153 protein-coding genes, 1 tRNA gene and 1 other RNA gene are annotated in these 161,832 nt (G+C 58.2%); 92 read left to right on the forward strand and 63 right to left on the reverse strand.

The window, feature by feature from the left end:
- A partial coding sequence (locus AEQ63_RS18035; RefSeq protein ID WP_177330604.1) for a M10 family metallopeptidase C-terminal domain-containing protein occupies positions 1-1,315 on the reverse strand: 1,315 nt, incomplete at its 3' end.
- A gap of 199 nt (positions 1,316-1,514) precedes the next feature.
- On the opposite strand from AEQ63_RS18035, the gene AEQ63_RS18040 reads away from it, so the two are divergent.
- Both AEQ63_RS18040 and AEQ63_RS18045 read left to right on the forward strand, forming a co-directional pair.
- Positions 1,515-2,159 (forward strand): MBL fold metallo-hydrolase, encoded by a 645-nt coding sequence (locus AEQ63_RS18040; protein WP_064364291.1) that lies wholly within the window; start codon positions 1,515-1,517, stop codon positions 2,157-2,159.
- Positions 2,160-2,281: 122 nt separating this feature from the next.
- Positions 2,282-3,016: an OmpA family protein gene (locus AEQ63_RS18045; RefSeq protein WP_064364292.1), complete on the forward strand. Its 735-nt coding sequence runs from the start codon at positions 2,282-2,284 to the stop codon at positions 3,014-3,016.
- Positions 3,017-3,245: 229 nt separating this feature from the next.
- On the opposite strand, the gene AEQ63_RS18050 is transcribed toward AEQ63_RS18045, so the two are convergent.
- The gene (locus AEQ63_RS18050) at positions 3,246-3,680 is read right to left on the reverse strand and encodes a YhcB family protein (RefSeq protein ID WP_042609742.1); all 435 of its coding nucleotides are present in this window, start codon (positions 3,678-3,680) and stop codon (positions 3,246-3,248) included.
- A gap of 144 nt (positions 3,681-3,824) precedes the next feature.
- On the opposite strand from AEQ63_RS18050, the gene AEQ63_RS18055 reads away from it, so the two are divergent.
- The 3 genes from AEQ63_RS18055 (at position 3,825) to zapE (ending at position 7,019) form a co-directional block, all read left to right on the forward strand.
- Positions 3,825-4,454 carry an alpha/beta hydrolase gene (locus AEQ63_RS18055; protein ID WP_064364366.1) on the forward strand — a complete coding sequence of 210 codons (630 nt, stop codon included), beginning with the start codon at positions 3,825-3,827 and terminating at the stop codon, positions 4,452-4,454.
- Positions 4,455-4,478: 24 nt separating this feature from the next.
- The gene (locus AEQ63_RS18060) at positions 4,479-5,834 is read left to right on the forward strand and encodes a tryptophan--tRNA ligase (RefSeq protein ID WP_064364293.1); all 1,356 of its coding nucleotides are present in this window, start codon (positions 4,479-4,481) and stop codon (positions 5,832-5,834) included.
- 90 nt (positions 5,835-5,924) lie between these two features.
- On the forward strand, positions 5,925-7,019 hold the full coding sequence (gene zapE, locus AEQ63_RS18065; RefSeq protein ID WP_039761353.1) for a cell division protein ZapE: 1,095 nt from the start codon (positions 5,925-5,927) through the stop codon (positions 7,017-7,019).
- Between the two features lie 186 nt (positions 7,020-7,205).
- On the opposite strand, the gene AEQ63_RS18070 is transcribed toward zapE, so the two are convergent.
- Complete coding sequence (locus tag AEQ63_RS18070) at positions 7,206-8,102, reverse strand: GlxA family transcriptional regulator (RefSeq protein WP_165839204.1); 897 nt, start codon at positions 8,100-8,102, stop codon at positions 7,206-7,208.
- Positions 8,103-8,351: 249 nt separating this feature from the next.
- Between AEQ63_RS18070 and AEQ63_RS18075 the strand changes: the two genes are divergently transcribed.
- The gene (locus tag AEQ63_RS18075; protein WP_064364294.1) at positions 8,352-9,488 is read left to right on the forward strand and encodes an acyl-CoA dehydrogenase family protein; all 1,137 of its coding nucleotides are present in this window, start codon (positions 8,352-8,354) and stop codon (positions 9,486-9,488) included.
- A 101-nt stretch (positions 9,489-9,589) separates the two neighbouring features.
- On the opposite strand, the gene AEQ63_RS18080 is transcribed toward AEQ63_RS18075, so the two are convergent.
- Positions 9,590-10,630, reverse strand: a complete 1,041-nt coding sequence (locus tag AEQ63_RS18080; protein ID WP_064364295.1) for an NADP(H)-dependent aldo-keto reductase — start codon at positions 10,628-10,630, stop codon at positions 9,590-9,592.
- 244 nt (positions 10,631-10,874) lie between these two features.
- Here AEQ63_RS18080 and rplM point away from each other — a divergent pair, with 244 nt between their 5' ends.
- The 7 genes from rplM (at position 10,875) to AEQ63_RS18115 (ending at position 15,764) form a co-directional block, all read left to right on the forward strand.
- The gene (gene rplM, locus AEQ63_RS18085) at positions 10,875-11,303 is read left to right on the forward strand and encodes a 50S ribosomal protein L13 (RefSeq protein WP_003228062.1); all 429 of its coding nucleotides are present in this window, start codon (positions 10,875-10,877) and stop codon (positions 11,301-11,303) included.
- Between the two features lie 14 nt (positions 11,304-11,317).
- Entirely contained in the window at positions 11,318-11,710 is a 393-nt protein-coding gene (gene rpsI / locus AEQ63_RS18090; protein WP_003228056.1) for a 30S ribosomal protein S9, read from the forward strand.
- 273 nt (positions 11,711-11,983) lie between these two features.
- Positions 11,984-12,577 carry a ubiquinol-cytochrome c reductase iron-sulfur subunit gene (gene petA / locus AEQ63_RS18095; protein WP_064364296.1) on the forward strand — a complete coding sequence of 198 codons (594 nt, stop codon included), beginning with the start codon at positions 11,984-11,986 and terminating at the stop codon, positions 12,575-12,577.
- Positions 12,577-13,788: a cytochrome b gene (locus AEQ63_RS18100; RefSeq protein ID WP_042608381.1), complete on the forward strand. Its 1,212-nt coding sequence runs from the start codon at positions 12,577-12,579 to the stop codon at positions 13,786-13,788. Before petA ends, AEQ63_RS18100 begins: the two co-directional genes overlap by 1 nt.
- Positions 13,788-14,570 (forward strand): cytochrome c1, encoded by a 783-nt coding sequence (locus AEQ63_RS18105; protein WP_042608380.1) that lies wholly within the window; start codon positions 13,788-13,790, stop codon positions 14,568-14,570. The genes AEQ63_RS18100 and AEQ63_RS18105 overlap by 1 nt, the downstream gene beginning before the upstream one ends.
- A gap of 146 nt (positions 14,571-14,716) precedes the next feature.
- Positions 14,717-15,334, forward strand: a complete 618-nt coding sequence (locus AEQ63_RS18110; protein ID WP_007961620.1) for a glutathione S-transferase N-terminal domain-containing protein — start codon at positions 14,717-14,719, stop codon at positions 15,332-15,334.
- 16 nt (positions 15,335-15,350) lie between these two features.
- Positions 15,351-15,764 carry a ClpXP protease specificity-enhancing factor gene (locus AEQ63_RS18115; protein ID WP_016773263.1) on the forward strand — a complete coding sequence of 138 codons (414 nt, stop codon included), beginning with the start codon at positions 15,351-15,353 and terminating at the stop codon, positions 15,762-15,764.
- 48 nt (positions 15,765-15,812) lie between these two features.
- On the opposite strand, the gene AEQ63_RS18120 is transcribed toward AEQ63_RS18115, so the two are convergent.
- The 4 genes from AEQ63_RS18120 to AEQ63_RS18135 all read right to left on the reverse strand — a co-directional run bounded on the left by AEQ63_RS18120 (position 15,813) and on the right by AEQ63_RS18135 (position 19,256).
- Positions 15,813-16,391, reverse strand: coding sequence for a BON domain-containing protein (locus tag AEQ63_RS18120; RefSeq protein ID WP_024014250.1), 579 nt, complete (start codon positions 16,389-16,391; stop codon positions 15,813-15,815).
- Positions 16,388-16,981, reverse strand: a complete 594-nt coding sequence (locus AEQ63_RS18125; protein ID WP_042608379.1) for a phosphoheptose isomerase — start codon at positions 16,979-16,981, stop codon at positions 16,388-16,390. Before AEQ63_RS18125 ends, AEQ63_RS18120 begins: the two co-directional genes overlap by 4 nt.
- Before the next feature lie 101 nt (positions 16,982-17,082).
- A complete protein-coding gene (locus AEQ63_RS18130; RefSeq protein WP_064364297.1) occupies positions 17,083-17,445 on the reverse strand; it encodes a YraN family protein in 363 nt (120 codons plus the stop codon).
- Complete coding sequence (locus AEQ63_RS18135; RefSeq protein WP_064364298.1) at positions 17,445-19,256, reverse strand: penicillin-binding protein activator; 1,812 nt, start codon at positions 19,254-19,256, stop codon at positions 17,445-17,447. Before AEQ63_RS18135 ends, AEQ63_RS18130 begins: the two co-directional genes overlap by 1 nt.
- Positions 19,257-19,433: 177 nt before the next feature.
- Between AEQ63_RS18135 and rsmI the strand changes: the two genes are divergently transcribed.
- From rsmI to lpxC, 18 genes are all read left to right on the forward strand, one after another.
- Positions 19,434-20,339 (forward strand): 16S rRNA (cytidine(1402)-2'-O)-methyltransferase, encoded by a 906-nt coding sequence (gene rsmI / locus AEQ63_RS18140; RefSeq protein ID WP_161806090.1) that lies wholly within the window; start codon positions 19,434-19,436, stop codon positions 20,337-20,339.
- 73 nt (positions 20,340-20,412) lie between these two features.
- Positions 20,413-20,766: RNase P RNA component class A (rnpB, locus tag AEQ63_RS18145), an RNA gene on the forward strand.
- A 402-nt stretch (positions 20,767-21,168) separates the two neighbouring features.
- A complete protein-coding gene (mraZ, locus tag AEQ63_RS18150; protein WP_007917012.1) occupies positions 21,169-21,624 on the forward strand; it encodes a division/cell wall cluster transcriptional repressor MraZ in 456 nt (151 codons plus the stop codon).
- Positions 21,621-22,568: a 16S rRNA (cytosine(1402)-N(4))-methyltransferase RsmH gene (gene rsmH, locus AEQ63_RS18155; RefSeq protein WP_042608376.1), complete on the forward strand. Its 948-nt coding sequence runs from the start codon at positions 21,621-21,623 to the stop codon at positions 22,566-22,568. The genes mraZ and rsmH overlap by 4 nt, the downstream gene beginning before the upstream one ends.
- The gene (gene ftsL, locus AEQ63_RS18160) at positions 22,565-22,858 is read left to right on the forward strand and encodes a cell division protein FtsL (protein ID WP_064364299.1); all 294 of its coding nucleotides are present in this window, start codon (positions 22,565-22,567) and stop codon (positions 22,856-22,858) included. The genes rsmH and ftsL overlap by 4 nt, the downstream gene beginning before the upstream one ends.
- Positions 22,858-24,597, forward strand: a complete 1,740-nt coding sequence (locus AEQ63_RS18165; RefSeq protein WP_172667898.1) for a peptidoglycan D,D-transpeptidase FtsI family protein — start codon at positions 22,858-22,860, stop codon at positions 24,595-24,597. Before ftsL ends, AEQ63_RS18165 begins: the two co-directional genes overlap by 1 nt.
- On the forward strand, positions 24,597-26,060 hold the full coding sequence (locus AEQ63_RS18170) for a UDP-N-acetylmuramoyl-L-alanyl-D-glutamate--2,6-diaminopimelate ligase (RefSeq protein WP_039761379.1): 1,464 nt from the start codon (positions 24,597-24,599) through the stop codon (positions 26,058-26,060). The genes AEQ63_RS18165 and AEQ63_RS18170 overlap by 1 nt, the downstream gene beginning before the upstream one ends.
- On the forward strand, positions 26,053-27,420 hold the full coding sequence (locus AEQ63_RS18175) for a UDP-N-acetylmuramoyl-tripeptide--D-alanyl-D-alanine ligase (protein ID WP_042608374.1): 1,368 nt from the start codon (positions 26,053-26,055) through the stop codon (positions 27,418-27,420). Before AEQ63_RS18170 ends, AEQ63_RS18175 begins: the two co-directional genes overlap by 8 nt.
- Positions 27,420-28,502 carry a phospho-N-acetylmuramoyl-pentapeptide-transferase gene (mraY, locus tag AEQ63_RS18180; protein WP_016773275.1) on the forward strand — a complete coding sequence of 361 codons (1,083 nt, stop codon included), beginning with the start codon at positions 27,420-27,422 and terminating at the stop codon, positions 28,500-28,502. The genes AEQ63_RS18175 and mraY overlap by 1 nt, the downstream gene beginning before the upstream one ends.
- 5 nt (positions 28,503-28,507) lie before the next feature.
- On the forward strand, positions 28,508-29,854 hold the full coding sequence (gene murD / locus AEQ63_RS18185) for a UDP-N-acetylmuramoyl-L-alanine--D-glutamate ligase (RefSeq protein WP_042608373.1): 1,347 nt from the start codon (positions 28,508-28,510) through the stop codon (positions 29,852-29,854).
- Positions 29,851-31,068: a putative lipid II flippase FtsW gene (gene ftsW, locus AEQ63_RS18190; protein ID WP_016773276.1), complete on the forward strand. Its 1,218-nt coding sequence runs from the start codon at positions 29,851-29,853 to the stop codon at positions 31,066-31,068. The genes murD and ftsW overlap by 4 nt, the downstream gene beginning before the upstream one ends.
- A complete protein-coding gene (murG, locus tag AEQ63_RS18195) occupies positions 31,058-32,128 on the forward strand; it encodes an undecaprenyldiphospho-muramoylpentapeptide beta-N-acetylglucosaminyltransferase (RefSeq protein ID WP_064364300.1) in 1,071 nt (356 codons plus the stop codon). Before ftsW ends, murG begins: the two co-directional genes overlap by 11 nt.
- Positions 32,121-33,581, forward strand: coding sequence for a UDP-N-acetylmuramate--L-alanine ligase (gene murC / locus AEQ63_RS18200; protein ID WP_042608371.1), 1,461 nt, complete (start codon positions 32,121-32,123; stop codon positions 33,579-33,581). Before murG ends, murC begins: the two co-directional genes overlap by 8 nt.
- The gene (locus AEQ63_RS18205; RefSeq protein ID WP_064364301.1) at positions 33,578-34,552 is read left to right on the forward strand and encodes a D-alanine--D-alanine ligase; all 975 of its coding nucleotides are present in this window, start codon (positions 33,578-33,580) and stop codon (positions 34,550-34,552) included. The genes murC and AEQ63_RS18205 overlap by 4 nt, the downstream gene beginning before the upstream one ends.
- A 4-nt stretch (positions 34,553-34,556) precedes the next feature.
- The gene (locus AEQ63_RS18210; protein ID WP_039761388.1) at positions 34,557-35,423 is read left to right on the forward strand and encodes a cell division protein FtsQ/DivIB; all 867 of its coding nucleotides are present in this window, start codon (positions 34,557-34,559) and stop codon (positions 35,421-35,423) included.
- A 15-nt stretch (positions 35,424-35,438) separates the two neighbouring features.
- On the forward strand, positions 35,439-36,698 hold the full coding sequence (gene ftsA, locus AEQ63_RS18215) for a cell division protein FtsA (RefSeq protein WP_016773282.1): 1,260 nt from the start codon (positions 35,439-35,441) through the stop codon (positions 36,696-36,698).
- Between the two features lie 67 nt (positions 36,699-36,765).
- Positions 36,766-37,962 carry a cell division protein FtsZ gene (gene ftsZ, locus AEQ63_RS18220; protein WP_016773283.1) on the forward strand — a complete coding sequence of 399 codons (1,197 nt, stop codon included), beginning with the start codon at positions 36,766-36,768 and terminating at the stop codon, positions 37,960-37,962.
- 112 nt (positions 37,963-38,074) lie between these two features.
- Entirely contained in the window at positions 38,075-38,986 is a 912-nt protein-coding gene (gene lpxC, locus AEQ63_RS18225; RefSeq protein WP_007916984.1) for a UDP-3-O-acyl-N-acetylglucosamine deacetylase, read from the forward strand.
- Positions 38,987-39,162: 176 nt separating this feature from the next.
- Here the strand turns inward: lpxC and AEQ63_RS18230 are convergent, their stop codons facing one another.
- The 7 genes from AEQ63_RS18230 to AEQ63_RS18260 form a co-directional block, all read right to left on the reverse strand.
- The gene (locus AEQ63_RS18230; RefSeq protein ID WP_064364302.1) at positions 39,163-40,671 is read right to left on the reverse strand and encodes a sensor domain-containing diguanylate cyclase; all 1,509 of its coding nucleotides are present in this window, start codon (positions 40,669-40,671) and stop codon (positions 39,163-39,165) included.
- Positions 40,672-40,856: 185 nt separating this feature from the next.
- Positions 40,857-42,134, reverse strand: coding sequence for an OprD family porin (locus AEQ63_RS18235; protein ID WP_419198356.1), 1,278 nt, complete (start codon positions 42,132-42,134; stop codon positions 40,857-40,859).
- Positions 42,135-42,367: 233 nt separating this feature from the next.
- A complete protein-coding gene (locus AEQ63_RS18240; protein WP_064364304.1) occupies positions 42,368-42,589 on the reverse strand; it encodes a hypothetical protein in 222 nt (73 codons plus the stop codon).
- Positions 42,590-42,779: 190 nt separating this feature from the next.
- The gene (locus AEQ63_RS18245; RefSeq protein ID WP_064364305.1) at positions 42,780-44,144 is read right to left on the reverse strand and encodes a heavy metal sensor histidine kinase; all 1,365 of its coding nucleotides are present in this window, start codon (positions 44,142-44,144) and stop codon (positions 42,780-42,782) included.
- The gene (locus tag AEQ63_RS18250; RefSeq protein ID WP_042608367.1) at positions 44,134-44,811 is read right to left on the reverse strand and encodes a heavy metal response regulator transcription factor; all 678 of its coding nucleotides are present in this window, start codon (positions 44,809-44,811) and stop codon (positions 44,134-44,136) included. The genes AEQ63_RS18245 and AEQ63_RS18250 overlap by 11 nt, the downstream gene beginning before the upstream one ends.
- Positions 44,812-44,818: 7 nt before the next feature.
- The gene (locus AEQ63_RS18255) at positions 44,819-47,932 is read right to left on the reverse strand and encodes a multidrug efflux RND transporter permease subunit (RefSeq protein WP_064364306.1); all 3,114 of its coding nucleotides are present in this window, start codon (positions 47,930-47,932) and stop codon (positions 44,819-44,821) included.
- Entirely contained in the window at positions 47,929-49,089 is a 1,161-nt protein-coding gene (locus AEQ63_RS18260; protein WP_064364307.1) for an efflux RND transporter periplasmic adaptor subunit, read from the reverse strand. The genes AEQ63_RS18255 and AEQ63_RS18260 overlap by 4 nt, the downstream gene beginning before the upstream one ends.
- 191 nt (positions 49,090-49,280) lie before the next feature.
- On the opposite strand from AEQ63_RS18260, the gene AEQ63_RS18265 reads away from it, so the two are divergent.
- The 3 genes from AEQ63_RS18265 (at position 49,281) to AEQ63_RS18275 (ending at position 50,671) form a co-directional block, all read left to right on the forward strand.
- Positions 49,281-49,910 carry a nucleotidyltransferase domain-containing protein gene (locus AEQ63_RS18265; protein ID WP_064364308.1) on the forward strand — a complete coding sequence of 210 codons (630 nt, stop codon included), beginning with the start codon at positions 49,281-49,283 and terminating at the stop codon, positions 49,908-49,910.
- The gene (locus tag AEQ63_RS18270) at positions 49,873-50,292 is read left to right on the forward strand and encodes a hypothetical protein (protein ID WP_064364309.1); all 420 of its coding nucleotides are present in this window, start codon (positions 49,873-49,875) and stop codon (positions 50,290-50,292) included. Before AEQ63_RS18265 ends, AEQ63_RS18270 begins: the two co-directional genes overlap by 38 nt.
- 139 nt (positions 50,293-50,431) lie before the next feature.
- Positions 50,432-50,671: a hypothetical protein gene (locus tag AEQ63_RS18275; protein ID WP_064364310.1), complete on the forward strand. Its 240-nt coding sequence runs from the start codon at positions 50,432-50,434 to the stop codon at positions 50,669-50,671.
- 127 nt (positions 50,672-50,798) lie between these two features.
- Here the strand turns inward: AEQ63_RS18275 and AEQ63_RS18280 are convergent, their stop codons facing one another.
- The 5 genes from AEQ63_RS18280 to norR form a co-directional block, all read right to left on the reverse strand.
- Positions 50,799-51,548, reverse strand: a complete 750-nt coding sequence (locus AEQ63_RS18280; RefSeq protein WP_064364311.1) for a YkgJ family cysteine cluster protein — start codon at positions 51,546-51,548, stop codon at positions 50,799-50,801.
- Positions 51,549-51,631: 83 nt separating this feature from the next.
- Positions 51,632-51,958, reverse strand: a complete 327-nt coding sequence (locus AEQ63_RS18285; protein WP_064364312.1) for a hypothetical protein — start codon at positions 51,956-51,958, stop codon at positions 51,632-51,634.
- A 147-nt stretch (positions 51,959-52,105) separates the two neighbouring features.
- Positions 52,106-52,588, reverse strand: a complete 483-nt coding sequence (locus AEQ63_RS18290) for a GNAT family N-acetyltransferase (protein WP_064364313.1) — start codon at positions 52,586-52,588, stop codon at positions 52,106-52,108.
- Between the two features lie 3 nt (positions 52,589-52,591).
- Positions 52,592-53,494: a chemotaxis protein CheV gene (locus AEQ63_RS18295; RefSeq protein WP_042608360.1), complete on the reverse strand. Its 903-nt coding sequence runs from the start codon at positions 53,492-53,494 to the stop codon at positions 52,592-52,594.
- 357 nt (positions 53,495-53,851) lie between these two features.
- On the reverse strand, positions 53,852-55,414 hold the full coding sequence (gene norR, locus AEQ63_RS18300; RefSeq protein WP_042608359.1) for a nitric oxide reductase transcriptional regulator NorR: 1,563 nt from the start codon (positions 55,412-55,414) through the stop codon (positions 53,852-53,854).
- A gap of 163 nt (positions 55,415-55,577) precedes the next feature.
- On the opposite strand from norR, the gene hmpA reads away from it, so the two are divergent.
- From hmpA to AEQ63_RS18340, 8 genes are all read left to right on the forward strand, one after another.
- Entirely contained in the window at positions 55,578-56,759 is a 1,182-nt protein-coding gene (gene hmpA, locus AEQ63_RS18305; RefSeq protein WP_064364314.1) for an NO-inducible flavohemoprotein, read from the forward strand.
- Between the two features lie 243 nt (positions 56,760-57,002).
- Positions 57,003-57,512 (forward strand): disulfide bond formation protein B, encoded by a 510-nt coding sequence (locus tag AEQ63_RS18310; protein WP_042608357.1) that lies wholly within the window; start codon positions 57,003-57,005, stop codon positions 57,510-57,512.
- A gap of 827 nt (positions 57,513-58,339) precedes the next feature.
- Positions 58,340-59,281, forward strand: coding sequence for a ubiquinol oxidase subunit II (gene cyoA / locus AEQ63_RS18315; protein ID WP_024014231.1), 942 nt, complete (start codon positions 58,340-58,342; stop codon positions 59,279-59,281).
- A 3-nt stretch (positions 59,282-59,284) separates the two neighbouring features.
- The gene (gene cyoB, locus AEQ63_RS18320; protein WP_039761405.1) at positions 59,285-61,315 is read left to right on the forward strand and encodes a cytochrome o ubiquinol oxidase subunit I; all 2,031 of its coding nucleotides are present in this window, start codon (positions 59,285-59,287) and stop codon (positions 61,313-61,315) included.
- A 3-nt stretch (positions 61,316-61,318) separates the two neighbouring features.
- The gene (gene cyoC / locus AEQ63_RS18325) at positions 61,319-61,942 is read left to right on the forward strand and encodes a cytochrome o ubiquinol oxidase subunit III (RefSeq protein WP_016773303.1); all 624 of its coding nucleotides are present in this window, start codon (positions 61,319-61,321) and stop codon (positions 61,940-61,942) included.
- A complete protein-coding gene (gene cyoD, locus AEQ63_RS18330) occupies positions 61,942-62,277 on the forward strand; it encodes a cytochrome o ubiquinol oxidase subunit IV (protein WP_011335842.1) in 336 nt (111 codons plus the stop codon). Before cyoC ends, cyoD begins: the two co-directional genes overlap by 1 nt.
- A gap of 10 nt (positions 62,278-62,287) precedes the next feature.
- On the forward strand, positions 62,288-63,175 hold the full coding sequence (gene cyoE / locus AEQ63_RS18335) for a heme o synthase (RefSeq protein WP_016773305.1): 888 nt from the start codon (positions 62,288-62,290) through the stop codon (positions 63,173-63,175).
- A gap of 235 nt (positions 63,176-63,410) precedes the next feature.
- Positions 63,411-63,902, forward strand: coding sequence for a RidA family protein (locus AEQ63_RS18340; protein ID WP_016773306.1), 492 nt, complete (start codon positions 63,411-63,413; stop codon positions 63,900-63,902).
- A gap of 256 nt (positions 63,903-64,158) precedes the next feature.
- Here AEQ63_RS18340 and AEQ63_RS18345 read toward each other — a convergent pair whose 3' ends face one another.
- The 3 genes from AEQ63_RS18345 to AEQ63_RS18355 all read right to left on the reverse strand — a co-directional run bounded on the left by AEQ63_RS18345 (position 64,159) and on the right by AEQ63_RS18355 (position 66,358).
- The gene (locus AEQ63_RS18345) at positions 64,159-64,860 is read right to left on the reverse strand and encodes a hypothetical protein (protein WP_064364315.1); all 702 of its coding nucleotides are present in this window, start codon (positions 64,858-64,860) and stop codon (positions 64,159-64,161) included.
- A gap of 133 nt (positions 64,861-64,993) precedes the next feature.
- A complete protein-coding gene (locus AEQ63_RS18350) occupies positions 64,994-65,398 on the reverse strand; it encodes a GNAT family N-acetyltransferase (RefSeq protein WP_064364316.1) in 405 nt (134 codons plus the stop codon).
- Positions 65,399-65,437: 39 nt separating this feature from the next.
- Positions 65,438-66,358, reverse strand: coding sequence for a LysR family transcriptional regulator (locus AEQ63_RS18355; protein WP_064364317.1), 921 nt, complete (start codon positions 66,356-66,358; stop codon positions 65,438-65,440).
- 102 nt (positions 66,359-66,460) lie between these two features.
- Here AEQ63_RS18355 and AEQ63_RS18360 point away from each other — a divergent pair, with 102 nt between their 5' ends.
- Positions 66,461-67,648: an aspartate aminotransferase family protein gene (locus tag AEQ63_RS18360; RefSeq protein WP_064364318.1), complete on the forward strand. Its 1,188-nt coding sequence runs from the start codon at positions 66,461-66,463 to the stop codon at positions 67,646-67,648.
- On the opposite strand, the gene AEQ63_RS18365 is transcribed toward AEQ63_RS18360, so the two are convergent.
- The 5 genes from AEQ63_RS18365 to AEQ63_RS18385 all read right to left on the reverse strand — a co-directional run bounded on the left by AEQ63_RS18365 (position 67,642) and on the right by AEQ63_RS18385 (position 71,585).
- A complete protein-coding gene (locus tag AEQ63_RS18365; RefSeq protein WP_042608353.1) occupies positions 67,642-67,896 on the reverse strand; it encodes a Txe/YoeB family addiction module toxin in 255 nt (84 codons plus the stop codon). The two genes, AEQ63_RS18360 and AEQ63_RS18365, sit on opposite strands and share 7 nt — an antisense overlap.
- Positions 67,893-68,147 (reverse strand): type II toxin-antitoxin system prevent-host-death family antitoxin, encoded by a 255-nt coding sequence (locus AEQ63_RS18370; RefSeq protein WP_042608352.1) that lies wholly within the window; start codon positions 68,145-68,147, stop codon positions 67,893-67,895. The genes AEQ63_RS18365 and AEQ63_RS18370 overlap by 4 nt, the downstream gene beginning before the upstream one ends.
- A gap of 231 nt (positions 68,148-68,378) precedes the next feature.
- Positions 68,379-70,298 carry an alkaline phosphatase D family protein gene (locus AEQ63_RS18375; RefSeq protein ID WP_064364319.1) on the reverse strand — a complete coding sequence of 640 codons (1,920 nt, stop codon included), beginning with the start codon at positions 70,296-70,298 and terminating at the stop codon, positions 68,379-68,381.
- Positions 70,299-70,368: 70 nt separating this feature from the next.
- Positions 70,369-71,121, reverse strand: coding sequence for a hypothetical protein (locus AEQ63_RS18380; protein WP_064364320.1), 753 nt, complete (start codon positions 71,119-71,121; stop codon positions 70,369-70,371).
- A 92-nt stretch (positions 71,122-71,213) separates the two neighbouring features.
- Entirely contained in the window at positions 71,214-71,585 is a 372-nt protein-coding gene (locus AEQ63_RS18385) for a hypothetical protein (protein WP_042608349.1), read from the reverse strand.
- A 163-nt stretch (positions 71,586-71,748) separates the two neighbouring features.
- On the opposite strand from AEQ63_RS18385, the gene AEQ63_RS18390 reads away from it, so the two are divergent.
- On the forward strand, positions 71,749-72,117 hold the full coding sequence (locus AEQ63_RS18390; protein ID WP_039761415.1) for a PH domain-containing protein: 369 nt from the start codon (positions 71,749-71,751) through the stop codon (positions 72,115-72,117).
- An 18-nt stretch (positions 72,118-72,135) separates the two neighbouring features.
- Here AEQ63_RS18390 and AEQ63_RS18395 read toward each other — a convergent pair whose 3' ends face one another.
- The 3 genes from AEQ63_RS18395 to AEQ63_RS18405 form a co-directional block, all read right to left on the reverse strand.
- On the reverse strand, positions 72,136-72,465 hold the full coding sequence (locus AEQ63_RS18395; RefSeq protein ID WP_042608348.1) for a hypothetical protein: 330 nt from the start codon (positions 72,463-72,465) through the stop codon (positions 72,136-72,138).
- A 276-nt stretch (positions 72,466-72,741) separates the two neighbouring features.
- Entirely contained in the window at positions 72,742-73,353 is a 612-nt protein-coding gene (locus tag AEQ63_RS18400) for a hypothetical protein (RefSeq protein WP_064364321.1), read from the reverse strand.
- A gap of 810 nt (positions 73,354-74,163) precedes the next feature.
- Complete coding sequence (locus tag AEQ63_RS18405; protein WP_064364322.1) at positions 74,164-74,898, reverse strand: hypothetical protein; 735 nt, start codon at positions 74,896-74,898, stop codon at positions 74,164-74,166.
- A 1,139-nt stretch (positions 74,899-76,037) separates the two neighbouring features.
- On the opposite strand from AEQ63_RS18405, the gene AEQ63_RS18410 reads away from it, so the two are divergent.
- Together AEQ63_RS18410 and AEQ63_RS27355 are read left to right on the forward strand one after the other, a co-directional pair.
- Positions 76,038-77,438 (forward strand): AAA family ATPase, encoded by a 1,401-nt coding sequence (locus AEQ63_RS18410; RefSeq protein WP_064364323.1) that lies wholly within the window; start codon positions 76,038-76,040, stop codon positions 77,436-77,438.
- Positions 77,435-78,319 carry a DUF4435 domain-containing protein gene (locus AEQ63_RS27355; RefSeq protein WP_082367897.1) on the forward strand — a complete coding sequence of 295 codons (885 nt, stop codon included), beginning with the start codon at positions 77,435-77,437 and terminating at the stop codon, positions 78,317-78,319. The genes AEQ63_RS18410 and AEQ63_RS27355 overlap by 4 nt, the downstream gene beginning before the upstream one ends.
- Positions 78,320-78,525: 206 nt before the next feature.
- Here AEQ63_RS27355 and AEQ63_RS18420 read toward each other — a convergent pair whose 3' ends face one another.
- The 13 genes from AEQ63_RS18420 to AEQ63_RS18475 all read right to left on the reverse strand — a co-directional run bounded on the left by AEQ63_RS18420 (position 78,526) and on the right by AEQ63_RS18475 (position 90,012).
- On the reverse strand, positions 78,526-79,371 hold the full coding sequence (locus AEQ63_RS18420; protein ID WP_064364325.1) for a TIR domain-containing protein: 846 nt from the start codon (positions 79,369-79,371) through the stop codon (positions 78,526-78,528).
- 232 nt (positions 79,372-79,603) lie between these two features.
- Positions 79,604-80,140 carry a hypothetical protein gene (locus AEQ63_RS28280; RefSeq protein ID WP_152972388.1) on the reverse strand — a complete coding sequence of 179 codons (537 nt, stop codon included), beginning with the start codon at positions 80,138-80,140 and terminating at the stop codon, positions 79,604-79,606.
- Positions 80,141-80,484: 344 nt separating this feature from the next.
- On the reverse strand, positions 80,485-80,850 hold the full coding sequence (locus AEQ63_RS18425) for a histone-like nucleoid-structuring protein, MvaT/MvaU family (protein WP_064364326.1): 366 nt from the start codon (positions 80,848-80,850) through the stop codon (positions 80,485-80,487).
- Between the two features lie 218 nt (positions 80,851-81,068).
- Positions 81,069-82,013 carry a hypothetical protein gene (locus tag AEQ63_RS18430; protein WP_064364327.1) on the reverse strand — a complete coding sequence of 315 codons (945 nt, stop codon included), beginning with the start codon at positions 82,011-82,013 and terminating at the stop codon, positions 81,069-81,071.
- A 93-nt stretch (positions 82,014-82,106) separates the two neighbouring features.
- Positions 82,107-85,013: a DUF927 domain-containing protein gene (locus AEQ63_RS18435; RefSeq protein WP_064364328.1), complete on the reverse strand. Its 2,907-nt coding sequence runs from the start codon at positions 85,011-85,013 to the stop codon at positions 82,107-82,109.
- A complete protein-coding gene (locus AEQ63_RS18440) occupies positions 85,010-85,282 on the reverse strand; it encodes a DUF3077 domain-containing protein (protein ID WP_064364329.1) in 273 nt (90 codons plus the stop codon). Before AEQ63_RS18440 ends, AEQ63_RS18435 begins: the two co-directional genes overlap by 4 nt.
- On the reverse strand, positions 85,279-85,563 hold the full coding sequence (locus AEQ63_RS28990) for a hypothetical protein (protein ID WP_064364330.1): 285 nt from the start codon (positions 85,561-85,563) through the stop codon (positions 85,279-85,281). The genes AEQ63_RS18440 and AEQ63_RS28990 overlap by 4 nt, the downstream gene beginning before the upstream one ends.
- Positions 85,564-86,097: 534 nt before the next feature.
- A complete protein-coding gene (locus AEQ63_RS18450) occupies positions 86,098-86,403 on the reverse strand; it encodes a hypothetical protein (protein ID WP_064364331.1) in 306 nt (101 codons plus the stop codon).
- The gene (locus AEQ63_RS18455; protein WP_064364332.1) at positions 86,400-87,008 is read right to left on the reverse strand and encodes a hypothetical protein; all 609 of its coding nucleotides are present in this window, start codon (positions 87,006-87,008) and stop codon (positions 86,400-86,402) included. Before AEQ63_RS18455 ends, AEQ63_RS18450 begins: the two co-directional genes overlap by 4 nt.
- The gene (locus AEQ63_RS18460; protein WP_064364333.1) at positions 87,005-87,271 is read right to left on the reverse strand and encodes a helix-turn-helix transcriptional regulator; all 267 of its coding nucleotides are present in this window, start codon (positions 87,269-87,271) and stop codon (positions 87,005-87,007) included. Before AEQ63_RS18460 ends, AEQ63_RS18455 begins: the two co-directional genes overlap by 4 nt.
- Before the next feature lie 85 nt (positions 87,272-87,356).
- Positions 87,357-88,277, reverse strand: coding sequence for a hypothetical protein (locus tag AEQ63_RS18465; RefSeq protein ID WP_064364368.1), 921 nt, complete (start codon positions 88,275-88,277; stop codon positions 87,357-87,359).
- Between the two features lie 244 nt (positions 88,278-88,521).
- A complete protein-coding gene (locus AEQ63_RS18470; protein WP_064364334.1) occupies positions 88,522-89,763 on the reverse strand; it encodes a tyrosine-type recombinase/integrase in 1,242 nt (413 codons plus the stop codon).
- A 164-nt stretch (positions 89,764-89,927) separates the two neighbouring features.
- Positions 89,928-90,012: transfer RNA gene (locus AEQ63_RS18475), tRNA-Leu, on the reverse strand.
- A 108-nt stretch (positions 90,013-90,120) separates the two neighbouring features.
- Between AEQ63_RS18475 and queA the strand changes: the two genes are divergently transcribed.
- The 6 genes from queA to AEQ63_RS18505 all read left to right on the forward strand — a co-directional run bounded on the left by queA (position 90,121) and on the right by AEQ63_RS18505 (position 96,225).
- The gene (queA, locus tag AEQ63_RS18480) at positions 90,121-91,185 is read left to right on the forward strand and encodes a tRNA preQ1(34) S-adenosylmethionine ribosyltransferase-isomerase QueA (protein WP_064364335.1); all 1,065 of its coding nucleotides are present in this window, start codon (positions 90,121-90,123) and stop codon (positions 91,183-91,185) included.
- A gap of 14 nt (positions 91,186-91,199) precedes the next feature.
- Positions 91,200-92,315, forward strand: coding sequence for a tRNA guanosine(34) transglycosylase Tgt (gene tgt, locus AEQ63_RS18485; RefSeq protein ID WP_160768392.1), 1,116 nt, complete (start codon positions 91,200-91,202; stop codon positions 92,313-92,315).
- A 43-nt stretch (positions 92,316-92,358) separates the two neighbouring features.
- A complete protein-coding gene (yajC, locus tag AEQ63_RS18490) occupies positions 92,359-92,697 on the forward strand; it encodes a preprotein translocase subunit YajC (RefSeq protein ID WP_016773317.1) in 339 nt (112 codons plus the stop codon).
- Between the two features lie 65 nt (positions 92,698-92,762).
- The gene (secD, locus tag AEQ63_RS18495) at positions 92,763-94,631 is read left to right on the forward strand and encodes a protein translocase subunit SecD (protein WP_016773318.1); all 1,869 of its coding nucleotides are present in this window, start codon (positions 92,763-92,765) and stop codon (positions 94,629-94,631) included.
- 9 nt (positions 94,632-94,640) lie between these two features.
- Positions 94,641-95,555 carry a protein translocase subunit SecF gene (gene secF, locus AEQ63_RS18500; RefSeq protein WP_042608345.1) on the forward strand — a complete coding sequence of 305 codons (915 nt, stop codon included), beginning with the start codon at positions 94,641-94,643 and terminating at the stop codon, positions 95,553-95,555.
- A gap of 121 nt (positions 95,556-95,676) precedes the next feature.
- Positions 95,677-96,225: a glycine zipper 2TM domain-containing protein gene (locus AEQ63_RS18505; protein ID WP_042608344.1), complete on the forward strand. Its 549-nt coding sequence runs from the start codon at positions 95,677-95,679 to the stop codon at positions 96,223-96,225.
- A gap of 247 nt (positions 96,226-96,472) precedes the next feature.
- Here AEQ63_RS18505 and suhB read toward each other — a convergent pair whose 3' ends face one another.
- Complete coding sequence (suhB, locus tag AEQ63_RS18510; protein WP_016773320.1) at positions 96,473-97,291, reverse strand: type III secretion system regulator SuhB; 819 nt, start codon at positions 97,289-97,291, stop codon at positions 96,473-96,475.
- A 144-nt stretch (positions 97,292-97,435) separates the two neighbouring features.
- On the opposite strand from suhB, the gene trmJ reads away from it, so the two are divergent.
- The 21 genes from trmJ (at position 97,436) to AEQ63_RS18615 (ending at position 116,388) form a co-directional block, all read left to right on the forward strand.
- Positions 97,436-98,206 carry a tRNA (cytosine(32)/uridine(32)-2'-O)-methyltransferase TrmJ gene (gene trmJ / locus AEQ63_RS18515; RefSeq protein WP_064364336.1) on the forward strand — a complete coding sequence of 257 codons (771 nt, stop codon included), beginning with the start codon at positions 97,436-97,438 and terminating at the stop codon, positions 98,204-98,206.
- A gap of 3 nt (positions 98,207-98,209) precedes the next feature.
- Entirely contained in the window at positions 98,210-98,986 is a 777-nt protein-coding gene (gene cysE, locus AEQ63_RS18520) for a serine O-acetyltransferase (protein WP_042608342.1), read from the forward strand.
- Positions 98,987-99,226: 240 nt separating this feature from the next.
- The gene (gene iscR / locus AEQ63_RS18525) at positions 99,227-99,718 is read left to right on the forward strand and encodes a Fe-S cluster assembly transcriptional regulator IscR (RefSeq protein WP_016773323.1); all 492 of its coding nucleotides are present in this window, start codon (positions 99,227-99,229) and stop codon (positions 99,716-99,718) included.
- A gap of 50 nt (positions 99,719-99,768) precedes the next feature.
- Entirely contained in the window at positions 99,769-100,983 is a 1,215-nt protein-coding gene (locus AEQ63_RS18530; protein WP_039761430.1) for an IscS subfamily cysteine desulfurase, read from the forward strand.
- A 101-nt stretch (positions 100,984-101,084) separates the two neighbouring features.
- The gene (gene iscU / locus AEQ63_RS18535; RefSeq protein WP_003227907.1) at positions 101,085-101,471 is read left to right on the forward strand and encodes a Fe-S cluster assembly scaffold IscU; all 387 of its coding nucleotides are present in this window, start codon (positions 101,085-101,087) and stop codon (positions 101,469-101,471) included.
- Between the two features lie 34 nt (positions 101,472-101,505).
- A complete protein-coding gene (gene iscA / locus AEQ63_RS18540; RefSeq protein ID WP_003227904.1) occupies positions 101,506-101,829 on the forward strand; it encodes an iron-sulfur cluster assembly protein IscA in 324 nt (107 codons plus the stop codon).
- 8 nt (positions 101,830-101,837) lie between these two features.
- Complete coding sequence (gene hscB, locus AEQ63_RS18545; RefSeq protein WP_016773325.1) at positions 101,838-102,359, forward strand: co-chaperone HscB; 522 nt, start codon at positions 101,838-101,840, stop codon at positions 102,357-102,359.
- Positions 102,360-102,409: 50 nt separating this feature from the next.
- Positions 102,410-104,275, forward strand: a complete 1,866-nt coding sequence (gene hscA, locus AEQ63_RS18550) for a Fe-S protein assembly chaperone HscA (RefSeq protein ID WP_064364337.1) — start codon at positions 102,410-102,412, stop codon at positions 104,273-104,275.
- Positions 104,275-104,616, forward strand: a complete 342-nt coding sequence (fdx, locus tag AEQ63_RS18555; protein ID WP_016773327.1) for an ISC system 2Fe-2S type ferredoxin — start codon at positions 104,275-104,277, stop codon at positions 104,614-104,616. Before hscA ends, fdx begins: the two co-directional genes overlap by 1 nt.
- A gap of 14 nt (positions 104,617-104,630) precedes the next feature.
- Complete coding sequence (gene iscX, locus AEQ63_RS18560) at positions 104,631-104,831, forward strand: Fe-S cluster assembly protein IscX (RefSeq protein WP_042608340.1); 201 nt, start codon at positions 104,631-104,633, stop codon at positions 104,829-104,831.
- Positions 104,832-104,918: 87 nt separating this feature from the next.
- A complete protein-coding gene (gene ndk / locus AEQ63_RS18565) occupies positions 104,919-105,344 on the forward strand; it encodes a nucleoside-diphosphate kinase (RefSeq protein ID WP_024014216.1) in 426 nt (141 codons plus the stop codon).
- Positions 105,345-105,372: 28 nt separating this feature from the next.
- Positions 105,373-106,521, forward strand: coding sequence for a 23S rRNA (adenine(2503)-C(2))-methyltransferase RlmN (gene rlmN / locus AEQ63_RS18570; protein WP_024014215.1), 1,149 nt, complete (start codon positions 105,373-105,375; stop codon positions 106,519-106,521).
- Between the two features lie 12 nt (positions 106,522-106,533).
- Positions 106,534-107,292: a type IV pilus biogenesis/stability protein PilW gene (gene pilW / locus AEQ63_RS18575; protein ID WP_042608339.1), complete on the forward strand. Its 759-nt coding sequence runs from the start codon at positions 106,534-106,536 to the stop codon at positions 107,290-107,292.
- Positions 107,292-108,317, forward strand: a complete 1,026-nt coding sequence (locus tag AEQ63_RS18580; RefSeq protein WP_064364338.1) for a RodZ domain-containing protein — start codon at positions 107,292-107,294, stop codon at positions 108,315-108,317. The genes pilW and AEQ63_RS18580 overlap by 1 nt, the downstream gene beginning before the upstream one ends.
- 3 nt (positions 108,318-108,320) lie before the next feature.
- Positions 108,321-109,430, forward strand: a complete 1,110-nt coding sequence (gene ispG / locus AEQ63_RS18585; protein ID WP_042608337.1) for a flavodoxin-dependent (E)-4-hydroxy-3-methylbut-2-enyl-diphosphate synthase — start codon at positions 108,321-108,323, stop codon at positions 109,428-109,430.
- A gap of 22 nt (positions 109,431-109,452) precedes the next feature.
- Positions 109,453-110,742 (forward strand): histidine--tRNA ligase, encoded by a 1,290-nt coding sequence (hisS, locus tag AEQ63_RS18590; protein WP_042608336.1) that lies wholly within the window; start codon positions 109,453-109,455, stop codon positions 110,740-110,742.
- Positions 110,743-110,783: 41 nt separating this feature from the next.
- Complete coding sequence (locus tag AEQ63_RS18595) at positions 110,784-111,425, forward strand: tetratricopeptide repeat protein (RefSeq protein ID WP_016773334.1); 642 nt, start codon at positions 110,784-110,786, stop codon at positions 111,423-111,425.
- Positions 111,418-112,569, forward strand: coding sequence for an outer membrane protein assembly factor BamB (gene bamB, locus AEQ63_RS18600; protein WP_064364339.1), 1,152 nt, complete (start codon positions 111,418-111,420; stop codon positions 112,567-112,569). Before AEQ63_RS18595 ends, bamB begins: the two co-directional genes overlap by 8 nt.
- Positions 112,570-112,705: 136 nt before the next feature.
- Positions 112,706-114,178 (forward strand): ribosome biogenesis GTPase Der, encoded by a 1,473-nt coding sequence (der, locus tag AEQ63_RS18605; protein ID WP_024014210.1) that lies wholly within the window; start codon positions 112,706-112,708, stop codon positions 114,176-114,178.
- A gap of 282 nt (positions 114,179-114,460) precedes the next feature.
- Complete coding sequence (locus AEQ63_RS18610) at positions 114,461-115,609, forward strand: pyridoxal phosphate-dependent aminotransferase (protein ID WP_064364340.1); 1,149 nt, start codon at positions 114,461-114,463, stop codon at positions 115,607-115,609.
- Positions 115,597-116,388, forward strand: a complete 792-nt coding sequence (locus AEQ63_RS18615; protein WP_064364341.1) for an amidohydrolase — start codon at positions 115,597-115,599, stop codon at positions 116,386-116,388. Before AEQ63_RS18610 ends, AEQ63_RS18615 begins: the two co-directional genes overlap by 13 nt.
- A gap of 145 nt (positions 116,389-116,533) precedes the next feature.
- Here AEQ63_RS18615 and leuA read toward each other — a convergent pair whose 3' ends face one another.
- The 3 genes from leuA to xseA all read right to left on the reverse strand — a co-directional run bounded on the left by leuA (position 116,534) and on the right by xseA (position 120,882).
- Positions 116,534-118,213 (reverse strand): 2-isopropylmalate synthase, encoded by a 1,680-nt coding sequence (gene leuA / locus AEQ63_RS18620; protein WP_042608332.1) that lies wholly within the window; start codon positions 118,211-118,213, stop codon positions 116,534-116,536.
- Positions 118,214-118,677: 464 nt separating this feature from the next.
- Entirely contained in the window at positions 118,678-119,499 is an 822-nt protein-coding gene (locus AEQ63_RS18625) for a peptidoglycan DD-metalloendopeptidase family protein (RefSeq protein ID WP_042608331.1), read from the reverse strand.
- 3 nt (positions 119,500-119,502) lie between these two features.
- Positions 119,503-120,882, reverse strand: a complete 1,380-nt coding sequence (gene xseA, locus AEQ63_RS18630) for an exodeoxyribonuclease VII large subunit (protein ID WP_064364342.1) — start codon at positions 120,880-120,882, stop codon at positions 119,503-119,505.
- A 179-nt stretch (positions 120,883-121,061) separates the two neighbouring features.
- Between xseA and AEQ63_RS18635 the strand changes: the two genes are divergently transcribed.
- From AEQ63_RS18635 to AEQ63_RS18655, 5 genes are all read left to right on the forward strand, one after another.
- Entirely contained in the window at positions 121,062-121,829 is a 768-nt protein-coding gene (locus tag AEQ63_RS18635) for a sulfite exporter TauE/SafE family protein (protein WP_064364343.1), read from the forward strand.
- A gap of 162 nt (positions 121,830-121,991) precedes the next feature.
- Entirely contained in the window at positions 121,992-122,540 is a 549-nt protein-coding gene (locus tag AEQ63_RS18640; protein ID WP_064364344.1) for a hypothetical protein, read from the forward strand.
- A gap of 196 nt (positions 122,541-122,736) precedes the next feature.
- Positions 122,737-124,206, forward strand: coding sequence for an IMP dehydrogenase (gene guaB, locus AEQ63_RS18645; RefSeq protein WP_016773343.1), 1,470 nt, complete (start codon positions 122,737-122,739; stop codon positions 124,204-124,206).
- Between the two features lie 80 nt (positions 124,207-124,286).
- On the forward strand, positions 124,287-125,864 hold the full coding sequence (gene guaA, locus AEQ63_RS18650) for a glutamine-hydrolyzing GMP synthase (protein ID WP_042608327.1): 1,578 nt from the start codon (positions 124,287-124,289) through the stop codon (positions 125,862-125,864).
- Positions 125,865-126,171: 307 nt separating this feature from the next.
- The gene (locus tag AEQ63_RS18655; RefSeq protein WP_064364369.1) at positions 126,172-127,383 is read left to right on the forward strand and encodes a tyrosine-type recombinase/integrase; all 1,212 of its coding nucleotides are present in this window, start codon (positions 126,172-126,174) and stop codon (positions 127,381-127,383) included.
- 295 nt (positions 127,384-127,678) lie between these two features.
- Here AEQ63_RS18655 and AEQ63_RS28295 read toward each other — a convergent pair whose 3' ends face one another.
- From AEQ63_RS28295 to AEQ63_RS18665, 3 genes are all read right to left on the reverse strand, one after another.
- Positions 127,679-128,434, reverse strand: coding sequence for a hypothetical protein (locus AEQ63_RS28295; RefSeq protein WP_152972389.1), 756 nt, complete (start codon positions 128,432-128,434; stop codon positions 127,679-127,681).
- Positions 128,424-128,906 (reverse strand): hypothetical protein, encoded by a 483-nt coding sequence (locus AEQ63_RS18660; RefSeq protein ID WP_064364345.1) that lies wholly within the window; start codon positions 128,904-128,906, stop codon positions 128,424-128,426. Before AEQ63_RS18660 ends, AEQ63_RS28295 begins: the two co-directional genes overlap by 11 nt.
- 329 nt (positions 128,907-129,235) lie before the next feature.
- The gene (locus AEQ63_RS18665; RefSeq protein ID WP_236705273.1) at positions 129,236-130,177 is read right to left on the reverse strand and encodes a LuxR family transcriptional regulator; all 942 of its coding nucleotides are present in this window, start codon (positions 130,175-130,177) and stop codon (positions 129,236-129,238) included.
- Between the two features lie 91 nt (positions 130,178-130,268).
- Here AEQ63_RS18665 and AEQ63_RS27370 point away from each other — a divergent pair, with 91 nt between their 5' ends.
- Both AEQ63_RS27370 and AEQ63_RS18670 read left to right on the forward strand, forming a co-directional pair.
- Positions 130,269-130,487, forward strand: a complete 219-nt coding sequence (locus AEQ63_RS27370) for a helix-turn-helix transcriptional regulator (protein ID WP_082367901.1) — start codon at positions 130,269-130,271, stop codon at positions 130,485-130,487.
- 126 nt (positions 130,488-130,613) lie between these two features.
- Complete coding sequence (locus AEQ63_RS18670) at positions 130,614-131,969, forward strand: replication protein (RefSeq protein ID WP_064364347.1); 1,356 nt, start codon at positions 130,614-130,616, stop codon at positions 131,967-131,969.
- A 288-nt stretch (positions 131,970-132,257) separates the two neighbouring features.
- Here AEQ63_RS18670 and AEQ63_RS18675 read toward each other — a convergent pair whose 3' ends face one another.
- The 4 genes from AEQ63_RS18675 to AEQ63_RS27380 form a co-directional block, all read right to left on the reverse strand.
- Positions 132,258-132,578 carry a hypothetical protein gene (locus tag AEQ63_RS18675; RefSeq protein WP_064364348.1) on the reverse strand — a complete coding sequence of 107 codons (321 nt, stop codon included), beginning with the start codon at positions 132,576-132,578 and terminating at the stop codon, positions 132,258-132,260.
- A gap of 2 nt (positions 132,579-132,580) precedes the next feature.
- A complete protein-coding gene (gene trbL, locus AEQ63_RS18680; RefSeq protein WP_064364349.1) occupies positions 132,581-134,128 on the reverse strand; it encodes a P-type conjugative transfer protein TrbL in 1,548 nt (515 codons plus the stop codon).
- Between the two features lie 193 nt (positions 134,129-134,321).
- Entirely contained in the window at positions 134,322-135,059 is a 738-nt protein-coding gene (gene trbJ / locus AEQ63_RS18685) for a P-type conjugative transfer protein TrbJ (protein WP_064364370.1), read from the reverse strand.
- A gap of 375 nt (positions 135,060-135,434) precedes the next feature.
- Positions 135,435-135,800: a TraK oriT-binding protein gene (locus AEQ63_RS27380; protein WP_082367905.1), complete on the reverse strand. Its 366-nt coding sequence runs from the start codon at positions 135,798-135,800 to the stop codon at positions 135,435-135,437.
- Positions 135,801-136,214: 414 nt separating this feature from the next.
- Between AEQ63_RS27380 and AEQ63_RS29325 the strand changes: the two genes are divergently transcribed.
- The 5 genes from AEQ63_RS29325 (at position 136,215) to AEQ63_RS18710 (ending at position 139,864) form a co-directional block, all read left to right on the forward strand.
- The gene (locus AEQ63_RS29325) at positions 136,215-136,520 is read left to right on the forward strand and encodes a hypothetical protein (protein WP_442965725.1); all 306 of its coding nucleotides are present in this window, start codon (positions 136,215-136,217) and stop codon (positions 136,518-136,520) included.
- Positions 136,521-136,641: 121 nt separating this feature from the next.
- Positions 136,642-137,760, forward strand: a complete 1,119-nt coding sequence (locus tag AEQ63_RS18695) for a nucleotide kinase domain-containing protein (RefSeq protein ID WP_161806093.1) — start codon at positions 136,642-136,644, stop codon at positions 137,758-137,760.
- Positions 137,761-137,762: 2 nt separating this feature from the next.
- On the forward strand, positions 137,763-138,662 hold the full coding sequence (locus AEQ63_RS18700) for a nucleoside triphosphate pyrophosphohydrolase family protein (protein WP_064364350.1): 900 nt from the start codon (positions 137,763-137,765) through the stop codon (positions 138,660-138,662).
- 63 nt (positions 138,663-138,725) lie between these two features.
- The gene (locus AEQ63_RS18705) at positions 138,726-139,223 is read left to right on the forward strand and encodes a TIR domain-containing protein (RefSeq protein WP_064364351.1); all 498 of its coding nucleotides are present in this window, start codon (positions 138,726-138,728) and stop codon (positions 139,221-139,223) included.
- Between the two features lie 2 nt (positions 139,224-139,225).
- Positions 139,226-139,864 (forward strand): hypothetical protein, encoded by a 639-nt coding sequence (locus AEQ63_RS18710; RefSeq protein WP_064364352.1) that lies wholly within the window; start codon positions 139,226-139,228, stop codon positions 139,862-139,864.
- Positions 139,865-139,922: 58 nt separating this feature from the next.
- On the opposite strand, the gene AEQ63_RS18715 is transcribed toward AEQ63_RS18710, so the two are convergent.
- The 4 genes from AEQ63_RS18715 to treR form a co-directional block, all read right to left on the reverse strand.
- Complete coding sequence (locus tag AEQ63_RS18715) at positions 139,923-142,247, reverse strand: patatin-like phospholipase family protein (RefSeq protein ID WP_236705274.1); 2,325 nt, start codon at positions 142,245-142,247, stop codon at positions 139,923-139,925.
- A gap of 280 nt (positions 142,248-142,527) precedes the next feature.
- A complete protein-coding gene (locus tag AEQ63_RS29165; protein WP_161806092.1) occupies positions 142,528-142,737 on the reverse strand; it encodes a hypothetical protein in 210 nt (69 codons plus the stop codon).
- Between the two features lie 211 nt (positions 142,738-142,948).
- Positions 142,949-146,083, reverse strand: coding sequence for a membrane-targeted effector domain-containing toxin (locus AEQ63_RS18725; RefSeq protein ID WP_064364355.1), 3,135 nt, complete (start codon positions 146,081-146,083; stop codon positions 142,949-142,951).
- A 102-nt stretch (positions 146,084-146,185) separates the two neighbouring features.
- Positions 146,186-146,890: a trehalose operon repressor gene (treR, locus tag AEQ63_RS18730; RefSeq protein ID WP_064364356.1), complete on the reverse strand. Its 705-nt coding sequence runs from the start codon at positions 146,888-146,890 to the stop codon at positions 146,186-146,188.
- A 235-nt stretch (positions 146,891-147,125) separates the two neighbouring features.
- On the opposite strand from treR, the gene treP reads away from it, so the two are divergent.
- From treP to tadA, 7 genes are all read left to right on the forward strand, one after another.
- A complete protein-coding gene (gene treP, locus AEQ63_RS18735) occupies positions 147,126-148,568 on the forward strand; it encodes a PTS system trehalose-specific EIIBC component (RefSeq protein WP_042608323.1) in 1,443 nt (480 codons plus the stop codon).
- 79 nt (positions 148,569-148,647) lie between these two features.
- Positions 148,648-150,294 carry an alpha,alpha-phosphotrehalase gene (gene treC, locus AEQ63_RS18740; protein ID WP_064364357.1) on the forward strand — a complete coding sequence of 549 codons (1,647 nt, stop codon included), beginning with the start codon at positions 148,648-148,650 and terminating at the stop codon, positions 150,292-150,294.
- Between the two features lie 105 nt (positions 150,295-150,399).
- Entirely contained in the window at positions 150,400-151,623 is a 1,224-nt protein-coding gene (locus AEQ63_RS18745; RefSeq protein ID WP_064364358.1) for a maltoporin, read from the forward strand.
- 50 nt (positions 151,624-151,673) lie between these two features.
- Positions 151,674-154,202, forward strand: coding sequence for a phosphoenolpyruvate--protein phosphotransferase (gene ptsP / locus AEQ63_RS18750; RefSeq protein ID WP_064364359.1), 2,529 nt, complete (start codon positions 151,674-151,676; stop codon positions 154,200-154,202).
- 2 nt (positions 154,203-154,204) lie between these two features.
- Positions 154,205-154,501: a PTS transporter subunit EIIB gene (locus AEQ63_RS18755; protein ID WP_064364360.1), complete on the forward strand. Its 297-nt coding sequence runs from the start codon at positions 154,205-154,207 to the stop codon at positions 154,499-154,501.
- Between the two features lie 112 nt (positions 154,502-154,613).
- The gene (locus AEQ63_RS18760; RefSeq protein ID WP_064364361.1) at positions 154,614-155,990 is read left to right on the forward strand and encodes a multicopper oxidase family protein; all 1,377 of its coding nucleotides are present in this window, start codon (positions 154,614-154,616) and stop codon (positions 155,988-155,990) included.
- Positions 155,990-156,490, forward strand: a complete 501-nt coding sequence (tadA, locus tag AEQ63_RS18765; RefSeq protein WP_042608317.1) for a tRNA adenosine(34) deaminase TadA — start codon at positions 155,990-155,992, stop codon at positions 156,488-156,490. The genes AEQ63_RS18760 and tadA overlap by 1 nt, the downstream gene beginning before the upstream one ends.
- A gap of 167 nt (positions 156,491-156,657) precedes the next feature.
- Here the strand turns inward: tadA and cmoB are convergent, their stop codons facing one another.
- The 4 genes from cmoB to lon all read right to left on the reverse strand — a co-directional run bounded on the left by cmoB (position 156,658) and on the right by lon (position 161,652).
- Positions 156,658-157,614, reverse strand: coding sequence for a tRNA 5-methoxyuridine(34)/uridine 5-oxyacetic acid(34) synthase CmoB (cmoB, locus tag AEQ63_RS18770; RefSeq protein ID WP_064364362.1), 957 nt, complete (start codon positions 157,612-157,614; stop codon positions 156,658-156,660).
- Positions 157,611-158,318: a carboxy-S-adenosyl-L-methionine synthase CmoA gene (gene cmoA / locus AEQ63_RS18775; RefSeq protein WP_166554639.1), complete on the reverse strand. Its 708-nt coding sequence runs from the start codon at positions 158,316-158,318 to the stop codon at positions 157,611-157,613. Before cmoA ends, cmoB begins: the two co-directional genes overlap by 4 nt.
- A 245-nt stretch (positions 158,319-158,563) precedes the next feature.
- Entirely contained in the window at positions 158,564-158,956 is a 393-nt protein-coding gene (locus AEQ63_RS18780) for a protease inhibitor I42 family protein (RefSeq protein ID WP_064364364.1), read from the reverse strand.
- 281 nt (positions 158,957-159,237) lie between these two features.
- The gene (gene lon / locus AEQ63_RS18785) at positions 159,238-161,652 is read right to left on the reverse strand and encodes an endopeptidase La (RefSeq protein ID WP_064364365.1); all 2,415 of its coding nucleotides are present in this window, start codon (positions 161,650-161,652) and stop codon (positions 159,238-159,240) included.
- Between the last annotated feature and the right edge of the window lie 180 nt (positions 161,653-161,832).

Genomic DNA, 161,832 nt, shown 5'->3' on the forward strand with positions numbered 1-161,832 from the left:
CGATCTCGCTGGCCAGGGTGCTGGTCTCGCTGATCACGTCACCGACGTTGTCGAGGATGTAAGTATCGTTGCCAGCGCCGCCAGCCATGAAGTCGGCGCCCAGGCCACCGTCCAGTACGTTGTTGCCATCGTTGCCGGACAGGGTGTTGTTCAACGCGTTGCCGGTACCGCTGAGATTTGCGCTACCAACCAGATTCAATATCTCGACGTTATTGCCCAGGGTGTAGTCGACGTAGGAGTAGACCATGTCGATTTCCGAGAGCGAAGTACCGGTTTCGACGACCACGTCGCCGACGTTCTCGACGATATAAATATCGTTGCCGGCACCACCCTCCATTCTGTCGGCACCCGCCATGCCATTGAGTTGATTATCCAGTGCGTTGCCGATCAGCGTGTCATTGAAAACCGAACCGGTAGCGTTTTCTATCTTCGCGCCGTATGCAATCGCCAGACCTTGATTGAAGGCATTGCCGGCCTGGTCAGTAAAGGCCTGACCGATCGTGCTGTACTGTCCTTCGTTGAGGTTAAGGCTGACGGCTGCCAATTGGTTGCTCGCATCGATCGTATCGACACCGCCGGCATCCCAGATGGTTTCAAACACAGATTGTGTCGGTGCCCAGGAGTACACGTTGTTGCCAGTCATCCACTGGGTATTGGCGCCATACAGGCTCTGGATCGCCAGGATGTCGAGCACCATCGGAGTGGTCGGCAGGTACGAGTAATTGTTGTTATAGCTCATGACGGTGAAGGCGACGTCATCCAGCGCCGGAGCGAGCGTGATGGCATTGTTGGCTGATGGTGCGAACGAATGCTTCAGGCCAATGGCATGACCGATTTCATGAACGAATGTCATGAAGTCATAAGTGCCCTTGTCCGGAAACAGTTCACTGGTGTTTGGTCCGATCCAGACATCACCGCCATTAGGCTTTTCGGAAGGAGTGTAAGCCCAGGCTGCTGCGTCGTCGTCCAGCAACGAGTAACCGCCGAAGCGCAGGTCGCCCACGCTCGTCGAGGATTCACCGGTCAACTGAAAGGTGATATTCGCCACCGCGGCCCAACTATCCAGTGCGCCCATTACCGCCAGTTTCTGTGTGTTTGTCAGGGCGTAGGCGGCCTTTGGTTCATTGTCGGCGCTGTAGTTCGGGGCGAAGACTGAAACACCAGGGACGATGAAACTGTAGGTAAGACTGGTCACTGCCGCAGGGGAGTACCACTTGGTGCTTTCCCATTTATAGCCGGAAATAAGGCTGTCGACAGGAGCTACCCCTGTCAATGAAGCGGACCAGGTGTCGGTGTAACCAGTAGGGCGTGGCATGAAGAATTCCTGAGGTAGGCTGCGGCCCTTCCCGAAATGTGGCCGCTACAAGGTTTGATTTTGCACGAAAAAAAACAGCTTTGACATTATATGGCCACTATTTTCCGATTGATGGCGTCAAAAAACTGTTCGGACGATATGTATCGGCGTGTGACGTAGAATCTTGATGTCAGCTTCATGCCTTCAACTCAGGATCCCTATGACCGTTCCGAATCCAGCACTCATCCGCGAAACCTTCCCCGTCGGACCGCTTCAGTGCAACTGCACCATCATCGGCGACCCGATCACGAAAAAAGCCATCGTCGTCGACCCGGGCGGCAACCCTGACCTGATCATGGCCCGCCTCGACGTCCATGGCTTGAAGGTCGTCAGCATCATCCACACCCACGCGCATCTTGACCATTTCCTGGCTTCCGGGCAGATGAAGGAAAAGACTGGTGCGACCCTGCATCTGCATAAGGAAGATCAATTCCTCTGGGACAACCTCGAAATGCAATGCCAGATGTTCGGCGTGCCTTACGCTCCGGTACCGTCGCCGGATCGTTGGTTGAACGATGACGAAGAACTCGCCTGCGGTTGCGGCGTGGCTTTGCACACGCCGGGTCATACTCCCGGGTCCATGAGCTTCTGGTTTTCCGAGGCCAAGCTGTTGATTGCCGGAGACACGCTGTTTCGTCGCGGAGTAGGGCGCACGGACTTATGGGGCGGCGATCAGGCGACCATCGTGCGTTCGATCAAGCAGCGGCTATATACGCTGGACGAGGACGCAACCGTTGTTACCGGGCACGGTCCGGACACGCGTCTGGGTGACGAGATGCGAGAGAACCCGTTTGTGCGTGCCTGAATTTTTTGTCACGGGCGGCGGGCGGAATTTTTAGGCATTGTCGTGATCCAACGCCCGCGCAGGTCCATTAGTTGATCGGTGGCCGCTGCACCAAAGAATGCAAAAAAGACCAGGAGCTCTCCATGTTCACCACGCGTCGTTTGATTATTGTCGCTACTGCCGTGGCCGTGCTGTCCGGCTGCGCCTCGCCCAATCCGTATGACAATCAGGGTCAGGCCGACGGTGGCTCGCAGGGCATGAGCAAAACCGCCAAATACGGTGGCCTCGGTGCGCTGGCCGGTGCACTCGCCGGCGCTGCCATCGGCCACGACAACCGTGGCAAGGGCGCCTTGATCGGCGCCGCTGTTGTCGGTGCATCCGCTGCCGGCTACGGTTACTACGCCGACCAGCAGGAAAAGAAACTGCGCGCGAGCATGGCCAACACTGGTGTTGAGGTGCAGCGTCAGGGTGATCAGATCAAGCTGATCATGCCGGGCAATATCACCTTCGCCACCGACTCGGCGAACATCGCCCCAACCTTCTATCAGCCGCTGAACAACCTGGCCAACTCGCTGAAAGAGTTCAACCAGAACCAGATCGAAATCGTCGGCTACACCGACAGCACCGGCAGCCGCCAGCACAACATGGACCTGTCCCAGCGTCGTGCGCAGAGCGTGGCGACCTACCTGACCTCGCAAGGCGTCAGCGGTGCCAACCTGTCGGCCCGTGGCGCCGGCCCGGATAATCCGATCGCCAGCAACGGTGACGTCAATGGCCGTGCGCAGAACCGCCGGGTTGAAGTCAACCTGAAGGCGATTCCGGGCCAGCAGTATGGTGATCAGCAACAGCAACCGGGTACGGTTCAGCAGTACCCGTAAGCGACTGCCTGAAAGAACCAATGCCCGGTCCTGTGATCGGGCATTTTTTTTGTGTCATTGCCGCCGGCGTCATCGCGAGCAGGCTCACTCCTACAGTGGGACGCATTCCAAAATGTAGGAGTGAGCCTGCTCGCGATGGCGATAAAATGGGCACCAGAAACCTGCCGGACACAAAAAAGCCCCCGGACACATCAATGTCCGGGGGCTTTTTGTTACCCGCGAAGGCTGATTACTTCTTCAAACCATAGTGCTCATCGAGCATGCCCGGCGAGTTCGGATTCTTCGGTGCATAGTCACGCGGTGGTTCCTGATCGCGCGGTGGCGTCAGGCGTTCGCGGGGGGCCTGCGCTGCGTCGGCGTGCAGGGCAGCGATCAGGCGCTGGCGGGTCTGCTCGTCCAGGGCCAGACGGTTGGCGCCCTCGGCGAGATGATCCTGCACTTCCTGATAACTTTGGGTCAGCTTCTTGACCAGCATCGCGGTGCTGTTGAAGTGGGTGACCACCTCGTTTTGATAACTGTCGAAACGCTCCTGGATATCATCCAGTTGACGCTGCGTGCGGCTCGGCGCGGCGTTCGGCGCAACGCGCGCGATCAGGAATCCAATGGCGACACCCACAACCAGGGCAAGAGTCGGTAACAACCAAACTAAGAGCGAGTGTTCCACGAGTCCTTCCTCTATAAACGGCTTTGCTTTACGTTAACGGCTCGAACCTGCGCTGTATACCGCGATTCACTCGCAATAGATTGGCACAGACAATTTGCTAGACGAGTCGACCCGATTCGAGGTCACGGAGTTCCTCCCTTGCTGATGCGTGAAACCCCTGTAGTGATTGACGGCCCGGTGGGTCAACTGGAATCCCTGTACCTAGATAACGAGCAGCCGCGCGGCATTGCGCTGATCTGCCATCCGAACCCGGTACAGGGCGGCACCATGCTCAACAAGGTCGTCTCGACCCTGCAGCGCACCGCGCGCGACGCAGGCCTGATCACCTTGCGTTTCAATTATCGCGGCGTCGGCGCCAGCCAGGGCACGCACGACATGGGCACCGGTGAAGTCGACGACGCCCAGGCCGCCGCCGCATGGCTGCGCGAAAAACACCCGGACTTGCCCCTGACCCTGTTCGGTTTCTCCTTCGGCGGATTTGTTGCAGCAAGTCTCGGCGGCCGTCTCGAAGCCCAAGGCGTGCAGCTTGCACACCTGTTCATGGTCGCCCCGGCGGTGATGCGCCTGGGCGAGCAGGATCAACTGCCGCAGCACGGCGCGTTGACCGTGATCCAGCCGGAAACCGATGAAGTCATCGATCCGCAACTGGTCTACGACTGGTCCGACAAACTCCAGCGCCCCCATGAGCTGCTGAAAGTGGCAGAATGCGGACACTTTTTTCACGGCAAGCTGACCGATCTCAAGGATCTGCTGCTGCCGCGTCTCTCGAATTGATTGCAGTCTGACAAGCGATTACCCATGACCAACCGTACCCGCATTCTCACCGGCATCACCACCACCGGCACGCCGCATCTGGGCAACTACGCCGGCGCCATCCGCCCGGCAATCCTTGCCAGCCGCGACAGCCAGGCCGATTCGTTCTACTTCCTCGCCGACTACCACGCCCTGATCAAATGCGATGACCCGCTGCGCATCCAGCGCTCGCGTCTGGAAATCGCTGCAACCTGGCTGGCCGGTGGCCTCGATGTCGATCGCGTGACCTTCTACCGCCAGTCCGACATCCCGGAAATCCCCGAGCTGACCTGGCTGCTGACCTGCGTTGCCGCCAAGGGCCTGCTCAATCGCGCGCACGCTTACAAGGCGTCGGTGGACAAGAACGTCGAGACCGGTGAAGACCCGGATGCCGGTATCACCATGGGCCTCTACAGCTACCCGGTACTGATGGCCGCGGACATTCTGATGTTCAACGCGCACAAGGTGCCGGTAGGTCGTGACCAGATTCAGCACGTCGAGATGGCGCGCGATATCGGCCAGCGTTTCAACCATCTGTTCGGTCAGGGCAGAGAATTCTTCACCATGCCCGAAGCGCTGATCGAAGAAAGCGTGGCGACCTTGCCGGGCCTCGACGGTCGCAAGATGTCGAAGAGCTACGACAACACCATCCCGTTGTTCTCCAGCGCCAAAGAGATGAAGGACGCGATCTCGCGGATCGTCACCGACTCCAAGGCCCCGGGCGAAGCGAAAGATCCCGACAACTCGCACTTGTTCACCCTGTTCCAGGCCTTCGCCACACCGGCGCAGGCTGACGAATTCCGTCGCGAACTGCTCGGTGGTCTGGGCTGGGGCGAGGCGAAGAATCGTCTGTTCCAGTTGCTCGACAATGAGCTGGGCGAGGCGCGCGAGAAGTATCACCAGTTGATCGAGCGTCCGGCGGACCTGGAAGACATTCTGCAGATCGGTGCGAAGAAGGCCCGCGCTGTTGCCACGCCGTTCCTCAATGAGTTGCGCGAAGCCGTTGGCCTGCGTTCTTTCGTCAATCAGGTTCAGGTCGCCGCGACCACCAAGAAGAAAGCCGCGAAGGCTGCGCGTTTCGTCAGCTTCCGCGAAGAGGATGGCAGCTTCCGTTTCCGTCTGCTGGCGGCTGATGGCGAGCAACTGCTGCTGTCGCGCAACTTCGCCGATGGCAAAACCGCCGGACAGGCGACCAAACAGTTGCAGTCCGGCGAACCGCTGGACGTACGCACTGAAAACCTGAGCTTCAGCGTCTGGCTGGCCGGTGAGCGCGTGGGTGACAGCCCAGCCTTCGCCGATGCTGCAGCGCGAGATGCCGCCATCGAGGCGTTGCGCGTAGCGCTGACCCCAGCGCAGGACTGATCGGCGGCACGACCCGACCAAGGGCCGATTGCCATTCCCACAGGCCGTCGCTACAGTGACGGCCCGTTTTTGTTGCCTTGCTAACGAATTATGACGCCCCTAGAACGATATCAAGCTGATCTGAAACGCCCGGACTTCTTCCATGACGCCGCGCAGGAAACTGCTGTGCGTCACTTGCAGCGTCTGTACGACGACTTGATCGCCGCCGACCAGAACAAGCCGGGATTTCTCGGCAAGCTGTTTGGCAAAAAGGATCAGGCACCGGTCAAGGGCCTGTATTTCTGGGGCGGCGTCGGTCGCGGCAAGACTTACCTGGTCGACACCTTCTTCGAAGCGCTGCCGTTCAAGGAAAAGACCCGCACCCACTTCCACCGCTTCATGAAGCGTGTACACGAAGAAATGAAAACCCTCGGCGGCGAGAAAAACCCGCTGACCATCATTGCCAAGCGCTTCGCGGCCGAGTCGCGGGTGATCTGCTTCGATGAATTCTTCGTCTCCGACATCACTGACGCGATGATCCTCGGCACGCTGATGGAAGAGCTGTTCAAGAACGGCGTGACCCTGGTTGCGACCTCGAACATCGTGCCTGACGGTCTGTACAAGGACGGCCTGCAACGCGCGCGCTTCCTCCCGGCCATCGCGCTGATCAAGCAGAACACCGAGATCGTCAACGTCGACAGCGGCGTCGACTACCGTTTGCGTCACCTCGAGCAAGCCGAGCTGTTCCACTATCCGCTCGACGAAGCGGCGCACGAAAGCCTGCGCAAGAGCTTCAAGGCACTGACGCCGGAGTGCACGGCGGCGGTGGAGAACGATGTACTGATCATCGAGAACCGCGAAATCCGCGCCCTGCGTACCTGTGATGACGTGGCCTGGTTCGACTTCCGCGAACTGTGCGACGGCCCGCGCAGCCAGAACGACTACATCGAACTGGGCAAGATCTTCCACGCGGTGCTGCTCAGCGGCGTCGAGCAGATGAGCGTCACCACCGACGACATCGCGCGGCGCTTCATCAACATGGTCGACGAGTTCTACGATCGCAACGTCAAACTGATCATTTCTGCCGAAGTCGAGCTGAAGGATCTGTACACCGGCGGACGCCTGACCTTCGAGTTCCAGCGCACGCTGAGCCGCTTGCTGGAGATGCAATCCCACGAGTTTCTGTCGCGGGCGCACAAGCCTTAAGCGGAGTTTCGGCAAAGAAAAAGGGCCTGCGATTGCAGGCCCTTTTTTTATATCCAGAATTCACCGCAACACCCTGTAGGAGTGAGCCTGCTCGCGATAGCGTTGGGTCAGTAACATCAATGCTGCACGGACGGACGCAATCGCGAGCAGGCTCACTCCTACATGGGGTTGTGCGTGGGCAGAGGGTTAGGCAGCCTGCTGAAACTGCTGCCGATACTGGTTAGGCGACAGTTCTGTGTGCTGGCGGAACAGTCGCGCAAAGAAGCTCGCATCGTCGTAACCGACCTCATAACTGATGGTCTTGATGCTTTTGCGTGTGCCCGAAAGCAAGCCCTTGGCGGTCTCGATGCGCAGGCGCTGCAAGTAGTGCAGCGGCTTGTCGCCGGTGGCGGTCTGGAAGCGGCGCATGAAATTGCGGATGCTCATACCGTGCTCGCGGGCGACGTCTTCGAAGCGGAACTTGTCGGCGAAATGTTCTTCGAGCCAATGCTGGATCTGCAGAATGATCACGTCCTGGTGCAGTTTCTGCCCGCCGAAACCGATGCGTCCCGGCGAATAGCTGCGCTGCACTTCGTAAAGAATGTCGCGAGCCACGGCCTGCGCCACGTTCGAGCCGCAGAAGCGTTCGATCAGGTAGATATACAAGTCGCAGGCCGAGGTGGTGCCGCCGGCGCAGTAGAGATTGTCGGCATCGGTCAGGTGCTTGTCCTGATTCAGATAGACCTTGGGGAAGCGCTCGGCGAATGCATTGAAGAAGCGCCAGTAGGTGGTCGCTTCCTTGCCGTTGAGCAGGCCGGCTTCGGCCAGCCAGAACACTCCCGTGGCTTCACCGCATAACACCGCGCCGCGCGCATGCTGTTCACGCAGCCAAGGGAGGATCTGCGGATAACGGCTGCACAGCGTGTCGAAATCGTCCCAGAACGCCGGGAGGATGATCACATCGGCGTTTTCCAGGCCGCCGTCGACCGGCATGACTACATCGCTGAAGCTTTTTACCGGTTTGCCATCAGGGCTGACCAGGCGCGTTTCGAACGCCGGCGTCAGGCCATGGCCCAGTTGTTTGCCATAACGCAGGCTGGCCACATGGAAAAAATCCTTGGCCTGCATGAGGGTGTAAGCGAAAACCCGGTCGACGGCCAGGATGCTGACGCGCCGCAAGGGCGGGGAGACGTGCTTGGACATAATTCAACTTTTGTTTTGTTTTTATAAGGGAAAGTGGTCACCAGACGGCTGGATCGTCTTATTTTTTGTCGGATGTGTCCAGTGTCGCGTAGCGGGACTCGGGCTTAGTCTCTGAATGCCGTATCCCTCCAACAAAAACAAAGGTGCCGCATGATCCCCAGAACCCTGTTCAGCTCCGAGCATGAATTGTTCCGCGACAGCGTACGAACTTTCCTCGAAAAAGAGGCCGTGCCGTATCACGCTCAGTGGGAGAAGCAGGGGCACATCGATCGCGCACTCTGGAACAAGGCGGGGGAGGCGGGGATGCTCTGTTCGCATCTGCCAGAGGAATATGGCGGATTGGGCGCGGATTTTTTGTACAGCACCGTGGTGATTGAAGAGGTCGGTCGCCTGGGCCTGACCGGCATCGGCTTTTCCCTGCACTCGGACATCGTCGCGCCGTACATCCTGCATTACGGCAGCGAAGCACTGAAGCACAAGTACCTGCCGAAGCTGGTCTCGGGCGAAATGGTCACGGCGATTGCCATGACCGAGCCTGGCGCCGGTTCCGACCTGCAAGGGGTCAAGACCACAGCGGTACTGGAAGGTGACGAATATGTGATCAACGGCTCGAAAACCTTCATCACCAATGGCTTTCTGGCTGACCTGGTGATTGTGGTGGCCAAGACCGATCCGAAGGCCGGCGCCAAGGGCACCAGCCTGTTTCTGGTGGAGGCAAATACGCCGGGCTTCGAGAAGGGCAAGCGCCTGGAGAAGGTCGGCATGAAAGCGCAGGACACTTCGGAATTGTTCTTCCAGGACGTTCGTGTGCCGAAGGAAAACCTTCTCGGGCAGGCGGGTGCCGGGTTTGCCTATCTGATGCAGGAATTACCGCAGGAGCGCCTGACGGTGGCCATCGGCGGGCTGGCCTCGGCCGAGGCAGCGCTGCAATGGACGCTGGATTACACCCGCGATCGCAAGGCGTTCGGCAAGGCGATTGCCGACTTCCAGAACACCCGCTTCAAACTGGCCGAGATGGCTACCGAGATTCAGATTGGCCGAGTCTTCGTTGACCGCTGCCTGGAACTGCACCTGCAAGGCAAACTCGACGTGCCGACGGCGGCGATGGCTAAATATTGGGGCACCGACCTGCAGTGCAAAGTGCTCGACGAATGCGTGCAACTGCATGGCGGCTACGGCTTCATGTGGGAATACCCGGTAGCCCGGGCGTGGGCGGATGCGCGGGTGCAACGGATCTATGCCGGCACCAATGAAATCATGAAGGAGATCATTGCGCGGTCGCTCTGATCTTCGCTGTATTGGCGGGCCTGTTGGCGAGCAGGCTCGCTCCCACAGGGGATCACCGTACCTGTGAGAGCGAGCCTGCTCGCGAAGCTTCTAGCGGTCATTCAAGGTGCAGGGTTCGGATGATCCTTGTGAATCGCTTCGATCCCGGCCAACACCTCATCAGACAGTTTCAGATCAAAACTGGCAATGTTGCTGTCCAGCTGTTCCAGCGTCGTCGCGCCAATGATGTTGCTGGTCACGAACGGTTGCTGGGTCACGAACGCCAGGGCCATTTGCGCCGGATCCAGACCGTGCTCACGGGCCAGTGCCACGTAACGGCTGCACGCCGCTTCCGATTGCGGGTTGAAATAGCGGCTGAAGCGGCTGTACAGGCTCAGGCGGCCTCTCGGTGGGCGGGCGCCGCCTTCGTACTTGCCGGAGAGGAAGCCGAACGCCAATGGCGAATAGGCGAGCAGGCCGCACTGTTCGCGGATGGCGATCTCCGCCAGGCCCACTTCGAAGCTGCGGTTGAGCAGGTTGTAGGGGTTCTGGATCGACACCGCTCGCGGCCAGCCACGGGCTTCGGCCAACGCGAGAAAACGCATGGTGCCCCACGGCGTTTCGTTGGACAGACCGATGTGGCGGATCTTGCCGGCCTTGACCTGCTCGTCGAGAGCCTCGAGGGTGTCTTCGAGCGGGGTCAGGTTGGCTTCGATCTTGTGCTTGTAGCCCAGCTGTCCGAAAAAGTTGGTGCTGCGTTCCGGCCAGTGCAGTTGGTACAGGTCGATGTAATCGGTCTGCATGCGCTTGAGGCTGCCGTCCAGTGCTTCGGTGATGTGTTGACGGTTGTGCCGCAGGTTCTTGTCGCGGATGTAGTCGATGGTGTTGCCGGGGCCGGCGATCTTGCTGGCGAGGATCCAGTCGGCACGGTCACCGCGATTCTTGAAGTAATTGCCGATGTAGCGCTCGGTGGTGGCGTAGGTTTCGGCTTTTGGCGGCACCGGATACATTTCGGCGGTGTCGAGGAAATTGATCCCGGCTTCCTTGGCCCTTTCGATCTGGGCGAAGGCTTCAGCCTCAGTGTTTTGCTCGCCCCAGGTCATGGTGCCGAGGCAGATTGCACTCACGTTCAGGTCGGTACGGCCTAGCTGGCGATAGTCCATCGGGTGCTCCTTGGGCAAAACAGTCATAAAAGCAGGTTGAAAAATTTTTCGCAATCTGCATAATTGCCGACCTCTTTCTGCAGTGGAAGTGATGCGCCGCCGCCGAAGAATCTTGCCGTTGAACGGACGCGCCGACCCGAGCCCCCGAAAGCGTCTGTATCCGGCTGCCTTTGACTTGTCAAAGTACGCACTATTCAGTAAGATCCGCCGTCTTATTTACAGGCGGCCCCTGAGGCTATAAAGAATGAAAACTTTTACTGCTAAACCGGAAACAGTAAAGCGCGACTGGTTTGTCGTCGACGCTGCTGGTCAGACCCTGGGTCGTCTGGCCACCGAAATCGCGAGCCGTCTGCGTGGCAAGCACAAGCCTGAGTACACTCCTCACGTTGACACCGGCGACTACATCGTCGTCATCAACGCCGAGCAGATCCGTGTTACCGGCGCTAAAACCACTGACAAAATGTACTACTCCCACTCCGGTTTCCCGGGCGGCATCAAGTCGATCAACTTTGAAAAGCTGATCGCCAAAGCCCCTGAGCGCGTGATCGAGACCGCGGTTAAAGGCATGCTGCCTAAAAACCCACTGGGTCGCGACATGTACCGTAAGCTGAAAGTCTATGCGGGCGCTGCACACCCTCATACTGCTCAGCAGCCCCAAGAACTGAAGATTTAACGGAATAGTTCATTATGTCGGCGACTCAAAATTACGGCACTGGCCGTCGCAAGACCGCAACCGCACGCGTTTTCCTGCGTCCGGGTACTGGTAACATCTCCATCAACAACCGTTCGCTGGACAACTTCTTCGGCCGCGAAACTGCCCGCATGGTAGTTCGTCAGCCGCTGGAGCTGACCGAGACTGTCGAGAAGTTCGACATCTACGTCACCGTGATCGGCGGTGGTGTAAGTGGTCAGGCTGGCGCAATCCGCCACGGCATCACTCGCGCTCTGATGGACTACGACGAAACCCTGCGTAGCGCTCTGCGCAAAGCTGGCTTCGTTACCCGCGACGCCCGTGAAGTTGAACGTAAGAAAGTCGGTCTGCGTAAAGCGCGTAAGCGTCCGCAGTACTCGAAGCGTTAATTCCGCTTCCACGTTCAAAAAAGAACGCCCGCCTCCTCACGGAAGCGGGCGTTTTTTTATGCCTGCGATTTATCAAAGAATTGCGTTGTGACAACTTGCCACATCCGTAGACCCCCTATACTCCAAGGCTTGAGGGGCTGAGCTCCCGGGAATTAACCTTGTCAGAATTAGGGGTTTTCATTACCATTCGGGCAAAATTTTTATAAGTAACATTTGATTTATTTAGTAGACGCCTGATTTAACAGGCCAAAAAAGCTGATGGGAGAGGACTGAATGAGCAATGACGGCGTGAATGCAGGCCGGCGTCGCTTCTTGGTGGCAGCCACATCCGTGGTGGGTGCTGCAGGAGCGGTGGGGGCTGCGGTCCCGTTCGTGGGGTCATGGTTTCCCAGTGCCAAGGCGAAAGCCGCCGGTGCACCGGTGAAAGTGAATGTCAGCAAAATCGAGCCAGGCCAGCAGATGATTGCTGAATGGCGCGGCCAGCCGGTGTTCATTGTCCGCCGTACGGAGGAAATCCTGGGGAATCTCAAAAAGATCGAGAGTCAGCTCTCCGATCCGACCTCCAAAAACTCCACGCAACCCACTTATGTCGACCCGGAAGTACGCTCGATCAAGCCGGAAATTCTGCTGCTGATCGGGATCTGTACGCACCTGGGTTGCTCACCGACCTTCCGTCCCGAAGTGGCACCTGCGGATCTGGGCAAAGACTGGGTAGGCGGCTATTTCTGCCCGTGCCACGGTTCCCATTACGATCTGGCTGGCCGCGTCTACAAGTCGCAACCTGCGCCTTTGAACCTGCCAGTTCCCCCGCATTCCTATGAGACCGATGACCTGATTGTCATTGGCGTCGATACGGAGAAAGCGTGATGAGCAAGTTCATGGATTGGGTTGATGCGCGCTTTCCAGCGACGAAAATGTGGGAAGACCATCTCAGCAAATATTACGCACCGAAAAACTTCAACTTCTTCTATTTCTTCGGCTCGCTGGCGCTGCTGGTGCTGGTCAACCAGATCGTCACCGGTGTCTGGCTGACGATGAGCTACACGCCGTCGGCAGAAGAAGCCTTTGCTTCTGTTGAATACATCATGCGCGACGTCGAGTACGGCTCGATCCTGCGTCTGCTGCACTCGACCGGCGCCTCGGCATTTTTCATCGTCGTCTATCTGCACATGTTCCGCGGCCTGCTCTACGGTTCGTACCAGAAACCGCGCGAGCTGGTCTGGGTGTTCGGCATGCTGATCTATCTGGCGCTGATGGCTGAAGCGTTCATGGGTTACCTGCTGCCGTGGGGCCAAATGTCGTATTGGGGCGCCCAGGTGATCATCTCGCTGTTCGGTGCGATTCCGCTGATCGGCGATGACCTGACCCAGTGGATTCGGGGTGACTACCTGATCTCCGGAATCACCCTGAACCGCTTCTTCGCCTTGCACGTTGTTGCATTGCCAATCGTGATTCTCGGTCTGGTGGTGCTGCACATTCTGGCGCTGCACGAAGTGGGTTCGAACAACCCTGACGGCGTCGATATCAAGAAGCACAAGGACGAGAACGGCATCCCGCTGGACGGCATTGCGTTCCACCCGTACTACACGGTGAAGGACATTGTCGGCGTCGTGGTGTTCCTGTTCATCTTCTGCTTCATTGTGTTCTTCTTCCCGGAAATGGGCGGTTACTTCCTCGAAAAGCCGAACTTCGAGCCGGCCAACCCGTTCAAGACTCCAGAGCACATTGCTCCGGTCTGGTACTTCACGCCGTTCTACGCAATCCTGCGTGCGGTGCCGGACAAGCTCTTGGGCGTTATCGCCATGGGCGCTGCAATTGCGGTGCTGTTCGTACTGCCGTGGCTGGATCGCAGTCCGGTGAAATCGATGCGCTACAAAGGCTGGCTTAGCAAAATCTGGCTGGTGGTGTTCTGCATTTCCTTTGTGATTCTCGGCATTCTGGGCGTTCTTGCGCCGACACCGGGGCGCACGCTGCTGTCGCAGGTCTGCACCTTCCTGTATTTCGCCTACTTCATTCTGATGCCGTTCTACACCCGGCTCGAGAAGACCAAACCGGTTCCGGAAAGGGTGACTGGCTGATGAAAAAGTTATTTCTTGCTCTGATTTTTGCTGCGCTGCCTTCCCTGGTTTTTGCTGCCGAGGGCCATGGTCCGGAACTGGAACATGTCGATATCGACGTCTCCGACAAAGCCGCCCTGCAGGATGGTGCGCGGACTTTTGCCAACTATTGCATGGGTTGTCACAGTGCCAAGTTCCAGCGTTACGAGCGCGTTGCCGATGACCTCGGCATCCCGCACGAATTGATGCTGGAGAAGCTGGTGTTCACTGGCGCCAAGATCGGCGACCACATGAACATCGGTATGCAACCGGCCGACGCCAAAACCTGGTTCGGCGCAGCGCCGCCGGACCTGACGCTGGTGGCGCGGGTGCGCGGTACCGACTGGCTCTACGGTTACCTGAAGTCGTTCTATGAAGATCCGGCGCGTCCATGGGGCGTGAACAACAAGGTCTTCCCGAACGTTGGTATGCCTAACGTGCTGGTTGGCCTGCAGGGTCGTCAGGTAGTCGGCTGCAAACAGGTGCAGATCGTCGAGGACGGCAAGAAACAATACGATCCGCTGACCGGCACGCCGCTGACCCATGAAGCGTGCGATCAACTGACCATCGTGCCGAAGTCAGGTGCCCTGAACGAAGAGCAGTTCGATGAGAAGGTCAAGAATCTGGTAACCTTCCTGGCTTACTCGGCTAACCCGGTTAAGCTGCAACATCAGCGCATCGGTACTTATGTCTTGCTGTACCTGGCGTTCTTCTTTGTGTTCGCCTATCTGCTCAAGCGTGAATACTGGAAAGACGTGCACTGATACGCTTCAAGCATTGCTGTTAATCGCGCGCGCCCAAGGGCGCCTCCGCTAAAGCAGGGTCTGCTCCGTCAGACCCTGCGGGAGGTGCCCTCTGGGCGCGCGCGTTTTTCCGGTTCCGACAAATTCAACAAGCGAGGAGGATCGCCATGGGCGTGACCAATCGGTTGGCCTGTTACTCCGACCCCGCCGACCACTATTCCCACCGAGTGCGCATCGTGCTTGCAGAGAAGGGTGTCAGCGCCGAAATCATTTACGTGGAAGCGGGCCGCCAGCCGCCTAAACTGATTGAGGTGAACCCTTACGGCAGTCTGCCGACGCTGGTCGATCGTGACCTGGCGTTGTGGGAGTCGACCGTGGTGATGGAGTATCTGGATGAGCGTTACCCGCACCCGCCGCTTATGCCGGTTTATCCGGTGGCGCGGGCCAACAGCCGTCTGCTGATTCACAGGATTCAGCGTGACTGGTGCGGGCTGGTGGATCTGATTCTGGATCCCAAGAGCAAAGAGGCCGCACGAGTCGTGGCGCGTAAGGAGCTGCGCGAAAGCCTGACCGGCGTTTCGCCGCTGTTTGCCGACAAACCGTTCTTCCTCAGTGAGGAACAAAGTCTGGTGGATTGCTGCCTATTACCCATACTCTGGCGTTTGCCGATTCTGGGTATTGAACTGCCGCGGCCGGCCAAGCCGCTGCTTGATTATATGGAGCGTCAGTTTGCGCGTGAGGCTTTCCAGGCGAGTCTGTCTGGTGTCGAACGCGATATGCGCTAAGGCTTAAGGAGCCGCTATGAACTCCAGTCGACCTTATCTGGTCCGCGCGCTCTACGAGTGGATTGTGGATAACGATTGCACCCCGCACATGCTGGTCAACTCCGAGTACCCGGCGGTGCAGGTGCCACAAGGCTTTGCCAGTGACGGCCAGATCGTCCTGAACATCTCGCCGAGTGCCGTGCGTCATCTGCACATGGACAACGACGTGGTGACGTTCGAAGGCCGCTTCGGCGGTGTTCCACACAGTCTCTACGTGCCGATCAGCGCGATTCTGGGCATCTACGCCCGGGAGAACGGCCAGGGCATGGTGTTTGACCTCGAGTTGCCGATGGACGACGAGGAAGACATCGATCCGGATGACGACTCGCCGCCACCGGGCAGCGAGCCGCCGCGCCCAAGTGGCCGGCCGAGCTTGAAGGTTGTGAAATAAAAAAAGGCGATCCGTATGGATCGCCTTTTTTGTGCCTGACGTTTGCGGTCAGTCGATGTATTCGAACAGCTTCACGATCTTCTGCACACCGGATACACCCTGAACGAGATTGGTCGCCTGAGTGGCTTCCTGTTTGGTCAGCAGGCCCAGCAGGTAGACGATGCCGTTTTCGGTCACGACCTTGATGCGCGAGCCAGGAATGCTGGCATCGGTGAGCATCTGCGTCTTGATCTTGGTGGTCAGCCACGCATCGTTCTGACGGGCGAGCAGGGAGGACGGTTGCAGCACTTGCAGCTCGTTGTGGACTTTCTTCACGCGCTGCACGTTGGCGGCGGCTTGTTCAGCCTTGGCCTTAAGGTCCTCGCGTGGCGTCTGGCCGGCGAGCAGAACGACACCGTTGAAGCTGGTGATGACGATGTGTGAATCGTTGTCCAGGGCCGGGTCGGCCTTGGCGATGTTCACGCCCGCCTTGGTTTCGATCAACGAGTCGTCGATCTTGCTGCCGAAGGTGCGCGTGCCACGGTCGTCTTCGATCGGCGCTTCACGGCTGGCATTCACCACCGAAGTGCAGCCGCTGATGCCGAGGCACAGGGTCAAGGCCAGAAGGCCAAGGCGATTAGGGGTCATTCTTCACTCCCGAACAGTTGGCTGTCGATCAGATCGCAAAGGCAATGGATCGCCAGCAAGTGGACTTCCTGAATACGTGCAGTGACGTAGGCCGGGACGCGGATTTCGACGTCCTCGGGCAGCAGCAGCGACGCCATGCCGCCGCCATCGCGTCCGGTCAAAGCTACGACAATCATTTCGCGATCATGTGCGGCCTGGATCGCTTGAATAATGTTCGCCGAATTACCGCTGGTCGAAATCGCCAGCAGCACATCGCCTGGCTGGCCGAGGGCGCGGATCTGCTTGGAGAACACTTCGTTGTAGCTGTAGTCGTTGGAGATCGAGGTGATCGTCGAGGTGTCGGTGGTCAGCGCAATCGCTGGCAGGCTTGGACGCTCGCGCTCGAAGCGGTTGAGCAGTTCCGACGAGAAATGCTGAGCGTCGCCGGCCGAGCCGCCGTTGCCGCACGAGAGCATTTTGCCTTCGTTGAGCAGGGCGTTGACCATGATCTGGCTGGCTTGCTCGATGTGCGGTGCAACTACGTTCATCGCCTGTTCTTTGGTGTCGATACTGGCCTTGAAAAGCTGGCGAATTCGGGATTGCATGTCCATCTGTGTGACCTTAAGTGGCGCGGCTGTTCGGCACGTGAATGTGCAACCCGCAAAGCAAAGAGCAAAATGTGTCGGACGAAAACGGGGCAGCGTGCAGGCGGTCAACTGTCGAAAGCATTCTGCAACCAGTTCAGCTGATCGGAGTGGCTTTCGATCGCCACCACATCGAAGCGGCAGGGGGAATTGGCCCAACGCGACTCGCGCTGAAGAAAATACTGTGCTGCAAAGATCAGTTTCTGCTGCTTGCGCTCGTCGATACTGGCGAGCGCGCCACCCCATTGAGTGTTTTTTCTGTAGCGAACTTCAACGAATACTACTGTATCGCCATCAAGCATGACCAGATCAAGCTCGCCGCGTTTGCATAACCAGTTCTGCGCCAGCAGGCGCAGCCCGTGTTGTTGCAGATGTTCGAGCGCCTGGCGCTCGGCATCCTTACCGCTTTGCGAGCGTGACCTGTCGGGCATCAGCGCGGCGTGTCCGGCAGACGCTGTACCTGACCGCTGACGAACTGCGCCCAAGGCAACTGACGCACAACGCGCTGGGTCTGGGTCATGCCGAGGCTGCCCGACTGACCTTCGATGCGGCTGTCCGGCAAGGCTTTGAGCTGGCCCAGGCGTGGAGCGAGACGGTAGGCATCGGCGCCCATGGCGTACAGGCGACCAAGGCTGCCGTTGGCTTGCGGCCATTGTGCAGTGACTTGCTGGCGCAGCGGATCGCTGGTTTCCAGGAGCCATGGGGTTTCGCAGAAGCGAATGCCGTTCATGTCGTTGTACTGGTTGACGTCGCCGCTGGCGCTGTAGACGTGGGAAGTCGCGTAGACCGGCACGTCACCGGCGTACTGGAAATTCAGGGTCGGTTTGATCTGCTGGGCTTGCTGCGGCGTCGCGGCGAGGAAGATGAATTCGATGTCCTGGCGGCGCGATGGCTGGGCGGCAACGTTAGTGCCGGCAACGTTCTGCAGGCTCTTGGCGCGAGCTTCGCTCTGACGCAGCTGGAACATGTCGGCAATCTGCTGGGCCAGTTGCACCGGCTGATCAACACGCTCGGTGGCAACGATGCTGCCGCCGTTGGCTTGCCAGTCCTGGCTGAAGGCGCGCAGAACGCGATCGCCCCATTCGCCCTTCGGCACCATGATCGCAGCGCGATGTAGACCATCGGCGCGGGCGCGACGGGACACTTCACGAGCTTCGTCTTCAGCCGCCAGGCCGAACTGGAACAATTGCGCCGGGCCCTGCTCGCCTTCGCTGTAGTTCAGCGCAAGGGTGGTGATCGGCAGTTGCGGGCGAGTGCTCAGCTGTTTGACCAGGGGTTTTTCCAGCGGGCCAACCACCAGTTGCACGCCGTCAGCCTGAGCCTTGCGATAGAACTCGTCCATCGAGGTCAGTTTCGAACTGTCGTAGAACTCGATGGCAGGTGGGTTCTGCCCGGCCTGCTGCGCCTGATAATGCGCGGCCATGAAGCCTTCACGCAGTGCTTTGCCGACCGACGCCAACTGGCCGTCCTGTGGCAGCAGCAGGGCGATTTTGCTCAGTGGCTGGCTGGCCAGTTCCTTGAGTTTGGTCAGCGGCAGCGGCAGGTTGATTGCGGCTGGGTGCTTTGGATTCTGCGCGCGCCAGGTGTCGATCGCGGCTTGCTGCTGCTCCAGCGTGCCGGCGGTTTTCACCGCTTGCGCCAGCGCCATCCAGCCGCCGAGATCATCGGTGGTGTTGGGTTGCAGTTGATCGGTTGGCAGCGAGGCGATCAGGGTCCAGATCGCTTCGTGGTTCTTGCTCGCCGCTTCGCCTTCCAGCATCGGCGCGATGAACACACGCTCGCGAGCAGCGGCGAGTGTCTGGCCATCAGCTTCAAGGGCGCGGGCGTGAACAGTGCCGGTGCGGACTTGCTGCTCTTGCGGCATTTCACCGAGCTTCTGGAAGCTTGGATGGCTCAGGGCAGTCAGCGCGGCTTTCGGCTGATTGCGGGTCATGGCCAGTTCGGCGGACAGCGTGTTGGCGAAAATCTGCTGGCCTGGCTTGAGTTGCTCCACCGGCACTTGTTGCAGGATTTGCGCGGACTGGCCGGCATTGCCTTGGCGGTAAGCCTGGTCCGCCGCGCTGAGGCGCAGCAGGGCGGCTTGTTCCGGGGTCTTGGCCTGGGCCGCCTGTTCGAGCAGTTGCTCGATGCTGGCGTCCGGAGTCCGTGGAAGTTCGCCAAGGCTGGAGGAAGGGGAGCTGGCACACGCGGCCAACAAGGCAGCGAGGCAGAGGGCAGTGAACAGCCGCAGGCAAGCGATCATGTAAGTGTTCCTGATACTCGATCAAATTAGCGTGGAATTGTACCCAAGCACTGGCCGGGGCGCGATGTTACTGGTGTGAATCGGTCAATTTAGCTGGCGTAAATGTTGCGCAAGCGCACAACGGTGGGAAAAACCGCGTTTGGCTGAAGCGCATCGCAATCCTCGTGACGCGCTACAATGGCCGCTTTTACCGATCACGAGGTGTGCGCTTTGACTGCTCCAGGTCCTTTGAATTCCGCTGCTGGCTCGCTTTATGTGGTGGCGACGCCCATCGGCAACCTGGACGACATCAGCGCCCGGGCCCTGAAGATCCTCCGTGAAGTGGCGCTGATTGCGGCGGAAGACACGCGGCACTCGGCGCGTCTGATGCAGCACTTCGGTATCGGCACGCCATTGGCCGCGTGCCACGAGCACAACGAACGGGATGAGGGTAGCCGCTTTATTACCCGGTTGCTGGCGGGCGACAACGTGGCGCTGATTTCCGATGCCGGCACGCCATTGATCTCCGATCCGGGTTATCACCTGGTGCGTCAGGCCCGTGCGGCCGGCATCAATGTGGTGCCGGTGCCGGGTGCCTGCGCGTTGATTGCGGCGCTGTCGGCGGCGGGATTGCCGTCCGATCGTTTCATCTTCGAAGGCTTCCTGCCGGCCAAATCGGTCGGGCGCAAGGCGCGTCTGGAAGCGGTAAAAGAAGAACCGCGCACATTGATCTTCTATGAGGCGCCACATCGCATTCTCGAATGTTTGCAGGATATGGAAGCGGTGTTCGGTGGCGAGCGTCAGGCATTGCTGGCGCGGGAAATCACCAAAACCTTCGAAACCCTCAAAGGCCTGCCGCTCAGCGAACTGCGTGCGTTCGTCGAGTCCGACAGCAATCAGCAGCGCGGCGAGTGCGTGGTGTTGGTGGCCGGCTGGACCGCGCCAGAGTCGGAGGACGCGGTCAGCAGTGAAGCGATGCGCGTCCTCGATCTGCTGCTCGAAGAAATGCCGCTCAAGCGCGCCGCCGCACTGGCAGCGCAAATCACCGGCGAGCGCAAAAACGTGCTTTATCAGGTGGCGCTGGATAAACAGAAAGGCGTGTAAGCCGTCGCCCATGGCGTTCCTGAGGGTTTTAGCGCTTGTTCTTCCGGCGCTCTGCCGTTAACCTTCGCGGCGGAGAGTCGATCGGACAGTCGCTGCCCTCTATGAAAATTAGGGGGGGGAGGAAAGTCCGGGCTCCATAGGGCGAAGTGCCAGGTAATGCCTGGGAGGCGTGAGCCTACGGAAAGTGCCACAGAAAATAACCGCCTAAGCGCGCAAGCGCCGGTAAGGGTGAAAAGGTGCGGTAAGAGCGCACCGCACGTCTGGCAACAGTTCGTGGCTAGGTAAACCCCACTTGGAGCAAGACCAAATAGGGTCCCAAGGCGTGGCCCGCGCTGGGACCGGGTAGGTTGCTAAAGATGTCCAGTGATGGCCATCGTAGACGAATGACTGTTCAAGACAGAACCCGGCTTACAGATCGACTCTCCACCTTTTTCTTTCCCTGCTTGAAACAAAGAAGACGCGGCTGTGTAATATCAGCCGGCCTGGTCTGAAATTCCGGCAGCGGCAAACGCGGTAATAGCCTTTTCCCACCCTGCTTCAATCAACAGCCGAAGCGCATTCGTAATACCGAAAAAATCTTACTCTTAACAAACTACTTTAACTTTCGAACGCAGCTTTCAGTGCTGTATCAGGTTATTGGTCAAAACTTCACGTCAGATTCTCGTTGAGCCTCCTTTTACGTCGCTAAATCTCCGTTCTGTAAGGCTTTTCCTTTAATCCGCGCCTTGACGGTGTGGTGGGCGCATTCCTATAGTGTGCGCAAGTGGCGGAAAGTGGCATGAAGTGGGTTTTTTGAGCTCAAAACGATAAAAATTGGAGAAACGCTGACGTGTTTCGCGGAGCTAACGCTATCAGTCTCGATGCAAAGGGCCGTCTCGCCATGCCGAGCCGGTACCGTGACGAGCTCGATTCGCGTAGTTCCGGCCAATTGATCGTGACCATTGATGCCGTTGATCCGTGTCTGTGTGTCTACCCGCTCGACGAGTGGGAAATTATTGAAACCAAGTTGCGCGCACTCCCTTCGCTTCGCGAAGAGAACCGTCGGCTGCAGCGTTTATTGATTGGTAATGCCGTCGACCTCGAACTCGATGGCAGTGGTCGTTTCCTGGTTCCGCCGCGTTTGCGCGAGTACGCCAAGCTGGACAAGCGCGCGATGCTGGTCGGCCAACTGAACAAGTTCCAACTGTGGGACGAGGATGCATGGAACGCGGTATCTGCCGCTGACCTTGCTGCTATTCAACAACCGGGCGCGATGCCTGATGAACTGCGTGATTTGATCCTGTGACTATTGATAGCGGCTTTAACCACATCACCGTACTGCTTGACGAAGCCGTCGAGGCTCTCGCCGTACGTCCTGATGGCTGCTATCTGGACGGCACGTTCGGGCGCGGCGGGCACAGCCGGTTGATCCTCAGCCAGCTTGGGCCGGACGGTCGACTTATCGGATTCGACAAGGATCCACAAGCGATTGCCACCGGGCAAGCGCTAGCGGCCGAAGACGGCCGCTTTGTCGTTGTGCAGCGCAGCTTTGCCGAGCTCGGTTCGGTGGTTGCCGAACAAGGCCTGACCGGCAAGGTCAGCGGCATTCTGCTCGACCTCGGCGTGTCGTCGCCGCAACTTGACGACGCCGAGCGTGGCTTCAGCTTCCTCAATGACGGGCCGCTGGACATGCGCATGGACCCGTCCCGTGGCATCAGCGCCGCCGAATTCGTCAACACCGCGCCGGTGGAGGAAATCGCCCGGGTGTTCAAGGAATACGGTGAAGAACGTTTTTCCGGGCGCATGGCCCGTGCCGTCGCTGAGCGTCGTGACATCAAGCCATTCGAACGCACGGCCGATCTGGCCGAAGTGCTGAAAGTCGCCAACCCGGCGTGGGAAAAGGGCAAGAACCCGGCCACTCGCGCGTTCCAGGGTTTGCGCATTCACGTCAATAACGAACTGGGCGACCTGGAAGCCGGTCTCGACGCCGCCCTGGAAGCGCTGGAAATCGGCGGTCGTCTGGTGGTGATCAGCTTCCACTCGCTGGAAGACCGCATCGTCAAACTGTTCATGCGCAAGCTGGTGAAAGGCGAAGCCGACAACCTGCCGCGCAACCTGCCGGTTCGCCACGTCGCCTTCGAACCGAAAATCAAAGTCCACGGCAAAGCCCAGACGGCCTCCGACGCCGAGCTCAAAGCCAACCCACGTTCCCGTAGCGCCGTCATGCGTGTCGCGGAGAAGTTGCGGTGAGCAAGCTTTTCGCCAAGCCACTGCCCGGCGGCAGCTTTCTGATGCTGCTGCTGTTTATCGGCGTGCTGTTTTCGGCGATCGCCGTGTCGTACAGCGCGCACTGGAGCCGGCAGTTGCTCAACACCCTGTACAACGAGCTCAGCGTGCGCGACAAGGCGCAGGCCGAGTGGGGTCGGCTGATTCTCGAGCAGAGCACCTGGACTGCGCACAGCCGCATCGAAGTGCTGGCGACCGAACAACTGAAAATGCACATCCCTGGCGCGGCTGACGTGAAGATGGTGGCGCCATGATGAAACTCGAAGGCGCACTGTTCCCATGGCGCTTCCGCCTGATGGTGGCGCTGCTCGGCCTGATGGTCGCGGCGATCTGCTGGCGCATCATCGATCTGCAAGTGGTCGACCGTGACTTCCTCAAAGGGCAGGGCGACGCGCGCAGTCTGCGACACATTCCGATTCCGGCGCACCGTGGCCTGATCACCGACCGTAACGGCGAGCCTCTGGCTGTCAGTACGCCGGTGACCACGCTGTGGGCCAATGCCAAGGAAATGCAAACGGCCAAAGAGAAGTGGCCGGCTCTTGCTGCCGCGCTGGGGCAGGACCCGAAAGCCCTGAGCGAACGCCTCGAAGCCCAGGCCAACAAGGAATTCATTTATCTGGTGCGGGGGTTGACTCCCGAGCAGGGCCAGGCTGTGCTCGATCTGAAAGTGCCGGGCGTGTACGGCATCGAAGAATTCCGCCGCTTCTACCCGGCCGGTGAAGTCACCGCGCACATGGTCGGCTTTACCGACATCGACGATCACGGTCGTGAAGGCGTCGAGCTGGCCTATGACGAATGGCTGGCCGGGGTGCCGGGCAAACGACAAGTCATCAAGGATCGCCGTGGCCGGCTGATCAAGGATGTTCAGGTCACCAAGAACGCCAAGGCCGGCAAGCCCTTGGCGTTGTCGATTGATCTGCGTCTGCAATACCTGGCCAACCGTGAGCTGCGCAACGCGATCATCGAGAACGGCGCCAAGGCCGGCAGTCTGGTGATCATGGATGTGAAGACCGGCGAGATTCTGGCCATGGTCAACCAGCCGACCTACAACCCGAACAACCGTCGCAACCTGCAACCGGCGATGATGCGCAACCGCGCGATGATCGACGTGTTCGAACCGGGTTCGACCATGAAAGCCATTTCCATGAGCGCGGCGATCGAAACCGGTCGCTGGAAACCGAGCGACACCGTCGAGGTGTATCCGGGCTCGTTGCAGATCGGCAAGTACACCATCAAAGACGTGTCGAAGACCGAAGGCCCGGTGCTCGATCTGACCGGCATCCTGATCAATTCCAGTAACGTCGGCATGAGCAAGGTCGCCTTCGATATCGGCGGCGAAACCATTTTCCGTCTGGCGCAGAAAGTCGGCCTCGGTCAGGACACCGGCCTGGGCTTCCCCGGCGAACGCGTCGGCAATCTGCCGAACTATCGCGAATGGCGCAAGGCTGAAACTGCAACCTTGTCTTACGGCTACGGTATCTCCGTGACCGCAATCCAGCTGGTGCACGCGTTCTCGGCGCTGGCCAACAACGGCCGTCTCGCGCCGCTGACCCTGATCAAAACCGACAAGATGCCGCAGACCACGCAAGTGTTGCCCGAAGCCGTGGCGAAAACCATGCAGGGCATGTTGCAGCAAGTGATCGAAGCGCCGCGCGGCGTGTTCCGTGCGCAGGTTCCGGCGTACCACGTCGGCGGCAAGTCGGGTACTGCGCGCAAGACCTCGGTCGGTACCAAGGGCTACGCGGAAAACTCCTACCGTTCGCTGTTCGCCGGTTTCGGCCCGATGAGCGATCCGCGTTACGCCATCGTTGTGGTGATCGATGAACCGACCAAGGCCGGTTACTTCGGTGGTCTGGTCTCGGCGCCAGTGTTCAGCCGTGTGATGTCCGGCACCCTGCGCCTGATGAACGTGACCCCGGACAACCTGCCGACCACGCAGCAGGCCAACGCCACCCCGGTCGTTCCGCTGAAAGCCAATGGAGGGCGCGGCTGATGTCATTAAGTCTGAACAAGATATTCCCCCACGCCGGCCACGATCTGTTGATCCGTGAACTGGCGCTGGATAGCCGCAACGTGCGCGCCGGCGACCTGTTTCTCGCCGTGCCCGGCGGCCGTTTCGATGGCCGCGCGCACATTGCCGATGCCTTGCAACGCGGCGCGGCTGCCGTGGCTTATGAAGTCGAAGGCGCGACCGTGCTGCCAATCACCGACGTGCCACTGATTCCTGTGAAAGGTCTCGCGGCGCAGCTGTCGGACATCGCCGGACGTTTTTACGGTGAGCCGAGTCATCACCTGAACCTGATCGGCGTCACCGGCACCAACGGCAAGACCAGCGTGACCCAACTGGTCGCGCAGGCACTGGATCTGCTCGGTCAGCATTGCGGCATCGTCGGCACCCTCGGTTCCGGTTTTTATGGCGCGCTGGAAAGCGGCCTGCACACCACGCCGAACCCGATTGCCGTGCAAGCGACCCTGGGCGACCTGAAAAAGGCCGGCGCCAAAGCCGTGGCCATGGAAGTGTCGTCCCACGGTCTGGATCAGGGGCGGGTTACCGCGCTGGCATTCGACGTGGCAGTGATGACCAACCTGTCCCGCGATCATCTGGATTATCACGGCACCATGCAGGCGTACGCCGAGGCCAAGGCCAAGCTGTTTGCCTGGAATGACCTGAAGTGCCGGGTGGTCAACCTCGACGACGATTTCGGCCGGCAACTGGCGGCGGAGAAACGCGAGTCGCGCTTGATCACCTACAGCCTGCTCGACAGCAGCGCTTACCTGTTCTGCCGCGAAGCGCAGTTCGACGACCACGGCGTGCGCGCCACACTGGTCACGCCGCAGGGCGAACACCACCTGCGCAGCACGCTGCTCGGCCGTTTCAACCTGAGCAACGTTCTGGCCGCAGTCGGCGCCTTGCTCGGTCTGGATTACGCCCTCGACGAAATTCTCAAAGTGCTGCCGAAGCTCGAAGGCCCGGCCGGTCGCATGCAGCGTCTGGGCGGCGGTACGCAGCCGCTGGTGGTGGTCGATTACGCCCACACCCCGGATGCCCTGGAAAAAGTGCTTACCGCACTGCGCCCGCACGTCAAAGGCCAATTGCTGTGCCTGTTCGGTTGCGGCGGTGATCGCGATCGCGGCAAGCGTCCGTTGATGGCCGAAGTGGTCGAGCGTCTGGCCGATCAGGTGCTGGTTACCGATGACAACCCGCGCACCGAAGATCCTGCTGTGATTTTCGACGACATCCGCGCCGGTTTTACCGCTGTGGATAAAGTCACTTTCGTCGCCGGTCGCGGCCAGGCCATCGCGCAATTGATTGCCGGCGCGACCGCTGACGACGTGATTGTCCTGGCCGGCAAAGGTCATGAGGACTATCAGGAAATCAACGGCGTGCGCCATGCGTTTTCCGATCTGGTCGAGGCCGATCATGCCCTGACCGCGTGGGAGGTGGCCCATGCTTAAGGCCCTGACACTCAGCGAATTGACCAACGCGCTCGAAGCCCGTCTGATCGGCAACGACGCCAGTTTCAACGGCGTGAGTATCGACAGCCGCGCGATCCAGCCCGGCCAACTGTTCATTGCCCTGACTGGCCCGCGTTTCGACGGCCACGATTATCTGAATGATGTCGCTGGCAAAGGCGCCGTGGCGGCACTGGTCGAGCGCGAAGTCGCCGACAGCGCTCTGCCGCAATTGCTGGTCAAGGACACCCGTCAGGCCTTGGGCCAACTTGGCGCCTTGAATCGTGCTGCGTTCACCCAGCCAGTGGCAGCGGTGACCGGTTCCAGCGGCAAGACCACGGTCAAGGAAATGCTTGCGAGCATCCTGCGCACGCGCGGCCCGGTGCTGGCGACCCGTGGCAACCTGAACAACGACCTCGGCGTACCGCTGACCCTGATCGAACTGGCGCCGGAACACACCTCGGCTGTCATCGAACTGGGCGCCTCGCGTCTGGGCGAAATCGCCTACACCGTCGGGCTGACCAAGCCGCACGTAGCGATCCTCAACAATGCCGGCACCGCTCACGTCGGTGAGTTCGGCGGCCCGGAAAAAATCGTTGAAGCCAAAGGCGAAATCATCGAAGGCCTGGCCGCCGATGGCATCGCCGTGCTCAACCTCGATGACAAGGCTTTCGGTATCTGGAAGACCCGCGCGGCAGGCCGTCAGGTATTGACCTTCGCCCTGAGCAACAGCGAGGCGAATTTCCATGCCAGTGATCTGGCCACCGATGCTCGGGGCTGCCCGGCGTTCAATCTGCACACGCCGGAAGGCAGCGAGCGCGTGCAACTGAACCTGCTCGGTACCCACAACGTCGCCAATGCTTTGGCCGCCGCCGCTGCTGCTCACGCCTTGGGCGTGTCGCTGTTCGGCATCGCCACCGGGCTCGGCGCGGTGCAACCGGTCAAGGGACGTACCGTCGCGCAACTGGCGAAAAACGGCATGCGCGTGATCGACGACACCTACAACGCAAACCCCACCTCGATGTGCGCGGCCGTTGATATACTCGCCGGCTTTTCCGGCCGCACCGTCCTGGTGCTCGGGGATATCGGCGAGTTGGGCGACTGGGCGGAGCAGGGGCACCGCGACGTGGGCGAGTACGCCCGAGGCAAGGTTTCCGCGCTTTACGCAGTCGGGCCGAACATGGTCCACGCCGTAAACGCTTTCGGTGAGCAGGCGCAGCACTTCGGCACACAGGCCGAGCTGATCCAGGCCCTCGCCGCCGAGCAGGACACAAACACCACCATTTTGATCAAGGGTTCGCGCAGCGCAGCGATGGAAAACATCGTTGCGGCTCTGTGCGGGTCCAGTCTGGAGAAACATTAATGCTGCTGCTGCTAGCGGAGTATCTGCAACAGTTCTACAAAGGCTTCGCGGTCTTTCAGTACCTGACCCTGCGCGGGATTCTCGGTGTGCTGACCGCGCTGGTTTTGTCGCTGTGCTATGGCCCGTGGATGATCCGTACTCTGCAGAACCGTCAGATCGGCCAATCGGTACGCAATGACGGCCCGCAATCGCATCTGTCCAAATCCGGCACGCCGACCATGGGTGGCGCGCTGATTCTGTCGTCGATCGGCGTCAGCACCTTGCTCTGGGCTGACCTGAGCAACCGCTACGTCTGGGTGGTGCTGCTGGTGACCCTGCTGTTCGGCGCCATCGGCTGGGTCGACGATTACCGCAAAGTCATCGAGAAAAACTCCCGTGGCCTGCCGAGCCGCTGGAAATACTTCTGGCAGTCGGTGTTCGGCCTCGGCGCGGCGATCTTCCTTTATATGACCGCCGCAACGCCGGTGGAAACCACGCTGATCCTGCCGATGCTCAAGGACTACAGCATTCCGCTGGGCGCCGGCTTCATCGTGCTGACCTACTTCGTGATTGTCGGTTCGAGCAACGCGGTCAACCTGACTGACGGCCTCGACGGTCTGGCGATCATGCCGACGGTGATGGTCGGCGGCGGCCTGGGGATTTTCTGCTACCTGTCGGGCAACGTGAAATTCGCCGAATACCTGCTGATTCCCTACGTGCCGGGCGCGGGCGAACTGATCGTGTTCTGCGGTGCGCTGATTGGTGCCGGCCTCGGTTTCCTCTGGTTCAACACCTATCCGGCGCAAGTGTTCATGGGCGACGTCGGTGCACTGGCACTCGGCGCGGCGCTGGGCACCATCGCCGTGATCGTGCGCCAGGAAATCGTCCTGTTCATCATGGGCGGCGTGTTCGTGATGGAAACCCTGTCAGTGGTCATTCAGGTTGCCTCCTTTAAGCTGACCGGTCGCCGCGTGTTCCGCATGGCGCCGATACACCACCACTTTGAACTCAAGGGCTGGCCCGAGCCGCGCGTGATCGTCCGTTTCTGGATCATCACCGTTATTCTTGTCCTGGTCGGCCTTGCCACCCTGAAGCTGAGGTAGAACGAGTGTCTCTGATCGCTTCTGACCACTTCCGCATCGTTGTCGGCCTCGGCAAGAGCGGCATGTCCCTGGTTCGCTTCCTGGCGAACCGGGGCACGTCGTTTGCCGTGGCCGACACGCGGGAAAATCCACCGGAACTGGCCACGCTCAAGCGTGACTATCCGCACGTGGAAGTGCGTTGTGGCGAGCTGGACGTCGAATTCCTCTGCCGTGCCGACGAGCTCTACGTGAGTCCCGGCCTGGCGCTGGCGACCCCAGCCCTGCAAGCCGCCGCGGCCCGTGGCGTGAAAATGTCCGGCGACATCGAGCTGTTCGCGCGTAACGCGCGGGCGCCGATCGTCGCAATCACCGGTTCCAACGCGAAAAGCACCGTGACCACGCTGGTCGGCGAGATGGCGGCTGCGGCCGGCAAGCGCGTCGCTGTTGGCGGCAACCTCGGCACCCCGGCGCTGGACCTGCTCAGCGACGACGTCGAGCTGTACGTGATGGAGCTGTCGAGTTTTCAGCTGGAAACCACCGACCAGCTCAACGCCGAAGTCGCCACCGTGCTGAACATCAGCGAAGACCACATGGATCGCTACAGCGGTCTGCCGGCGTATCACCTGGCCAAGCACCGGATCTTCCGTGGCGCGAAGCAGTTCGTGGTCAATCGTCAGGATGCCCTCAGCCGCCCATTGATCGGCGAAGGCCAGCCTTGCTGGACCTTCGGCCTGAGCAAACCGGATTTCAAAGCGTTCGGTATCCGCGAAGAAGATGGCGAGAAGTATCTGGCCTTCGAATTCCAGAACCTGCTGCCGGTGCGTGAGTTGAAAGTTCGCGGCGCACATAACCAGTCCAACGCTCTTGCAGCCTTGGCATTGGGTCACGCCGTCGGCCTGCCGTTCGACGCCATGCTCTCGGCACTGCGCACGTTTACCGGACTCGAACACCGCTGCCAGTGGGTGCGTGATCTCGACGGCGTGGCCTACTACAACGATTCCAAAGCCACCAACGTTGGCGCCGCGCTGGCTGCCATCGAAGGCCTGGGTGCGGACATCGACGGCAAGGTCATCCTGATCGCCGGCGGTGACGGCAAGGGCGCCGAATTCAACGATCTGCGCGATCCGGTCGCCGCCAATTGCCGCGCCGTGGTGCTGATGGGCCGCGACTCGGACAAGATCGGCGAAGCCATTGGCGATGCCGTGCCGTTGATCCGCGCGACCTCGCTGGTCGACGCCGTCGAGCAATGCCGCGCCGCTGCCCAGCCGGGTGACGTGGTGCTGCTGTCGCCGGCCTGCGCCAGTTTCGACATGTTCAAGAATTACGAAGACCGTGGTCACCAGTTCGTCCGCGCTGTGGAGGAACTGGCATGAACCTGAGAAACATCATCAAGCCGTACCCGTCGCCGCTGATCACCGGGCGTGGCATCGACCTCGATTTCCCGATGCTCGCCGGGTGCCTGGCGCTGCTCGGCCTGGGCCTGATCATGATTGCCTCGGCGTCCACCGAAGTGGCGGCGGCGCAGTCGGGCAGTCCGCTGTATTACATGATTCGCCACCTTATTTATGTGGTGCTGGGTCTGGGCGCGTGCATCGTCACCATGATGATCCCGATCGCCACCTGGCAGCGCCTCGGCTGGATGATGCTGATCGGTGCGTTCGGCCTGCTGGTGATGGTGATCATCCCCGGCATCGGACGAGAAGTGAACGGTTCGATGCGCTGGATCGGTTTCAGCTTCTTCAACGTGCAGCCGTCGGAAATCGCCAAGGTGTTCGTGGTGATCTACCTCGCCGGCTATCTGGTGCGCCGGCAGAAAGAAGTGCGCGAGAGCTGGATGGGCTTCTTCAAGCCGTTCATTGTCCTGCTGCCGATGGCCGGTCTGTTGCTCATGGAGCCGGACTTCGGTGCCACCGTGGTAATGATGGGCGCGGCGGCGGCGATGCTGTTTCTTGGCGGGGTCGGACTGTTCCGTTTCTCGCTAATGGTGGTGCTGGCGGTCGGCGCAGTGGTGTTGCTGATCCAGATGCAGCCCTATCGAATGGCGCGTCTGACCAACTTCGCCGACCCGTGGGCCGACCAGTTCGGCGCCGGTTATCAACTGTCGCAAGCCTTGATCGCCTTCGGCCGCGGCGAGTGGCTGGGCGTCGGCCTGGGCAACAGTGTGCAGAAGCAGTTCTACCTGCCGGAAGCGCACACCGACTTCGTGTTCTCGGTCCTCGCCGAAGAGCTCGGTGCGGTCGGTTCGCTGTGCACTGTCGCGCTGTTCGTGTTCGTGTGTATTCGCGGCATGTACATCGGCCTGTGGGCGGAGAAAGCCAAACAGTTCTTCGCCGCTTATGTGGCGTACGGCTTGTCGTTCCTGTGGATCGGTCAGTTCCTGATCAACATCGGGGTGAACGTCGGCCTGCTGCCAACCAAGGGCCTGACCTTGCCGTTCCTCAGTTACGGCGGCAGCTCGCTGGTGATCTGCTGCGCCTGTCTGGGCCTGTTGCTGCGCATCGAGTGGGAGAGTCGAACCCACCTGGGCAGCGAAGAGATGGAATTCCAGGAGAGCGACTTCGCCGAGGAGCCGACTCATGGGCGCTAACGTACTGATCATGGCCGGCGGTACCGGCGGCCACGTGTTCCCGGCGCTGGCCTGTGCCCGCGAGTTTCAGGCGCGCGGCTATACCGTGCACTGGCTCGGCACACCACGCGGCATCGAAAACGAACTGGTCCCGGCGGCAGGGCTTGAACTGCACCGGATCAACGCCAGCGGTCTGCGCGGCAAGGGCAAGCTGTCGCTGCTCAAGGCGCCTTTGATGCTGCTGAAATCGGTGTGGCAGGCGCGGGCGGTCATGCGCCGCTTGAAGCCCGTATGCGTCGTCGGTTTCGGCGGTTATGTGACTGGCCCTGGTGGCCTTGCCGCGAAACTGGCTGGCGTGCCGGTGATCGTTCATGAGCAGAACGCTGTCGCCGGCACCGCCAATCGGTTGCTGGTGCCGTTCGCCGCCCGAGTGTGTGAAGCGTTCCCCGACACCTTTACTCTGTCGGACAGCCGCCGTACCACCGGTAATCCGGTGCGCAGCGAGCTGTTCCTCGAGACATCGCGACCGGCGCTGGCCGGGCGCAGAGCGCGTTTGCTGATCCTTGGCGGCAGCCTGGGCGCAGAACCGTTGAACAAATTGCTGCCTGAAGCCCTGGCCCAAGTCGCTGCCGACCTGCGCCCGGAAGTGTTCCATCAGGCCGGCAAAAATCACGATGAAGTGACTGCCGAGCGTTACCGCGCCGCGGGCGTGGAAGCGCAGGTGCAGCCGTTCATCAAAGACATGGCCCAGGCCTATGGCTGGGCTGACCTGGTGGTGTGCCGCGCCGGCGCGCTGACCATCAGTGAGCTGGCGGCCGCCGGTCTGCCCTCGATGCTGGTGCCCTTGCCCCACGCGATCGACGATCACCAGACCCGCAACGCCGATTATTTGGCCCGCGAAGGCGCTGCCTTCCTGATGCCACAAAGAACGACTGGTGCCGCGGATCTTGCCGCGCGCCTGACAGAGGTCTTGATGCAACCGCAACGACTCGAAGCAATGGCCCAAGCGGCCCGCCGACTGGCCAAACCCGATGCCACCCGTAGCGTGGTCGATACCTGTCTGGAGGTGGCCCATGGTTGAGAATCAGAAAGCCATGCCACAACCGGAAATGCGCCGCATCCGGCGCATCCACTTCGTCGGCATCGGCGGCGTGGGCATGTGCGGTATCGCTGAAGTGTTGTTGAACCTGGGCTATCAAGTCTCCGGTTCCGACCTGAAAGCGTCGCCGGTCACCGAGCGCCTGGAAACCTTCGGCGCGCAGATCTTCATCGGTCACCGTGCCGAGAACGCCGCTACCGCCGACGTGCTGGTGGTGTCGAGCGCAGTGAACACCTCCAACCCGGAAGTCGCGACCGCCCTTGAGCGCCGCATTCCAGTGGTACCGCGCGCAGAAATGCTCGCCGAGCTGATGCGCTATCGCCACGGCATCGCCGTCGCCGGTACCCACGGCAAAACCACCACCACCAGCCTGATCGCTTCGGTGTTCGCGGCCGGGGGGCTGGATCCGACGTTCGTGATCGGTGGTCGTCTGAATGCAGCGGGCACCAACGCTCAGCTCGGCACCAGCCGTTACCTGATCGCCGAAGCCGACGAAAGCGATGCGAGCTTCCTGCACCTGCAGCCGCTGGTGGCCGTGGTCACCAATATCGACGCCGACCACATGGCGACCTACGACGGTGACTTCAACAAACTGAAGAAAACCTTCGTCGAATTCCTGCACAACCTGCCGTTCTACGGTTTGGCGGTGATGTGCCTGGACGATCCGGTGGTGCGGGAGATCCTGCCGCTGGTGAAACGTCCGACCGTGACCTATGGCTTCAGCGAAGACGCCGATGTGCGCGCAATCAATGTGCGTCAGCAGGGCATGCAGACCTTCTTTACCGTGCTGCGCCCGGATCGCGAGCCGCTCGACGTGTCGGTGAACATGCCCGGCAATCACAACGTGCTCAACTCGCTGGCGACCATCTGCATCGCCACCGACGAAGGCGTCAGCGATGAAGCGATTGTCCAGGGCCTGTCAGGCTTCCAGGGTGTCGGTCGGCGCTTCCAGGTCTACGGCGAACTGCCGGTGGACGGCGGCAACGTGATGCTCGTCGACGACTACGGCCACCACCCGACCGAAGTCGCTGCGGTGATCAAAGCCGTGCGCGGTGGCTGGCCGGAGCGTCGTCTGGTGATGGTTTACCAGCCGCACCGTTACAGCCGCACCCGCGATCTGTACGACGACTTCGTCAATGTGCTGGCCGATGCCAACGTGCTGCTGCTGATGGAAGTCTATCCGGCAGGCGAAGAGCCGATCCCGGGCGCCGACAGCCGCAAACTGTGCAACAGCATCCGCCAGCGCGGTCAGCTCGACCCGATCTACATCGAGCGTGGTGTCGATCTGGCGCCGCTGGTCAAGCCGCTGCTGCGTGCCGGCGACATTCTGTTGTGCCAGGGCGCCGGTGATATCGGCGGTCTCGCACCGAAACTGTTGAAAAGTGAGTTGTTCGCCGGCGCCGTGGCGGCGTCGGTCGAGGGGAAGTTGAAATGACTGCTGCCTACGCCAAGCTGTTTTCCACGATCGCGCCGAAAGACTTCGGCCGCGTCGCCGTGCTCTTCGGCGGCCTGAGTGCCGAGCGTGAGGTGTCGCTGAAATCCGGTAACGCCGTGCTTGAGGCGCTGCAAAGCGCTGGCGTGGATGCGTTCGGTATCGATGTGGGCGAAGACTTCCTGCAGCGTCTGCTCAGCGAAAAGATCGACCGCGCGTTCATCATTCTCCACGGTCGCGGCGGTGAAGACGGCAGCATGCAGGGCCTGCTCGAGTGCGCGGGCATCCCGTACACCGGCAGCGGCATTCTTGCTTCCGCACTGGCGATGGACAAGCTGCGCACCAAGCAGGTCTGGCACAGCCTCGGGATTCCGACGCCACGTCACGCCGTGCTGTGCAGCGAAGCCGATTGTATTTCGGCAGCGACGGAACTGGGCTTGCCTTTGATCGTCAAACCGGCGCATGAAGGTTCAAGTATCGGGATGGCCAAAGTGAATTCTGCGTCCGAGTTGATCGACGCATGGAAAGCGGCCAGTACCTACGATTCGCAAGTGTTGGTCGAGCAATGGATTCAAGGTCCGGAGTTCACCATCGCCACCCTGCGTGACCAGGTGTTGCCTCCTATCGCCCTGGGTACACCGCACACATTTTACGACTACGACGCCAAGTACATCGCCAACGATACCCAGTACCGCATTCCGTGCGGACTGGACGCGGCCAAGGAACAGGAACTCATGGAGCTCACGGCCAAGGCCTGTGAGGCGCTGGGTATCGCCGGTTGGGGCCGGGCGGACGTGATGCAGGACGCCGACGGGCAGTTCTGGTTCCTTGAAGTCAATACCGCACCGGGCATGACCGATCACAGCCTGGTGCCGATGGCGGCGCGGGCTGCCGGTCTGGATTTCCAGCAACTGGTTCTGGCCATTCTGGCCGCCAGCGTTGAAGGCGCAGGCGCAACAGAGGCGCGAGGTTAAGACCATGCAAGGCGCTCATCTCAGACATCAGCCACCCGCACCCGGCCGCAAGCCGGTGCCGCGGGGTGCCAGCCGAATGGTGGCGAAAGAGCCGATGTCCGCGCGCCTGCCGAAAGCCAATTTCAGTTTTCTGAAAAGCCTGTTCTGGCCGGTGCTGCTGGTGGCACTGGGCTTTGGCACCTACGAAGGTGCGCAGCGTTTGCTGCCGTATGCCGACCGGCCGATCAGCAAGATCGCGGTGCAGGGCGACTTGAGTTACATCAGCCAGCAGGCGGTGCAGCAGCGGATCGCACCGTTCGTGGCGTCGAGCTTCTTCACCATCGACCTCGCCGGTATGCGTACCGAGCTTGAGCAGATGCCGTGGATCGCCCACGCCGAAGTGCGCCGGGTATGGCCGGACCAAGTGGTGATCCGCCTCGAAGAACAATTGCCGGTGGCGCGCTGGGGCGACGAGTCGCTGCTCAACAACCAGGGCCAGGCGTTCACGCCCAAGGAACTGGCGAACTACGAACACCTGCCGCAGCTGTTCGGCCCACAACGGGCTCAGCAGCAGGTGATGCAGCAGTATCAGGTGTTGAGCCAGATGCTGCGGCCGCTGGGTTTTTCGATTGCACGCCTGGAATTGCGTGAACGCGGCAGCTGGTTCCTGACCACCGGTGCCGGCAGTTCCGGCCCCGGCATCGAGTTGCTGCTGGGACGCGGCAACCTGGTGGAAAAGATGCGCCGCTTCATCGCCATCTATGACAAGACGCTGAAAGAGCAGATTACGAACATTGCGCGCATCGATCTGCGCTACGCCAACGGCCTTGCTGTTGGCTGGCGGGAACCCGTAGCGCCGACGACAGCCCAACCCGCTGTCGCAAAGAATTAAGAAGAGGCAGGACCCATGGCAAACGTGCAAAGCGGCAAAATGATCGTCGGTCTGGATATCGGCACCTCCAAAGTGGTGGCGCTGGTAGGCGAGGTCGCGGACGACGGCCAGCTGGAAATCGTCGGGATCGGCACACATCCGTCCCGCGGCCTGAAGAAGGGCGTGGTGGTCAACATCGAATCCACCGTGCAGTCGATCCAGCGTGCGATCGAAGAAGCCCAACTGATGGCCGGCTGCCGCATTCACTCGGCGTTCGTCGGCGTGGCCGGCAATCACATTCGCAGCCTGAACTCCCACGGCATCGTCGCGATCCGTGATCGCGAAGTCAGCTCGGCCGACCTTGAGCGCGTGCTCGACGCCGCCCAGGCCGTGGCGATTCCGGCTGACCAGCGCGTGCTGCACACCCTGCCGCAGGATTACGTGATCGATAACCAGGAAGGCGTGCGCGAGCCGCTGGGCATGTCCGGCGTGCGTCTGGAAGCCAAGGTTCACGTGGTCACCTGCGCCGTCAACGCCGCACAGAACATTGAAAAATGCGTGCGTCGCTGCGGTCTGGAAATCGACGACATCATTCTCGAGCAACTGGCTTCGGCCTACTCGGTGCTGACCGACGACGAGAAAGAACTGGGCGTGTGCCTGGTCGACATCGGCGGCGGCACTACCGACATCGCGATCTTCACCGAAGGCGCGATCCGTCACACCGCGGTGATCCCGATTGCCGGTGATCAGGTGACCAACGACATCGCCATGGCGTTGCGCACCCCGACCCAGTACGCCGAAGAAATCAAGATCCGCTATGCCTGCGCCCTGGCGAAACTGGCCGGTGCCGGCGAAACCATCAAGGTGCCGAGCGTCGGCGACCGTCCACCGCGCGAACTGTCGCGTCAGGCCCTGGCCGAAGTGGTCGAGCCGCGTTACGACGAACTGTTCACCCTGATTCAGGCCGAGCTGCGTCGCAGCGGCTACGAAGACCTGATTCCGGCGGGCATCGTGCTCACCGGCGGTACATCGAAAATGGAAGGCGCGACCGAACTGGCCGAAGAAATCTTCCACATGCCGGTACGCCTCGGCGTGCCGCATGGCGTGAAAGGTCTGGATGACGTAGTGCGCAACCCGATTTATTCCACTGGCGTCGGTTTGTTGATGTACGGCCTGCAAAAGCAGTCCGACGGAGTTTCGTTCTCCGGCATCGGCAGCCGCGACAGCTACAGCAGCGAAGAGCCTCAGGCGCCGCTGCTGGACCGCTTGAAAAAATGGGTCCAGGGCAATTTTTAAAGCTTTACCGCAACACCGCTACAAACAGCAGTAGGCGAAAAAACTAGAGAATGTAAGGAGAGGGAAAATGTTCGAACTCGTAGACAACATCCCCGCAAGCCCGGTAATCAAAGTTATCGGTGTCGGCGGTGGCGGCGGCAACGCTGTCAATCACATGGTCAAGAGCAACATCGAAGGCGTTGAGTTCATCTGCGCCAACACCGATGCTCAAGCGCTGAAAAACATCGGCGCGCGGACCATCCTGCAACTGGGCACTGGCGTGACCAAAGGCCTGGGCGCTGGCGCCAATCCTGAAGTCGGCCGTCAAGCCGCTCTGGAAGACCGCGAGCGCATCGCTGAAGTGCTGGCCGGCACCAACATGGTGTTCATCACCACTGGCATGGGCGGCGGTACCGGTACCGGTGCGGCGCCGATCATCGCTGAAGTGGCCAAGGAAATGGGCATCCTGACCGTTGCGGTCGTGACCCGTCCGTTCCCGTTCGAAGGCCGCAAGCGTATGCAGATCGCCGACGAAGGCATCCGCATGCTCTCGGAAAGCGTCGACTCGCTGATCACCATTCCGAACGAAAAACTGCTGACCATCCTCGGCAAGGACGCCAGCCTGCTGTCGGCTTTCGCCAAGGCTGACGATGTTCTGGCCGGTGCCGTTCGCGGTATCTCCGACATCATCAAGCGTCCGGGCATGATCAACGTCGACTTCGCCGACGTACGTACCGTGATGAGCGAAATGGGCATGGCGATGATGGGCACTGGCTGCGCCAGCGGTCCGAACCGTGCACGTGAAGCCACCGAAGCGGCAATCCGCAACCCGCTGCTGGAAGACGTCAACCTGCAAGGCGCACGCGGCATTCTGGTGAACATCACCGCCGGTCCTGACCTGTCCCTGGGTGAGTACTCCGACGTCGGTTCGATCATCGAAGCCTTCGCTTCCGAGCACGCGATGGTCAAGGTCGGTACCGTTATCGATCCGGACATGCGCGACGAGCTGCACGTGACTGTGGTTGCCACCGGTCTGGGCGCGAAGATCGAGAAGCCTGTGAAGGTTATCGACAACACCGTTCACACCTCCATGGCTTCGGCTCAGGTGCAACAACCGGCTCCGGCCCGTCAGGAGCAGCCTGCGGTGAACTACCGTGATCTGGACCGTCCGACCGTCATGCGCAACCAGGCTCAGGCCGGTGCTGCGGCTGCCGCGAAGATGAATCCGCAGGATGACCTGGACTACCTGGACATTCCGGCATTCCTGCGTCGTCAGGCCGATTGATGGAATGTATCAGGGCTATGAAGGTGATTGGTGTTCAGCAAAGGCATGGTCTGCTATCATCGCCAGCCTTTGTTGATACCAGTTCGCAATTTGCGCTGAAGCGGCCCAAGCCATGATTAAACAACGCACACTGAAAAATATTATCCGTGCCACAGGTGTAGGCCTGCACTCCGGTGAGAAGGTCTACCTGACCCTCAAGCCTGCGCCTGTCGACACTGGCATTGTGTTTTGTCGCGCTGACCTCGACCCTGTGGTGCAGATTCCTGCCCGCGCGGAAAACGTCGGTGAAACCACTATGTCGACGACGCTGATCAATGGCGACGTCAAAGTGGACACGGTAGAGCACTTGCTCTCGGCCATGGCTGGCCTGGGCATCGATAACGCCTACGTCGAGCTCTCCGCGTCCGAAGTCCCGATCATGGATGGCAGCGCTGGACCCTTCGTATTCCTGATTCAATCGGCAGGCCTGGAAGAACAGGACGCCGCCAAGAAATTCATCCGCATCCTGCGTGAAGTGACAGTGGAAGACGGCGACAAGCGCGCCACTTTCGTCCCTTTCGAAGGCTTCAAGGTGAGCTTCGAGATCGATTTCGATCACCCGGTATTCCGGGACCGCACCCAAAGTGCAAGCGTGGACTTTTCCAGCACTTCGTTCGTAAAAGAAGTCAGTCGCGCCCGTACCTTTGGTTTCATGAGTGACATCGAGTACCTGCGCAAGCACAACCTCGCACTCGGCGGCAGCGTGGAAAACGCGATCGTGGTCGACGCCGATGGCGTGTTGAACGAAGACGGTCTTCGTTATGAAGACGAATTCGTCAAGCACAAGATCCTCGATGCGATTGGCGACCTGTACCTGCTGGGCAACAGCCTGATTGGTGAGTTCAAAGGCTTCAAGTCCGGTCATGCACTGAACAACCAGCTGCTGCGCAAATTGATTGAGCAGACAGATGCGTGGGAAGTGGTGACGTTCGAAGACGCCAGCACCGCACCGATCTCTTACATGCGCCCTGTAGCGGCTGTGTAAGTAAAAAACCTCTCTAGTTTTTTGAAGGCCATCCTCGGATGGCCTTTTTTTATACCTGTGGTTTTTGTATTGCCTGGGATGGCCCTATCGCGAGCAGGCTCACTCCTACAGGGGGAACGCATTCCAATTGTAGGAGTGAGCCTGCTCGCGATAGGGCCGGTGGGGCCACTGCCCTCTCAAACCGATACCACCACCCGATTGCGTCCGCCTTCCTTGGCCTGATACAAGGCCTTGTCCGCGGCAAACAACAACTGCTCCAGGGTCATCTCGCTCGCTGTCGTCCATGTGGCGATGCCGATACTCACGGTCATCGCCCGCTCAGCGCCTTCGGTCCACGGCAGGTTTTCCACAGCGCAGCGGATCTGCTCGGCGATCTGCCGCGCCCCTGCGCTGTCGGTCTCGGCGAGAATCACCGAAAACTCTTCGCCGCCATAACGCGCAACCAGATCCGCCGGACGTCGTACATTTGCCGTGATCACCTTGGCCAGCTCACGCAAGACCTGATCGCCGGCCTGATGGCCATGTCGGTCGTTGAAGGCCTTGAAGTGGTCGGCATCGATCATCATCACCGACAGCGGCTGGCCCGAGCGTTGCGCGCGGAACCACTCATGACGCAGGGTCTGATCGAGCATGCGCCGGTTGGCCACGCCGGTCAGGTCATCGGTGGCGGCCAGTTGCGCCAGCTCGCGTTCGGCGCGATGGCGCAAACGCAGTTCCCGGGCGAGCAGCCAGGTCAGCCACAACAGGCCAAGGCACAGCACACCGGTGGCGCCACTGATCAATATCGCCGTGCGCCGCCAGGTGCCGAACACCTCATCACTGGACAGCGCGACCATTACGGTCAACGGCAGATTGCCGACCCGCGAGTAGGTATAGAGCCGGCGTTGTTTATCCATGCTCGAGGTGCTGGTGAAACTGCCGCTGCCATCGCGATCATTGAGGATGCGCACAACGTTGGGCCGATTGCCGAAGCTCTTGCCCACCGAATCGCTTTGCAGGTACGGCTTCTGCGCGAGCAGCACGCCGTCGCTGTTGATGATATTCAGCGTGCTGTCGGTGCCAATGTCGAGGCTTTTGAACAGTTCGTCGAAGTAGTCGAGTTTCAACGACGCCACCGCCACACCGAGGAATTCACCGGTCTGCGAGGAGATGCGTCGACTGAAGCTGATGCGCCACTGATCGGCCTCGTCGCAATCGCAACGGGTCTTGAACGGCCGGCTGATGAACATGCCCATCTCGCGGTTGAACGCATGGGCGAGGAAATAATCCCGGTCAGCGAAATTGCCCGGTTTCGGTTCGATACGTGAGGAGTCGGCGACGACCTCGCCATGCTTGTCCAGCAGCAGGATGTCGCCTTTGAAGCGCGCGGTGGCCGAGCGATCGAACAGCGCCAGGTGACGGATCTGCGGCGAGACCTGCTGCAAGTCGTCACGCTGGGCGGCGGCGATCAGGCCTTGCAGCGTCAGGTCGTACAGCTCGACGGTGCGCAGCACATCGGCGTCGATCAGTTGCGCGATGGTGGTCGCCCGGCGGGTGGCGGCGTCCTGCGCACTGGCGTACTCGCGGATCAGCAGGAAGGTGACGATGCACACCATCGCAATCACGGTCAGCAGACTGCCGAGGATCAGCAGGCGCTCGGGGCGACCGGTCTGGCCTGTGACGGGAGGTGTGCGGCTGGCGATCATAATGGGGAGCCGGTTGGAGTGGTTTCATAAGCTTAGTTGGGCTGACGCCGGACGAACCTGTGGGAGCGAGCCTGCTCGCGAAAGCTGATTGTCAGTCAACATCTGCGTTGAATGACACACCGCTTTCGCGAGCAGGCTCGCTCCCACAGGATAGATCACAGGATCTGAAAAACGCCGCGCCGATCTTAGAAGACGTTGATCGGGTAGTCGATGATCACGCGGTATTCATCTGTATCCGAATCAATCGCGCCGTAGCCATTGCCGCCACGGTTGGTCGCCCATTGCAGGCGCACCGCCAGGTCCTTGGCCTGACCGCTTTGCACGATGTACTGCAAATCGATATCGCGCTCCCAGTGTTTGGCGTTGCGGCCATCAGCGCTGTACCAGCTGGAATAGCCTGGGTTGTCCGGATCGGCTTTGGTCAGGTCGACCGTGCCGCGCGAATAGGACAGCGCCGAAGTCAGCCCTGGCAGGCCGACACCCGTGAAGTCGTAAGCGTACTTGAGCTTCCACGAGCGTTCGTTCGGCCCGTTGAAATCCGAGTATTGCTGGGAGTTGTCCAGGTAAACGCTGTCGCCCTGGCTGATGTAGTCGAACGGTGTGTTGCCGTTGACCCGCTGGTACGCGGCGGTAACGCTGTGGCTGCCGATGCCGACGGTCAGATGCGCGCTCCAGGTGTTGTTGTCTATGTCGCCGAGCAGCGCATCACCGGTGTCTTGCGTGTGATAGAAATGCAGGCCCGGGTTGAGGCTGACCAGATCGTTCAGTTGCCAGGTGTAGTCGAGGTCGTAGTAGTACTGGTTCCAGATGTCTTTCAGCTCAGAGGCATAGAGGCTACTGGTCAGACCTTCGACACCGCTCCAGGCCACACCAGCCCAAGTCAGGTGCTGACTCTCATCGCCATCGGCGAGGGTGCCGTAGGACGTACCGATTCGCGTGTGACCGCTCTGGTTATACGGCTTGGTGAAACTGGCCTGGCCACCTTCGATCAGCCAGCCGTCGAAACTGTGATTGGCGAGGCTGATACCGCGAAACGTCTGCGGCAGCATCCGCGTGTCGCCGCCGGCAATCACCGGGTTGGTGAGGAACAGGTCACCGGCCTTCAACTCGGTATCGAACGCACGCAGCTTCAACGTTCCGCCTGCGGTGGAGAACGAGCCTGGCGCTTTGCCGTTGCCATCGCTGATCGGCAGGATACTCGAACCGTCGGTACCGCCACCGCCGTCGAGTTTCAGGCCGAGCATGGCGTGGGCATCAAAACCGAAGCCAACCGTGCCCTCGGTATAGCCGGACTGGAACACCCCGAGAAAACCCTGGCCCCACTCGATGTTGTCGTCCGCTTGCTGCAAGCGGTTGCGATTCATGTAGTAGTTGCGGGCGTTCAGGTTGAGACTCGAACCTTCGACGAAGCCTTGTTCAGCAGGCTCGTCGGCGTGGGCGGTGGGAACAATCGTTGCGGCCATTGCAATGAACAGCGGGGTAAGGCGGGCAGGGAAAAACACGTGCGGTGGAGCTCCTTGGGTCAGCGGGCCGCTCTGTTTCTTGAGCAGCTTGATGTTTCTTGTTGTTACAGACGCACCAGACGGCTTTCAGACCACAACGAAAAAAGGCCGCTGAACGGCAGCGGCCTGGAGGGACGACGGTTGAACGGGAAGAGCCAAACAACCGCGTCGAGGGAAACCTTTCGCGGTGCGACTCAGCTGTCTTTCTCGATTACTTGAGTCTGGGAATTGGCGGCCTGCGGGGATTGCGTCGCGTCTTGAGCCTTGGCCATCACTTCGGCCTGATGCTGATCGAATGCCTGCGCGCGCGCGACTTTTTGCGCCACGAAGGTTTGCGATTCTTCAGCCATCGCCATCGGCGACAGGATCAATGAGGACAAAACGAACGCGCTGGCAATACCCATACTGTTGGACATCTGGAAAACCTTCTTGCTTGGCAAGTGCTGTTTGGTGCGGGCAAAGATAAGGTTGCCGAGGGTTGGGAAACAGCGTGATTTTCATAAATGACTGTTACAGCAAAAGCAAAGATCGCAGCCTTCGGCAGCTCCTACAAGGGCGTGTCGTACACCTGTAGGAGCTGCCGAAGGCTGCGATCTTTTGATCTTTTCAGACCGGAAGGTGAATGCCGAAGGTGTTCATGCCCCCGTCACTGCGTACAAACACATCCCCGCCGTGCATCAGCGCGATCGCCTTGACGATCGCCAGCCCCAAGCCGTGGTTATTGCCGCTGTTGCTGCGCGAGGCATCGACCCGATAAAAGCGCTCGAACAACCTCGGCAAATGCTCACTGGCAATCGGCGTCCCGGGATTGGCCACGCCGATGCTCACCTGATGTTCTTGAACCTCGATGCGCACTTCGATCACCTGTCCCGGTTCGGTGTGCTGCACCGCGTTGCTCAGCAAGTTGATCAGCGCCCGGCGCAAATGCGCGACCTCAATCTGGACCTGCGCATCGCCGCTGACCTGCACTTCAACCTGAGCGTCCTCGAGAATGAAATCCAGATAATCCAGGGTCGTCGCCACCTCATCAGCCAGTGACGTCGAGGTCAGTTTGGTTGCCTTGTTGCCCTGATCGGCGCTGGCCAGGAACAACATATCGTTGATGATCGAACGCAGTCGCTCCAGCTCTTCGAGGTTCGATTGCAGCACTTCGAAATAGTGTTCGGCCGAGCGCCCGCGGGTCAGCGCGACCTGGGTCTGGCCGATCAGGTTGGTCAGCGGTGACCGCAGTTCATGGGCGACGTCGGCGTTGAACGACTCCAACCGCGAATAGGCCAGTTCCACCCGTTCCAGCGTCGAATTGAACGACTCGACGAACTGCTCCAGTTCCGGCGGCAACGGCGATAGACGCAAGCGCCCGGCGCGTAGTGGTGGTGCCAGGCGCTGAGCTTCCTGCGACAGTTTGATCAACGGCTTGAGGCCGATGCGCGCCACCCAATAGCCCAGCGCCGAAGCCATCAGCACACCGGCGATCGCCAGACCGATCAGTGCGATCAGCAGATTGTGCTGCGTCTCATGGAAGGTTTCGGTATCGATGCCGATCATGAAGCGCAGCGACGGGCGCTGGTCCTTGGCCGGCAACTCGGTCAGCAGCACTTTCAGGGGGTAGGGATGGTCGGCCAGATGCAGGTCATGCATGCCCAGCGGACCCTGAGCGAAGGCCCGAATCGCGGCATCGGGTTGTCCATATTCGTAACCCGGATTACCACTGACCACCCAGAACCGGATGCGCTTGTCTTCTTCGCCGAGCAGCTTCAGCTTGGCGTTGATCTTCACCCAATGTTCCGGTGTGCCGAAGCGATTGAGCGCCGACTCGAGCACGCTGTAACGCGCATCCAGCTCAGCTTCCGGCAACAGCCCCAAGCCCTTGTCGACCTGTTGATACAGTGCGCCACCAATCAACAGAAACACCACGAGCGCCACCAGCGTGAACATCCCGCTTAAACGCAGGGCAATCGAGTTACTGGACACCACGGCTCTCCAGTACATAACCCATGCCGCGAATGGTGTGCAGCAGTTTTTCGTGGAACGGGCCATCCAGTTTGGCGCGCAGGCGTTTGATCGCGACTTCGACGACGTTGGCATCACTGTCGAAATTGATGTCCCAGACCATCTCGGCGATCGCAGTTTTCGAGAGGATTTCGCCCTGGCGACGGGCGAGCACGCTGAGCAGGGAAAACTCTTTCGCGGTCAGATCCAGGCGCGTGCCGGCGCGGGTGGCCTTGCGGCTGATCAGGTCGATCCACAGGTCGGCGATGGTTACTTGCACCGGCTCATGGCCGCCGCTGCGCCGGGTCAACGCTTGCAGGCGGGCGACCAGCTCGAGGAAGGAAAACGGCTTGCCGAGGTAATCGTCGGCACCGTCGCGCAGGCCCTTGATGCGGTCTTCGACGCGCTCGCGGGCGGTGAGCATGATCACCGGGGTCTGTTTGCGCGCACGCAACGCGCGCAGCACGCCGAAGCCATCGAGCCCCGGCAACATGACGTCGAGGACGATCACTGCGTAGTCGCATTCCAGCGCCAGATGCAGGCCTTCAACGCCGTCGCGGGCAAGGTCCACGGTGTAGCCCTGTTCGGTCAGGCCACGGTGCAGATAGTCCGCGGTTTTTTCTTCGTCTTCGATAATCAGAACGCGCATGACCGCCTCAGTCTGTGGTCGCCAATGCCGTTGCGGGCGTTGGGGCTGGTGGGTGTGAGTGCCGGTGAAACAGCCGTTCGAGCCATAAGTATATGACCGGGGTGGTGAACAGCGTCAGCATCTGGCTGACCAGCAAACCGCCGACCACGGCAATGCCCAATGGCTGGCGCAGTTCGGCGCCGGTGCCGTAGCCGAGCATCAGCGGCAACGCGCCGAGCAGCGCGGCGAGGGTGGTCATGATGATCGGCCGGAACCGGGTGATGCACGCCTCGAAAATCGCCTCTTGCGGCGCCAGTCCGCGCTGGCGCTGCGCCTCGAGGGCAAAGTCGATCATCAGGATGCCGTTCTTCTTGACGATACCGATCAGCAGCACCAGCCCGATCAACGCCATGATCGAAAAGTCCTGACCACAGATCCACAGCATGATCACCGCGCCGAGGCCTGCCGCTGGCAACGTCGAGATGATCGTCAGCGGATGCACGAAGCTTTCATAAAGCACGCCGAGAATGATGTACACCGCCACCAGCGCCGCCAGAATCAGCCACGGCTGACTGGCCAGCGAACTCTGGAACGCCTGCGCCGCGCCCTGGAAATTGCCGCTGATCGCGGTGGGCATGCCGATCTCGGCCTTGGCCTGATTGAGCAGAATCACCGCATCGCCCAGCGCCACGCCCGGGGCGAGGTTGAAGGACAGGTTGGCGGCGGGGAACATGCCGTCGTGGGCAATCGACAGCGGGCCGATGGTCGGCGCGTCAAACCGGGCCAGCGCCGAGAGCGGCACCATTTCTCCGCTGAGCGGCGAACGCAGGTAGAAATAGTTGAGGCTTTCGGCCTTGCCGCGTTGCCTGGTGTCCAGCTCGAGAATCACGTTGTACTGGTTGACCTGAGTCTGGAATTCATTGATCTGCCGTTGGCCGAACGCATCGTACAGCGCCTCGTCGACATCGCTGGCAGTCAGGCCAAAACGCGCCGCTGCGCTACGGTCGATGCTGATGTGAGTGATGCTGCCGCCCAGTTGCAGATCATTGGAAATGTCGCGGAACGCCGGGTTGCTGCGCAGTTTCTCGGTCAGGCGCTGCGTCCAGGTGGCGAGGGTCGCGCCGTCATTGCTCTTCAGCACGTATTGATACTGCGCACGGCTCGGGCCGGAGCTGAGGTTGATGTCCTGCCCTGCGCGCAAATACAGAACGATGCCGGGGACTTTCATCAGTTGCGGACGGATGCGGTCGATGAACTGGCTGGCGCTGACGTCGCGATCGCCGCGTTTTTTCAAGGCGATCCAGAAGCGCCCGTTGGCGATGGTCTGGTTGCTGCCGGAAACACCCACCGAATGGGAAAACGCCTGCACCGCCGGATCGGCCGCGACGATTTCCGCCATGGCCAAGTGTTTTTTCACCATCTCGCCGTAGGAAATGTCCGCAGCGGCTTCAGTGGTGCCGAGGACGAAACCGGTGTCCTGCACCGGAAAGAACCCCTTGGGAATGAAAATGTAGCCGGCAACCGCCAACGCCAGCGAGAGACCGAACACACCAATCATCAGTTTCTGATGGTCGAGGGCGCGGCGCAGACCCTTTTCGTACCAGCCGAGCAGGCGCTCACTGAAACCGGGTTTGGCGTTCGCGTGATGTACCGGTTTACGCATAAACAGCGCGGCGAGGGTTGGCGCCAGCGTCAGCGACACCACCACGGAAATCATGATGGTGGACGTCGCGGTCAGGGCGAATTCCTTGAACAGCCGCCCGACCACACCGCCCATGAACAGCAGCGGGATGAACGCCGCTACCAGCGAGAAACTGATCGAAACGACGGTGAAGCCAATCTCGCCGGCACCCTTGATCGCCGCCTCGCGCATGTCATCGCCGGCCTCGAGATGGCGGTGAATGTTCTCCACCACGACAATCGCATCGTCGACCACGAAGCCGACCGCGACGACGATCGCCACCAGCGTCAGGTTGTTCAGGCTGAAACCGAGCACGTACATCAGGGCGAAACTGGCGATCAGCGAGACGCCGAGCACCGCCGAAACAATCAGGGTCGCCGACAACTGCCGCAGGAACAGCGCCATGACTGCGACCACCAGCAGGATCGCGATCAGCAAGGTGATCTCAACCTCATGCAGCGAAGCGCGAATGGTCTGCGTGCGGTCGATCAGGGTTTTCACCTGCACCGAGGCCGGCAGCATGGCTTCGAGACCGGGGAGGGCGGCTTGGATGCGGTCGACGGTCTCGACAATGTTGGCGCCGGGCTGGCGCGAGATCACCAGATTCACCCCCGGACGATCACCCGCCCACGCCTGCACGTAGGCATCTTCCGCACCGTTGACGACTCTGGCGACATCGCGCAGGTGAACCGGTGCGCCATCCTTGTAGGAAACGATGAGCTGGCTGTAGTCCTCGGGGTGGAACAACTGGTCGTTGGTCGACAGCGTCGAGATACTCGATTCGCCGTACAGCGCACCTTTGGCGAGGTTCAGACTGGTCTGCTGGATCGCCAGCCTGATGTCGGCCAGCGTCAGGCCAATCGCCGCGAGTTTGTCCGCCGACGCCTGCACGCGAATCGCCGGACGTTGCTGACCGGTGATGTTGATCTGGCCGACGCCGTCGATCTGACTGATCTGCCGGGCGAGCAGGGTTTCCACCAGGTCGCTGAGTTCGGTGCCGGGCATCTGTGTGGAGCTGACACTGAGGATCAGCACCGGGCTGTCGGCCGGGTTGACCTTCTTCCACGTCGGCAGCGTCGGCATATCCTTGGGCAGCTTGCCGGCGGCGGTGTTGATCGCCGCCTGGACTTCCTGGGCGGCGGTGTCGATGCTTTTGTCGAGGGTGAATTGCAGGGTCAGCAGGGTTGAGCCCAGCGCACTGCTCGAGGTCATCTGGGTCATGCCGGGGATGGCACTGAATTGCACCTCCAGCGGCGTCGCCACCGAAGACGCCATGGTGTCCGGGCTGGCGCCGGGCAACTGCGCCGAGACTTGAATCGTAGGAAATTCCGCTTCTGGCAGTGGAGCAATCGGCAAGCGCGGGAAGGCAATCGCCCCGACCAGCACCAGCGCGATCGTCAACAGGATCGTCGCCACCGGGTGATCGATGCACCAGGTCGAGATGCCTTTGTGCGAATTCATGGCTTCGGCTCCGCCTGCACCACTTGCGGCGGCTCACTCATGACTTGCACGCTCGACCCCGGCTTGAGCCGCGACTGGCCGTCGGTCACCAGCACGTCACCGGCGTTGACGCCTTTGATGATGTCCTGGCCGCTGCCCTGATACACCATCTGCACCGGCACCGCCTCGACCTTGTCGTCCTTCACGCGGTAAACGAAGTGTTGTTCAAGGCCACGTTGTACGACGGTGGGCGGAACGACCAGCGCATCTTTATCCACAGCCGTCTGAATTTTTACCGTCACTAGCAAACCCGGCCAGAGCTTCTGGCTGGCATTGGCGAACTCGGCCTTGGCGCGGATGGTGCCGGTGTTGGCGTTGATCTGATTGTCGATCAGGGTCAGATGACCTTCGCCGAGCAGATTGCCGGTTTCGCCATCGGTGTCGGCGCCGATATAGGCCTTGACCGGTGCGCGTTGCGGATCGCTGATCAGGCTCTGCAGGGTCGGCAGCATTTGCTGCGGCAGGGAGAACTCGACAGCGATCGGATCGATCTGGGTAACGGTGAACAGGCCTTGAGTGTCGGTCATGCGCAGGAAGTTGCCTTCATCGACCGTACGAATACCGACGCGCCCGGTGACTGGGGAGCGAATCTGCGTGTAGGACAGTTGCACCTGCGCCGCATCGATCGAGGCCCGATTGCCTTGCGCCGTGGCTTTGAGCTGATTGACCAGCGCTTGCTGCTGGTCGAAGGTCTGCTTCGACACGCCGTCGTCGACGCTGAGCAATTTGTAGCGCTTGAGATTGACCAGCGCGACCTGCAACTGCGCCTGGCTCTCGCCCAACTGCGCCCGGGCCTGATCAAGGCTGGCGCGGATCGAGCGGTCGTCGATGGTGGCGAGCAGGTCGCCTGCTTTGACCAGTTGACCTTCCTTTACCAGAATTTTCGTCAGGATCCCGTCGATCTGCGCACGCACCACCACACTGTGGAGCGAGAGCACCGAGCCGATGCCGCTGGTATAACGCGGCACGTCTTTGGCGCTGACCGTCACCACGCGCACAGGAATGGCGGTCGGGCTGGCCAGTTTGGCCGGTGCCGGTTTGAGCACAAACCACAGGCCGGCGGCTGCCAGCAAAATCAGGAGAGAGGCGAGCAGGATTTTATTTTTCTGAATGGACATGCGCGGCGCCGAAGTCTGGAGTTTGGGCAGATTGGCCAGTTATAAACCGGTCAGGCGGTCGGCAGGGTGACGGCTGGCTGTCAGGATTGTCAGTTTCCGATGTTAATTGCAGTAGCTGCGATTACGGTTGAGTTGATAAGTCCCTAAAAGGGACCTATCGTTCCTTTTTTGGGACTCTTCGGTTTGCGCCAGTGGAAAACCTTTCTTTAAGCGAAGCCCTGTTCACCGCCACCCAGCAAAAAGTATTGGGATTGTTGTTCGGCAAGCCTGACCAGACGTTCTACGCCAACGAAATTGTGCGCTGGGCGCAGGTTGGCAAAGGCGGGCTGATGCGTGAACTCGATCGATTGCAACGAGCCGGGATCCTCAGCATGACACGAGTGGGTAACCAGACCCATTACCAGGCCAACCCCGCCTGTCCTATCTACGCGGAGCTTCTGGGCATCACGCGTAAGACATTCGGTTTTGCCGAGCCTCTTCGTCAGGCATTAGAGCCGTTTGCCGAACAGATCACGTGGGCGTTCGTGTATGGCTCCATTGCCAAAAACTCGGCGAACACACTCAGTGACATAGATCTCATGCTGATTGGCGAAGGCCTGCACTACAGTGAGTTGATGGAGCGACTCATGCCGTTGGAGGAGCAATTGAGGCGTCCCATCAACCCGACGCTATACACCCCGCAAGACTGGGCCAGGAAGCTGGCGGCACAGAACAGTTTTGTCATGCGGGTGATGCAGCAGGAAAAAATCGATCTGTCAGGGGCAAACCCTTTGGAGTCCAAGGATGGGCAGCAACGAGAGTCTGGAGAATCTTCTACGTAGCGGTGTACTGAAAGCGGAGCCACCTGACCGCAAAGAGTGTGAGGGGCTGATGCGCTCGGCTCTGAATAGGCTCAAGGATGCGCACACCTGCACACTCTCGTTTTCCAGCCGGTTCGATTTGGCCTACAACGCCGCTCACGCGCTGGCGCTGACAGCTCTTCGCTTGAGTGGCTATCGATCGGACAAGCGCTATCTGGTATTCCAGTGTCTGATCCATACCACGCAAAGCAGTAAGGTTCAGGTGCGATTGTTTGCGCTGTGCCATGAGCGGCGGAATCTCGCCGAATACGAAGGCTATATGGATGAGGATGACGCGCTTCTTGAGCAGTTGCTGGAGAGCACCTCGCAATTGTTGAGTGACGTTCAACACCGCATGAACTGAAATATCATCACGCAGTGTCAGTACCAAGCAGCCATTCAGCGCATCGCGCAAATCTTCAGATGCCGAGCCAGAGCGCACAGGTATACTGCGCGCCTTTGCGGCTCACTGATCGGGCCGACTTTTTGTTCCCGGAGCTTTTATGACTTCCCCGACCCAACCGCCGGTTGACGACGCTGTGAGCGACGTCCCGGCTGACGTGGCTGATGCCAGCGAAACCAAGGCCGAGATTCCAGCGTTCAAGTTCCCGTTCAAACCGGGCGAGCTGGCATCGGCGAAAGGCTCGAATCAGCCGTGGTACAAGAATGGCGCGAAGAATGGCCACACCAAGACCCCAGGCATGGCGCCGCCGGGTACGCGTCGGTCGATGGGCAAGCGCTGACATCGGAAAGTGATGGTGCTTGTGCTGGCCTCTTCGCGAGCTCCCACAGGTTTTGTGTCTGGCGCAGATCCAATGTGGGAGCGAGCCTGCTCGCGAAGGCGGCAGCCGCTACACCACGAATATCAGATCAAGCCGCGCGCAATGAAATAAACGCGTAAGTCTGCGCCGGTTCAGTCACCACTTGGCCTCCGGCTGCCAGCACTTGCCCGGCCACGTCATCACCTGACAAATGAAACAGCCACTCACTCGGCTGCGCCGCCAGCGGTTGCGCGCTTACTTGGTCGATCACCTGCGCAAACGCATCCATGTTCGGCAAATAAGCGGTAAACCCATCGCCCTTGAGCGCGGTAGTGCGAATCCCGAGCGTCGCGCAGATCGCATCCTTCAGTCTGATGTCATCCCGATCCGCCTGACGCGAACGCTGGATCAGCTCAACCAGTTCCCGATCAACCAACTCACCGCCCACGATCAGCTCCGGCCCCTGTTCCCAGGATTCTGGCGGGCAATCCTTGGCAGCGGGATTGAGCGGGATATGCGGATTGATTTCCGCCGGGTAAATCCGACACACCAGTGGACGCCGCTCGTAGATCCGGCAGCGCTTGTCGTCGTCAAGATTCCGGCAGGGGCCGACGTTGTAGGCGGCGAAAGTGATCGCCACATGAGCATCGGTAGCACCGCTGCGGACCATGGCTGAACGGCGCTCGGCATGTTCGCGCTGCTGCGCTGGCAGGCCCAGACCATTGCCGAGAAAGGCCTCGACCAGCACGATTACCTGACCGCCATCCGCCGCCCACATGCGGGCTTCGGCCAGCGTCAGCGGCACATGGTGGTCGGTGCAGCATTTGCCGCAGCCTACGCAGGAAAACGTCGTATTCATTGAGCGATCTGTCTTCAATCAGGGTGTGAAAGGATGGCGGAAAACCATCGCACAGAACCCGATCGAAGCAAGGACTGCGCCACTCAGTGGGATTTTGTCACCGGGCGGATCGAGTCCCACTCGGTGACGAATGCGGTTTTCGACTGTTTGTTGTAGAGGCACAGCTCGCTGCCTTGCTGGCCTTTCATGTGTTTTTGCGGATATTGGCCTTGCAGCAGAACGGCGGTGTAACCGACGCGATCATCGAATTGCGCGGGCGTGCCGACCGGTTTGACGTTTTTCAGGCCGCTGGCCTTGGTGCAGCTGGCGAGCACGGTTTTGTCGTAGGCGGCCCAGGCGTCGGGGCTGGAGGCGTGGGCCTGGGAGGCGAGGGCGGTGAGGGTGAGCAGGGCGAGGGTGATGGCTTTCATGGTTGGGGCATCCTGGGTTATGGCCAAGGTTGGAGTATGCCTGCGGGTTGGAAGTTGCCTGTGCCGGCGCTATCGCGAGCAGGCTCACTCCTACAGGTTGGAATGCATTTCAAATGTTGGAGTGAGCCTGCTCGCGATGGCGGTGGATCATTCGACGACCAGCTCCCGGCGGACCACATACATCCCGACACTTTCATACAACCGGCGCGCCGGCAGGTTGTCCTCCAGAACCCTCAAATCGACAAACCCTTCACGCCGCTGTTGATAGACGCTGAAAGCATGCAGCAACAACGCTCGCCCAAGTCCCCGGCCCTGCATTCGCGGGTGTACCACCAGATTCTTGATATACGCACTGGTCCAGCACTGCGCCACGCCAACCACACCCTCGGCATCGCAGGCAACGAAGCACAATGAGGGATCGTATTCGGGATCGCTGACAAACCGCTGCTGCCATTCGTCCAGCGGCGGTACTCGACCGCCACCCTGCAGATGTCCGAGTTGCATCAACTGATGCAGCGCTGGCGCCCGCTCCTTGCGGTAGACGGACAACTCAATCCCAAACGGCCACTGCATATTCGGCACCGCTTCACTCAAGTCGCGGCGTAGCAGAAAACAAAACGCTTCGGCCAAGACTCAGTGCCCGTTGGCCGCGACGTGCTTGGCCGCTTCGATCAGACGTTGGGTCAGTTCCGGCGAGGAGAACTTGGTCAGCACTGCATTCGCTCCCGCCAGTCGGGCCTTTTCGCTGTTCATCGCGCTGTCGAGCGAGGTGTGCAGCAGCACGTACAAGTGCGCGAAATCCGGGGTTTCGCGCAGCGTGCGGGTGAAGGCATAGCCGTCCATCTCGGACATTTCGATGTCGGAGACGATCAGGTTGATCTGCTGCGCGGTGCCCTGCAGATCGAGCAGGCAGTCGATGGCTTCCTTGGCACTGCGCGCGGTGTGGCACTGCAGGCCGAGGTTGCGCAGGGTGTGCACCGATTGCTGCAGCGCCACCTGGCTGTCATCGACCACCAGAATCCGCGCGTTGCCGAGGACTTCGGCGTCCTCCATGGTCAGATCGGTCGGCGCCATTTCGATCTGCGCCGGGGCGATGCTGTGGATGACTTTTTCGATATCCAGCACCTGCACCAGCGTACCGTCCACCGAGGTCACGCCGGTGATGTAGGCACGCGAACCGCCGGAGCCGAACGGTGGCGGCCTGATGTCGGTGGTCAGGCAATGGACGATCTTGCTCACCGCCTGCACGTGCAGACCCTGCTTGGAACGGCTGACATCGGTGACGATCAGGCAGCCGCCGTTGGGATCTTCCAGCGGCCGCTCGCCGATCGCGCGGCTGAGGTCGATCACCGACAGCGAGGCACCACGCAGGGAGGCGATGCCTTTGACGTGCGGGTGCGACTCCGGCAGCTTGGTCAGCGGCGGGCAGGGAATGATTTCACTGACTTTCAGCAGGTTGATCGCCATCAGCTTGCCGCTGCGCAAGGTAAACAGCAGAAGCGAAAGTGAATCTGCGCGGGCTTTGGTGGAGGACATAAGAACCTTCTGTGGATGGGCGAGAGTGCAAATCGCCAGAAACCTTTGATGCCGGGTTATCGGCTTGAATGGAGTGGGCTTTAGGTTTGTCGTCACAGATCAAAAGCCCCTCACCCCAGCCCTCTCCCGGAGGGAGAGGGAGCCGACCGAGGTGTCCTGCGTCATACATCGACCTGAAAGATCGAATCGATTATGGACTCGAAGAGTTTGAATCAATTAGCGCACGGGAGTCGGTCACGTTACGGATTCGGTAAATCACACCCAGGTCGACGGAGTTCTCCAATATTCCCGAATCGGCTCCCTCTCCCTCTGGGAGAGGGCTGGGGTGAGGGGGCTTTTGGCACTTGGCGATAATCTTCAGCTTTTCATGCCCAAGCGCTTGGCCATCCGCCCAAGGTTCGCCCGATCCACCCCCAGCTCTCGCGCCGCACTCGCCCAGTTATCCCGATGACGTTCCAGCGCTGCACTGATCAGGCGCCGCTGAAACTCATCAGTGGCACTGCGCAAATCCCCGCCGATCATTGGCATCTCATTGGCCAAGCCTGCGGTAACAGGCACAACCACGTTATCCACAACCTCACGCGGCAAATCCAGATCCGCCGCACTCAGACTCAGGATTTTCGGCCGCACCTTGCAATTACCCAGCGCCTTCAGTGCACTGCGCCCGATCAAATGCTCCAGCTCGCGCACATTCCCCGGCCATGTGTACGCCAGCAGCGCCTCTTGCGCATCGCCGGTCAAGCGCAGGCTGTTAAGGCCCATACGCGAGCGGTTCTGCTCGAGAAAAAAGCCGCTGAGCAGCAACACATCGCGGCCGCGATCGCGCAGCGCCGGCACCCGCAGCGGGTAGACACTCAAGCGGTGATAGAAGTCGGCCCGATAGCGACCGCTGCGTACTTCTTCGGCCAGATCGCGATTGGTCGCGGCAATCAAGCGCACATCAACCTGATGCTCCTTGTCCGAGCCCAGGCGTTGCAACTGTCCGCTCTGCAATACGCGCAGCAATTTGGCCTGGACCGTCAGCGACAGCTCGCCGACTTCATCGAGAAACAGCGTGCCGCCATTGGCCAGTTCGAATTTGCCGCGGCGGTCGCTGGTAGCGCCGGTGAAAGCACCGCGCACGTGGCCGAACAGTTCGCTTTCCACCAGTGTGTCAGGCAGGGCGGCGCAGTTGAGGCTGATGATTGGTTTGTCGGCGCGCGGGGAAGCGGCGTGAATCGCTTGGGCGACCAGCTCCTTGCCGACACCGGTTTCGCCGGTGATCAGCACGGTCAGGTCACTGCCGCCGACCAGATTGATTTCTTCCACCAGACGTTTGTGCGCTTTGCTCTGGCCGATCATTTCGCGGTTCTGCTGGCCGCTGGCCTGACGGTAAACCTCGGCGCGCTGATGTTCATCTTCGGCGCGGGTGGCCAGACGCTCGATGCGCTCGGCAGCGTTGACCGTGGCCGAGGCGAGGCTGGCGAAGGCTTGCAGGGCATCGAGTTCGATCGGCTCGAAACGCTCGGGGTCGAGCGCATCAAGGGTGATCAGGCCCCAGAGTTTCTCATCGACAAATAAAGGACAGCCGAGGCAGTCGTGGACTTCGAGGTGATCGTCGAGGCCATCGACCAATCCGTCATAGGGATCGGGCAGTTCGCTGTCGGCGGCGAAGCGCGTCGGACCGGCGCCGGCCAGCAGAATTTCAAACCGTGGGTGTTCGCTGACTTTGAAGCGGCGGCCGAGGGTGTCGGTACTCAAGCCGTCCACCGCCAGCGGCACCAAGGACTCACCGTCCAGACGCAGTAACGCGGCGGCATCGCAGGGCAACAAGGCGCGCATGGCTTCGAGCAAACGCCGGTAGCGCTCACCTTCGGGCAATTCGCGGGATAGGTCGGCGACCAGAGGCAGCAGGGCGGTAAGCAAGGATTTGGCGGTCATGGTGATGTAGTCAAAGAGACAAAGTGTAGTCGTGATGACTATACGTACATTTGTGTCGAAATGACTATGTTGGTTTCAACTCATTGAATTTAAACGATTAATAAGTTGGCACGAAAGCTGATACTTCTAGTGCAATCTTTCAAGAAAGCGCAGGAGTCACCTTATGCTTAGCGTCCAGGATCGTGCCATCGTCAAATCCACCGTGCCTCTGCTGGAAAGCGGCGGCGAGGCGTTGATCACGCACTTTTATCGCATGATGCTTTCCGAATACCCGCAAGTACGCCCGCTGTTCAACCAGGCGCACCAGGCGAGTGGCGATCAGCCGCGTGCCTTGGCTAACGGCGTGCTGATGTATGCCCGGCACATCGATCAGCTCGACCAGTTGGGCGATCTGGTGGCGAAGATCATCAACAAGCACGTGGCCCTGCAGATTCTGCCCGAGCACTACCCAATCGTCGGCACCTGCCTGCTGCGCGCCATTTCCGAAGTGCTCGGTGAAGAGATCGCCACGCCTGAAGTGATGAGCGCCTGGGGCGCGGCGTACGGACAACTGGCCGACATCCTGATCGGTGCGGAAACCGCGATCTACGATCAGAAGGAACACGCGGTCGGCGGCTGGCGCGGTGCGCGGGAGTTCATCGTCGCGGCGAAAGTGCAAGAGAGCGCCGAAATCACCTCGTTCTACTTCGAACCGGTGGACAAAGGGCCGATTCTTGCGGCTGAACCGGGTCAGTATATCGGCATGAAGCTGCTCCTCGATGGCGAAGAAATCCGCCGCAACTATTCGCTGTCGGCACTGGCCAATCACAGCCAGTACCGCATCAGCGTCAAGCGTGAACCGGGTGGCCGCGCGTCGAATTATCTGCATGATCAACTGCAGGTCGGCTCAAGCATTCAACTGTTCCCGCCATCCGGCGAGTTCACCCTGGCGGCCAGCGACAAACCGCTGGTGCTGATCAGCGGCGGTGTCGGCATTACCCCGACGCTGGCGATGCTGGAAGCGGCGTTGGAGACCGAGCGTCCGGTGCATTTTATCCACTGCGCGCGCAACGGCAGCGTCCACGCGTTCCGTGACTGGGTCGATGGGCTGGCTGAACGTCATCCACAGCTCAAGCGCTTTTATTGCTACGCCGAAGAAGACGGCGTGAGCCCGGCGGCGGATAAGGTCGGCATGCTCAATGAAGAGCTGCTCGGTGAATGGTTGCCGGCGCAGCGTGATGTCGATGCGTACTTCCTCGGGCCGAAAGGGTTCATGGGCGCGATCAAGCGGCATCTGAAAGCGTTGGGCGTGCCGGAGAAACAGAGCCGTTACGAGTTCTTCGGGCCGGCTTCTGCTTTGGAATAACCGTCAACGACCGAGTCGTGTGCATCGCGAGCAGGCTCACTCCTACAGGTTTTGCATTGTTCACAGAGTTTGTGTTCGACGCAGATCCATGGTGGGAGCGAGCCTGCTCGCGAATCTTCTGCGCGCCGCAAAGCTTTGTTGGTTAATCATTCCTTAACCGCTTTATCGTTTATTGCCCCGGTGTAGACTTGCGACAATTTCAGCCGCCGGCCGGCTGGACCATGGACTTACAAGGGAAAGGCAATGAGCGAGGAAACGATGCGGTTGGGACGTGAGCGGCGCTATCTGGTGCTGCTGGGGATCATCTGCCTGGCGTTGATCGGCGGTGCGCTGTACATGCAGATCGTCTTGGGTGAGGCACCCTGCCCGCTGTGCATTCTGCAGCGCTATGCATTGCTGCTGATCGCACTGTTCGCCTTCATCGGCGCGGGCATGCGCAGCCGTCGCAGCATCACCGTGTTCGAAACGCTGGTGGTGATCTGTGCGCTTGCCGGGGCCGCTGTGGCCGGGCATCACGTCTATACGCAGTTCTATCCGGCGGTGAGTTGTGGCGTCGATGTGCTGCAGCCGATTGTCGATGATCTGCCGCTGGCGAAGATCTTCCCGCTGGGCTTCCAGGTCGACGGTTTCTGCTCGACGCCGTATCCGCCGATCCTCGGTCTGTCACTGGCGCAATGGGCGCTGGTGGCGTTCGTGCTGGTGGTGATTCTGGTGCCGCTGCTGACCTCGCGTAATCGAAAAGCGCTGCGCTGAGTCAACTTTTGCGCAGGAGTGCCGATAAACAAAACGCCCCGATTTTCGCTGCTGAAAATCGAGGCGTTTTGCATTTCAGAGCGTTTGTGAAAACACCGTGACGAACGGCAATGAAGCATGCGGCAAGTGTGCGACATGTTGTCACACACAGGCTGTCGCAGGGGCTCGGGATGCGGCGGATTGGCCGCCTGTTACATAAAAACATTGGCCAGTTTCGACGATTTCGGGCTTCAGGGCGGAGGCGCCGGATCAGGCAGTTTTAACAGGCCCCGGCATGTAGGCGAAGGCCTTGGAATATCGGGCTTTGCGCCGGTCAGGCGCTCGTAGGCGGCTCGCAGAGCTGTCTGATTTGAGGCGGTTACATGTGCGCATTTTGCCGGGTTTGTTGAGAAGAGCTTTCAATAACACCCGCAACTTTTGCAAAAATGGCGATGGATTGTTGCTCTGAGTGATAAAAATTATTTCGGGATAAGACATGGTGTATAGGGCGCTACCTATCTACAATCGCCCGCACTGAATTCCCGGCGCTGTTCAGCCTTTATCAAGGAACTGATCAGGAGGTCGGGTGTCGAGCGAGCCGCGAGGCTTTCAAGACACCCAGGTGTCGGTGCCTTTCCAATTTTCCGCACCAAATGGAATTGGTCTGTAACAAGGCCTTTGACCACGAATTCGAATAAGAACTGAACGCTGTCCCAAGGTTTTGTCGAGCGTGAGACGCGCGACGGGCGGCCCTTATTCAATCCAAAGAAAATGCCAACCCTTGGCAGGGTGAAGTGTTGGCGATCAAAACCCAACTGCATTGCGCAAGCTGCTTTAGAGGTCGTGAGATGAGTAAAAACAGGTACCCCAGATTACTAGGCCTAGTGCCGCTGCTCGGCACGTTGCTGCTGGGAGGCTGCAACATGACCTTGCTCAATCCAACGGGCCAGGTCGGCCTGGAACAGCGCAACCTGATCATCACCGCCACGCTGCTGATGCTGTTGGTCGTCGTGCCGGTCATCGTCATGACCTTCCTGTTTGCCTGGAAGTACCGCGCTTCGAACAAGAACGCCGTCTACACGCCGAAGTGGTCGCACTCGACCAAGATCGAAGTGGCCGTATGGACCATCCCGGTGCTGATCATCATCGCCCTGGGTTACATCACTTACATCTCGACTCACGAGCTGGACCCGTATCGTCCGATCGAGTCTGACGTCAAGCCGGTGACCATCGAAGTCGTCGCGCTGGACTGGAAGTGGCTGTTCATCTATCCGGAACAAGGCATCGCCACGGTCAACAAGATCGTGTTCCCGGCGCACACGCCGATCAACTTCAAGATCACCTCCGACGCCGTGATGAACTCGTTCTTCATCCCGGGCCTGGGCGGCCAGATCTACGCGATGGCGGGCATGCAGACCAAGCTGCACCTGATCGCCGACCGCAACGCTGAAATGGACGGTATCTCCGCCAACTACAGCGGCGCCGGTTTCACCGGTATGAAATTCAAGGCCATCTCCACCACTCAGGAAGATTTCGACGCCTGGGTCAGTGAAGTCAAGAAGTCGCCTAAACAGCTTGATCAGGCTGAATACGCAGCCCTGGCCAAACCGAGCCAGAACAACCCAGTCGAGCTCTACTCGTCGGTCACGCCGAACCAGTTCCAGATCATCGTCGACAAGTACGAAGGTATGAAGCCGGGCAAGCCGCTGAAGCACGAGAAGAAAGAGAAAGAAGTGGCGGCCACGGATATTGACGCGGGTTCGCATTCAGCTGCCGGGGCAGAGGAGTAAACGATGTTTGGTAAATTAAGTTGGGAAGCAGTCCCATTCCACGAGCCGATCGTGATGGTGACCATCGCCATGATCGCCCTCGGTGGTCTGGCACTGTTCGCTGCGATCACTTACTTCAAGAAGTGGACGTACCTGTGGACCGAGTGGCTGACTTCGGTCGACCACAAGAAAATCGGCGTGATGTACATCATCGTCGCCATGGTCATGCTGCTGCGCGGCTTTGCCGACGCGATCATGATGCGTACCCAGCTGGCCATGGCCACCGAGGGGTCGCCTGGCTACCTGCCACCTGAACACTATGACCAGATCTTCACCGCTCACGGTGTGATCATGATCATCTTCATGGCGATGCCATTCTTCACCGGCCTGATGAACCTTGCAGTGCCGCTGCAGATCGGTGCGCGTGACGTTGCGTTCCCGTTCCTGAACTCCCTGAGCTTCTGGCTGCTGGTATCCGGCGTTGTGCTGATCAACCTGTCGCTGGGTATCGGTGAATTCGCCAAGACCGGTTGGGTTGCGTATCCGCCGCTGTCGGGTCTGCAATACAGTCCTGGCGTAGGTATGGATTACTACATCTGGGCGCTACAGCTATCCGGATTGGGTACGACGTTAACCGGGGTCAACTTCCTCGCGACCGTACTGAAAATGCGTACCCCTGGCATGAAACTGATGGACATGCCGATCTTCACCTGGACCTGCACCTGGGCAAACGTTCTGATCGTGGCTTCGTTCCCGATCCTGACCGCGACCCTGGCACTGCTGACCCTTGACCGTTACATGGATTTCCACATTTTCACCAATGAACTTGGTGGCAATCCGATGATGTACGTCAACCTGTTCTGGGCGTGGGGCCACCCTGAGGTTTACATCCTGATCCTGCCGGCTTTCGGCATCTTCTCGGAAGTGATCTCGGCCTTCACCGGCAAGAAACTGTTCGGCCACCACTCGATGATCTACGCCTCGGGCGCGATCTCGGTACTGGGCTTCATGGTCTGGCTGCACCACTTCTTCACCATGGGTTCGGGTGCAAGCGTCAACGCCTTCTTCGGTCTGGCGACGATGCTGATTTCCATCCCGACGGGTGTGAAGCTGTTCAACTGGCTGTTCACCATCTACCAGGGCCGTCTGCGCTTCACCAGCCAGGTAATGTGGACCCTGGGCTTCATGGTGACCTTCGCCATCGGCGGCATGACCGGCGTACTGCTGGCCATTCCGGGTGCTGACTTCGTGCTGCACAACAGCCTGTTCGTGATCGCGCACTTCCACAACGTGATCATCGGCGGTGCGGTATTCGGTTACATCGCTGGCTTCGCGTTCTACTTCCCGAAAGCGTTCGGCTTCAAGCTGCACGAAGGCTGGGGCAAAGCAGCGTTCTGGTTCTGGATCTCGGGCTTCTTCGTCGCGTTCATGCCGCTCTATGCACTGGGCTTCATGGGCATGACCCGTCGTCTGAACGCCACCACCAACCCTGAGTGGGTACCGTACCTGTACGTTGCCATGTTCGGTGCGGTGATGATTGCTGCCGGTATCGCCTGCCAACTGATCCAGCTGTACGTCAGTGTGCGTGACCGCAACAAGCCAGAGAACGTTTGCGATCACGGTGACCCGTGGAATGCGCACACGCTGGAATGGTCGACCTCGTCGCCACCACCGTTCTACAACTTCGCTGTGCTGCCTAAGGCTGACTGCATCGACCCGTTCACCGAGGCCAAGGAAAACGGTACTGCGTACCAGCGTCCGGCCAAGTACGAGCCGATCCACATGCCGAACAACACCGCCACCGGCGTGGTGATGGGCGCGCTGTTGACCGTCTTCGGTTTCGCGATGATCTGGCACATCTGGTGGCTGGCGATCGCGAGCCTGGTAGGCACCGTCGTTTACTTCGTGATCCACGCTGCACGTGACGACCAGGGCTATATGGTTCCGGTTGAAACGATCGAGCGTATCGAAGCCGAGCAGCACAAGCGTCTGGTCGCGGCAGGGAAAATCCCGGCCAACGCCACCCGTGTTGAAACCTCGTTGGAACAGGCTTAAACCATGTCGAACTTAGTGACCAATGTTGGACACGCCCATGGTGACCATGGGCACGATGACCATCACCACGACTCGGGCGAGATGACCGTATACGGTTTCTGGCTCTACCTGATGACCGACTGCATTCTGTTTGCGTCGATCTTCGCGGTGTACGCAGTACTGGTAAACAACGTTGCCGGTGGCCCGTCGGGCCACGACATCTTCGAACTGCCATACGTGCTGGGCGAAACCGCTCTGCTGTTGTTCAGTTCGATCACCTACGGCTTCGCCATGCTGGCGTTGTACAAGGGCAAGAAGCAGGCGGTCCTGGGCTGGTTGTTCATGACCTTCCTGCTCGGCGCGGGCTTCATCGCCATGGAGATCAACGAGTTCCACCTGCTGATCTCCGAGGGCTTCGGTCCTAGCCGTTCGGGCTTCCTGTCGGCGTTCTTCACCCTGGTCGGTACCCACGGTCTGCACGTTTCGGCCGGTCTGATCTGGATGGGCATCATGATGTATCAGGTCAACAAGCATGGCCTGACGTCGACCAACAAGACCCGTCTGAGCTGCCTGAGCCTGTTCTGGCACTTCCTGGACGTGGTCTGGATCTGCGTCTTCACCGTTGTTTACCTGATGGGGACTCTGTAATGGCTAATGCACACTCCCATGACAGCCACGATGCTGGCCACGGCAGCGTCAAGTCGTACGCCATCGGCTTCATCCTGTCGGTAATCCTGACCGTTATTCCGTTCGGTCTGGTGATGTACCCGACCCTGCCGAAGTCGACGACGCTGGCAATCGTTCTGCTGTTCGCAGTGATCCAGGTGATCGTTCACCTGTATTACTTCCTGCACCTGGACCGCTCCATTGCACAGCGTAACAACGTGATCGCGTTCGTCTTCACGGCGATTGTGATCGTGCTGCTGGTTGGCCTGTCGCTGTGGATCATGTTCAGCATCCACACGTACATGATGGCGAAGTGAGGTAGACCCGATGTCGCTCAAGCACTTTATCCAAATCACCAAACCGGGGATCATTTTCGGTAACGTGCTTTCTGTGGCAGGCGGGTTCTTCCTGGCCTCGAAAGGGCATGTCGATCTGGCGGTGTTCCTGGCCGCCATGATCGGTACTTCCCTGGTCGTGGCCTCCGGTTGCGTGTTCAACAACTGCATCGACCGCGACATCGACCTGAAGATGGAACGCACCAAGAACCGTGTGCTGGTCCAGGGCCTCATCTCCCTGAAACTGGCCCTGGTTTACGCGACCATTCTGGGTGTTCTCGGCGTTGCCCTGTTGTACAAGGTGGCCAACCCGTTGGCTGCCCTGTTCGCAGTAATCGGCTTCATCATCTACGTCGGCTTCTACAGCCTGTACCTCAAGCGCAAGTCGGTTCACGGCACGCTGGTGGGCAGCCTGTCGGGCGCCATGCCGCCAGTGATCGGTTACGTGGCCGTGACCAACAGCTTCGACATGGCCGCACTGACCCTGCTGGTGATGTTCAGCCTGTGGCAGATGCCGCATTCCTACGCTATCGCGATTTTCCGTTTCAACGATTACCTGGCCGCATCGATTCCGGTGCTGCCAGTGAAACGCGGAATCCAGGTGGCGAAGAAGCACATCCTGCTCTACATCCTGGCGTTCCTCGTGGCGACCTTGATGCTGACCTTCAGCGGCTACGCCGGCATGAGCTACCTCGCCGTCGCCGCCGCCATGGGCATGTACTGGCTGTACATGGCCTGGACCGGCTACAAGGCAGTCGATGACACCGTCTGGGCACGCAAGCTGTTCGTGTTCTCGATCTTCACCATCACTGCGTTGAGCGTCATGATGTCCCTGGACTTCAAGGTGCCGACAGAGCTGCTGCTGACGTACGCGCCGTAAGGTTTGCAAGCTTCAGGAAAACCCCGCACGTTGAGAGATGTGCGGGGTTTTTTGTTGGCTGAAATATGCTCGTTCGGGGTGCTGCCATTCGCGAGCAGGCTCGCTCCCACAGTTTGCGGTTGCGGCCATTCGGTAAAAGACCTAGATTCGGATCCAACCCCGACAGTAGTAGCTCCAAGCCATCCTTCGGTGCTCGTCTGTCCTAACCCGTGCATTGATCAAAAGGCTGGGCGCAATGACCGAACGGATGACCTGCGATGAGCGCTTTATCGCCCTGGCCGAAGAACTCAACTACGACATCTATGGCGAGAACACCGCCGGTGGCAATTACGCGCCGCTGATCCGTCATCACGATGAGCTGTACATCAGCGGCATGGTGCCACGGGTCAATGGCAAGATTCTGTATCCCGGTCGCGTGGGGCTGGAATTGAACCTCAAGGATGCGCAAGCCGCGGCGAGCATCAGCGCGATGCGTTGCCTGGCACTGATAGTCGATGCGGTGGGGTCACTGGACAAGATCCGCGCGTTGTTGCGAGTCACGGTGTACGTGAAGTCGACGGCTGATTTCGTTGACCTCAGCGAAGTGGCCAACGGCGCTTCGGACGTGTTCAGTCATGTGCTGGGCGATGCCGGGCGGCATACCCGCACGACCATCGGCGTGTATCAGCTGCCGAAGAATGCGGCTATTGAAGTGGACATGATTGCGGCGTTGCATCCTTCGGCTTGAAATCTTTGGCGCCTGCTCCCCTCACCCTAACCCTCTCCCGGGGGGAGAGGGGACTGACCGAGGTGATTGGGCGAGACGCGTCGAAACGGAATATCGCGTCGAATGCGAATTCCGAACAGCCCACAAATCGGCTCCCTCTCCCTCGGGAGAGGGCTGGGGTGAGGGGCGACGATGTTAGCTACACCACCGATCTCAAGCCGAAAAAAAGCCCCGTCTGATTGCTCAGCACGAGGCTTTTTCGCAAGCGCTTGGCAGATTACTGCGCCGCGATGCTATACCCATCGAACGCAGTCTGCTGTTGCAGCGCGGTGATGATGTTCTTGCGGTTCACAGCCTGTTCCGTACCGGCGTTGTCGACAAAGGTTTCGCTCTCCAGCTCGGCTTCATCGCCTTCACCCACGAAGGTAAAGCCGAGGAACTCCAGCGCCGCACGGTCAACGTTCAGACGCGAACGCGGCGTGCGCATTGGCAGAGTTACGCTGGCGCCGTCCTTGCTGATGGTGAAGATTTCCACTTCTTTCTTTTTTGCAGCCTTGCTCTTGCCGCCGCTCGGGTTGCTGATCGCCTGGTGAGTCTGATTCAGCACTTTCAGGGCCAGGCCATAAACGATTTCCTGGAATGCCGGATCGTCCTTGAAGCTGGACAGAATGCGCCCGATCGAGAACTTGCTGCTCAAGTCTTCCAGTGCAGCGATGTCCGCTGCCTCGGCGTCTTTCAGGCGCTTGAGTTCGCCCATCAGCTCGTACGCCTTGTCGTCATCAAAGCTGTCATGCGCCTGACGGATCGCCGCACGCAATTCGCGGATCTGGTCGCTTTCGCGGGTCGACTGGAACGCGTCCAGGACCATCTCGCTGATGATTTTGGCTTGAGGCAGGTGTTGTGAAAGATTGATGGAGTTTTCGTATTCCGCTTTGGACGACTGGGTGACTACGGATTCAGCGGTGTTGAAATCGGACATTGAAATTTCACTACTTTTTAACTTGAGTTGAGGCGAGAAAGCACGAGGTCTTTTTCAGGCCGCCTAATTTAGGGGAGCGGGGCGGCGTTGTCACGGAGCAACGGTCTGCCGGTCGGGATTTTTCCACTGCGCGCTATTTGCGGCGCGGACGTTCCATGGCAATCACGGACTTCTCGAAGCCCAGGCTGGCAAAAAAAGCTTCAGCGCCTTCGCGTCCTGCGCGTAGCAGCCAGGTGATAGCGGGGTCATCGCCCATCACATGCTCTACCAGTGCCCGGCCAATTCCCTTGCGCCGATGCTGGTCATCGACCACCACCATCGACAGATAGCCGTTGGAGACCTCATCGGTAATCGCTCGAGCGAATCCCACAATCTGCTCGCCTGCGAGCGCGACAGCCGTGCGCTGTGAATGGTGAATCAGACGAGCAAAAGAGTCGGCATCACCGGTGCGATGGCCCCAGCCATGCTGGTCGAGAAACAGCCTCGCCGACTCTGTTTCGCCGGGATGCAAGTTGCGCACGGTCAGGGCGTCGTTCATGGTTGGTACCAGTCCTTTGTAATTGTCCATCGTGAATGATTACGGCCGGCCGACGTCAGGTTTCCCCCACGTACGCATCGCAAACTCGACGAACCGTCTCAGCTTCGGCAGTCGATAGCGATCCTGCGCATACAGCAGATGCATCGGTCGGCTCGGTGGTTGGTAGTCGGCCATCACCCTGACCAGTTTGCCGTCGCGCAAGTCCTGCTCCACCAAGGCATCGGGCAGCATCATGATGCCCATGCCGTTGCGCGCCGCCTGATGCAGTCCGGCGGAGCTGTTGATCAGCATCGGCCCGCTGACGTCGATGAGGACTTCGCCTTCCGGGCCGCTCAGACGCCAGCGTTTTTCCACCGATTGCCAATCATCCCCGGCCGGGTAGGCGAAGGACAGGCAATCGTGCTGCTGCAAATCCTGTGGCGTGTGCGGCATGCCGCGTCGCGCGATGTATTCGGGGGAGGCGCAGACCGTCAGGGTGTAGTCGATCAGGGGGCGGGCGATCAGGTTGGACTGGTCGAAATTGCCCAGGCGGAACGCAACATCGAGGCCGTTTTCCAGCAGATCCGGGCGGCTGTTGGTCAGCACCACGTCGAGTTTCACTTGCGGATACAGCAACGAATATTCGCTGAGGGCCGGGGTCAGTCGTTCGACGCCGAAGGTCAGCGGCGCGGTGATGCGCAGCAAGCCGCGCGGCTCATCCGATGCTTGTTCGGCAAGGCGTTCGGAGTCCGCCACCAAGCCAAGCACTTCCAGGCAGCGTTGATAATAGACGCTGCCGAATTCGGTCAGGCGCTGACGCCGCGTGGTGCGTTGCAACAGTTGCACACCAAGGCGTTGCTCCAGCGCGCGCAGATGATTGCCCACCATTGTCGTCGACATTTCGCACTTCGCGGCGGCTGCCGTCATGCTCCCCGTGTCGACCACTTTGACGTAAACGCCCATTGACTGAAACAGATCCATTATCAAGCTCAGCTTTTAAATGATTGAAGTTATTCCGGGTTTATCCAGCTCTGGTGGCTAACCATACTGCAAAAACACCGACCTGCAATGGAGTTTCACGTCATGACCGCCGCCCTGATGAACACCTACCAACCACTGGCCCTGAGTTTCACCAAAGGCCTGGGCACGCGCCTGTGGGATCAGGCGGGGCGCGAATACCTGGACGCCGTTGCCGGTGTGGCAGTGACCAACGTCGGCCACTCGCATCCGCGCATTGTCTCGGCGATCAGCGAGCAGGCGGGATTGCTGTTGCACACCTCCAACCTGTACAGCATCGATTGGCAGCAACAACTGGCTAAACGGCTGACGGCGTTGTCGGGGATGGAGCGCGCGTTCTTCAACAATTCCGGGGCCGAAGCGAACGAGACGGCACTGAAACTGGCACGTTTGTACGGCTGGCGCAAAGGTATCGAGCAGCCGCTGGTGGTGGTCATGGCTAATGCTTTTCATGGCCGCACCCTCGGCACGTTGTCCGCCAGCGATGGCCCGGCAGTGCGGCTGGGATTCAACGAATTGCCGGGGGATTTCGTCAAAGTGCCGTTCGGTGATCTCGCGGCGCTGGAGCAAATACAGCGCAAACATGGCGCGCGCATCGTGGCGATTCTGGTCGAGCCGATCCAGGGCGAAAGCGGCGTGCAAGTCGCACCGCCGGGTTATCTCAAGGCCCTGCGCGACCTGTGCAATCGCCACGCATGGCTGCTGATGCTCGATGAGATCCAGACCGGCATCGGCCGCACCGGGCAGTGGTTCGCCTTTCAGCATGAAGGCATCGTTCCCGACGTCATGACCCTGGCCAAAGGCCTCGGCAATGGCGTGCCGATTGGCGCCTGCCTGGCCCGCGGCCGCGCGGCCGACCTGTTCACCCCGGGCAGCCACGGCAGCACCTTCGGCGGCAATCCACTGGCCTGCCGGGTCGGCTGCACGGTGCTGGACATCATCGAAGAACAAGGCCTGCTGGAGAATGCGCGGGTGCAGGGTGCACGGTTGCTGGAACGCCTGCGCGCCGAACTGGCAGACAACCCGAACGTGCTGGCGATTCGTGGGCAGGGCCTGATGATCGGCATCGAGCTGAAACAACCGGTGCGCGACCTGACGCTGATCGCCGCGCGGGATCGTGGGTTGTTGATCAACGTGACTCGTGGCAAGACCATCAGGTTGCTGCCGCCGCTGACGATTGATGAGCGCGAGGTGGGGATGATTGTCAGAGGGGTTGGGCGGGCTCTGATGACTGATTCAGCTCAGGTTCAATAGTGATACCGGCAACTGATGACGCAGATTTCGCCGTCCTCAACCCTGTACACCAGACGATGTTCGGCCGTTACTCGGCGTGACCAGAGGCCGCTCATATTATGTTTGAGCGCCTCTGGTTTACCGACACCCTCAAACGGTTCGCGCTTGATTGCTTTGATCAGAAGATTGATGCGCTTGAGCCCAGCCTTGTCGTTTTGCTGAAACCACAAATAGTCTTCCCAGCCTGTGGGCGTGAACTCGATTTTCATTCTTCGATCAATTGCCTGACTTTGGCTTTGCCGGCGCGTAACTCACCGATGGATTTCATCAGCCGTTCGGCGTTGGCGGGGGAGCGAAGCAAATACGCTGTTTCTTCCAATGCGTTGTATTCGGCCAAAGACATCATCACTACTGGTTCACCTTTCTGCCGAGTGACCAATAGCGGCGCACGATCTTCATTGACACGGTCCATCGTCTCGGCCAAATGCGCACGGGCGGTGGTGTAGTTGATGGTTTGCATATTGAAGTCCTCGCTGGTTGCAGAGAACGTACAGAAATGAGTACAGGATGACAAGGCGACACCTACCAGTGGTTGTGTCGCAGCAGGGCTGACTGCGACTTCAATCAGTATCGCTCAGTAATATTCGAGACGTTTCTGAGAAGGTTGTAATCCTCCTCCGTCCTGTTCAGTGTCGCGAAGCCCTTATTTCGTCATCCCATGACCTAGCCGATGTAGGAAATGGCTACTGCTTCAATCCGGCGCATCTTCAACCTCCGGCGCCAGCATCCTCGTCTTCACCGCCCCATTCGAGTTGTGCTGAACAATCTTGCTCGGCTGCCCCTGTTCATTGAAATACACCTGTCCAATCCCCGCCGAATTCCACAGCCGTTCCCCGGCCTCGGCATGTTCCGGGGTATACGGGACGATGCGCATCAGCCGGCGTTTGGTGAACCAGTTCAACGGCGAGCGTGGTGAGTAGAGCCAGCGGTTGAGGCGGTCGAACCATTCCAGCAGGGTTGCAGGGAATTCGTTCTTGATGCCGCTGCTGGTGATCTGCCAGATCCGTGGGCCGGCCTTGCGGTGGCGGATCAGGACTTCATAGACGAAGGAATAATGCACATCGCCGGACAGCACCACGTAGTTCCCGGGTGTGCGCGAGTGTCGGAAAATGTTCAGGATCACCTGGGCCGCGCCGCGATGGGCCATCCAGTTTTCCGCGTCGACCAGCAGTGGATAACCGCACCAGCTGAACACCTTCTGCACGGTTTCAATCAGCTTCACGCCGAATATCGGCGCCGGCGACACGATGATTGCCGAAGGGTGATCGAGCAGTTCCTGTTGCAGTTCGCTCAAGGCCTCCCAGTCGAGCAGGCCCGACGGTTGCTTGAGGGCCATCTCGCTGCGCCAGCGCCGCGTGCGCGTGTCGATCACCACCAGGGCAGGACTGCTCGGCAACACGAAATGCCACTGCTGAAAACGCAGTAACTGATCAATCAGATCATCCTGCACCGGCATGTCCAGATAGCCGTCATCGCCACTGGCGCTCAGTTGCGCAGTCTGCTCCAGCACGCCCTTGAAGGCATCCGGATTGTTGCCCCAGCCCTGGCACAACATATAGGCGATCAGCGCGTTGCCGATGATGCGTTTGGAGAACGGATGGCCGTAGGCGGTTTCCTCCCACTGCGCGGAGAGATTCCAGTCATCGGTGATGTCGTGATCATCGAAAATCATCAGGCTCGGCAGATGCGCCAGCGCCCGCGCGACGTTGCCAAGGCCAGCCTTGAACGCATCGATACGCGTCTGCTCAAGGTTGTAGCGCTTCAGGCGTTCCGGCGTCAGCGTCGGCGCGCTCGGATTGATCAGCGACCACGGCGTCGGCGACCACACCAGCATGTACATCGCCATGACTTCGGCGAACGTCACCAGGTGATTGTCGGCGCTGCTGCTGGTGAAAATCGGCTTACGCGCGCCACCGAAAAATCGCTCGCGCAAGGTCTCGTTGCTCTCCAGCGCCGGTAACAAATCCGCACGGTGGTAATAGCTGGCAGGGTGTTGGTAGAGCTTGGCGCTGTCGCTGACCACGGCACCGTCAAGGTGCTCATCGAACAGACCCAGACGCTCGATCAAGGCATGAATCGCCCGCAGCATTGGCCCGGCGACGTCGTCGGCATATACCTGATCACCGCTCATCATCAGCAGCGCCGGACGTTGTTGCGCATCGGTTTCGTCGGCCAGAAGTTGATCGACGCAGAGCAAACCATCGGTTGCCGGATGATGCGGCTTGCGGCAGGAGCCGTGGAGCAATTGGTCGATCCGTGAACGCACGACGAGGTTCGCGCAGGTGGCACCGGCGTAAAGCAGATGCGGTGCCCATTCAGCCATGCCGATGGCGTCATCAATCAGCAGGTCGTAATCGATAAACGTGTCGCAGGGCAGGGCGCTTTCAAGTTGAACGTCGATCAGATGCACAAAGGCATGACGGCCTACGGCAATGACCGTGCATTTCTCCGAGTCGAGCGGAATATCTCCTACACCCTGCAGGCGCAAGGTCAGCGACAGTTCACGCGAGCCCACCAGCCACAGCACCACGCGCGTCGGCTCCAGCCGTCGCAGCAGCGGGCCGGCCAGTACAGGAGGCAGCGAGATCGGGTCATCGGGTGTTGAAAACATCAGGGTAAAGCTCAAGGCGCACAGGCCGGCGATGATAGCGCAGCCGGCACCTTGATCCCTTAAATGAGTCTTAAGAGTCGACCTTTTTCAACTTCAGGCCGAGCAGTCGCCATGCGGCCTTGTCAGGATTATTGCCGTCCACTTGCTGAACTGAACAATCGTAGGCATAGGGGACATCGTCGCCCAACATGTTGCGAGCGGTCAGGGTGCCGTTAATGCTGTAAGTCTGATCTTTGAACCGATGGCTGCTGGCGCTCTCGGCACCTGCGATGGAAGTCGCTGCTGCAAAACGCATGGCGCGCTTGATGAAGGGGTCGCACATCATGAACGCCATCAGCGATCTGTCCGCATTCGCATTGCTGCCCGCCAGCCGGCGCGACACGACAAAGTCATTGCCCATGATGTCCTTGAAATCCCTTTCGAGCAGCGAAGAGGGCAGGCGTTCGCTGTAGTTCGGCAACAGCGCGGACTCGGGCGGAGAGGGCTCGTTCTGAGGTGCGCTGGCGACATAGTCGACAAGGTTGTCGGAAGTATCCGGCGTGGAGGCGATCACCGGCATCAACCTGGACACGGTTTGTGTAACGGGCGCGGGGGAAGAAGAGGAGATTTCAGCCTCGTTGCTTTGCGTTTGTTCGACAGGGGAGCGCGGCGCCAGAGGGAATAAGGCGAGGGTGATCGACAGTACCACCAGGGCGACGATGAACCCGGCCAGAACACCAGCGAACGTGCCAAAGAACAGATTCCAGCTGCCGCGGTTTTTCATCACCCAGCGCCACATGAGGCCCCAGACGAGCAAAAACAACAGGAAATACAGAAACTCCATTTGATCCTTTTCCTCAAACCTTGAAATTCTTTAGATGACACACGAATCATTCCAACAGGGCTGCACGATAGCAAACCTGTCGGTCCGCCCTGTCAGGCACTCAAAGGAATGAACCGAGTGAGCAGCATCAGCGTATCGAAACCGGCAAAAATGCCAAAAGCAGCGCCAATGATATGGCGTGTCAACTTGCTCGTGGGGCGTTTGCGGTGCACCACCCAAATCCAAACGCCGGCGAACGCGCCAAGGCTGCTGAGCACCATCAGCAGGGATCGCACGACGTGTGGCGACGATTGCATGCTTGTGCCGCCCACGAAACCCTCGTACACCGCTTTCACTACCAAACCGACAACCCAGCCAGCGAAACATCCGGCGAGGTTGGCTGTCACCAGGTTCCAATCACCTCGTTCGCCTACAACCCATACCCACGTCACGACCAGAGCTAGTACAAAAAGCCACCCATCCATTGCAATCCACTCCAGAAAAACGCTTTGATCGGGTAGGCGTCAGTGCCTCTCGAAAGATTTGGGCGCAAGATAACAAAATACTGGCATCGCGCCACTTTTGCATTAAGGGCGCGTCACTGAGCCAAAGCTTTACCGGGAGTTTTTTTACTCAGAGGATGGACAGATGATCGACTTCAACAACAAGGGCTTCTTCAAACTCAAGCAGAACGATGAGTACGCCGAGCGCGTCACCGCACTACTACTGGAAGGCGAACAAGTCATCGATTCCTACAAAGCCATGCGTGACGGCGTGGTCTTCACCAACAAGCGCATCATCGCCGTCAACGTCCAGGGCATCACCGGGAGCAAAAAGGATTTCACCTCACTGCCCTACAAAAACATCGTCGCCTACTCCGTGGAAACTTCGGGCACTTTCGATCTGGATTCGGAACTGGAGATCTACTTTTCATCGCTGGGCAAAGTGAAATTCGAATTCACCGGCAAGACCTCGATGGTGGAGATCTCCAAATACATCTCCAGCTACCTGCTGTAAGAACCCACCGCGCGGCACTCAAAGAATGTCGCGCAAATACCCCTTCAGTGCGAGGAGCGGCTGACCCAGTTGCTCCACGGATCGCGCCTGAGCCAACTCCGCCGACAACTTGCGCAACTCCCGCCCCAACGGCTTCTCGACCCCGCCAAGCGCATCCAGCGCGAGGTTCAGGCATTCGTTCAGCTTGAACTGAATGGACTCGACATCGCCGCGCTTCACCAGCAATTCGAAAACGTCTTTTTGGTAGTCGCCCATGACCATGTCATCGCGCAGGATCGGGCTGAGGCCTTCTTCTTCGTAGGCGAGTTTTAGGGAGAAGAGGGCGACGGTTTCCAGTGAGGTTTCCATGGGGATGTCTGTCGTAGAAGGGGGGCTTCAAACCAATACGCAAAATGCCGGTGGAGGTCTGTTGTGCGGGCGTGATTATACGGGCGGTGATCGCATTTGGGGGCAACAAGCGATCGGGCAACTGGCGTCACAGGCTGGCACAACCTCGACATCCATTTTGATAGCGCGCCTTGACTCACGACGTTGGAACCAGTTCAGGCAGGCACTGCGCTGGAGCCGCGTGTCCCGCCGCTCCTCGCGCTTGAAGGTGGTCTGAAAGATTGTTCGCTAATGGGCTCAGCCTTGGCTATCGCATCCCACGCGTTTCTTCTGCAAAGCGATGTAATTCTCAAACGTGCCGTATTTTTCCGGCACTCGAATCACGGCTCCCGGTTGTAGCCGTAGATTTTCATGGCTGGCCGCCAGGCTGTCGTTGTAGGCACTGCAAGCGGACGGCTTGTTCGCCGCCATCTCATAAGCGAAACCACGGTTGAGATTGATATTGGTCACGACATCGAACTTGCCGGCCTGCGCATAAATTGCCCGTGACTTTTCGAAGTACTCGTTGGCCTTCTCGTAGCGAGCACTGTAGGTAGCTGTGCGATCAAGAAAGCCGTTGGTGGTGTAATGATTCGCCCATTGACCACCCAAAGTAGGCGACATGAAAAACAAACCATAACTTCGGTACGCATCGGCAAAGCAAAGCTGATCCGCCGTGGTCTGGCAGATCGTCAGCGTCTCGACAATGAGCCGCTCTGCAGGCAACGGTCTATTCTGATCGACCAAAGCATTGGCATCGGCCAGCTTTTGATGAGGGTCCGAACTGCTTACCACGCCTACCGCGGAGCACCCGACGAGCGTTGATAGCAAACTGGCAAATGCAGCACACCGAACGACAGAGAGAAGCATGACGTAATCCTTTACATGACTGAGAGTGGTGGCGCGACGCTACTATCTTGTAATCCTGCCGTCTACTGCCGGTTGATAACGCTCCTGAAAAGGTCATCAAGCGCTATTTGCTCAGCACCTTGCTTCTTTCAGCGTCTGGGGATTAGGCCGCTGTTGAGCGCAATCCTCGGCGTCTCACAAATGCAAAAAATCAACGCCCCACTTTCCTCCAGACGAAAAAAAAGGCCTTGCTTTCGCAAGACCTTTTTCTCTGTGTTGGTGCCCCGAGGGAGACTGTAGTGCTCTATATAATCCGTGGCTTGCAGGCGAATCATATGGCTCGGGATACATGCAGGGATACAAGCTAACCAGCCCTGCAGGTTCGATGGTCAATTATAAGGCAAACAGATCGCTCATGGTGCCCCTGAAGTTTTGACTTATGTCGTATGGCATGGAGCACAGCAAAAGTAACAGCCATTGATCCTAGCGTCTGCGAACCTTCGCCTTGCCTCCGTCACTGCTCCTGTGCAGGTGAAATGACTTCCCAAGGGTATTTGGTTGTCCAGCAGGGGCATGAAAATGCAACCGGTTGTTGTGTTGTGTACTTCGTGATCACCGTTGGACTGCTGATTTTGATTGATGATGAAGGTCTGCATCTGTGCGGCCTCGCTTCCATGTGGGAGATGGTCGTTACCCAAGAAGAGCGCACCGCCGAACGTTACCTATACGGTAGGCACTCAACAGGTCTGGAGATTAGCTGGAGACGGACGTTACGCAACCACCTGACTAGTGTTGCGGCGTGCCGGTGTTATCACGCAGGGTGCAACCCCATTAATGCGAACTCTCAGTCTTCGGTGTCAGTGTATTTTCCCGGACCACCAGGTTGGTCTTGTTGTCGATCTTGTAGACAGTGGTGCCTACAAGAATGAACGTGCTCTTCGTGTCTGCCACAACCAAATGGCCGGTGAGACGTCTTTTGTCTTTTGTGACGATGCTGTACTCCTTGCTGACACCTTTGCTCCAGTCCAATCCCGTATTTGACTTAAGTCCAATCTTCCCTCGCTCAAGACCGTGCACGACTCCCCAAACTGGAGCGACGAACAGCATCAATAGGAGTACTGCGCCAACGACCGCCATCAAAAGGTTGTCGGCCATTTTCCTAACCCCGCTCATCAGCAAGGTTACGAAAGCAAGAGCGATCGTGAAGGAGATGAATCCAGGCACGGCAGGGCCAACAAAAGGAACGTCGTCCACTGAATTCATGATGCTTGAAAAACTGTAGCTGTAGCCGGCAAGCAAGACGGTTGGAGTTCCGAGCTCAAGCTCGCTGGTATAAATGCCGAATTGCTCATAGAACGCAGAGAGCTCCAGATACCCGTAAACGGTCAAAGCTGTTTGCAGGAAAATTGCGAAACTGGCCACCAGCTTGAAGGCCAGGTCTTTGTCTACGGTTCGTATGACTGTAGCGGGAGCCTCGCTCTTCTGAGAGGTCGCGCATCCATGAGTGGTGAGCATCACAGGCGTCACCAGCTCCACTTGAACTCTATTGTCTCTCTTCCAAAACATGTCACATCCTTGAGTCGTGTTGTCGTACACCTATCGTAATTCAAGCCGGGGCCCCTGAGGTTTTCCCTTTTACACGGGGTCGGAAACCCGCAGGACTGTGTTAGTGGGAGGATTTCAAAGTTACTGAAATTTCAGGCGTTGAAATCGAAAGAATTCTGCTGAAAAAAGGCCATCGTTACCGCAGCGGTAACGATGGCCTTTTGTGTTGATGATTATGGACACCTTGGGCCGTCAACCAAGTCAACCTGTCAACCAATGTACAAAAATCAGCCACTGCCAAGATCACGCGGGTTTTGTGCCCCGTGTCATCAGAAATGCTCAGGGTCCCCGGCAACCTCTCACATCTGTGCAATTGCACTGGTGAACCGTGTGTTCACCCGGTTCACCTGTTCACTAAGTTGGGCAACTGTTCGCTAACAAAGTCCGGCGGGTTTTACGCCCCGTGCCATTCAGTAATGCTCAGGGGCCCGGACCATCCGGCGTAAGATAACCCTGATGTTCGCTGATGGAATTGATGCTTACGGGGTGTGGGGGATGTATATCCCTTTCAAATCTGGTGTAACTGATGTAACTGGTGTAACGGGTATCTGTAAACTATTGTATTTATTGGATATTATTAATGTTACACCGCCTTCGCATCCCGCTCATGAAGCGTGTAACTGAGCCATCTGGTGTAACGCTTCTGATGTATGAAGCGGAGTAGATGCAGTCACGCCTAGGGCACACGAGGAGAGAGATCCCGCTTCCTGCGTAGCTGCTAAATACGGTTAGCGGTCTGTAATCATAGGTCCGTCAGCTTTGCTAGCGATCATCCAGTAGCCGCAACAAGCTGTTTCCCGCCAGAAGCAACCGTTCAGTCAGCGATAGCTGTCTACCTTCCCCCCTTATCGACATAAGAGAGCGTGGCATAAAAAAGCTGGATCGACTGCGGATTTTCCTGGAGGAAATACTCGCCGTGACGGAATGGCACCCTCTCCTATAACCGATTTCGCTCAAATGCGGAAAGCATGTAGACGGCGTAACGCAACCTTGCTAGCGTAAGTTGGCACATAATAGTGGGTGGGAAGGGCAACGCATGTGGTGGTTCGGCCTTTTCACTTTTCGCAACCGACCTATTATTTTGATCTAAAGGAATAGAGTTGAAAATACTGAGCTTTCAGGCTAATGCCGTACACGAGTTTTTAAACTTCAATATTAACTTTAATGAGGATTTAAATTTCATTGCCGGTCTTAACGGCTCTGGAAAAACAACCGCTCTCAACTTAATAAATTTTTTGCTTACGCCATCGATAGAGGAGTTGGCGAAAATTAAGTTTGAGAATTTAACTGTGGTTCTTTTTGATGAGTTAATTCAGTCCAGGCTTGCCATTAGATGTTTGCAAGACGGTGATTCAATTTTTTTTAATACGTCTGATTCCAATGAGTGGATGTCGGCTAATATCTCTGAAGTTTTATATTCAGATGATAAAGCCGTGACTAACAGACTTAGATCGAATTCAGTTTTTAAGCGAATTGATTCTATTATTCCACCAATGTACCTAAGTTTGGATCGTCGCTTTATTCAAGATGCAAAACCCGAAGAGCTAGATTTTCGATGGATGATGCCCAAGCCAAAGAACTTTACCAGCGAGTTAGATGGCAGCATGAAAGATGCCCTCGCGATCGTGTCCAAAAAAAGTGCCGAGGCGAAAGAAAAGCAAGCCGCAGCAGATAAAAAGCTCAGAAATAAAATAATTCTCGATTCTTTTGCTGCTGCAAATGGCATACAAGAGCAAATGCCGTTTCCAGATAAGCGAGTGATTCTCACCTTAAAAGCTAAGCAAGCCACCATCAAAAAAACACTGAAAAATTTAGATTTCGAGACTGAAGAGTTTGAAAGCCTTCTGGATGGTTTCTTTGCCAACCTAACTTCTCTAGCGAAGAGCGCCCTTGCAACCTTGAACCCCAGTTCCAGCTCATTTCGTCCAAGTTCAAAAAACAGTGCGACACATAGAACCAAGGAAATAGATTCTATCCCTCCTCAGAAGATGGAGAAAAAATTATATAGTGAGGAGAATTCTAGAGTTCTTGCAAAGTGGTTCGTAAATAGTCATCAGCTTGGCAGGATAAATAGACTCGTAAAACTAATTGATGAATATGAAAAAGAACAGCTAGAAATCAACTTTGAAATTGAGAAGTTTGCACTTCTCGTTAACTCTTTCTTCGAGCAAACAAGCAAGAAAATTGTTGTTACGAACAGAGGGGAGATAAAAATATTCATCGCCTCAGCCGAAAGAACGCTCACGGTAATGTCATCTGGGGAACGGCAAATTTTAATTATCCTTGCTCATCTCTGCCTTAATTCAAGCTTGCCAAAAAACGGAATATTCATCGTAGATGAACCGGAATTGTCCTTGCATCTTGCATGGCAAGAAATGTTCGTTGAGGCAGTCCAAACAGCTAGTCCAGAGTTGCAGATTATACTGGCTACGCACTCTCCAGCAATCATAGGAGGCCGCAATAAATTTTACATACCTCTTTATAAAGGGGATGGCCAATGATCGGTGGAGTGCCAGTCTGGCCGTCATCGGCATTGGAGAGTGTTGGACTACTATATCGTCCACTACAGGACCTAGAGGTATATGTTGAGGATAAAGACTCAGAAGTGTTTTATCTGGAGTTGCTTGGTCGATTAATACCAAATGGTAAAAAAATAAAGAAGGTAATACCGTTAAATGGGCGCGGCAACGTGGTCGAATTATGTAAGCGGTATAACGACCCTTCTCCGGCATTGTTTTTAATCGATGGTGACTTAGATCTAATACTAAAAGTTAGAGAGGTTGGATTGAAAAATTTATTCCAGCTTAAATCTTACTGTATTGAGAACTACCTGTTCTGCCTGGCTGGGTCAAGACAAATAATAGTCGAGTCTTCAGGAAAGATAATGCCAGATAAAGCTTTAACTTCTGAGGAGTGGGAGGCGTTTTTCAATTACGCGAGCGACCCGCTTCGAGAGTTATTTTTAGTATTTGCTACCGCTAGACTTCTCGCCCCCACGCTCAAAACTGTATCTCTAGGTTACCAAAGTATCTCCACGCAAAAAGTTAGAAAAAGGGGCCCTGAGCCCGACCTAGCTAAAATCGCTCAACTGGCTGAAGAGATAAAAAATCAATCGTTACAATTCACAACGGAAGCAATATGGCTTTCAACTATTGAGCAGATTCGTGAAAATTCAAAAGATCTCCATACCATTGACATGGTTTCTGGCAAGGATTTCCTGCTGCCTATGCTAGATATGTTTATTCGTTACAAAGGAGGAAACTCTGCCTCCACTGAAAGCTTGATGTTTCGCTTGGCAAGGCATTGCTCAATCAATAGGCTGGAAGAGTTAGGGGTTGCACTCCAAACCGTTTTAGATGGAGATATAATTATCTCTAGTTAGGATTTTAGCTCATGGCTGCCTCATGGGAATCAGTTCAGGGCATTTGCGTTTCAAAGCATTTGTCCGACTGTCTATTTTCAAGAGGTCTTAGGCCTTTATCTCGATATCGAGCTAAGCCCGATTGATAGCCGAAAGCTGACGCTGTGGGTACAGAAATGGTCGATTTTCAAAACCTATATTTGTAATTATTTCAATTGAATTGGCTACTACCAGCCGGTAACTTCATAGCCGCACGCCCTAAGTTCTTTAACGATTTCTCGCTGCCATGCACCTGTTGGGTCTAGATTTACATAAACTACACCGTTGATGTCGTTAGGTGTTTCGATGTTTCCCTTGACTAAGGCGCAAACATTTTCCCGCCCAAGCTTCGCCATCAAGTAGCCATGCTCAAATACAACATTCTGTCGTGCTCTGTCTCTTGGGCCAATTATTTGTTTTTCATGATGCCCACGGCCTTGGTCGCATGCAGTATAGAGCACAATGGCAAAGTCGGCCTCACCAGAGTAATGCTCAATTTTTTCGATAATGGTTCGTCCACCGCTCGCTTGTTCGTGAAGAATAATCGATTTCAACCCGATGCTTTCAATGAAGCGACTGACTTCTTGTTTAGCCTCGTTATCCCGCCCATGTACAATGAACACGTTCCGCTTGTTTCTAGCAGTCGTGGTATTAGCTGAAATGTTGGAAGTTGGAGTGGTATTCAAGTTTTGGGGAAGTGGTGGAGGGTTGAAAGCTGAAGTTTTTTGGTTTGTTGATGGCGTCGCTCCAAATTCTAGTTCGTCAAGTAACGCTGTAAATTGTTGCGATAGATAAGTTCGTCTTTCGGCATATGTGCTGAATTTAGGCTGAATAAAGCCCCAGAATGACTCAAGATCTCTATGGTGCTTTAGCCATGAAGGCAGCCGACTGGCAATATCGTTGTCATTAAGCAACTCGTTCCGGAGTTGTTGATATTCACTTGAGTCAGCAGGCTTCCCTGTAGCCTGAGCGATCAGCAGGTTTTGAAGATAGCTGACCTTGTCGAATCGCGTTTCTAAGAAATCTAAGCTCATTAGGCGAACTCTACTCACGGTTATCAGAAGAGGTGAAGTGTGCGGCAACTTTAGCTGAAGCACAGACCCACGCAAGTCAGAGACGCTACAGCTTTGCCACAACTCTGTCCAGATGCCCATGTAAGTAGCTGAAGGACGACCATGGCAGCGGTCATGCTAACGATATAGCGTGGCTACCCACGCCGCTGCATCTATGGAGACTGCTGCAATGAAACGTTTCAGTGAGCTGCTTTCATTTTTTTATGGCACGAACTGATTTACGTACAGTTTCTGCATAGGTAGGCAATGCACCGCATTCAATAGCGAGTTTAAAGAACTCCTCCGCAGCGGTGTGAGGATCTAAACCGTTTGTTCGTACGCATGATCTTGCGAAAGGCGTTAAATCATTGATGTCGCCACCTGACAAATAACCTGAGCATAAAGTCTCCCTTTTGAAGGTCTCCATTGCCAAAGCAGGGAGTTTAGGCCCGCACACAAAGTACTCAAGATGTTTCAGAAAGTGGGGATGACAGAGAATTTCATTTCCAGAGGTTCCATTGCGCTCAAAAATTTCTTTGCGCGACTTACCCCTTCCGCCTGGATTAAAATCTGGATCAGTGAAATAGGATATACGTACGGCTGGAATTGCGCCTCTTTCAAGAAGGCTTTCGGCGAGTAACCTCATCGGCTCAAGTGAGTGATGCAATTCTTCATGACTCTTCCAATTGAACTTGATCGACAAAAATAGCACTTGCTCTTCTTTTGTCAGAATTATGTCCGAATCTCTCATTGTCAGTTCAACTCCACGAGTTTTTCGCTTGTTAATATAATGTCGGGCAGGGCCATCCGTATTGTTGATTCTCTCATCGGTGGTCTCTTCCGGAAGTATATATCATCCGTTGCGTGAGCTCGGCTAGATTTCATAGGGCCTAGCATATGTGATTGCCTCGAGTTGTATATTGGGGGGTTTGGCTTCTCTTTGAGGTCGAAAAGTCAGCCATCAAATTTTTTGTTAAAATACTCGGCTGCCCGGGGGCTTTCGCCATTTCCTCTTCGACTTGTCTGCTGATGTTTTGGGTTCAGGACCGCAAGCAAAAAGGGCCCCAGCGGGCCCTTTTTCATGTGAAGCTATTTTTACTTCGTCAGCCATCCCTCGACAACGTCTGCGCCGTGCTTCCCTTTCCACTCTTTTAAAACTTTGTGGTTGCCACCTTTGGTTTCGATCACTTCACCGGTATTTGGGTTTTTGTAGACCTTGAGTTCCCGTGGCTTACGTGTGCTCGCAGCCAGAGTTGCACCTGGACGCCTCGCCGTGGTTTGCGGCTCTAGAATGTTGATGATGTGCTTCAGGCTGAACCCATAGTGTTCGAGCAGCTTGCGCAGCTTGGTTTCGAACTCGATTTCTTTCTTCAGTCCATCATCTCCTTTCAGTGCTTCCAGTGCCTGGAGCTGCTCAGCGAGGTGTTTTTCCAGCTGGCGGTACTCTGCGAGTTTGGACATTGTCTTTCCCTTTCCGAAGTGGTCGTTCTTAGTTATTAAGATGAAACGAGTTGGTTATAGTTCAGCGCTATTTTCGACGGTTCAGTTGGTTGTCAATGTGCGTCATTTCTGATTTGATCGCCTTAATCGTCAGCGTTTGTATTGGACTGGATTTGCCCGGGCTTGCGTTGATGGTCTTCAAGAGGGCATTGAGATGGGCCTTCCGAGTTTTGAGCGTGTCAGACCAACTGGCGCTGTTCTGTATCGGGTTGTTCATTGCAATCATCCTTACGTTGTTCTAGGTTGCTCATGACTTCAGGTTGGAGCGGTGTCGGTATGCCGTCGAGCAGGATTAAGTCCCGCGCGCGGTACTGGCGCGACCGAGCTGATAGCTCTTCCCATGTCCATCTCCCAAAGTTCTCGCCTTGCTCTGGAACCACCAGCTTCATGAGTCCAATCTGGTCGCGGCCAAGAAGGTTGTAGTTCGCCCACAGTTTTCCGCCCGCCTCGAACAACGCTTTAGCAGCCTCGTTCCACTTCTCTTCGAGCACTGTCTGCGAGAGCAACAGGGCGGTGCGCTCTATCTCTTCATGCTTTGCCTGAGCTTCTGCGATGTATTTATCTACGGTGACTAGCTCCTGCTCCAGCGCGGCCATGATCAAGTGTTGCCGACGGTTATGTTCGGCGGCAGTTGTCAGGTTCTTTGCGGCCTTTTGTGCGTCGACGTTCGCGGTTTTCTCGCCTTCGGTATCGCCCCATGCAACGGCCTGCGCGTACGCAGTGGCAGCGTCCGTTTCAGCCTGACGGGCTTTGGCCATGTCCTCTTCCGCTTGTACTTGAATCTGCTCCAGGCGGGTGCTCAGGCTTTGGCGCTTTTCGTTCAGCTCCTGCTCATCAGCCTTCCAGTTATCCATTGTCTCGATGTACCCCGTCATCAAGGATTCGCAATTGGCGAGGTTTTCACTGCGACTGATCCTCCGATCCAAAAGGTCAGCATTGAGATTGCGCGAATCGAAATTCCGTTTTAGCTCGTTGTACGTGTCGCGCAGTGCGCGCTCCTGAGCCGGCTCGATGGTTTCCTCACTTTCCAGCACCGCCTCAAGGGGCAGCATTTCGGCGTGCAGCTGTTTTGCCTCGCTGCGCAGATGATCGCGACGGTCTTTCAGGTCTTGAATCTCGTTCATGTGTTTAGTCTCTGTTCAATTCGATTATGGGTTTGTTGAGTGGCTGGCGAGGCCGGGAGTTAGCCGGCGCTACCTCGATCTGCAGAGATGCCCTCAGGCAGCCCGAGCCTCGCTCTCATCCATTCCCGGAATCGTCTTCACGATGTAGCAACGTTGCGTGCCGAGGCCGGGTAGCCGGATGAGGCTCGACGCCTTACCGTCCTTCCCGGGTTCTAGAACACCTCGCTGCAGCAATTCCTTGTTCACCGCGTTGATGTTCATGCCTCGGAAGATCTCCGAGCGCCATAATTCGGGAAGCACGTAGTAGGTGTTGGTGGTGTGCAGGGAATCCCCCAGACCGTGTTCCAACGTCTTACGAAAACCGAGTCGGTCGATGGTGCGCGGACCGTGTTCGTCGATCTTTGCCGCCGTCGATTCCCAACGCGTAAAGCGGCTTTCACCGAAGCGCTCGATGATCTGTCTAAGTCGCGCCACGATTGCATCGCCCTCGAAGTTACCGGCGCCGCCACGCTCGTTCATCCATGCGTTGAGGCACACACGGGCGGCAGTGGTGGCGGTTCCGTCGGGCCAGCCGGTGATCCCCATCGCGGTGGCCAACTCGCCCGCTGCAGCGGCGAGACCGAAGCGAGCGGCGGCACGGTGCGCTTGTCCACTGGCCGACGCCGGTAACGACTGGGCGATAAAACCTTCCAGCGTGCGGCGCAGAATGGCTGCCCAGCCGTGACGCTTACCGGGTTCACATAGCGCCGTCAGGAATGCCGTGAGCGGCGTGCCGTAATACTTCGCTACGCGAGCCTTGAGCGCGTCGGACAGTGCCGCCGCATCCTCAAAACCGTTAAGCACATCGAACATGCCAAGGCCTTTGCTGGCATCGGCCGGGATAGCGAGCATGCGCACTTCCATACCCGCTTTCAGTTCCTTGTTCGCTTCGGCCATGTGCTGGGCCAAGGTCTTCTCGCCGGTGGAGAGAAATAGCAGGCGCCACTCCTGTACCTGTCGGCCAGCTTGGCCTCGATCGTTGGCGCGTGCCTTGCCTGTGCCGTTGCCGAGCATGTACACCGTCTCGCCAATGATGCGCGGGTCGCACATGCCGATTTCATCCAAGACCAGAAGGCCGTCGGAATGCGCGGCGGCAATGGATTCGAGCGCGTTATCGGTCGACCGCCACGAACGCACCAGACGCGGTCCGCCGTAGATTGAGGCGGCAACTTGCAAGTGCGTGGTCTTGCCGCCGGAGCTATCGCCGTACAAGTGAAAGCCGCCCGATTCATGACCAAGCATGTGCAGCAGCGGCCCTGCGAAGGCCACCCCGACGACAAACGCCAAGCGATGATTGCCGACGCACAGCGCGCCGATCTGCTCCTGCCATTGTTCAAGCGTGCCCGCTTCGCTGATCGGCGGAAGCTGAGAACCGGCCTCGTAGAAGTGCAGGTGTTCGCTGTGCGCGCCGACTTGCTGCTCGGGCAGTAGAAAGGCGGTGTCATGCCAGCCCAAGCGCGTGACCAGTCGTGCCCGTTGGGCGCTGTCAAAGCCGCCGAGGTAACTCTGCAGGTCATTGCGTGCATTGCGTCCTGAACGACTTCCTGCAAGCCGCAGGCCCATGTCTACCAGCGGGCCGAGTACGTCTTTGCCGAAGTCACCCGTCATGGTGCGCGCCGGAATGTTCCAGCGTTTCTTGGCGCCGTCGGGATCGTCAAATTCGACCAACAATCCCCAGTTTTGCCCTTTGTCGTCGCGAGTACGGGCGAGAATCTCCAATGGCGAGCACACCGGACGCGCTTCGCCGTCGTCACCGGCATAAAACACACCTTCGGACGTGAGTCGAAAGCCACCGGGCATCAGATCGTTTTTCGATTTTGTCGGGCGCTTGGCTGCGGGTTTCGTCCTCGCTTCCGGCTTTGCTTGAGTCTGCTCCGTGGTTGGTTTTTCCTTGACCAAACCATACAGCTCGCCGCTGCTTTGCAGCTCGGCGAAATGGGCGGCTGTCCAATTCTTGATGAGCGCATCGGCAGCGTCATCACCGTCATTCCATTGACCACCTTTGGCGAAGGCGGCGCGGCCACTCTTCTGCGTGGGCTTGCGCTTGAATACCTCCAGCGCGATGAGCCTTACCGACGCGGCGCCGATTACGAGCAGCTTCTCGGCGATGGTGTTCATGCAGGCTTTGCCGCTGTCGTCGTTGTCAGGCCACAACAGTACATCGCGCCCTTTCAGCGGTGTCAGGTCGGCTTTGTGCCAAGAGTTGGAACCGTTCGGCCAGCAGGTGGCCACGTGGCTCGGCAGCAGTTCGGCGGCAGCGTCGGCAGCTTTTTCGCCTTCGCATAAAACCACTGGCGCGTCACTGCGCTGAGCGAGTTCATCAAGTCGCAACAGCGGACGTGGATCGGGCAGACCCTGCCAGCGCCATTGCGTGGTCTGGCCATCGGCGCGCTGACACCATGTTAGGGGTGCAAAAACCTTCTTCGGTTTACCGTCCTCGTCAGGGGCGAAGTCGAAGCGATAGAGCGCCATTAGCGGCTGGCCTTGCGCATCACGGTAGATCCAGACCATCGACGGCACGCCGTGCTGCCTATGCTTGGCAGGGCACTTGTTCATGGCCTCCGCTGGTATCGGCTGAATGGCAACCCACTCAGGATTTTTTGTCTTGGCAGGCGCTGTCTTCGCCTGGGCGGTGCCGGGCGCAACATTCAATAGGTCTGCGAGTTTGTTGCAGGCCTCGACGTCAGTGCCGCCGTCCAGATAGCGCACCAGATCAATCAGGTCGCCGCCCTTGTCGCCGGTAGCAAAGTCCGCCCATGTGCCCTTGCTCAGATTGATCTTGAGCGAACCGGCGCGCTTATCGCTGCGGGTTGGGTTGGGTGCTGTGTATTCCTTGCCTCCGTCAACGCGCTTGCCATTGGGCAGCCAGTGCGACAGAACGCGATCAATGTCTTTCAGCGCGGCGGCTTTCACGTCGGCGAAGCTTGGACGTTTTGCGGAGGTGCTCGGGCGTTGGCTCATGCGTCAGCCCTCGGCAAAAACAGCGCGTCGTTGATGTCATCGATCAGCGCTTTAGCCATTTCGCCAAGGTACAGAGCAGGCCAGCTGAAACGCTCACCGCTGTCGCTCATGGCGGCGTCGAAGTTAAGTTGATTGGCGTGATGCTGCAGCAGGGAAACCATCTCCAGCGCGTCTTCGACCGGCACTCCGGCATTTACCCGGAACAACTTCAAATCGGAGGCGTTCACGCGAGTGAAGGTGGCATGCCCGAGGGTGGTGGAGGTGCTCATAGCGCACCGCCTTTCTGCGCAGCAGGTGTCGAAGTCGAGTCGCCGTGTAAGGTCAGTGTTTTAATCAAACCGAGAGTGCCGCGCACGTCCCAGAGGACGGCGGCGATGACATGATTAGCGAGGCGCGAGGAGTCGTTTTCGAAGTGTTCTTCAAGCAGCGTCAGAACCGAGTCGGCACGAGCAATGGCACAGGTAATGGCGTCGATGGGTACACCGGCTTCTGCGGACGGATTCACGCAGAGCAGGTCTTCGGGCAGGGCCAAACTCAAAGCGTTATTCATTGGGCACCGCCTGCGGTTTCGAGTGCGCGGGCTTTGGCCATGTGGGCGTTGTAACGGGAGAGACGTGTAGCGAGGCTGGAATTGGCGTGTAAAGCGGCGAGAGCCATTGCACGATGTGCAGAGGCGCGAATTTTGGACGGATTGAGGGCGTGCATGAGTGGCGCTCCAAGTTTTGACTATGGAACTGCCACGATCCTTTCCACGGGATTGGGTGGCAGCTGTGCATGGGGTGGAAATACCGGGAAACTTGGAACCCGGCCAGGCCGAAGCCTGCCCACACACAGCCGCCATAACTCGAAATCGCAGGCGTAAAAAAAGACGCCTGCAATCGTAATGGGGGCGCCTGTGCGCCAAGTTTTCAAACGGGTTTCCACGCCCGGTCGCTGATTTTACAGCGACGGTCAGAGAGTAACGTCCGTTTTTCGAAAGTGCAACTGCGCTGATGGCTTGCGGTTTTTTCAGGTGCGGCATAAATTGTTCGTGCATGTAGATTGACCTCAACGCCTCCGGATCGCCCCCGGAGGCGTTTTCGTTTCAGGCATGGGCTTCCCAGCGCAGGGATAGGAGGGGTAGGAAGCCGCCGCGCAGCATCGAGCGGGCATCTTCGTAGGCTTGGGTTTGCTGGCCTTCGTCGACGATCACCGCGCCGGTTTTTTCGCAGTGGAGGGAGAGGGCGCACCAGGTGCCGTCGGCCCAACTCAGTACGCTGACCACGCGGCCTCGCTTTTCCTGTCGGCTGCGGTGGCGTTCAAGACGCTGCATGAGGCGAGTGGAAAATCCGATCCGGCGCAGTACGGAGAACGGATGCATCAAGGCGTTATCAGCGATCTTGCGATTCATGCTGCCTCCTGCGCATTAGCGAGCAATGGAGGCGGTGTTTCGCCTTTGAGCCAGGCGAGGATCTTGCTGTCTTCAACACAGCGACGACGTTGAACAACGGCCATTTGCTCGCGGCGTTGTGCAACACACTCCTCGACATAACCGTTCAGGTCGGAGGTCAAGCGCATATCTTGATGAGCGCGCTCGCTTGTCCTCTTCTCGACGGCGAGATCCTCATCCGTGATGCGTTGCCATACGGCCTGATCGTTCGCGAATCCCGCTGATTGATCGACGAGCCAGTAGGTAACCCAGTCGGTCATGCCGCGCGATTTCAACGAGGCGAGGCGGCTTTCGCTCATAGCGAAATAGCCGGAACCGTGGACGCTCGAAAACTCTCTGCGTACCGCATTTTTGCGGATCAGTTCTGGCAGCTCCCAAGGGTTGGCTTTCAGTGGAAGTACGAGACCGTCAGGGTTGAAAAAGAACGCTTCTTGCTCTTCGCCGTTCCAGCTCACGCCCGCAATGGTGCGATGACGCCAGTTGATTTCACCAGGTTGATAGAGCCGGAATCCGATGCTGTACGAATCGAAGAATGGTCCCTTGAAAGGGCAGTAATTGCGCTTCATGCGGCCACCTGGTCACGTGCCTCAATGCGACTACGTGCCCAAGCTTGAACTTCGCCAAGTACCCACGCGACAGGAGCGCCGCGTGCATTGCTCATGCTTAATTTTACGGGGCGCGGAAAGCCGCTTTCAGCGCACTGCATAAGCTTGTAGATGGTCGGGCGAGCTAAGCCAATGATGGCCATGACCTCAGATATTCTGATCAGGGTTGTGGCCGGGTCGCGATGGGAGAGGGAGTTTGTTTCGGTAGCAATAGAGATAGTCATAGTCGTGCCTTTATGGTGAGAGACAGGCACAGACTAGGGGGCGAAAAAAAAGCAAACATGGTTTGCTTTTTGTGAAATTGAAAAATTATCGAGGAATAAATCCACCTTTCCTTAAGTGCTTCCTCACGGTCGGCGCAGATGCTTTGCCCTGCGCGACTATCGTTTTGACTAGCTCGGTTTCGGATATTTTTGGATTGCTGGATATTTGGCTTCTCGCGGCTGTACTAATTTCCTCGAAAAGTTTGTGGCTGTTTTCCTGCTTTATTGCGCCTGGATTTCTATTCGCCTTTCCAGCAGCTTGGGCTCTTGCTGAAGCTTTAGCCGCAAAGGCCTTATCCAATGCACTTCTTAGAAAGCTTGATGCCGCGAAATCGTTACGCAGACCATCGCTGAAATCAGCCTGTTGATAGAGAGACGCTAGCATCAAGATCTTGGAGGCCTCGCCATTGAAAATGGCGAAGTCTTCCCGAGCAATGATTTCTGAGCTGCTATCTCGTCTTCGCGCTCGTGTTACGAGTGCAAGGTACTGCTGAGGATCAGTTTGTCTTAGCTGCTCTATCAGATCGACATCCAAGTCGTATAGAGATAGCTCTAAATCAAATAGCCAGTTTGCAAGGGCTTCGACCGCCTGAACTGCTTGTATGAGAGCGTATGTCGCTACGAGCTGAGTGTCGCTTGCCGGATGATCAATCCCGAGGAAGCGGCGGACGACTCTCGGCAGTGACGTGGTTTCGGAAAAACTGAAGTGCTCTTCAATTGTGGCGCGGAGATGAAACATTGCTTTTGTCACTGAATCAGCGCAATCAGCATACCGACCATCCTCTAACCAGAAGAAGGTTGCGTTATCGATACACGCAAAAGCGTCGCGAAAGCTCTCAGCAAAATGGCTATACAACGCTAGCTCGCGGACGGCTTGCTCGACCTCGTCAAAATCCCAAAGGAGACTGGTCACATCTACTCCGGCGATTTCAATTTCCAAATCTCTGGTGCCAAGTGTGTGTTCCATCAGAGCGCCCCTCGCCCCCTCAAAGAATGACTGACCCTGCGAGCAATGCCCTGGAAAGAGGTTGCCGACAGGGAGCATGTGGCTCCGCGTCCGTTACACATCCCGCTGACGTAACACGCGGTTGATGGGGGCGTCAGATACGGTGTAACTCGATATAAGTTCAATGTTTTCAATGGGTTGATGTGATGCGTTACACGCGTAACACTGGTTACACCTGTTTTAGGAGGGGTACGTGTTTTTGCTCTCATACAACCTTTCCAAACTGTACCTGCGATACATTCCCTGCCTCTAATGCATCAAGATGATTCGCATACCACTGCATCATCTTTATGCGTTGCTCAAGATATTGGGCTTTGTTGTATACGCCTGAGATTCCTTCTTCTTTGTGAGCAAGCTGTGCCTCAACATGTTCTTTCGGCCAACCATGTTCTCGAAGCAATGTGCTCGCTGTATGGCGAGTTCCATGCCCAACAAGGCGCCCCTTATAGCCAATGGTGGCGAAGACCTTGTTGATCGTGTTTTCACTGATGGTTGGATTTTTCGCTCCGACTCCGGGGAATAGCCAGCGACTCCGTCCTGTTAAGCAGTGCAGCTCTTTAAGCGCAGTAACAGCTTGGTGAGGAAGGGGGCATACGAAATCCCGACGCATCTTCATCTTGGCGGCTGGTGTGGTCCAAATGGCTTTATCAAGGTCGAACTCATTCCATTCAGCCAGGCGGACCATCCCCGGCCTTGATGCCGTCCATACACAAAGCCATGCAGCAGTGCGGGCCGTCAGCCTACTTGGAGTGTTTTTGAGCGCTTGGAGAAATTCAGCCAGCTCAGGCTCCAGCAGATGTGGGTGCTGTTGAGTCTTTGGGGCTTGGGCCGCAATATCGCGAAGGCGACTGCCAGGATCGTTTTCGGTAAGACCCAAGCCGATGGCCCGCCCGAATATCTGATTTATCCATGTGCGGCACTTCTCCGCCACGTTGTGTGCGTCTCGGGCTTCGATTGATGCTTGGAGTTCTGCGCAGTCGGTACGGGTTATTTCGTCTAGCGGCTTATCTCCCAGTGCCGGGAGTATGTCTTTGTCGAGGTAGGTGCGGATTTTGTTGAGAGTGGAGGGTGCGAGTCCCTTTTCCTCTTTTGCCTTCAGCCAGGCATCAGCGGCAGCTCGAAAGGTTCGAGTCTTGGCCGCGTCGATAGCAGCTTTCGCGGATCTCTTTTGTTCAAGTGGGTCGGCGCCGCTACTAACTACTTTGCGTAGATCAGCGGCTTTGTCTCGTGCCAGCGCGCCACTTACTTCCGGGTAACCCCCGAGCCCCATCCAAGCCCAATTGCCCGCCGGACGTTTGTAGCGAAGTTGCCAAGACTTGCCTCCATCAGGTTTGACCCTGAAATAGAGGCCGTTTCCGTCCAGCTCTCGGTATTCCTTTGATTCCGGCTCCAATCCCGCGAGTGTCGTGTCAGCGAGAGGGCGGCGCTTGATGTCTGCGCGCTTCATCCTTGTATCCCAAAGTTCGGTATTTTTCTCAGGATACAAGCAGGGATACAGGGATACAACGGATAGGGGGAGACAGGCATGAACAGAGAGGCACAAAAAAACCGGCCAAGTGGCCGGTTTCTCTGGGTCTGAAAGTCTGGTAGAGACTTTCAGATACTGCTATATGGTGCCCCGAGGGAGACTCGAACTCCCACTCCTTTCGAAAACGGATTTTGAATCCGCCGCGTCTACCAATTCCGCCATCAGGGCTCAATGGCGGCGAAGTATAGAGAGGTGATTACCGTTGGTCAATCACGTTTCATGGTCAATTTTTGATATTTCCGCTAGACTTTCCGGCCCTGCTAGACGAACCCCATCATGCGCGTTGCTGACTTTACTTTCGAGCTTCCTGATTCGCTGATCGCCCGCCATCCGTTGGCCGAGCGTCGCGGTAGTCGCCTGCTGACCCTCGATGGGCCGAGCGGCGCCCTGGCACACCGTCAATTCACTGATTTGCTTGAGCATTTGCGCCCGGGCGATTTGATGGTGTTCAACAATACCCGGGTGATTCCGGCGCGGCTTTTCGGGCAGAAAGCGTCCGGCGGCAAGCTGGAAATTCTTGTCGAACGCGTGCTCGATGCGCACCGCGTGCTGGCTCATGTGCGCTCCAGCAAGTCGCCCAAGCCGGGTTCGAAGATCCTTATCGACGGTGGTGGCGAAGCCGAGATGCTCGCGCGTCATGACGCGTTGTTCGAGTTGGGTTTTGCCGAGGAAGTGTTGCCGCTGCTCGACCGCGTCGGGCACATGCCGTTGCCTCCTTATATAGACCGCCCGGATGAAGGCTCGGATCGCGAGCGTTATCAGACCGTGTATGCCCAGCGTCTGGGCGCGGTGGCGGCACCGACGGCGGGGCTGCATTTCGATGAGCCGCTGATGCAGGCGATTGCTGCCAAGGGCGTCGAGACGGCGTTCGTTACCTTGCACGTGGGCGCGGGAACGTTTCAGCCGGTGCGCGTCGAGAAGATCGAAGATCACCACATGCACAGCGAGTGGCTGGAAGTCGGCCAGGATGTGGTCGATGCCGTGGCGGCATGCCGCGCGCGTGGCGGTCGGGTGATCGCGGTCGGCACCACCAGTGTGCGTTCGCTGGAAAGTGCGGCGCGCGATGGTGTGCTCAAGCCGTTCAGTGGCGACACCGACATCTTTATCTTCCCAGGCCGGCCGTTTCATGTGGTCGATGCCCTGGTGACCAATTTCCATTTGCCGGAATCCACGTTGTTGATGCTGGTTTCCGCGTTTGCCGGGTATCCCGAAACCATGGCCGCCTACAAGGCCGCCGTTGAAAACGGTTACCGCTTTTTCAGCTACGGGGATGCGATGTTCATCACCCGCAATCCCGCTCCAACTGCCCCTGAACAGTCGGGCCCAGAGGAAACAGAATGAGTCGCGAATGTCGAATGTCCTTTGAGCTGTTGGCCACCGATGGCAAGGCTCGCCGTGGTCGCCTGACCTTCCCCCGTGGCACCGTCGAAACCCCGGCGTTCATGCCGGTCGGCACCTACGGCACGGTCAAGGGCATGCTGCCGCGCGACATCGTCGCCACTGGCGCGGAAATCATTCTGGGCAACACCTTTCACCTGTGGCTGCGTCCTGGCACTCAAGTGATCAAGGAACACGGCGACCTGCACGATTTCATGCAGTGGAAAGGCCCGATTCTCACCGACTCCGGCGGCTTCCAGGTGTTCAGCCTTGGCGCGATGCGCAAGATCAAGGAGGAGGGCGTGACCTTCGCTTCTCCGGTCGATGGCGCCAAAGTGTTCATGGGCCCGGAAGAGTCGATGCAGGTGCAGCGCGATCTCGGTTCCGACATCGTGATGATCTTCGACGAATGTACGCCGTACCCGGCTGACGAAGACGTCGCGCGCGTATCGATGGAGTTGTCGTTGCGTTGGGCCCAGCGTTCGAAGAATGCTCACGGTGACAACACCGCAGCGCTGTTCGGCATCGTCCAGGGCGGCATGCATGAAAACCTGCGCATGCGTTCGCTCGAAGGCCTCGACAAGATCGGCTTCGACGGCCTCGCCATCGGCGGTCTGTCGGTGGGCGAACCGAAGCACGAAATGATCAAGGTGCTGGATTATCTGCCGGGTCAGATGCCCGCTGACAAACCTCGTTACCTTATGGGCGTTGGCAAACCGGAAGATCTGGTTGAGGGTGTGCGCCGCGGTGTGGACATGTTCGATTGCGTGATGCCAACCCGTAATGCCCGCAATGGGCATCTGTTCATCGATACCGGTGTGCTGAAGATCCGTAACGCGTTCCATCGCCATGATGAATCGCCGCTGGATCCGACCTGCGATTGCTACACCTGCCAGAACTTCTCGCGCGCTTATCTGCATCACCTGGACAAGTGCGGCGAAATGCTCGGCAGCATGCTCAATACCATCCATAACTTGCGCCATTATCAGGTGCTGATGGCTGGTTTGCGCGAGGCTATTCAACAGGGTACATTGGCCGCCTTTGTCGATGCCTTCTACGCCAAACGCGGACTTCCCGTCCCGCCTTTGGACTGAGTTTTCTGACCCCAAGATTCAACATTTGCAACTGGAGTGCTAAATGAGCTTTTTTATCTCTAACGCCATGGCTGACGCAGCTGCACCGGCTGCTGCAAGCCCAATGGGCGGCGGCTTCGAGTGGATTTTCCTGGTCGGCTTCCTGGTCATCTTCTACCTGATGATCTGGCGTCCACAGGCCAAGCGCGCCAAAGAGCAGAAGAACCTGCTGAGCAGCCTGCAAAAGGGTGACGAAGTCGTGACCACTGGCGGCATCGCCGGCAAGATCACCAAAGTTGCCGATGACTTCGTCGTCCTGGAAGTCTCCGACACCGTGGAAATGAAGTTCCAGAAAGGCGCTATCGCCGCCACGCTGCCAAAAGGCACGCTGAAAGCGATCTAAGAGCAACAATTTCTACTCAATCGACGGGGCGCGCAAGGCGCCCCGCGTTCATAACGGGCGGCGTGATGCTGAACAAATACCCTCTGTGGAAATACATTCTGATCCTGGCGGTGCTGGCGATCGGTCTGATTTATTCCGCTCCCAATCTTTACCCCGATGACCCGGCCATTCAGATCAGCGGCGCCAGCACGGCCCTGCAGGTCAATGATGCCGATCTGGCTCGCGTCAGCACAGCGCTGAAAGAGTCCGGCATCAACGTCAAGGCGGCCACTCTGACCGCAGGTGGCAAGGGCGGTCTGATCCGTCTGAGCAAGGCTGAAGATCAGCTGCCGGCCAAGGACGTTGTACGCAAGGCACTGGGTGATGACTACGTCGTCGCGCTGAACCTGGCACAGACCACTCCGCAATGGCTGCGCAACCTTGGTGCGCACCCGATGAAGCTGGGTCTGGACTTGTCCGGTGGTGTGCACTTCCTGCTCGAAGTGGACATGGACAAAGCCCTCGATGCGCGCCTGAAAGTCTACGAAGGCGACGTCAAGAGCCTGCTGCGTAAAGAGAAGCTGCGCTATCGCAGCCTGCCGCAACTGGGCGGTGCCATTCAGTTGGGCTTCAGCGATGAAGACTCCCGCGAACAGGCCCGTGCGCTGATCCGCAAGAACTTCAACGATTTCGACATTGTTCCGGCCGACCTCAACGGTCAACCGGTGCTGCGTCTGGCGATGACCCCGGCCAAGCTGGCGGAAATCCGTGAATACTCCATCAAGCAGAACCTGACCACGGTACGTAACCGCGTCAACGAGCTGGGTGTTGCCGAACCGATCGTGCAGCGTCAGGGCGCCAACCGCATCGTGGTTGAGCTGCCGGGCGTGCAGGACACTGCCGAAGCCAAGCGAATTCTCGGCAAGACGGCCAACCTCGAGTTCCGTCTGGCCGCTGAGCCGGGTGCGTCGAAAGCCACTTCCGAATCGTTCGAGTTCCGTGAAGGCAACCGTCCACCAGCGCAGATCGAGCGTGGTCTGATCATCACCGGTGACCAGGTCACCGACGCCAAGGCCGGTTTCGGCGAGCACGGCACGCCTGAAGTGAACATCCGTCTGGATGGTCACGGCGGCGAGCTGATGAGCCGCGCGACCCGTTCCAACGTCGGTCGCAGCATGGCGGTGATCTTCATCGAGCAGCGTCCTGTCACCACTTACACCAAGCAAGTGGTGGATGGCGTCGAGAAAGACGTCGCGGTGCAGACGTTCAAGGAAGAGAAGAAGATCATCAGCCTGGCGACCATCCAGTCGCCGCTGGGTGCGCAGTTCCGCATCACTGGCCTGAACGGTCAGGGCGAGTCGTCCGAACTGGCGCTGCTCCTGCGTGCCGGTGGTCTGGCTGCGCCGATGTACTTCGCCGAAGAGCGCACAATCGGTCCGAGCCTGGGTGCTGACAACATCACCAAAGGTATCGATGCGTCGCTGTGGGGCATGCTGTTCGTGTCGCTGTTCATCATCGCCATCTACCGCTTCTTCGGCGTCATCGCCACCGTCGCGCTGGCGGTGAACATGGTGCTGCTGCTGGCGCTGATGTCGTTGCTGGGCGCTACGCTGACCCTGCCGGGTATCGCCGGTATCGTCTTGACCATGGGTATGGCGGTCGACGCCAACGTACTGATCTTCTCGCGGATTCGTGAAGAGATCGCCGCTGGCATGACGGTGCAGCGGGCAATCAACGAAGGCTTCGGCCGGGCATTCACCGCGATTCTCGACGCCAACCTGACCACCTTGCTGGTCGGCGGCATTCTCTTCGCCATGGGCACCGGCCCGGTGAAGGGTTTCGCAGTGACCATGTCCCTCGGGATCTTTACCTCGATGTTCACGGCCATCATGGTGACCCGCGCAATGGTCAACCTGATCTTTGGCGGACGTGACTTCAAGAAGTTGTGGATTTAAGGGGCTGCCATGTTACGTACAATCAACTTCATGGGCGTTCGCAACGTAGCGTTCGGCGTCACAGTGCTGCTCACGGTCATTGCCCTGTTCAGCGTGTTCCACAAAGGCATGAACTGGGGTCTGGACTTCACCGGCGGTACGCTCATCGAGCTGACCTACGAGCGTCCGGCCGACGTCACCAAGGTGCGCGAGCAGCTGGCGACCTCCGGTTATCACGAAGCCGTGGTGCAGAATTTCGGCGCCACCACTGACCTGCTGGTGCGCATGCCGGGTGAAGATCCACAGCTGGGCCATCAGGTTGCCGAAGCGCTGCAGAAGATCGGCGGCGATAACCCGGCGACGGTCAAGCGTGTCGAGTTCGTCGGCCCGCAGGTCGGTGAAGAGCTGCGCGACCAGGGCGGCCTCGGCATGCTGCTGGCGCTCGGCGGGATCCTGATCTACCTGGCGTTCCGCTTTCAGTGGAAGTTCGCGGTCGGCGCGATTGTCTCGCTGATCCACGACGTGATCGTGACCGTGGGTATCCTCTCGTACTTCCAGATCACCTTCGATCTGACGGTACTGGCGGCGGTGCTGGCGATCATCGGTTACTCGCTGAACGACACCATCGTGGTTTTCGACCGGGTCCGTGAGAACTTCCGCGTGCTGCGCAAGGCGACGCTGATCGAGAACATCAACATCTCGACCACCCAGACCCTGCTGCGCACCATGGCGACGTCGATCTCCACGCTGCTGGCGATCGCGGCGCTGCTGTTCTTCGGCGGCGACAACCTGTTCGGCTTCTCCATCGCGCTGTTCATCGGTGTATTGGCGGGTACCTACTCGTCGATCTACATCGCCAACGTGGTGCTGATCTGGCTGAACCTGACCACCGAGGATCTGATTCCTCCGGCCAACACTGAGAAGGAAGTCGATGACCGTCCATAACGGCCAGCGATTTCCCGGCTGTCAGTCGACAAAAGGCGCGAGTTGAACTCGCGCCTTTTTTTGTGCTCCAAGGCTGGGAGAAGCGCGGGCGCGTCCCGCATGTGATGGTCAGGAGGTTCATGTGAACAAGTCGTTGCTGGTTGGTGCGGTATTGGGTGCTGTCGGTGTCACAGCCGGGGGTGCTGTTGCCACCTACAGCCTGGTTAAAAGCGGCCCTGAGTATGCGCAAGTATTAGCCGTTGAGCCGGTCAAGACACAGATCAAGACTCCACGTGAAGTATGCAAGGATGTAACCGTGACCCGGCAGGCGCCGGTCAAGGATCAACACCAGATTCTCGGCACGGCGATCGGTGCCGTAGCCGGTGGTTTGTTGGGTAATCAGGTGGGCGGCGGTAACGGCAAGAAGATTGCCACCGTGGCCGGTGCAGTCGGCGGCGGTTATGCCGGTAACAAGGTGCAGGAAGGTATGCAGAACCGCGATACCTACACCACCACGCAAACCCGCTGCAACACGGTCAATGACATCAGCGACAAGGTCGTCGGCTACGACGTGCGTTACTCGCTCGATGGCAAGGAAGGCAAAGTGCGGATGGATCGTGATCCGGGCAACCAGATTCCGGTCGACAAGGAAGGCAAGCTGATCCTGTCGCAGAATGAGCCGGGTCAGTAAGGTTTCAGCGTTTTGAAAAGAAGCACCCTGCGGGGTGCTTTTTTTATACCCGCGTTTTTTGGCTGCACCGCATTCCCTTGTAGGAGTGAGCCTGCTCGCGATAGCGATTCATCATTCAAAGCGGGTGGTGACTGATACGACGCTATCGCGAGCAGGCTCACTCCTACATGGTTTGTGGTGTGTCAGGGAGGCAAATTGCAGGCATAAAAAAACACCCCGAAGGGTGTTTTTTCGTTTCGCGGAAAGCTTAGCGCTTCAGCGAAGCCGGCAGGTGCGGCTGGATCGCCGTCAGTACTGCCTTGAAGCATTTGGTGTTGCCGGCAACGATGTGGCCTTTCTCGAGGAAGTCGTGACCGCCGGTGAAATCGCTCACCAGACCGCCAGCTTCCTGGATCAACAGGGCGCCTGCAGCCATGTCCCACTCGGACAGGCCCGACTCCCAGAACGCGTCGAAACGACCGGCAGCCACGTACGCCAGGTCCAGGCTCGCCGAACCGGCGCGGCGGATGCCGGCAGTCTGGCCAACCAGGGCGCGGAACATGCCCAGGTAGTTGTCGAGGTTGTCCATCTGATCGTCACGGAACGGGAAGCCAGTGCCGAGCAGGGCGCCGTCGAGGCTGGTGCGACCGCTGACGCGCAGACGACGACCGTTCAGTTGGGCGCCGCGGCCACGGCTGGCGGTGAATTCTTCCTGGCGGACCGGGTCCAGCACCACTGCGTGTTCCAGGCGGCCACGATATTTGCAGGCAATGCTCACTGCAAAGTGCGGGATGCCACGGAGGAAGTTGGTGGTGCCGTCCAGCGGATCGATGATCCACAGGTACTCTTCGCCTTCGATGCCGGTGCCGGCGTGCAGGCCGGTTTCTTCACCTTGGATCGAGTGGTTCGGGTAAGCCTTGCGCAGGGCATCGATGATTTTCTGTTCAGCGGCGCGATCGACCTCGGATACGTAATCCTTGGCGTCTTTTTCGTCGACCTTGATGGTATCCAGGCGCTCGATGGAGCGGAAGATCAGTTCACTGGCGCTGCGGGCGGCGCGCAGCGCGATATTCAGCATGGGCTGCATGGATGTGTCACCTAAGGTTGTTAAAGAAAGCCGCGCATTCTATCAGAACTTTTCTTCAGGTGAAGGACGCTGTTCGCTTTCATAGCTTAACGGTAGGCTGTTCTGTAAGATTTGCCCCCTTTCCTGTGTCCGAGAGCGCCTCCCTTGCTGCAGAACATTCGTGTCGTCCTGGTCAACACCAGCCACCCCGGCAACATCGGCGGGGCCGCGCGCGCCATGAAAAACATGGGGCTGTCGCGACTGGGGCTGGTCGAGCCGCGGGTCTTCCCGCATCACGAGGCCGACGCCCGCGCCTCCGGTGCCGGTGACATCCTTGAAAACGCACAAGTCGTCGCCACTCTGGAAGACGCCTTGGTTGGCTGCAATCTGGTGCTCGGCACCAGCGCTCGGGACCGCCGTATTCCCTGGCCGCTGCTGGATCCGCGCGAATGCGGGAACAAAGTGGTCGAGGAAGCCGGGCAGGGCGCCGAGATCGCTCTGGTGTTCGGTCGCGAAGATTCCGGCCTGACCAATGAAGAGCTGCAGCGATGTCACTTTCACGTGCACATCCCTTCCGACCCGACGTTCAGTTCGCTGAACCTCGGGGCGGCGGTGCAGGTGTTGAGTTATGAAGTGCGCATGGCCTGGCTGGCCGCACAGGGTCAGCCGACCAAGGTCGAGAAAGAAGAAGTGGCCTCGGTGAAGAGCGCCGAGCTGGCGACCATGGATGAGCTGGAGCGATTCTATGAGCACCTCGAGCAGACGCTGGTCGCCATCGAATTCCTTGACCCGGAAAAGCCACGGCACTTGATGGCGCGCCTGCGCCGGTTGTACGGACGCAGCTCGGTCAGCCGGGCGGAAATGAATATTTTGCGTGGCATCCTCACGGAAACCCAGAAAGCGGCCCGTGGCGAGCTTCTAAAGCGGAAGGATTGAATGATGTTTGAGCGTTTGCGTGAAGATATCCAGAGCGTATTCCATCGAGACCCGGCGGCACGTAACGCTTTTGAAGTCCTGACCTGCTACCCCGGCATGCATGCGATCTGGATTCATCGTCTGGCCGGCATGCTCTGGCGCAACGAGCTGAAATGGCTGGCGCGGCTGGTGTCGAACTTCGGTCGCTGGCTGACCGGAATCGAAATTCATCCGGGCGCCAAGGTTGGTCGGCGTTTCTTCATCGACCACGGCATGGGCATCGTCATTGGTGAAACCGCCGAAATCGGCGACGACGTGACCATCTATCAAGGTGTGACCCTCGGCGGCACCAGTTGGAACAAAGGCAAGCGCCACCCGACGCTGGGTGATGGCGTGGTGGTCGGTGCGGGAGCCAAAGTGCTCGGTCCGTTCACGGTGGGTGCCGGCGCCAAAGTCGGCTCGAATGCCGTGGTCACCAAAGAAGTGCCGCCGGGCGCCACGGTGGTGGGGATTCCGGGGCGGATCATCGTCAAGAACGACGAAGAGCAGGACGCCAAGCGCAAGGCGATGGCAGAAAAGATCGGCTTTGATGCCTATGGTGTCAGCGAAGACATGCCCGACCCGGTGGCCCGCGCCATCGGCCAGTTGCTCGACCATCTGCAGGCGGTGGACGGGCGTCTGGAAGGCATGTGCGGCGCGCTGAAGGATCTGGGCAGCAATTACTGTGCGAAAGATCTGCCTTCGCTGCGCGAAGAAGACTTCGCCAGTGTGCAAGGCAAGGATGAATCGAAAGCCGGCTGAACCGCAGCGCTGCTTTTCGCGAGCAGGCTCGCTCCCACAGATGAATGCATTCCAATAGTGGTAGCGAGCCTGCTCGCGAATAACGATAACGCGGTTCCGCTGGCTGTACGCCGCAGGCCTTTGCTATCATGCGCGCGCTCTTTTGCGGGTAAACCCGACTAAAGCACTAGGTCTTATAGTTGACTTAAATGCTCGGGAATTGCATACTCCCGCCCATTCCGAACTCCGTGGTAACTGTCCATGCGACTGACTACAAAAGGCCGATACGCCGTGACCGCCATGCTCGATCTGGCGTTGCACGCGCAGCACGGGCCGGTGTCTCTGGCCGATATCTCCGAGCGCCAAGGCATCTCCCTGTCCTACCTCGAACAGCTGTTTGCCAAGCTGCGCCGCAGCAACCTGGTTTCCAGCGTTCGCGGTCCGGGTGGTGGCTATCAGTTGTCCCGCGACATGCAGGGCATCCAGGTCGCCCAGGTGATCGATGCGGTGAACGAATCGGTCGATGCCACCAAGTGCCAGGGCCAGGGCGATTGCCATTCCGGTGATACCTGCCTGACCCATCATCTGTGGTGCGACTTGAGCCTGCAGATTCACGAATTTCTGAGCGGTATCAGCTTGGCCGACCTTGTGACTCGCCGTGAGGTACAAGAAGTGGCCCAGCGTCAGGACCAGCGCCGTTGCAGCAGCAAGGCGCCACGCCTGGACAAGATTGAAGCGTCCGCCGTCGAATGACAGCCGAAGAGCTACCCGCGGCACGCCAGCCCTGATTTAGGAGATAGTCCATGAAATTGCCGATTTACCTTGATTACTCTGCAACCACCCCGGTTGATCCGCGCGTTGCGCAGAAGATGAGTGAATGCCTGCTGGTCGACGGAAACTTCGGTAACCCGGCGTCCCGCTCCCACGTGTTCGGCTGGAAGGCTGAAGAGTCCGTCGAAAACGCCCGTCGTCAGGTGGCCGATCTGGTCAATGCCGACCCGCGTGAAATCGTCTGGACCTCCGGTGCCACCGAATCCGATAACCTGGCGATCAAGGGCGCGGCACATTTCTACGCCTCCAAGGGCAAGCACCTGATCACCAGCAAGATCGAGCACAAGGCTGTCCTCGACACCATGCGCCAACTGGAGCGTGAAGGTTTCGAAGTGACCTACCTCGAGCCGACCGAAGACGGTCTGATCACGCCGGCAATGATCGACGCGGCCCTGCGCGAAGACACCATCCTGGTGTCGGTGATGCACGTCAACAACGAAATCGGCACCATCAACGACATCGCCGCCATCGGCGAGATGCTGCGCGCCAAGGGTGTGCTGTTCCACGTCGACGCCGCTCAGTCCACTGGCAAGGTCGAGATCGACCTGCAGAAGCTGAAAGTCGACATGATGTCGTTCTCCGCCCACAAGACTTATGGCCCTAAAGGCATCGGCGCGCTGTACGTCAGCCGCAAGCCGCGTGTGCGCATCGAAGCGACCATGCACGGCGGCGGTCACGAGCGTGGCATGCGTTCGGGCACCCTGGCGACCCACCAGATCGTCGGCATGGGTGAAGCGTTCCGCGTAGCCAAGGAAGACATGGCCGCTGAAAACGTGCGCATCAAAGCCTTGAGCGACCGTTTCTACCAGCAGGTCGAGCATCTGGAAGAGCTGTACGTCAACGGCAGCCTGACCGCCCGCGTTCCGCACAACCTGAACCTGAGCTTCAACTACGTTGAAGGCGAGTCGCTGATCATGGCGCTCAAGGATCTGGCGGTATCGTCCGGTTCGGCCTGCACCTCGGCGTCCCTGGAGCCTTCGTATGTACTGCGCGCCCTGGGCCGCAACGACGAACTGGCACACAGCTCGATCCGCTTTACCTTCGGTCGTTTCACCACCGAAGAAGAAATCGACTACGCCGCTCAGAAAGTCTGCGAGGCCGTTACCAAGCTGCGCGCTCTGTCGCCGCTGTGGGACATGTACAAAGACGGCGTCGATATCTCGAAAATCGAGTGGGCGGCACACTAACTATAGAAGCCGCCGGATACAGATCCTGTAGCGACGCGGCGGTTTACGCAGCGCAGTTGCAGGGTCTCAAGAGCGGCCCTGATGAGTGAGGATTGAGAATCATGGCTTACAGCGAAAAGGTCATCGACCACTACGAAAACCCGCGCAACGTCGGCAAGATGAACGCGGAAGATCCTGATGTCGGCACCGGCATGGTCGGCGCTCCGGCGTGCGGCGACGTGATGCGCCTGCAGATCAAGGTCAACGATCAGGGCGTTATCGAAGACGCCAAGTTCAAGACCTACGGCTGCGGTTCGGCGATCGCCTCCAGTTCCCTCGCCACCGAGTGGATGAAAGGCAAGACCCTGGACGAAGCCGAAACCATCAAGAACACTCAGCTGGCCGAAGAACTGGCCCTGCCGCCAGTGAAAATCCACTGCTCCGTACTCGCAGAAGACGCTATCAAAGCGGCAGTTCGCGATTACAAGCAGAAGAAAGGCTTGATCTGACTTTCAAGATTTGGCGACGAGTAAGGAGTCACCGATGGCTATCAGCATGACAGAAGCGGCTGCTCGACACGTGCGGCGCTCCCTCGACGGGCGCGGCAAAGGTGAAGGGATTCGTCTGGGTGTTCGCACCACAGGCTGTTCCGGCCTTGCCTACGTGCTGGAGTTTGTCGACGAGGTAGTGGCGGAGGATCAGGTGTTCGAGAGTCACGGCGAAAAAGTGATCATCGACCCGAAAAGCCTGGCCTACCTGGACGGCACCGAGCTCGATTTCGTCAAGGAAGGGTTGAACGAAGGCTTCAAGTTCAACAACCCCAACGTGCGCGGTGAGTGTGGCTGCGGCGAAAGCTTCAACATCTGAGGCTGGTCGTGGGTATTCCTTGTCATTTCGCTTTATTCGAGCTGCAGCCGAGCTTCCGCCTGGATCTCGAGCAGTTGGCCACGCGCTACCGTGAGTTGGCGCGCGGCGTCCATCCCGACCGTTTTGCCGACGCTTCGGAGCGCGAGCAGCGCTCGGCGCTCGAGCAATCGGCGCGGCTCAACGACGCCTACCAGACGCTCAAGAGCCCGGCCCAGCGTGCACGCTACCTGTTGAAAATCAGTGGGCATGAAGTGCCGATGGAAGTCACCGTCCACGATCCCGAGTTTCTTCTGCAGCAGATGCAATGGCGCGAAGAGCTCGAAGATCTGCAGGACAGTGCCGACCTCGACGGTGTCGCGGTATTCAAGCGTCGCTTGAAGGCAGCTCAGGAGCAGCTCAACGAAAGCTTCGCAGCCTGTTGGGATGATGCAGCGCAACGCGAGCAGGCCGAACGCCTGATGCGGCGCATGCAGTTCCTCGACAAGCTCACCTACGAAGTGCGCCAGCTGGAAGAGCGCCTCGACGATTAACCCAGCGCTGCCCTGATTGCACGCTGACAGACAGACAAGACCTGATCACCATGGCTCTACTGCAGATCGCCGAACCCGGCCAAAGTCCTCAACCGCACCAGCGTCGTCTGGCTGTGGGGATCGACTTGGGTACTACCAATTCGCTGGTCGCTGCGCTGCGCAGTGGTCTCTCCGAACCGCTGGCCGACGCCAACGGGCAGGTCATCCTGCCGTCCGCCGTGCGTTATCACGCTGACCGCGTCGAAGTCGGCGAGTCGGCCAAGCTCGCTGCATCCTCCGATCCTCTGAATACCGTGCTGTCGGTCAAGCGCTTGATGGGTCGTGGTCTTTCCGACGTCAAGCAACTGGGCGAGCAACTGCCGTACCGCTTTGTCGGTGGCGAATCGCACATGCCGTTCATCGACACCGTGCAAGGCCCGAAAAGCCCGGTCGAAGTGTCCGCCGATATTCTCAAGGTCCTGCGTCAGCGTGCCGAAGCGACCTTGGGCGGCGAACTGGTTGGCGCGGTGATCACCGTTCCTGCCTACTTCGATGATGCTCAGCGTCAGGCGACCAAAGATGCCGCCAAGCTTGCCGGTCTGAACGTGTTGCGTCTGCTCAATGAGCCCACCGCTGCTGCCGTGGCTTATGGTCTGGATCAGCACGCCGAAGGTCTGGTGGCGATCTACGACCTGGGTGGCGGTACTTTCGATATTTCGATCCTGCGTCTGACCGGCGGCGTTTTCGAAGTTCTGGCCACTGGCGGCGACAGCGCGCTGGGCGGCGATGACTTCGATCACGCGATTGCCGGCTGGATCATCGAGAGCGCTGGCCTGTCCGCCGATCTCGATCCGGGCGCACAACGCAATCTGCTGCAAACCGCTTGTGCGGCCAAAGAAGCCCTGACCGACGCGGCCAGTGTGGAAGTGGCTTACGGCGACTGGAAAGCACAACTGACCCGTGAAGCATTCGATGCGCTGATCGAGCCGATGGTCGTGCGCAGCCTGAAAGCCTGCCGCCGCGCCGTTCGCGATTCCGGTATCGAGCTGGAAGACGTCCACGCCGTGGTCATGGTCGGCGGTTCGACCCGCGTGCCGCGTGTTCGTGAGGCCGTGGCCGAAGCCTTCGGTCGTCAGCCTTTGACCGAAATCGATCCGGATCAAGTGGTGGCCATCGGTGCCGCGATCCAGGCCGATACCCTGGCTGGCAACAAGCGTGATGGTGGTGAGCTGCTGCTGCTCGATGTGATTCCGCTGTCCCTTGGACTGGAAACCATGGGCGGTCTGATGGAGAAGGTGATTCCGCGCAACACCACCATTCCCGTCGCCCGCGCTCAGGATTTCACCACTTATAAAGACGGTCAGTCGGCCATGGCGATCCACGTCTTGCAGGGCGAGCGCGAGCTGATCAGCGACTGCCGCTCGCTGGCGCGCTTCGAATTGCGCGGCATTCCGGCGATGGTGGCCGGTGCGGCGAAGATTCGCGTGACCTTCCAGGTCGACGCCGACGGTCTGCTCAGCGTGTCTGCCCGTGAATTGGGCTCGGGCGTTGAAGCGAGCATTCAGGTCAAGCCGTCCTACGGCCTGACCGACGGCGAAATCGCCAAGATGCTCAAGGATTCGTTCCAGCACGCCAATGACGACAAGGTCGCCCGCGTTCTGCGCGAGCAGCAAGTCGATGCCCAGCGCCTGCTCGAAGCCGTGCAGGGTGCGCTGGATACCGATGGCGAGCGTTTGCTCGACGCCGAAGAGCGCATGGTCATCGAACTGCAGATGCAGGAACTGGCCGAACTGATGAAAGGTACCGATGGTTACGCCATCGAGCAGCAGACCAAGCGTCTGTCGCAAGTGACCGATGCTTTTGCTGCCCGCCGCATGGATCTGACGGTGAAAGCCGCTCTGTCGGGGCGCAACCTGAATGAAATCGAGGATATCTGATGCCGCAGGTCATTTTTCTGCCCCACGAGAAGTTCTGCCCTGAAGGCATGGTGGTCGAGGCTGCGCCCGGCACATCGATTCTCGAACTGGCCCACGAACACCACATCGAGATGGAAAGCGCCTGCGGCGGTGTCTGCGCCTGCACCACCTGCCACTGCATCATCCGCGAGGGTTTCGACTCGCTGGAAGAGGCTGACGAGCTGGAAGAAGACTTCCTCGATCGTGCCTGGGGCCTTGAAGCGCAATCGCGTCTGGCCTGTCAGGCCATCGTCGGTGAGGAAGACCTCACCGTCGAGATTCCGAAATATTCGCTTAACCATGCGGCCGAAGCGCCGCACTGACTGGTAAGACTGTCATGAGCTACGGTTGGAATGATGTTCAACGCATTGCCGAAGAGCTGGCCGAGGCCCACGAGGGGCTCGATCCATACTCTGTAGGTTTTGTCCGTCTGCAGCAGATGATCCTTGAGCTGCCTGACTTCGATGCTACTTCTGGCCGGGTCGGCGAGAAGGTGCTTGAAGCGGTTCAGGAGCTTTGGGCCGCAGAATCGGACTGATCGTCTCGCAGGTTAGGCAATACCCAAGAACCCGCGTATAATTCGCGGGTTTAATTTTTCGCAAATTACCGTTTCTGGAGTTACACCATGGCTGTTCAACGTACTTTCTCCATCATCAAGCCTGACGCCGTTGCTAAAAACGTGATCGGCAAGATCACCACTCGCTTCGAAGACGCTGGCCTGCGCGTTGTAGCTTCGAAACTGAAGCAACTGTCCAAAGCCGAAGCCGAAGGCTTCTACGCTGAGCACAGCGAGCGCGGTTTCTTCGGTGACCTGGTTGCTTTCATGACTTCCGGCCCGGTTGTCGTTCAGGTTCTGGAAGGCGAAAACGCTATCGCTCGCAACCGTGAGCTGATGGGCGCTACCAACCCTAAAGAAGCTGCTGCCGGCACCATCCGTGCTGACTTCGCTGAATCGATCGACGCCAACGCCGTTCACGGTTCGGACTCCGAAGCTGCTGCCGCTCGCGAAATCGCTTACTTCTTCGCAGCTACTGAAGTAACCACTCGCTAAGCATTGCTTGCAGAGTGAAGGTGAATCCATGACTACATCGACTGTTAAAACAAACCTGCTGGGTCTGACCCAGCCGGAAATGGAAAAATTCTTCGACTCAATCGGGGAGAAGCGTTTCCGTGCCGGTCAGGTAATGAAATGGATTCACCACTTTGGCGTCGATGATTTCGATGCCATGACGAACGTCAGCAAAGCCTTGCGCGACAAGCTCAAGGCCATTGCTGAAGTACGTGGTCCGGAAGTGGTCAGCGAGGACATCTCCAGCGACGGCACCCGTAAATGGGTGGTGCGCGTGGCGTCCGGCAGCTGCGTCGAGACCGTGTACATTCCCCAGGGCAAACGCGGCACCTTGTGCGTTTCGTCCCAGGCAGGCTGTGCCCTGGATTGCAGTTTCTGCTCCACCGGCAAGCAAGGCTTCAACAGCAACCTCACCGCCGCCGAAGTCATCGGTCAGGTGTGGATTGCCAACAAATCTTTCGGCAGCGTCCCGGCCACCGTCGACCGCGCCATCACCAACGTGGTGATGATGGGCATGGGCGAGCCGCTGCTGAACTTCGACAACGTCGTCGCCGCCATGCATCTGATGATGGATGACCTCGGCTACGGGATCTCCAAGCGCCGCGTGACCCTGTCCACCTCGGGTGTGGTGCCGATGATCGATGAGCTGGCCAAGCACATCGACGTATCCCTGGCGTTGTCGCTGCACGCACCAAATGACGCATTGCGTAACCAATTGGTGCCGATCAACAAGAAATATCCGCTTAAGATGCTGCTCGAGTCGTGCCAGCGCTACATGTCCGCCCTTGGCGAGAAACGTGTGCTGACCATCGAGTACACCTTGCTCAAGGACGTCAACGACAAGCTTGAGCACGCGGTGGAAATGATCGAGCTGCTCAAAGACATCCCGTGCAAGATCAACCTGATCCCGTTCAACCCGTTCCCGCACTCCGGGTACGAGCGGCCGAGCAACAATGCCATCCGCCGCTTCCAGGATCAGTTGCATCAGGCCGGCTTCAACGTCACCGTGCGCACCACTCGTGGTGAAGACATCGATGCCGCATGTGGTCAATTGGTAGGGCAGGTGCTGGATCGCACCCGTCGCAGCGAACGTTACATCGCGGTGCGCGAGTTGAGCGCGGACAGCGATCTGGCACAGAACGCCGCGAACACTAACTAAGAGAGGATCTCTATGTCCCTGCGCTTTGCGCTGCTGTTGCTGTTGGCCAGCCTGTGCGCTGGTTGTGTCCTGTCGGGTGACTACAACCCGATGAAGACCAGCAAGGGCCGCGATGAAGCGCGGGCTGCCTACGTGCAGCTGGGGCTGGGCTACCTGCAGCAGGGCATGACCGAGCGGGCCAAGGTGCCCTTGAAGAAAGCGCTGGAGCTGGACGGATCCGACCCTGACGCCAATGCGGCCCTCGGTCTGGTGTTTCAGGCCGAAATGGAGCCTGCACTGGCCGACGAGCACTTTCGCAAGGCCCTGTCTTCCCGTCCCGCCGATGCGCGCATCCTCAACAACTACGGCAGTTTTCTCTACGAACAACAACGCTACAAGGAAGCCTACGAGCGTTTTGAACAAGCGGCCGCCGATACCCTGTATCCTGAGCGTTCGCGGGTTTTCGAAAACCTCGGCATGACGGCCGCCAAGCTGGGCCAGCGTGATCTGGCGCAGCAACAGCTGGAAAAAGCCCTGCGCCTGAACCGCCAACAACCGCGCGCATTGCTGGAAATGGCTGAGTTGTCCTTCGAAGACAGGCATTATGTGCCCGCGCGTGACTATTACGACCGTTTCAGCCAGCTGACCGAACAAAATGCACGTAGTCTATTGCTCGGCGTTCGGCTGGCAAAAGTGTTTGAAGATCGCGACAAGGCAGCCAGTTACGGTCTGCAATTAAAACGACTCTATCCCGGTACGCCGGAATATCAGCAATACCTGTCGGAGCAATGATGAAAGCGGCGCATCCCGAAGTTGTAGCAGCGAATCGCGTTAATCCCGGTGAGACCCTGCGCCAGGCCCGCGAAAGCAATGGCTGGTCGCTGGCCGAAGTGGCCCTCAAGCTCAACCTCACCGTGACGTCCCTGAGCAATCTTGAAGCCGGCGCTTTCGACAAGCTGCCGGGGCATACCTTCGCTCGCGGTTACATTCGCGCCTATGCCAAATTGCTCGGTATGGACCAGACCGTTCTGGTTCAGCAATTCGACCAGTCCACCGGCACCGACTCCCAAGGCAGCAACGTTCACGCCCTTGGTCGGATCGAAGAGCCGGTGCGCGTTTCCCACACCATTTTGCGTATCGTCAGCCTGTTGCTGCTGATCGCGGTCATCGGCGGCGGTTTCGTCTGGTGGCAGGATCAGACCTCGCAGCGCACCCGCGATCTGACCAGCCTCGCGCCGGAGCACGTCGAAGTCGAAGGCGCTGACGGCACCACGCAGATCCACCCGATCGACGAGCCGGAAGATCAGGCTGTCGCCGAGAATCAGGCTGACAACTCGACTTCGCTGGCCTTGCCGCAGTCGGAAACCAGTGCTGAATCGACCGGCGCCGAATCTGCTGCGCCAGCGACCGAGCCAGCTGCCCCGGCAGTTGCGCCAAGCGCACCGGCACAGACGCCTGCGCCAGTGGTGGCGGCTCCGGCCACTCCAGCGCCGAATGTCCCAGCGACACCTGCCCCGACCGTGACCGCTCCGACGGCTCCAGCACCAACCGCTGAAGTGGCCGCGCCGGTTGCCGGCGAAGGTCAGGTCCAACTGCAGTTCACTGGCGATTGCTGGGCACAGGTGACCGATGGCCGTGGCAAAGTGATTTTCAGTGGTCTGAAGCATAAAGGCGACAGCGTGAGTGTTTCCGGCAAGCCGCCGCTCGCTGTACGTCTGGGCGTTGCCCGCGCGGCACAGGTCAGCTACAACGGCCAACCGGTCGATATCGCTCCGTTCACCAGTGGCGAGACTGCTCGCCTGAAGTTGGGTCAATAAGTCATGCACGGCGAATCTCCAATCAAACGTCGCGAATCGCGCAAGATCTGGGTCGGCAACGTACCGGTGGGCGGCGACGCGCCGATCGCTGTGCAGAGCATGACCAACAGCGACACCAATGACGTGGCCGCGACCGTGGCGCAGATCAATCGTCTGGAAGCTGCCGGCGTCGACATCGTTCGCGTCTCGGTACCGGACATGGACGCCGCCGAGGCGTTCGGCAGGATCAAGCAACTGGTCAAAGTGCCGTTGGTGGCCGACATTCACTTCGACTACAAGATCGCCTTGCGCGTGGCCGAACTGGGCGTCGACTGCCTGCGTATCAACCCGGGCAACATCGGTCGCGAAGACCGCGTGCGTGCCGTGGTCGATGCGGCCCGTGATCGCGGCATTCCGATCCGCATCGGCGTCAACGCCGGTTCCCTGGAAAAAGACCTGCAGAAGAAATACGGCGAGCCGACCCCGGCCGCATTGGTCGAATCCGCGCTGCGCCACGTTGAGCACCTCGAACGCCTGAATTTCCAGGACTTCAAGGTCAGCGTGAAGGCCTCCGACGTGTTCATGGCTGTCGAAGCCTACCGTTTGCTGGCGAAAGAAATCGTTCAGCCATTGCACCTGGGCATCACCGAAGCTGGCGGTTTGCGTTCGGGCACGGTGAAATCCGCCGTGGGCCTAGGTATGCTGCTCGCCGAAGGGATTGGCGATACTATCCGCATCTCGCTGGCGGCCGATCCGGTCGAGGAAGTGAAGGTCGGTTACGACATTCTCAAATCTTTGCATCTGCGTTCCCGTGGCATCAACTTCATCGCCTGCCCGAGCTGCTCGCGGCAGAACTTCGATGTGGTCAAGACCATGAACGAGCTGGAAGGGCGCCTCGAAGACCTGCTGGTGCCGCTGGATGTCGCGGTCATCGGTTGCGTGGTCAACGGCCCCGGCGAAGCCAAGGAAGCCCATATCGGCTTGACCGGCGGCACGCCAAACCTGATTTACATCGACGGCAAGCCGTCGCAGAAGCTGACGAATGACAATCTGGTGGACGAGCTGGAAAAGCTGATCCGCCAGAAAGCGGCCGAAAAGGTCGAAGCTGACGCTGCCGTTATTGCGCGCGGCTGATCGAACGAATTAAGGAAATTTTGTGAGCAAGTCTCTACAAGCCATTCGTGGCATGAATGACATCCTGCCCGAACAGACCCCGCTGTGGCGTTATTTCGAAGGCACTGTGGCGCGTCTGCTGGATAACTACGGTTACAAGCAGATCCGCATGCCGATCGTCGAGTTCACCGAGCTGTTCAAACGCTCGATCGGCGAAGTCACCGATATCGTCGAAAAAGAGATGTACACCTTCGAAGACCGCAATGGCGACTCCCTGACCCTGCGTCCGGAAGGCACCGCGGCCTGCGTGCGCGCAGTGCTCGAACACGGCATCACCGGCGGCGGTCAGGTGCAGAAACTCTGGTACATCGGCCCGATGTTCCGCCACGAGCGTCCGCAGAAAGGCCGCTATCGCCAGTTCCACCAGATCGGTCTGGAGGTGTTCAACCTCGACGGTCCGGACATCGACGCCGAACTGATCATCATGACCTGGCGCCTGTGGGGCGAGCTGGGCATCCGTGATGCGGTCAAGCTCGAACTCAACAGCCTCGGCACCAGCGAATCCCGTGGCCGCTATCGTGAAGCGCTGGTCGAGTACCTCTCGGCGCACCACGACAAGCTCGACGAAGACAGCCAGCGTCGCCTGAAAACCAACCCGCTGCGCGTGCTCGACACGAAAAATGCCGACACCCAGGCCGTGCTGGTCGATGCGCCGAAAATGGCCGATTACCTCGACGACGAGTCCCGTGCTCACTTCGAAGGACTGAAGGCGCGTCTGGATGCCGTCGGCATTCCTTACGTGCTCAACCCGAAACTGGTGCGCGGCCTCGATTACTACAGCAAAACCGTTTTCGAATGGGTCACCGACAAGCTCGGCGCCCAGGGCACCGTGTGCGCGGGCGGCCGTTACGACGGTCTGGTCGAGCAGATGGGCGGCAAGCCAACCCCGGGCGTCGGTTTCGCCATGGGCATCGAGCGCCTGGTCCTGATGCTCGAAACCCTCGAGCAGATCCCGGAAGAAATTTCCCGTCAGGTCGACGTCTACCTCTGCGCCTTCGGTGAAGAAGCCGAGCTGGCCGGTCTGGCCCTGGCCGAACGGGTTCGCGATCAACTTCCAAACCTGCGCCTGCAAGTCAATGCCGGCGCCGGCAGCTTCAAAAGCCAGTTCAAGAAGGCCGACAAGAGCGGTGCGCTGTACGCATTGATCCTCGGTGACGACGAAATGGCCCAGCAAGTGGTAGGTTTCAAACCCCTGCGTGGCCAGGGCGAACAACAAAGCATTGCCTGGGATGCGCTCGCCGCTCACCTGGCCACCTGCGTCGTGCAGGGTTGAAGCTGTCTTAACAGCCGATTTAGCGATTAAGGAGTATTGGGGTGTCGAGTACCGAAGACGAACAGTTGGCGGATTTGAAGGACTGGTGGACACGCAACGGCAAACCTCTGGTCACCGGCGGCCTGTTGGCGCTGGTCATCGTGTTCGGCTGGCAGGCTTATCACAAATACCAGAGCAACCAGTCGCAAGGCGCCTCGGTGCTCTATCAGCAATTGCTGGAAACCACCCTGACGCCTGACGGCAAGCCTGATGCCGCCCGTGTTGCGGATCTGGCCGGCAAGCTCAACAGCGAATACGGCGGTTCGGCCTACGCGCAGTACGGCAGCCTGTTCGTCGCCAAAGTAGCGGTTGACAGCGGCAAGCTGGACGACGCGGCGACCGAGCTGAAAGCCATTGTCGACAAACCGGCCAACCCGGCGCTGGGCGAAATCGCCCGTCAGCGTCTGGCGCAGGTGCTGGGCGCGCAGGACAAGGCTGAAGACGCCTTGAAACTGCTCGACGGCGATGCCGACAAAGCGTTCCTGGCCACTCGCGAAGAACTCAAGGGCGACCTGCTGGTGCGCTTGGGCCGTACCGATGACGCGAACAAGGCGTATCAAAAAGCCAAGGCGGCACTGTCGGATGAAGCGGCGGTCGGTGGCCTTCAAATCAAGCTCGACGACCTGGCCAAAGGGGATGCGTGACGTGATCCGTTGGAAGCATGCAGCATTGCTGGCTCTGGCCCTTCTGGCCGCGGGTTGCAGCAGCAACAGCAAGAAAGAATTGCCACCGGCCGAACTGACCGACTTCAAAGAAGAAGTGGTTCTGCACAAGCAGTGGAGCCGCTCGATCGGTGACGGTCAGGGCGAAACCTACAACATGCTGGTGCCGGCGATCGACGGTGACACCATCTACGCCGCTGATGTCACTGGCGTGGTGATGGCGCTGGATCGCAGCAACGGCGACGTGAAGTGGGACCAGGATCTGGAACTGCCTGTCTCCGGCGCCGTTGGCGTGGGTTACGGTCTGGTACTGATCGGTACCCTGCGTGGCGAAGTTGTCGCGCTCGATACCAGCAATGGTGAAGAGAAGTGGCGTGCCCGCGTCAACAGTGAAGTCCTCGCGCCGCCGGCCAACAACGGCGACGTGGTGGTTGTACAGACCCAGGACGATCGTCTGATCGGTCTGGACGCTGCCACTGGCAACCAGCGCTGGGTGTATGACAGCACCCCGGCGGTCCTGACCCTGCGTGGCACCAGTGCTCCGCTGGTGACCAATCGTCTGGCGGTAGCTGGCCTGTCGACCGGTAAAGTGGTCGCGCTGGATATCACCAACGGCGTGCCGGTGTGGGAACAACGCATCGCCATTCCACAGGGTCGTTCGGAACTGGAGCGCGTGGTCGACATCGACGGCGGTCTGCTGTTGTCCGGCGGCACGCTGTACGTCGCCAGCTATCAGGGTCGCGTGGCGGCACTGGACCTGGAAAGCGGTCGCCAACTGTGGCAGCGCGATGCGTCGAGCTACGCCGGTATCGCTCAGGGTTTCGGCAGCGTTTACGTCAGCCTGTCCTCGGGCACCGTTGAAGGCGTCGACGAGCGTTCGACCACTGCACTGTGGAGCAACGATTCGTTGGCTCGCCGTCAACTGTCGGCACCGGAAGTGTTCTCCAGCTACGTAGCTGTGGGTGACCTGGAAGGTTATCTGCACCTGCTGAGTCAGGTCGACGGTCGTTTCGTCGGCCGTGAACGCATCGACAGCGACGGCCTGCGTGCCCGTCCGCTGGTGGTGGGCGACACGATTTATGTGTATGGCAACAGCGGCAAACTGGAAGCCCTGACCATCAAGTAACAACTATGCTTGGGGTTCATCCCCAAGCGGCCCTGCATCAGCAGGGTTTTGCAGCGCCCCCGGGTGTTGCCCCGAGCACCAGCCGCTGCCTCGCAGCGGCTTTTGTATTTTCTGAAATAACGCAGTGGAGAGCCGCATGGTTCCCGTAATCGCCCTGGTGGGCCGACCGAACGTCGGCAAGTCCACCTTGTTCAACCGCCTGACCAGGACTCGTGACGCCATCGTCGGCGACCTGTCCGGTCTGACCCGTGATCGCCAGTACGGTGAGGCCAAGTGGCAAGGGCGTTCCTACATTCTGATCGACACCGGCGGTATCTCCGGTGACGAACATGGTATGGACGAAAAAATGGCCGAGCAGTCGCTGCTGGCCATCGAAGAAGCCGATGTGGTGCTGTTTCTGGTAGATGCCAAGGCCGGTTTTACCGCTGCCGACCAGATGATCGCCGAGCATTTGCGCAAACGTAACAAGCGTTCCCACGTGGTGGCCAACAAGGTCGACAACATAGACCCGGAAATGGCCCGCGCCGAATTCGCCCCGCTGGGCATGGGCCACGCGATCCCGATCGCCGGCGCCCACGGCCGTGGCATCACGCAACTGCTGGAAGCCGCCCTGAGCGAATTCCCGCGCGATGATGACGAGCCGGCTGAAGGTGAAGAGGAAGAAGTCGTCGCCGAAGGCGAGGAAGCCAAGCGCATTCCTGGCCCGAGCGAGAAAGACGGGATCAAGATCGCCATCATCGGCCGTCCTAACGTCGGCAAGTCGACTCTGGTCAACCGCATGCTCGGTGAAGACCGCGTCATCGTGTATGACCAGCCCGGCACCACCCGCGACAGTATCTACATTCCGTTCGAGCGCAATGAAGAGAAGTACACGCTGATCGACACCGCTGGTGTGCGCAAGCGCGGCAAGATCCATGAAGAAGTCGAAAAATTCTCCGTGGTCAAAACCCTGCAGGCGATCAAAGACGCCAACGTGGTGATCTTCGTCATGGACGCCCGCGAGGGTGTGGTCGATCACGACTTGAACCTGCTGGGCTTCGCGATCGAATCCGGTCGTGCGCTGGTCATCGCGATCAACAAATGGGACGGCATGACGCCGAGCGAGCGCGACTTCGTCAAGGTCGAGCTGCAGCGCCGGCTGTTCTTCGTTGACTACGCCGACATCCACTTCATCTCGGCGCTGCACGGTACTGGCGTGGGCAACCTCTACGCCTCGGTGCAGAACTCGTTCAAGTCCGCGGTTACCCGCTGGCCGACCAACCGTCTCACCCAGATTCTGGAAGATGCGGTAGGCGAGCACGCGCCACCGATGGTCAACAACCGCCGGATCAAGCTGCGTTACGCTCACCTGGGTGGCGCGAACCCGCCGATCATCGTGATCCACGGTAACCAGATCGAGAAAGTGCCGAAGTCGTACGTGCGCTATCTGGAAAACACTTACCGTCGTGTACTCAAGTTGGTCGGTACGCCGATCCGCATCGAGTTCAAGGGCGGCGAGAACCCGTACGAAGGCAACAAGAACACGCTGACCGACCGCCAGGTCAACAAGAAGCGTCGCTTGATGTCGCACAACAAGAAAGCCAGCAAGAAGCGCCGCGACAAGAAGTGATTGACTGTCTGGAGTGGGACTTTTGTGGCGAGGGAGCTTGCTCCCGCTGGATCGCGAAGCGATCCCGAAGCCTGCAACCGTAGTCGTTCAGACAGAACGCATCGGGCTGCTTTGCGACTGCTGCGCAGCCGAGCGGGAGCAAGCTCCCTCGCCACAGAGTTCGGTGTGCTGGCAAAGAAGAAGGGCGCCGTTCAGGCGCCCTTTTTTTATGAGCGCCGGATGGGCTATCCTCGGGCTCTCCCGCGCCGTCGTCAGAGCCGGGTGTTGAGCAGAGAACCCCCGATGATCACCAGCAAGCTGCCGAATGTCGGCATCACTATTTTCACGCAGATGTCTCAGCTCGCGGCGCAGACCGGCGCGATCAACCTGTCTCAGGGTTTCCCGGATTTCGACGGGCCGCAGTCGCTGCGTGATGCGGTCGGGCGGCATATCGCCAGTGGCCATAACCAGTATTCGCCGATGACCGGATTGCCGGCGTTGCGTGAGCAGATCGCAGCGAAGATCGCGCGCAGTTATGGCGTGAATGTCGATGCCGATCACGAAGTGACAGTGACGCCCGGTGCGACTCAGGCAATCTTCTGCGCGATTCAGGCAGTTATCCACAGCGGCGACGAAGTCATCGTGTTCGATCCGTGCTACGACAGCTACGCACCGGCCACGGAGTTGGCGGGTGGCCGTTGCGTGCATGTGCAACTGAACCCGGACGATTTCTCCATCGATTTCGACCAGCTCGCCGCGGCCCTGAGCCCGCGCACGAAAATGATCGTCATCAACACCCCGCACAACCCGAGCGGCGCCTTGATCAGCCGCGACGAGCTCGATCAACTGGCGGCGTTGATCCGTGATCGCGACATCTACCTGATCAGCGACGAAGTCTACGAACACCTGGTGTTCGACGGCGTACCGCATGTCAGCGTGCTGGCCCATGAAGAGCTGTATCAGCGCGCGTTCGTGGTCAGCTCGTTCGGCAAGACTTACCACGTCACTGGCTGGAAAACCGGCTACGTCGTCGCGCCGCCGGCCCTGACGGCCGAGCTGCGTAAAGTGCATCAGTACGTGAGTTTCTGTGGCGTGACACCGCTGCAATACGCGCTGGCCGACTACATGGCCGAGCACCCGGAGCACGTTGAACAGTTGCCGGGTTTCTATCAGGCCAAGCGCGATCTGTTCTGCGATCTGCTGGCGCCGTCGCGATTTAGCTTCACCCGGGTCAGCGGCACCTATTTCCAGCTGGTCGATTATTCGCAGATCCGTCCTGATCTGAATGATGCCGACATGGCCATATGGATGACCCGCGAGCACGGTGTCGCGAGCATTCCGGTGTCGGTGTTCTACCAGAATCCACCGCAAGGCCAGCGCCTGATACGCCTGTGCTTTGCCAAACGCGAGGAGACGCTGCGTGAAGCGGCGGCGAAACTATGCGTGATCTGAGTACATTGCCAGACCTGACCCTGGCGCTGATCCAGACGAGCCTGGCCTGGCACGATCGCCGGGCCAACCTCGAGCATTTCGAGCTATTGCTGGAGCAGGCCCGTGGTGCCGATCTGATCATCCTCCCGGAGATGTTCACCACCGGGTTTTCCATGGAATCGGAAACCCTCGCCGAGGCGGAAAACGGTCCGACCAGCAAATGGCTGCGGACGCAGGCAGCGAAGTTCGATGCGGTCATCACTGGCAGCGTGATCATTCAGGCGGCTGACGGCAGCCATCGTAACCGCCTGCTGTGGGCGCGGCCGGACGGCGAAGTGCTGCATTACGACAAGCGTCACCTGTTCCGCATGGCCGGCGAGCACAACCATTACACCCCGGGCGAGCGTCAGGTGCAGTTCGAACTCAAGGGCTGGCGGATTCGTCCGCTGATCTGCTACGACCTGCGTTTCCCGGTGTGGAGCCGCGACGCGCAGGACACCGATCTGCTGCTCTACACCGCGAACTGGCCGGGCGCACGGCGTCTGCACTGGAATCGCCTGCTGCCGGCGCGTGCGATTGAAAACCTCTGCTACGTAGCGGCGGTGAATCGGGTGGGCAGCGATGGCAAGGGCTTCGCGTATACCGGTGACAGTCAGGTGCTGGATTTCCAGGGCGAAACCTTGCTGGCGGCGGGGGAGGCGGATGGCGTGTTCAAAGTGATTCTGGAAGCTGCGCCGTTGGCGGCCTATCGGGAGCGCTTTCCGGCGAACCTGGATGCCGATACCTTCCAGTTCACTTGAAAAGCAAAAGATCGCAGCCTTCGGCAGCTCCTACATTGGGACGGCGTACATCCTGTAGGAGCTGCCGAAGGCTGCGATCCTTTGATCTACAACAAAAAAGGCCCCGGAGTTTGCACTTCGGGGCCTTTCGCATTTCAGTGGTCAATTACGCCGCTTTCGCTTCAGGCTGGCTCAACGAGCGGTTCAGTGCGCTGAACAGCGCCTTGAAGCTGGCGGTGGTGATGTTTTCATCGATACCCACGCCGTGCACTGCACGCTCGCCATTCACACGCAGCTCGATGTAGGCCGCTGCTTTGGCGTTGGTGCCCGCGCCGATTGCGTGTTCGTTGTAGTCCATGATCTCCACCGGAATCGGCAGGCCGGCGACCAGGGCTTCCAGTGCGCCGTTGCCCTTGCCGCGCCAGTGCAGGTTGGTTTCGCCCTGACCTTTGCTGGCCACTTCGACTTCGACGGCGCTGTTGCCGTTTTCTTCCTGCAGGCGATGGCTGACCAGCGCATACGGGGTGTTGGCTTGCAGGTATTCGCTGATCAACAGCGAGTGAATCTGCTTGGCAGTCATCTCCAGGCCCAAGCGATCGGTTTCACGCTGTACGACCTGGCTGAACTCGATCTGCATGCGACGTGGCAGGCTGATGCCGTATTCCTGCTCCAGCAGGTAAGCGATACCGCCCTTGCCCGACTGGCTGTTGACGCGGATCACCGCCTCGTAGCTGCGGCCGATGTCGGCCGGGTCGATCGGCAGGTACGGCACTTCCCACAGGGTGTCCGGTTTCTGCTGGGCGAAACCCTTGCGGATCGCGTCCTGGTGCGAGCCAGAGAACGCGGTGTGCACCAGATCGCCAACGTACGGGTGACGCGGGTGCACCTGGATCTGGTTGCACTCTTCGACGACCTTGCGCACGCCGTCGATGTCGGAGAAGTCCAGCTCAGGATCGACGCCCTGGGTGTACATGTTCAACGCGACGGTGACGAGGTCGACGTTACCGGTGCGCTCGCCGTTGCCGAACAGGCAACCTTCGACCCGGTCGGCGCCGGCCATCAGGCCCAGCTCGGTGGCGGCCACGCCGGTGCCACGGTCGTTGTGGGTGTGCAGGCTGATAATCACGCTGTCACGACGATTGATGTTGCGGCCGAACCATTCGATCTGGTCGGCGTAGACGTTTGGCGTCGCGCATTCAACCGTGGCCGGCAGGTTGAGGATCATCTTGTGCTCAGGCGTCGGGTTCCACACCTCGATCACGGCGTCACAGACTTCCTTGGCGAATTCCAGCTCGGTGGCGCTGAAGGTTTCCGGCGAGTATTCGAAGGTCCACTCGGTGTCTGGCTGCATGGCTGCGTATTTGACGAACAGCTTGGCGGCATTGACCGCGATGGCCTTGATGCCATCCTTGTCCTGGTTGAAGACGATGCGCCGGAAAGAAGGCGAGGTGGCGTTGTACAGGTGGACGATGGCTTTCTTCGCCCCGCGCAGGGATTCGAAGGTGCGTTCGATCAGGTCTTCACGGCCCTGGGTCAGCACTTGAATGGTGGTGTCGTCCGGGATGTGGCCTTCCTCGATCAGCGTACGCACGAAGTCGAAGTCGGTTTGCGAAGCGGCCGGGAACGACGCTTCGATTTCCTTCACGCCCACCTGCACCAGGGTTTTCCAGAAGCGCAGCTTCTTCGCCGCGTCCATCGGTTCGATCAGCGACTGGTTGCCGTCACGCAGGTCGGAGCTGCACCAGATCGGCGCGGCGTCGATGGTTTTCGACGGCCAGGTGCGATCCGGCAAGTTGATGACGGGAAACGCGCGGTATTTCGAAGACGGGTCTTTGAGCATGCTCATCGGGAAATTCCTTGTTGTCTGGGCCGAATAGAGGCGGCCTGCCGGTTGAACGAATGTTCTTGGAAAAGCGTGGGACGAGGCGCAGCGATTCAGCCTGGCAGTCGTGCGCTGACGAGGCACAGGCTGCGGTGCTGGCGAAGCTGAATGAGGGTGTGAGAGGTTTTCATGGCTTCAACCCTAACCGCGAGGGGAAAGGATGGCAAGCAGTCGGAAAAAATTGAGAGGAATACCCGGAAAGAGAGTTTTTGCGGGATTTTATTGCGCTGAAGTCCGCTGATCGTTGTGATATTTGCGCGAGGTTTGATTGGGGCGCAATTGAGACCGATGGGGTGTCAGGGGTGTTTGAGTACAGCATAAGCCGCCATCGCGAGCAGGCTCACTCCTACAGTTGATCGTGTTCACAACACCAGTCCAATGTAGGAGTGAGCCTGATCGCGATGAGGCCAGCGGCCTCAACACAGTATTCAGGGTTGGAAGGCACCAATGAAAATCGCCGGATCCACCCGCGCATCATTCAGGCTGACATTCCAGTGCATATGCGGCCCGGTCGCCCGGCCGGTCGCACCGACCTTGCCCACCACCGCACCGCGGGCCAGTTGCTGGCCGTTTTTCACATCGATCTTCGACATATGGCAGAACATGCTGATGAATCCCTGGCCATGATCGACGAACACCGTGTTGCCATTGAAGAAGTAATTGCCGATCAAAATCACCTTGCCCGCCGCCGGGGTCTTGATCGGCGTGCCTGCCGGCACCGCGAAATCCAGTCCGGCATGAGGGTTACGCTCCTCGCCATTGAAGAAGCGGCGCACACCGAACTTGCTCGACAGCGGCCCGTTGACCGGTTTGTCCAGCAGCAGATTGCTCGGCGTGTTCGGGCTGAAACTGCGGTAAGCCGCGATCTGTTCCGCCAGTTCACCCTCGATGCGCTTGAGGTTGTCGGCGTTAGGGTTGACCTGCTGTTTGTTCTTCAGGGTGATGTGCTGTTCCGGGTATTTCTTGCTGCCGACGGTGAAGGGCAGATTGCGCCCAGCGCTGCTGATCTGCTGCCCACCGGGCTTGACCGTGAGCGGTACGCCTACGATCGCCAGCCAGTTGTTCTGCTCCTTGACCACCAGCACCGGCTTGCCCTGATAGGTGGCTTTCGGCGCCTGCGCGGCGGTGCCCAGATCCACCACGGCGACGCCGCCTGGTACCGGTTTGTTCAGCAGCCGAGTGATGTAACTGTCGGCATGGGCGTTGAAGGTCAGGCAGAGCAACAGCAGTGGAGCCAGAAAACGCGGCATGGATCAGTCCAGTAAAGAAAGGGTGACGGGCGTCAGGTGATTGTCCTCGACGCGCACTTGCAGTTCGCCTTCGCCTAGCCTGGCTTTCAGACGCTGGCCGGTGTGAGTCTGTGCAGCGTTGCGAATCGCGTGGCCGCGCTCGTCGAGCAAAATGCTGTAACCACGACCGAGGGTCGCCAACGGGCTGACCACATGCAGGGTCTGCATCTGACTGTGCAATTGCTGTCGGCGCTGTTTCAGACCATCGCGCATGGCGCGGGGCAGACGTTCGGCGAGACTTTCGAGGCGCTGACGGAGCATCGCCAGTTGGCGCCCCGGATGTTGCCCGGCGAGGCGGGTTTCCAGACGGATCAGGCGTTCGCGGCGGGTATTGAGACTGCGCTCGAAGGCACGACGCATGCGCATGTCCAGATCGTCCAGACGCTGGGCCTGCTGGCGCAGACGTTCGCCGGGATGCCGCAGCCGCCGCGCCATGCCTTCCAGACGCAGGCGATCACGCATCAAGCGATCACGCATGCGCATTACCAGGCGGCGATGCAGGCTCTCGACCTGACGGATCAGATGGCTGGAATCCGGGGCGAGCAATTCGGCGGCGGCCGAGGGTGTCGGTGCGCGGACGTCGGCGACAAAGTCGCTGATCGACACATCGGTTTCATGGCCGACGGCGCTGACGATCGGCGTGACACAGCCATCGACCGCGCGGGCCACGGCTTCTTCGTTGAAGCACCAGAGGTCCTCCAGCGAGCCGCCGCCACGGGCCAGGATCAGCGCGTCAAAGCCACGGGCATCGGCCATTTTCAGCGCGCGGACAATCTGCGCGGTGGCCTCGCGGCCCTGCACGGCGGTGGGAATCAGGGTCAGTTGCACTTGCGGCGCACGGCGGCGGAATACGCTGATGATGTCGCGAATCACCGCGCCGGTCGGCGAACTGATGATGCCGATGCGTTGCGGATGCGCGGGCAGCGGCACCTTGCGTTCGGCACTGAACAGGCCTTCGGCGCTGAGCTTTTCCTTCAGTGCATCGAAGGCCAGACGCAGCGCACCATCACCGGCCGGCTCGACGGTGTCGAGGATCAGTTGATAGTCGCCGCGGCCTTCGAACAGCGAAACCTTGCCGCGCACCTTGACCGCCAGACCGTCCTTCAGTGCCTGGCGCACGCGCGCGGCGTTCTGCCGGAACAACGCGCAACGCACCTGCGCGCCGCTGTCCTTGAGGGTGAAGTAGACGTGGCCGGACGCCGGGCGCGCCAGGTTGGAGATTTCGCCTTCGACCCAGATGTTGCTGAACACGTCTTCAAGCAACACCCGCGCGCGGCCGTTGAGCTGGCTGACGGTCAGGACTTCACGGTCCAGGCCAAGTCTTGCAAAGGGATCTTTAATCATGGGGCGCAGTTTAAAGGCATTTGCCCGTCAATCACCACCGATCCACTGTAGGAGTGAGCCTGCTCGCGATAGCGGTGAGTCAGTCAAAGCTGTTGTCGACTGACACACCGCTATCGCGAGCAGGCTCACTCCTACAGGGGAATGGTAGAGTCAGCGCGGTCTTATAAGGGATGCGGACAATGAGCATGATGGAGCTGTTGGGCACATGGTCGTGGGGCGCTGGCGGTTGGGCGGTGATCGGGCTGGGCATTGCGCTGGCATACATCGTGTTCGGCATCGCCGGTTTCGGCACGGCGCTGGTGGCGGGGCCGATTCTGATTCTGTTCATGCCGTTGTCGAAAATCGTGCCGTTGCTGGTGCTGCTGGATTTCGTCGCGGCATTCGGCAATCTGCTGCCCTCGCGGCGGGACGTCGCCAGGCCGGAATTGCTCAGGCTGCTGCCGTGCATGGCGATCGGCTGCACGCTGGGGGTGATCTTCCTGCTGAATCTGAAATCCGATCTGTTGCTGTTGTTGATGGGGCTGTTCATCAGCGCTTATGCGATCTACAGCCTGTGGGTCAAAGCCCGGCCGACGCAGTTGTCAGCGGCGTGGGCGGTGCCGATGGGCGCGGTCGGCGGGTTGTTCGGCGCTTTGTTTGGCAGCGGCGGGTTTCTTTATGCCATTTATCTGAACAGTCGTCTGCCCAAGGAAGCGGCGCGGGCCACGCAAAGTGCGCTGATCAGTTGCAGCACGGTGGTGCGTTTGAGCCTGTTCGCCATCGCCGGTGTATATGCCGAGCTACCCTTGTTGATGCTGGCCCTGTGTCTGCTACCGGCCATGGCGCTGGGCTTGTGGATCGGCCGGCGGCTGACCATGAGGTTGTCGCGCGAGGCATTTGTGCGGCTGGTGACCTGGCTGGTGCTGGTCAGCGGGATTGCCTTGATCGTGCGCTATTTCAGCACTTGACCGGATTTCTTCAGGGATTAAGCTGCCGGCCGCAGTTTCCCTGTAGGAGTGAGCCTGCTCGCGATAGCAGTGCATCAATCAAAATTGGTGCGTCTGACCCACCGCTATCGCGAGCAGGCTCACTCCTACAGGGGGATCCCGGTATTTTCAGCAGGCTCGACCATGAACACGCAAAGCATCATCGTCCCGAAAATCTCCACCCTGCCGGTGCACGAACCCCGGGCGCGGGCGATCGTGCGCTGGCTGGTGCGCAAGAACATCATCGAAGAACAGCTGACTACTTGCGGCCGCACCGGCAACCGCATGGCCCACGCCATCGCCGAGGGTGCCCGCGCTGTCGTTCTGCACCCCGAAGCGCTGCCGTTCGGCGAGCCGATCAATGGCCTGGAGATCGTCACCAAACGCTGCATCTACACCCCGGCCAAGGGTTTTCTCGAAGAGGCCGGTTGCGCCGAGTGCCGCCGCGAAGTGGGCGAGGCGCTGTTCGAAAGCCTCGAAGACTGGTTTCCAGGACGCACCGACAATTTCACCTGCCCTGAATGCGGGCATGAAGACGACATCAACGGTTTCCTGTTTTTGCAGGAATGCGCGTTTTCCAACCTCGGTTTCATTTTCAATAACTGGCTGGAGGCGGGGTTCAAGCAGAGCTTTATCGACGAGTTCGCCGATTGGCTCGATCAACCTGTAAGTTGGGTAAAGGTCGAGCTCTGATCCCTGTAGGAGCTGCCGAAGGCTGCGATCTTTTGATCTTGCCTTTGAAAAGCAAAGTCAAAAGATCGCAGCCTTCGGCAGCTCCTACGGAAAGCGGGGTTTTCCATCTATCAATTAGGCTGAGTTTTACATTGAACAGCAGGGGGCGTCTGACTATAATGGCGCGCTTCCATTTTCCCGCTCGGGAGCCCCCGCGATGCTGCGTATCAGCCAAGAAGCTCTGACATTCGACGACATTCTCCTAGTGCCCGGTTATTCCGAGGTGCTTCCCAACGAAGTCAGTCTGAAGACCCGTCTTACCCGTGGCATCGAACTGAATATTCCTCTGGTTTCTGCCGCCATGGACACCGTTACTGAAGCCCGTCTGGCAATTGCCATGGCTCAGGAAGGTGGCATCGGCATTATCCACAAGAACATGACCATCGAGCAGCAAGCTGCCGAAGTGCGCAAGGTCAAGAAGTTCGAAGCCGGTGTGGTCAAGGATCCCATCACCATCGAGGCCGATGCCACGGTGCGTGATCTGTTCGAACTGACCCGTCTGCACAACATTTCCGGCGTTCCGGTACTGCACGATGGCGACCTGGTCGGCATCGTCACCTCCCGCGACGTACGTTTCGAAAACCGTCTGGAAGCCACTGTCCGCGAAGTGATGACGCCTAAAGAGCGTCTGGTCACGGTCAAGGAAGGCGCCGACAAGAACGACGTACGCGAACTGCTGCACAAGCACCGCATCGAGCGCGTGCTGATCGTCGACGACAAATTCGCCCTCAAAGGCATGATGACCGTCAACGACATCGAAAAAGCCAAAGCCTATCCGCTGGCCAGCAAGGATGACCAAGGTCGTCTGCGCGTTGGCGCTGCGGTCGGCACCGGTAAAGACACCGGTGATCGCGTGACCGCACTGGTCAACGCCGGCGTGGACGTGGTGGTGGTCGACACTGCGCACGGTCACTCCAAAGGCGTGATCGACCGCGTGCGCTGGGTCAAAGAGAACTTCCCTGAAGTGCAGGTGATCGGCGGTAACATCGCCACCGGCGCTGCCGCCAAGGCTCTGGCCGAAGCGGGCGCCGACGCAGTCAAGGTCGGTATCGGCCCTGGCTCGATCTGCACCACCCGTATCGTCGCCGGTGTCGGCGTGCCGCAAATCAGCGCCATCGCCAACGTCGCCGCTGCCCTTGAAGGCACCGGCGTTCCGTTGATCGCCGACGGCGGTATCCGGTTCTCCGGTGACCTGTCCAAGGCCATCGTCGCCGGTGCGTCCTGCGTGATGATGGGCTCGATGTTTGCCGGTACCGAAGAAGCACCGGGCGAGATCGAACTGTTCCAGGGCCGTTCGTACAAGGCTTATCGCGGCATGGGTTCGCTGGGCGCCATGTCCCAGGCCCAGGGCTCGTCCGACCGTTACTTCCAGGACTCCTCGGCAGGTGCCGAGAAACTGGTTCCGGAAGGCATCGAGGGCCGTGTGCCGTACAAAGGCACCCTGAGCGCGATCATTCACCAGTTGATGGGCGGTCTGCGTTCTTCGATGGGTTACACCGGCAGCGCCAACATCGAAGAAATGCGCACCAAGCCCGAGTTCGTGCGGATCACCGGTGCCGGCATGGCCGAATCCCACGTTCACGACGTGCAGATCACCAAGGAAGCGCCGAACTACCGCGTAGGTTGAGGCTTCCAGCAAAACGTTAAATCACCGGGGCTGTTCATTCAGCCCCGAGTTGTTTCTGATTCACTACATGAGAATGAGTCATGGCCCTCGACATTCACGCTCACCGCATCCTGATCCTCGACTTCGGTTCGCAATACACCCAGCTGATTGCCCGCCGCGTGCGCGAGATCGGCGTGTACTGCGAACTGCACCCGTTCGACATGGACGAAGATGCGATCCGCGAATTCGCCCCTAAAGGCGTCATCCTCGCCGGCGGCCCCGAGTCCGTTCACGAAGCCAACAGCCCGCGCTGCCCGCAGGCGGTGTTCGATCTGGGCGTTCCGGTATTCGGCATCTGCTACGGCATGCAGACCATGGCCGAGCAACTGGGCGGCAAGGTTGAAGGTTCCGAACTGCGTGAGTTCGGTTACGCCCGCGTTGACGTGGTCGGCAAGAGCCGCCTGCTCGACGGCATCGAAGACCACATCGACGCCGACGGCCTGTTCGGCCTCGACGTGTGGATGAGCCACGGTGACAAAGTCACGAAGATGCCGGAAGACTTCCACATCCTCGCCAGCACCCCGAGCTGCCCGATCGCCGGTATGTTCAACGACGATCGCGCATACTACGGCGTGCAGTTCCACCCGGAAGTGACCCACACCAAGCAGGGCGGGCGCATCCTTTCGCGCTTCGTGCTCGACATCTGCGGCTGTGAAGCCCTGTGGACGCCGTCGAAGATCGCTGAAGACGCCATCGCCAACATCCGTGCCCAGGTCGGCACCGACAACGTTCTGTTGGGCCTGTCCGGCGGCGTTGATTCCTCGGTGGTTGCTGCGCTGCTGCACAAGGCCATCGGCGACCAGTTGACCTGCGTGTTCGTCGACAACGGCCTGCTGCGTCTGCACGAAGGCGAGCAAGTGATGGCCATGTTTGCCGAGAACATGGGCGTCAAAGTGATCCGCGCCAACGCTGAAGAGCAGTTCCTCAACAACCTGGCCGGCGAAGCCGACCCGGAGAAGAAGCGCAAGATCATCGGCCGCACCTTCATCGACGTCTTCGATGCCCAGTCGAACAAACTGGAAAACATCAAGTACCTCGCGCAAGGCACCATCTACCCGGACGTGATCGAGTCGGCTGGCGCGAAAAGCGGCAAGGCCCACGTGATCAAGTCGCACCACAACGTGGGCGGCCTGCCGGAAGAGATGAACCTGAAACTGGTCGAGCCACTGCGCGAACTGTTCAAGGACGAAGTCCGTCGTCTGGGTCTGGAACTGGGCCTGCCGTACGACATGGTCTACCGTCACCCGTTCCCGGGCCCGGGCCTGGGCGTGCGCATCCTCGGTGAAGTGAAAAAGGAATACGCCGACCTGCTGCGTCGCGCCGACCACATCTTCATCGAAGAACTGCGCAAGGCCGACTGGTACCACAAGGTCAGCCAGGCGTTCGTGGTGTTCCAGCCAGTGAAATCGGTGGGCGTGGTCGGCGACGGCCGTCGTTACGCCTGGGTCGTGGCCCTGCGTGCCGTGGAAACCATCGACTTCATGACCGCACGTTGGGCACACCTGCCTTACGAACTGCTGGAAACCGTCTCCGGCCGCATCATCAACGAAATCGAAGGCATCTCGCGCGTTACCTACGACGTATCGAGCAAGCCACCGGCGACGATTGAGTGGGAATGATCCTATGTCCGGCACTGCCGGGCACGATCTAGCAAGAAATGCCCTGGAGCCCGCGTAATTGCGGGCTTTTGGCTTTTTGGGTCTGGCAAGTTCAGGCAGCGTTTTGCATCGCCAAGCATAGTTTTTTTATGGCATGGTACGGGGTACCAACTGCATCCTATGCCATGCATGACACTTGATACCATGTCCCCTGTTTCAGGATGGACATGGTATCGGGATAGCCAAGAGGCCCGGTTTTACTGGGGTTAAGCCCCATTCTTCCGCGCTTTTCAGAGCATGGTATTTTTTCATGGAATAAATGGAAGCCATGCTCACTGATACCAAGCTTCGAAACCTCAAGCCGCAAGACAAGCTCTACAAGGTGATTGACCGCGATGGCTTGTACGTGGCGGTTACACCGGCCGGCTCAATCTCCTTTCGCTACAACTACTCCATCAATGGCCGGCAGGAGACCGTCACCTTCGGTCGTTATGGCTTGGGCGGGATCACCCTGGCAGAGGCGCGTGAGAGGCTAGGGGAGGCGAAGAAGATGATCGCCGCGGGTAAGTCGCCAGCTAAGGAGAAGGCGCGTGCGAAGGCGCGCACGAAGGGTGCTGAGACATTTGATGATTGGGCTGAAAAATGGCTGCGCGGCTATCAGATGGCGGATTCGACACGCGACATGCGCCGATCAGTCTACGAGCGCGAATTGAAGCCGAAGTTTGGCAATCAGAAGCTGGCTGAAATCACTCATGAGGATCTGCGGGCGCTGACTGATGCGATAGTGGAGCGGGGGGCGCCTGCAACTGCTGTCCACTCCCGTGAGATCGTGCTACAGGTCTATCGCTGGGCCATTGAGCGTGGCCAGAAGGTTGAAAACCCAGCGGATCTAGTGAGGTCTGCCAGCATCGCCAAATTTGAGCCACGTGATCGGGCGCTGACGCCTGATGAAATTGCGCTGATGTACCAGTACATGGATCGGATCGGAACAGCGACTTCGGTTCGTGCTGCGGCAAAGCTCCTTCTGCTGACGATGGTGCGCAAGAGCGAGCTGACCAACGCGACGTGGAGTGAGATCAATTTCAGCGAGGCGCTGTGGACGATCCCCAAAGAGCGGATGAAGCGTCGTAACCCTCATTTGGTGTTTCTTTCCCAGCAGGCATTGGATTTCTTCATCGCGTTGAAAACCTTGGCAGGAGGTTCAGACTACGTTTTGCCGTCACGCTACGACTCTGATTTGCCAATGAGTGCGGCCACGATTAACCAGGTACTGACGCTGACCTATCGCCTTGCCCAAAAGGAAGGGGTGCCCCTAGGCAAGTTCGGTCCTCACGACCTGCGACGTACGGCCAGCACGCTGTTGCATGAGGCGGGCTACAACTCTGATTGGATCGAGAAGTGTCTTGCGCACGAGCAGAAAGGTGTTCGAGCAGTCTACAATAAGGCCGAGTACCGGGATCAGCGTCGTGCGATGTTGCAGGACTGGGCCGATATGATTGATGAATGGACACTTAAGAAAGCTCAGAAAACCAATGGGTAGCTTACATAGTCGCCCTTCATATCAGCGGATCGCTTGATGGAAATTGCTCTGCAATTTGCCAGTCGTTTGCATTCGATGTAGTCCATCGTACGCATAGCTGAAGGGAGAAAACAGTAATTCACGACTGGCCACTAATTGGATAAAGCTATCTTAATAAAGTCTGTTATGAAGTAAAAGTTCTCGGTGATGAACGATTATATCCAGATACTCCTTCGCGCGGGAATCCCTGGGCTCGGAATAAGCTCAGGTATTCCTTGGAAAAGGTCTCCGCAAGTTTATACGAGGATGTGAACGCTCAGTACCGTCCACCTCCAAAATAGTGCGCAGCCACATCCCTTTTATAATGCTCGTACCAATCTGTAAGCCAGGCCATTGAAATGCAGAGCGTGTACAGTTGATGTTCGTCAGAAATATTATTGCTGGTGATGACGTTGTGGGTTGATTTATTTATTATCAGCCCGTTCCAAATCATACCGATCAGATCGGAATGTCCTGACTGTCGTCGCACATGGTGAAATTCACAAGTGCTAAGTTCCAAGGTATGACCAGTAAGTTCATCAAGTTTAATGTTGTATGCTCGAATTCTATCCGCTTTCAACCGCCTTTTGGCATCATTAACAGACTCTGAATTTTGCAGTCTTAGCACCTCGGCCTGACTCGCGTCCCGAGCGTGCAGGCCGATGATTTCGGATAAGCGCAGGTATTCGCGACGCTTATTCGTTATTGGTCCTTGAAGTATCTCGTTAAGTCTGTACACCACAGCTGAATACCTCACACACTGACGACCAGAAAAATTTGCTCTGTCGCGAGGTATTATGCCTCCTACGAAAAATGCAGCAGTTGCATGATCCGTCCTCCAGATATCACTTAGACACTGCTCATCTAACCAAATCTGCCCCGTTGAATCAGTCAGTGTTCCTGACTGCCAAGCATTAAATGTGCGACGTGCGGCACCGAGGTTAAGATTGGCAGGCAAGTTTTGCTTCAGGTCGAAATCGATACCTTGGCGACTATTGAAAAGTGGGCGTATTTGCTTATCTTCATCGCCCATGTTTAATCATCTCCTCATGCAATCGGTTAAGCTCTTCTGTAGCCGACGTGGCACCTGAATGCTTACACTTGTCAGGGTGCACAATCGACGACAATTTTCGCCGCCAAGTTTTTGCCTTGGCGTTTGACTTATACAGATCAACGGTGATGCCTAAAGCTTTTTGCTGAGCCTCACCCTGTAAGTTAACTAGGTTGTAGATTAGCTCCGCTTGGGGAGAAATAAAGTACTCGCTCTCTGTTCGCTCTTTGTAGTTGGCAAGAAATCGAAGCATCCCTCGAATAGACTCGAACTCCTCCCATGAGGAAATTTCCTTAAATCCTGAGTCTGGAAGGACTAGGGAGTTAATTTTTTCTGAAAGTTCCTGCAGTGAAAATTCTTTCCTCAAGGTATCTGTAGGAATATCAAAAAAGTTCGATATTCCAGGCTGGGCTGGACTACCCGTAGTTTTATCCTTGGTTTCAAAATCGCTCATATAAAAATAGTGCCTCCTCTAAGGTTAATAATGCTAATTACCAAATGTTGTGTTGTCGCCATGAAAATCAGTATAAATTTCTCAGTCTTTTTTCAATCGCCTTGCAATCAGACTTATACACTGCTTTCAAAGACAACATGTAGCTGACAGCCTGCTTTTGGCGGTTAGCTGTCCTCCGTGAGGGGTGGCTCTGAGGTCCTAGCGACCGGTCGTCGATGGCTGCTTTCGCCCGTTGGCCATGCGAACACTGGTCAGATCTATGCAAGTAACTGCACTCGTCGAATACAAACGTGTGTAGATGTGGGGAGCAATTACTCATCTTGACGCACTCATGCTGTCGTAAATCGAAAGCAGTCAGGAATATGGCGAAGAGCCTTGGATACTGCTTGGCGCTCGATCTCCAATCTGCGAGCAATTTCTGACTGGTTGAAGCCGAACTCTTGCAGTACGAGGATTTGCTTTCTTCGGTCTGTCAGCTTCATGTCCACCATTAGTCGAGCGAGATTTCTTAGCTCCGCTTCGTCCGCTAGGTGTAGGGTTTGGCTAAGCATGTATCGAAAGATATAAGCGTCGACGAGCTCGTCACCTGACTTTGCCTTAGGCTCTGCTCGTATCGCGCATTGTCTGCTCAATCTGGCCAGCTCTAGGTCGAACTGCGCTACCGATCTCATTGCTTGCCTGTATGCCGGATTCCAGCGTCCATCTGGTGTCTTTGGGCGGTGGGTGGTGCAGTACAGGTTGCTCAGGCGTAGGTGTTCATCAAGGTCACGCTGACCTTCACCTTCTGCGAACAATGCTAGCTCTGCTCGCGCGCCGCAGAATCTACAAAACCCCTTTAAGCGTTGACCGTTCAAACCGTCCATATCCTTGGTATACGGCTGCTTGCGCTTACATGCCAGCACCAGTTCTATCAACGTCTCAAGCGTCGCAATGAAGCAGCGATCATCCCCCGACTGCTTGTCGTGAGTCAGAACAAAAGCTCGTAGCAGCTGACGCTGTAGGCGGACCATAGCGGCAATGCCAACAAGCTGGATAATCGCGCTGAACGCTACATTCGTTCCTGCCCCGGGTATATGGCCCTGATAACGCGATGGAAGCGTTTCGGCATATGACGCCACGACAGGGTCGATAAGCTCTTCGACCAGACGAACGATCGGATAGCGTTTAGATGCTGTGGAGTAGGGCTCCCAGCGATCAAGGAATCGGTGAAGGGCCTCTGCGACGGAGGCATCACACCCCTCCCAAATAGCTATGGTCATCTGTTTTTTCATGTCAACCATTCTAGCCAATCATTCTGTCGAAGCAATAGGCACCTAAAGGCACGATCAGGCACACATTCGCTGTGACTGATAGGGCCTAGCTATGCATTCATCGAGCAAAAAACTAATCGACAAAAAGACACTCCTGGCGATGATCCCGCTGTGTGAGCGCACGATCTATAACTTTGAAATGAAGGGTAAATTTCCACGTCGAATTGCGGTGAGTAGCCGCAAGGTCGTGTGGGATTTAGCCGAGGTAGAGGAGTGGATTGATACATGCAGGGAGTCCGGCCCCGCTCCTAGGCCAGGAATGGCAGTCTGAGCGGTGGGGTTCAGGCCTGAGACAAGGTCGACATCGCGTCCTTACTCAGAAACTGCAAACGACCTTGTAGAGCTGAAAAGCGCAAGTTTACAGCTTGCGCTTTTCAGCTCTGAGGACGAAGCGCAGATGTACCACGATAGGACGAGAGCCGGTTTTTTTTCGTTGCTCGTCGACTCCCAAGGTGAAAAGCGCCAGTCCTCTCATCGTTTGGCTGATATGCCAAAAGTGCTCAGTTTGTTGGACAAAAAACGTGACACGTGGATGTCCCAAGCAGAGTTCATCCGACCCAATCGGCGAGTCGTTAATCTTCTGCGGCTTGGTCTGCTGTTCACCGACCTCGACACCTACCGCGTGCCCGGGCTAACTGGGCGTACGCCTGATCAACTGGCTGCGTCGGTCCTATACTTCTGCGCCGAAGAGGGCTTGCCGCCGCCGTCGGTGCTGATCTACAGCGGCCGGGGCATACAGGCCAAGTGGCTACTGGATGGCACGATTCCACGACAGGCCCTGCCCCGCTGGAACGCCTGCCAACGCTACCTTGTGGATCGCCTCGCGCACGTCGGGGCCGACCCGATGGCTAAGGATGCCAGCCGCGTGCTGCGCACCGTCGAGACGGTCAACAGCAAGAGCGGCGAAGTCTGCCGCGTGGTTCATGTCCAGAGCGGCCACGATGGCCAACCGATCCGCTACAACTTCGAGTATCTGGCCGAGGCCCTGCTACCGGCAGCCCGATGGACTATCGAGCAGCAACGGCAGGAGCAACAGAAACAGGCCGAACAGCGCGCAACGAGAAAGCCTTTCCTTTTGGTGCCCGGCAGCAAAGCTGACAATCTGCGCGGGTTTTCCGGCCGACAGCTCGCGTGGGATCGGCTGGAAGACCTGCGCAAGCTGGCCGAGCTGCGCGGTGGTGTCGGTGAAGGCAGCCGTATGCAGCACCTGTTTTGGCGATTGAATTTCCTGCTGCTGTCCGGGGCGACCAACAGCAAGCAGATGTACCACGAAGCGGCCGCGCTGGCCCGCGAACTTGATCCGCAGTGGAATAGCCGCTCGAAAGAGCTTATGACCCTGTTCAGCAAGGCCAAAGCCTACGAGGCCGGGGAGAAAGTCAGCTTTGGCGGCAAGGACTACGCGCCGCTCTACACGCCGAAGAACGACACCCTTATCAACCTGTTCGGGATCACTGCCGACGAACAACACCAGCTCAAGACCATTGTCAGTCGGGTCGAGGCTGCAGAACGGGATAGGAGGCGCCACGAGCTTCGTAGGCGAGCTGCCGGTTCAGTAGACCGACAAACCTACCTTGATACCGCTAAAGCCAAGCAAACACAGGCACAGGCTCTAAGGCGCGAGGGGTTGAGCGTACGGGCTATCGCTAAGCTAATGGGTGTATCAGTTATGGCAGTGTCCAGGTACATAAACACGTCGGAGATTCAGTGTACCAAGTCCGTCCGTATTACTAATGGCGAAGCCCCCGCGCTTTGACGGCGGCCCGTCCAGTCTGATGGTCCAAGTGTTCAAAGTCCGTGCGTATTACTAATGGCGGAGCCTTCCGCGCGTTGGATCAAGGCTGTCTGGGATCGTCGTTCTGATGGAGTGCCAGTAGGGTGCTGCTCCGAAGTAATACGGCGGCTCGAATTTTGAACTCAGGAAGAGATTGCGCTTATGTGCGGGAGGTCTGAAGGGGCGAGCTGAGACAAGTCCGTGCGTACTACTTGGATTTGGTGGCACCGGAAAACAAACACCCCCGCACTCTGGCGGGGGATTGTAGAGTTAGCGGTTGACGGGGGAGTCGAGCCTTTGGGCTTCCTGCGCCGCTCGTATCGCCGTCAGAATTTGCAGGGCTTGAGCGGCATTGCTCTTGCTACCAAGTAGAGGGAGGCGATTCAGATGTTGCACTCCAGAAAACATGTGAAAGGAAGCCGAAAGGGCCAGCGGGCTAACTCGAAGCTGCAACGCGGTGCATTGTCGATCCAGTCTATCTAGCAATGGCCCGTGGCCTTTGCTCCGCAGCCAACGGCCGAACGCCCACATGCCAATGGCTAAGGTGGAGGCGAGCACTACGAATCCAGCGAACATTAGAATGCTATTCATGATTATTTCTCCGGTTGGTCGTTGCTTGAGGTTATGCTCGAAACGTCGAGGCGGCCGGAATTCGAGCTGGTGTTCGTATCCGGTCGAATGACGTTGGATTCCATGCCTGCGGCTTCCCCAGTTGGCTCTGCGGACGTGGGCGAACTGGAGTCAATGGGAGCTGGCAGTAGAAGATCAGCGCCAAACGACGCTGAGTGCGCATTCTCCATGCCCGGCACCGTCAGCGAGGCAATTACGCCAAGCGCTTTTGCACCACCATTGGCCGCTCGGGACAGTGCGCTGCCGGAACTAACAGCTCCCCCTTTCGGTGTTGCTTTCTGATCATCGTCACCGCCGCTCTGTGCGGCCTTCCCGGCCTGCTTAGCGGTCTGCTGGACGCTGTCGCTGGACGTAGCCGATGGGGTGGCTGCACCACCGCCAATCTTCGCACCTGCGGAGCTCGCCGCCTTGGCCGCTGCGCCGCCGCCAGTGCTAGACCCTACGCCGGGGGATGTAGCTCCACCTACTGGCGAGGTAGCACCAGCGGAGCTTGCACCGGTAAAACTGGAGTTGATCGCCCCTGCCAGCCCGCCGCCGCTGATGCCTCCGGCACCCGCTGCACCGGCAGCAGCAGGAGCTGCCGCCCCGGCCGTGGCGATGGTTGCGATTGCCGCCGCTGCACCGGCAGCACCGGCGGCCGCCATACCACCGATGGCTGACCCGCCACCCATCGACGTGCCGCTAATCATGCCGCCGATCAGGTCGGGAATAGTCTTTGTCAGATAGCAGCACACCAAGGCCAGACCGACCATCGTCATCAACGACGCCTCGTCATTGGTGTAGGCGGCCAACCACTGCTTGGCGGACTGAACGATCAGGCCGACGATTAGCGTTAAGACGAACAGCTTGGCTCCGATTGCGACGGTGAAGCGCATTGGGGCGATCGCAAAATCACGCGTCCATTGTGAGCCGCCAAAGCCAAAGAACAGCACCGAAGCATTGATGATGACGTAAGACTCTACGAGCGTTACGAACATGAATGCAGCGATGAAGGCGAAACACGCCAATACAAGGATTGCGCATACTGCGATCAGAAGTCCTTTGGCCGGAGAAAACACTGATATGCCCTTTACCATAGTGCGGCCAAAATCCAGTGCAATCGCCAGCATATCGCCGGGTTCTAATGCACGCCCGAGGCCGCTCGCAGACGCAGCCGCATCGCGGAAACTATCGACAATGGCAGATGACCACTCCACCGAGTACTTCATAACAGCAAGGAAGAAGCCGACCACCAGGACGAAGCGCAGCAGCTCGCCGACAATTTCGCCTAAGTCGGCTTGCTTCATGATCAGAGGTATGAACGTCCAAATGAATTGAATGGAGGCCAACAGCCAGAATAATCTGATCGCATAGTCATACAGCTTTCCTGACCACTGGTGCGACTGCTGCAAAACGAGGTCGAGTAGGCCCTGCACCGATGTGTCGGCATGGGAAAGGTCGGTCGCGGCCATAGCATCTCCGCTCACAAATGCACTCGCCAAGGCGAGGAACAACAGTAGGCGAGTATCCATAGCTAGTACCCCTTAACGCCGCCGCGGGTATTCGGGCGTGCTTCAAACGAGGTATCAGCGTCACTCTGTCGCCGATGGTGCTCAGTCACCGAGGTACATTCGCTGTTGCTTTGAACTGCCAGGGTGACCATAAAAGCGGTTAGTGCTGAGCCGGAGCAGATCAACGCGATGAGCCATTTCGAAATAGTCATTCTCAGTACCCCTTCACGCCACCGCGTGTGTTTTCACGTGCTTCAAACTGCTGTTCCGTTGCCTCGCCCGCAGCCTTTCGATCAACCTGCTGAGCCATGTAATTGCCCTGCATGTTGATTTGTGTGGCCAGCAGATCGCGCAGCTTCTGCAACTGCTGGACATTTTGTGAGGCGATTTCGTTGCCTGCCTGAATCGCCTGCATCCGGCCCTCGGCTGACTGTGAACGTGAAACCATGCGCGCGAGCTGAGCGTCTTCAGACTCGAAAGCTCCTGTATTTAAATCCGCTGCTTTCATTGCCGTTTTCACGTTGTCACGACCCTGCACGGACCACTTTTCATAGCGATCACGGTTCGGAGCTTGTGCCAAGTTCGCAGCTTGATTCAGGTAAGACTCGAAGCCTGGGAAGGCCGTGTTGAATTTCGAGTCCATGTCCTGGATTTGTCGCCCTAGGGCTTGCGAGCGGTTGTAGATGTTGGCCACATTTTTCAGATCGGCCGCGATGCTGCCAAACATCGAATTCGGCAAGCTCGTGCCTTGCGAAACCATGTTTTGATACTGCTGAATCTGCGTTTGCAGTTGCTCGGCGGTATTCAATGCCGTGTTGACCTGCTCGACGTACCCGAACATCTGCTGATAGAACGTCGAGCAATTCGAGCAATAGATTGCATAAGCACGGGCAGGGGAGATGCATACCATCCCTATAAAAACGGCTCCGAGAATTTTGGCGCTGTTGGCCATTTGGCGAATAAGTTTCCCGAGCGCATAAGCGGTCGTTCTGTGCGAAGTATCAGCTGACAGCGTTCTGTCTTTGATGGGCTTTGAGATTATTTGGTACATATGCCGACCTCAATCAGTCACTATTATTCGTGCTTGATCGTGCCCCGATATGCCGGTTGCATCGATGGAATGATTGGCTAATTAGGTTGACATGGAAGACGCCGATTGGCGGCGAATGCCGATGAGGTTTCCTAGAAAACTCTCAAAGAGCTGACGGAATGTGATTTTCAATCAGTCGGCGTCGCATGCAGGGGGAGGGGCAAATCTTTGCGTCGTCAATGGCCGTGTACGCTTGAGAGAGTCGAGGTCGCTGAAACTCTCGCACATCCGCCAAAGTTAGATCAGGTCGTCACGATTGTTGCCACTGCTAGGATCATGCCTGAACCCAGGTTGACGCTTTGACATGGTGCTTGGCTGCATCGTCGCGCCAGACTGCGTTTGTTCTACCAGTGGCGTCGTAGAAAGTAGTGTCTCGTCTGCAACCTTTGGGCGCTGGTCTCCGCGCTTGGTCGGCGTGCGGATGTATTTTCCGACATATCGGGCGAATTGGCTGTAGCTCAGACCAGTGTTATCCCCACCGTGGTTCTCGTACACGACCGTGACCGGCCACCCCGCTTGGATCAGGCTACGGAATTCCTCGAGACGCGCTAAAAATGCGACCCGGCCTGCACCTGTAGGCCCTTTTTTTGGTGTTTTTGTCATCGCATAGTCCGCCTAAGCATGGTTGCGCAAGTATGCGCATAAAGTTGTATATTTTCCATGCGTAATCTAGCGTAGACATGCGTAAATATGCTTATGGTCGCGCCTTCTGAGCTGTTCGCATAGATACGCATATGTTTGCGCCTAGCTGGACGGCAAGATGTGTGTTGTACGGGTACGGGCAAGCCCGCACCCTCCCAACACCGCCCCTTATTCGCCTTCGGCTCAACGGCATCTTGCTCTGCGAGGCCCCAGCCGCTGCCGCGTCTAAGGGAAAAACCGCAACGGCAACAACAGAAGCACCCTGACAGCCGACACCAAAGAAAAGGCAACGGCTTGCCGAGGTGGCAAGCCAATTGAGGTTCGGCAAATGCCGAGGAAAAGGCTGGGATCACAGAAAACGCATACAAGGCTGGTATGCCCTGGTCGGGCTACCTGCGTGCTATCGGTTTAAGCACGCCCATCCGGTCGGTGGTTGACCACACCGCAGGGGCTGATCTGGCCAGGGTTAATGTCGACCTCCGACAGGGCACTGGACCGCTGAAGCTTCGGCTTTTAGAGAAGCGAAGCCAAGGCGCAAATGCGATTGACGTAGAGCTAGTGATGGTGGAGTTTGGAGAGCTGGAAGCTGGCATCCATGCAGCAACGAATGCGATGGTGTACTGGAACGGATGTGAATCGGCGCTGAGGCAGTTACGTGCTGTTTTTACAGGGCGCACATGATGGGATGGTTCGGCTGGAAGGGCTGCAGATTACGTCGCACGCTTGTATGCAGGGAAGAGTATATTGGTAGGTGATGCCTCGATTCGCCACGGCGAGTCCACCACAATGGAGATGGCGCGTGATGGTTGCAATTGAGTTCGACGGTAAGTATTTTGAGTTGCACTCAAATGTTCAAAGTAGCACATCTGAGGTGTCTAAAAAACTTGAGGTGACTCCGGTATATGAAAGCTATTGGAGGTTTGCCGCTGAGCGTCAAAAAGTTTTTAGGAAGAGATTGATTGGATCTTCTGGGCCTTGGACTTTTGATCCTGTTATTTTGGCTCATAAGTTCACAAACGCGTACCGCGCCTCAGATCGAGTTAGCCAATATTTAATAAGGAATGTAATTTATCGCACCGATCTTTGCGACTCTCCGGAGGAGGTGGTTTTCAGGATTTTGCTGTTCAAGTTTTTCAATAAGATCGAAACTTGGGAGCTTCTGGAAAGAGAGATTGGAGCTATTACGTATCGAGGTTATAATTTTGATACATACGATAGAGTCCTAACCCGAGCTATGCAGGCCGGGGGGCGGATTTACTCGGCCGCATACATCATGCCTCCGGGGAGTTCCGCATTTGGATATCCATCGAAGCATCAAAATCATCTCAAGCTGCTTGAACGAATGATGGATGAAAAACTTCCGAAAATTTTGCATGGCTTGGGCAGTATGCAGAAAGCGTTTGAAATCATCCGAAGCTACCCAACTATCGGCAATTTTTTGGCATATCAGTTTGTGACTGATATAAATTATTCTGAAGTCACATGTTTTTCAGAAATGGAATTCGTAATGCCTGGACCTGGCGCTCTAGATGGTTTAAAAAAATGCTTCAAAACTACAGCCGGGGTCGATGAGGCTCAACTAATACGGTTGATGGCTGAAAATCAGGAGCGTGAATTTGAACGCTTGGGTATTGAGTTTGACTCATTGTGGGGGAGACCACTTCAGCTGATAGATTGTCAGAACGTTTTTTGCGAAGTTGATAAGTACGCCCGTGTTGCTCATCCAGAGGTTTTAGGTATCTCAGGGCGTACTCGTATTAAACAGAAGTTTTCTCCGACTGGCTCGTTAGACATGCCGTGGTATCCACCTAAATGGGGGATCAATGACCGGGTTGCGGCAGATTTTAGATCGCTTGAGTTTTCGGAGGCCCGATCATCTTTTCGCGCTACCACCCAGGCAGCGTTGAACTTGGAGTGTTAAAAATGGACTTTAACTATTATCAGCGGCTTGCTCAATTAACTGATCGTGTTCCTTCAAAGAGTGCAGGAGCAGCGGGGATTGACTTGATGGTTCCGTTGCTTGGTTTGGCCGGCGAAACAGGAGAGCTTCTTAGCGAATATAAAAAGCGTCTGCGAGACGGCGATTCGCATTTGCTGTTTAAAGAAAAGATTTGTGAGGAACTGGGCGATTTGCTTTGGTATATCGCGAACGTGGCCGAAAAGTCCGGGCTCAGTCTTGAAGATGTGGCGCAGAAAAACCTAGACAAGGCTAATGGGCGTTGGGGACACGGCGACACCAGTGCGACGGTATTTGATGAAAGCTTTCCAGAACAAGAAAAATTGCCTAGAAAATTTGAGATTAAGTTGGATGAGGTCAACGTTGAGGGTAAAGTTAAGATAAGAATGCTAATGAACGATGTGCAGATTGGGGATTATCTGACTGACAATGCAGATGATCCTGACGGCTATCGATTTCATGATGTATTTCATCTTGCCTATATCGCAGTTCTGGGTTGGTCGCCCGTGATCCGTAGTCTTATGAAGCGTAAGAGAAAAAGTGCACCTGATATTGATGAAGTGCAAGATGGAGGGCGCGCACAGGTTATAGATGAGGCTGTTGTTGCTCTCGTGTTCGATTATGCGAAAGAGCACAATTGGCTTGAGGGGGTAACGGCGCTGGACTATAAGCTCTTACGTACTATCAAAGGCGTTACTTCTCTTTTGGAGGTGAAGGCGCGCTCGTCGGGAGAGTGGCAGAAGGCTATTCTTCTCGGGTTTGAAGTTTGGCGTAAAGTTTTGAAATCTAATGGTGCTCGATTACTCATCGATCAGGATTCTAGGTCTATAACTTATGCTGAAGGTGTAGGCTCTAGCATGGTTTAAAGCGGTTCTTGTTTTATTGATTCCTCGTTTATTAAGTTATGGATAACCTTGAGGGGTACGGTAATGAGTAAATCTGGAAGTCGTAGGCATTTGTTTATAAGTCACCACCACCGTGACGACGCGCTAGTTGACAAGTTTGCCAAATTGCTTGGGTCGAAGGGTTGGGATATTCGTAATAGCTCAATTCGTGCCAAACCTGCTAACCAAGAAAGACTTGATAAAGGAATGGTCAAGGAATCGACAATAAAGCGGCTGCTTCGAATGAAAGTCTCCTGGGCATCCACAGTTGTTGTTTTGATAGGCCAGCAGACACACCAGCGCCCTTGGGTGAATTGGGAAATTGATCAAGCGCACGCTCAGGGTAAGCGGATTGTGGGGGTTTACGAGCAGGGAGGCAAAGAGTCGGATATACCCGCAAGTTTAGAGAAGTATGCGTCCGCAATAGTTGGTTGGAACTCAGATAGTATTATGAGCGCTATTGATGCCGGGGAGAATGCTTTCCAAAATCCAGATGGAACTGTGCGTGATACTGTTAATGGAGCAGCAAACTCAGAGTGCTAGCGATGACGAAAGTATATATGTATGTAGTGGATCGCGATTTTGGTTTTGCTCCGAATCCGTTCCATGGTCTTTGTACGTTAGCTACCTGTAAGCCTCGTACTCGAAGAGTTGCTAAGGTGGGTGACTGGATCGTCGGGATGGGGGGAGGGAGACTAAGGGCTACTGGTAAGTGTATTTTTGCAATGAAGGTCTCTCAGTCGGAAACTTTTGATGGTTATTGGAGTAATCCTTTATATAAAGATAAAAAACCGTTGAGGAATGGCAGTAAGAAAATGATTGTGGGTGACAACATCTATTGGAAAAAAGATGGTGACTGGCAGCAGCTTAACTCGCATCATAGCTTTCCAGACGGCTCGCCTAATCCACACAATATAAAAAATGATACGCAGACTGATGTTGTTTTAATTTCGGATTATTTTTTTTACTTTGGCGCAGGTGCGGTTGTAATTCCAGAAAAAATACTTAAGGATCTGGGGTACGCCAATGGAAGAGATCATCGTAAATTTCCGCTTCATCAGGCGCAGCCTCTAATTGATTATCTAGAGCATGAATATGAAGCCACTCGATTGTATGGGGATCCTTATGACTTCGAGTTGGCGAAGTCCCGTTATTCGGCGGAAAACAATAAGGTGACGGTTTAAGGTTTTTTTAGGATGATTTTTTAACGAATGCCCGGGATTGCTCGGGCATTATTTTGGATTAAATATTATCAGCGGATTCGAGCATGTTTTTAGCTAATTGTTTGAACCACTCTCTGACATCGGCAGGGGTCGTGTTTTCGTCCAGCAATGCTTTGGAGAAAACTCCTTCCGCTACGTGTACCCCAAGCTGTCTATAGGCTTCAAATTGCTCTTCAGTGTAAAATTGATCTAAAGTAGATTCATGCGGGAAGTCGGGGCTTATGGAGCGATAACGCTTAAGCAGTTCTGTTTCGTCTCCGGTCAACGATAGTTTTAGGTATAGCATCAGACCAATAGCCTCCGGCTTCCCTGGCCCTGCGTCAGGGTAGTGAACTCTTAGAAGATGAGAGTGAGTTCTACTAAGGGTTGACTTTGGATCAAGCCGGATGTCATCAAGCCTTGGTTCAAGTCGTACACCAAAATCAATCTGAGCGTGCCTAACTAATGTCAATTGTCCCTCAAATGTTGAGCGCGGATCGGCCTCACCGTCCACGCACACGATAAATTTACAACGGCGGCGGAGAAGCTCATAGAGGCCCATGTTCTCAATATGTCCGCCATCTGAGATGTTCAGCCAAGGATTATTTTCATTCATGCCGATGCCGGTCATTTCACGGAGAAGACATAAAAAGCCGGGAGATTTCTTGCTTGCTATTTTAGGATTACTTATCCAATAGCCCAGCCTTATGTTCAATAATGTCATCAGTGCCGACACACTAGATACAGAGTTAGGGCCCATCTGGGGCGAAACTGCTGCCCCGGAAATAGCCATTGCAGTCGCTAGATCAACTGCGGCACCGTTACTTTTCCATTGGCTTGTAGAGGAATAGCCGGTCGCTGCTGAACCGCACCAATGTTTTGAAAAAATAAAGAAGTCTCCACGTCGATCTCTAAGAGTGCGATTTTTGCTGGAGGGTAAGTTTACAGTAGTGTTGATTAAATGATACGGTGCCCTATGACTGTTGTTGACAAATTTCAATGGCAGATCGTCAGAATTTTTATCATTTTCCACAAATGTCTTTGCGAGCTGGTCTCTATAAAGTTTGTGTAGGCCGGTCAGATTTACGTTCAGGCATAGTGAAATGATGGAGCAGGTTGCAATAATTAATATAAGCAGCACTTGCCCGCTAAGCCAAGAGATTGTCGAAACCTGGGAGAGGCTTCCCATTGCTCTGAAACTGTACAGTAGTGCAAGTGAGACTAGGGGGACTATAACAGCAGCTAAAATTAAGGAATATTTTAGGAGTATGTTTTTAGCGCGGAGGCTATTAAATATTGGTATAAATTTCGCTATCAATGGGATTGCAAACGCTAGCGCGGCTAAGTAAGTTGCACTCTGCCAGTTGTCGGAGGTGATTTTCCCCAGTGAATCATATCCCTTGCTTACTATAAAAGTTAATAGTGCGATTATTATGGTGCCTGCGCCTACAGCAACTATACTGCTTCCGGCTTTGGCACCCCATCCGAAACGCAAACCTATGCCATAGGAGATTATTCCGACTATACTAGCACCGCCGGAAACCCCAGCAATCCAAAGCCAAAAATTTGGGATGCTTAACATAGAAGTATAATTGCTAATTAAAGCTATAGCTGCAATTATGCCTATCGGTGCTGATAGGTTTAGTATAAGTCCTGCTAGGGCCCCCGTTACCATCATCCATCGTTGCTTTAAATTTGCAGCGCTTAAATATTTTGCGTTTTGTCTGATATGGCGGATTGGGTCTGTGTCTGGACCGTATGGCTTGCTTATTGCCTCGTAGCCTTCTTTTTGACTAAGCGTTGATGTAATAAAGCTTCCTGTGTATCCGCCTCCGGATACGGTTGAAAGATAGTCGAAGTCTTTCATTAGATTTTTTTCAGATAATACTTGGACGACACCGAGACAAAATGTCGCTGATCGGATACCCCCTCCGGATAGCGATAAGCCAACTGCGTCATTTTTTTCAGTTTTATTTATGTTGTAATGTTTTCGGCGCGCTTGAATTTCTGCAGCTTCTGATGTGTTTATATCGCAGAAATTATGTACCTTTCCAAGTGTATCATTCGGAATGCCGAATTCTATCGGAATGAAGCATTTTTCTAAGTCGTCAAAATTTATTACTGGAGGGGTAATCTTATCCTTGCAAATTCCACCATAGGCCATCAGTTGTAACTGTTCGCAGAAATCAATCAGTTTCACTCTTAGTGAATTAAGGTCTATGCGAAATTCATTGGCCCCGTCTTTTGAGTCCAGGACTCCGGCTTGATGCGCCCTATGCCACTTCGCCGTCACCGGGCGAAGTTCAGTGTTCAGCATGTCCGTGGTGATTTGTGAAAAATCTTTGCACCCAGGGAATGCTTTCATAACATTTCTGGCCAGCCCAAAGATTTCCCACAGGCTCTCCAATGCTCGTGTCTCAATCCCATATTGGTATGGTAGCGGCTGCACGGCAATGCGGGTCCGGAGTTCGGATAGCAGGGAGTGCGCGGCCAACTGGTCTGGGGTCAACGGTGACGGTACACTGGTCATCCTTAATCATTCGTCCTTTGCCGCTTATCTTTTCGGATGGCTTTTGGCCTCTAGCGCTGAGCTTACTCGCCGGTCTGTAAAATGGCGAGAGAGCTGTGGTGACGGCGGATGCTCATCAGCACGGAGGGGCTATTCCTCCTCGATACATAACAGGTTCATTGGAATGAAAGACCGGTCCCATGACGAGGTATTGGCTGAAATCTTCCGCACTGACCCCCGCTATGTCGCCGCGCTGCTTCGAGAGGTGCAGCGGGACGGCTGCGAAGCTGAGCTTAAAATTTTTTTGCGCCAGTTGAACCGTGCGTTTAGCCGGGAAACCGTCCATTTAGCGCTCCTTCCCATAGAGGATGCGATAAACAAGAGTTAAATGGTATTTTCAATGGTGCTGCGTAAAAGCGTACTGATATTCACCTGAGAATATTGGTGTTTTATGGCTAATTGATAATAGAGTGGGAATAATCCTGCTGCGGTTCGATTAACGAAAAACCCTTGGCCTCAAGCCAAGGGTTTTTTCGTTTCATGGGTTGGCCAATCGGTCAGGTGGGCAAGCGACTTTGCAGGGTCAGGCCGATTTCTATCAGGCGCTCGGCCAGTGCGGCGATGTTGCGGAACATGATGCCGCTGATGCGAGGTAGCGACTGGGCCCAGATGTATACTTGGCCATCCCTCCTGCGATTGACCACTGTCCGGACAATATTGCTCGCGCTGTTGCGACGCACCAACGTGTACGTGTTGTTTTGTGCCTGTTCGATCAGAAACATACCGTTGCGATGCAGAAGCTTTTCCAGGGATGCCTCAGTCCATTGCGGCACCGGTGTTTCGATCTGCAAGCGCAGATCAGCGAAAAGCACGTCGGATGAGTTGCGCGTCGTTGCTCCGTTATCAAACGGACCGCGAGCGACTTTCAACCCCGGATCGATGCCTGTCTCCGCCACTTCGCTCGGCGAAACCTCTTCAATCCGCAAACCGATGCCGCCCCTGAGTTCGCTTATTCCAGGCAGGTTTCTGAACGTATTGATGTTCGTCGCCTCGATCAGAGCTGCCCATTTACCCGGTCCGTTGAGGATTTCGTCACCCCACATGATCTGCGAGGCGAGCCGGGCGTGGATCATCTGCTCCTCGATCGAGGTAAGCGGTATCTTCAGTTTGTAGCTGTGCACGGTCTCGAGGCCGTGGGTCCTGATGCCATTGGCCTGGGCGGTCTTGACCAGTTCGAGGAGGTCGAACCGGCCTTCAGGGTCGGTACCCAGGCTGGACAGGTAGACACGAAGATCCTCGGACATCTCTCCCGACAAGTAGAAGTCATTGAGATCTGCCTGGGCGAAGTCACTCAGCAAGCCACGGACGTACAGGGTTTTGATATGCCGCGCGAACGCGGGCATGTTCTCGATCATGAAACGCATGCTGGCGATACGATCGAAGGTTTCACCGACGACCAGCCCTTGGCTATTGGCAAAGATGCGATCGATCAACTGAGTTGTCTGCATTTGCGGGCTGACCTGAGGAATGACCGGCCGCACGGGCAGATTGGTCCAGTTCAGCTCCGAGTAATATTCCTTGGCTTCATTGAGCAGTGCCGCGCGTCTTTCGCTGAAATAGGCTGCATACGTGTCGGCGGGTGCACGATTGCCCCGGTTTGCACTGGAGAGCTCGGCGAAAGTCTCTGGCAAGTTCATTGCCCATCTTCTCATTCTGGCCATGTCCATCCCGACGATGTCGTCAAGGGGCGTCACCAGACGCAGCGGACGCGCAACCGGCGAAACCGGTTGGACGAGTGGCAGCTCCGCCGACGGCGTTGCCGAAGCTGGCGTCGAGGTCAGTTCGTCCTCCGGCAAACACGCCTTGCCCACACATTGGCCGCCTCCACGCAAACGCAGCGCTGGCATACGTTCCCATTTGCCGCCACTGCCCAGACGTACTGGCAAAGAGTAAGCGAACTGATTGGGGCGCTCGGGATTGACGATGGCCCAGTTGCCAGTGCCTTCAGAGTCGGCAAAATAGCGCACGTAATACGCTACGCCATCCATTTCGATGGCATAGGCCGGCTCTTTGTCGAGGCGGTAGATGCCTTCGAATTTTCCCGGGACCGCCTCAGCGGAACGTTGTGCAAGCAGTTCGTTGCACCGATAACGACCGGGAATCCCTGGCAACGCCGAACCTTGCCTTGCCGCCGCCATGCTCACGTGCTCAGAGGCGGTGACGGATGTCGTCTCGCGGGGTATTTCGTTCGTCAACTCATCCGTCGTCGCTTCAATCGTCATGGCAGGCGGAAGCTCTGCAGGCGGCAGCAAGGGCGTGTCAGCCGACGTGAACTCGATCAGCCCGAGCATTTCCTGCGCTTCGGCAAATTCGACCTGAGGACCTACCTCCAGTTGCGCGCCCGTGCCGATCAGGAACGGGACGTTGAAGACAATTTCGATAGCGTTGAGCACCGCGCCGGTAACGCCGGCTTTGCGTTCGGTGGCCGTCGAGCCGTTGATGGCCTGATCGATGTTCAAGCCCATGTTGGCGATGCTGGCGCCAATCAGGGGCAATGCCACCGGCCAGCCTACGGCTGCCATAGGGCCGAACACCTTGAGGCCGGCTGTCAGATAACCCATCCAGAGTTTCTTGCGCAGGTCACTGTTGGACGTGAGCACCAGATGCGCTTCGGCAACCATCGCCTTGCGAGTCGATTCGCTTAACCAAGTGAATGCGTCACCGCTGATCGCGACATTGCTGCGGTTGACCATGTGGTGATCGCTGTGGCCCCAGGTGTGGACCAGGCGATTCATCAGATCGGTGAGGTTTTCGGACAGGTGATTGCTGTCGGCCAGCGCGAAGTGCTTGAGAAACGCGGGGCGCTTGTCCTCGGCATTCATCTGCTCAAGCAACCACCAATGCAGATCGGCCTCGTTGTCCATCAAGCGAAAGGCCTGGGCCTCGCCGGGCAAATAGAGGGTCTGTCGACCATTGGTTTCTACCAGACGCAGCACATTGGTGGCGACGTGACCATCGAGATCCAGCGCGCGTACTTCAGCGCCGACCGGGTATGTCGCTCGGAGCATTGGCAGGGTGACAGGCCAGGTAACGGGGCCGACTACCGAATCGACGATGCGCTGAAAATCGGTCCCATCAAGGTCGCCCTGTTGCAGCGCCTGCACGGCCTGGCTGAGGAAATTGCACTTTGCCAACGCACGGAAATCCTCCGACGCGGTTTGCCAGAATTTCGTCAATTGACCGGTGTAGCGAGCGCTGAAGTCGACATCCCAAAACACCTTCAGCACGTCGCTGCCCAGCAAGCGCACTTCATTGCTCTGATTGAAATTCTCTGCTTGCGGGCCATCCGAATAAAAGCCGCAGTAGAGGCCGAGCAGGTCTGCATTGTCCTGGTCGGTGGCACGAAAACGATTGATGACCAGTTGCGTGAGGGTGAGCGTTTCGTAAGGCTTTTCCAGCAAGTGTTCCCAACCGGTAAAGGTCAGCGTGCTGCTCTGCGCCGTTTTGAAACGGTGGAAATAGATCTCGTCAGGGTCAAGGCCGGACAGACCTTTGTCCGCGAGCAGTTCGTTGGCCACTTGCCGGGCCGCATCAAGCAGGCTCGGGCAGGTCTTCACGATCGTTGTGGCGATGGTTTTGAGGGCGTTTTTGTCCGCTGCGTTTGGCAGCAGACGGCGTTCGGGAGCGGTCATGTGTTCTTTCATCCTTGAGGAACAAAGACTGAGCATGACCGATTGGCCCAAGGGGGGTGTGTTAGCCAGCTATCGCAAGTTGCGTTACAAAAGATGTTCTCGTCAGCGCCGCGCCACATCCGAAAAATAGAACTTGTCCAGCGTATGCCGCGATTCGGTGTATTCGAACTGGCGGCCGTCCTGCAGGAAGGTCTGGTTGCTGACCACGATGACGTGGCTCTGGCCGTCGAGGTCCAGATGCTGTTGATCGTCCTTGCTGCACGCAACTGCTTCGATGGTGCGCTGGGCGTAGGCAATCTGCAGTTGCAGGGTCTGTTCGATGTGGGCGTAGATCGAGTGTTCGGCGATGTCTGCAGACAGGTCGGGAATCACCGTGCTGACGAAATGGTTGATGTCGAGAATGACGCGTTTGCCGTCGATGCGCCGTACCCGTTTGATACGGGTGATCGGGCTGCCGGGCTCGGCATTGATGTGTTCGAGCAGCGTACCTTCCAGCGGAACCTGGCACATCTCCACCACTTCAGTGCTGACGTCGTTGCCTAGGCGCGGGTGGGTCTCCTGAAAGCTGACGATGCCGCCGAGCTGGAACTCGATCGGGTTGGTCGACAGCACGAACGCGCCTTTGCCGTGAATCTTCTGGGCGAAACCGCGCTCCTGCAGTTGATCGATGGCCTTGCGCACCGTGCCACGGCTGGCCTGATAGGTGTCCATCAATTCGGTTTCCGAAGGCAGCCGGGCGCCGCGCTCCAGGCGTTGAGTGGTGATGCTGGCAAGCAAATCGCTGTAGATCTGATTGTATTTGCTCATGACTGGGCTCTGTGCCGACGGTGCTCAAAACCCCGAACCTTAAGGGTAGGGTAGGGCTTTGTCCATGCGGAGGACGGAAAACGGCTTAAGTCAGAGTAGGAAAAATCCTTGCTGATCTGACGTTCATCCACTCACACAAACTCGTACAGACGAGTTGTTGCATTAACTCGTACAGACGAGTATTTTTCCTCTCGGCGTGCTGCCAATAACAACAATCCACGACGGAAGAACAAGCATGAGCCATGACTATCCGAACATCGCCAGGGAGCTGCTGGAAAGCCTCGGTGGCAGCGACAACATCGAGCAGGCGGCGCATTGCGTGACGCGTTTGCGCCTGGCGTTGAAAGACCCCGCGCGGGTCAATGTGGCCGCACTCAACGGCGTCGAGCTGGTCAAGGGTTCGTTCTTCACCGGCGGGTTGTATCAGGTGGTCATCGGCCCGGGCGACGTTGAAAAGGTCTACGCCGAACTGAGGCAACAGACAGGCCTCGCGGCATCGACCATCGCCGACGTTAAACAGAAAAGCGCCGAGAAGATAAACGCCATGCAGCGGCTGGTGCGGGTGTTTTCCGATGTGTTCATGCCGATCCTGCCGGCGCTGATCATTGCCGGCCTGTTGATGGGCATCAACAACCTGCTCGGCGCCAAGGGCATGTTCATCGAGGGGCAGACACTGCTCGATGCCTATCCCAACCTCGATGGCTTGTGGAGCCTGATCAATCTGATGGCCAACACCTCGTTCGTGTTTTTGCCGGCACTGGTGGGCTGGTCGGCGGCCAAGCGCTTTGGCGGCAGCGAAATCCTCGGCATCGTTCTCGGTCTGATGCTGGTGCATCCGGACCTGCTCAACGCCTGGAACTACGGCAAGGCCGTTGCCGGGCTGGACGGGCAGCAACTGCCGTATTTCGACATCCTCGGGCTTTTCCAGGTGGAAAAGGTGGGTTACCAGGGGCAGATTCTGCCGATCCTGCTGGCGGCCTATGTGATGAGCGTGATTGAAAAATGGCTGCGGGCGCGAGTGCCCAATGCCGTGCAACTGCTGGTTGTGCCGATCACCACCATTGTCGTCACTGGCGTGCTGGCGCTGGCGATCATCGGCCCGGTAACCCGGCATATCGGCATCTACATTACCGAAGGGCTGGTGATGCTGTTCGATCTGGCGCCGCTGGTGGGCGGTCTGATCTTCGGTCTGTTGTATGCGCCTTTGGTGATCACTGGCATGCACCACATGTTCCTCGCGGTGGATCTGCAATTGATCTCGAGCCAGGGCGGCACCTTCATCTGGCCGATGATCGTCATGTCCAATCTGGCGCAAGGCAGTGCGGCACTGGCGGTGTTCTGGATGACGCGCAATGCGCGGGACAAGAGCATGGCCTCGACCTCGGCGATTTCCGCCTACTTCGGCATCACTGAACCGGCGATGTTCGGCGTCAATCTGCGCTACAAGTTTCCGTTTTACGCCGCGCTGGCCGGCTCGGCGCTGGGTTGCATGTTTCTCTCGCTGAACAAGATCCAGGCTTCGGCCATCGGTGTTGGCGGCCTGCCCGGTTTCATTTCGATCATGCCGCAGTTCATCCCCATGTTCGTCATCGGGATGCTCATTGCCATGCTCGTGCCGTTTGCCCTGACCTGCGTGCTGAGCATGAAGATCGTCCGGCCGGGTTACCGGGTGGCCTGAAATCAAAAGATCGTCCGATCGCGGCCCGACCCTTCGGCAGCTCCGACACGGTTCCTGACATTCAAGAGGAAAATCCGCCATGCAAGACTGGCAACGTTCGGTGATCTACCAGATCTACCCGAAGAGCTTTCACAGCCATGCCGGCAACGCCACCGGCGACCTGCTCGGCATCGTTGCCAAGCTCGATTACCTGCAATGGCTGGGAGTCGACTACCTGTGGATCACGCCGTTTCTGCGTTCGCCGCAGCGCGATAACGGCTACGACATCAGCGACTACTACGCGGTCGATCCGAGCTACGGCAGCATGGCCGACTGTGAACTGCTGATCGCCGAAGCGGGCAAGCGCGGGATCAAGCTGATGCTCGACATCGTGGTCAACCACACCTCGATCGAGCACGTCTGGTTCCAGCAGGCACGCAGCAGCCTCGACAATCCCTACCGCGACTTTTATATCTGGCGCGACCAGCCGAACAACTGGGAATCCAAGTTCGGCGGATCGGCCTGGGAGTACGAAGCGCAGACCGGCCAATACTATCTGCACCTGTTCGATCACACCCAGGCCGACCTCAATTGGGACAACCCCAAAGTCCGCGACGAAGTGTTCAAGATGATGCGCTTCTGGCGCGACAAAGGCGTCGGTGGCTTTCGCCTGGATGTGATCAACCTGATCTCCAAACCGGCGGACTTTCCCGAAGATGACAGCGACGGTCGGCGCTTCTACACCGACGGTCCTAACGTGCATGAGTACCTGCACGAAATGCACCGCGAAGTCTTCGAAGGGTATGAGCTGATCAACGTCGGCGAGATGTCCTCGACCCGCCTCGAACACTGCATTCGTTACTCCAATCCGCAATCGCAAGAACTGTCGATGACCTTCAATTTTCATCACCTGAAGGTCGATTACCCGAATCTGCAGAAGTGGGTGCGCGCCGATTTCGATTTCCTCCAGCTCAAGCAGATTCTCTCCGACTGGCAGACCGGCATGCAGGCGGGCGGTGGGTGGAATGCGTTGTTCTGGTGTAACCACGATCAGCCGCGCGTGGTCTCGCGGTTCGGCAATGACGCTGAATACCGCGAGCTCTCGGCGAAGATGCTTGGCACGGCGCTGCACTTTCTGCAGGGCACGCCCTTCGTTTATCAGGGCGAAGAACTGGGCATGACCAATCCCGGTTTCGAGAGCATCGAGCAGTACCGCGATGTCGAGACCCTGAATATCTTTCGCCTCAAGCGCGAGGCCGGGGCGAGCGAACTCGACAACATGGCAGCGATCATGCAGAAGTCCCGGGACAACGGGCGCACGCCGATGCACTGGCACGCCGGGCACAACGCCGGGTTCACCCGTGGCGAACCGTGGATCGGCTTGCCGGCCAATGCCGCGCAGATCAACGTCGCGCAGCAGTTGCACGACCCGGAATCGGTATTGCATCACTATCGACGCCTGATCGCCTTGCGCCGCACTGAAGCGCTGATCTCCGACGGCGTATATCGTCAGCTGCTGCCGGAGCATCCACAGGTCTGGGCCTACCTGCGCGAGGGCGCAGGTGAACGTCTGTTGGTAGTGAACAACTTCTATGGCACCGCGTGTGACGTCGAGCTACCGCCGCTGATCAACGAGTCCATGGAGCAGCGCCGGTTGATCAGCAACTACCCGGACTGTCCGAAACGCACGCGGTTGCTGCACCTGCGACCTTACGAATCCTTCGTTCTGCACCTGACCGACCCCTGATCACTAACTGAAAAACAAACTTTGAAAAAAACACGCAGAACGCTGCGCGGCGGATTTGTGCGCGCTGAATTCCTGCGACCACACAATAAAAACAATGGGTGGCATATGAAAAAAACCATGAGTTACAGCCTGGCAGTCGCCGGATTTTGTCTGGCAATGCCTACGTCTTCACAGGCGCTGGAGTTTGGCGGCTATCTGCGCAGCGGTGTCGGCACTTCGGTCAACAGCAGTGGCCAGTCGTGTTTCCAGTTGCCCGGCGCGCAGACCAAATATCGCCTTGGCAACGAGTGTGAGCAGTACGGCGAGCTTGAGCTGCGTCAGGATCTGTACACCCTCGACGACGGTTCGGTGCTGAGCGTCGACGGCATGGCGTCGCTGTACAACCGTTACGATCGCAGCCCGACATTCAAAGAGGACAATGGCTCGATTCGCTTGCCCCAGGCCTACGCACAATGGTCGGCGATGCCCGCGCTCAATGGCGGTTCGCTGTGGGCGGGGCGGCGCTACTACAAACGTAACGACATCCACATTTCCGATTTCTACTACTGGAACCAGAGCGCCACCGGCGGTGGTATCGAAGACGTGTTGATCGATGGCTTGAAATACAGCTACGCCTTTTCACGCAAGGACAACCTTTACCAGAAGGATTACATCAACCGGCACGACTTCAATGTCGGCGGTTTCAACAGCAACCCCGGCGGTGAACTGGAGTTTGGCCTGAGCTACATCGACAAGCCCGACAGTCGCGACGCCCACCGTGGCTGGGCGATCACCACTCAGCACGTGCAGCAGGATTTTTTCGGCGGCAAGAACAAACTGGCGCTGCAATACGGCGAAGGGCCGGGCACCGGGTTGGGCTATACCGGTAACGTCAGGCTCGATGACCGCAACAAGAGCTATCGGATCGTCGAGTTCTTCGACTGGCAAGTGACGCCGCGTTTTGGCGGACAAGTGCAGGCGGTGTATCAAAAGGATATTCGTCAGGGTGGCGCCGACCAGAACTGGCTTTCGCTGGGTGTGCGCCCGGCCTACGCATTGAGCGAGCAGTTCAAACTGGTGACCGAACTGGGACACGATCAGGTCGAGGCGGCGGACGGCACGCGCAAGCTGAGCAAGTTCACCTTCGCGCCAACGTGGTCACCCAAAGGCCCGGAATTCTGGGCGCGGCCCGAGGTGCGTCTGTATTACACCTATGCCAGCTGGAACCAGGCGGCCAAGCGTGCCGCCAACCTGTTGGCCAAGGGCTCGGCGCTGTCCGATACGGGCGCCTTCGGCAACGCGCGGCACGGCGCCAATGTCGGCTTGCAGGTTGAATACTGGTGGAAATAAGCAAAGCGGCTGCGACCGCTCATTCAGACAATACAAGCGCAGGTGATGTCATGGCCACACCCCAACAATTGCAGCTGCTGGCTCCCTTATCCGGCGTGCTGATGGCGCTGGACGAGGTGCCCGACCCGGTGTTTGCCGGGCGGATCATCGGTGACGGCCTGTGCATCGACCCGACGTCCTCGACGCTCTGCGCGCCGCTGGCCGGCGTGGTCAGTGACGTGCAGGCCAGCGGGCACGCGCTGACCATTACCAGTGATGCGGGTGTGCAGGTGCTGATGCATATCGGTCTGGACACGGTGAATCTCGCGGGGAAGGGGTTCATCCGCCGTGTCGAGGCAGGGCAGCGGGTCGCAGCGGGGCAGGCGCTGATCGACTTCGATGCTGATTACATTGCCCTGCATGCGCGCAGTTTGTTGACCTTGATGCTGGTGGTCAGCGGCGAGCGCTTCGATTCGCTCGTCGGCTCGACCGGGTTGGTGGAGGTTGGCCAGCCCGTGCTGGATGTCGGGGTCGGCGTATCGCCTGGCGAAAATCCCGCTGCGGCGCAAGGTGATGCGGTTTTCTCGCCGCCGATCAACCTGCCCAACCCCAACGGCCTGCATGCGCGCCCGGCAGCAGTATTTGCCCAAGCGGCCAAAGCGTTTTCAGCGACGATCCATCTGCACAAACTGCAAGCACAGGCCAATGCCAAATCGTTGGTGGCAATCATGGCGTTGCAAACGGCCCAGGGTGACAGCGTGCAGGTCAGCGCCGAAGGAGACGATGCCGAGGCCGCCGTCGAAGCGCTGACCCGCTTGCTGACCGAAGGCTGCGGCGAAGCTGTCACAGCGCCGGCGCCAGTCGAAGTCGTCGGCGCAGAAATGCCGAACATCCTGCGCGGTGTCTGTGCCTCGCCCGGTTCGGCACTGGGCCAGGTCATGCAGATCGTCGAAGCGACGCTCATGGTCAACGAGTTCGGCGCCGCGCCGCCGGTCGAACGGGAGGCGTTGAGCCAGGCACTGATCGAAGCCGACATGGCCTTGCAGCATCTGCGCGACACCGCCAGCGGCGAGGCGCAGGCGGAAATCTTCAGGGCGCATCAGGAACTGCTGGCCGACCCGAGCCTGCTGGATCAGGCCCAGGCCTTGATCGACGAGGGCAAAAGCGCGGCATTTGCCTGGAAGACCTCCACCGAAGCCACGGCGGCGATGTTCCGTTCGCTGGGCAATGCCTTGTTGGCCGAACGCGCTGCGGATCTGGCCGATGTCGGCCAGCGTGTGCTCAAGCTGATCCTGGGTGTGCACGAGCAGACGCTGGAGCTGGCGGACGACACCATCCTCATCGCCGACCAGTTGACCCCATCGCAGACGGCAGGGCTGGATACGCGCAAGGTGTTGGGTTTCGCCACGGTCGGCGGCGGTGCCACCAGTCATGTCGCCATCCTCGCGCGGGCCTGTGGCTTGCCGGCGATCTGCGGCATGCCGATGCAAATGCTGACGCTCGACAACGGCACGCGGGTGCTGCTCGATGCCGACAAGGGCGAGTTGCAATTGCATCCGGACGCCGAGTCCATCGACCAATTGCGTACGCGACATGCGCAACAGCGCCAGCGCCATCAGCAGGAGCTGGCGCAGGCCAGCGAGGCGGCCTGCACCCGCGACGGTCAGCACATCGAAGTCACGGCCAACGTTGCCTCGCAGAGCGAAACCGCGCAGGCCATGGAACTCGGCGCGAATGGCGTGGGGCTGCTGCGTTCGGAGTTTCTCTATCTGGATCGCCAGCAAGCGCCGAGCCACGATGAACAGGTCGCCACCTATAGCGCCATCGCCCGCACTATCGGGCCAGCGCACAATCTGGTGGTGCGCACCCTCGATGTCGGCGGTGACAAGCCGCTGGCCTATGTGCCGATGGACAGTGAAAGCAATCCCTTCCTCGGTTTGCGTGGCATTCGTCTGTGCCTTGAGCGACCGCAACTGTTGCGCGAACAGTTTCGGGCGATCCTGGCCTGTACTGAGCTGACGCGGCTGCACATCATGTTGCCGATGGTCACCCATCTTGCGGAGTTGCGTCTGGCACGACAGATCCTTGAGCAGGAGGCCCAGGTGCTGGGGCTGACCCACTTGCCGAAACTGGGAATCATGATCGAAGTGCCCGCCGTCGCGCTGATGGCCGATGTGCTGGCACCGCATGTGGATTTTTTCTCCATCGGCACCAATGACCTCACCCAATACACCCTGGCCATGGATCGCGATCACCCGCGTCTGGCCAGCCAGGCGGACAGCTTCCACCCTGCGGTGCTGCGCCTGATCGCCATGACGGTGAAAGCTGCACATGCGCACGGTAAATGGGTCGGGGTTTGCGGCGCGATGGCATCTGAACGCCTGGCCGTGCCGTTGCTGCTGGGGCTTGGTGTGGATGAACTGTCGGTGAGCGTGCCGTTGATTCCGGCGATCAAGTCGGCGGTGCGCGAGTTGAATCTGGCCGACTGTCGAATCATCGCCGAACAGGTTTCAAACCTGGAAAGCGCTGGCGACGTACGCGACGCCTTGCAGCGGTTTCATGAGGTGAAAGTCGATGGCTTGCCGGTAATGGAGAATTGAACATGTTCGACAAATTGCAGCAGGCATTCTGGAAAGCATTGACGCCGGATCTGGTGCCGGACGAAATCAAAGTGGCCGCTAATCCGATCGAAGGCTTGAGCGCCGCAATGATCTCGGCGTTGGGCGGTGTGGATAATCTCAAATCGCAGCAGCCGGTGGCGCTGACCCGGGTGCGGGTGGCGCTGCATGACGCGGCGCGTGTTGACCGTCAGGCGCTGAGTGTCGCCGGTGTGGCTGGCGTCATGCCGCTTGGTGACGGCGTGCTGCACCTGATCACCGGGCTGCGCACGCAGGGCTGACAAGTCGTGCGGCCGCAGGTCGCCCTTACTGTTTCTCAACTGCGGGTGTATCGTATTCGCCTTTTTGCGGATCCCTCGGGGTCCGTCGCTGATACGTGAGGTAGTTGAGTTCATGTCCTTTACCCGTCGCCAAATCCTCGGTGGCCTGGCCGGTCTTGTTGTCGTTGGCGTGGGCGCGGGAGGCGCTTCGCGTTACTGGCTGGGCAAGATGGCCGACGCCGAGGCCGGGCACGACTATGAACTGATCGCCGCACCGCTCGACGTGGAGCTGGTGCCGGGGCACAAGACCGAGGCCTGGGCGTTCGGCCCGTCAGCGCCGGGCACCGAATTGCGCGTGCGCCAGGGCGAATGGCTGCGGGTGCGTTTCATCAATCATCTGCCGGTGGCGACGACCATTCACTGGCACGGCATCCGCCTGCCGCTGGAAATGGACGGCGTGCCTTACGTATCGCAGCTGCCGGTGTTGCCGGGCGAGTATTTCGACTACAAATTCCGCGTGCCGGACGCCGGCAGCTACTGGTATCACCCGCATGTCAGCAGCAGCGAAGAACTCGGACGCGGGCTGGTCGGGCCGCTGATCATCGAGGAGCGCGAGCCCACCGGTTTCAAGTATGAGAAAACCCTCAGCCTGAAGAACTGGCATGTCGACGAGCAAGGCCAGTTCGTCGAATTCAGCATCCCCCGCGAAGCGGCCCGTGGCGGTACCGCCGGGCGTCTGTCGACGATCAATGGCGTGCCATTGCCGGTGATCGATCTGCCGGCCGGGCAGATCACCCGGGTGCGCTTGCTCAACCTCGACAACACCCTGACCTACCGCATCAACATTCCCGGCGTCGAAGCGAAGATCTACGCGCTCGATGGTAATCCGGTCGAACCACGACCATTGGGCAAGGAATACTGGCTCGGCCCTGGCATGCGCATTTGCCTGGCGATCAAGGCGCCGGCGGCCGGTGAAGAGTTGTCGCTGCGCAACGGCCCGGTACGCCTGGGCACGCTGCGTTCGGTGGCCAATACGGACGCGCCGCCGGACTGGCCGAAAGCGCTGCCGGCCAACCCGGTGGCCGAGCCGGACCTGGCCAATGCCGAGAAACTCAACTTCAATTTCGAATGGGTCGGCTCGGTCTCTGTGAACACCGAAAACGGCAAGCCGCCGAGCCTGTGGCAGATCAACGGCAAGGCCTGGGACATCACCGACAAGACCTGCGCCGATCGACCGATCGCCAGTCTGAAACTCGGCCAGAGCTATATTTTCGAACTGAAGAACATGACCCAATACCAGCACCCGATCCACCTGCACGGCATGAGTTTCAAGGTGATCGCGTCGAACCGGCACAAGGTCGTGCCGTATTTCACCGACACCTATCTGCTGGGCAAGAACGAGCGTGCGCAAGTGGCGCTGGTGGCGGATAACCCGGGGGTGTGGATGTTCCACTGCCATGTCATCGACCACATGGAAACCGGCCTGATGGCCGCGATCGAGGTGAAGTGATGCGCCAGATTCGCCCGGCGGCGATCATCGACCGCAGCCGCGACCGCGACTTCATGCGCGAAGCCCTGACCCTCGCCGCACAAGGCGCGGCGCTCGGCGAAGTGCCGGTGGGCGCAGTGCTGGTGCAGGACGGCGAGATCATCGGCAGCGGCTTCAACTGCCCGATCAGCACCAGCGACCCGAGTGCCCACGCCGAAATGGTCGCGATCCGCGCCGCCGCGCAGGCAGTGGATAACTATCGCCTGCCGGGCAGTACGCTGTACGTGACGCTGGAGCCGTGCAGCATGTGCGCCGGGTTGATCGTGCATTCGCGGGTGGCGCGGGTGGTGTATGGCGCCCTGGAGCCCAAGGCCGGGATTGTGCAGAGCCAAGGTCAGTTTTTCACCCAGGGATTTTTGAATCACCGGGTGTTGTATGAGGGTGGGGTGTTGGCTGAGGAATGTGGCGCAGTGTTGACCGAGTTTTTCCGCGCTCGCCGCGCCAAAAGCCCCTCACCCTAACCCTCTCCCAGAGGGAGAGGGGACTGACCGAGGTGGATGGGCCAAGTCCGGCGACCTGAAATACCGAGTCGAACTCAAGTTTTGAAAAGCCCAGAGATATGCTCCCTCTCCCTGGGGAGAGGGCTGGGGTGAGGGGTAGGCTCACCGCGATCATCAGGGAATTACGCTTACTTCTTCGCAACAATCACCGCACGCATCGGCGCCGGCAGCCCTTCGATGGTTTTGCTGTGATCCGCGGGATCAAGAAAATCGCTCAGCGACTGATACTTCATCCACTCCGTCCCGCGCTGTTCCTCGACTGTCGTGGTGCTGACATCCACACAGCGAATATCGGTGAATCCCGCGCGGCGCAACCACAACTCCAGCGCCGGCACCGACGGTAGGAACCACACGTTGCGCATCTGCGCGTAGCGGTCTTCCGGCACCAGCACCTGGTGCTTGTCGCCTTCGACCACCAGCGTTTCCAGCACCAGTTCGCCGCCCTTGACCAGGCAATCCTTCAGGGCCAGCAAATGCTCGATCGGCGAGCGGCGGTGATAGAACACGCCCATGGAGAACACGGTGTCGAAACCTTCCAGATTCGCTGGCAAGTCTTCGAACGGGAATGGCAGGTGCCAGGCATTCGGCTCTGACAGGTAACGCTGCACCGCCTGGAACTGGCAGAAGAACAGCCAGTTCGGATCGACGCCGATCACGCTGTCGGCGCCGGCACCGAGCATGCGCCACATGTAGTAGCCGTTGCCGCAACCCACGTCGAGAATGCGTTTGCCTTTCAGATCCAGATGCGGCGCCACGCGCGACCACTTCCAGTCCGAGCGCCATTCAGTGTCGACGTGCACGCCAAACAGATCGAACGGCCCTTTGCGCCACGGCGACAGGCCCATCAGTGCGGTGCGCATCTGTGCGCGAGTGTCGTCGTCGCAATCGGTGTCGAGTGTCAGGCCGTTGAGCAAGTCGACTTCGCTCGGCTGAATCTTCGGCAAGGCATCCAGCGCACTTTGCCAGCGCTCCAGGTCGCCGTGGCCTTTTTCCATTTTCTTGTCGAGTTGACGCTGCAGGGTGTTGGCCCATTCGGCCAGCGGAGTGCCGGCCAGACGGCGGGCGAGGGGGGACAGATCAATCATGGCAAGGCAATCAACGAGGCAAAGTTAAGACACTGGAACCACGGCACGACTTTCGAGAATCCGGCGGCCAGCAGGCGTTCGCGGTGTTCTTCGAGGCTGTCGGGCTTCATGACATTTTCGATGGCGCTGCGCTTCTGGGCGATTTCCAGTTCGCTGTAGCCGTTGGCGCGTTTGAACGCGACGTGCAGATCGGTGAGCAGCGCGTGCTCTTCGGCATCATTGAAGCGCAGCTTCTCCGACAGAATCAGTGCGCCGCCGGGCAACAACGACTGACGAATGCGCGAGAGCAGCGCGGTGCGCTGATCCGGGGCGATGAATTGCAGGGTGAAGTTCAGCGCCACCACCGAAGCGGGCTGGAACTCCAGCGCGAGGATATCGCCCTCGATCACTTCGACCGGCAGCAATTCCTGAAACATCGAGTCCTGGCCGTTGAGGTATTCCCGGCAACGCTCGACCATCGCCGCCGAGTTATCCACAGCGATCACCCGGCAACCGTCGGTGCGCACATGGCGGCGCAGGGCTTGAGTCACTGCGCCGAGCGAGGAACCGAGGTCGTAGAGCACGCTGTTCGGTTGAGCGAACTGCGCCGCGAGCACGCCGAGGTTCTCGACGATGGTTGGATAACCCGGCACCGAGCGCTTGATCATGTCCGGGAACACCCGCACCACGTCTTCATTGAAGGCGAAGTCAGGCACCTGGGCCATGGGCTGGGCGAAAATGCGATCGGGTTCTTTGCTCACGGCGGTTTCCGGCGGGTGTCGGTGGAAAAGGCCGGCATTTTAGCCAAAGTGCGGCGCGGATGCTTGGGTTGTCTGATAAAGCACCGAACGGGGGGTAATTCTCGCCGTCAGGTATATGGCTTTCGCGAGCAGGCTCGCTCCCGCGGGGGGATCGTGGTGTCCTGTGGGAGCGAGCCTGCTCGCGAAGAAGCCAGCGCTGTATCCCGCCGTCAGTTCACGGAAATGGCGCAGTCAAAGGTTTCCACGGGCAGCACTTCTGGTGCCCAGGGTTGTTGCGAGGTCAGGCGCAAGCGCCCGGTGCCGGCCGCGAATGCCTGGAAGCGCCAGGTCGACACACCTGCAGCACCGACCACGCCGGCGTCTTCCGGGTTGCTGTAGACCTCCGGGCTGAGCGCACGCAATACGCCGCCAGCGGAATCCTGGATTGCCCAGCGATAGCCCGTGGTCGGGTTGCTCGGCAGGGTGATGATCAGGTTTTGCCCGGTCGTGAGCCGCACGGGGCATTCGCTTTGTTTTTCCACGGTCACGTTGTGTTTCGGTTGCGTGGCGCAAGCGGCCAGCAAGCAAAGGGCGAGGGGGAGAAACAGGCGGGTGGGGGACATGGGTCAGCAGCTCCGGCGGTTACGACGAACGGCGAGCATAACTGAAGATGAGGCAAAGTGTGACAGACGGGTGCCGCGTTGACCCAACTGACGCCAAGCCCTCACCCTAGCCCTCTCCCAAAGGGAGAGGGGACTGACTGAGGGATATTGGCGAAATACGCCGATATGAACGCGCATCACCGAATCCATAATCGACCCGGTCTTTCAGGTCGATGGACGACTCAAGACGCCTCGGTTGGCTCCCTCTCCTCGGGGAGAGGGCTGGGGTGAGGGGCGACCGGTTAGAACAGCACCTTCGCCACATCGGCAAATCGCTTGGCAAAGTGCACGGTAATCCCTTCCTTCAGATAATCCGGCAATTCCTCGAAGTTACCCCGGTTCGGCTCCGGCAGAATCAATTCGAAAATCTTCTGCCGCCGCGCCGCGATCACCTTCTCGCGCACGCCGCCGATCGGCAGCACATGCCCGGTCAGGGTCAATTCGCCAGTCATCGCCACGCCTTTTTTCGGCGGTTGATTGCGTGCGAGGGAGAGCAGGGCGCTGGCCATGGTCACGCCGGCACTCGGGCCGTCCTTCGGCGTCGCGCCTTCCGGCACATGCAGGTGGACAAAGGCTTCGTCGAAGAACTTCGCATCACCGCCAAACTGCTTGAGGTGCGAGCTGACGTAGCTGTAGGCGATTTCTGCCGATTCCTTCATCACATCGCCGAGTTGCCCGGTGAGCTTGAACCCACGGTTAAGCGTATGAATCCGCGTGGCTTCGATCGGCAGGGTCGCGCCGCCCATGCTGGTCCACGCCAGGCCGGTGATCACCCCGGTGCCGGACAGCACTTGTTCATTGCGGAACACCGGATGGCCGAGCGAGGCTTCGAGGTCTTTCGGGCCGAGTTTGATCACCGCTTTCGGGTCGTCGATCAGCTTCATCACCGCTTTGCGCACCAGTTTGCCCATCTGCTTTTCCAGCTGACGCACGCCGGCTTCTCGGGCGTAACCGTCGATCAGGGCTTTGAGCGCGGTGTCACTGATGCTCAGGCTGCCTTTCGACACGCCGGCCTTTTCCAGCAGCTTCGGCCACAGGTGACGCTTGGCGATGGCGACTTTCTCTTCGGTGATGTAGCCCGACAGACGAATCACTTCCATGCGGTCGAGCAGTGGGCCGGGAATCGAGTCGAGGGTGTTGGCGGTGCACACGAAGAGGACTTTCGACAGGTCCATGCGCAGGTCGAGATAGTGGTCGAGGAATTCGACGTTCTGCTCAGGATCGAGGGTTTCCAGCAACGCCGAGGCCGGGTCGCCCTGGTAGCTCTGGCCCATCTTGTCGATCTCGTCGAGCATGATCACCGGGTTCATCACTTCGACGTCTTTCAACGCCTGCACCAACTTGCCCGGCTGTGCGCCGATGTAAGTGCGGCGGTGGCCCTTGATCTCGGCTTCGTCGCGCATGCCGCCGACGCTGAAACGGTAGAACGGCCGGCCGAGGGATTCGGCGATGGATTTGCCGACGCTGGTTTTACCCACGCCCGGCGGGCCGACCAGCAGCACGATCGAGCCGCTGATTTCGCCTTTGTAGGCACCGACGGCGAGGAATTCGAGGATGCGATCCTTGATGTCGTCCAGACCCGCGTGGTGCTTGTCGAGGACTTTGCGTGCGTGCTTGAGGTCGAGTTTGTCTTCGCCGTACACGCCCCACGGCACCGAAGTGGCCCAGTCCAGGTAATTGCGCGTGACCGCGTATTCCGGCGAGCCGGTTTCGAGGATCGACAGTTTGTGAGTTTCTTCTTCGAGGCGTTTCTGCACCTGCGCCGGCAGGGTTTTGCCTTCGAGGCGCTGCTGGAACTGTTCGAGGTCGGCGCTGCGGTCGTCCTTGGTCAGGCCGAGTTCCTGCTGGATGACCTTGAGTTGTTCCTTGAGGAAGAACTCGCGCTGATGCTCGCCGATCTTGCGGTTAACTTCGGCTGAGATCTCTTTCTGCAGGCGCGCGACTTCGACTTCCTTGCGCAGCATCGGCAGGACTTTTTCCATGCGCTTGAGCATCGGCACGCAGTCGAGCACTTCCTGCAGCTCTGGGCCGGTGGCGGACGTCAGCGCGGCGGCGAAGTCGGTCAGCGGCGACGGGTCGTTGGGGCTGAAGCGGTTGAGGTAGTTCTTCAGCTCTTCGCTGTACAGCGGGTTGAGCGGCAGCAGTTCCTTGATCGCATTGATCAGCGCCATGCCGTAGGCCTTGACCTCGTCGGTTGGCTCGGTGGGCTGGTGCGGGTATTCGACTTCGACCAGATACGGCGGGCGGTGGTGCTTGAGCCAGGTCTTGATGCGCACGCGGCTCAGGCCCTGGGCGACGAATTGCAGTTTGCCGTTCTCGCGGCTGGCATGGTGGACTTTGACCAGCGTGCCGTATTCGGGGAGGGCGCCGGTGTCGAAGTGGCGCGGGTCTTCCTGGGGCGTGTCCATGAAGAACAGGGCCAGGGAGTGGTGTTCGGATTTGCTGACCAGTTCGAGGGTTTCGGCCCACGGTTCTTCGTTGACGATGACCGGCAGGACCTGGGCCGGGAAGAACGGGCGGTTGTGGATCGGGATGATGTAGACCTTGTCAGGCAGGTTTTGCGCGGGCAGCGCCAGGCCGGTGCCGGAGGAGGTGTGTTCGATGTGGTCGGTTTCGTAGTCGTCGTGGTTGTCCGGGCGATCTTGCTGGTCGGTCATGGGGCACCTGCGCAATGGGGTATGGGGTGTTAGATGGGGCAGGGGTGGGGTGGGTGCAGTGGGGAGGGAGTGTTGCTGCTGGCGTGAAGGCGGGGGGGGGAGGCGTGTGGACGCGCGGTGCTCAGTGGGGGTGGGGCAGCGTCCGTGTCGTGGGGGGGGTCGGGTGGGGGGGTGTTGGCG

Origin of the sequence: Pseudomonas sp. RIT-PI-o (assembly GCF_001297215.1) — a bacterium.
Classification (GTDB): Bacteria; Pseudomonadota; Gammaproteobacteria; order Pseudomonadales; family Pseudomonadaceae; genus Aquipseudomonas; species Aquipseudomonas moraviensis_A.

Bases quoted from the DNA above. Each gene is read 5' to 3' on its own strand.
- AEQ63_RS18040 (WP_064364291.1), top strand. From the start codon at position 1,515: ATGACCGTTCCGAATCCAGCACTCATCCGCGAAACCTTCCCCGTCGGA.
- AEQ63_RS18045 (WP_064364292.1), top strand. From the start codon at position 2,282: ATGTTCACCACGCGTCGTTTGATTATTGTCGCTACTGCCGTGGCCGTG.
- AEQ63_RS18055 (WP_064364366.1), top strand. From the start codon at position 3,825: ATGCGTGAAACCCCTGTAGTGATTGACGGCCCGGTGGGTCAACTGGAA.
- AEQ63_RS18060 (WP_064364293.1), top strand. From the start codon at position 4,479: ATGACCAACCGTACCCGCATTCTCACCGGCATCACCACCACCGGCACG.
- zapE (WP_039761353.1), top strand. From the start codon at position 5,925: ATGACGCCCCTAGAACGATATCAAGCTGATCTGAAACGCCCGGACTTC.
- AEQ63_RS18075 (WP_064364294.1), top strand. From the start codon at position 8,352: ATGATCCCCAGAACCCTGTTCAGCTCCGAGCATGAATTGTTCCGCGAC.
- AEQ63_RS18080 (WP_064364295.1), bottom strand. From the start codon at position 10,630: ATGGACTATCGCCAGCTAGGCCGTACCGACCTGAACGTGAGTGCAATC.
- rplM (WP_003228062.1), top strand. From the start codon at position 10,875: ATGAAAACTTTTACTGCTAAACCGGAAACAGTAAAGCGCGACTGGTTT.
- rpsI (WP_003228056.1), top strand. From the start codon at position 11,318: ATGTCGGCGACTCAAAATTACGGCACTGGCCGTCGCAAGACCGCAACC.
- petA (WP_064364296.1), top strand. From the start codon at position 11,984: ATGAGCAATGACGGCGTGAATGCAGGCCGGCGTCGCTTCTTGGTGGCA.
- AEQ63_RS18100 (WP_042608381.1), top strand. From the start codon at position 12,577: ATGAGCAAGTTCATGGATTGGGTTGATGCGCGCTTTCCAGCGACGAAA.
- AEQ63_RS18105 (WP_042608380.1), top strand. From the start codon at position 13,788: ATGAAAAAGTTATTTCTTGCTCTGATTTTTGCTGCGCTGCCTTCCCTG.
- AEQ63_RS18110 (WP_007961620.1), top strand. From the start codon at position 14,717: ATGGGCGTGACCAATCGGTTGGCCTGTTACTCCGACCCCGCCGACCAC.
- AEQ63_RS18115 (WP_016773263.1), top strand. From the start codon at position 15,351: ATGAACTCCAGTCGACCTTATCTGGTCCGCGCGCTCTACGAGTGGATT.
- AEQ63_RS18120 (WP_024014250.1), bottom strand. From the start codon at position 16,391: ATGACCCCTAATCGCCTTGGCCTTCTGGCCTTGACCCTGTGCCTCGGC.
- AEQ63_RS18125 (WP_042608379.1), bottom strand. From the start codon at position 16,981: ATGGACATGCAATCCCGAATTCGCCAGCTTTTCAAGGCCAGTATCGAC.
- AEQ63_RS18130 (WP_064364297.1), bottom strand. From the start codon at position 17,445: ATGCCCGACAGGTCACGCTCGCAAAGCGGTAAGGATGCCGAGCGCCAG.
- AEQ63_RS18135 (WP_064364298.1), bottom strand. From the start codon at position 19,256: ATGATCGCTTGCCTGCGGCTGTTCACTGCCCTCTGCCTCGCTGCCTTG.
- rsmI (WP_161806090.1), top strand. From the start codon at position 19,434: ATGGCCGCTTTTACCGATCACGAGGTGTGCGCTTTGACTGCTCCAGGT.
- AEQ63_RS18165 (WP_172667898.1), top strand. From the start codon at position 22,858: ATGAAACTCGAAGGCGCACTGTTCCCATGGCGCTTCCGCCTGATGGTG.
- AEQ63_RS18170 (WP_039761379.1), top strand. From the start codon at position 24,597: ATGTCATTAAGTCTGAACAAGATATTCCCCCACGCCGGCCACGATCTG.
- AEQ63_RS18175 (WP_042608374.1), top strand. From the start codon at position 26,053: ATGCTTAAGGCCCTGACACTCAGCGAATTGACCAACGCGCTCGAAGCC.
- mraY (WP_016773275.1), top strand. From the start codon at position 27,420: ATGCTGCTGCTGCTAGCGGAGTATCTGCAACAGTTCTACAAAGGCTTC.
- ftsW (WP_016773276.1), top strand. From the start codon at position 29,851: ATGAACCTGAGAAACATCATCAAGCCGTACCCGTCGCCGCTGATCACC.
- murG (WP_064364300.1), top strand. From the start codon at position 31,058: ATGGGCGCTAACGTACTGATCATGGCCGGCGGTACCGGCGGCCACGTG.
- murC (WP_042608371.1), top strand. From the start codon at position 32,121: ATGGTTGAGAATCAGAAAGCCATGCCACAACCGGAAATGCGCCGCATC.
- AEQ63_RS18205 (WP_064364301.1), top strand. From the start codon at position 33,578: ATGACTGCTGCCTACGCCAAGCTGTTTTCCACGATCGCGCCGAAAGAC.
- AEQ63_RS18210 (WP_039761388.1), top strand. From the start codon at position 34,557: ATGCAAGGCGCTCATCTCAGACATCAGCCACCCGCACCCGGCCGCAAG.
- ftsA (WP_016773282.1), top strand. From the start codon at position 35,439: ATGGCAAACGTGCAAAGCGGCAAAATGATCGTCGGTCTGGATATCGGC.
- ftsZ (WP_016773283.1), top strand. From the start codon at position 36,766: ATGTTCGAACTCGTAGACAACATCCCCGCAAGCCCGGTAATCAAAGTT.
- lpxC (WP_007916984.1), top strand. From the start codon at position 38,075: ATGATTAAACAACGCACACTGAAAAATATTATCCGTGCCACAGGTGTA.
- AEQ63_RS18230 (WP_064364302.1), bottom strand. From the start codon at position 40,671: ATGATCGCCAGCCGCACACCTCCCGTCACAGGCCAGACCGGTCGCCCC.
- AEQ63_RS18235 (WP_419198356.1), bottom strand. From the start codon at position 42,134: ATGGCCGCAACGATTGTTCCCACCGCCCACGCCGACGAGCCTGCTGAA.
- AEQ63_RS18240 (WP_064364304.1), bottom strand. From the start codon at position 42,589: ATGTCCAACAGTATGGGTATTGCCAGCGCGTTCGTTTTGTCCTCATTG.
- AEQ63_RS18250 (WP_042608367.1), bottom strand. From the start codon at position 44,811: ATGCGCGTTCTGATTATCGAAGACGAAGAAAAAACCGCGGACTATCTG.
- AEQ63_RS18255 (WP_064364306.1), bottom strand. From the start codon at position 47,932: ATGAATTCGCACAAAGGCATCTCGACCTGGTGCATCGATCACCCGGTG.
- AEQ63_RS18260 (WP_064364307.1), bottom strand. From the start codon at position 49,089: ATGTCCATTCAGAAAAATAAAATCCTGCTCGCCTCTCTCCTGATTTTG.
- AEQ63_RS18270 (WP_064364309.1), top strand. From the start codon at position 49,873: ATGGGCAGCAACGAGAGTCTGGAGAATCTTCTACGTAGCGGTGTACTG.
- AEQ63_RS18275 (WP_064364310.1), top strand. From the start codon at position 50,432: ATGACTTCCCCGACCCAACCGCCGGTTGACGACGCTGTGAGCGACGTC.
- AEQ63_RS18280 (WP_064364311.1), bottom strand. From the start codon at position 51,548: ATGAATACGACGTTTTCCTGCGTAGGCTGCGGCAAATGCTGCACCGAC.
- AEQ63_RS18285 (WP_064364312.1), bottom strand. From the start codon at position 51,958: ATGAAAGCCATCACCCTCGCCCTGCTCACCCTCACCGCCCTCGCCTCC.
- AEQ63_RS18295 (WP_042608360.1), bottom strand. From the start codon at position 53,494: ATGTCCTCCACCAAAGCCCGCGCAGATTCACTTTCGCTTCTGCTGTTT.
- norR (WP_042608359.1), bottom strand. From the start codon at position 55,414: ATGACCGCCAAATCCTTGCTTACCGCCCTGCTGCCTCTGGTCGCCGAC.
- hmpA (WP_064364314.1), top strand. From the start codon at position 55,578: ATGCTTAGCGTCCAGGATCGTGCCATCGTCAAATCCACCGTGCCTCTG.
- AEQ63_RS18310 (WP_042608357.1), top strand. From the start codon at position 57,003: ATGAGCGAGGAAACGATGCGGTTGGGACGTGAGCGGCGCTATCTGGTG.
- cyoA (WP_024014231.1), top strand. From the start codon at position 58,340: ATGAGTAAAAACAGGTACCCCAGATTACTAGGCCTAGTGCCGCTGCTC.
- cyoB (WP_039761405.1), top strand. From the start codon at position 59,285: ATGTTTGGTAAATTAAGTTGGGAAGCAGTCCCATTCCACGAGCCGATC.
- cyoC (WP_016773303.1), top strand. From the start codon at position 61,319: ATGTCGAACTTAGTGACCAATGTTGGACACGCCCATGGTGACCATGGG.
- cyoD (WP_011335842.1), top strand. From the start codon at position 61,942: ATGGCTAATGCACACTCCCATGACAGCCACGATGCTGGCCACGGCAGC.
- cyoE (WP_016773305.1), top strand. From the start codon at position 62,288: ATGTCGCTCAAGCACTTTATCCAAATCACCAAACCGGGGATCATTTTC.
- AEQ63_RS18340 (WP_016773306.1), top strand. From the start codon at position 63,411: ATGACCGAACGGATGACCTGCGATGAGCGCTTTATCGCCCTGGCCGAA.
- AEQ63_RS18345 (WP_064364315.1), bottom strand. From the start codon at position 64,860: ATGTCCGATTTCAACACCGCTGAATCCGTAGTCACCCAGTCGTCCAAA.
- AEQ63_RS18350 (WP_064364316.1), bottom strand. From the start codon at position 65,398: ATGAACGACGCCCTGACCGTGCGCAACTTGCATCCCGGCGAAACAGAG.
- AEQ63_RS18355 (WP_064364317.1), bottom strand. From the start codon at position 66,358: ATGGATCTGTTTCAGTCAATGGGCGTTTACGTCAAAGTGGTCGACACG.
- AEQ63_RS18360 (WP_064364318.1), top strand. From the start codon at position 66,461: ATGACCGCCGCCCTGATGAACACCTACCAACCACTGGCCCTGAGTTTC.
- AEQ63_RS18365 (WP_042608353.1), bottom strand. From the start codon at position 67,896: ATGAAAATCGAGTTCACGCCCACAGGCTGGGAAGACTATTTGTGGTTT.
- AEQ63_RS18370 (WP_042608352.1), bottom strand. From the start codon at position 68,147: ATGCAAACCATCAACTACACCACCGCCCGTGCGCATTTGGCCGAGACG.
- AEQ63_RS18375 (WP_064364319.1), bottom strand. From the start codon at position 70,298: ATGTTTTCAACACCCGATGACCCGATCTCGCTGCCTCCTGTACTGGCC.
- AEQ63_RS18380 (WP_064364320.1), bottom strand. From the start codon at position 71,121: ATGGAGTTTCTGTATTTCCTGTTGTTTTTGCTCGTCTGGGGCCTCATG.
- AEQ63_RS18385 (WP_042608349.1), bottom strand. From the start codon at position 71,585: ATGGATGGGTGGCTTTTTGTACTAGCTCTGGTCGTGACGTGGGTATGG.
- AEQ63_RS18390 (WP_039761415.1), top strand. From the start codon at position 71,749: ATGATCGACTTCAACAACAAGGGCTTCTTCAAACTCAAGCAGAACGAT.
- AEQ63_RS18395 (WP_042608348.1), bottom strand. From the start codon at position 72,465: ATGGAAACCTCACTGGAAACCGTCGCCCTCTTCTCCCTAAAACTCGCC.
- AEQ63_RS18400 (WP_064364321.1), bottom strand. From the start codon at position 73,353: ATGCTTCTCTCTGTCGTTCGGTGTGCTGCATTTGCCAGTTTGCTATCA.
- AEQ63_RS18405 (WP_064364322.1), bottom strand. From the start codon at position 74,898: ATGTTTTGGAAGAGAGACAATAGAGTTCAAGTGGAGCTGGTGACGCCT.
- AEQ63_RS27355 (WP_082367897.1), top strand. From the start codon at position 77,435: ATGATCGGTGGAGTGCCAGTCTGGCCGTCATCGGCATTGGAGAGTGTT.
- AEQ63_RS18420 (WP_064364325.1), bottom strand. From the start codon at position 79,371: ATGAGCTTAGATTTCTTAGAAACGCGATTCGACAAGGTCAGCTATCTT.
- AEQ63_RS28280 (WP_152972388.1), bottom strand. From the start codon at position 80,140: ATGAGAGATTCGGACATAATTCTGACAAAAGAAGAGCAAGTGCTATTT.
- AEQ63_RS18425 (WP_064364326.1), bottom strand. From the start codon at position 80,850: ATGTCCAAACTCGCAGAGTACCGCCAGCTGGAAAAACACCTCGCTGAG.
- AEQ63_RS18430 (WP_064364327.1), bottom strand. From the start codon at position 82,013: ATGAACGAGATTCAAGACCTGAAAGACCGTCGCGATCATCTGCGCAGC.
- AEQ63_RS18435 (WP_064364328.1), bottom strand. From the start codon at position 85,013: ATGAGCCAACGCCCGAGCACCTCCGCAAAACGTCCAAGCTTCGCCGAC.
- AEQ63_RS18440 (WP_064364329.1), bottom strand. From the start codon at position 85,282: ATGAGCACCTCCACCACCCTCGGGCATGCCACCTTCACTCGCGTGAAC.
- AEQ63_RS28990 (WP_064364330.1), bottom strand. From the start codon at position 85,563: ATGAATAACGCTTTGAGTTTGGCCCTGCCCGAAGACCTGCTCTGCGTG.
- AEQ63_RS18450 (WP_064364331.1), bottom strand. From the start codon at position 86,403: ATGAATCGCAAGATCGCTGATAACGCCTTGATGCATCCGTTCTCCGTA.
- AEQ63_RS18455 (WP_064364332.1), bottom strand. From the start codon at position 87,008: ATGAAGCGCAATTACTGCCCTTTCAAGGGACCATTCTTCGATTCGTAC.
- AEQ63_RS18460 (WP_064364333.1), bottom strand. From the start codon at position 87,271: ATGACTATCTCTATTGCTACCGAAACAAACTCCCTCTCCCATCGCGAC.
- AEQ63_RS18465 (WP_064364368.1), bottom strand. From the start codon at position 88,277: ATGGAACACACACTTGGCACCAGAGATTTGGAAATTGAAATCGCCGGA.
- AEQ63_RS18470 (WP_064364334.1), bottom strand. From the start codon at position 89,763: ATGAAGCGCGCAGACATCAAGCGCCGCCCTCTCGCTGACACGACACTC.
- queA (WP_064364335.1), top strand. From the start codon at position 90,121: ATGCGCGTTGCTGACTTTACTTTCGAGCTTCCTGATTCGCTGATCGCC.
- tgt (WP_160768392.1), top strand. From the start codon at position 91,200: ATGTCCTTTGAGCTGTTGGCCACCGATGGCAAGGCTCGCCGTGGTCGC.
- yajC (WP_016773317.1), top strand. From the start codon at position 92,359: ATGAGCTTTTTTATCTCTAACGCCATGGCTGACGCAGCTGCACCGGCT.
- secD (WP_016773318.1), top strand. From the start codon at position 92,763: ATGCTGAACAAATACCCTCTGTGGAAATACATTCTGATCCTGGCGGTG.
- secF (WP_042608345.1), top strand. From the start codon at position 94,641: ATGTTACGTACAATCAACTTCATGGGCGTTCGCAACGTAGCGTTCGGC.
- suhB (WP_016773320.1), bottom strand. From the start codon at position 97,291: ATGCAGCCCATGCTGAATATCGCGCTGCGCGCCGCCCGCAGCGCCAGT.
- cysE (WP_042608342.1), top strand. From the start codon at position 98,210: ATGTTTGAGCGTTTGCGTGAAGATATCCAGAGCGTATTCCATCGAGAC.
- iscR (WP_016773323.1), top strand. From the start codon at position 99,227: ATGCGACTGACTACAAAAGGCCGATACGCCGTGACCGCCATGCTCGAT.
- AEQ63_RS18530 (WP_039761430.1), top strand. From the start codon at position 99,769: ATGAAATTGCCGATTTACCTTGATTACTCTGCAACCACCCCGGTTGAT.
- iscU (WP_003227907.1), top strand. From the start codon at position 101,085: ATGGCTTACAGCGAAAAGGTCATCGACCACTACGAAAACCCGCGCAAC.
- iscA (WP_003227904.1), top strand. From the start codon at position 101,506: ATGGCTATCAGCATGACAGAAGCGGCTGCTCGACACGTGCGGCGCTCC.
- hscA (WP_064364337.1), top strand. From the start codon at position 102,410: ATGGCTCTACTGCAGATCGCCGAACCCGGCCAAAGTCCTCAACCGCAC.
- fdx (WP_016773327.1), top strand. From the start codon at position 104,275: ATGCCGCAGGTCATTTTTCTGCCCCACGAGAAGTTCTGCCCTGAAGGC.
- iscX (WP_042608340.1), top strand. From the start codon at position 104,631: ATGAGCTACGGTTGGAATGATGTTCAACGCATTGCCGAAGAGCTGGCC.
- ndk (WP_024014216.1), top strand. From the start codon at position 104,919: ATGGCTGTTCAACGTACTTTCTCCATCATCAAGCCTGACGCCGTTGCT.
- rlmN (WP_024014215.1), top strand. From the start codon at position 105,373: ATGACTACATCGACTGTTAAAACAAACCTGCTGGGTCTGACCCAGCCG.
- pilW (WP_042608339.1), top strand. From the start codon at position 106,534: ATGTCCCTGCGCTTTGCGCTGCTGTTGCTGTTGGCCAGCCTGTGCGCT.
- AEQ63_RS18580 (WP_064364338.1), top strand. From the start codon at position 107,292: ATGAAAGCGGCGCATCCCGAAGTTGTAGCAGCGAATCGCGTTAATCCC.
- ispG (WP_042608337.1), top strand. From the start codon at position 108,321: ATGCACGGCGAATCTCCAATCAAACGTCGCGAATCGCGCAAGATCTGG.
- bamB (WP_064364339.1), top strand. From the start codon at position 111,418: ATGCGTGACGTGATCCGTTGGAAGCATGCAGCATTGCTGGCTCTGGCC.
- der (WP_024014210.1), top strand. From the start codon at position 112,706: ATGGTTCCCGTAATCGCCCTGGTGGGCCGACCGAACGTCGGCAAGTCC.
- AEQ63_RS18610 (WP_064364340.1), top strand. From the start codon at position 114,461: ATGATCACCAGCAAGCTGCCGAATGTCGGCATCACTATTTTCACGCAG.
- AEQ63_RS18615 (WP_064364341.1), top strand. From the start codon at position 115,597: ATGCGTGATCTGAGTACATTGCCAGACCTGACCCTGGCGCTGATCCAG.
- leuA (WP_042608332.1), bottom strand. From the start codon at position 118,213: ATGAGCATGCTCAAAGACCCGTCTTCGAAATACCGCGCGTTTCCCGTC.
- AEQ63_RS18625 (WP_042608331.1), bottom strand. From the start codon at position 119,499: ATGCCGCGTTTTCTGGCTCCACTGCTGTTGCTCTGCCTGACCTTCAAC.
- xseA (WP_064364342.1), bottom strand. From the start codon at position 120,882: ATGATTAAAGATCCCTTTGCAAGACTTGGCCTGGACCGTGAAGTCCTG.
- AEQ63_RS18635 (WP_064364343.1), top strand. From the start codon at position 121,062: ATGAGCATGATGGAGCTGTTGGGCACATGGTCGTGGGGCGCTGGCGGT.
- AEQ63_RS18640 (WP_064364344.1), top strand. From the start codon at position 121,992: ATGAACACGCAAAGCATCATCGTCCCGAAAATCTCCACCCTGCCGGTG.
- guaB (WP_016773343.1), top strand. From the start codon at position 122,737: ATGCTGCGTATCAGCCAAGAAGCTCTGACATTCGACGACATTCTCCTA.
- guaA (WP_042608327.1), top strand. From the start codon at position 124,287: ATGGCCCTCGACATTCACGCTCACCGCATCCTGATCCTCGACTTCGGT.
- AEQ63_RS18655 (WP_064364369.1), top strand. From the start codon at position 126,172: ATGCTCACTGATACCAAGCTTCGAAACCTCAAGCCGCAAGACAAGCTC.
- AEQ63_RS28295 (WP_152972389.1), bottom strand. From the start codon at position 128,434: ATGGGCGATGAAGATAAGCAAATACGCCCACTTTTCAATAGTCGCCAA.
- AEQ63_RS18660 (WP_064364345.1), bottom strand. From the start codon at position 128,906: ATGAGCGATTTTGAAACCAAGGATAAAACTACGGGTAGTCCAGCCCAG.
- AEQ63_RS18665 (WP_236705273.1), bottom strand. From the start codon at position 130,177: ATGAAAAAACAGATGACCATAGCTATTTGGGAGGGGTGTGATGCCTCC.
- AEQ63_RS27370 (WP_082367901.1), top strand. From the start codon at position 130,269: ATGCATTCATCGAGCAAAAAACTAATCGACAAAAAGACACTCCTGGCG.
- AEQ63_RS18670 (WP_064364347.1), top strand. From the start codon at position 130,614: ATGTACCACGATAGGACGAGAGCCGGTTTTTTTTCGTTGCTCGTCGAC.
- AEQ63_RS18675 (WP_064364348.1), bottom strand. From the start codon at position 132,578: ATGAATAGCATTCTAATGTTCGCTGGATTCGTAGTGCTCGCCTCCACC.
- trbL (WP_064364349.1), bottom strand. From the start codon at position 134,128: ATGGATACTCGCCTACTGTTGTTCCTCGCCTTGGCGAGTGCATTTGTG.
- trbJ (WP_064364370.1), bottom strand. From the start codon at position 135,059: ATGGCCAACAGCGCCAAAATTCTCGGAGCCGTTTTTATAGGGATGGTA.
- AEQ63_RS27380 (WP_082367905.1), bottom strand. From the start codon at position 135,800: ATGACAAAAACACCAAAAAAAGGGCCTACAGGTGCAGGCCGGGTCGCA.
- AEQ63_RS29325 (WP_442965725.1), top strand. From the start codon at position 136,215: ATGCCCTGGTCGGGCTACCTGCGTGCTATCGGTTTAAGCACGCCCATC.
- AEQ63_RS18695 (WP_161806093.1), top strand. From the start codon at position 136,642: ATGGTTGCAATTGAGTTCGACGGTAAGTATTTTGAGTTGCACTCAAAT.
- AEQ63_RS18700 (WP_064364350.1), top strand. From the start codon at position 137,763: ATGGACTTTAACTATTATCAGCGGCTTGCTCAATTAACTGATCGTGTT.
- AEQ63_RS18705 (WP_064364351.1), top strand. From the start codon at position 138,726: ATGAGTAAATCTGGAAGTCGTAGGCATTTGTTTATAAGTCACCACCAC.
- AEQ63_RS18710 (WP_064364352.1), top strand. From the start codon at position 139,226: ATGACGAAAGTATATATGTATGTAGTGGATCGCGATTTTGGTTTTGCT.
- AEQ63_RS18715 (WP_236705274.1), bottom strand. From the start codon at position 142,247: ATGAAAGCATTCCCTGGGTGCAAAGATTTTTCACAAATCACCACGGAC.
- AEQ63_RS29165 (WP_161806092.1), bottom strand. From the start codon at position 142,737: ATGGACGGTTTCCCGGCTAAACGCACGGTTCAACTGGCGCAAAAAAAT.
- AEQ63_RS18725 (WP_064364355.1), bottom strand. From the start codon at position 146,083: ATGACCGCTCCCGAACGCCGTCTGCTGCCAAACGCAGCGGACAAAAAC.
- treR (WP_064364356.1), bottom strand. From the start codon at position 146,890: ATGAGCAAATACAATCAGATCTACAGCGATTTGCTTGCCAGCATCACC.
- treP (WP_042608323.1), top strand. From the start codon at position 147,126: ATGAGCCATGACTATCCGAACATCGCCAGGGAGCTGCTGGAAAGCCTC.
- treC (WP_064364357.1), top strand. From the start codon at position 148,648: ATGCAAGACTGGCAACGTTCGGTGATCTACCAGATCTACCCGAAGAGC.
- AEQ63_RS18745 (WP_064364358.1), top strand. From the start codon at position 150,400: ATGAAAAAAACCATGAGTTACAGCCTGGCAGTCGCCGGATTTTGTCTG.
- ptsP (WP_064364359.1), top strand. From the start codon at position 151,674: ATGGCCACACCCCAACAATTGCAGCTGCTGGCTCCCTTATCCGGCGTG.
- AEQ63_RS18755 (WP_064364360.1), top strand. From the start codon at position 154,205: ATGTTCGACAAATTGCAGCAGGCATTCTGGAAAGCATTGACGCCGGAT.
- AEQ63_RS18760 (WP_064364361.1), top strand. From the start codon at position 154,614: ATGTCCTTTACCCGTCGCCAAATCCTCGGTGGCCTGGCCGGTCTTGTT.
- tadA (WP_042608317.1), top strand. From the start codon at position 155,990: ATGCGCCAGATTCGCCCGGCGGCGATCATCGACCGCAGCCGCGACCGC.
- cmoB (WP_064364362.1), bottom strand. From the start codon at position 157,614: ATGATTGATCTGTCCCCCCTCGCCCGCCGTCTGGCCGGCACTCCGCTG.
- cmoA (WP_166554639.1), bottom strand. From the start codon at position 158,318: ATGGCCCAGGTGCCTGACTTCGCCTTCAATGAAGACGTGGTGCGGGTG.
- AEQ63_RS18780 (WP_064364364.1), bottom strand. From the start codon at position 158,956: ATGTCCCCCACCCGCCTGTTTCTCCCCCTCGCCCTTTGCTTGCTGGCC.
- lon (WP_064364365.1), bottom strand. From the start codon at position 161,652: ATGACCGACCAGCAAGATCGCCCGGACAACCACGACGACTACGAAACC.